At 38.7% G+C, this 165,025-nt stretch carries 119 protein-coding genes, 3 tRNA genes, 1 pseudogene and 1 riboswitch (1 of these 124 only partly in view); of the genes and pseudogenes, 19 read left to right on the forward strand and 104 right to left on the reverse strand.

Translation table 11 applies throughout. The annotated features are described in order from the left end of the window. From SP4011_RS10790 to SP4011_RS10830, 9 genes are all read right to left on the reverse strand, one after another. A protein-coding gene (locus tag SP4011_RS10790; RefSeq protein WP_338619310.1) for a DUF1542 domain-containing protein crosses the window boundary here: on the reverse strand, window positions 1-4,880 show its 5' portion. The gene continues 1,375 nt to the left of window position 1, outside the view; only the first 4,880 of its 6,255 coding nucleotides appear in the window; it begins with the start codon at window positions 4,878-4,880; its stop codon lies off the left edge, out of view. Between the two features lie 595 nt (window positions 4,881-5,475). Beyond that, a complete protein-coding gene (locus SP4011_RS10795) occupies window positions 5,476-5,910 on the reverse strand; it encodes a protein-export chaperone SecB (RefSeq protein ID WP_023937337.1) in 435 nt (144 codons plus the stop codon). Beyond that, on the reverse strand, window positions 5,910-6,254 hold the full coding sequence (locus SP4011_RS10800) for a hypothetical protein (protein ID WP_050242788.1): 345 nt from the start codon (window positions 6,252-6,254) through the stop codon (window positions 5,910-5,912). The genes SP4011_RS10795 and SP4011_RS10800 overlap by 1 nt, the downstream gene beginning before the upstream one ends. 14 nt (window positions 6,255-6,268) lie before the next feature. Then, window positions 6,269-6,856: a hypothetical protein gene (locus SP4011_RS10805; protein ID WP_138704746.1), complete on the reverse strand. Its 588-nt coding sequence runs from the start codon at window positions 6,854-6,856 to the stop codon at window positions 6,269-6,271. A 341-nt stretch (window positions 6,857-7,197) separates the two neighbouring features. Beyond that, the gene (locus SP4011_RS10810) at window positions 7,198-7,713 is read right to left on the reverse strand and encodes a hypothetical protein (RefSeq protein ID WP_050242789.1); all 516 of its coding nucleotides are present in this window, start codon (window positions 7,711-7,713) and stop codon (window positions 7,198-7,200) included. 784 nt (window positions 7,714-8,497) lie between these two features. Continuing rightward, a complete protein-coding gene (locus SP4011_RS10815) occupies window positions 8,498-10,378 on the reverse strand; it encodes a beta-N-acetylhexosaminidase (RefSeq protein WP_338619312.1) in 1,881 nt (626 codons plus the stop codon). Then, the gene (locus SP4011_RS10820; protein ID WP_338620430.1) at window positions 10,372-11,241 is read right to left on the reverse strand and encodes an ROK family protein; all 870 of its coding nucleotides are present in this window, start codon (window positions 11,239-11,241) and stop codon (window positions 10,372-10,374) included. The genes SP4011_RS10815 and SP4011_RS10820 overlap by 7 nt, the downstream gene beginning before the upstream one ends. A gap of 83 nt (window positions 11,242-11,324) precedes the next feature. Next, on the reverse strand, window positions 11,325-13,970 hold the full coding sequence (locus SP4011_RS10825; protein WP_338619314.1) for an alpha-mannosidase: 2,646 nt from the start codon (window positions 13,968-13,970) through the stop codon (window positions 11,325-11,327). 91 nt (window positions 13,971-14,061) lie between these two features. Beyond that, complete coding sequence (locus SP4011_RS10830) at window positions 14,062-15,342, reverse strand: glycoside hydrolase family 125 protein (protein ID WP_138703613.1); 1,281 nt, start codon at window positions 15,340-15,342, stop codon at window positions 14,062-14,064. Between the two features lie 170 nt (window positions 15,343-15,512). Here SP4011_RS10830 and SP4011_RS10835 point away from each other — a divergent pair, with 170 nt between their 5' ends. From SP4011_RS10835 to SP4011_RS10855, 5 genes and pseudogenes are all read left to right on the forward strand, one after another. Further along, window positions 15,513-17,609 carry a GH92 family glycosyl hydrolase gene (locus tag SP4011_RS10835; RefSeq protein WP_338619317.1) on the forward strand — a complete coding sequence of 699 codons (2,097 nt, stop codon included), beginning with the start codon at window positions 15,513-15,515 and terminating at the stop codon, window positions 17,607-17,609. Between the two features lie 95 nt (window positions 17,610-17,704). After that, the gene (locus tag SP4011_RS10840; RefSeq protein WP_119943631.1) at window positions 17,705-17,890 is read left to right on the forward strand and encodes a hypothetical protein; all 186 of its coding nucleotides are present in this window, start codon (window positions 17,705-17,707) and stop codon (window positions 17,888-17,890) included. Then, the gene (tnpB, locus tag SP4011_RS10845; protein ID WP_023941878.1) at window positions 17,871-18,221 is read left to right on the forward strand and encodes an IS66 family insertion sequence element accessory protein TnpB; all 351 of its coding nucleotides are present in this window, start codon (window positions 17,871-17,873) and stop codon (window positions 18,219-18,221) included. Before SP4011_RS10840 ends, tnpB begins: the two co-directional genes overlap by 20 nt. Before the next feature lie 53 nt (window positions 18,222-18,274). Then, the gene (locus SP4011_RS10850) at window positions 18,275-18,481 is read left to right on the forward strand and encodes a transposase (protein WP_050167145.1); all 207 of its coding nucleotides are present in this window, start codon (window positions 18,275-18,277) and stop codon (window positions 18,479-18,481) included. Further along, window positions 18,456-19,880: pseudogene (locus SP4011_RS10855) on the forward strand (IS66 family transposase); the annotation flags it as partial. The gene SP4011_RS10850 and the pseudogene SP4011_RS10855, both read left to right, overlap by 26 nt. Before the next feature lie 254 nt (window positions 19,881-20,134). Here the strand turns inward: SP4011_RS10855 and SP4011_RS10860 are convergent. The 18 genes from SP4011_RS10860 to SP4011_RS10940 all read right to left on the reverse strand — a co-directional run bounded on the left by SP4011_RS10860 (window position 20,135) and on the right by SP4011_RS10940 (window position 69,741). Then, window positions 20,135-41,848 (reverse strand): YSIRK-type signal peptide-containing protein, encoded by a 21,714-nt coding sequence (locus SP4011_RS10860; RefSeq protein ID WP_338619318.1) that lies wholly within the window; start codon window positions 41,846-41,848, stop codon window positions 20,135-20,137. Window positions 41,849-42,103: 255 nt separating this feature from the next. Further along, window positions 42,104-42,547, reverse strand: a complete 444-nt coding sequence (locus tag SP4011_RS11470; RefSeq protein WP_119942462.1) for a transposase — start codon at window positions 42,545-42,547, stop codon at window positions 42,104-42,106. Further along, window positions 42,510-43,271, reverse strand: coding sequence for an IS110 family transposase (locus SP4011_RS10865; RefSeq protein ID WP_173218789.1), 762 nt, complete (start codon window positions 43,269-43,271; stop codon window positions 42,510-42,512). The genes SP4011_RS11470 and SP4011_RS10865 overlap by 38 nt, the downstream gene beginning before the upstream one ends. Before the next feature lie 236 nt (window positions 43,272-43,507). Beyond that, window positions 43,508-44,398: an Rpn family recombination-promoting nuclease/putative transposase gene (locus tag SP4011_RS10870; RefSeq protein ID WP_138703865.1), complete on the reverse strand. Its 891-nt coding sequence runs from the start codon at window positions 44,396-44,398 to the stop codon at window positions 43,508-43,510. Window positions 44,399-44,498: 100 nt separating this feature from the next. Further along, entirely contained in the window at window positions 44,499-46,187 is a 1,689-nt protein-coding gene (locus SP4011_RS10875; protein WP_338619319.1) for an alpha-L-fucosidase, read from the reverse strand. Window position 46,188: 1 nt separating this feature from the next. Next, window positions 46,189-49,977, reverse strand: coding sequence for a sugar-binding domain-containing protein (locus tag SP4011_RS10880; protein ID WP_338619321.1), 3,789 nt, complete (start codon window positions 49,975-49,977; stop codon window positions 46,189-46,191). 225 nt (window positions 49,978-50,202) lie between these two features. Further along, entirely contained in the window at window positions 50,203-55,143 is a 4,941-nt protein-coding gene (locus SP4011_RS10885) for a ZmpA/ZmpB/ZmpC family metallo-endopeptidase (protein ID WP_338619323.1), read from the reverse strand. 202 nt (window positions 55,144-55,345) lie between these two features. Next, on the reverse strand, window positions 55,346-56,230 hold the full coding sequence (locus tag SP4011_RS10890) for an SPFH domain-containing protein (RefSeq protein WP_004237018.1): 885 nt from the start codon (window positions 56,228-56,230) through the stop codon (window positions 55,346-55,348). 1,417 nt (window positions 56,231-57,647) lie between these two features. Beyond that, on the reverse strand, window positions 57,648-58,970 hold the full coding sequence (locus tag SP4011_RS10895; RefSeq protein WP_338618852.1) for an ISLre2 family transposase: 1,323 nt from the start codon (window positions 58,968-58,970) through the stop codon (window positions 57,648-57,650). 395 nt (window positions 58,971-59,365) lie between these two features. Next, the gene (locus tag SP4011_RS10900; RefSeq protein WP_338618853.1) at window positions 59,366-60,142 is read right to left on the reverse strand and encodes a Fic family protein; all 777 of its coding nucleotides are present in this window, start codon (window positions 60,140-60,142) and stop codon (window positions 59,366-59,368) included. A gap of 64 nt (window positions 60,143-60,206) precedes the next feature. Then, the gene (locus SP4011_RS10905) at window positions 60,207-60,428 is read right to left on the reverse strand and encodes a hypothetical protein (protein WP_338618856.1); all 222 of its coding nucleotides are present in this window, start codon (window positions 60,426-60,428) and stop codon (window positions 60,207-60,209) included. 52 nt (window positions 60,429-60,480) lie between these two features. After that, window positions 60,481-61,287, reverse strand: a complete 807-nt coding sequence (locus SP4011_RS10910; RefSeq protein ID WP_338618858.1) for a ParA family protein — start codon at window positions 61,285-61,287, stop codon at window positions 60,481-60,483. Between the two features lie 89 nt (window positions 61,288-61,376). Further along, window positions 61,377-63,053, reverse strand: coding sequence for a helical hairpin domain-containing protein (locus SP4011_RS10915; protein ID WP_338618860.1), 1,677 nt, complete (start codon window positions 63,051-63,053; stop codon window positions 61,377-61,379). Continuing rightward, entirely contained in the window at window positions 63,044-63,385 is a 342-nt protein-coding gene (locus SP4011_RS10920) for a plasmid mobilization protein (protein ID WP_419965944.1), read from the reverse strand. The genes SP4011_RS10915 and SP4011_RS10920 overlap by 10 nt, the downstream gene beginning before the upstream one ends. 247 nt (window positions 63,386-63,632) lie before the next feature. Beyond that, window positions 63,633-63,941, reverse strand: a complete 309-nt coding sequence (locus tag SP4011_RS10925) for a hypothetical protein (protein ID WP_338618863.1) — start codon at window positions 63,939-63,941, stop codon at window positions 63,633-63,635. Between the two features lie 48 nt (window positions 63,942-63,989). Further along, complete coding sequence (locus tag SP4011_RS10930; RefSeq protein ID WP_338618865.1) at window positions 63,990-68,156, reverse strand: PBECR4 domain-containing protein; 4,167 nt, start codon at window positions 68,154-68,156, stop codon at window positions 63,990-63,992. 11 nt (window positions 68,157-68,167) lie between these two features. Next, window positions 68,168-69,517 carry a hypothetical protein gene (locus SP4011_RS10935; protein WP_338618867.1) on the reverse strand — a complete coding sequence of 450 codons (1,350 nt, stop codon included), beginning with the start codon at window positions 69,515-69,517 and terminating at the stop codon, window positions 68,168-68,170. Then, window positions 69,514-69,741 (reverse strand): hypothetical protein, encoded by a 228-nt coding sequence (locus tag SP4011_RS10940; protein WP_101785761.1) that lies wholly within the window; start codon window positions 69,739-69,741, stop codon window positions 69,514-69,516. The genes SP4011_RS10935 and SP4011_RS10940 overlap by 4 nt, the downstream gene beginning before the upstream one ends. A 298-nt stretch (window positions 69,742-70,039) precedes the next feature. On the opposite strand from SP4011_RS10940, the gene SP4011_RS10945 reads away from it, so the two are divergent. After that, window positions 70,040-70,999, forward strand: a complete 960-nt coding sequence (locus tag SP4011_RS10945; RefSeq protein ID WP_338618868.1) for a hypothetical protein — start codon at window positions 70,040-70,042, stop codon at window positions 70,997-70,999. Here SP4011_RS10945 and SP4011_RS10950 read toward each other — a convergent pair. The 23 genes from SP4011_RS10950 to SP4011_RS11065 all read right to left on the reverse strand — a co-directional run bounded on the left by SP4011_RS10950 (window position 70,985) and on the right by SP4011_RS11065 (window position 94,610). Further along, window positions 70,985-71,236, reverse strand: a complete 252-nt coding sequence (locus SP4011_RS10950; protein ID WP_338618870.1) for a hypothetical protein — start codon at window positions 71,234-71,236, stop codon at window positions 70,985-70,987. The genes SP4011_RS10945 and SP4011_RS10950 overlap by 15 nt on opposite strands. 60 nt (window positions 71,237-71,296) lie before the next feature. Beyond that, window positions 71,297-71,521, reverse strand: a complete 225-nt coding sequence (locus SP4011_RS10955) for a multidrug transporter MATE (RefSeq protein ID WP_338618873.1) — start codon at window positions 71,519-71,521, stop codon at window positions 71,297-71,299. Window positions 71,522-71,588: 67 nt separating this feature from the next. Beyond that, window positions 71,589-71,963 (reverse strand): hypothetical protein, encoded by a 375-nt coding sequence (locus tag SP4011_RS10960; protein WP_338618875.1) that lies wholly within the window; start codon window positions 71,961-71,963, stop codon window positions 71,589-71,591. Continuing rightward, on the reverse strand, window positions 71,963-73,816 hold the full coding sequence (locus SP4011_RS10965; RefSeq protein WP_338618877.1) for a VirD4-like conjugal transfer protein, CD1115 family: 1,854 nt from the start codon (window positions 73,814-73,816) through the stop codon (window positions 71,963-71,965). The genes SP4011_RS10960 and SP4011_RS10965 overlap by 1 nt, the downstream gene beginning before the upstream one ends. Beyond that, window positions 73,813-74,361, reverse strand: coding sequence for a DUF3801 domain-containing protein (locus SP4011_RS10970; RefSeq protein ID WP_338618878.1), 549 nt, complete (start codon window positions 74,359-74,361; stop codon window positions 73,813-73,815). Before SP4011_RS10970 ends, SP4011_RS10965 begins: the two co-directional genes overlap by 4 nt. Window position 74,362: 1 nt before the next feature. After that, on the reverse strand, window positions 74,363-75,247 hold the full coding sequence (locus SP4011_RS10975; protein WP_338618880.1) for a hypothetical protein: 885 nt from the start codon (window positions 75,245-75,247) through the stop codon (window positions 74,363-74,365). Then, complete coding sequence (locus tag SP4011_RS10980; RefSeq protein ID WP_338618881.1) at window positions 75,240-75,479, reverse strand: hypothetical protein; 240 nt, start codon at window positions 75,477-75,479, stop codon at window positions 75,240-75,242. Before SP4011_RS10980 ends, SP4011_RS10975 begins: the two co-directional genes overlap by 8 nt. A 10-nt stretch (window positions 75,480-75,489) precedes the next feature. Further along, window positions 75,490-76,170, reverse strand: coding sequence for a hypothetical protein (locus tag SP4011_RS10985; RefSeq protein ID WP_338618883.1), 681 nt, complete (start codon window positions 76,168-76,170; stop codon window positions 75,490-75,492). 12 nt (window positions 76,171-76,182) lie between these two features. Further along, window positions 76,183-78,909 (reverse strand): phage tail tip lysozyme, encoded by a 2,727-nt coding sequence (locus SP4011_RS10990; RefSeq protein ID WP_338618885.1) that lies wholly within the window; start codon window positions 78,907-78,909, stop codon window positions 76,183-76,185. A gap of 10 nt (window positions 78,910-78,919) precedes the next feature. Further along, window positions 78,920-81,283 (reverse strand): VirB4-like conjugal transfer ATPase, CD1110 family, encoded by a 2,364-nt coding sequence (locus tag SP4011_RS10995; protein ID WP_338618886.1) that lies wholly within the window; start codon window positions 81,281-81,283, stop codon window positions 78,920-78,922. Beyond that, the gene (locus tag SP4011_RS11000) at window positions 81,225-81,599 is read right to left on the reverse strand and encodes a hypothetical protein (RefSeq protein WP_338618887.1); all 375 of its coding nucleotides are present in this window, start codon (window positions 81,597-81,599) and stop codon (window positions 81,225-81,227) included. The genes SP4011_RS10995 and SP4011_RS11000 overlap by 59 nt, the downstream gene beginning before the upstream one ends. A 56-nt stretch (window positions 81,600-81,655) precedes the next feature. Next, complete coding sequence (locus SP4011_RS11005) at window positions 81,656-82,405, reverse strand: conjugal transfer protein TrbL (RefSeq protein WP_261085392.1); 750 nt, start codon at window positions 82,403-82,405, stop codon at window positions 81,656-81,658. 9 nt (window positions 82,406-82,414) lie between these two features. Further along, the gene (locus SP4011_RS11010) at window positions 82,415-82,642 is read right to left on the reverse strand and encodes a hypothetical protein (protein WP_000402890.1); all 228 of its coding nucleotides are present in this window, start codon (window positions 82,640-82,642) and stop codon (window positions 82,415-82,417) included. Window positions 82,643-82,723: 81 nt separating this feature from the next. Further along, on the reverse strand, window positions 82,724-83,146 hold the full coding sequence (locus SP4011_RS11015; RefSeq protein ID WP_338618889.1) for a hypothetical protein: 423 nt from the start codon (window positions 83,144-83,146) through the stop codon (window positions 82,724-82,726). Between the two features lie 87 nt (window positions 83,147-83,233). After that, complete coding sequence (locus SP4011_RS11020) at window positions 83,234-85,507, reverse strand: G5 domain-containing protein (protein WP_338618890.1); 2,274 nt, start codon at window positions 85,505-85,507, stop codon at window positions 83,234-83,236. Between the two features lie 11 nt (window positions 85,508-85,518). After that, the gene (locus SP4011_RS11025) at window positions 85,519-89,451 is read right to left on the reverse strand and encodes an SspB-related isopeptide-forming adhesin (protein ID WP_338618891.1); all 3,933 of its coding nucleotides are present in this window, start codon (window positions 89,449-89,451) and stop codon (window positions 85,519-85,521) included. A gap of 147 nt (window positions 89,452-89,598) precedes the next feature. Beyond that, the gene (locus tag SP4011_RS11475) at window positions 89,599-91,263 is read right to left on the reverse strand and encodes an SEC10/PgrA surface exclusion domain-containing protein (protein ID WP_419992022.1); all 1,665 of its coding nucleotides are present in this window, start codon (window positions 91,261-91,263) and stop codon (window positions 89,599-89,601) included. Window positions 91,264-91,453: 190 nt separating this feature from the next. Further along, the gene (locus SP4011_RS11040; RefSeq protein WP_050254393.1) at window positions 91,454-91,768 is read right to left on the reverse strand and encodes a hypothetical protein; all 315 of its coding nucleotides are present in this window, start codon (window positions 91,766-91,768) and stop codon (window positions 91,454-91,456) included. A 378-nt stretch (window positions 91,769-92,146) separates the two neighbouring features. Next, complete coding sequence (locus SP4011_RS11045) at window positions 92,147-92,383, reverse strand: hypothetical protein (RefSeq protein ID WP_338618892.1); 237 nt, start codon at window positions 92,381-92,383, stop codon at window positions 92,147-92,149. A 4-nt stretch (window positions 92,384-92,387) separates the two neighbouring features. Next, a complete protein-coding gene (locus tag SP4011_RS11050) occupies window positions 92,388-93,509 on the reverse strand; it encodes a replication initiator protein A (protein ID WP_338618893.1) in 1,122 nt (373 codons plus the stop codon). Between the two features lie 4 nt (window positions 93,510-93,513). Then, window positions 93,514-93,678 carry a hypothetical protein gene (locus SP4011_RS11055; RefSeq protein WP_338618895.1) on the reverse strand — a complete coding sequence of 55 codons (165 nt, stop codon included), beginning with the start codon at window positions 93,676-93,678 and terminating at the stop codon, window positions 93,514-93,516. Continuing rightward, entirely contained in the window at window positions 93,675-93,953 is a 279-nt protein-coding gene (locus SP4011_RS11060; RefSeq protein ID WP_338618897.1) for a hypothetical protein, read from the reverse strand. The genes SP4011_RS11055 and SP4011_RS11060 overlap by 4 nt, the downstream gene beginning before the upstream one ends. A 3-nt stretch (window positions 93,954-93,956) precedes the next feature. Further along, on the reverse strand, window positions 93,957-94,610 hold the full coding sequence (locus SP4011_RS11065) for a helix-turn-helix transcriptional regulator (protein WP_338618898.1): 654 nt from the start codon (window positions 94,608-94,610) through the stop codon (window positions 93,957-93,959). A 59-nt stretch (window positions 94,611-94,669) separates the two neighbouring features. On the opposite strand from SP4011_RS11065, the gene SP4011_RS11070 reads away from it, so the two are divergent. Continuing rightward, window positions 94,670-95,326, forward strand: coding sequence for a hypothetical protein (locus SP4011_RS11070; protein WP_338618900.1), 657 nt, complete (start codon window positions 94,670-94,672; stop codon window positions 95,324-95,326). A 234-nt stretch (window positions 95,327-95,560) separates the two neighbouring features. Here the strand turns inward: SP4011_RS11070 and SP4011_RS11075 are convergent, their stop codons facing one another. Continuing rightward, the gene (locus SP4011_RS11075; RefSeq protein ID WP_338618901.1) at window positions 95,561-95,929 is read right to left on the reverse strand and encodes a hypothetical protein; all 369 of its coding nucleotides are present in this window, start codon (window positions 95,927-95,929) and stop codon (window positions 95,561-95,563) included. A 392-nt stretch (window positions 95,930-96,321) separates the two neighbouring features. Between SP4011_RS11075 and SP4011_RS11080 the strand changes: the two genes are divergently transcribed. Beyond that, the gene (locus SP4011_RS11080; RefSeq protein ID WP_173217988.1) at window positions 96,322-97,578 is read left to right on the forward strand and encodes an ISL3 family transposase; all 1,257 of its coding nucleotides are present in this window, start codon (window positions 96,322-96,324) and stop codon (window positions 97,576-97,578) included. Window positions 97,579-97,996: 418 nt separating this feature from the next. On the opposite strand, the gene adcA is transcribed toward SP4011_RS11080, so the two are convergent. The 13 genes from adcA to SP4011_RS11145 form a co-directional block, all read right to left on the reverse strand. Then, a complete protein-coding gene (adcA, locus tag SP4011_RS11085) occupies window positions 97,997-99,502 on the reverse strand; it encodes a zinc ABC transporter substrate-binding lipoprotein AdcA (RefSeq protein ID WP_338619324.1) in 1,506 nt (501 codons plus the stop codon). Between the two features lie 9 nt (window positions 99,503-99,511). Continuing rightward, window positions 99,512-100,318, reverse strand: a complete 807-nt coding sequence (locus SP4011_RS11090) for a metal ABC transporter permease (protein WP_000950038.1) — start codon at window positions 100,316-100,318, stop codon at window positions 99,512-99,514. Then, on the reverse strand, window positions 100,311-101,015 hold the full coding sequence (locus SP4011_RS11095; RefSeq protein WP_049546880.1) for a metal ABC transporter ATP-binding protein: 705 nt from the start codon (window positions 101,013-101,015) through the stop codon (window positions 100,311-100,313). Before SP4011_RS11095 ends, SP4011_RS11090 begins: the two co-directional genes overlap by 8 nt. Next, window positions 101,015-101,455, reverse strand: a complete 441-nt coding sequence (gene adcR, locus SP4011_RS11100; RefSeq protein WP_001249308.1) for a zinc-dependent transcriptional regulator AdcR — start codon at window positions 101,453-101,455, stop codon at window positions 101,015-101,017. The genes SP4011_RS11095 and adcR overlap by 1 nt, the downstream gene beginning before the upstream one ends. Before the next feature lie 149 nt (window positions 101,456-101,604). Next, complete coding sequence (dltD, locus tag SP4011_RS11105; protein WP_338619327.1) at window positions 101,605-102,873, reverse strand: D-alanyl-lipoteichoic acid biosynthesis protein DltD; 1,269 nt, start codon at window positions 102,871-102,873, stop codon at window positions 101,605-101,607. After that, the gene (dltC, locus tag SP4011_RS11110; RefSeq protein ID WP_173253001.1) at window positions 102,866-103,105 is read right to left on the reverse strand and encodes a D-alanine--poly(phosphoribitol) ligase subunit DltC; all 240 of its coding nucleotides are present in this window, start codon (window positions 103,103-103,105) and stop codon (window positions 102,866-102,868) included. The genes dltD and dltC overlap by 8 nt, the downstream gene beginning before the upstream one ends. Window positions 103,106-103,117: 12 nt before the next feature. Next, a complete protein-coding gene (gene dltB, locus SP4011_RS11115; RefSeq protein WP_173253002.1) occupies window positions 103,118-104,362 on the reverse strand; it encodes a D-alanyl-lipoteichoic acid biosynthesis protein DltB in 1,245 nt (414 codons plus the stop codon). Then, entirely contained in the window at window positions 104,359-105,909 is a 1,551-nt protein-coding gene (gene dltA / locus SP4011_RS11120) for a D-alanine--poly(phosphoribitol) ligase subunit DltA (protein ID WP_338619330.1), read from the reverse strand. The genes dltB and dltA overlap by 4 nt, the downstream gene beginning before the upstream one ends. 20 nt (window positions 105,910-105,929) lie before the next feature. Further along, on the reverse strand, window positions 105,930-106,061 hold the full coding sequence (locus SP4011_RS11125; RefSeq protein WP_000813667.1) for a teichoic acid D-Ala incorporation-associated protein DltX: 132 nt from the start codon (window positions 106,059-106,061) through the stop codon (window positions 105,930-105,932). Window positions 106,062-106,396: 335 nt separating this feature from the next. Next, the gene (locus SP4011_RS11130; protein WP_338619332.1) at window positions 106,397-107,101 is read right to left on the reverse strand and encodes an MIP/aquaporin family protein; all 705 of its coding nucleotides are present in this window, start codon (window positions 107,099-107,101) and stop codon (window positions 106,397-106,399) included. 70 nt (window positions 107,102-107,171) lie between these two features. After that, window positions 107,172-108,998, reverse strand: coding sequence for a type 1 glycerol-3-phosphate oxidase (glpO, locus tag SP4011_RS11135; protein ID WP_338619334.1), 1,827 nt, complete (start codon window positions 108,996-108,998; stop codon window positions 107,172-107,174). Between the two features lie 41 nt (window positions 108,999-109,039). Next, on the reverse strand, window positions 109,040-110,548 hold the full coding sequence (gene glpK, locus SP4011_RS11140; protein ID WP_049511829.1) for a glycerol kinase GlpK: 1,509 nt from the start codon (window positions 110,546-110,548) through the stop codon (window positions 109,040-109,042). Window positions 110,549-110,707: 159 nt separating this feature from the next. After that, the gene (locus tag SP4011_RS11145) at window positions 110,708-112,135 is read right to left on the reverse strand and encodes a helix-turn-helix domain-containing protein (protein WP_338619335.1); all 1,428 of its coding nucleotides are present in this window, start codon (window positions 112,133-112,135) and stop codon (window positions 110,708-110,710) included. Window positions 112,136-112,299: 164 nt separating this feature from the next. Here SP4011_RS11145 and hslO point away from each other — a divergent pair, with 164 nt between their 5' ends. Further along, on the forward strand, window positions 112,300-113,172 hold the full coding sequence (gene hslO, locus SP4011_RS11150; RefSeq protein ID WP_338619337.1) for an Hsp33 family molecular chaperone HslO: 873 nt from the start codon (window positions 112,300-112,302) through the stop codon (window positions 113,170-113,172). After that, window positions 113,159-114,139, forward strand: a complete 981-nt coding sequence (gene dusB, locus SP4011_RS11155) for a tRNA dihydrouridine synthase DusB (RefSeq protein ID WP_000183308.1) — start codon at window positions 113,159-113,161, stop codon at window positions 114,137-114,139. The genes hslO and dusB overlap by 14 nt, the downstream gene beginning before the upstream one ends. Before the next feature lie 76 nt (window positions 114,140-114,215). Here the strand turns inward: dusB and SP4011_RS11160 are convergent, their stop codons facing one another. The 18 genes from SP4011_RS11160 to SP4011_RS11245 form a co-directional block, all read right to left on the reverse strand. Further along, the gene (locus SP4011_RS11160) at window positions 114,216-116,636 is read right to left on the reverse strand and encodes an RICH domain-containing protein (RefSeq protein ID WP_338619339.1); all 2,421 of its coding nucleotides are present in this window, start codon (window positions 116,634-116,636) and stop codon (window positions 114,216-114,218) included. 76 nt (window positions 116,637-116,712) lie between these two features. Beyond that, complete coding sequence (locus tag SP4011_RS11165) at window positions 116,713-117,240, reverse strand: isoprenylcysteine carboxyl methyltransferase family protein (protein WP_338619340.1); 528 nt, start codon at window positions 117,238-117,240, stop codon at window positions 116,713-116,715. A 167-nt stretch (window positions 117,241-117,407) separates the two neighbouring features. Continuing rightward, window positions 117,408-118,751 carry a HAMP domain-containing sensor histidine kinase gene (locus SP4011_RS11170; RefSeq protein ID WP_338619342.1) on the reverse strand — a complete coding sequence of 448 codons (1,344 nt, stop codon included), beginning with the start codon at window positions 118,749-118,751 and terminating at the stop codon, window positions 117,408-117,410. Beyond that, entirely contained in the window at window positions 118,748-119,401 is a 654-nt protein-coding gene (gene rr06 / locus SP4011_RS11175; RefSeq protein ID WP_338619344.1) for a two-component system response regulator RR06, read from the reverse strand. Before rr06 ends, SP4011_RS11170 begins: the two co-directional genes overlap by 4 nt. 528 nt (window positions 119,402-119,929) lie before the next feature. Continuing rightward, on the reverse strand, window positions 119,930-122,362 hold the full coding sequence (locus SP4011_RS11180) for an ATP-dependent Clp protease ATP-binding subunit (protein ID WP_338619345.1): 2,433 nt from the start codon (window positions 122,360-122,362) through the stop codon (window positions 119,930-119,932). 1 nt (window position 122,363) lies between these two features. Then, window positions 122,364-122,822 (reverse strand): CtsR family transcriptional regulator, encoded by a 459-nt coding sequence (locus SP4011_RS11185; RefSeq protein WP_338619347.1) that lies wholly within the window; start codon window positions 122,820-122,822, stop codon window positions 122,364-122,366. Between the two features lie 118 nt (window positions 122,823-122,940). Then, window positions 122,941-123,669: an ABC transporter ATP-binding protein gene (locus tag SP4011_RS11190; protein WP_338619348.1), complete on the reverse strand. Its 729-nt coding sequence runs from the start codon at window positions 123,667-123,669 to the stop codon at window positions 122,941-122,943. After that, window positions 123,669-124,676 (reverse strand): ABC transporter substrate-binding protein, encoded by a 1,008-nt coding sequence (locus SP4011_RS11195; protein ID WP_061864811.1) that lies wholly within the window; start codon window positions 124,674-124,676, stop codon window positions 123,669-123,671. The genes SP4011_RS11190 and SP4011_RS11195 overlap by 1 nt, the downstream gene beginning before the upstream one ends. A 37-nt stretch (window positions 124,677-124,713) precedes the next feature. Next, window positions 124,714-125,472 (reverse strand): ABC transporter permease, encoded by a 759-nt coding sequence (locus SP4011_RS11200; protein ID WP_338619350.1) that lies wholly within the window; start codon window positions 125,470-125,472, stop codon window positions 124,714-124,716. Beyond that, window positions 125,435-125,725, reverse strand: coding sequence for a thiamine-binding protein (locus SP4011_RS11205; RefSeq protein WP_000647659.1), 291 nt, complete (start codon window positions 125,723-125,725; stop codon window positions 125,435-125,437). Before SP4011_RS11205 ends, SP4011_RS11200 begins: the two co-directional genes overlap by 38 nt. Window positions 125,726-125,793: 68 nt before the next feature. Next, window positions 125,794-125,896, reverse strand: a riboswitch (TPP riboswitch). Between the two features lie 82 nt (window positions 125,897-125,978). Continuing rightward, window positions 125,979-127,097: a choline binding-anchored murein hydrolase CbpD gene (gene cbpD / locus SP4011_RS11210; RefSeq protein WP_338619353.1), complete on the reverse strand. Its 1,119-nt coding sequence runs from the start codon at window positions 127,095-127,097 to the stop codon at window positions 125,979-125,981. 193 nt (window positions 127,098-127,290) lie between these two features. Then, window positions 127,291-127,557: a Veg family protein gene (locus SP4011_RS11215; RefSeq protein ID WP_000128619.1), complete on the reverse strand. Its 267-nt coding sequence runs from the start codon at window positions 127,555-127,557 to the stop codon at window positions 127,291-127,293. Between the two features lies 1 nt (window position 127,558). Then, the gene (dnaB, locus tag SP4011_RS11220; protein ID WP_050142692.1) at window positions 127,559-128,911 is read right to left on the reverse strand and encodes a replicative DNA helicase; all 1,353 of its coding nucleotides are present in this window, start codon (window positions 128,909-128,911) and stop codon (window positions 127,559-127,561) included. Between the two features lie 43 nt (window positions 128,912-128,954). Beyond that, window positions 128,955-129,407 (reverse strand): 50S ribosomal protein L9, encoded by a 453-nt coding sequence (rplI, locus tag SP4011_RS11225; RefSeq protein ID WP_000864214.1) that lies wholly within the window; start codon window positions 129,405-129,407, stop codon window positions 128,955-128,957. Continuing rightward, a complete protein-coding gene (locus SP4011_RS11230; RefSeq protein ID WP_338619354.1) occupies window positions 129,404-131,377 on the reverse strand; it encodes a DHH family phosphoesterase in 1,974 nt (657 codons plus the stop codon). Before SP4011_RS11230 ends, rplI begins: the two co-directional genes overlap by 4 nt. A gap of 135 nt (window positions 131,378-131,512) precedes the next feature. Beyond that, window positions 131,513-132,061, reverse strand: a complete 549-nt coding sequence (gene hpf / locus SP4011_RS11235; RefSeq protein WP_050142688.1) for a ribosome hibernation-promoting factor, HPF/YfiA family — start codon at window positions 132,059-132,061, stop codon at window positions 131,513-131,515. A gap of 79 nt (window positions 132,062-132,140) precedes the next feature. Further along, on the reverse strand, window positions 132,141-132,803 hold the full coding sequence (locus SP4011_RS11240) for a ComF family protein (protein ID WP_262081990.1): 663 nt from the start codon (window positions 132,801-132,803) through the stop codon (window positions 132,141-132,143). Next, window positions 132,800-134,098, reverse strand: a complete 1,299-nt coding sequence (locus tag SP4011_RS11245; RefSeq protein WP_338619355.1) for a DEAD/DEAH box helicase — start codon at window positions 134,096-134,098, stop codon at window positions 132,800-132,802. The genes SP4011_RS11240 and SP4011_RS11245 overlap by 4 nt, the downstream gene beginning before the upstream one ends. Before the next feature lie 56 nt (window positions 134,099-134,154). On the opposite strand from SP4011_RS11245, the gene SP4011_RS11250 reads away from it, so the two are divergent. Beyond that, entirely contained in the window at window positions 134,155-134,790 is a 636-nt protein-coding gene (locus SP4011_RS11250) for a YigZ family protein (protein WP_338619356.1), read from the forward strand. Between the two features lie 284 nt (window positions 134,791-135,074). Beyond that, window positions 135,075-136,001: a cysteine synthase A gene (gene cysK / locus SP4011_RS11255; protein WP_338619357.1), complete on the forward strand. Its 927-nt coding sequence runs from the start codon at window positions 135,075-135,077 to the stop codon at window positions 135,999-136,001. Between the two features lie 121 nt (window positions 136,002-136,122). Here the strand turns inward: cysK and tsf are convergent, their stop codons facing one another. The 12 genes from tsf to yfmF all read right to left on the reverse strand — a co-directional run bounded on the left by tsf (window position 136,123) and on the right by yfmF (window position 147,297). Then, window positions 136,123-137,163: a translation elongation factor Ts gene (gene tsf, locus SP4011_RS11260; protein WP_173234333.1), complete on the reverse strand. Its 1,041-nt coding sequence runs from the start codon at window positions 137,161-137,163 to the stop codon at window positions 136,123-136,125. 79 nt (window positions 137,164-137,242) lie between these two features. Beyond that, window positions 137,243-138,022, reverse strand: a complete 780-nt coding sequence (rpsB, locus tag SP4011_RS11265; protein ID WP_000268466.1) for a 30S ribosomal protein S2 — start codon at window positions 138,020-138,022, stop codon at window positions 137,243-137,245. A 226-nt stretch (window positions 138,023-138,248) separates the two neighbouring features. Continuing rightward, a complete protein-coding gene (gene pcsB, locus SP4011_RS11270; protein WP_112445445.1) occupies window positions 138,249-139,427 on the reverse strand; it encodes a peptidoglycan hydrolase PcsB in 1,179 nt (392 codons plus the stop codon). A 93-nt stretch (window positions 139,428-139,520) separates the two neighbouring features. Next, the gene (gene mreD / locus SP4011_RS11275; RefSeq protein WP_173283105.1) at window positions 139,521-140,015 is read right to left on the reverse strand and encodes a rod shape-determining protein MreD; all 495 of its coding nucleotides are present in this window, start codon (window positions 140,013-140,015) and stop codon (window positions 139,521-139,523) included. Further along, on the reverse strand, window positions 140,015-140,833 hold the full coding sequence (gene mreC / locus SP4011_RS11280) for a rod shape-determining protein MreC (RefSeq protein ID WP_173283106.1): 819 nt from the start codon (window positions 140,831-140,833) through the stop codon (window positions 140,015-140,017). The genes mreD and mreC overlap by 1 nt, the downstream gene beginning before the upstream one ends. 58 nt (window positions 140,834-140,891) lie before the next feature. Then, window positions 140,892-141,686 carry an energy-coupling factor transporter transmembrane component T family protein gene (locus tag SP4011_RS11285; RefSeq protein ID WP_020902295.1) on the reverse strand — a complete coding sequence of 265 codons (795 nt, stop codon included), beginning with the start codon at window positions 141,684-141,686 and terminating at the stop codon, window positions 140,892-140,894. Beyond that, window positions 141,679-142,518: an energy-coupling factor transporter ATPase gene (locus tag SP4011_RS11290; protein WP_338619362.1), complete on the reverse strand. Its 840-nt coding sequence runs from the start codon at window positions 142,516-142,518 to the stop codon at window positions 141,679-141,681. The genes SP4011_RS11285 and SP4011_RS11290 overlap by 8 nt, the downstream gene beginning before the upstream one ends. Beyond that, window positions 142,503-143,330 (reverse strand): energy-coupling factor ABC transporter ATP-binding protein, encoded by an 828-nt coding sequence (locus SP4011_RS11295; protein ID WP_338619364.1) that lies wholly within the window; start codon window positions 143,328-143,330, stop codon window positions 142,503-142,505. Before SP4011_RS11295 ends, SP4011_RS11290 begins: the two co-directional genes overlap by 16 nt. Continuing rightward, a complete protein-coding gene (pgsA, locus tag SP4011_RS11300) occupies window positions 143,327-143,872 on the reverse strand; it encodes a CDP-diacylglycerol--glycerol-3-phosphate 3-phosphatidyltransferase (RefSeq protein WP_338619365.1) in 546 nt (181 codons plus the stop codon). The genes SP4011_RS11295 and pgsA overlap by 4 nt, the downstream gene beginning before the upstream one ends. A gap of 10 nt (window positions 143,873-143,882) precedes the next feature. After that, complete coding sequence (rodZ, locus tag SP4011_RS11305) at window positions 143,883-144,725, reverse strand: cytoskeleton protein RodZ (protein ID WP_338619366.1); 843 nt, start codon at window positions 144,723-144,725, stop codon at window positions 143,883-143,885. Window positions 144,726-144,766: 41 nt separating this feature from the next. Further along, entirely contained in the window at window positions 144,767-146,050 is a 1,284-nt protein-coding gene (gene yfmH, locus SP4011_RS11310; protein WP_338619367.1) for an EF-P 5-aminopentanol modification-associated protein YfmH, read from the reverse strand. Next, window positions 146,047-147,297, reverse strand: coding sequence for an EF-P 5-aminopentanol modification-associated protein YfmF (gene yfmF / locus SP4011_RS11315; RefSeq protein WP_338619369.1), 1,251 nt, complete (start codon window positions 147,295-147,297; stop codon window positions 146,047-146,049). The genes yfmH and yfmF overlap by 4 nt, the downstream gene beginning before the upstream one ends. A 158-nt stretch (window positions 147,298-147,455) precedes the next feature. Between yfmF and yaaA the strand changes: the two genes are divergently transcribed. Together yaaA and recF are read left to right on the forward strand one after the other, a co-directional pair. Beyond that, window positions 147,456-147,824, forward strand: a complete 369-nt coding sequence (gene yaaA / locus SP4011_RS11320; RefSeq protein ID WP_033689596.1) for a S4 domain-containing protein YaaA — start codon at window positions 147,456-147,458, stop codon at window positions 147,822-147,824. 2 nt (window positions 147,825-147,826) lie between these two features. Continuing rightward, on the forward strand, window positions 147,827-148,924 hold the full coding sequence (gene recF / locus SP4011_RS11325) for a DNA replication/repair protein RecF (protein ID WP_261064196.1): 1,098 nt from the start codon (window positions 147,827-147,829) through the stop codon (window positions 148,922-148,924). Window positions 148,925-148,973: 49 nt separating this feature from the next. Here recF and guaB read toward each other — a convergent pair whose 3' ends face one another. After that, a complete protein-coding gene (gene guaB, locus SP4011_RS11330; RefSeq protein WP_000073418.1) occupies window positions 148,974-150,452 on the reverse strand; it encodes an IMP dehydrogenase in 1,479 nt (492 codons plus the stop codon). Window positions 150,453-150,603: 151 nt separating this feature from the next. Further along, window positions 150,604-151,629 (reverse strand): tryptophan--tRNA ligase, encoded by a 1,026-nt coding sequence (trpS, locus tag SP4011_RS11335; RefSeq protein WP_338619370.1) that lies wholly within the window; start codon window positions 151,627-151,629, stop codon window positions 150,604-150,606. Window positions 151,630-151,834: 205 nt separating this feature from the next. Between trpS and SP4011_RS11340 the strand changes: the two genes are divergently transcribed. Beyond that, complete coding sequence (locus SP4011_RS11340) at window positions 151,835-153,457, forward strand: ATP-binding cassette domain-containing protein (protein ID WP_000958774.1); 1,623 nt, start codon at window positions 151,835-151,837, stop codon at window positions 153,455-153,457. A gap of 61 nt (window positions 153,458-153,518) precedes the next feature. Next, entirely contained in the window at window positions 153,519-156,062 is a 2,544-nt protein-coding gene (locus SP4011_RS11345; RefSeq protein ID WP_338619371.1) for a YfhO family protein, read from the forward strand. Between the two features lie 132 nt (window positions 156,063-156,194). On the opposite strand, the gene SP4011_RS11350 is transcribed toward SP4011_RS11345, so the two are convergent. Then, window positions 156,195-158,837 carry a YhgE/Pip domain-containing protein gene (locus tag SP4011_RS11350; RefSeq protein WP_338619372.1) on the reverse strand — a complete coding sequence of 881 codons (2,643 nt, stop codon included), beginning with the start codon at window positions 158,835-158,837 and terminating at the stop codon, window positions 156,195-156,197. Between the two features lie 127 nt (window positions 158,838-158,964). Here SP4011_RS11350 and SP4011_RS11355 point away from each other — a divergent pair, with 127 nt between their 5' ends. Beyond that, window positions 158,965-159,507 carry a TetR/AcrR family transcriptional regulator gene (locus tag SP4011_RS11355; protein WP_338619373.1) on the forward strand — a complete coding sequence of 181 codons (543 nt, stop codon included), beginning with the start codon at window positions 158,965-158,967 and terminating at the stop codon, window positions 159,505-159,507. Window positions 159,508-159,547: 40 nt separating this feature from the next. Here the strand turns inward: SP4011_RS11355 and SP4011_RS11360 are convergent. The 7 genes from SP4011_RS11360 to rlmH form a co-directional block, all read right to left on the reverse strand. Then, window positions 159,548-159,621 (reverse strand) — tRNA-Asn (locus SP4011_RS11360). 5 nt (window positions 159,622-159,626) lie between these two features. Further along, window positions 159,627-159,698: transfer RNA gene (locus SP4011_RS11365), tRNA-Glu, on the reverse strand. Window positions 159,699-159,749: 51 nt separating this feature from the next. Next, window positions 159,750-160,502, reverse strand: a complete 753-nt coding sequence (gene comE / locus SP4011_RS11370; protein ID WP_000866065.1) for a competence system response regulator transcription factor ComE — start codon at window positions 160,500-160,502, stop codon at window positions 159,750-159,752. Beyond that, on the reverse strand, window positions 160,499-161,824 hold the full coding sequence (gene comD / locus SP4011_RS11375; RefSeq protein ID WP_218757900.1) for a GHKL domain-containing protein: 1,326 nt from the start codon (window positions 161,822-161,824) through the stop codon (window positions 160,499-160,501). Before comD ends, comE begins: the two co-directional genes overlap by 4 nt. A 20-nt stretch (window positions 161,825-161,844) precedes the next feature. Continuing rightward, complete coding sequence (gene comC / locus SP4011_RS11380; RefSeq protein WP_218757899.1) at window positions 161,845-161,970, reverse strand: competence-stimulating peptide ComC; 126 nt, start codon at window positions 161,968-161,970, stop codon at window positions 161,845-161,847. Between the two features lie 165 nt (window positions 161,971-162,135). Further along, window positions 162,136-162,209: transfer RNA gene (locus SP4011_RS11385), tRNA-Arg, on the reverse strand. 43 nt (window positions 162,210-162,252) lie between these two features. After that, complete coding sequence (rlmH, locus tag SP4011_RS11390; RefSeq protein ID WP_084367488.1) at window positions 162,253-162,732, reverse strand: 23S rRNA (pseudouridine(1915)-N(3))-methyltransferase RlmH; 480 nt, start codon at window positions 162,730-162,732, stop codon at window positions 162,253-162,255. 183 nt (window positions 162,733-162,915) lie between these two features. Between rlmH and SP4011_RS11395 the strand changes: the two genes are divergently transcribed. Further along, window positions 162,916-164,097: a S1C family serine protease gene (locus SP4011_RS11395; RefSeq protein WP_338619378.1), complete on the forward strand. Its 1,182-nt coding sequence runs from the start codon at window positions 162,916-162,918 to the stop codon at window positions 164,095-164,097. A 57-nt stretch (window positions 164,098-164,154) separates the two neighbouring features. Then, a complete protein-coding gene (locus SP4011_RS11400) occupies window positions 164,155-164,913 on the forward strand; it encodes a ParB/RepB/Spo0J family partition protein (RefSeq protein ID WP_338619379.1) in 759 nt (252 codons plus the stop codon). Window positions 164,914-165,025 lie beyond the last annotated feature (112 nt).

Raw genomic sequence — 165,025 nt, forward strand, 5'->3', positions numbered from 1 at the left:
TTTTCTGCGTCTGAAAGTTTAGCGTTGCTGTCAATTGCAGTTTCCTTAGCAGATAGGGCTGAGTCTACTGCTGCCTTAGCCTTGTCTTTTCCAACTTCTGCAACTGATGAGATAGCTTGGCTTCCTTCCGTCACTTTGGCATCTACTTCTGCTTGTGTTGTAGCTGATTCAATAGCTTTCTTAACATCTTCTGCCGCTTTCTTAGCTGCTGCTTTGGCTGCTGATTTTTCTGCGTCTGAAAGTTTATCGTTGGCGTCGATTGCAGTTTCCTTAGCAGATAGGGCTGAGTCTATTGCTGCCTTAGCCTGATCTTTTCCAACTTCCGCAACTGATGAGATAGCCTTAGTACCTTCCGTCACTTTGGTATCTACTGTTGCTTGATCTGTTGCTTCATTGATAGCTTCCACTACAGCAATGGCAGCTTTTGCAACTTCTGCTTTCGCTTTGATTTTTTCTTTTTCTGATAATTTCTCGTTCTTATCAATTGCTTCTAACTTAGCTTCTGTTACTTTTTGGATTTCATCTAATGCTTTTTCTTTTCCTACTGGATTTAGTGCATCTATAGCCTCTTTACCAGTTGTTTTTGCATTATCTACCGCTACTTGCTCTGTTGCAGCATCTATAGCTTTCTTAGCTTCATCTACAATATTCTGAACTTGTTCTTTAACGGCTTGTTTTTCGTCATCAGAAAGTTTCTCGTTACCAGCAATCGCTTTTTCTTTAATCGCTTGAGCTGCTTCTAGTTCTGCTTTGGCTGCTTCCTTAGCAATTGCTAATTTACCTGCATTTTTAGCTGCTGTAACATCATCTTCCGTTGTTGCATCATCAATTGCAGCAATTGCTTTATTTACTTCTTCCGCTACTTTTGCTTTCGCTGCTTCTTTTTGTTCAGCTGTCAAATCTACATTCGCTTCAATAGCATCCGTTGCATTCTTAGCAGCTTCTTCAACTTCTTTCTTAACAGCTGATTTATCAATATCTTTTAGAAGTTTTGCTGCTGTTGCTAGTTTAGATTTCAACTTGCTAATCTTAGCTTGAAGTCTGTAAGCTTCTAATTCACCAGCATTATCTCCTTTAGCTAATAAATCTTTAGCTGCTTGCTTCGCTGCTTCTAATTCTGCACTTAGTTTGCCAACTTCATCATTATAAGCTTTGATACTATCATTCGTTTTACCAGTCTTATCTGCTAATTTAAGATCCTCATCAGCATTCGCTAACTCATCTTTTTGGTCTTGAGTTATTTTATCTACTAACGCTTCTTTGACTTTTTCTAACGCTGCTTTCTTAGTGTTAACATTCGCTAGGGCTGTTGCTACTTGTTCTGGTGTCGCATTTGGATCTGCAATTAGTGTTTCTGCATCTTTAACCGCTTGATCTGCCTCCACTTTTGCTGCATCATATTTGTCTGCTGTTTCTTTTGTTTTTCCTGCTGTGACATTTTCTGTTGCGGCTAATGCTTTTAGTGCTTCTTTTGCGTTTGTTAACTCTGTTGTATTTGCTTTGTCTTTTAGTAAGCCTTTTGCTTCTGCTAGTTTTGCTTTTAGCTCTTCTACTTTGGCTAATGCTACTGTTGCGTCTGCTTTTGTCGCATTATTATCTTTAGCTTTTTCTACTAGTTCTGCTGCTTTCGCTTTGGCTTGCGTTAAGTCTGCTTGGATTGCTGCTACAGCTTGATTATATGCTTCGATACTATTTGGTGTTTTAACTCCAGTTAGTGTATTTTCTGCAATTGGTGTTAAGGCTGCGTCTGCTCCTTCTAAGGCTGTTTTTTGCTCGTCTGTTGCTTTTTCTACTAACGCTTCTTTGGCTGTTTCTAGTTTTTCTAGCACTGTATTGACTGCTTCTTGTGCTTCAAGTGCAGCTAATTTAGTTGCATTCACTCCATCTGTTTTGATTTTATCTGCCGCAGCTTTGGCTTGATTTAGTTCTTCTGTTAGTTCTCGTATTCTTTCGTTATACGTATTAATACTGTCTTGAGTTTTTCCTTCCGTACTTGCTTCTACTAGTTTTGCTACAGTTTTTTCTAATTTTGCTTTTTGAGCTTCTGTCGCTGCGGGGACTAAATTCTTTTTAGCTACTTCTAACGCTGCTCTTTTAACTTTAATATCAGCTAATGCATTTGCTACATCTTCAACTGTTGAATTTTCACTAGCAATTACAGCTTGTGCATCAGTTACCGCTTTATCTGCGGCAGCTTTTGCAGTAGTATAAGCATCTTGACTATCTTTTGTTTGACCTTCTGTCACCCTTGCTGTTGTTTGCTGGTTTATGAAATCATTTAAATCATTTTTAGCCTGTTCTAATTCAGTTGTGTTTCCTTTATCTTTCAATAGGGTAGCTGCTTTATCTAATTCAGCTTTGATTTTATCAACTTCAATTTGAGCATACGCTGCTTCTACTTCACCTGCGTTTACTGTTTTATCTAGTACTGTTTTTGCTTTTTCTTTTGCGGCAGTTAATGCAGCTTCTAATGTTTTATATTTATCCTCATATTCTTTTATACTCTTCGGCGTTTTACCTGTCTTATCTGCTTCTTTCAACGCCTCCGAGTCATTTTGTAATTTAGTCTTTTGGTCATCAGACGCTGCAACTACTAAAAGTGCTCTAGCTGCTGTTAATTCTGCTCTTTTGGCCGTTACATTAGCCACAGCTTGGGCTACTTCATCAACAGTTGCTGTATCACTGTCTATAACTGCTTTTGCCTTTTCAGCTTCTTGTTCTGCGGCAGTTTTAGCTTGGTTATAAGCGGCAACGGTTTCTGGAGTCTTACCTGGAGTTGGATCGTCATTTACTAAATCATCTAAAGAAGCTTTTGAACTTGTTAAGGTTGATTTGTCAACTTTCAACTCTGCTTGTTTTTGCAACGTAACATTTAAGATTTTCTTATATTCTGCTGTTGATTTTAATTCTCCAGCTAATAATTGATTAATAGCATCTAATTGATTCTGATAAGCTTGTTGTGTTTCAGGGGTTTTTCCTCTTTTATCTGAATCACGAGTTTCAAGCAGTTTATCATAAACCTTTTGTAAAAGATTTTTAGCAACATTATTTGTGTCTTGATCAATTGAAAAGTCTAACGATGAAATTGGTAATGCATATTTTAAATCCCAAGCTTGATAACTCATCCCTACTCTATTGTTATCCGCTGAACTAATTCTAACTTTGTACGAATCGACACCTTTTTCTAATTCAATATCTCTACTTGTAAAAGTACCTTCTGTACCATTAGGTAAATTAGCAGGGTTTGCTAAACGTTTTTCTACCTCATCTCTCCCTATATAATTTCTTCGTGTATCACTGGGCTTTGTAGCATCACTTCCTGTACTTGACACTCTAGTTAATACGGCATTTGTTCCGTCTTTTGCTGCTATCACCGTTTTATCTGCATCTTTAACAGATTTATCTGGATAAAACTCAGTGGAATATATTTTCTTCTCCACCCCTTCTTTTATACTAAATACCTCTACTTTATATTTAGCTTTTTTACCATCAATATCTCCTGTATATCCAGGTTTAAAGCTTACCTTTACCCTCGAACCATCTTCAGATGAGTAAGCTTTAAAAGTCTTCTCAATCCCATCAAAACCTTTAACTGCTTTAGCAATTTCAAGTCCTTCATCTTTGTACTTATATGCACTTCCATCAAAAGCTTCTTCATTTGAGTTTGCTCTTGTTCTAGCCTTTGTTAAGAAAAGCATATAGTCTTGCGTCTTATCAAAAGACTGTTCTCTAAGATAGATAGTATCATTCAATAATGAATTAATAGTTTCTATAGGAAATGTTCCATACTTAGTTTTTCTACCAATCGCAAATTTCCCATCTCCGACTGCTTTCCAGCCGCCAAAATCATTAATTTCTTTTACATGACCTACTTCAACATTTTTTTCAGCTCCTAATTTATTAATCGCACCATCTTTTATACTATCATTATTTTGAATTCTTTCCGGTAAATTTAATAATTTTTCTGTTAATTCATCTAATCCTGCTTTTACTCTTGGTGCTGTGTAAGTCTGGTTTGCTGATGGATCAGTATCAGTCGTTGTCTCACCTGTTCGGAATGGATTATTTCTATCTAGGGCTTGTCTATTACGTGGATCATGTTGTCCTGAGTTTGCAATAGAGTTGGTTCCTGTAGCTTTCTCAGTATTGCTTGCTTTCTTACCGACAGTCGCTTTTCCTTCTGTGGTATCTAGTTTAGGACTTTCCACTTGGGCTTTAGGCTTACTACGTAAACCGCTGCTCGCTGTCATAAAGAGTCTTCTATAAGCTTTTGTCAACTCGTCTTGACTTGTGGCTGTTGTTAGGGCAAGTTTTGCTAATTCTAAATGTTCTTTAAGGGTTGCGACACTTTCATCTGTCTTAGTCGCATAGCTACCTGAGGCTAATTTAGCATCAATTTCTGCTACGTAATCTTCCAGCTGTTTTTTATCCAAGTCAGATGTAGCTTTTTCTTCTGCTTTTTCTGTTGCTGAAGCAGTAGATGATACTACTGGCGCTGGAGTGGCAGTAGTAGATGTTTCTTCTTTCTCTTTTGAAACAGTAGGTGATTCGACTGATGATGCGCTTGCATCAGTAGATGTTGGAGTAGTTGTTTCTTCTTGATCTTTCGGAGCAGTAGTCTCACTGCTACCAGAATTTCCATCCAACTGACTGACTACTGGAGTCGCCCCGTAGGTTCCATTCTGGACATCTGGATCTTTCAGTGGCGAGCCTTGTCTTCCCTCATTAGTTGGGGTTACACCTTGCTCTGTGGCAGACACTGTCCCATTTCCTGGAAACATGAACAAGGCTGCTACTGCAACACTAGCAGCACCAAAACTAACCTTACGAATCGAAAACCGCAAGCGCTTTTCTCTATCTTCATTACCTTTATAAAACATATATTATTTTGCTCCTTTTCCGATAATTATCGGTTAATATATAATGGAAGGACAAATAAAAAGCCCCCCCTAAAATATTTATGCATATTTTAGACTGGCATAATTTATTATACTCTTTTTTGTTTTATAAATCAAATGTTATGAACTAAGCTTGATATGATGTATCTTATCCAATTCTTCTGTTTCACGCGAAACACCCTGCGCCAGGCAAGGTGTTCTTGTTTTTATACTCAATGAAAATCAAAGAGCAAACTAAGAAGCTAGCCGCAGGTTACTCAAAACACTGTTTTGAGGTTGCAGATGGAAGCTGACGTGGTTTGAAGAGATTTTCGAAGAATATTAAACCCCAAATTATTCATATCTCACACTAACCAAACAATTCAAAAACCACCAGAAGAGCCGTTAAAATACTGCCCTTCTGGTGATTTTCATTGATAGCTGAGTCTCGAAGAAGGTAGAGTTTAAATTGAAACTACTATCATACAAAACTCTTTGATCCTATTTATTTTTATCACAATTTTGATTTATAGTTCTCCGAATACCTTTTAAATGTGAAAGCATTTCATTGGAGCTTTGAAAAATACATACACTGTTTTTATTCGTATGTTAACTTGATAGAATCTTTGTCTTCAAGCATTTTTTTAATGTTAACGACAGGCAATATGAAGTTGGGGAACTCATTACCCCGAGTAATCATATCAGATACGATAGGCCGAATATAGGACCAAAGAATTGCTAAGCCATTCTCTTTAAGAAAAGTTTCAAAATCAATATCAAATTCTGTCTCGTCATATATAAATGAAAATTCTCCAACAATATCTACAATAAGCTCAAAAGCAGAATCATCTGAATCTATATTTCCTTGCTTTGTTATCAAGTTAACATAAGCAAGGTTTTCAGATTTTCTTATTAAAATCTGTGCAGACAATTCAGGATGTAAATTAATAGTACTATTTGTTTGGTCAAAACTAGGATTTCTTCGGTATGATACTTCATTTAAAAAATAATCTTTAAATTGTAAAGAGGACATTAAGCTGCCACCTCACTATTTTCTTTTGTTGTAATTAAGTTTTCAGAATCTATTGGTAAATATGAAAAACATGACTTCTTGTTTTTTATATTATATTCAGGCATTGCATTTACTTTAGTTACAGAATTCAAATCATCAAACTCTTTTTGATTATTTAATTGAGGAGTAAAATGGATTTCATCTTTATATTTTTTAAGACTTCCTGATATATTCAAATCATAAGCAAATTCATTGTTTACTGAATAAATTTTGTTGGCCTTAATATTTTCAACTAATTCTTGGAACATTGGAGAATCCATCAAAGAAAATTCTTCAGTTCCTAAAAAGTTTGACAATAAACTCATAAAAGCCTCCTTATTTATAAAATGTTTGTAATACAATTTAAATCACGGATACAGATTTCTTCTCCATTCTTTCCGTCAATTACTGGTAAAGATGGAATAGCAGTATATGTTTTGGACTGCACTGCTTCATAATTCTTCCCATGCTGAGACGCTAAATCAAGCAACAGTTCAATAATTAATCCTTGATTTTGGTTAAGAAGAGTAGCTCTATTTTTGGCTCCGCTACCTGAAATACCTGCAATCTCACGTTCAATTTGAATAGATGCCGCTTGTCGATATTCCTCTAATAACCTTTGGTTTTTTGGGTTATCTAAAATAAAAATCTTATCTATAGATTTTAGGGTGATTTTAGCATGAATTAACTCAGGCCTAACCCCAGGTTTGCTTAGTTCAAATGACTTATACTTTGCGACATAAGCAGAAGCAATCGTTTTACCAGTATCTTTGTTAAAAGGTAGAAAAAAGTAAATACCATTACCCAAATCGTTCGGATGTCTCTGTTTATGAATACCAGGTTTATATTTCTCATAAGAAAACCCAGCAGATAGAATCTTTTCTTTCCTTTTATTGGTGGTGCCGTGCCACCCACTATATTGTAGCATAGAACCTCCTGATGAAGCTACTAGCTTAATTATACTGTTAAAGCTTAGATAATTCAACTATTACGGGCTTTTTTGAAAAAATTCTAGCGATTTCCAGAACGTAACTGAGCATTAAGACAATAACTACCTCACCTTATCATGCCGAAATTATCGGATTTTATCAGAATTAAAACCCCATAAAATCGGGCTTTTTTGAAGAATAGAGTGGATTGGAACTAGAACAGTACACTACGACTACTAAAACATTTCTAGAAATTAATTTGACTTTCCTAATCAATTTGTTCAAATCTTATTTCAATCTACTATAAAAAAACACAAGCCTAAGCCTGCGGAAACATTATCTATTCTAAATAGTCTTTTTCTGTTATGACTCTTAATCTAGTAGAATAATTCTGGAATGTTGAGAATTTAAAGCGTTTAGGATCTTCAAGTTTGTTTCTATCGTTCATTTCTAAAGCACGGTTATAGTCTATAATAGCTTTCACTAACTTATTGATTATAGCTTTATCATTATCCATTACTTTATAATAATCTTCGACTTTCCGAAGGCGAAAAGTGGTATTTAGTAAATAACTTTTATCTTCTAAAATCAATGTTTTACCAATATCTAATCCTTCAACATATCCTTCTTTTGCTGAATTTCTAAGCTTATACTTCAATTGATACTTTTTAGGAATGTAACTTCTAAATGGAATCAAGAAAGTTAGCCCCTGTATTTTGACAACAGTTACCGCAAATCCCCTTCCTTTATTCATTACTTCCTTCGTCTTAAAGTCATAGTCCATCGCTTGAATAAGGTCGTAATCCTTGCACATTTTTAAATCAATTTGACCTAATTTTAATTTTTTGCTTTTCATTTCTATTCCCTAGATAAAAAGCTCACTAAAAAGTGAGCAACATTTCCAATGAGATACTTCTGTTGACGAGCGCGTCTCTCCGCCCCCTCATTGCCTCACGAAAAGGCTAGACGAATCGAAAGGAGGTGAGTTTTCCTGTTTTCAATTCTACTTATTCTTACACATTTTTTTAATTTTGTCAAACAAAAAAACGCAAGCCTAAGCCTGCGGTGAGTGTAATCTATTTTGAAATTTTTAAATAAAAAAGGAGCATTTAAGCCCCTCCTTTGAAATAACGGACCCTTTGGCTGGTCGGTGTACCCAGAATCTCAGATACCCTTTTGCAAGGTGTGACAGGAATCTTTCTGCCCTCAAATGTCTTTCGTTAATGTTATTCTAGCACTATCTAATTTTTTGTCAAGTTTTCTCAATCTACCAGACTTGATACGTATTAGCTACACGCTCAACAAATTTATACTCTTCGAAAATCTCTTCAAACCTCCTCAGCTTCCATCTGAAACCTCAAAACAGTGTTTTGAGCAACCTACAGCTAGCTTCCTAGTTTGCTCTTTGATTTTCATTGAGTATTAAAAAACTCTCTTATCTGAAACCATCACAAAAAAAACACTTGTTTTACTAATTTTAAGTGTACCACAATACCTCCAATTGCTAATCGATAGAATTGCTCTTAGGAAACATTCCCTTTCTGCTATTTTATCATAAGTTTGTCTAACTGTGGCATTTGAAACTAGATAATTCTTCTGTTTCACGCGAAACACCCTGCGCCAAGCAAGGTGTTCTTGTTTTAGGTCGTGTAAATCGTTGAAGCTGTCGCAATGGTATGCCATTGGTTGGCTGTTGTGGCTGCGAAGCCCTTGTCTGCGTAGAAGTCGTTAAATGGCAGGATTTCCACTTCTAGTTCGTCGATGCGGTCAAGCTGACCAGCCAGATAAGCCTCGATACGGCTTTCTGCTCGCTTGATGCGTTGCAAGAGTCCGCCCATACGGATGTCAACTGTATCCAAACCAAAGACCTTGTTTTCCTTCAGCCATTGATGGCTAAAGAGGGCATGGAAGTCTTCAATTTGGCTTCTGAGTTCTGGTAATTCTTGTCTTGCGATTTCTTGCAGACTTTCTTTATCATCTGCTTGATAGGCTTGACGAATGTGTCGTCCCACATCGACTTTGCTACTTAAAATAGCATTCAACTGGGCCTGAGTTTCAAAGAGGTAGGCATAGTTGCCAGCTTTTTCTTTAATATCAGCAAGCATCTCAGCAGCCTGAGCAAAGTGTGGTTTGTCCTGTTCAGGTGTCATGTGCCGGTCAAGGATCGGACAGAGAACATCCTGATAAAAGACATAGCGGTTGGGATTGATGCCACTGAGATTTTCTGGTAGATCTGGCAAGAGGTTGGCAAGGTCAAGCTGCATAAAATCTTCAACCGATAGACCTGTATTGGTCTGAAAGTGAGCAGACAAACGGTCTAGGTCATTGCGGTAGCTGAGTTCTGCCCAGATTTGCAGACTTGGTAGGATAGAAAACTGGGCTGTTTCACCACCATTGTCCCCCCAACCCGTTACAATGACTTCTTTGATGTCATTGGCACGGCAGGCTTTATTGGCCTCGATAGCCACTAGACGGCTGAAATGGTTGTGAGGTGTAAAGCCAATCCACTTCCAAGCTCCCCCTGCAAATGCAAGGTCATGGCTAATCCTGTGGTGGTTGCGGAAGTTGCGATTGTATTTTTCCTCGCTATCCTGGTAATAATCCCAGTAAACCAAGGTCACACGGTCTTTGAGACGGTCTAGGTAGACACGAGTTTCTTCTGGAATTTCCACGTCGCGGTCGTACTGACCATCTGCTGACATAAGTTTAAAGAACATATCGCTCCACATCTGGCAGTGGAAACCATATTTATCAGCAATATCCAGCACGCGCTCCAAGTGTTGGCACATAAGGAGACTACGGTCCACAACACCGTTCAATATCAAGTAACGTCCCAAGCCAACCAAGTGGGCTTCGTCCATCCCGATATTGACCTTGCGAGTCCTCAGTTTAGATAGAGTAGCAAACATGCCGTCAATCAGGTCATAAACCTTTTCTTCGCCAATGAGGAGAATGTCCTCTACATCACGGAGTTCTTGCACTTCCTTGACACCCCATTTGACGAAGGCCGACAAGTGGGCCAAGGTCTGAATGCAAGGCACAAAGGTCATGTCAAACTGTTGGGCATAGGCTTCGATTTCCTGCAACTCCTCAGCTGAGTAGGCTCCACGGAAATAGCCAAAGTAAGGCTGTCCTTCAATCTGGTAGGTGTCTTCCATGTAAAGCTCAAAGATTGAGTAGCCCATGAGAGCCAAGACCTCAATCATCTGCTTGGCAGAAGTCACATTTAGCACCGCATTTCGAGAACAGTCTGCCATATAGGCTAAATCTTCATAAGCTGCTTGTTCCTCAATCTCTACCTTGTCACCTTCTGCTAGAGCTGTTACCAACAAGGACAAGGCACGATAAAGTTGGTGGGGTTTGCGGTAGGTCAATTGATAGTGACCACCCTCACCCTTGATAGAGATAGAGGCTTGATCAGATTGGGCGACAGCTACTTCTACATCTGGTAGAGAAATGTGCTTTTGAAGCAACTCTATAGCTTGATGTTGTTTACTGCTAATTCCTGTAAAAATTACCATTGATTTTCCTCCTGTAGCCAGTTGACAAGGGCACCGTAGAGATTGGCATCTGCATGATAGGTGCAGGCTTGGATGACAGGTGCGACCGTATATTCTTCGTAAGTATCGACAAAGTCATCTACAGCCTTCTTGACACCTTGAATAAAATCTGGATTTTGACTGATAGAGCCTCCCAGGCTAATGACATCTGGATCGATGAGATACTGGATATTGAGCAAGCCTTGAGCCAGATTACGGTTCATGCGCTCAATGGCTTCTTGGCAAAGGTCATTTCCTGCTTCGGCCTCTTGGTAAATTTTGCGACCGTCCCAATCAGTCTGACCAGATTTTTCAATCACGTAGCGTACCATATTCCCAGTTGATGCTAGTTGCGACCAGTTATTGAGTTTTTCAGCAGGGGCAAGGGTTGTCATGTAGCCAAATTCTCCACCCAGACCGTGGCGACCTCGGTGCAGTCTGCCATTGATAATCATAGCTCCGCCAATCCCTGTCCCAATCACGACACAGGCTGCATTTTCAAGTTCTGGATGAGCCAGTAATTCACTGAGTCCAACGCAGTTGGCATCATTTTCCAGATGGACAGGAATCTGATAAGAGCTAAGCGCCTCATACCACGAAAAGCCATGGATGTAGGGCACCGCACTGAAGCCATCAATCACACCTGTCTCTTGATTGACCGCGCCTGGAACGCTCATAGCAATCCCGCTGTAATCCTGCTCTGGCAAGCGCTGGTCTAACCAAGCTAGTAAATCCTCCAAACTTTCAGGCGTTGGAATGCTTGTCTTATTCAGTATTTTCCCATCAGGAGTCAGACTGGCAAACTTAATCCCAGTCCCTCCGATATCAATCGTTGCAATGGTCATTGTTTTTACCATAAAAAGGGGCAAATCAGCAGTTAGTTCTTACCTTTTCGCCCCTCCTTTCTTTTGATGTTTACTTTTTGAAATTAAATTTCTTCTTTTTTGATGAATTCTGTACGAATCTCTTGTGGAGCCAATAGTCCTGAATGAACTGGGTATGGTCGTTCAAGTAGGTCAAGGAAGAGATGTTGACTTTCCGGTATACATACATTTTCACTACACATATTGTAGTAACGAAGAACATAGCCTTCTTCATTTTCAGCTACCTTAAAGGCTGTTGGACAGATTTGCGGTATGTTGAGAACAGAATGGCTCAAGAGGCTACCAGTCGTAGCCACGCTTCCTTCTTGTTTAGCAAGCTGAAGGCTGGTAAATGGTGTCTGCAAGGCTTTAGCACGACGATAGGCTGAGAAGCGTTCTTGGGCTTGGTGGCATTCAAGTGCAAACTCGACTTCAAACTCACGCAAGCATTGTGCTTCTGGTGTTGGGAAGTAACCCCAGTCACCTAGCTCACCTGACGCACGCAGAATAGTCACTGCAATGGTGTCGTCTCCAAGGATTTCGTATTCATTCAATCCCTTGTTGGATACAGTCACACCTTTTTCATCATCATACAGACTAACAAAGGCTTGTTGGTGTTGAGGATTTTCAGGATTTTCCCATGAAGCAGCTGGTTTGTTTGGTCGTGTCACCACCTCATAGATGCTTTCAGAATCATTGCTTGGACGCGTGTTATGAGTCTTGACCAAGAGACGGATACGGTGGTCTTTGGCAGTGTTGGTAAAGCGAGTCTTGCAACGAATTTGTGGATTGTCAACGAAGACAGTCAACTCAGTTTCCAGAGGAATGCTTGTCAATTCTTCTGACCGTCCAGCTTCACGCTTCATAAACTCGATGATGCCTTTTTGCTCTTCTTCTAGCTTTTCATCGGCACTGACAGGCACAGTCAATTCATGTTTGAGCAAAATCTTAGCGTAGCGAGCTGTGTTTTCCAAGACCTCGTAGCTCTTAAGCTCTGCATAGATTGGCTCTGTTCCTTTTGGTTGGAAATAGATATACTCGTTTCCGATGTCACCACGGTCTTCGAAGCGGATAAAATCTTCGTAGGCTTCGTGAGTTGTCTTGTCATAAACTGTGATAGTGTCATCCACACTCACCGTTACGAATGGTGTATCAATCACTCCGTTTTGGTAAATACCCTCACGGTGTTCTTGCTCTCCTTCCAGCAATTGGAAAGTTGTCCAAGAAAGCGGCGCTAGGTGAACTGGAATGGTCACGCGCACTTGTCGAGCGATACGAGCTTGGCGAAACTTGTCTTTTGGTAAATCGTACTCAAAATTAGCCCCAAGATCCTCGATTTTAGCCTCTACAGGACGCCCATCTAAGTCCTCCACACGGTAACTTGGCAAGGTAAGAGCAGCCATCTTCTTGTAACCTTCTGTTGGGTGCAATTCCTTGAAATCACAAGTCGCCACATCAATCACTGTGCTGACAGTATCGACCTTATCATGCAAGCCTGTGTTAATGACAGTAAAGAGATAATCACTTTGAGCCTTAGCTGTAGCGATTTTACCCTTCCATTCGTTAAGAAGATTGCTCTTAACAAAGTTTCCTACTTGGTTGACCTTGGCAAAACGAGTTTCCATCTCTCGGTGAACTTCGTCCACGCTACAGCCACAGATGCTATCATGCGGCGCATTCTGCAAAAGAGTTTTCCAAGCATAGGTCAACTGGTCCTTGTGGTTATGACCCCCAGTGATAATTGTCAAGGGTTCTACAACTTGCTCTAGGAGGTTGCTATTTTCTTGGAAGGATTGTTTGAGATAAATACGAGATGAAGAAGTGTTGGCAAGTGTGTACCAGCCGTCTGTTTCCTGACTGGTCAACTCACCTGTAACCGTTGATAATTGCTCCGGTAGGGCACTTTCCACGGCTTGGACATATTCATCAAAGGAACTGTGAACAAAGGTCACATCTGGGAAGAGTTCATTTGCCACACGAATGGCTTCGCTCAGATTTTTCTGTACAGGCTGGTGGTCACATCCGTTCATCATCAACCATTGGTTAGTCGAAGCGTAGGCACGCACATCTGCCAGTTTTTGTTTCCAGAAGGTCAAGGCCTCGTCTTTATCAACTGGAATTTCATTCCCATTGCTATACCAGTTGGCAAAGAGGATACCAAGCACTCGACTACCATCTGCACCTTGCCAGTACATTTCTGAAAACTGGGAAGTAAACTGCTCATCTTCGAGGACTTGGTTATCAAATCCAATCGGTTTCACACCACGACCAAAGGCTGCCACGTGAATGCCTGATTTTTGAAGGATTTGAGGCGCTTGCCCCATATTTCCAAAGGTATCTGGGAAGTAACCAATTTGAGTAGATTTACCCCATTTGGCAGCTTCTTGCTGACCAATAAGAGTATTGCGAACATTGGCTTCACTTGAAATCAAATAGTCATCCTGCAAAATGTAAAAGGGACCAATTTTCAATTTTCCTTCGTCAATGTAGCGTTGAACTTTGTCACGATTTTCAGGGCGAATTTGCAAGTAGTCGTCGAGGACAATAGTTTGTCCATCCAAGTGGAAACTCTTGAACTCAGGGTCATTTTCAAAGAGATCAAAAAGATTGTCAAACAATTCCACCAACTGCATACGGTGGCTTTCAAAAGGCAAGTACCACTCACGGTCCCAGTGACTATGTGAGATAATATGTACAACAACATTTTCCATGAAGTAAAACCTCATTCTAAATTTAAATTTTAACGTTTTAAATGTGAATTTGTGATTCTTTCCAAGAATCAGTTGCGCTAAAGCGCGCTCCTTAGCGGATATCCAAGTAATCCAAGACCAACTCACAGAACATCATGTTGGCCCAAGAGAACCATTCACGAGAATAAAGAGTTGGGTCATCCACGTGGAAGCTTTCGTGCATAACACCTGTACCACCATCGCAAGCAACTAGCTGATCCAGCAAGAATTTCTTCTCTGCCTTATCTCTTGTTGTCAGGCCTTGGATAGACAGAGCTATTGGCCAGATATAGCGATAGAAGGTATGAGAACTTCCGAGACCGCTAGCATATTCTCCTCGGTAGAAGTAGGGATTTTCAGGGCTCAGAATGGTACGACGAGTTGCTTGATAAACCTCATCGTTAACATCGCAGTAGCCCAGATAAGGCGCAGCCAACAAACTTGGTACGTTTGGATCATCCATGATGCTAGCATTTCCTAGACCATCCACTTCAAAGGCATAAATCTTTTCGCCCTTGCTATTGCTTGTGTAGGCGTAATTTTCAATTCCTTCTTGGATTTCAGCCTGAAGACGCTTAGCGTCTGTGATAACACTCTGGCTATCAGCTAGGTTTAATTCTGCAAAGATCTCTTGCACATAACCCAAGACTACTACAGCAAACATATTTGACGGAATCAAGTAACTATACTGACAACAGTCATCACTCGGACGAAAGGCTGACCAAGTCATGCCTGTCACTGCAAAATCAGGTCCAAAGCCATCATTTACCAAGGTGTCTTCCTTACGATCGGTATCACGAACAAAACGATAAGGAGAGTTCTTGTGGTCTTGTTCTACCGTCCAAAGATGGAGAATTTCCTTAGTCGCTGCGACAAAAGTCTCATCAAACTGACTAGTCTCGCCAGTCTCTTTCCAGAGGAGATAAGCCAACTGCAAAGGATAGCAAAGCGAGTCCACCTCATACTTGCGTTCCCAAATCCAGCCATTAAGGTCTGTGTGGTCGGTCTCGTGGTGCCCCTTCCAGTTTTCCTCAATGTTAAAGGAATTGGCATAAGGATCCTTGAGTACCAAGGTCATCTGACGTTTTACCAAACCTGCAATGGTCTGACGCAGGAGGGGATCTCTTTTAGCCACATGCAGGTAGGGTCTGAGTTGGGCTGTCGAATCCCGAAGCCACATAGCAGGAATATCCCCAGTCAAGACAAAGGTTGAACCATCTTCTAGGATTTCAACCGTATTGTCCAAGGTGTCGGTGTAGCAACGCTCGAAAACATCCACCCACTCTGGATGGTCCTTAGCCCGCTCTGCCACTTCATCTAGCCATTCTCTAACAATTTCTTTCGAATAAATCATCGTGCAGTATCCTCTTTCAAACAAGTTTCATTTTCAGTATATAGCTTTTGAGACAGAAAATACATACACAAATGATAGTCATTTTTCTACAAAATAGTTATCTTTGAAGCTCCTTTTCTAAAGGCTATCTTTTTCTGATATAATGTAGAAAAACAGCTAAAGGAAAGACTATGAAACCACTACTTGAAACCATCGATACCCGCTTTGGAACTGCCAGCAAGCATGCCTTTTCTCGGGGAAATACCCTGCCATACACAGGCCTTCCTTTTGGGATGAATTACTTTGTACCCCAGACCAGTGATCAGGAGGGAGCTTGGTTTTTCGATCCGCATCTGCCCATCTTTCAGGGAATTCGATTGACCCACCAGCCCAGTCCTTGGATTGGGGACTATTCTTGGCTCCTTCTGACACCTGTCACAGGCCAACTAGGTGGAGACAGTCTCTTTCACCGCCAGTCTTCTTATGATATGGATAAGGCCTCTTTCCAACCTCATTATCTGAAAATTTTCTCCCTGCGCTATCAGATTGAAAGCCAGCTTACACCGACTTGCTACGGTGCTTCTATTCGTTTGGAGCAAAAACAAGGCAAAGCCCTCTCCCTCTATCTTCACGCAGCAGATGAACTGACAGTAGAGCAAGTAGATAAGCGAACTCTTGCCCTACGACAAGAAGGAAAAACTGAGACCAACAAAAATCCACTAACGATGTTCACAGCCCTGCAAATGAACACGGATATTCTTGCTGTCAGCCAAGAAGGTGAAGACTGGAGAATTGACTTAGCAAGTAGTCAAACCGAGATTCAGCTAGCGACTTCTTTCATCTCTCCTTCTCAAGCACTGCTTAATCTACCTCAAGAAGATTTTGATAACTGTAAATCAAGTGCCCAAGCGGATTGGGAAAATCTCCTCCATCGTTTTGACATTATAGAGACAGGAGAGGCTGATAGAACCTTCTTTGACCACTGCCTCTACAGACTCTTCCTATTTCCTCAAACTTTTTATGAGATTGATGAATCAGGGCAAGCCATCCACATGGATCTGGCCACTGGCACTGTCAAGCCCGGTGTCCTCTTTAGCAACAATGGCTTCTGGGATACCTTCCGCACCACCTTCCCCCTCTTTGCCCTTGTCATACCAGAGCATTATCGTCTCTTTTTAGAAGGCTTTCTCAATAACTACCGCGACACTGGATTCCTTCCAAAATGGCTAGCTCCAGATGAACGGGGTATGATGCCAGGTACCCTGTTAGATGGCATTATCGCAGATAGCGCCTGCAAGGACATGGCTCCCGACTTGGAAGAAGAACTCCTCCAAGCCATGCTTGAAACAGCCAGCAAGGCCGACCCTCTCGGCATCAATGGTCGTCACGGACTAGCCCAATACCAAGAACTAGGCTACCTCTCTACCGACCACCACGAAAGCGTCAGCCATACCCTAGACTATGCCTATAGCGACTTTTGTATCGCCAGCTGTGCTGAGAAACTAGGAAAAACAAACATCTCAGAAACTTATAAAACCGCTTCACAAAATTACCGCCATCTATTTGATGCTGAGACAGGTTACATGCGAGCGCGAGACAATCGAGGCAACTTCCGTCCTGACTTCTCTCCTTATAGTTGGGGACGCGACTATGCCGAATGTTCAGCCATCCAAGCAACTTTAGGCGTTCTCCACGACATCCCAGATTTAATCCAACTTATGGGTGGAAAAGAAGCCTTCAGCAACTATCTTTTGAAAATCTGTCAAGATGCTCCCCTCTTTGAGACAACAGGCTATGGTTACGAAATTCACGAAATGAGCGAAATGGCTACTGCTCCTTTTGGACAAATAGCCATTTCCAACCAGCCTAGCTTCCACATTCCTTATCTCTTCCGTTACAGTAACTACCCTGACTACACTGCCCTTCTTATCAAGACCTTACGTCAAAAAGCCTTTCACCCAAGCTGGCAAGCCTATCCTGGCGATGAAGACAATGGTAGTCTCTCGGCCTGGTACATCTGGTCAGCTCTCGGATTTTATCCGACCTGTCCAGGCAAACCAAACTATGATCTCGGAATCCCTCTCTTTAATCACCTCCGTATTTACCTAGCTAAAGAAAATAAATGGCTAGATATTCATACTGAGCAAAACCACAGCCATTTTAACTTTGTCGAAGAATGTCTACTAGATAAGACCTCTATAACTAGCCTTCAACACCAAGACCTCTTAAAAGCTGAACAACTAACTTTCACCCTCAGCTGGTTACCAAGTCAGCCGTCCACTTCCTGAAATACAAAAGTAAGCGCGTCATAACAAGGTATCTATCCTTCATGGAAGACCTCCTGTATACTATTAGTAAAGTAAAACTATTGGAGGATATTTTAATGCCACAACCTATTGTTCCTGTAGAGATTCCACAATCTCGTCGTTTTGATTCTAAAAAGAGAAATGATATTCTACTTAAAATTCGTATTTGCAAGCTTGAAGTAAGTTTTTTTCAATCTCTCAATCTCGAAATGATAGAAGAGCTTTTGGATAAGGTGTTGCTCTATGACAATTCATCTATCTAGCCTAGGGCAGGTCTATCTCGTATGTGGGAAAACGGATATGAGGCAGGGAATTGATTCACTGGCTTATCTCATTAAAACCCACTTTGAATTGGATCCTTTCTCAGGTCAAGTCTTTCTCTTTTGTGGTGGACGTAAAGACCGCTTTAAAGCTCTTTACTGGGATGGTCAAGGATTTTGGCTACTATATAAACGCTTTGAGAACGGTAAGTTGACTTGGCCAAGTACAGAAAAGGATGTCAAAGCTCTCACACCTGAACAAGTAGACTGGCTGATGAAGGGCTTTTCTATCACTCCAAAAATAAATTCATCAGAAAGTCGTGATTTCTATTGAAATGAGGATTTTCTTTTTAGTATAATAAAGTTAGAAAACAGAGAGGGAAGATGATGAAAGACTTATTAAAAATCATTCAACAACAGAGTGCTACAATTGATAGTCTCACCAATGAACTTGCCCTTCTGCGTGAACAAGTGGCTTATCTAACGCAAAAGCTCTATGGAAAATCCTCTGAGAAAAGTGTTTGTCCATCTGGACAAGTCAGCCTTTTTGAGGAGGAAGTTTCATCTGATGAAGATGGAGATGTTCCCAGTTGAAAGAGAAGAAATCACCTATAAACGTAAGAAAGCTAAAGGGAAACGTCAAGCTCTTCTTGCCCAATTCGATTCAGAAGAAGTTCATCATCGCTTAGAGGATTGCATTTGCCCTGACTGTCAGGGAGAGCTAAAAGAGATTGGAGCGAGTCTTCAAGGCCAAGAATTAGTCTTTATTCCTGCGCAATTAAAACGCATAGATCATATCCAACACTCTTACAAATGCCAAGCATGCAGTGAGAAAAATCCGAGTGATAAAATTGTGAAAGCTCCTATTCCTAAAGCCCCTTTGGCGCATAGCCTTGGCTCAGCTTCTATTATCGCTCACACCATCCATCAGAAGTTTAATCTGAAGGTCCCCAATTATCGCCAAGAAGAAGATTGGGCTAGGATGGGTTTACCAATCACACGTAAGGAAATCTCTAATTGGCATATCAAGGCGAGTCAATACTATTTGGAGCCCCTCTATAACCTCTTGCGAGAGAGACTATTGACTCAGCCCTTACTTCATGCGGATGAAACTTCTTATAGGGTGCTAGAGAGTGATAGCCATCTGACCTACTATTGGACTTTTTTGTCTGGGAAAGCTGAGAAGCAAGGAATCACGCTGTACCACCATGATCAGCGTCGAAGTGGTTCAGTAGTACAAGAATTCCTAGGAGATTATTCTGGATATGTGCATTGTGACATGTTGCGGCAGTAACTTAGGACTTTAGTCCTCTAGTTCTGCCTATGCGATAGCAGTCCAAGGTTTAGGAGCAAGGCGACGCCAAGCTTGGTAAACTGCGAACCGCTAGAAGCTTATCGTCAACTGGAAGAAGCTGAACTTGTTGGATGTTGGGCGCATGTGAGAAGGAAGTTTTTTGAATCCACCCCCAAGCAAGCAGATAACTCATCCTTAGGAGCTAAAGGTTTAGCTTATTGTGACCAGTTATTTGCCTTGGAAAGAGACTGGGAAGTTTTGCCAGCTGATGAACGACTACAGAAACGTCAAGAAGAGCTCCAACCCCTAATGGAAGACTTCTTTGCTTGGTGTCGGCGTCAGTCAGTTTTACCTGGTTCAAAACTAGGAAGGGCAATTGAATACAGTCTCAAGTATGAAGAAACCTTTAAGGCCATTTTGAAAGACGGGCATCTGGTCCTTTCCAATAATCTAGCTGAACGCGCCATTAAATCATTGGTTATGGGACGTAAAAATTGGTTGTTTTCTCAAAGTTTTGAAGGAGCTAAAGCAAGAGCTATTATTATGAGTTTGTTGGAAACAGCTAAACGTCATCAACTAAATAGTGAAAAATATCTATCCTATCTTCTAGAATGTCTTCCAAACGAGGAAACTCTCGTAAACAAAGAGGTTTTAGAGGTTTATTTACCATGGAATAAAGTTGTACAAGAAAAGTGCAAATAAGAAATCTCCAGATTAGGAACTATCCGTGAGTTCCCTAGTCTGGAGATTTTTCAATAGACTTCGTTATTGGACGGTTACGTTACGGAAGAAAAAGTTTCAAAATGATAAAAACGCATAATACCTTGCCTTAAAAAGCTTGATATTATGCGTTTTATCAGAGAAAGATTTTCTGAATGTTCACCTCAAATTGAGTTTTTCCAACATTCTTTCAATCACTATTCTAGCTAGTTTACGACTCGTCTAAACTTTGCTTATCTTAGCTGAGCAAGAATAGCTTTGAGTTTCTCAATCAACTCATCTTCTGTGTGGTCAGACTCTTTCTCATTGGCTAGGAAGGCAACTGCTTGAGCGAGTGCTTCTCGTGCTTGGTCGAGAACTTTCGCATCTACACTTGTAGAATCCAATTCTGCTTCAAGCTTGCTTAGTTCCTTGACTAATTTCTTGAGTTCTGACTCTTTCTTACGACGAGCGATGAGGAAGAGAAGGAGACCAAGGAGGGCAATTAGACTGCCAAGCATTACTACATATGAAAATTCAGTAGTTGTCTGACTATCGTATTTCATCTGATCTTTTTCTTGATTTTGCTGGTCTCCTTTCACACCTTTCAAGGAGTCTATTACCTCTCTCATTCTTCTAACAATATCACGCAAATCGAACCCTGTCAAACTTTCGTCATTAAGAGCTTGTTTAATCTCTGTAAGAAGAGCTTTAGCTGACTCAAGCGTTGTACTATCTATACCATCCAAGTCTTTCAAACGAGTTTCCAGTTCTTCAACCAATCGAGCAAGCTCAGACTTGTCAACAGGACGAGTCTCACTAGGAGTCACTGTATTACCTGTATTGCCTGAATTGTTTGGAGTCAAAGTAGAAACTGGAGTTTCTTGAGCTGGAGTGCTTGCTTGAGCCTGTCCAACAGTAGATGATGGAGTAGCAGGGGTGGTGTTGCTACTATCGTCTGTCGTCACACCAGGGACTGGAGTGTTACCACTATTATCTGGTGTCATACTGTCGCTATTATTAGGAGCAGGGTTGGTAGTACCGCCGTTGTTAGTGTTAGCACTGTCGTCGGTATTAGTACCGCTGTTGGTGTTAGCACTATTGTTAGTGTTACCATCATTACTTGGTACAGGAGTTGGTTCATTCTTAACTAAGTCTTTAGCTGGAATTGTCGCTGTGTTTGCTGGTTTGCCACCTGTTGCTGGAGTTGTTACTGTAGCGTTTCCGTTTTCGTCTACTACTACTGTTGAACCTGGGTTAACTTCTTTAACGTTTTCTTCGATTGCTTTCTTAGTAGCTTCATCTATTCCTTTAGCTGGGTCTACTAATACTTTATCTGCTGGTTTGTTTACGTTGTTTCCTGCTCCTGCTTGGCTTGCATCTGCTTCATTCTTAACTAAGTCTTTAGCTGGAATTGTCGCTGTATTTCCTGGTTTGTCTCCTGTTGCTGGAGTTGTTACTGTAGCGTTTCCGTTTTCGTCTACTACTACTGTTGAACCTGGGTTAACTTCTTTAACGTTTTCTTCGATTGCTTTCTTAGTAGCTTCATCTATTCCTTTAGCTGGGTCTACTAATACTTTATCTGCTGGTTTGTTTACGTTGTTTCCTGCTCCTGCTTGGCTTGCATCTGCTTCATTCTTAACTAAGTCTTTAGCTGGAATTGTCGCTGTGTTTGCTGGTTTGCCACCTGTTGCTGGAGTTGTTACTGTAGCGTTTCCGTTTTCGTCTACTACTACTGTTGAACCTGGGTTAACTTCTTTAACGTTTTCTTCGATTGCTTTCTTAGTAGCTTCATCTATTCCTTTAGCTGGGTCTACTAATACTTTATCTGCTGGTTTGTTTACGTTGTTTCCTGCTCCTGCTTGGCTTGCATCTGCTTCATTCTTAACTAAGTCTTTAGCTGGAATTGTCGCTGTGTTTGCTGGTTTGCCACCTGTTGCTGGAGTTGTTACTGTAGCGTTTCCGTTTTCGTCTACTACTACTGTTGAACCTGGGTTAACTTCTTTAACGTTTTCTTCGATTGCTTTCTTAGTAGCTTCATCTATTCCTTTAGCTGGGTCTACTAATACTTTATCTGCTGGTTTGTTTACGTTGTTTCCTGCTCCTGCTTGGCTTGCATCTGCTTCATTCTTAACTAAGTCTTTAGCTGGAATTGTCGCTGTATTTCCTGGTTTGTCTCCTGTTGCTGGAGTTGTTACTGTAGCGTTTCCGTTTTCGTCTACTACTACTGTTGAACCTGGGTTAACTTCTTTAACGTTTTCTTCGATTGCTTTCTTAGTAGCTTCATCTATTCCTTTAGCTGGGTCTACTAATACTTTATCTGCTGGTTTGTTTACGTTGTTTCCTGCTCCTGCTTGGCTTGCATCTGCTTCATTCTTAACTAAGTCTTTAGCTGGAATTGTCGCTGTATTTCCTGGTTTGTCTCCTGTTGCTGGAGTTGTTACTGTAGCGTTTCCGTTTTCGTCTACTACTACTGTTGAACCTGGGTTAACTTCTTTAACGTTTTCTTCGATTGCTTTCTTAGTAGCTTCATCTATTCCTTTAGCTGGGTCTACTAATACTTTATCTGCTGGTTTGTTTACGTTGTTTCCTGCTCCTGCTTGGCTTGCGTTATTAACTAACTCAGCTTTCGCTTCGTCTAACTTGCGTTGTGCTTCTGTAACCTTCGCTTGTGCATCTGATACTTCTGTTGCTGTTGCATCATCACCTTTATTTGCTACTGCTTGCGCTGCTGCTTGCGCTTGTGTTATATCATTTTGCGCTTCAGCTACTTTATTATTGTACGCTTTAACACTGTCTGGTGTTTTGTTTGTTGTATCTGCTCTATTGCTTAATGCACCTGCTTCTCTTGATAATTTCTCCTTAGCTGGCGTTGTTGCTGCATTGTTCAATGCTGTTGTTGCTTCTTCTAATTTAGTTTTAGCTTCGCCTACTTTTCTTAGTGCTTCTCTTACTTGATCCGCTGTCGCATTGTCGTTTCCGATTACTGTTTCCGCATTTTGCTTAGCTGTCTCTGCTTCTTGCTTAGCTGCTTCGTATGCTTCTACTTTGCTTTGTGGTTTATTCGCTGTGTCTGCATTTGCTGCTATCGCTTCTGCTAATTCATCTTTTGCTGTTGTTAAGCCTGATTTGTCTTCTTTTGCTACTAACAGATTCTTAGCTGCTTCTAATTTCGCTTGTGCTGCTTCTACTTTCGCTTTCGCATCTGCTACTTCTGCTTCTGTCGCGTTCTCACCTTTGTTTAATGCATTTTGCGCTGCTTCCTTAGCTTCAGTTACTGCTTGTTGAGCTTCTGCTTTTGCTGCATTGTATTTTTCTACACTTGCTGGTGTCATTCCGTCTGTTGATACTGGCGCGTCCAATCCTTCTTTTGCAGTTGTTAACTCTTGTTTTGCTTGCGCTGTTGCTGCTGTTGTTAATCCTGCTTCTGCTTCTGCTAACTTCTCTTTCGCTTTATTTACTTTCGTAATTTCTGCTTGGATGTCTTGTGCTGTTGCATTTTGATTGTCTAACACTGTTTGCGCTGCTTCTGATGCTTCTTTTGCTTTTTGTTTTGCATCATTGTACGCTGATACTGACTCTGGTGTCTTACCTGTTGTATCTACAGCCTTATTACGCTCTGTATCTAATCCATTCTTAGCTTCTCTTAATCCTGAATTATCTGACTTCGCTTCTAACAGATTCTTAGCTGCTTCTAATTTCGCTTGTGCTGCTTCTACTTTCGCTTTCGCATCTGCTACTTCTGCTTCTGTCGCGTTCTCACCTTTGTTTAATGCATTTTGCGCTGCTTCCTTAGCTTCAGTTACTGCTTGTTGAGCTTCTGCTTTTGCTGCATTGTATTTTTCTACACTTGCTGGTGTCATTCCGTCTGTTGATACTGGCGCGTCCAATCCTTCTTTTGCAGTTGTTAACTCTTGTTTTGCTTGCGCTGTTGCTGCTGTTGTTAATCCTGCTTCTGCTTCTGCTAACTTCTCTTTCGCTTTATTTACTTTCGTAATTTCTGCTTGGATGTCTTGTGCTGTTGCATTTTGATTGTCTAACACTGTTTGCGCTGCTTCTGATGCTTCTTTTGCTTTTTGTTTTGCATCATTGTACGCTGATACTGACTCTGGTGTCTTACCTGTTGTATCTACAGCCTTATTACGCTCTGTATCTAATCCATTCTTAGCTTCTCTTAATCCTGAATTATCTGACTTCGCTTCTAACAGATTCTTAGCTGCTTCTAATTTCGCTTGTGCTGCTTCTACTTTCGCTTTCGCATCTGCTACTTCTGCTTCTGTCGCGTTCTCACCTTTGTTTAATGCATTTTGCGCTGCTTCCTTAGCTTCAGTTACTGCTTGTTGAGCTTCTGCTTTTGCTGCATTGTATTTTTCTACACTTGCTGGTGTCATTCCGTCTGTTGATACTGGCGCGTCCAATCCTTCTTTTGCAGTTGTTAACTCTTGTTTTGCTTGCGCTGTTGCTGCTGTTGTTAATCCTGCTTCTGCTTCTGCTAACTTCTCTTTCGCTTTATTTACTTTCGTAATTTCTGCTTGGATGTCTTGTGCTGTTGCATTTTGATTGTCTAACACTGTTTGCGCTGCTTCTGATGCTTCTTTTGCTTTTTGTTTTGCATCATTGTACGCTGATACTGACTCTGGTGTCTTACCTGTTGTATCTACAGCCTTATTACGCTCTGTATCTAATCCATTCTTAGCTTCTCTTAATCCTGAATTATCTGACTTCGCTTCTAACAGATTCTTAGCTGCTTCTAATTTCGCTTGTGCTGCTTCTACTTTCGCTTTCGCATCTGCTACTTCTGCTTCTGTCGCGTTCTCACCTTTGTTTAATGCATTTTGCGCTGCTTCCTTAGCTTCAGTTACTGCTTGTTGAGCTTCTGCTTTTGCTGCATTGTATTTTTCTACACTTGCTGGTGTCATTCCGTCTGTTGATACTGGCGCGTCCAATCCTTCTTTTGCAGTTGTTAACTCTTGTTTTGCTTGCGCTGTTGCTGCTGTTGTTAATCCTGCTTCTGCTTCTGCTAACTTCTCTTTCGCTTTATTTACTTTCGTAATTTCTGCTTGGATGTCTTGTGCTGTTGCATTTTGATTGTCTAACACTGTTTGCGCTGCTTCTGATGCTTCTTTTGCTTTTTGTTTTGCATCATTGTACGCTGATACTGACTCTGGTGTCTTACCTGTTGTATCTACAGCCTTATTACGCTCTGTATCTAATCCATTCTTAGCTTCTCTTAATCCTGAATTATCTGACTTCGCTTCTAACAGATTCTTAGCTGCTTCTAATTTCGCTTGTGCTGCTTCTACTTTCGCTTTCGCATCTGCTACTTCTGCTTCTGTCGCGTTCTCACCTTTGTTTAATGCATTTTGCGCTGCTTCCTTAGCTTCAGTTACTGCTTGTTGAGCTTCTGCTTTTGCTGCATTGTATTTTTCTACACTTGCTGGTGTCATTCCGTCTGTTGATACTGGCGCGTCCAATCCTTCTTTTGCAGTTGTTAACTCTTGTTTTGCTTGCGCTGTTGCTGCTGTTGTTAATCCTGCTTCTGCTTCTGCTAACTTCTCTTTCGCTTTATTTACTTTCGTAATTTCTGCTTGGATGTCTTGTGCTGTTGCATTTTGATTGTCTAACACTGTTTGCGCTGCTTCTGATGCTTCTTTTGCTTTTTGTTTTGCATCATTGTACGCTGATACTGACTCTGGTGTCTTACCTGTTGTATCTACAGCCTTATTACGCTCTGTATCTAATCCATTCTTAGCTTCTCTTAATCCTGAATTATCTGACTTCGCTTCTAACAGATTCTTAGCTGCTTCTAATTTCGCTTGTGCTGCTTCTACTTTCGCTTTCGCATCTGCTACTTCTGCTTCTGTCGCGTTCTCACCTTTGTTTAATGCATTTTGCGCTGCTTCCTTAGCTTCAGTTACTGCTTGTTGAGCTTCTGCTTTTGCTGCATTGTATTTTTCTACACTTGCTGGTGTCATTCCGTCTGTTGATACTGGCGCGTCCAATCCTTCTTTTGCAGTTGTTAACTCTTGTTTTGCTTGCGCTGTTGCTGCTGTTGTTAATCCTGCTTCTGCTTCTGCTAACTTCTCTTTCGCTTTATTTACTTTCGTAATTTCTGCTTGGATGTCTTGTGCTGTTGCATTTTGATTGTCTAACACTGTTTGCGCTGCTTCTGATGCTTCTTTTGCTTTTTGTTTTGCATCATTGTACGCTGATACTGACTCTGGTGTCTTACCTGTTGTATCTACAGCCTTATTACGCTCTGTATCTAATCCATTCTTAGCTTCTCTTAATCCTGAATTATCTGACTTCGCTTCTAACAGATTCTTAGCTGCTTCTAATTTCGCTTGTGCTGCTTCTACTTTCGCTTTCGCATCTGCTACTTCTGCTTCTGTCGCGTTCTCACCTTTGTTTAATGCATTTTGCGCTGCTTCCTTAGCTTCAGTTACTGCTTGTTGAGCTTCTGCTTTTGCTGCATTGTATTTTTCTACACTTGCTGGTGTCATTCCGTCTGTTGATACTGGCGCGTCCAATCCTTCTTTTGCAGTTGTTAACTCTTGTTTTGCTTGCGCTGTTGCTGCTGTTGTTAATCCTGCTTCTGCTTCTGCTAACTTCTCTTTCGCTTTATTTACTTTCGTAATTTCTGCTTGGATGTCTTGTGCTGTTGCATTTTGATTGTCTAACACTGTTTGCGCTGCTTCTGATGCTTCTTTTGCTTTTTGTTTTGCATCATTGTACGCTGATACTGACTCTGGTGTCTTACCTGTTGTATCTACAGCCTTATTACGCTCTGTATCTAATCCATTCTTAGCTTCTCTTAATCCTGAATTATCTGACTTCGCTTCTAACAGATTCTTAGCTGCTTCTAATTTCGCTTGTGCTGCTTCTACTTTCGCTTTCGCATCTGCTACTTCTGCTTCTGTCGCGTTCTCACCTTTGTTTAATGCATTTTGCGCTGCTTCCTTAGCTTCAGTTACTGCTTGTTGAGCTTCTGCTTTTGCTGCATTGTATTTTTCTACACTTGCTGGTGTCATTCCGTCTGTTGATACTGGCGCGTCCAATCCTTCTTTTGCAGTTGTTAACTCTTGTTTTGCTTGCGCTGTTGCTGCTGTTGTTAATCCTGCTTCTGCTTCTGCTAACTTCTCTTTCGCTTTATTTACTTTCGTAATTTCTGCTTGGATGTCTTGTGCTGTTGCATTTTGATTGTCTAACACTGTTTGCGCTGCTTCTGATGCTTCTTTTGCTTTTTGTTTTGCATCATTGTACGCTGATACTGACTCTGGTGTCTTACCTGTTGTATCTACAGCCTTATTACGCTCTGTATCTAATCCATTCTTAGCTTCTCTTAATCCTGAATTATCTGACTTCGCTTCTAACAGATTCTTAGCTGCTTCTAATTTCGCTTGTGCTGCTTCTACTTTCGCTTTCGCATCTGCTACTTCTGCTTCTGTCGCGTTCTCACCTTTGTTTAATGCATTTTGCGCTGCTTCCTTAGCTTCAGTTACTGCTTGTTGAGCTTCTGCTTTTGCTGCATTGTATTTTTCTACACTTGCTGGTGTCATTCCGTCTGTTGATACTGGCGCGTCCAATCCTTCTTTTGCAGTTGTTAACTCTTGTTTTGCTTGCGCTGTTGCTGCTGTTGTTAATCCTGCTTCTGCTTCTGCTAACTTCTCTTTCGCTTTATTTACTTTCGTAATTTCTGCTTGGATGTCTTGTGCTGTTGCATTTTGATTGTCTAACACTGTTTGCGCTGCTTCTGATGCTTCTTTTGCTTTTTGTTTTGCATCATTGTACGCTGATACTGACTCTGGTGTCTTACCTGTTGTATCTACAGCCTTATTACGCTCTGTATCTAATCCATTCTTAGCTTCTCTTAATCCTGAATTATCTGACTTCGCTTCTAACAGATTCTTAGCTGCTTCTAATTTCGCTTGTGCTGCTTCTACTTTCGCTTTCGCATCTGCTACTTCTGCTTCTGTCGCGTTCTCACCTTTGTTTAATGCATTTTGCGCTGCTTCCTTAGCTTCAGTTACTGCTTGTTGAGCTTCTGCTTTTGCTGCATTGTATTTTTCTACACTTGCTGGTGTCATTCCGTCTGTTGATACTGGCGCGTCCAATCCTTCTTTTGCAGTTGTTAACTCTTGTTTTGCTTGCGCTGTTGCTGCTGTTGTTAATCCTGCTTCTGCTTCTGCTAACTTCTCTTTCGCTTTATTTACTTTCGTAATTTCTGCTTGGATGTCTTGTGCTGTTGCATTTTGATTGTCTAACACTGTTTGCGCTGCTTCTGATGCTTCTTTTGCTTTTTGTTTTGCATCATTGTACGCTGATACTGACTCTGGTGTCTTACCTGTTGTATCTACAGCCTTATTACGCTCTGTATCTAATCCATTCTTAGCTTCTCTTAATCCTGAATTATCTGACTTCGCTTCTAACAGATTCTTAGCTGCTTCTAATTTCGCTTGTGCTGCTTCTACTTTCGCTTTCGCATCTGCTACTTCTGCTTCTGTCGCGTTCTCACCTTTGTTTAATGCATTTTGCGCTGCTTCCTTAGCTTCAGTTACTGCTTGTTGAGCTTCTGCTTTTGCTGCATTGTATTTTTCTACACTTGCTGGTGTCATTCCGTCTGTTGATACTGGCGCGTCCAATCCTTCTTTTGCAGTTGTTAACTCTTGTTTTGCTTGCGCTGTTGCTGCTGTTGTTAATCCTGCTTCTGCTTCTGCTAACTTCTCTTTCGCTTTATTTACTTTCGTAATTTCTGCTTGGATGTCTTGTGCTGTTGCATTTTGATTGTCTAACACTGTTTGCGCTGCTTCTGATGCTTCTTTTGCTTTTTGTTTTGCATCATTGTACGCTGATACTGACTCTGGTGTCTTACCTGTTGTATCTACAGCCTTATTACGCTCTGTATCTAATCCATTCTTAGCTTCTCTTAATCCTGAATTATCTGACTTCGCTTCTAACAGATTCTTAGCTGCTTCTAATTTCGCTTGTGCTGCTTCTACTTTCGCTTTCGCATCTGCTACTTCTGCTTCTGTCGCGTTCTCACCTTTGTTTAATGCATTTTGCGCTGCTTCCTTAGCTTCAGTTACTGCTTGTTGAGCTTCTGCTTTTGCTGCATTGTATTTTTCTACACTTGCTGGTGTCATTCCGTCTGTTGATACTGGCGCGTCCAATCCTTCTTTTGCAGTTGTTAACTCTTGTTTTGCTTGCGCTGTTGCTGCTGTTGTTAATCCTGCTTCTGCTTCTGCTAACTTCTCTTTCGCTTTATTTACTTTCGTAATTTCTGCTTGGATGTCTTGTGCTGTTGCATTTTGATTGTCTAACACTGTTTGCGCTGCTTCTGATGCTTCTTTTGCTTTTTGTTTTGCATCATTGTACGCTGATACTGACTCTGGTGTCTTACCTGTTGTATCTACAGCCTTATTACGCTCTGTATCTAATCCATTCTTAGCTTCTCTTAATCCTGAATTATCTGACTTCGCTTCTAACAGATTCTTAGCTGCTTCTAATTTCGCTTGTGCTGCTTCTACTTTCGCTTTCGCATCTGCTACTTCTGCTTCTGTCGCGTTCTCACCTTTGTTTAATGCATTTTGCGCTGCTTCCTTAGCTTCAGTTACTGCTTGTTGAGCTTCTGCTTTTGCTGCATTGTATTTTTCTACACTTGCTGGTGTCATTCCGTCTGTTGATACTGGCGCGTCCAATCCTTCTTTTGCAGTTGTTAACTCTTGTTTTGCTTGCGCTGTTGCTGCTGTTGTTAATCCTGCTTCTGCTTCTGCTAACTTCTCTTTCGCTTTATTTACTTTCGTAATTTCTGCTTGGATGTCTTGTGCTGTTGCATTTTGATTGTCTAACACTGTTTGCGCTGCTTCTGATGCTTCTTTTGCTTTTTGTTTTGCATCATTGTACGCTGATACTGACTCTGGTGTCTTACCTGTTGTATCTACAGCCTTATTACGCTCTGTATCTAATCCATTCTTAGCTTCTCTTAATCCTGAATTATCTGACTTCGCTTCTAACAGATTCTTAGCTGCTTCTAATTTCGCTTGTGCTGCTTCTACTTTCGCTTTCGCATCTGCTACTTCTGCTTCTGTCGCGTTCTCACCTTTGTTTAATGCATTTTGCGCTGCTTCCTTAGCTTCAGTTACTGCTTGTTGAGCTTCTGCTTTTGCTGCATTGTATTTTTCTACACTTGCTGGTGTCATTCCGTCTGTTGATACTGGCGCGTCCAATCCTTCTTTTGCAGTTGTTAACTCTTGTTTTGCTTGCGCTGTTGCTGCTGTTGTTAATCCTGCTTCTGCTTCTGCTAACTTCTCTTTCGCTTTATTTACTTTCGTAATTTCTGCTTGGATGTCTTGTGCTGTTGCATTTTGATTGTCTAACACTGTTTGCGCTGCTTCTGATGCTTCTTTTGCTTTTTGTTTTGCATCATTGTACGCTGATACTGACTCTGGTGTCTTACCTGTTGTATCTACAGCCTTATTACGCTCTGTATCTAATCCATTCTTAGCTTCTCTTAATCCTGAATTATCTGACTTCGCTTCTAACAGATTCTTAGCTGCTTCTAATTTCGCTTGTGCTGCTTCTACTTTCGCTTTCGCATCTGCTACTTCTGCTTCTGTCGCGTTCTCACCTTTGTTTAATGCATTTTGCGCTGCTTCCTTAGCTTCAGTTACTGCTTGTTGAGCTTCTGCTTTTGCTGCATTGTATTTTTCTACACTTGCTGGTGTCATTCCGTCTGTTGATACTGGCGCGTCCAATCCTTCTTTTGCAGTTGTTAACTCTTGTTTTGCTTGCGCTGTTGCTGCTGTTGTTAATCCTGCTTCTGCTTCTGCTAACTTCTCTTTCGCTTTATTTACTTTCGTAATTTCTGCTTGGATGTCTTGTGCTGTTGCATTTTGATTGTCTAACACTGTTTGCGCTGCTTCTGATGCTTCTTTTGCTTTTTGTTTTGCATCATTGTACGCTGATACTGACTCTGGTGTCTTACCTGTTGTATCTACAGCCTTATTACGCTCTGTATCTAATCCATTCTTAGCTTCTCTTAATCCTGAATTATCTGACTTCGCTTCTAACAGATTCTTAGCTGCTTCTAATTTCGCTTGTGCTGCTTCTACTTTCGCTTTCGCATCTGCTACTTCTGCTTCTGTCGCGTTCTCACCTTTGTTTAATGCATTTTGCGCTGCTTCCTTAGCTTCAGTTACTGCTTGTTGAGCTTCTGCTTTTGCTGCATTGTATTTTTCTACACTTGCTGGTGTCATTCCGTCTGTTGATACTGGCGCGTCCAATCCTTCTTTTGCAGTTGTTAACTCTTGTTTTGCTTGCGCTGTTGCTGCTGTTGTTAATCCTGCTTCTGCTTCTGCTAACTTCTCTTTCGCTTTATTTACTTTCGTAATTTCTGCTTGGATGTCTTGTGCTGTTGCATTTTGATTGTCTAACACTGTTTGCGCTGCTTCTGATGCTTCTTTTGCTTTTTGTTTTGCATCATTGTACGCTGATACTGACTCTGGTGTCTTACCTGTTGTATCTACAGCCTTATTACGCTCTGTATCTAATCCATTCTTAGCTTCTCTTAATCCTGAATTATCTGACTTCGCTTCTAACAGATTCTTAGCTGCTTCTAATTTCGCTTGTGCTGCTTCTACTTTCGCTTTCGCATCTGCTACTTCTGCTTCTGTCGCGTTCTCACCTTTGTTTAATGCATTTTGCGCTGCTTCCTTAGCTTCAGTTACTGCTTGTTGAGCTTCTGCTTTTGCTGCATTGTATTTTTCTACACTTGCTGGTGTCATTCCGTCTGTTGATACTGGCGCGTCCAATCCTTCTTTTGCAGTTGTTAACTCTTGTTTTGCTTGCGCTGTTGCTGCTGTTGTTAATCCTGCTTCTGCTTCTGCTAACTTCTCTTTCGCTTTATTTACTTTCGTAATTTCTGCTTGGATGTCTTGTGCTGTTGCATTTTGATTGTCTAACACTGTTTGCGCTGCTTCTGATGCTTCTTTTGCTTTTTGTTTTGCATCATTGTACGCTGATACTGACTCTGGTGTCTTACCTGTTGTATCTACAGCCTTATTACGCTCTGTATCTAATCCATTCTTAGCTTCTCTTAATCCTGAATTATCTGACTTCGCTTCTAACAGATTCTTAGCTGCTTCTAATTTCGCTTGTGCTGCTTCTACTTTCGCTTTCGCATCTGCTACTTCTGCTTCTGTCGCGTTCTCACCTTTGTTTAATGCATTTTGCGCTGCTTCCTTAGCTTCAGTTACTGCTTGTTGAGCTTCTGCTTTTGCTGCATTGTATTTTTCTACACTTGCTGGTGTCATTCCGTCTGTTGATACTGGCGCGTCCAATCCTTCTTTTGCAGTTGTTAACTCTTGTTTTGCTTGCGCTGTTGCTGCTGTTGTTAATCCTGCTTCTGCTTCTGCTAACTTCTCTTTCGCTTTATTTACTTTCGTAATTTCTGCTTGGATGTCTTGTGCTGTTGCATTTTGATTGTCTAACACTGTTTGCGCTGCTTCTGATGCTTCTTTTGCTTTTTGTTTTGCATCATTGTACGCTGATACTGACTCTGGTGTCTTACCTGTTGTATCTACAGCCTTATTACGCTCTGTATCTAATCCATTCTTAGCTTCTCTTAATCCTGAATTATCTGACTTCGCTTCTAACAGATTCTTAGCTGCTTCTAATTTCGCTTGTGCTGCTTCTACTTTCGCTTTCGCATCTGCTACTTCTGCTTCTGTCGCGTTCTCACCTTTGTTTAATGCATTTTGCGCTGCTTCCTTAGCTTCAGTTACTGCTTGTTGAGCTTCTGCTTTTGCTGCATTGTATTTTTCTACACTTGCTGGTGTCATTCCGTCTGTTGATACTGGCGCGTCCAATCCTTCTTTTGCAGTTGTTAACTCTTGTTTTGCTTGCGCTGTTGCTGCTGTTGTTAATCCTGCTTCTGCTTCTGCTAACTTCTCTTTCGCTTTATTTACTTTCGTAATTTCTGCTTGGATGTCTTGTGCTGTTGCATTTTGATTGTCTAACACTGTTTGCGCTGCTTCTGATGCTTCTTTTGCTTTTTGTTTTGCATCATTGTACGCTGATACTGACTCTGGTGTCTTACCTGTTGTATCTACAGCCTTATTACGCTCTGTATCTAATCCATTCTTAGCTGTTGTTAATCCTGAATTGTCAACTGCCGTTACTTCATAAGGTACTCTAATTATCTCAGTACTTCTATCTGTATAGGTTACCACAACTTCAAGATTATAATTTCCTACAGTTGTTGGATATTTTGTTCCTTCTTTTAGTGCAGCTGATTGTTTATTAACTACATCTACCGCTGCAAGTAATTCTTCGTCTGTCGTTGATTCTCCAGGTTTTTTCGTGATTTTCGTCACTTCAAAGTCATGTGTAGGAATTGAGATAGACGTTGGTGTCTCTTGACTCTTAAGTTCTCCTTCTCCTTTAGTAGCTATTGCTGTTACTTGACGACTTCCGTCAACAGAGTTAGAGTTTAGGACTAAGTAATCTCCTTCTCTTGTTATTCCAGAGTTAGATGGTAGCGCCCAATTATTTTCTGAAGTAAGAGTATATTCTTCAATTCTATTTCCTTTTGGAATTGTTAACCTTACTTTATCCGCATCTGTCGGTAACTTAATGCGAGTTGTTCCGTTGTCCTTATTCTCATAAGTTAACTCTACAGGTTTTGGATTTGTTACTATAATTGTTACATTATACTCACCAGGTCTACTTGTATCCAATTGTTCTTTTTCTGTTACTTGAACTTTGTATATCTTTTTACCTACTGTATCGATATCCGGAGTTCGTTCCCATGTTGCCTTAAAATCACTTGGGAATTCTTTTTCTATATTTTTCTCAGTGTACTTAATACCTTTTTTGGCATCTTGTTTTAAAGCTTTTAATTCTGCACTTCCTTTTGGTTGCGTGATTGTTCTACCTTCGAAGTTTCTATGTTTTGCTACATAGATATTTTCTTTATCACTAACAGCATCAAAGACTGTCTGTGTTACTGATAATGGAACTGATGATGATCCTATAACTGATGTGTCATCAGTCTGGCGAAGATAACGATTTGCCGGTAAGTTATAGCTCCATTTTCCATTAATTGGTGTCACATCTTGACTTCCTCTTTCACCACGACCATCTTGGAAATGAATAGTTACCTTCGTTGCACTTAGAAGCGCTGTTCCACTAATTACACGATCCGTATCACTTAATTTGGCATCTGCTCCTTGTCCTTCAGTTGAATTAAATGTAGGCTTTGTTGGTTTCGCCACTAATGAATGAGAAATATCAATAGTAGAACCATCCGGGAAGTTAGCGACAACTGTTCTATCTTTATCGTTGTCTCTTCCTGCTGTGTAAGTCACATTTGCAGGAAGTTTATCATTTCCTTGGTTTGCTTCTCGAACTTTATCTGCAAAACGTGTTTTTGCTTCTTGTTTGAAATTATTACCTTCAAGATCATCATTACCAAAAGTCGCTTTTTCTGTTTCTGTTGGATATTTTAGCGAATCTCTGTAGAAGTCTGCCATAGTTTTAACAACAATGTTCTTCTCAATAACATTAGACTCTTCACCTGCAGCATCAATTGTAGATAATACAAGTGTATAATTTCCAGCTGGTATTCTGTTGTTCACAGCAGATACTGATGTACCTGGTCTATTAACAGACATATCTCTATCTCTAAATACACGAACTCGTAATTTTCCTACGTTTGAAGCAGCATAACCTACTGTTAAACCATTATCATCCTCAACGTCGCTTCCCTCAAAATATCCTTTAAGTTCATCAACAGTTGGTGCGGCAAATACATGATTATCCTTAAGTTTAGGTGTATCCGTTCCAACTTCTTTAGTTAGTTTGACTGTCGGTCTTGTATTTGTAGGAGTTTCTGAAAGAATCCAATTTAATTCAGCCTGACGATTGACATCAATTGGTTGATTAATCGCTCCTCCATTATATAAGTGTGCTCTGAATTTTACAGCCCCTCGCTCTGAACCGATTGTAAACGGTGAATTATATACACTATTATCTCTAACTTTTAGTGTAACTTTAGTCATAGCTTGATTATCTGGCTCTACTTCTGCTGTTAATTCAAGTTTATTAGTCGTAGCTGTGTCTGTTGCTAAAGTCCAATTATCTCCCACTTTCTTCAAGCCGATGTCTACTCCACCATTGTTTACTGAACCACCTATACGGATATATCCACCAGTTGTATCATGTGGTATGTGTACAGTTATAGTTCGACCAGCTTGAAGTGGGGTATCTACAGTAGCTCTACCCATTAGAACACCAACTCTAATTGGTTCTGAATCTACACCATTTTTAACTTGTACAACACTAATTTGTCTATCACTGTATTTCGCATTAAATCTAGAGGCTGTTTGTGTAAGCAATTCAGTTGGTGTTAATGTGTAATTCCAGCTACCATCTCTAGAAACATTAATTTCTTTCTCGTTACCATCTTGTAAAGTTAATTTTACTTTTTCGGCTCCTGCCATAGCTTGACCTGAAATAGTACGAGCAGTTGATAGAAGTCCAGAAACTGAAGAACGAGTTTCTAAATTATCAACACTCGGAGCTAGTGGTCGTGAAATTACCGTTACATCAACTTCTTCTGTTGAATTGTCTTGATAAGTTAATGTAGTTTTAACCACCTTTTTAGTTCCAGCCGCAACAGCGGTTTGTTGTTCCTTAGCAACAACTGTTCGTTTATTATTAGCTTCTACACCTTCAAATAATTGTTCATTAGTTGGTGTTCCGTTAGCTGAAATAACAACATTCGTCGTTCTCGGAGCTACATGCTCTGGTATAGGGAATGTAGCCGTTCTCGCTTGTGACTTCACCTCTCCTGTTCCTCTAGTAGCAGATGTTGTAATAGGAGTGTCTCTATTCACTTTTCTGTAATCAAACGTAAGCTTACCATCCCTAAAACTTACTCCATCCGGTAAGTCTCTTGTTGTCCAAGTATTACCTTGTTGTTTAGATACCGTTACTGTAGACATTACATTATTGTTATTTTTATAGTTTAATGTAACTTCTTCTGCGTCTGTCGGTAATGTAACTTCTACATCTCCGCTTTGACGTGTAGTACTAGTTGTTGCACTAGGTTGTTCAAACTTCGCTTTACTTTTTTCAGTAGTAGTTATTTTATTATCGTTTGATGCAATAACCGAAACTGGAGTACCATCCTCTACAGCACCTTTTGGAATGGATATTCTATGCTGATCAGAATAAGTATTTATTCCATTATGAGATGTCCATGTTCTACCGTTTTTCGTGTATTCTAATGTTGTTGACGTAGTACGCCCTGTAGGTGTATAAGTTAAACTCATACGCGTAGCATCTTCGGGAACACGGATTTCCACAGAACCATCAGCTTGAGCTGTATTTGTTAACCCTGTTAATCTTCCTAAAGCTTTAGTAGTAGCTGGAGTACTAAATTCTGATGTATCTGTTTTTTGTTTAACAGTTACTTCAGAACCTGCTTGTGCTGTATCTTGTTGAAGTTGAATTTCACCTAGACCATCAGTCTCATTTGTAATTGATACTGTAGCATCAGCATTCGCATTATCTTTATCCCAGTTTCCATTGTTTTTCGTAAATCCTACTGTTTTAGTAACTCCATTTGCATTAACATAAGTAAGTGTCACTTTTGTAGCCCCGCCTTGACCTACTTTCGCTTTCACTACTAAATCTTCTGAATTTTGAGAAATTTCCGGTGTTTGTGGAGCTTCTGTTGTACTTTGTACACTAGCGCTAAAATCAGATTCTACTTTTTGATTTGCATCGTTTGGCATATAAATCGTTTTTGCACGAATATTTCCAGAAAGTGGTAATGTGCCGTTTACTGTTACCGTAACATTATTTTTAACAGCTGTATAAGACTCGTTATCATCTTTCGCTACATTTACTGAACCAATCTCAGCATCACCATTGTATAATTTAACTGTTGTTCCTGGCGTAACATTATTAACTGTCACTGTTTGATTTCTCTTATTCGCTTTTCCAGCTAGAGATGCAACATCAACAGATGGTACTTTAGGTTTAGACACAAACGTAATTACATGGTCTTCTGAACGTTTATCTTGATAATCCTGGGCATCTTGAGAATTTGGATAGAAAACTCGAATTGTATCCTGACGTTTCCCTAGATAATTTGCTGTTTGATTACGTGTATCTCCTCCATATCCGGCAGTATATCCATTTTCTGTATTCGATTTCCAATAATATTTAACATTAGTGTTAAAGTTAGATCTTAAATATCCCCCAGTTGCACTGGTAGAAGCTGAGAAGTTGGTACCTACTGTTGTTTCATAAATACCATTCCCGTTCACAGTTGCGTGATAGACCGGTGTACTGATTGTTACATTTTTAACTTCATCTTTGGCTGCTCCGTTTCCATCTGTTACATGGTAGGTAACTTTCACTACTCCTGTTTTATCAAGACCTTCAGTTGCTGTATTTGGTTGGCTTTCCCAAGTTACATCTGCTGCTGATGGTTTCGTAACATTTTGATTATTATTTTTAAATTGAATATAAGTTTCTGGATTTCCTCCATCTTGTAATGTTTTACCTTTAACTTGAGGAAACTTAGTTTGCTTAGCTTCTACTTTTGGAAGAACTTCATAACGCAAGTAGTAAGTAGCTGTATTATTTGATGCATCTTTTACGGTAATTTGAGCTGTATGTTGTCCTACCTCTTGCGTATCTGCAACATTCCCACTAAATGTCGAACCACTATATTTACTATTTTCTTTGGCATTTGTTTGACTTTGGAACTGATCTCCAAAATTCTGTTTAGTAATTCCAGCAGGGATATCTGTTATATCCAACTCCTTGACACCACCTATATTATCCCAAACCTTCAGTTTCGGTGCAAATGCACTTCCTTGTACAACCTTGTATATCGGAGTTGTAGCATCATTTGCAGTAGTTGGAAGAACAGTGTCACCTAAACTCACCTTCGGTGCTGTTTTATCTCCTTTTACTATTACGTTAGTATTTGTTGAGTCTAAACTTTGTCCTTCTTCACGTTGACTAACTCCAACTGGATAGCCCTCTCTACTCGTCCCGTATGGAATATGGATTGTCCCTGTTCCATCTGAGTTAGTCGAAATAGTTATATTGTTATTGTTTTGTGAAGCTTTGACCCATGAATTTCCTACTTTAGTGAATGTTTCCTGAGCACCAAAGACATTCGGAGGGAAATAAGTAACTATCGCCCTATTAGCCGTACCTTGTCCAACTTTGGCAGTAACCTCTAAAGTATCTGGATCTTGACTTACTTCCGCTTTTATTGGGTATTGTGTTATTGGATTAGTTGCGTGTATTTCATCAGTACTCAAAGTAGAAACTAGGTTTTCATCTATTCTTCCTGTTGTTTTATCTACCAACGCAACAATAGCTCTAATTGGTTGAGTTCCTAATTTATCCACCTTATCCTTATAGGTAGTAGGATCGAATATAGCTTTATGATCCCCATCTCTCGGTATTGTTTCTGCTATAATTTCATAACCTTCTGCTTTAGGAACAACAGCATTCTCATTATTACGTCCACCTCTAACTAAAAAGACTCTCCATTGTTTGCCCTGCTGCACTTTACCATTACTAACACCCACATCTTTTACTGTTATAATAATAGGCGGTTTGACTGTTTTTAGATTCTCTTGAGCTTTTCTTTCCAAGTCTTGTGAGGTTGTTTCAAAAGATGGGGCCGCTGGCGGATAATTAATACGCGTGGTAAATGTTTTCTCTACTCCACTATTAGATACTGCTTTAAATACAAGTCTATAAGAACCTTGAAGATTTGCCGCCGGCACATCTACATTTATCCCTTTTCTTGTGCTACTAGACGCGCTAGGCGGTTGGCTTGTCCTGAATCCAGGTAAGTTGTCTGGATTGTCCACTGTTACAGTTCTAATTCCATCTGGAGACTCAGCTATAAATGCGTGTTTTAAAACGTCGGTTCTTGGATTGTCTTTTTCTGAAAATTCAGTTATTGGTTTTCTATCGATTCTATCAGAAGTAGTGATATAGCCAGTAGTTCCCACTCTTAGTCCATCTACTTTTTTATCAGAAGAAGGATCAGAATAAACTCCTTCAACATTTCTATTTGAACGGTCTAACCAGCTTCCTGCCACTTTTTGTTTCACATAATAAGTCCCGGCTTGAAGCTTAACGTTTGTAAACGTAACTTCATTTCCTTGACTACCAGCTGTAACTCTAGATACAAGTGAATCAGCTTGATTATTTATTCCTTTTTTATATAATTCTACCTCGCTATTTGGTTCGATATTTCTCGCTGTAACATTAAGTGTTTGTCCTAGTTTTGATTCTATGTCTGTTGTTATTTCAGGTTTTTTAGGTTTTGTTACAAAATGGATTTCTCCTTCATTAGAAGAATTATCATTATACGAAACTTTATACTTATAAGTATGAACCCCTGCTGTAGATATAGCATCTAAAGTTACTTCTTCTCTAGTAAGTTCACTATCCCCTTTGTACCATCTAATGCTTTGTCCATTTTGCTGTGCTTCCTGTTTAGTTGTTTCTTTATCTAACTTCTGATCCCCTTCGTTATAATAGTCCCCATAAGATTGACCATCTATATCGAAAGCATGGTCAGAACCATTGATGCCCCCTTCCGTCAAAACTCCTTTAACATTTGGATTTAACGGATCATCTTGATATTTTTCATAAGCATAAGCAGTGCTGCCATTTTTCTCATTAACTTTTCTTCCTTCTACAGGGAATCTAGACGTATAATATGCCGTATTTCGTTCAACTTGATAGTACCCATTACCTTGAAGACGATAGATATTTTTATCAGCGAATCCTTTTTCACTATCAACTCTAGCATGCACTATACTTCCGAAATAAGTTTTTTCTGCATTTTTAATACCTTTTAGCACAGATAAATAATCTAATTTATTTAAATCGTTATTACCTGTCGTTTCGAAGTTGATTCTATAACTCGTATTCCCTGCTATTCTACCGTAATAAGTTACTCCATTAGAATCTTTAATTTTCTTTAGTTTCTGATCTCCTAACTCTCTTTCTACTCTTGATTGCAAGTCTGAGTTAGCTGGTACAGTTTCGCTATCCCCTCTACTGTGGAATGCATCTGGTTGTGCATTTCGGATTGCTAATCCGCTTCTATAAAAGTCATCTACATTTCCTACTAAATAATAATTAGGACTTCCTGGAGTTCCTACTCTACTAGCATTCGTATTTCCTGGAGTTCCCTTCACTACATCTTTAGCTCCAGCAGCACTTAATGATCCAGTAATCATATCTTGATTATTTCCTCTACCCTGGGTTGAATTCGAAGTTGTTCCAGCATTATCGGTTTTAGTTACTGTTACTGTATCTTGTTTAATGTTTTGACCATTAGGTACCGTAAACATGAAACTAACCCCATCTAAATCATTTCTTCCAGGGTTAATCTCAATATTCCATCTAAACCCATTGTTTGTTGCGGTTACCGTTTCTTTCAAATACCCTTGTAGTCTATTAATTTTATCTGGATTTCCACCACCTCTGATAGCGCGTTCATTAAAGAATGCATAAGTGTATCGGCTATATGGGCTTGCAGGGTCTTGCCCTCTATCAAAGTAGTACCTAAATTTATTATTATATATTCCAACACTATCTACCGAGCGAGCTGTCCTGTTCGAACGTGGTTGGATGGTTGTTGGTTCTGTATCTGAAGATTGCTCATGTTCGATGTCATCTTCATCATCATCAAGTGAATAACCAGACTCATTCCTCTTAGAAACCCGTGGTTCAAGGGGATTTGAAACAACCGCTCCATTAGCCTCTTTTTCAGCAAGAACTCCTTCGATAAGTTCACGTGATTTTTTCAGATCTGCTAAGGCCGCATCAAAATCTGATTGACTGATAGTGTCTCCTTTAGAGAAGGCTTCATTGAACTTATCAACGGCTGCCTTGGCTGCTTGGATTTTATCTTCCGACGCATTGTTAGCTCGGAGTTGATTAGTGATAAACTCTAACTCTTTTTTTAGGTCATAAACACCATTTTTACCTTCTGTGTTGGTGTAGGTTGGGAGTGCCTGTGGAGTAGCTTGAGAGCTAGAGCTAGCTCCAGGAGTAGTTGCGTTCCCTCCAGCAGATGAAGCGTCTTGGGTTGCAGCTGGTGCTGTCGCGCTCAAGCCTCCTCCTCTACGACGCTTCCCTCCGGTTGGTTGCTCGGTCACAGCTCCGTCTGGAGTAGCGAGTCCGGTAGAAGTTATACCTGTAGATGTGAGGTCTGTAGATGCTAGACCTGCTTTTTCCAAGATTGTTGGATTTTCTAGGGCAGGCGTCAAGGCTTGGTTGACACGGCTGATTAGGGCTTCCATAGCCCTTGTTTGCTCGTCAACTTGCGCTTGTGTCGCTTTAGGGTCGCTCAAAACTGCATTAGCTGCTGCTAGACCCGCTTCCACTTCATCGTGGAGAGCCTTCATAGAGTCTAGGGTTAGGTTTGCCAACAAAGCTTGCAGATTCCCTTGAGTCGATTTGGCTGCCTCTGTATTAGCAACAGCAGCTGGCTGTTCTTGCTCTTTTTCTCCCTCTGCTTGAGGCTTCTCTTGAGCAGACTCTGGCTGGCTAGAGTTAGAGTCTACCTCAGCAGGCTTAGACACAGCTTTCCCTTGTTCAGCTTCTTCAGCCGGCGCCTCTTGTGCTTTTAGCTCATCAGCTGGTTTAAGTTCAGCTGGCTGGTCAGTCAGAGCTTGCTTGGAGTCTTCCTCATCCGAGGTTCCTGGAACCCCATCTGCATTGCCATCAGAACCTGCCGTAACGACATCACTTGCCGTAACTGGAGTAATTGTCTCACTCGCTGCCACAGCTCCGTTGGCAAAAAACATCAGAGCCGCTACCGCAACACTGGCAGCACCAAAGTGGTACTTACGAATGGAATAACGGAAGACCTTTTCCCCGTTATCATCACGATATGATTTTTTCATGATTGAATTACCTCTCGTTTTTTCCTTTCTGGAGGTACTAAAAAATACCCCCCCCTTAAATATTTTAGTATTTAAGGAAAGGATATGTTTTTTTCTTTTTGTTCCCAGGCTTGTCAAAAGACAAGTTTTGAGACAGTATTATTATATACTATTTTCGCAAATTTGAACAGCAAAATGCTAAATTTTTATTTGAAAAAAGACAGTAAAAAATCACTTCCTGTGCTATACTGTAATTGAATTTTTTTAGTTTTAGCGTTAGAACTGTTTCCTCAGTCCTATCGCCTTTTCTTTTTGATAAGTCTGTTTGGTGGAGAGTAGTTTGTAAATGATTCTGAGAATCTTATGAGCACAAGCAATAATCGCCTTCATCTTGCTTCCTCTTTGGGAAATTCGATTGTAAAAAGAAGAAAAAGCTGGATCCTTAGAATGTGCTACAATTAATCCCGACATGGTCAGAGCCTGTTTGATATATCGATTTCCTTGCGTAATGTGTGAGGATTTTTTAATGCCAGCACTCTCATAAGATCCTGGGCATAGTCCAGCCCAGGATGCTAAGTGTGCATCGGATGGAAAGGCTGTAACAGTTAGTCCAATCTCAGCTAGAATAGTGGCAGCACAGTTTTCATTCACACCAGGAATGGTTTGAAGTATCCTATTTTCCTCAGGGAAACTCCTTTTCGATGTAGTGTTGAATCTCATCGGTCAATTTTTCAATGAGTTCCTGATACATCTGATATTCCTCTAAGCTCTGGTCTAAGAGGAAGCGATCTTCTAGTGACAACTTTCCTTCCATCGCTTCAACAAGTTCTTCTGGACTTGCTTTCACTCGCTTTTGGATACAAGGGATAACAGATTCTACAGTAATGCTTTCTCCGTTAATAAATAATTTTAAAAGTGATCGCCCTGTCTTAGAAAAAATATCAGAAAGATAACTTGTTAGCTTGATATTAGCCCGTTGTAAGAGATTGTGAATTTCATTTTTGACTTGAGTTTGACGCTGCTTGTAAGAACGCATGCGACGTGTCAGTAAACGAAGCTGTACTACTTCAGGAGCAGGGATATAGGAAGGTTCAATTAGTCCGCAACGGCCGAGTTGAGCAATCCATTCGGCATCTTTCATGTCTGTTTTTCGACCAGGCACATTCTTGATATGTTGAGGATTAGCAAGTACCAAGACGAGATTAGAATCTGAAAAGATATTAAAGAGAGGGAGCCAATATTGCCCAGTACTTTCAAAAAAGACATGTGTGACATGGTTTTCCACCAACCAATCTAAGGCATTGTGAAGAGCTACAGTAGTTGTCCCAAATTTCTTCTGAATTTTCTTTGGCTTATTAGTATCTAGTGGATCATCTAGAATACAACAAACAATAGATTTTTGGTGGACATCAATACCACAACACGTTTCAATCATGACTTCCATTATAAAAACCTCCTGTTAACTATTTGAACAATAGAACAAGAGGCTACTAGTAAGATATTTTTATGCTCAAGGCATATTCGAGTTATCTCATGACTCTTGTTCATCCAGTTTTTTTAACAGGCTAGGAAAAGCCCTATTAGACACCACGGATTTGTATTGTTCATCTTCATTATAAGCTAAACTTCTTTTTCTGTCATGAGTTAGCAGGCTCTGCCTGCTTAGAGTTTTTTTAGTCCTTATTTGTGATGGTCTTTCAATAGCGCCTCAAACTCAGCCACAGTCATACCCAACTGCTGACTGGCAACCTCAGATAGCAGCAGACCTTGGCGAACGAGATTTACTAGACCTACTTTTAATCCCTCTTCAATGCCTTCCGCTCTAGCTGTTTCCAAGGCATAGTCCTGCGCTAACAAGGCCTGTTCTTCTCGCATACGTAGTTGGCTAAACATCTTCCTGTCCTCCTCGGACCAGCTCTTGTAGTCTAGCAGTTGGTCTGCTTGGCTGATGGCTCGCTCGGGTTGCTGGGTAAAGGGCTTATTCCCGAAAAACTCCAACCATGGTTTACGAACCTTGTCTTTGCTGGTTTCTCTGTATTTTTTTAGTTCCAAGAATGCCATCTTGACTAGATGGTTTTCTTGTCCATTGTTTGTGATGGTTAAGACCTCACCTGTCGTGTCCTCTCGCATGCTGAAACTGTGGAAGGCCAAATCATCTGAAAAGTAATTGCTGTCCACGATTGCGATAGCGTATACTGGTGCGATATGCTTGTAACTCTGGTGTGTATCATCTTCTCGTTGGCGAATTTTTTCTAGGTTTTGATTAACCTGACTACATAGGTAAGCCCATAGGCGATTGATGAAAAAATTCTGATGATGAACCTGAATCTCAATAATAACTTGCGTACCATTATCCAACTCCGCCAAGACATCTATGCTAGTGTAGAAATCTTGGGCTGAATAAGGCAGGGAAGGTAGTACATGAATATTGCTCCCCTCCAAAATGGTTACATTTTTGGCAGGCAAGTCCAACATATCGCGGATAAACTGACAAGTGATTTCTGGGTTGCTAAAGATTTTCTTAGCAACCAAATCATTGGTCGGGCTAATGCCCGGATGTCTTAAAGTCATCCATTTCCTCCTTCTATTATACCATATTTTTAAATCTAATTTTGCTAGATTCGATGGTTCTATCTATTTATTCGAAAAGGAAATGAATTGTGAAGATATTTTATCTCGTTTCAACTAAAATATGAGCTTGATCAATCAGTTGTCCATCAACAGTCAGATTTAGATAGAAATCTAAAGTCCTATCGGCAGCAAAATACAGGGTTGGTAGGCACAAATCTTTTTTTCTTTCCCCTGCTTGGAATTGAAGGACTTGAATCTCATCCTGATAGGCGACACCATGCACACCTGTCCCCGGTTGAATCGAAATCTTAGCCTCTAAAGAGGAGCCACTTTCGCTACGTTCAATCCTAAAATGAAGAGCCTCTCCCTTTGTCACAGTTAAACTTTTTTCTGCAAATGCTAGTTCCTGAACAACTTCTTTTTTTGATAATCCAGGAGTTTTATAGAGGGAAATCTTAGTCAATACAGGTAAATCCTGTGACTCTGTAATCATCACGCGCACCTTCTGTGCCTCTACTAGTGGACCTCGCAAGAGGCGCTTATGACCAACTGTGAAGCCCCTGGCAAACTCTTGCCAGACGCCGTCCACCTCTACTTGCACATGAAAAGCAGCGATTCGTTGCCCTAACTTCAAATCTTCTCTTAACTCAATTACATCAAAAGTTTGAGGTGACCCTAACTCAAGTTCTAACTGGATTGGCAAGCCTACGTCGCTTGCCCAAGAGCTGGTCCTAAGGCCATCTGTCAAATGGTGACAGGCAAAGTCTGTGGAAAGAGCTGGACCAGATACCTCAGATCCCAGAGCCAAATCTTCTTTATAGAGCTCATTGCGATAGGCCGCAAATTCATAGAGACGTTCAATATCCTTTGCATCAAAGAGCCCATCTTGATTCGGCGGAATATTAAGCAAGAGTGGAGTTCCCCGACCCACCGAGTGAAAGTAGATTTCGACCAACTCCTCAAGTGACTTAGGATCCTGCTCTTCATGGTAAAACCAGCCCGGTCGAATGGAAACATCTGCCTCACCAATTGAAAAAATCGTGCCCGAGGGATCTCCGTGCTGAAGATAGTCCAGCTCTGCTTCTGTTCCTAGTTTATTAGGATTCACCTTTTGCCACAGGGGATCACCTGCATACCCTCGTTCATTGCCAATCCAGCGTATACTGGTATCTTCTGTTGAAAAAATTAAGCAATCTCCCTGCAGTTCACGAATGGTTTCAAACCATTTTTCAAATTCATAATTGACCTTTTGAGCGCCCTCTCCTCTAGCTCCATCCATCCAGACCTCAGCAAATTTTCCTGCATTACCATAAGCAGGATTAGATAAGATTTCCTGCAGCTGAGCCAGATAATAGGCATTATAGTCTGCTTCTCGGTCCACATGATAGAGGGGACTATGAGCATCCCACGGCGATAGGTAGACCCCCATATCCATATCAAACTCTGTGGCAGCTTGGGATACTTCAAGGAGCAAGTCCCCCTCTCCATTCCTCCAAGGGCTGGCCTTGACCGAATAATCTGTGTGAGCTGTCGGATAAAGGACAAAGCCATCATGGTGCTTGACCACCAAAATCAACTTTTTGAAGCCCGTTTCCTTGAGCACGCGAACCCACTCACGTGCGTCTAACCTTGTCGGGTTAAAGCGTGCAGGATTCTCCTGACCTGTCCCCCATTCCTGGTCATAAAAGGTATTGGGGCCAAAATGGATAAAGGCTGCTAGTTCATCCTCTAAATAAGCTAGCTGGGTCGAACTAGGCAAGGGCCCATGCGGTTTTATTTCTCTTACCATACTACTTCCTATCTACATTTTTCTTTACTTTTTTGGCATGTACTTGCAATTCTGTTAACGCTAGGGGACTGGTCAAGCCTTCAAATCGAAGACGAAGGGCATAAGTCTCTACCTTGTCAAATTCAAAACGAAGCTCCTCATCCTTGTCGCTTGACACTTTTCGGATAGCTGATACAGGGCGCCAATTCTCCTCTTGCTTGAGCAGGGAATCCTTATCCAAATGGTTGGGAGTCCGAGGCAAGCTAGGTTCATTCCCCACATAATAATCAATAAAGGCCGGCTCAACAGCCACATATTCTTGATTCTCAACATAATACAAGGTCAGGTTATCCACAAATCGTGGTTTTAAAATCCCTGCATCTCCAAAAAGAATGCCGACACTAGCTTGCTCTGACTTGGCAATCCAAGTATTGGCTGTCGATTTCTTCCGAGTAATAACCTTGTCATTGAGATATGAGGCTGGGTGATTCGGCTCTGAATGGGAAGCAAAGACCAGAGGCAGGTTAGACCCTGTCCATTGATTGGAAATAACTTCCCCATCTACACTGGCACCTGTCACATGAATGGTGACTGTTGCTGGCAACTCACAGCCCGCTACCTGTCCTGTGAGAACGCATTCTCCTACCTGAGCATAGACTTGAGAATCAAGCTCATCCCAAGTCACCTTGGCCGTATCTCGTCTACCATCTGATAAGACTAGCTTGACTCGGTCTGGTAAGTGTGGAGCTTCCTTGACAAGCGTCCAGACCCTTTCAGGCTCAATAGCGTAAATCCCTTGAACACAAACCTGAGCCGAAGCCTTTAAATCCAGACCTTCTAGCTGGCCAGATACCGTAAATTCATGAAAGCTTTCCAAAGCTTCTTTAGGAATTTTCTCCCAGACAACCTTGACTCGTTTTACACCGCCTGACTCATAGTCCACCAAGACCGAGGACGGAAGCTGTGGATAAGTCCCCTTAGCTGTATACAAGCGAAGTGGTCGTACAGACACTGCCTGCCCTAGCGAGGTATTTTCTGCTACCTGCAAATGCAGTTGATAGGTTTTCCCTTGATACATGGCTCGGATAACCAAGTCCCCTGCAGACAAGCAATGAAGCACTCCCTGCTTGATAATGGCGTGGGCACTGCCACTCATCTCCCAAATCACTTCACTATTCCCCACCTTGTTCACAGGGTTATCCACAGTTTGTGGATAAAGTCCAATGGCTGGGGAATCCCCTTCTTGTAATTCTGCCTGCTTGTTCACTCGAATCTCAAACAAGCGCTTATTTTTCACTGGTTGGGTAGCCAAAGCCTCTCCCACTAAGAGATCAAAACTTGCTGGCTCTAGCCCTCTGGCACTGGCCTTTACTCTGACTAGACCTGCCTGCTCCAAGCTCTGAACTAAGAGGACACCTCTGCCATGAAAGGCTTTCCGCTTAAACCGACCATTTTTCTGAGCCTTGTAACGTTCATGACTGGCCTGCCTTCCATTATCCACACCCACAATACGAGCAGGGCCTTCAATTTTAAAATGAAGCTGATTGGAAGCAGTCGGAACCCAATTTCCATTCTTGTCCAATACATCAAAATAGAGATAGAGGAGGTCTTGCCCATCTGGCTCCAGTTGTGATTTCTCGGCATGTAACCCAATCTTAGCAGGCTTACCTGCAGTCACCACCCTATCTTCTGCCACAAGCTGACCTTGACGGTCATAAGCTACAGCACGCAATTCTCCCGGTTGATAAGCCAAACGCCATTCAAGATAGAGTTGGCCAGAACCTTCTCCCTCTTGGTATTTTCTACCGCCTGAAGTCCATTTTTCCTGAAAAGTCTTTCTGCCTTGGGATTTCCCATTGAGAAATAGCTCTACTGAACCAGCATTTGAATAGACTCGAACAGGGATATCCCCATACTTATCCACAACTTGTTGATAACTCTTGTGGATTTCCCAATTCCAGTGAGGTAAGATATGAACCATAGGCTGCTGATCTAGGTCCACCCACTGACTTTGGTAAAGATAATAGTCATTTTTAGGAATCCCTGCCGTATCCACGATCCCAAAATAGGAACTCTTTACAGGCGTGTCATTTTGATTGTGCCAAGGAGTCGGCTCACCTATATAGTCCACTCCTGTCCAGATAAACTGACCCGCATAGTCTAGCCGATTTCTATCTGCTATCCAAGAAGCCGTCGCCGTCTTCCCCCAAGGAACCCGATCATTGCCATAGTCTGACTGTTCAAAATTCCGCACGTGGCGATTATCCCCAACCCATTCCTTAGCTGGGCGAAAATAGCTATCACGCGTTCGGGTAGCCGATGAGGTTTCAGACCCGTAAAGTCGCCACTTGGGATGTCTTTTACGAATCCTATCAATATTATCTTCCGAGTAATTCAAGCCTACCACATCCAGCAAATCAGCAATCTTTTCATGACCTCCAGAACCATCTCCAAAGCGGAACTGGTCCATTCCCATGGTCACAAAACGGCTATCATCAATCTCATTGACCCTTTCCAGCAAGCGTTTAATAGTTTTCAATGAATGGGCATCGCCATTTGCTTCGCTGACTTCATTTCCCAAGGACCACATAAAAATCGCTGGATTGTTCTTGCCACGCTCAATCATAGTGCGCAAGTCGTAATCTGACCAGAAATCGCCTGCTTTCGCTTCTGGATGAGTCGCTTCTTCCTCAAAAAAGCGACCATAGTCATATTCTTTCTTGCCTCCATACCAGGTATCAAATGCTTCTTCTTGAATAAGTAGCCCCATTTTAGCAGCCACATCTAGCAAGATACTACTAGCTGGATTATGGGTGATTCGAATCGCATTGACGCCCATTTCCTTCATCTGGCGCAATCGTCTCTCGGCAGCTGACCTGTTTTCCACAGCTCCCAGAGATCCATAGTCATGGTGCAGACAAACTCCATGAATCTTCAACCAGCGACCATTTAGAAAGAAGCCCTTATCCGCTTGCCAATCTATATAGCGGTAACCAAAGCTCTCCTCTTCTTCATCAACCAAAATGCCATTTTTATAAAGGCGAGTCTTCAACTGATAGAGATGAGGATGGTCAATATCCCAAAGCAAAGGTTGGAAAATTGATATGGCTTGTTGGAAAGAATATTTGTCCCCAGACTCAATCACTAGAGAGTCTGTCGCCTGCCAGTCTGACAGCTGTTGTCCATCATACCAGATACTCTGTTCTAAATATACCGACACAGACTGAGGCCCATCATTTGAAACTTTACTTTCAAGCTGAGTTTCCACCCATCCATCTCTTTGCTCCTTGAGCTTGGGACTTTCTATCTTAATCCCATATAAATCCAGATGCACCAAATCTCTAATCAATAATTTTACTTCTCGGTAAACACCACTGCCCGAATACCAACGACTGCTAGGTTGCTTATTTTCCACAAAAACCGCAAGCTGGTTGGCTGTCCCATCGTTTCTTAGATAAGAGGTGATATCATAAGAAAAGGGTGTATAGCCATTGGGATAATAGCCCAGCACTTGCCCGTTAATATAGACTTGGGCATTCATGTAAACCCCGTCAAACAACAAACGCACCGATACAAGACTGGCATCTTCTTCCAAGTAAAACTGCGTCCGGTACCAAGCCTGACCCCCATTTAACTGACCACCCTCATTTTGCGCTGGCGAATAATGGTCAAAATCATTGTAAATACTCCAGTCATGTGGCACTTGAATGGCCTGCCAATTTCCCCTCTGAAAATCCGGTGCCAAGGCCTCTTCCTTCCCCATCTCTTGGCTAAAAAACCAGTGATTTCGTAAAACTTCTTCTCTTCTCATACAAGCATTCCTCTTTAAACGACTCGATTTACTTGACTATAGCACAAAACAAAAGCGCTTTCAAGACTTCCTCTATCACTCCCTAAATACTCAGAAAAGATTCTATAATTTGTGGAAAAGTCTGAAAATCACTCCATATTCAAGCAAACTAATAAAGTCAAACCTTACAAGAGCGCAAAAAAACACCTCTCTGAATGTTCATTCCAGAGAGATGTCCCTTTTGTCTTAACTATTGTAAATCGATTGTCTAAAGTCATCTGAATCTTTGAGATAAGCTTTATAAATCGCTTTTTTCAGTTTTTGAACGGGTGTTTCGATAAATTTAAACTTTTTAGCCGTTGTGTTTCCTGCTTTTATCTGGGCTAGTTCAGCTAAAACAGCTTTATTCATAAGCTCTTGTAATTTTTCTTTACTATCAATCACTTCTTCTTTTCCGTTGTAATTTATAGTAATTGGTTTTAACTTACCTAATTTCTCAACACGCTCAGTTATTTGCTCTTTTTTGAAAGCTGCGTAAGATTTTCCTAAAATGTTATCGAAAATATATTTATCAGATAGCGGTTTGCCTTCTTCTTCAGCTTGGTTTTTGTATTGATTTGACACATAAGGAACAAATCCTTCATAATAGCCCAAAGCTCCCATAAGTTCAAAAGCTTGTTTTCTAAAGGTGATATCCCCACTCATACCAGAGTCATTTTGACTAACACCATAAATGGTATCAAACATATCCACTAAATAATACCCATTAGCTTTTACATCACCTGTTGCATAAAATCCATTTATGATATAACGATTAACTAAAATATTATTGTCAATCAGACTATTGATATCCGATAGATCTCTCGCTTCATCTAGTGTAATTTCTGAGATTTTTTCACTGTTATGCGTAGCTTTAACCGCTGGATTTTTATATGTTACTGTCGCTCTAGTTCCTGTCGACGCAATTGGTGTTATTTTTTTGAAATATTTAGTTTTATCTTCTGCTGTAAGTTGTTTTGTTGCTTCCGCTTCTAAATAATCTAAACTATATAACACATCAAAACTTCCATGCATATAAGATTTCAAATCTGCAGCTGTTTTGAATCTATCTGGTGTTTTGTTGTAAAAGCCATTTTTCTTACTTTCATCGTAAACGAAGTTTAAGTTGAAATATGTATCTGTCTCTGGTGTGTATGAATTCTCGAAGATTCCTCTAGCATAAAACTCCGCAGCTGTACCATCTCGACGACCATGATTATTAAACAAGACCGTTCTATCTAGTAAGTGCGTCATTTCATGAGAATAAGTCGCTGAACCCCTATCATCCAGAACTCTATCTATAAAGTAACGGACACCCACTCCATTGGCTTCTGCACCTACATTTTGCGATGGTGAATATAGTCCTAGAGGTGTCATAAAGTCTTTAACCCCTTTATCTGCTGTTGATCCTGATTCTTTAGACCATGTTGTCGCTATTCCAGCAGACGTATCCGTCGTATATTTTTTCATCGTATCTACAATTACTCTATTTGTAATTAGTTTCGGACGATTTTCTTCTTTTGTTATTCTGTATAAAGTGTCAACATAATTAGCCTGTCTTGTCGCAGTTAATTCTATCAATGCTTTAACTTTTTCTAATTCTTCTTTATACTTAACTGGATTCGTTTTCTCTAAAGAAGTATCCATATACGTTCCGATGTTTCCGTAGGTTACCGTCGCTATGTTAGTTATAGCATACACGCTTGGTTCTTTAATATTTACCAAACCTAATAATGTAGCTACATTTTGTTGTCTTCTACTTTCAATTTGAAGATTTTCAGCTCCATATTTCTCAGGAGGAGTAGTTAATTTTGTATATAAGTCTACTTTTTCATCAGTTTTTTCTTTCGAAGCTTTTTCAACTACGATAGCTTTAGTCGCCTTCTTCAACCACGTATCCCCATCCATATTAGTGAATGTAGTTCTGTTGTAATCTAGGAACTCTAATAATGTTGGTTTATCTGTAATTTTTCTAAAGTATTTCTCAAATGTTTTTGGACTATTGGTTAATCTTAATTCATCATAACTCATAGACCCAAGGTGTGTTAACCAATCTAAAGAAGTAAGGTCTTTTTTACCGAACGAGCTTGGATTATAAGCTAGAATATCACGGATATTGGTATCTCCAAAATCAATATTGTAAAAACGATTGATATAGGATAACCCTAGTAATATTTTCTCTTTATTAGCTTCAATGTCACCTTTTACTTTTTCTCTATTTTGTTGATTGTCACCTAAAATACTCAAGGTGTGCGCCGCAACTTTTTTCAAACTAGCTTCTAAATCGGTTTTAGTCGCATCGAGTGTTTCTTTAATCGATAATTTTTCAAGATATTCTTTTCGTAGAATTTCTCTTACTTCATCATCCTTTATCTGCGGCTGCGTTTTTTTCAACTCACTGCGTTTTTTATAAAAATCACGCTCTATTTCTAAAGCAGGCGGAGTTAGTTGTGCTTTAAAGTTTTCATCTGTTAAGAAGTCTACAGACTTCATTTCTCTACTAGCTTCCGTCACATCCACTGCATTTTCTAACTCGCTATTTTCTGGCAACAGATGTGGTTTGTCTTCTTTAGTACCAACCAAGATTACTTTTTGGCGCATAGCTTTAGTTGTCTCAGTCTTCTCTACTGGATTTGATAACTCTCCTGTCTCCGGATTAACTTCATAAGTTTTAGTGACGGTTGTTTCCCCTTGCTCTCCTGCATATTCAACTACTTCTTTTCCTTTTGGAAGTTCAAGGTTATCTTTTCTCAACTCAGTGATTTCTATAGGTGACACTATCTTTTCTACATTTCCAACTTTTACTATTTTGTCTTTAGCTGGAGTGTTTTCTGTTGTAGTTGCTTCTGAGATAGCTCCTGTTTCTTGATTTAATGTGTATTTTGTAGTTGTTACTGTACGACCGTTTTCCCCTGATGTTTCTTCTATTTTCTGATTGTAATCTAACGCTGGATTTGCTTCATAAACTGTCTTAAAAGGAATTTCTTGTGATTGAACTGTTGGTTTTGTTCCTACTGCCGTTATTTTCGCTTGCATTGGCTTAGCGACTTTTGTCGTTACATCTGGCTCAGTCAAGTCTCCTGTTTGTTCATTTACTTTGTAAACTTTTATTGTTGTCGTTTCTTCATCTTGACCTTGTTCTCTAACTACTTTAACCCCTTTATCAAGTGACTCATCCGCGACAAACTGTTCACCTCTTTTGACTGTTGATCTTGTTTCTTCTACATTCCCAATCTTAACAATTCTATCCACCGGTTGTTTCTCTATTTTTGTTGAAGTGTTTTCTACTATTTTCCCAGTACTTCCATCAAAACTGTAAGAAGTAGTTGTCACTTCCTTACCATTTTCACCTGCTACTTCTACTTGTTGCTCTTTGTAATTTAAAGCTGGTGAAGCTTTATATGTTGTTTTATACTCTAATACTGTTTCTTTCGTTACTGGACTTGGGACAGTTGGTTGCTCTTGGGGAGCTAAGGGTTCAGGCTGAACAGCTGGTTCTGGTTCGTTTACTGGACTTGGGTTGACCTCTGGAGATGGAGCCGTTTGTTCTGGTTGTTTTTGGGTTTCTTGTGGGGCAGACTCACCAACATCTTTGACCCCCTCAACTGGATTCTCCAGCTGGTTCTCCTCACCCTTTTGTTCCGCAGGAGATTGATCTTCTTCGCGTCCTGATTCCACAGCTGGGGTTGCTGGTTCAGAATCTTTGGTCTCAGCAGTTTCTTTAGATGGTGGCTGGGACTCAGTACCTTGTTGGGCAAGAGTTTGATTCTCCTCGCCCCCTGATTCCATGGCTGAGATTGCTGGATCTGGTTGCTTCGGCTCGGCTTCGGGTTTGTCAGGTGTTTGTTTCTCGCCTGGTGTTGCTTCTGTACCCGGCGTTTCTTCTGCTCCTGGTCTTGGTTGTCCTATTCCATCAGCTGGTTTTTTCTTTGTTTCATTCTCTACTATTGGTTTTTTCTCAATTTTTTCAGGTTGAACTGGTTTAACTTCCTCTGGCTCTGGAGTTACAGGTTGTGTTGGTTTTGGTGCAACTTCTTCCTTAGTCCCAACTGCAATCACCTTGTCCACCGGCTCTTTTGTAATTATATTTTCTATAACTTTACTAGATTTTTCCCCATTAACGATAGTGACTTCCGTATAGATGGTGCGTTCACCAACAACACCTTCTTGAACAACTTTAGTTTGCCCTTTAGCTAAGGTTGCATCTTCTTGTTCTATCGTTTGGAAAGCAACCTCCTCTGTAGTGACTAGCAATTCTGGTTTCTCTACTGTGGCATTTAACACACCTTCCTCAGGACTTGTTTTATAATCACTATTATTTTCTGCTTTTGGTTGTTCTACTTGGGGATTTCCTGCAACTTCTTCCTTAGTCCCTATGGGCAAAATTTCATCAGGAGCTTGTTTGCTTACAGGAGCTTCAACAATTTTCTCAACTGCGTAGGATGGTTGAGGAGATTGCACAAGGTCTTCAATCGAGCTAAAATGAGATGCAGTCTGTGGTACAATCTTCTTAGATTGAGTTTCTGAACTGTCCTCCTTTTGAGATAATGCTGGCGACTCTACCTTATCAACAGAAAGTTCCTTGCTAGCACTATCTCTTACCAAATAATATCCCGTAAATTCATATCCTTGAACTCTTTCAGGACTTGGTAGAAACTGACCTTCTACTCTCTTAACAAGGGCTGGTTGCAATTCTACCAGATTTTCAATAGCAGAGATGGATACTCCCCATCCACCAACAGCAAAGACGGTCACAAGGAAGTAAGACGCTCCCTTTTTTCTCTTGATTAAAGTGAAGGAAAGCAATAATAATCCTGCCCCCAAGATAAACATCCCATCATTAGAAAACAGACCTGTTTCTGGTAATCTTGTAGCCAATTTTCGATAGACAAAATAGTATTCTTTTCCCTCTTTTACCTCAATCTTATTTTCTTCAAACCATTGCAACTCAGATTTCAGCTTTTCAGATAAATCCTTCTCATCCAAATAATGACTTGAAATTAGTGCTGAACTCGTTTCTGTAGCCTGTACGGGTTGAGCCCCCATACCAGCAAAAAATAAACTCGTTCCTAGCAAGACTGAACAAGCTCCTATTGCATATTTCCTCAAAGAAAAACGCTGCTTTCTCTCAAATTGAAATTCTTTCATCTCATCTCCCATCATTCATTATTACTGTATATTTAGTATATCAGAAATAGTCTGTATTCACAAATCTTTCTAGTTATTCTCTTATCATTCCTAATTAAAGTAGACAATATACAATAATTTTTAGTTAAATGTATATCAATGTTCTTTGTTTTTCTTAACAAGCGCAATGCAAAAAGAGCCTGTTGCCAAGCTCTTTAGTCTATTATTTCTTCTCAGCACGAAGGGCTGACAAGATTTGTGTGCGGATATCATCTACACCATTTGGCGTATTTGGTAAAAAGATAGTTTGATTTCCTTTAGAGGCAAAGGTGTTCAAGGTATCCAAATACTGGTTGGTCAAGAGGATTGACATGATTTGTTCTTCTGTCATGCCAACATTGGCTTCCTTGAGTTCTGTGATAGACTCTGCCAATCCATCCACAATGGCCTTACGTTGTTGGGCAATCCCCACACCATGAAGGCGATCCTTTTCTGCTTCGGCTTCAGCTGCAGTGACAATTTTAATCTTATCGGCTTCTGCCAATTCTTGCGCTGCGACCCGTTTGCGTTGCGCCGCATTGATTTCATTCATGGATTGCTTAACTTCTGCATCAGGTTCGACCTTGGTAATCAAGGTTTTCACAATAATGTAGCCGTAAGTAGTCATTTCTTCTGCTACTTGGTGTTGAACCTCAAGGGCAATCTCATCTTTTTTCTCAAATAATTCATCCAAGGTTAATTTTGGAACAGAAGAGCGAAGAGCGTCTTCGATATAAGATTTAATCTGAGATTCTGGACGCATAAGTTTATAGTAGGCATCTGTCACGCTCTGCTCGTTGACACGGTACTGGGTCGCTACATTCATCATAACGAACACATTGTCCTTGGTCTTAGTCTCAACCACAATATCACTTTGCAACAAGCGCAACTGAATCCGAGCTGCAATCGAGTCAATCCCAAAAGGCAAGCGAATATGAATACCGCTATTGGCAACCTTTTGGTATTTCCCAAAGCGTTCAATAATTGCCACAGACTGCTGACGAACCACATAAACTGTACTCAGTGTGACTATCAGCAATAGGAGCACACAAACCACCACAAAAATCATCAAAAATGTTGTTATCATCGCGACGACCTCCATCATTATTTTTTTCTGTATTATAGCACATTTAAAGAAGGCTGTGCAGTTTTTACTGCGATTTTTCCTGAAATGTCAATAATTAGAGGTGAATTGTCACATTATCGTCTAATCTCTTGCTAAAATAACTGGTAAGAAATTAGGTGCACCATGCCAGTTCTTTCTAGACCACCCTTATTTCGACTTTAAACAAATAAGAGTCAAACTGGAAACAGACAGATATTGAGCTAATGTAAATCTGTTTGTGACAAATGTTTTTAATATAATGTTTTACCCCTCAAGTTAATGAAGGGAGTTGTTATATATAGCAATTTTACTCACAATGTAAGTTAGTTTTAATATACAAGCTGCCATACTTCAAGAATTAAGCAATCTTGATGATCTAAATTTATTGTGGTATACTGTTTTTGTCATCGGTTACCGATTACGTTCCTATGGGTTCGTGAGAGGAGGTGAAACTAATGAGCCTTATCATAGAGCTCGCTCTTACTATTATAGCGGATGTTATAGCTGGAATTATCTTGTATTTCGTCTGCAGATGGCTAGATAGTAAGGAGTAGACCGAGTGACTAGCCTATCAACACCCGTTAAATCACTAAGATACGTCAAAAAAGCCCTTAACTACGGCAATAGTTAAGGGCTTTGGTGTTCTAATGAACCTTATCAATTAACTATATTCTAGCATATAAGTCCTAATATTTCAAGCATTAAGTAAGGTTGATGGTCTAAATTTATTGTGGTATACTATTTTGGTCATCGGTTACCGATTACGTTCCTATGGGTTCGTGAGAGGAGGTGAAACTAATGAGCCTTATACCTGAGCTTGCTCTTACTATTATAGCGGACGTCATCACAGGAATTATCTTGTATTTCGTTTGCAAATGGCTAGATGGTAAGAAGTAGACCGACTGACTAGCCTATCAACACCCGTTAAATCGCTAAGATACGTCAAAAAAGCCCTTAACTACTGCAATAGTTAGGGGCTTTGGTGTTCTAATGAACCTTATACACTAACAACATTCTAGCATATAAGCCCAGATATTTCAAGCATTAAGTGAGGTTGAGTATGTGTCGTAATTTTTGAGAAATCCTAAATTTCCATATAAATATATGCAGATACACGAAAGGGCTAAACATTTTTGTATGCTCAGCCCTTGACAATGATTTTTTCTTATGCTATCATTTTAGTTGACTGAGTAATACAAGTTGGGTTTGTGTTACTCTGCGGAGTTGGAGGCTCATTTCCAACTCCTTTTTTCGTTGTTTTTATATCTCTATTATACCAAAATCAGGATAAATGTCAATTATTCCACGCCAAAAAAGCCCAAATCTCACTAGAAATTTTTGCTTATTTATATTTGTGTTTTCGTTAAAATTAGCACTTAAATTATTTCATCTTAAATATCTTTTCTATATTTTTATGTAAACGGGGAAGTTTGTAGTCTTTAGAGTCATTTTTAGGTCGAACACTATCCGCACTGATATGATCCAATGACGTATACTTATCATAGTCCTCCTTCCATTCTCCAAAAAATAAATCTCTTAATTTTCCTTCACGCTCTAACAATATCATATTCGCTACGGCTATCCCACCTTCACTTGTCCAATACATTCCTCTATGCTTCATCCTATAAGTTATTTTTCGATGCTGGCTCTCCATAATCCCAATACCTGACTTTGGAAGTCCTCTCATCTCCGCTGGTTTCGTATACTGAAAATTTCTAATTAATCTACTCGAATAATATTCAAATTTTTCTTGTCCTTCTTCACTACTAACCAAAGATTCTATAGTATCTAGTGAACGCCTTAATAATTTCTTATTATGCTCTCTAATAGCTTGAAATAAGTCTTCTCTCAACTCTCTCGGATAAGACTTTGTAAATTCTTTGATTTCTTTATTCAAGTGATATTCGTCCCAAAAATGCTCATGCCTCTTAACATTAAATGATTTAGCAATTTCAGTAAATACATGTGGAGTATAGCCCTTGCCACAGTCAGAATTAGTAACTAGTACAGTCTCATTTGTAATTTCATATTCATTTTCCAATAAATCTAACAATTCTCTACGAGCTGAGCGATTATCCAATCGGATAAGCTCTTTTTTATTTTCTAGCTCAAAACGATTTGGGCCAATCTGTTTTGAGCCTGTATGAACTACAAAATGTGATAAATCCATATTCTTTTTTTCAGAACCATCTTCAGATGTTTTCACATATACACCATCTCCCTCTATGTAGATGATATCTGCTTTAATTTTTTCAATCTTCTTCTCTTCTTTAAAAAATCGATAATCATCCTTTTCTTCTAGTAATTGATTGGCTAATTTGACGACCTTATTGACGGTATCTTTAGTGACAGTTACATTATAAACCATCTCAATTGTCTCTCCTACCTGACGATAGGGTAGTTTTGTAGCTAGAACCGCAGCTTGATACAATAGTTCCTGTGAATGACGTACATTTTTTTCTAAGCCTAACATTTCATCAACTGGTACTCTACATTCACCATTCTTATACCAACGTTTTCTAGAAAAGGTCACTTCTCCAAATGTAAAAGCTACGGTACGTTCAGCTTGATTTTTACAACGATATCCTTTTGATCTCATACTGGAGCTTATCGACTCATCATACTGTGCAATATGCTGTAAAAAATTTTGTTTTGTCTTTTCTTGTTCCTGACTACTAAATCTCAATTCATCAAATTGTTTCATACAATTTTTCATTTCCCTTTCAATTCTTATGAAAATTGTATGATTTTTAAAACAAGTCATCAAATTTATTTTTGTTCCAAGAATAAAATAGGCTGTTTCTTTAAATTAAAATCAACGCCCTATTTATTATTGAAAAATACTAAAGTGATTTAGTTGAGTATCAGAAGTTCAACTGTTTCTATTTCAAGGTAAAATAAAAGCCTGATATAAGAACCAGGCTCAGGACAGTTGTCAGAATCATCATCTCACAACTAATAGAAGTATTTTACAACAAAAAATAACAGACTTTATAATTATATTTATAGTTGCAATTATGTTTATGTTTGTAAATATAATTATAATTACTTTTTTAAGGGATGACTTTCTTCTCTTAGCTTAAACTGTTGCACCTTTTCTTAGAATTTATCTGACTTTTTTATGAAGTCCCCCTCTTTCTCATCATTGATAGCTCCTTCAAATCCTTTATTTTTAAGATAATTCGTATAAAAAAGTTGCTCCGATTGGAAATAATCAAATAATAGCTGTCTGTTATCATGAACCTGAAAGGCTTCAAGTGCTGAATAATAAGTTGCCTTATTCGTATCGTCCACAATAAAGGGGGTAAGCCCTTCTTTTAAGCATTGTTTATACAAGAGCAATCGACCTATTCGACCATTGCCATCTGCAAAAGGATGAATCCTTTCAAATTGTGCATGAAAGCTTGTTAAGTAATTCAAATCTTTTTGTTTTTTCAAATCATAGCCAATCAGTAAAGAAAGCATCTCATCTTCAGTCTGTTCAACAGAAGCTGTCGCAATTTTTCCTACCTCATTTTGCAATACTTTATAACGACCAACTGGAGCTATCGGGTTATGCTCAGAACTTGTTCCACTTTTTAGAATACGATGCAGTGTTTTAATATAGTCCTCTGTCAGTGGCTCGTTAACGGTATCTAAGATATAATCAAAACATTTAAAATGATTATTCATTTCCACCAAATCATCAATTTTGATTCCTTTTGCATCAATATTTGCGATTGTCTTTGTCTCATAAATTAAGCTAGTCTGCTCTTCTGTCAGACGACTTCCTTCAATTCGGTTAGAGTTATAAGCAAAGCGTTTCTGTGTGATATCATAAATACCACCGTGTACTTTCCCTTCTCTCTCTGCTAAGAGCCTTGTAATTAAATCCATTATTTCTCCTTGTAGTAAGCAGTTGTAGTTATAGATATATTTATAGTTATAAATATATCTATAACTATAGTTTCTCGATTAATTTATCAAGATAATCTGATGCAGACTTTGCACCAGCTGCTTTTGCAACTTGATCTAACTTTTTCCGATTACTTGGCTTCAATGTAAACTGGAATTGCTTTTTGCGTTCAAAACTTTCAAAATTGGCTACCTCTGAAATCTGCTCAGGTTGATGGGTTGCTTCAATAATCTGCGAAATCTCTTTTTCTCTTGGTGTGAATGCCATAACAATCTCCTTCTAATTATATTTATAATTGTATTTGTATTTATAAACATAATTATATTGTATCATAAATTTTTGAAAAAGTCTGTTCCAGCTCAGTGAAAAACTTTTTGTGTTTTTGATAAAGCTCTGGATTTTCCTCCATATCTGCAATAGAGATTTTATCAATCGTGGAATGATTGAACAACTCTTTTGCTGGTACAATCCCTAGAAGGTTATCTGTTCCCTTTTCTTTTGCTTCAAGTCCCAATGCTTCCAGTAATTCTCTTGATGATCCATAGTTTGGTCGGATCATATTTGCTAAGAAATATAATTCAGCAGTAATGTATGATTCTCTGGTACGATAGTCGATCACATCCTTTCTGAATGCTTCTAACCGAGTTGATAAATTGAATTTAGCATTATAACCAAACTCCGAAGGAGTCAAGGGACTAATAATAGCGTGACTGACCGCTACAGCATTTTTTGTAGCTGTCGCAAAGTCTGGTCTACAATCAATCAAGATACAGTCAAACTGACCCAACTTCTTCTTTTCGTAGTTATCCTCTAGCCAAAGATAAAGTAACATATTTTTCTTATCGCTATTCTCCAGATCTCGTTCCACCGAGTCCAGCTGAACTGAACCTGGAATTAGACTGATATTTTCCTTGACTTGCTTAATATCCACGTCGCCTCCTTTGAAAGCATTCGCAATCGTATTCTGACTTTCGTAAATATTGTAGCACTGAGTCAAATTACACTGATGGTCTAAATCTATAAAGAGAACCTTATGACCTTTGCGAGCCAACCATTCTCCATAATTAAATGTCAAAGTTGTTTTTCCAACACCGCCTTTGATAGCGGCAAATGTGATAATCTTCATTCTATTTCTCCATCCTTTTTCTATATTTCTATTATACCATTATAATTATATTTGTCAACATGTTTATAAATATAATTATAATTATTTTTTTACAATGAAGTTTCTATTTCCTTTCGCTGTTCCACATTTTTCTCAATATCTTGATGTAACTTATAATCTTTTGTAATTGCTTCTACTCTCTGATACAAAGCCTGACGCTCAAAGGTCGCTTCTTTAATAAGTTTATCAATCTCAGTTTTTCGAGTACTAGGATCTACTCTCAAATCTTTCAAAATGGAAATAGCTAGTTTCACTTCTTGAGGATTATTGGATTCCAGTGCAAGAAATGCAGACTGAATTTTATTAAGATCACCCAAGCGTTGATCTAATTTATCAAGCAAGTTATCTACTTCTTCTAGTTCCTCTTCAAAACGATTTAACAATTCATCAAATTGCTGTCCTTCTGTCACTCCATGAGCGGATAGATAGTTATATTCACGAACAAGCTGATCCATAGTTGAGATTTTAGGATTTTTTCGGATAATCATTTCTCCATTATCATACGACAACTGGGAAGCGACTGTTTCTCCCTTCATATAACGATTCTTATCAGCGTGTTCAGGATTAACAAAATAATAGAAATCGTTTTTCCTAATAAAAATTTCATAAGAGCCACCTTCTGCTTTTTCAATCTGATGAGCAGGAATCAGAATAGTTCCCTTATTTCTAATCCCAAATTCCATTTCAAGATAGATTCCATTTTTTGTTTCTTCCATCACCTGCCATTCTTCAACTGTGATTCTCATTTCAAAATCATCTTCTCGTTCTGCTACCATTTTTTCATATTCGGATTTTATTTCATCAACAGATAAGGTTACCTCGTTAGCAACCACTCTCTCAGAAATTTTCTCTAAAGAATAATTTCCTTTTTTTGATAAAGTGCGATCCCTAACATTTCTGGTTTGATCTTGGTCAGTCAGACGATACTTTATTTCCTTTCCTGAAGTATCAACTATCAGATTTAAAGCTCGTGCCTTAGACTTGAAATCTTCTAAGGAGCTTGAATGTTTTAAAAGGAAATCTAAACGAGATTTAATCTCATAACGAAATGAATTTTTCTTTCGGTAAGCATGATACGTTTTTCGATTAGTCCATAATCTCTCTTTGAGAATTTTAGCTCCAGCTAGGTCAGCGTACTTATTGGAAATATTAAATAGACTTCTAGCAGTATTTTTCTGCCAACGAAATTTGTTTAAGGTAACAGAGTTAGTTGAATTGAAAATAATGTGATTATGAATGTGTCCCTTATCCATGTGAGTCGCTATGACAAATTCATGTTGCCCACCAGTTAATTCTAAAATCGTTTTTCGACCAATCTCATGAATTTCTTGTGGAGTCAAATCATCTTCAGGAGAAAATGATTGAATGATGTGATGAGCCAAAACCCGATTCGGATTTTGAATATCAGATAGTTCTTTTGTCCCTGCTCGTTGAGCCGCATTCTTTTTGGTCAAAAGAAATTCTTCTGTCGCTGTGCTAGCGTCTGTAATTCCATAAGTAGATACCAGTTGCTTGACTACTCGGCCATCTTTAACCACTGCTGGAAATTCAAACTGTTCATCTTGTTCTAAAAAACTCGTTTTAGATGGATTCTCAATATAGCGTAAAGCATTATTTAAACTTTTTGTATCAGTCAGCTCGACCGTCTTTGCTTCATCCTCAATATATTTTGTAGACCGTCCTAAAGAAGCTACACCCTTAATCTGAAGAACCTTTGTTACAACCATCGCTCTTGATCCTTTGTTTGATTTTCCTGTTTTTGGATAAATTGGCTGACTGTATCTTTCAAATGTTTCTGCAATTCAAGAATCTGACTCAATTCATTTAGACTAGCCTGCTCATCTTCGTTTACCTTTTTTGCGACCTGATTTATATTGACCCCTATCCGATTTATTTCCTTACGTAGTTCTCTCAATTCTTCAAAATTTAAGATTTTGACCTCACCCATAATCAACATAATTCGGGCAAAGGCATTAAAATTTGTCATTCCAGATTCTGCAATCTTTGTTGAAATGAACCGTGCCTCTTCTTCCGTTAAACGAATTTTTTTCTGAATCATTCGTTTTCGCTTTTCTCTATTTTTCAAAAAATCTTCACCTCTATTCTGGCAATTTTGCTTAAGGGGCTTAGAGCCCTTTTCTTCTGGCAAGATTAGCACTTGGGTACCCAAATGCTGTTTTTAAAAAGGTCAAAGATGGTCAGCGTGTGCACCTGACCATTCTTGACTTTTTAAATCTTTGGGGAAATCCCCAATCCCCTAATCCCTGCAAGCAGGAATCTTGTTCTATCACGAGGGAAAAGTTTGACTAAACTTTTAAGTCTTCCTGTAGAAGTTCCATTGTATCAACCATCTCCGTTTTAAGGATTTCGTCTTTTAGTTGCTCAAATCGTTCATCACTCATTCCCTCAATTTCTTTAAGTGCAACGGGATACATTTCTACTTCTTCTAACTCATAGTTTGTTTTTACTCGCATATCTCTACGAAGAATATAGAGGCATTCTTTACGTGAAATGTGCTGGTTGACTTCATTCACTTTTGGCGAATCTGTAGTTTCATCTATAAAAAATATCTCCATTAAAAGATTAAAAGTTTCTTGTTTTAGATGTTCAATCATCTTCTGTTTCTCCTTTTTTGTTTTTCTTCCTACGAACTAATGCTTCCATTATTGAGGGCTGCTCAGGGACTTTTTTTCTTCCACCTGCTTTACAGCCTCCGCCTTTTGATTCCCCAACTGCTCAGATTTTTCTTTTGCCTGTTTGAGTTTATCAGCAAACTTATCTTTCGTCACAGTTTTATTTTTCACTAATTCTAACTTAGCATCCATCCGATCAATCAAACTTTTTGCTTCCCTCTGAACAACCTGCAGTTGTTCTACCATATCTTCAAAACCATTTTTATCTTTTGCCCAAATAGCCAAATATCCAAAACTGTAGCTACTCGTATCAAAACCAAAATGATTAGCCACGACATAGGCGACACTTTCAGCTTGTAATTCTTGCTTACGATATCGGTCGTCCCCATATTGGGCATTGCTTTCTCTATGTAAATCTGCATGAGCCATTTCATGAAAAATGGTTTTTAAAATCTGTTCTTGACCCTTTAATCCTTTTGAAATAACAATTCGATTTTCATCTGGAGAGTAATAACCATTTGTGCTCTCTCTTTTAATTTCTTCAAAACTGATAGGAACCTGATTATCCATTGAAACAGCTTTGGCTGCTCGGTACAAATCTTCATAATCTTTAACATCTCCAGTCAATTCATTAATTGCTTTTGGCAATTCTTTTCCTTCTGTTTGAGATACATCAAAGACATTCCCTAACTTGAATCGAGTAACAGTGACTTCCTTCTCTCCCATTTCATTTTCAGCTGGAGTAAAATCTAACTCCTTTTGATGAACAGGAATACTGGTTTTCACTTGATACGGAACCCAAATCTTCAGAGCTTTTGAACCCTTTTTAACTGTTCTGTCAAAATCTGTTTTCCATTTATTGAAACTAGCAACTTGGGAAACATTAGGATTTTGCATCTTCAGCAAATGAATATTGTTGAGTGAGTAGTTGTGAAACTTACTCATCGTATCCAAGAACGATTTAAACTGTTCTGAATCCAAATAGTTCTTCATTCCTTCTTTCAAATGTTCAGCTAAAGCTTTTGTATCTTTATTTGCGACTAACTGGGAAATGGTTTGTTCTGAACTTTTAGCAGCAATTGCTTCGGTTATAACAGCTCCTGCAGCCACCTCAGCATCTGTCCTTCTTTCTCTATCTTCCTGCCTTTTATGAAGGTTAGAAGCACTGTTGTATGGATCTGTTCCTTGCAACATCTCATCGGAGTTGGAAATACCATCACCATCCAAATCACGATCCCTCTCATCTTTTTGGTTATACTGATAAATTTTTTCGTATGGATTATCTGGTGTATTTTGTAAATTTTTGACTTGCGATTTCTCAAATTCTTCTCGAACTGTGGCGATCGTTTGTTCAACTTTTTCTGATAAACTTTTGATTTCTTTTTGCCATTTTTCTACAAGAGCTACTTGTTCCAACGGAGAATCCTTGACTCCTAACTTCTCAAACCAAGCAGATAAATTTTCGACCTCAACACTATCCATTCCATCAAAAGAGATAAATCCAAGACGAGCATCATGACTACTATCTGTAAATCCAATTGGACTATTTTCCAAATCTCCAAATGGGAGTTGGGATAGCAGTTGATCTGCATACGGAATATCTTCTAAAGCGTAGCTGAACTGAGAAATATCTAGTTCACTCGCCAATCTCTCCAGATGATACTGAGTGAATATCGCCCCATCTATCTTCATCAACTCTGAATGCTCTCGCATTTCTCGTGTACCAAGTCTTTCTTTGTTAGCGATTGGGTTAATCTCATCCCCAATATCGTAACGAATGCCATCCTGAATCAGTTCACCATCAGGGCTGTACAAGGCAAATTGAACCTTTGTAAAAGGGATATAGGAAGCACCTTCTACCTGGTTCATTCGATCACTTACACTCGCATGATATTTGTCGTAATAGATATTATTCTGCTTATATAGTTCTTTTGCAAAAGACTGATAATCCACCAACTCTGTTTCGCTAAAAGGTAAAATTGGCCCACCATCATGCTTTTCTGCCCATTGAAGGCGGACATTGTAGTTGTTTTTGTCAATCTCATTTGGTTGAATTGCCTCAAACAAGCCATTTGCCATAATCGATTGCAATTCTTTGCCCCCATCCTTAATATAATCCTCGTTAATCGATAACTGTTCAATATGGCCATCACGTTCACGGAAAACACCAAGAATAACTTTTTCCTTAGTTTTCTCTACATCAACTCTTAGATCTCTCTTAATTTTCATGAGAGATGCAGGGACACGTTCATCTCCTATATCTTTGAAAAGAAGTAAGAAATCCTCGTCTTTACTCTTAATAGCTTCTGAAAAGTTAAGTCGTTGTGCAATTCTTACTTCATCTAAATTATCCAAAACAAACGATTTAGGATCAAGAATATCCTCTAACATAGGAATAACTTGTAATTTTTCTTTTAGACTATTACTAACCAGTATTTGATTATAGTCTCCCCTTCCCTCAGCAAAATCGACTACAAAATCTCCAGCATTTCTACCTGGAACAACTGGCCTGATTCCTGTTAAGTGTAAAAAGTTTTCTTGTTTAAAACTAACATCTAACAAATTTACTTCTCCATTATTTGAGTAGAAATAATAGACTTTACTATTTGCCAACTCTTCTAAATACCATTGAGAAGACCTCTGAATAGAGCCTGCATACTGATTCATTTTTTTTAAATCAGCTTGTGTAATTGGATGATATTTTGAATATCTTCGTTGCACTTCTTCAAAATTTGTGCTAAACTGTAAGTAACGATAGGGTGATGTCGGGTGACTGGTAACAGTTTGCTCAAAGGTTGCTGATGATTCAGCTTCAGGTTCGGCACTGCCCACAGCATCAGGCTGTGAATAGCCCTCTCCACCACTGGCCCTATCATTCATTTGCTCCTGAGTACTCTCAGGAGTTTTTTCTGTGCTCTGAATTTGTTCCTGCGCTTCATACTTAGTTCCATTCTCGTACGATTCCGACATACTATTTTTTCTCCCTCTTTCTTGATTAATGATTGTTTGATATTTTTGACGGACTTCTTCCCTTGTCAATTGTCTATCTGACACAAAGACTTTTACATCATCTGCAGTTAGCTCTTGCGCTTTTGCAAGAGCTAGTTCCTTCTCAAAAAAGCCCTGGTAATGCCAGGACTTTTCATCTACTGTATAAACATGTGCTAACTCTTTAGGAGTGTTATTCCCTCCCTTCAGAAAGTCATTCCAATCTTCCTTCTCCTGGTCTCTATGAAGGATAGGTGGTATCTCAATTTGTACTGGAATTCCCTTTTCCTGCAGACTAGTTATAAATTTATGGCCAGCCATATCATTATCTACAGCCAAGGTAATCATATCCTGATGCTGACCGTCTTTAAAATAGTTTGTTGTTCTGGCTACTAATTCTAGAGCTTTCCCAGTATTCTGATTGATTTGATAGGATTTATCATTTATCTCTGCGTACAATTCCATAAACCGTCTACTAATGATTCCTTCTTTTACTCCATCCATAGCTACTAAGCGAACATCCTGAAGCCTATCCTTATGAAGCTCATAGTAGCTCATTAAATCGATTGGAGCTTCCGCAAAGACCAAACGTTTTGGTGTTCCGATATCAATTGAAAAGCCTAGTTGTCCGTCTGAATTTCTCATAATTTGTTTTAGGCGTCCACGTTCAGGATAGTGCTCCCGATTCTCTACTATTCCCTGAAGACTCGCTCCAGCTAAAAAGCCTGTGTTGTCCTTATACTTAAAGACAATCACAGGCTCAAAATAGTCTCCTTTTTTTCGGATTGCTTCCGCTATACTCCCTTGGCTAATAAAGAAGTTAATCGTATCATCTGAAAGGCCTCTCTGTGCCTTCAAATAGCTTCTAGAAGCGCTGAAATCCTGACGCTCATATCTTTCCAAGTAATAGCTAAAAGGCTCTTTTGAAGCTGTCTGAGCTTCTACATCGACTTCCTTAAATTCTCCAGTTTCTAAAAAATGCATCGCCTCCTTGTAAGAAACACCTCGTATGGTTTGAACTAACTGAATAACATCTCCAAATTCAGTTCTTGAATTCCAGTGAAATTCATTTTTCCTTGTATCGATTACAAATGAATCGTGCTCTGTCCAGGTATAACTATAGCTACCCGTACGCTTTAACTCCATACCTAGCTGCTCTGCAACAGAAATAATAGATAATCTTTTGGCTTCCTCTTTGCTTAATGTCATCTGTTACCTCCCTACAATGAAAATTCTGGCTCTTCTTTTTCTGCTACTATATCTTGTGTCTGTTCTCTCTCAAGTTCTTCTGCTTCTACAAAACGTTTTAAATCAGGAATATGAAGTTGGACTTGTTTCAGCTTATCCTGAACTAACAAGTTCTCATCGATATGATAGACCGCTTCCTGATGGCCATTAAATCCTTTCTCTAGATCAATATCCTCAAAGCGGATAATAGCCAACTCTGTTAAACTTCCCTTATACCAAGCTCCAATCTCACTTTCAAGATAGAAGCGAACAGATTCTCTATCTTCCGTCTTTGTATCCCGTAAATAAGCTAGTTCCCAGCTTTCACCTTGAGAATAACCAACGACCTCTTGAACGATTAACTCCTGATTGTTCGTACTTAAAATCTGATTAATATCACCTAAACGTGGTACTAGAATTTCCTGTGCTAGTGAGATGGCTTCTGTACGATAGTTGAAAAACTCATATTGTTCTCTATCTTCTACATAGTTCCTAACGAAATCTGAATAATGAGGGAAACGCTCCTGAAAACTAGCTGAAATCATTCCATAGATATAGGCTTGTTTTACTGTTTCAAACTGGGCTATTTGATAATATGAGGGGTCAAGCTTGCCCTCTTGATTCAATAGTTCCTTGATATTTTCTGGAAGTTGAATCGGTTCTGAATCTGGCCAAGTTTTCTTAGAATAGTTGATTACTTCTTCGTAAAGAATCGTATCGATCTCTGGATTCTCCATTTCAAGCAAAGTATCTACAATTTGAGCATATTCTGAAAGATTGGAACGATAATCAGTAATCAAGCCATCTTTACGAACCTCCCACTCCTCAACCTGAGCATTTTCTGGAGTTCGTAGTAACAATACCTCCTCAGCTTCCGGATCAACTCCAATGACCTGATCGCCATTGGGTAGCTGATCCATCTCCAATTCCCGAATCCTAGCATCTAATTGATGATTGACCTGAAGCAAGTCTTGCTTCAAGTGAAATAATTCTTCTGCATTGGCTTGTAATTCTTCAAAATACTCTCTGGAGATTTTCACTGGTTGAACCAATAAATCTTTCTCTCGTTGCTCTCGAGGGTAAGAAAACAAGTAGGGAGCAACTTCTTTGAAGTCCTGGTAATTCATCCATTTTATAGATTCTGTAACAATCATATTCTGGACATCAATGACATCTGTATGAGGAGTGATCCAGCCAGATAAAGCCAACTCTTTTACTGCTTCAGACAGGGGGTAAGAAGGGATATGTTCTAAAATCCCCTCAAAATAACCAATCCCTCGAGCAGTTTCTTCCTCAACTTCACGCTTCATTCGTTTAAAGTGTTTTTGTGGTAGTGTATTCATTCTATTTCATTTCCTTTCTTTCCATTATCTGGTCCGTAAAAGGTATCTACGATACCTGCAGAACGTAAAGCAGATTCCAATGCCGATCTCGCTAGCTCAGAAGCTGCAATACCTCTTACCTTCAATTCCCATAACTCTTCCTCTTTTTCCTTAATTAAATTATCCATCCAAGCATTGTCTTGCACAAGCTCATCTCGCCGTTGCTTGAGTTCTTCTAAATTCATACTTTATCCTTTCCATCAAAAAAACAGCTCTGTTTTTAGAACTGTTTCATTACCTGCTATTTTTATTTATTGAAAAGTCTTTGCCAGATCAAAAATAACATTGAGAAAATGACCAGTTTTCTCTTAATAATATTCTCTTGAAACCAAACTTTAGTCTTAATAAATGGCTTCAGAATTGGGCTAGATTTTATCTTTTCAATCCAGCGCTTGATTGCATCTATCATGATAGATTTATCCTTTCTATTCTATGTGAAATAATGATAAAATAAAATAAAAATTATTAGTGAGGTAATTATTTATGTCTTTTCAATCTGCTTATAGTTTAGAATTAAAACAACACGTAACCCCAAAAGAAGCCTTTGATTTTTCCTGTTCTCTAATCGGAACTCCTAATCATTTAACTGATGCCAAAAAATTTCAATGTGGAGAAAAATGCTCCTTCAAATTAACCTTAGCTAACTTCAACAATCCGGGCTTTAATAAAACTCCTTATTTTACTCCTGGAGCAAGAAATCAAAAACATGACCCTAATAATTGTCAACGTATGATTGAACATTATCAACAAAGGGAACAAGAAGTAACGTCTGAAAATCATATCTCTTTTTACCGTGAGAAAAATAAACTGATTGTTGACTTAGACCTTGTTAAAGGGATATTGGCTACTGTAACTAATCCTAGACAGAAAGACGAATCCAATTTTTCTTCTGAGTCAAATAAAGATGAAATGCATCGTCAGAGCTCTCATTCCTCTTGTACTGATGAGGACAAGAGGACTTTCCGTAGCCATGTGAAACAACTCAGAGACTTAGTCAATTATTTTTTAGAATACCAGTCTGGAGAGAAGTATACATTCTATGATAAATATAAAAGAGAAATCCAACTCGAAAGATACTTTGTCAATCTAAAAGAAGCAAACCAAAGAGGAATAAACCTGGAAGATGTTCATATCTATTATGATACTGCAACAGTAAAGTCTATTGATAACAAAGAGAACCCTGAAAAAAGTTATTTTTTAGTTAGATTCCATAGTTTATGCACAATTGATCAAGACTCTAATTATCCAACTATAACGATTAACAAAAGTCTCGCTAGCCATCATGGAGTTAAAGGAAAGCTTAAAATATTAGAAAAAGCATCAAAAGATGAACAACCTCTTAAACTATTTTACTTTGGAAAGTTTGTTAAGCATAGTTCTAAGAAATACATTAATCCCGACGTAAGCTATGAAGATATTTTGGACTATTTAGTCATCAGTTAATATTTCAAAATCTAACAATTCTTGATAAGTGAACTCTATAATTTTGTATGAACCAATAAATCTAAAATTCTCTAGAAAATGATTTTCAACAGCTTCCCTAGCTTCCTCATAACTATTAAAAACCCTTGTCCCACTAATTTCATCTGACCAAGCTAGTTTCCCACTTTTTTGTGGGACTAACCAGACACTTTTCCCAATATTTATTTGCATAAGGACAGCGTAATATTTTTGTTCCATATTCTTATTTTCACCTTTCTAATTATTCATAGTACCTACTTATATTTTTATACCAATGGCTTATCTCTGATCCTCATGCTTCTTATATCCTTTCCAAATAAATGAAACCTTACTTTTCGGCCAAACACTTTTTAGTAACATTAAGAAGGCTAATGGTAGCCTTTTCGTTTTGATTTCATTTCCAAAGTTATCACATATAGTTATCTTGAAGAGCGGTACAAACCAGATTGCAATCAAGATAGTTCCAACCACGCCATGCACAATAGAATTTAAAAATTGATGCATACTACCTCCTTAAACATATTTCAATCTTTGAAAAGCTGTCTCGGCCCACTTACTTAGCCTTACCCTTTTAGTCATTTATGGCCTCCTGGATACCTTTCTCATCTGCTACAATCTTTTCCTCTGAATCCCTCGAAGCATATAGATATTTCTTTATTTTTCCCTTACGAATCTTGATGATAGTTGCAGCTTTTTCAATCTGGTTCCTAGTTTCTATATAGCCAAGTTCATCTGTAGAAAAACCAACAATCTTATAGAAACCTATGGCTCCAAAAGTTTCTAATAAATGAGTTTCCGCTACCCTTTTAGCTGTATTAAAATCACGGAAAAAACCTGCATGAGCAAAATTTTCATGCCAGGTTATTTTTTCGCCTTCCTGATGTAGCCACACATACTGATCCCAATTTATAGCAATTAAAACGCAATAAGAGTCATAAAATTCCATTAGATTTCCTTTCTTTTCTCACTCACTTTGAGAGGAACTTCCTCAACTTCCTTAATCCCAATATGAATAACATTTTCTTCCCCAACCTGGGCTTTCCACTCATCAATATCGCTCAAATAGCGCTTGTATCGATACCAGTTGTCATCATTCGGGCCATTACTTAAGAGGTAAGCTCTCGGATGCGTGTCCAGGTTAAATTTTTGATCTCGAAAGACATTTTGTTTGGATAGAAAGAGTAAGGCTTCTGTTGTTCCAATCGTGGCAACCTCATGCGGTGTCAACAATTCCCGACCAATTTTAGAGTTCTGCTTAGAACTACTGGCATTTCTTCCTCTGCTCTCACTATAATTCTGATCATTCAAAGTTTGCTTCCCTGATCGCTCAGATAGGTACTTAAGCGTGTCCAAGTCATTGGAACCTAAATAAAGAATAGCACCACAGTTATTGATAATCGTCTTCGTATTTTCTTTACCATATAACACTTCAATCTGACTTTGAGATTGTACCATCATCTTGATAGAAATCTCTCGAGAACGAATAACAGAGATAATTGGCGGTAAATTAGGAATCTTCCCAATCTGACCAAACTCATCTGCCCACACCTGTAGATGTAATAGGTCTTCCTTAGTCTTTGTTGGATACTCACCTAATATAACTGCATCTGCAGTCTTTATCAAAACATCAAAAATGGTACTAAAAAGAAGGGCAGATAAGAACTGATAAGCTGGATCCACTTCTGGAATATGAATAAAAACTGCTGTTTTCTCAATATTCCATTTTTCAATCTCCAGTGTATCCTTTTCAATAATCTTTCTTAGTTGCTCATGGTCAAACACTGAGAAGGTAGTCGCAAAGATAGCATAAACAGAAGCCCGTGTTTGGCCATCAAAGTTTTTATTGAATAGATCCCACTGCCTACTAGCATAATTCCCTGGGCTCCTTCTTTCCAGATCTTCAAACATCAATTCAACAGGACTCTCCGCTTCTGGATGATTCCGTCTCAGTTCTCGAATCATATCTGTAACCTGCCCTAAATTAGGCAGATAGTGATCGAGCTTACCATCAAAATAAAGATAGCCAATTAGAGAACGCATCAGGAGTTTATTGGCTGCTGGCCAAAAAGGATCTCCCTCATGACCATTTCTGTTGAGAGACTCTGTAATAGCCTCTGCCACTCGGTCTATATCCATTTCATTATGAATATATCTAAAAACATTGAAGCCATCTGAATTCAGGAAAGTAATCAAATCAAAAATCTTCATCTTATAACCCTTTTCTACAAGTGATTTCCCTGTTTCATGAATCAAAATCCCTTTGGTATCTGTAGTTACAAAACTAGAGTTAGCTTGTAATATATTCGGTTTTACAGCACTACGTGTCTTTGAATCCCCTGTACCTCCATACACCAGAATATTTTTATTAATCTGATTTTCAAAGCTCAAGCGGTTATTAAATAGTCCCATCTGACTGTTCTGGGTAAAAATCATATTCTTTTCAGGTTCTTCGTCTCGGAATCTCATCAACTCTTCTCTTGTCGCAAAACGAGCTGATCCATGTTCTTCTCCATAGCGGTAAGTCCCCGTATCAGATACTCTCAAATACAGTAGAAAAGCAATCAAAAATCCGCCCAGACCAATTAATAAAGAAGCTGGAGTAAATTGAAAATCAAACCAAGATTTATCGTTTAGATGGTCATTCATCCAGTTAAGCTTTCCAAATCCAAATACATCCGTTACTGAATCAGTATCTGGTGCTAACAGCCATAGTTTAAAGAACCAATGAAAGAGGTAGAATAGACCAATTCCTAACAACAAATACGGTCTAAGTCTCCGTTTCTTCTTTTCTGTAATCACTTCATTTTTCCTCCAATCTGTGGTTCGATATTTTCTGGAAGAACAAACTCCTTCGTATGAATGTTTACCTGGAGGGAAGAAATTTTCTCTTGTTCAACTGCTTTGAAATGTTGCAATTTCTCCGCAAAAGAAGTTGTTTTCCTATTTTTAAGGTTCCGCTCATTGAATCCTCTCGGATCTCTTGTGATTCCTTCTAAGACATCCTTAAAGGCTTGTTCGACAACTCCTTTATCTTTTGCATTGAAAGCAAGAGTTGTCTTACCGTCAGGATGTGTATAAAAAGAAAAGCCAATCCCGTATTGACCAAGTTCTTTTCGAACTGCCTCGAGATTGACTTCATTGTGTAGTAATTGCTGGACTTCTTTCGTATCTGCCGTTGCCATGAATTTATTCCAGTCTGTCTCACCAGTAAAGAGGACATTGTCCCCTCTGGCTTGATACATTTCAACCGCCTTAGAGCTAGCCAGGAAGAGTCCTTTTAAGATGATTTCTCCTGTCACAAGAGTTGCCCGTCCTAATTGAGCTACCACTTGTTCTTGTTCCATTTTAGCTCACCTCTTCAATTTTGAAATAAAGATCCTTCAATTGAGTAGCTTGAGAGTCTTTCACAAGAATCTGTTGTTTCAACTCATCGATCCTATTTTGGCACTGAGCAATTTCCTCATTTGCTTCCTTGATAAAATCTTCGTTAGATTTGATTTTATTTTTAATAGATTGCTTATAAGTAACCGTCTGAGCCTCAAAGCTATCAATAACCTCTGAAGGTAACTCTACTGTCGTCGCATGAGAAAGAGAGAAGGAAGGCTCAACGTTCCCCTTATCTTCTTGTTTAACAGGAAGAGATTGATTCTCTTCCTGAATTGATTTTTCAACAATAGAAACTACTTCTTGTGTAGGCATAGCTTTTGCAGGTTTTCCTCGTTCTACCTCTTTTGCATCCAATCTACTGAAATGATCTGTAGTCCATTCACTAGAAGAATAGGTAATTTTATCTTCCAAAGGCACTTCCTCTCCAATATCATTCTGAGGCTTTTTAGCCACCAGCTCCGCAATCCTTTGTCGATTCCTATCTGCTTCTTTCTTTAACGTTAGGTCTTCTCGTTCAGGCTCTGGTTGAGATTGGAATTCTCGTTCGACTGGTAAGGAAGTCTTTTCTTTATGTTTTTCTAAAAAATGAAGCAAACCTTTCTTTTTCTTTCCAGCACTCATACCAAAATTTTCCAACAACTGATCAATGATGCCAACAAAAGGTATTTCAAGACTTTCTTCTTGTAGGATTTCACCTTCAGAATTGAGAGAATAAAGTCGATAGATTCCGTTTATTTTATTACTCTTCATTCGCTCATTGATGATTTCTAGCCTTGATAACAAGTCATCTCGGTGCTCAAATATTTCCTCTTGATTAGTCAGTTGATTGATAATTTTATACATGGTTCACTCCTTGGTTACTTGATTGTGATGGAAGAATGAGTTCCTTCATTTCCTGATAGGATAAGCCACTTTCTTCTGATAGAGCAACAAAAAGCTGTGCTTCCAAATCTTTTTCTTGATTTATGTAATTCTTGATTTTTTTATCTGCTTCTTCTTTTTGTCGTTGCACTTTTTCCTTATCTTTCCTCACTTTCTCAAGTTTACCTTCAAGTTGTTCTATTTTTTTATTCATTCAATTCTCCTTATTGGTTACTACTAGTTGCGGTTGTTGGTTCAGAAGATGTCGGTGTTGCCGTTGATGTAGAGGAAACTGTAGTCGAGCTTGAACTGCTAGTATCTGAATAGGTTCCTATACTTTGCCCCTTTGCCTCAGTCAAGACAATAGGTTCAATTTTATTGACCAATAGTTTCCCTGCTTTTTCTACATAGGTCAACCGAATTGTAGTCTTAGTGCTACCAGTAAGCCCCTTAGAAGCCCTATTATCTTTCTCTGTTAGGGTGGTACTAGTATATTGAACCTGAGCTAAAGCAATTTTATGTTGTTTATCAATGTATATAGATCCCGATTCAAAAGCTTGGTCAACCACATACCCCTTATAGGTCTGATTAACTGGTTTCTGTTCTTCTTGAATAGTTTCCTGATACATGGAATCCGTCATAAAAGGCTTATAGCGTGGTCGATTCTCTTCTAAATCCTTTTTGGTATAGTAAGCAATTAGGAAGTCCTCGACCTGCTGTTCAGTAAGAGAAAGTTGTTCCTGCTGTTTCTCTTCTTTATCTTGCTTCACCTCTTCCTGTCTTTGACTAGTCTGTCTCAAATTCTGTTGTACTTGAGAAATAGAATAACCCAATACAATACATAAAACGGCAATGAATCCCATAAAGAGTCCCTTTACCATTTTGATTAACTTTTGATTATACATTCTTTTCCTTTCTTATTTAGGGGTAACAAAATAGATACCTGATTGTGGTTTCAAGGTACGCCAACTTGATACATATAAACCACCAAAATTCATTTCTGACATTAAGAAGCTACCATCGCTATTAACGTACTCACAAAAAGCAACATGACCATAGATTGGCGATGCCCCAGCTACACCATTCATGAATACAGCTGCAGAACCTGGTTTAGGAGTCGTTGAAATGTCATATCCTTGCGCTTGGCCACTATCAACCCACTGATTGGCATTTCCTAGATAGGGATGAATGCCAACTCCAATTTGAGCAAAGCGATTATAGACATACCAAGTACAATTCCCTAGTTCATAAGCGTTACCTGAATATCCTTGTCCTTCTAAAAGTGCTTGATCGGTAGGTAGTCCATAAGGTAGCTTATCTTTATATTCTGCTGGAACTTGCTTGCTAGAAACACCTGTCGAACCTCCTCCTTTATTTTTTAAGAAATTCAACCATTGACGAGCTGCATTTTGTCGTTCTAAGAGCTTATTACCTGGTACTCCCAACCAAGCGTTCAAGAAGTCCTCCGTAAGAGCTTCTACGGATCCAGTAGATGTTACAATTCTTCTGAATGCTGCACGTCTAGTTGGATCATCTTCCTCCAGAAGAAATTTTGTTTGGACTTCTGCAGACCAAATATCTCCATTCACAGCTTTTGCAAAATTCCACAATGCAAGAGCACGAGGACCAGTAAATTGGCCAATCCCAATCCCTATATAGTGTAAACCGTTGACTAGATAACCTCTTTCATTTAGAGGCAAGGTAGGGTACATAGCTTGAAAGGCTCCCCAGTTGCCAACTAGATTTTCTGCAGTTGGCTCTTTAGCAACTTTATCAAACTGATTATTGGTTAGAAAGTCTGTTTCATAGCGTTTAAAGGTGATGGAACTCTCAATATCAAATCCTCCCAAAACGGCTGCGATTCCTTCATCTGTTGCTTCTGGTATATTTTTTTTGATTGCATCCGCAAAAGCTCTTGCACGTCTTCCTTTATCTCCAGATGTTTCAATATTACTGACAACAGACGTTGCTTGGGTATATTCTACACGCTGGAAGTAAAAACCGACATTAACATAAGTCCAGCTCTTCTTGATGTTCCCATCTTTATCTTTCTTATTTGATCGATCAGGTTCTAGCTTTTGATAATAAACGGTTTGATTTCCTTCAGGTGCTACCTTTCCAATAATATCTCCAGCTTTGACGTGATCGCCTGTTTTATAGCGAATCGTATCTACGTTCTTATACAGAAACTTAGAATCCTGATCACTAATTTCTATGTCACTCCCCTTAACTTCAACTTTCCCATCTAAAACAGCTAACAGAGACTGACCTCCTGAGGCCTGCAAAACAGAGCCATTAAAAACTTCCGTTTTCGTTTTATATCCAAAACGTTCAATAATCTGAAGGGGAGCTTCTGATTCAGGCTGATCTTCTGTATAAAATGGATTATCTAGTTCTTGAAGCAACATATATTTTCCGCTATCTCTAGCAATTTCTAAGAGTTCTTTATACTCCTCTAACTCGTCCTTATCAAGCTTATAGAGATTATTTTTAGTATAAAGCTCTTCCATCGTTTTAAGATTGTCTTTATCCCCATTCAAATTCTTCCATAAGGTATCTAAGTAAAGTTTTCCACGATTCTGTTGTGAAAAATATTTATTCCCGTCTATACGAAGCTTATCTGAAATATCATCATACTTATAATTCAAGTACAGAAGTGGATCGTCAATATTTGTCCAATAATCTACCTTGTCATCCGATTTTTCACGATCCAATTTTGAAAGATACAACCAAGTATCATTCAAATCAAATTCATCTTGACGGGTAATTCCTGAACTACCAATACCAAGTATAGCTAGAAACAAAAGCAGACCAAAAGCAATCAGATAAGCCTTTAAGCTAAATGGATTTTTGATAATAGCTTGAAGCGGTTTAGAACCTACACGATAGAACTTCCTCGCTTTCTTAGCCACTTTCCCTGTTTTAGAAGCAGCCAAGCGTTTCTTATAATCCTGAATACGACGAGAGAGTTTTCCTTCCCAAGAAAATTCTCTTGGAGTTCGAGTGAAACCTCTTCCTTTAGCCTTATTGTAGGCTCTATTTCCAAGGCTATAGCTCGATTTAACCATTCCTTGGCCAATTTTACCGCTATACTTCCCAATCGTTTTGATCCGTTTCCCTTGAATCTGAATATCCTGATACCGATATTTAGTTCGTGCTATATCTGACAGTGTATCATCCTGATGCGCTGCAGAACTAGCTTGTTGACTCGCAGAACGTTCTAAAGCCTGTTTAGTAGCACGATAAAACTTCTTCTTACGTGAATCACCGTTAGCCTCTTGAGCAACTTTAAAAGTTCTTTTAGAAGTTTTTTTCTCCAGTTTCGCCTTATCTAATTCCTTCTTAAGGAAGGCCTGCTTTTTAATTTCCTCTGGACGAAGTGCCTTTCCTTCTTTTTCAAGGTTTTTTCCTTGTTTCTGGATATTCTTGTACTCTTTTTGTATCTTCTTGACCTTGTTCTTAGAAGCTCGAAATTGGCTCCGACTCTTCTTTACCAACTGACGTTTAGAGTGAGTCTGAGATTGTAGCTTCGTAAGTTGTTTTGCGCTATCTTGTTGAACCGTTCGGTAATTCTTACGAACCGTCTCCAGTTTTTGATCTAACTTATGACCGATTGTTTTTGGTCTGCCTTTCTCCTGATCCATAGTGAGACTCCTAAGCGTCTGTTGCGACTAAGTTATACAACTTAGTATTCTTTGGTATTGGATTTTCAAATGGCACCACAACTGGCCCAGCTACGATTAAGCCAGTACCTTTAGCTTTTGGTTTGGCTAAGTAGCGAATCTGTTTATCGGTCAGATTGACAATCTCTTTTAGGATAGCCAAATCTTGGGGTTTTTGTTTGAGTAAAATCATAAACTCACTATTTGAGAGCAACTTCCGACCTTCTTCAACAGCAGCTAGTGTTTCTACGTTCTGTGTAATTCCTGTTGGAATCGCACCGTATTTCCGAATCCGTGAATACAGGGTAGTAAAGAAATCAGCTTGTGCCTTATTTTTAAATAAAATCTGCATCTCATCAAAGTAAACCCATGTAGTACATTTCCCTTGATTCTCTACAATTTGATTCCAGATATAATCCTGAATCACCATCAAAGCGAACGGCTTCAATTTGTGCGACAACTTCTTCAGATTAAAGATAACAAAGCGATGATTGAGATCCACGTTGGTATTGTGAGCAAAAATGTCCTGAGAACCAGTTGTATAGGTCTCTACTGCTAAAGCTAAGTCTTGTGCTTCGGGTTCGGGTTGTTCTTTCAAGACCTGGTGCCACTCTTTTAATGTTGGGGTAAAATTCTCCGTCAAATAGCGTTCATAAGTCATACCTGTCACTCGGTCAATAATTCCAATCTGTGCATCTGTCACCTCTGACAGAATCGATTCAAACAATCCCATCAACAAGTTTGCCTTATCTCCAATCGGATCGTCATCCTCATCGTCCAAACGATCCAGATCTGGTAGATCCAAAAGATTGATATGTGTTTTAGAACCGATTGAAATATCCACCATCTGAGCACCGAAAGCACGGCCAATATCAGAATATTCATCTTCGGGATCCACGATGATAACTCGGTCTTCTGGGTATTTCAGCAAAGTCGGAATAACCTCTCCACCCTTGATCGTAGTAGACTTACCAGATCCAGAGGAACCCAGCACAACACCTGAACCAGTATTCAAATCACGTTTTCGATCTAGTGTAATAATATTGTTTGATAATTGATTCTGACCATAATAGCGAGCAAGCGAGCTGTCAGACTTCAAGTCCACGTTGGTAAAAGGGACTTGCGTAGCAATATTAGCTGTCGTCATCTTTCTCATAAAATTCTTCTTCACATTCAAGAAGCACTCACCGATAGGTAAAATCGTATTCAAAGCCTCTTCTTGATAATAATAAAGATCCTCAAACTCTACCCCTAATTTACGGCCAGCACGCTTAATCTTCTGTTTGTTACGTTGTAGTTCTTCTTGGCTCTCTGCCTTAAAATACACTGCAATCAAACCAGAAAAGATTTTCTGATCATACTCAGTAATCTCGTCTCGCCACTTCTTAGTAGCCTCTGAAATTTCTTGGTCACGACCAGCCACAACCGCATCATCAAAAATACCAGATTTAGCGGCCTTACGTTTAGAACGAAGTTTCCCAATTTCAGCATCTGTTTCAGCATCGTCAATTTTCTCTAAGATTTCAACATTCTCATAAGGTTCTGCATGGATAGTAATAGCTAGTTCAAATCCTAGTGTTGTTAAATCCCGAATAAGTCGATCAGACATCCAGTTTGGATAGCGGTGCGCATAAAGTACCTTGACCCAACTATCATCTATAATCATGCGTTTTTCTTGAAATTCAATCCTGTTTGGCGCAATAAATGATTTAGTAGATAAACCTGTCAAAGCAATTTCTTTGTAATCGAAATTGACATACGGGTTACCTCGTAGTAACTCAGAAAAGACTTTTAGACGATCCAAACCATTCATATCCCTGAAAATAATATCAGATTCCTGAAATTGAGTTCCTAGGGAAACTCCAATATCTTGTAGGATCAACTGAGCCTGTTTTCGGTCATCCGCTTTGGTTGAAATGGTCACATACTTATGTACCTCGAAGTTGTTAGCGTGTGTCGTAAATCGCTCCTTGATCATCTTATTTAGCTCTTCACGATAGTCGTCAAAACCATCATTTGTTTCTTCAAACAAGATATTCTGCAAGGAGTTATCCGATACTCGACGGTTAATCACTAAGAGTTGATAGTTACTACCCTCATCCAGTGAATTAAGAGCATCCATCGTTGTATCGATGATACTCTCTTTTTCATCTTGTTGAGCTGTCGAGTAAGAAGCATCTCCCAACATAAAGCTACGAGAATATTTCTCACGTGCAACGTGCATCAATCCATCTTCATGTAGAAGTGTGTAATTGATCGTATTTTGCGTCGTAGGTTTCATCTGACGACGCAAGCGCTCAATTCTTTTCTTTTCTGCGTTTTCTAGTTTTTCTCTTTTGCTTTTGAATAAACTCATCTTTCGTATACATTCCTACCTTTCCAAATTCTGTCTCATAGGTTCTTTGTTGGATTCGGAAAAAGAAATTGATTTTTTCTTTAATCCGCATTCTTTTTGTCATGCCTGTACCGTACATTGCACCAGGAACGACAAATAGAGCATCCCACAGATAAATGTACCAATCAGGCAAACCAAAGAAGTATATAGCAATTGTCCCTGAGACAGCTATTATCAAACACACGTATAGAACAATCATTCTACCTGTTAATCCAAATAGAATGGGCTTGTCCTCATTTTCAAATTCTCTTAAAAATTCTGATCCAATTTTTTTCAATTAGTTTCCTCTCATACAAACTCACATCGATTAATTCTAATTTTTCTACACATGGATTACACTCCTAAAAGTTGCTTAGCTTTTCGACTAGTTCCAACAAGTGTAAAGATGTATATAACACCTTTAGCGATTGAAGCAAATGCTGTTCCCCAACTTCCACTAGATCCTGCCGCAACTTTTAACATATCTGTAGTGACTAAACCACTATATACAACAGATACCACAATTAGAATAACTCCTATAAAGGCTGACGCTGCAAAATATTTCAGGAAGTTAATCGTAACAGATCGTAAAGAATCCATCATAAAGAACGCCACCAATAATGGAGCTAAAGCCTTAAGCATATACAAGTCTAAATACCTTAGAAATATGATGATTCCAAGTATTATATTAGCTATGAATTCAGTTAGTCCACCGACGAGACCAAAAATCATTTTTTCAAACCAACCTTTGACAGCACCTTGCGCATATTGATATTTATCAAGTTGTGAAGGTACTACATGAGCAATTACCTTTACAATAATATTAAGTAATTCCAGAATGGCATCGCAAATTTGAGATGAGGCAGAAATCATGATGAAAGCAAATAAATACTTCATCAAGGCCTCTAACCATATCTTTTGGGTTAGCGAACCTCCTCTGGACTTGACCATTTGTGACCATGATGCCATCTCAAACCAGAAAAAAAGACCTAAAAGGATATACCCAATAGGTCTGACTGCATCAGCCATTATGTTTACAGCTTGGTTTGTCGCAGAGCTGTAACTAGAAAGAGAGCTTGTCAGCTCTCTAATATCTAAATTCATAGGCTACTCCTAAAATTTTAGCTGAGACAGTGATGCAACGACTGCAGCCGCAATCCCAGCAGAAGCAACAGCTAAAAATGCACCATTAATCATAGAATCAGACCCATCATCTTGTCTTTGCTTATCTTTATTCTTTCTTCCTTGAATATAATCAACAGCACCATTCCAGATCCAGATAAGACCTGTGATTGTTCCAACTACACCTAGACCAGTAATAATTTTTGTAATAATTTCCATTTTGTTTTACCTCTTTTAATTTCATTTTTTATAACAAAAGGCACTGCAGAGATTTCTACAGTGCCAAACACAATATTATTTTTATAATTCATCAAATTCTTCACGATAAATCGTCCGAACAGTAGCTAATAGAAGAGTAAGTACTATCATAATCGGAATCTCAATATGTGGATAGGGGAGGAAATTAGTTCCACCTGCAGGTATTGGAAATTCATGAACTGCGCCATCAATCCAAGCACGTTGAACAAAACCCATAACATGAATTCCGTACCATCGGAAAAAAGCATCTCCTACCGAAGGAGTAATCCAGTGTAAGATATCAATCAAAAGCCAAAAAGGCAAAAACAGAACTAATCCAACACAACATTTAGATACAATCCAAAGTATGACAACTCCAAACGCTGATTTCACAACATTAATACACCAAAGAACGATATAAAAGGGAGCTGTAAAAATCCTAATGATAGCTACCCATAACCAGGAAAAATCACTCCCTAATTTCATAACTCTACTCCTCCACGATTTACCGTTATTATAGCATAAATCGACAACCTTAACAATATTTTTATATTGTTTTTACATTATATTTTACTACTTTTTATTTAATTTCCTATAGATTATTACAGAGATTCCTAATGCTATTCCAATGATTCCTGTCAAAGTCAAGAAATTGGATAAACTAGTTCCCGTATTAGGTAATACTTTTTCAGCTTGGGTGCCTACTTCGATAATTTCATTTACAGGATCTACTTTTTCAAGACTCGGTTTGTTTTCTTTTACCTCTCCTGTATCTGGGTCAAGATAATAAGTTGTCGTAATTGTTTCTCTACCTTTAACACCAGCTTGAATAATTTTTTCTTCACCTTTCTTTAAATCTTTATTTTCTCGTTTTTCAGTTTTAAATTCTGTTTCCCTAATTTCAACTTTGGGCTTAGTCCCTACTGAAATCACTTCGTCTACAGATTCAGTTTTTTCAACCTTTGGTTCATTTGCGGTTACTTCTCCTGTTTCAGAATTAAAACTATAGGTAATCGTGGTTGTTTCATGACCTTTGCTACCTTTTGTAACAACTGTCTTTTTACCTGCTTCTGACTCTTTGTCTTCAACATATTTTGTTTTATAATCTAGTTCCTTAGTCGCAACAGCTGATTTGCTGCCTCTAGCTACTACTTTATCAACAGCTTCTTTGAGGACTTCCTCTTTTATAGATGGTTCATCTTTCGTTCGAACTCCTTTTTGAGTTACATAGGTTTTAGTAGTTCTTTTAACCCCTACAACACCTTCAGTTACAATTTTTTCCTGTCCAAACTCTAACTCAGGATCCTCTGTATAAACAGTCTTAAAAGCTATATCAGACTCTGCAACATCTACATCTTGCCCCTTTGTACCTTTTGCAATTACTTTATCAACGGCTTTTTTAAGGATTTTCTCTGTGACAGCTGGATCCCCTACACGTTTGCCTGATTGAGTAACATAAGTCTTTGTTATTTCTTTTTGACCTACAGCACCTTCAGTTACAACTTTGGTCTGTCCAATTTCTAACTCAGGATCCTCTGTATAAGTTGTGTTAAAAGAGATGTCTTCTGTTTTCACCTCAACGTCTGATCCTTTAGTTCCTCTAAGAACAATGCGATCAACTTTAGGTTTTGTAATAGTAGTTGAAATAACTTTACCACCTTTTAAAGAAACCAATTGTGAACCTTCACTACCAGCTTGCTTTTCTTTCTCTTGACCAGCAGCCAGCGATGGATCCTCTTCATATTTGGTTTCAAAAGCAATTTTTTCAGGTCTGAGAATATTGATTTTTTCATCTACTTTTTTACCATCTACTGTTACAGAACTGCGAATACTACGTTCTACAGACGGTGTACCAGTAAAGGTATAATTAACAGTATAAGAACCATTATCTAAATCACCTGACCAAGAAACGGTATTATTGGTGATAGTTAGAGGAGTTTTTTGACCATTAGGAGAAACTAATTCTGCTGATGTTAATGTCAAGTCTGCTTCAGGACTAATAGAGACTGTTCCTTTTTGTTTCACAGAAACTTTCTCTTCTTTGATTTCCTCAACAGCTGTTTTAGCAAACTGAGCATTAATTGCTTTTTGTCTTTCTGATTCATTCGTAGAGTCATTAGATATAAAAATATTATTATGACCTGCCGCCTTCATAACTTCAACAGAGTGGCTACCCTCATTTGCATCATAGGTAACTGTATAAAATGTTTTAGCATGATTTTTTGCCCATGTCGCATAATGAATATCTATTGTTTCTGTACTCATCCAGTCATCAGTAAACTGAATTGTTGAAACATAAGAATTCTTTTTTCCGCTATAATTATCATATATTTCTGAAAAATCTTTCCCGATACTATCTTCTGATATATTCCAGCCTTCTTTTCTGAATAAATCTATAAAATCATACCTTTTGATTTGCTTATTTTCTAATAATTTAATAAGATTTTTCTTATTCATCGGCTTTCCAGATGCAATTCCAGTATCTTGAGCTTTATAAGAATCTGAATAGTTTCCACCATAACTAAACAACCAAATTTGATCTTCGTCAGACATTGTTGAAATCAATGACTTCAAATCTGAAAGCATTTTAGTAAAATTATATTCATTCGAAGGTGAAAAATCTAACAAAACCAATAAATCCATCGGCTTTATCTTCTTCTCTGTAGTTCGATTGATTTCTTCTCTAGACTTAGCCGTAAAAGTTAGAGTATTACCATTTACGTTACTATTCTCTTGTGCATAAACCTTTGTGGTCTCTACAAACGGTGTAACAACTTCAACTAAATTCGCAAATCCTAGAACTGTTAGTCCTAGGATTACACTACAACGCTGTTTCCATTTTCTCATAATTTTTTAACCTATTCTTCCTTCTTTTTTCGCATAGATAAAGCTAAAGCGATTGTTCCCATAGTCATTCCAAGAAGAGCTAAATTGTTAGAACGACTCATACCAGTATTAGGCAATTCCACTTTTGAAACTTCTTCTTTTGGTTTCTCGTGTTTCGGTTCTTCTTTCTTTGGTTGTTCTGGTTTGACTTCTTCTGGAGTATGAGTCACAACCATGTTAGATACAACTTCCACACCATTAACCGTATGACGATATGTATTTTCTACTGTTCCTGACTGAATACGTGTCATTTGTAGGTATACTTCTGCTTGAAATACTGAAGTTTCTAAAATTGACTTCAAGAAAGTATTATCAAAGCTAATATCTACTTTACCTTTATCCTTGTCTACTACCTGACTAGTATATTTAGTTAATTCATCACCAGCTTTAAATTTTTGGCCATCACTTGTTTCAAAATCTACAGTCGCAAACACTTGATAAATACCTTGATACTCATCATGTGTTTCATCATAATCATCGCTAAACTTATACTCAAACAACTGCTCCGAACGATCCTTTGGTATCAGGGAACCAACTAATTTATAATTAAATGTTTGATTCATCTTGACCTCTTTTCCATCTAAACTTTCTTTACTTAGATGGTCAATCACCACATCTTTCTTTGGTTCAATCTTCGGAACATTATTGACTACAGTTTCAGTAACATAAGCCATACCAAAATCAATTTGATAGGCTGTATTCTCATACTTACCACCTGTTTGACCCAATTCCTTCTTAACAGTCATTGGATTGGTAATAGTCAGAACTTCTCCAGCTTGCACATAAGTCTTGTAGAACTCCTCTGGATTCTCTGCCTCAAACACTTGGATAGCTCCTTTTGGTTTGAAGTTGCTTGATTTAAGAGCTTCTTGAACTCCAGCAGGTGCTTGATCTAAACTGTCATATTGACTTACTCTCAAACCTTTAACAAGCTGACCTTTAGAATCAGTCACTTGAACACCGTCTTGATTGATGGTAACAGCTTCTTCTGGGTAATCATCAACGATATAGAACCCTTTGCCAATACGATCTTTATCCGCTTCAATTCCCTTGTATTGACTATAATCTGCCGTTACCTTATAGTAGTTGACAGAACCTGCCAAGACCTGTTTCCCATCGATGTTCACACCTGCCTTATTCAAATTCTTCTTGGTTGGTTTCACAGTAGGAACATTATTTACAACTGTATCAGTTTGATAACCGTTACCAAAATCAACTTGATAAGCTGTATTTTCAAATGATTTCCCTGTATTTCGCAGTTCTTCCTTAGTTACCATTGGATTAATAATTGTAACCGATTTCCCTGATTTAATATACTGGTTAAAATAGGATTCTGGATCATCCACTAAAAATACTTGGAAAGCACCTTTGGGCTTAATTTCAGAACTAGCAAGAAAAGCTTTAACCTTATCATTATCAACGGCATCTATAGAATCATACTGATACACCGAGATACCAGAAACTTCTTTTCCTTCATTATCAATATAACGAATATCCGATTGATTAATCGTAACAGCCTCTTCTGGGTAATCATCAATTGCTCCAAATCCTTTTAGAATAGCGGATGGATCTGCCTTTATTCCCTTATACTGATCATAATCCAAGGTAATATGGTAATAATTTGTCGAACCTGCTAGAACTGGTTTACCATCAATGACAACTTTATCCTTATTGTAATTATGTTTAAGAGGTTGAATTAAGTTATTATTCGGATTGTCAGGATCATTCGGTTTACCAGGTGTTGAAACCTGAACAATATTTGAATAGCTTTCGTACTTATTATTAATTTTTAATTGGAAGTTATTCTTATAGGTCGCACCATCATTTATAACTTTTCCTACTAAAATTGGAGCTGGAACCAGCACTTCTTTACTCAAATCCTGATTTAGTTTAGATTTCAAGTTTTCTAAACCTTTAATTCGAACAACATGGCTCGATTCGTCATAAGTTAATTCAAAATCTGAGCTAGCCTTCTTTGAAGCTTCTACATCTAGTACAAAACCTGAAGGCAAGGCATCCACAATCTCAAAGTCTGTAGTAGCTTCACGATTAGCTGGAAGAGGCTTAGTTGTTAATTCCCACTGTACCGTTGAAAGCTTAGGCACATAGCTTTTATCAATAGATTCACCAGAAGGATTTTTTACAAACTTTTCTAGGCCAGGTATTGTCTGTAAGCGTGCATATCTGACCCTTACTGTTGGAGGAGACACTAAAGAGGGGAGTTCTTTTTCCTTTGGCTCCTCAGGTTTAGGTGGGAGTACCTCTTCAGTTTTTCCAGTTGGAGAACTTGGTGGAGTAGTTTCCTTCTCATAGATTGGTTCAGTGATACGCTTGATAGGTGTAATACTTTTCAACTCTGTCCCCTCCCCAAGAATTGTAAAAACAACGTTTTGAGCATTTCCACTCGCATTCTCTGCATCCCATTCAGCAGGAGTTCTTCCCTCTGTCGAAGCAGGAGATGATGTGTGGAGATACGTTAAACTAGAACCATACCCTACTGAAGCAAAGGAACCCTTAGGAATATCTGAGGTATCATTAACACCATTTTCTACTCCCTTCATAACGCGACCATCAAAATCCAAACCTGAACCACTTGGATTAAGAACCATTCCACGACCAGACGAGCCATAACTCAAATTTGAACCTTGACCCCAATCTACATCGGTAATAACTGTTCCAATTAAGAGGGAAACAGGAGTTGTCGTACCTTCAATATAAAAATCAAAAATCAACTCTAAACGTGTATGATTATTATAAACAAAATAAAGACTACCACCATCTCCACTCTTGAGGTAGATATCTGAATCTGTCACAGGAACACCATTTCGAACTTCTCCCTGATAGTCTCCTAAATCCGAAACCATGACTTTTGCCATGATCTTTCTACCATCTGTCAACGTTCCAATGTTATGAATATAAAATGTATCTCCAAATGTTGGAGATTTAATTACATCGTAAGTTCCCGTACTATCCTTACTAACTCGAGTTCCTGTGCCTCCTGTTACATAGGTATCTGCATGATAACCTAAAAAACCACTCAAACTCTCTACTGGTAGATTATCATCTGGTACTATTGTAAAATCATTATAATAGTCTAAGCTCCCGCGACCAGCTGAATTATAACCTCCATAAACTTTGAAACCTGTTTCAGATCCAAATAAAGGCTTACTTGTTTGAATTGCCTCTCGTTCAGCTTTAATAGTTGCTAGCTTCTTTGTATAGTCTGTCAAAGAGCTCTCATAAGCTACTCTCTTGGCTTCATTTCGTTTTCGGATTTCTGCATTTTCTTGATTGATACGATCAATTTCTGCCTGATTAGCCTTCTGATTTTTCCCATTCTCTTCACGGATTTTTGAATTTTCCTGATTGATACGCTCAACTTCAGCTTGATAAAAAACTAAATCCTTTTGATATTGTTCCTTCTTCGCAGCATTTTCATCTTGGATTTTCTTTCGTTCCGCTTGATTCTGTTTCTTATCTTCTATATATTTTTCAGTAGCTTTCTCAATACTATCTGCTTGTGTGCGATAATCGCTTTCGACTTCCTTTTGCTTTTTGTCCAACTCAGAGGCTGTACTTGCGGTTCCTTTATCTACTACAGAATCAAATTCCACCTTCAATCCAGCTTCTTGTGCCTTTTTAACAGTTTCAGCTAAACTGGAATGAGAAAAAGAAATTTCTATCCTTCCTATTTTTTCTTCACTCTTTCCTTGATTTTCAGTAGAAACACTGCTTGGACTCGTCTGGGCATAAGGCGCATTTGTAGCTGGATTTTCAGTTCGTTCATCTGCCATAACTGGGCTTATCATACTTAAAGCTGCTAAACCTAGTATCACTCCACAAGTTCCATAAATTTTTGATTTCCGAATAGATCCATATGTTTTTGTTTCTCTTACTTTGTGCATTCTATCTCCTTATCTAAAATATCTAGCAATATAAAACCTCAAATGTTGGCGCCCGAGGTCTCTTATAATATAAAATCATCTCTTTCCTTTCCAAAAGAAAAAAGCCAGCTTTCACTGACTTTTCTATACAATATTGTAATGAATTTTTTAAGAAATCCACTTACCAGAATAATCTAAACGATAACCACCAATCGTCTCATTTTGTGCCATCTTACCATCTGCTTTCAAATAATACCAAGCACTTCCGTCCTTGAACCATTGATCTCTCAGATAACTTCCATCTGATTTGAGATAGTACCAAGCTTTATAACTGGAATCATATAGCCACTCACTTTGTGCCATTTTTCCATCTGACTTAAGGTAGTAACTTCCTTGCCAGCTATTTTGTGCATAGCTTCCATCTGACTTGAGATAGTACCAAGCTTTATAGCTGGAATCGTATTGCCACTCACTTTGTGCCATTTTTCCATCTGACTTAAGGTAGTAGCTTCCTTGCCAGCTATTTAGTGCATAACTCCCATCTGACTTGAGATAATACCAAGCTTTATAGTTTGTATCATAAATCCATTCATTACGTGCCATCACACCATTTGATTTGAGATAATAGTTTCCCTTCCAACCACTGACAAGAGCTTTCCCTGCATGATCAAAATAATACCAGTAACTTCCATCTTGTTTCCATTGGTCACGCCAATCAGATGTGTTTTCAATCGGTTTAATAGGTTCTGCTTTCTTAGAATTATTTTCTTCTACAGTACTTTTACCTGTCTGGTTCTCCAGCTTACTTTTTAAATCTTGATAAATTTTCTCTTTATTTTTGTAATCAATTTCTAATTTTTTTACAGCCTGATAACGATTTGAAGATCTTGGATCCGTTACTGAAGCTGTACTGAAATTAGATTTCGTTGCTCGATTAATATTTTCCTGAGAAATAGTGATGAAATGAGCAGAGCTTACTGAGGAAAGACTAGAAAATGATAATCCAAAATAATCTTTACTTGATGGATTCCCCCAGTTCAATCCTGCAATTGCTTGAGCATGTGCCCATTCTGTCCCACCGACCATAAATTCAACCATACCATCATAAATAGCCTCTTTCAATTGAGACTTAGTAGCTGTTTTAAAACCAGGTAGACGAGAAGCTAAATTTTCATAATTTTGCCCACCTTTTAGCTCTGATTCTGCATTAGATGTAGGTAATCCATACTCTCTCGCCACACGATTGATTCCAGTTGCATCATGTCCTGAACTTCCTGAGATATTCATTTTATCCCATCCCCAGTTATCTTGAACATATGCTTTCGCCACCTTATCCGCAAAATCAATCGCCGAGCTAGAAACACTGACACTAGGAGTCCCAACCTGAGAACGAACTTGGTTAATTAAATCTTGGGCAAAAAATGACAACTCCTGACGAACAACTAGCGGTAGAGTGTTGACATCAAAATACTCACCTTGATCAACTGAATCTTTTTGGAACTTGTGCTGATTTTTCAATTGAGCACTCTCTGACTCAAGAATATACTGTGCCTTATCACGTTCAGTCTGGCTAATATTAAAATCAGAAAAAGCCGTCTTCAAAGCCTTTATATACTTATCGCTCAGTGTAATCGTATTGCTAGGTGCAGATGATAAAGCATTGTCATAGATACTTTTGGCTTGTTCATATTCTCTCTTAGCTTTAATCAATTCACTTTTTAAATTCTCTACCTGACTACTCGTTGTACTATTCGCATACACAGGTTGACTATTTCCTAACCCAAGCAAAGTTACGCTGGCAGTTGTTGCCAAGATAGTTGTTCTCAATTTCATAATCTTATCTCCTTTTTGTTTAAAAACGTTCTTAAAACATTCATTTTATACTTTTATTTTACCATTTTTAGAGGGTTTTCTCAATTTTTTCTTGATTTTCATTCATCTATCCGCTTAATCAAAGATAGGACATTTAGAACAGTTCAGATTTCCTCTCCTTGATGAAACAGATAGATGAGGCTCTATCTGTTTAATGCTTGGTTGGACGATGATATCCTTTACCAGTCAGCAGTAAACGATTGGTATTTCCTTGTTTAATGCGTCTAGCCACTAGAACATCACCACGTTTGATGGTGCGAATCTCTTTGTAAATTTTTGAATATTCTACAATCATCCAGACCGTTTCTAGTTTACCTGCTAGATATCCGTTTTTAGATACCAAACCATATCTGCTGGTTAATTTGATTTCATCGCCATTATCAAGTCTTGCGGTTGCATTTCCTTGATTTCCTAAGCGTCTAAGGTCAGCTAAAGTGACCTCTGTAACTAATTTTGATTGATTCATCTTGTCTCCTCCTTACTGAATCAAGGCTGATTTACAGCCATGCCGAGGTATAACGTACATACCTGCTGTATTTTTTACACACGGTTTTAAGTCTAGAAACCGCAAACTCCTTCAGCTTAGGCTTTGCCTGCTTTTACGTGGTGGAACAGCACTAGATATCCTTTTCTAGCCTACACACCGCCCTTGTTCTTCTTTTTATGCTTAGTTCCGCTAATCAGGACAGTGGGGGTATTCAGTTGTCAATGTACATCAGCAGTTTACCGACTTGCTGAGGTCAAGGGATTAGCTATAAGACGATTTTTTATAAATCGTCACATTGCTGAGAGGAATGACATAAATGTCCCCATTTTCAAAAGTCTCCTCCGTGTTTTTCTTTGTCTAGCTATTAGTCACCTCTACTGGATGATAAAACTCAACCCATTCTTTCACTGTTTCACGAGAGATACCTTCATCATCAGACACATCTAAAACAGCCTGAATCAAACACTCCAACATTTCTTCCGTCCAATTTCCTCTTGAACAAGCATGCTCACCAAGCCCATTTGGCAACATTCTAAATGTGAAATCAAATCCGCTGAACTCATCCCACAAAGAGTCTCCTCCTTCTTTCTGCATACTTTCACCCCCCATACTGCTCCTGCGCCCTCTTATGAGCATTCAACTTGACTTCTAACTTTCTCTCAGCCATCAAATTCTCAATGGACGTAACCAGATAAGCATACGGACTCTGACAATCTTGAGGAATCCGTTCAATACAATGTAAGACTTCTGAACTAGTTACCCAGCCAGTCTCCAAAAAGCTACCAATTTTCATTTTCTGACGATGGGTCAGATGGTAAGCATTATCCCACGGTAAATGATCAAAGTAGCTATCCGCAATTTCCTGCAAGAGAGAATAGACTTGAGGTTGGATAAATTTCTTCCCACTTGTTTTTTGAGAAGGAGTGTCACAAGTTCTAGCAGTCTGATCCAATTCGTTAGAATTGGAAGCAGGCTTTCTAGAACTATGTCTAGTACTATTATTCTCAGTATGACTCTTCTCAGTCTTAATAGGGTTAAATTTTTTTACTTCCGGAGGTAAAAAAATTTGACTTCCAGAATTCCTTGATTTAACAACCTTTTTTGGAGGTAAAGATTTTTGACTTCCAGAATTGGTTGATTTGACAGGCTTTTCTAAAACAGATTCTTCTTCACTATTTGGACGTTCAATTTCAAACAAGACACAACCTTTGTAATCTAAAGTTTTTACATGATGGTAGATTACAGTTCCTTTGTCACGTCCTTTTTCTACGACTTCAGCATCATAGTGTTCATATTCTTGTAATTCAGCATTCACATTTTGAAGATACAAACGATTCGGACGATTCTTTCCTTGTTTCACTTCACGAAGCAAGCCAAGCTCTTTCAATTCTTTCTTGATTTTCAATACAGTTGGCTTACTGCGATCTAAAATTTCCATTAAGTCCTCAACCGTATAGACAAGAAATACTGAACCATTCTCATCAACATAAGTCAGTTCACCGTTTCTGTAAGAATGAATACTTAACATACATCGATCATAGAGTACTCCATAAGCAATCTTGCCATCATTTGATAATTTCTTGGCATAGACACTCGTCATCTTGATTTTCCCAGTAGGTTTCCCTTCAGCAGAAAACTTTTTCTTAACATTTACCATGAAAATTTGTGGGATTTGATAGAATGTCTGTGTCGCCACTTGATTTACTGTAATATCAGCCATGTTATCACACCCCCATCATCACAGTACCATTTCCCACATAGAACAGAACTCCTTCTCTCTCTAATTCTTCAATCGCCTTAACAGCACGTTTTTTACTCATTCCTGTCTTTTTCATCACTTCGTTAACAGCTGCTTTTTTTGAAAATTGCACAAACATTTCTTTAGTCATTCTACTATCTCCTTTTTCTGTTTCACTAATTTAAGTTCCTTTGAAAAGCAACTTGGACATTCAGATAGACCAAGCTGAAAATCCAAATGGTCAAATAAAAAGTTACATCGCTCACACTCCACTGTGCTTCTAAGTATTGTTTCACCTAACCATTCTCTTTCTACAACATCTAATACATCTCCACATTCAGGACAATGAATAGGTTTGAAAATATCATCTTCTTCCCATTTTTCCTCATAATCACAATCAAAACAAACGATTGTTTCCAACCACATGGATTAACTCCCTTCCAATGTTCCTTCTAATTCGCCAAGTTTTAACTTAAATTCCTTGATTTTCTTTCTCACAAGATCACATTCTGCACTCATCAGTTGTACCTCACTTATCTGTTTGATAATCTCTCTTTCCTTTTTATCAAGTTCTATGTATTCCTGTAGGAGTTTTGACTTTTTTTCACTGATAAAAGAAAGTTTTTTAACAAACTCTGTCAATATTGTTGCGTTTGGTTTATCGACCGTAGAGTTCTCTTCATAACCGAGTAGATATGGGATAGATACTCCTAAATATTCTGATAGTAATTGCGCATTTTTAGCATTCGGACTTCTACTTCCTTGGTTGTAATTTCCAAGTGTAGAGTATCCTATACCAGTTGCCTCACTTATCTCCTTCAGGGATATCTCTTTATCTCTAACCAGTGACTGAAATGGGGTCATCTTTTTGCTTCTATCAATACAAGAATCATCATCAAGTCCTAGTAAATATGAAAGTGTTACACCAAAATATTCTGATAAAATCTGAGCATTTTCTAGACTAAGATTTGTTTTTCCATTTTCGTATTTTCCGTATTGAGACTGGTTAGTATTCAAAACTTTTGCTAAGTCAGCTTGAGTTAGCAATTTTTCTTTTCTTAGATTTTTAAGCCTATTAGACATAACTACTCCTCATATATATTGTGTTATAATAATTTTCGGTAGGTGGTCATGGAGGTGACATGCTAAACAAAAATAATAACCAAACTCATTACGGACATGGAAATCAATACATCGATCAAAGTGTTACAACAAATATATTTTTAACATACGGTGATCCTCAACCTAGTAGCTCATCAGATAATTCAGGTATGTGGATTATCATTTTTCTAGTAATTGCACTATCTCTAGGAAACTTACTTCTAGGTTTTATTCAAGAACATAAACAAGTAATTACTATGACTCAAATCATTCTACTTATCGTTGTCAATTGCTATGTTTATTTCAAATCAAAAGACATGAAACTACTAATCACTGAAATGGTTCCTTCTGTCCTAAGTACTCTAACGACAATATTCTCAGTTAGTAATCAAATCCCAGCTAATTTTCAATCAATATTGGATAAGATGAGTACAAATCCCGATTTATCCTCTTGGAAAACTGCTGTAAATAGTTTTTTCAGTAGCTTAATACCAAAAGCTTTCGAACTTTTATCGGATTATCCTAGCTATAATATAGTTCTTACCGCTTTCTATATCATTTTAGTCCTATCAACCATTCTTAGCCCTTTGTTGATTGGATTTAATGCATTCTTTAGGAAATCTATTAAGAACTCTCTCACTTATGTATTCACTATCGCCTATTGGATTTTTTTCTTTGTTTTAAAAATGATTCAATAACCGTACAGCAATAAATTAAGGCGGTTACAGTTAAACTAATTAGTATTAAGGACAATAAAGTTTGACCTCCACCTACCAACCTAATCATAAATAAAGCGTAACCTAAAAAAGTATACATGGTCACTTTAGTAAATATTTTTACTAATGGTTTCATTTGTTTCCTCCTTAACCTGGTTAGATGCCAGGTTTTTTGATATTAACAAAGTGTAGAATTAAGATATATCATTTATTTTCCTACACATACCCCATCAATTCTGGATTAAACTCTAGAGTCAACCACAGGGATTCATCATAAGTCAGTTGGCTAGTTTGTCCCCATGTTCCATCTCTCGCTCTCCTGGAGTACGGATAAGTGCCAAACTTAATTCTAGGCTTTAGTTCATGAATAACATCATCTTTAATAACTTCCCAAAGTAGACTAGAGGGCTTATAATAATACCCTTTCACAAGCCAAACTCTATTGAGGTCATCGTATGAAGATACCTTTTCTTCAGAATTTCCTTCAGAGACAAGATCAACTATATTTTCATTCTCATTAAGATCTATTACATCGAAAATTTCTAACGAATCAATATCCATAATAATTTCAATATTATCTGACATTTTTCCCCTTTATTTAATTTTGACAACGAAAAAAGAGAACGGATTTTCTCGTTCTCTACATTTATTTATATGCTATCTACATTTCTCAAAACTCTAGACACTTACGTGAGGTTGATGATCTAAATTTATTGTGGTATACTATTTTTGTCATCGGTTACCGATTACGTTCCTTACAGTTCGTGAAAGGAGGTGAAACTAATGAGCCTTATCCCAGAGCTCATTCTTACTATTATGGCAGACGTTATAGCAGGAATTATCCTATATTTCGTGGCTCTATAATATTTGTAGTGGGTAAATCCCCTATAGATATTATGGAGCCTATTTTGTTGTAGAAAAAAAGTTCCATAAGATCTATAATGAAAAGCGACAAAACCATCATTAGAAAGAATCATATGGAACAATTACATTTTATCACAAAATTACTAGACATTAAAGACCCTAATATCCAAATTATGGATGTTGTTAATATGGATACCCACAAAGAAATCATTGCTAAACTAGATTGTGAGGCCCCATCTTGCCCTGAGTGCGGAAGTCAAATGAAGAAATATGATTTTCAAAAACCTTCTAAAATTCCTTATCTTGAAACGACTGGTATGCCTACTAGAATTCTCCTTAGAAAGCGTCGATTCAAGTGCTATCACTGTTCAAAAATGATGGTCGCCGAAACCTCTCTCGTCAAGAAAAATCACCAAATCCCTCGTATTATCAACCAAAAAATTGCGCAAAAATTGATTGAAAAGTCTTCTATGACCGATATTGCTCATCAGCTGGCTATTTCAACTTCAACTGTCATTCGTAAGCTCAATGATTTCCGTTTTAAGTCTGATTTTTCTTACCTCCCTGAGATTATGTCCTGGGACGAGTACGCCTTTACAAAGGGAAAGATGAGCTTTATTGCGCAAGATTTTGACAAGCTCAATATCATCACTGTTCTTGAGGGTAGAACACAAGCTATCATCCGAAATCACTTTCTGCGCTACGATAGAGCCGTTCGTTGTCAGGTGAAAATCATTACTATGGATATGTTTAACCCCTACTATGACTTGGCTAAACAGCTTTTTCCAAACGCTAAAATCGTGTTGGATCGTTTCCATATTGTCCAACACATGAGCCGTGCTATGAGTCGTATGCGTGTCCAAATCATGAATCAGTTTCATCGAAAATCCCATGAATACAAGGCTATCAAACGCTACTGGAAACTCATCCAACAAGATAGTCGGAAACTCAGCTATAAACGTTTTTATCGCCCTACTTTTCGCATGCACTTGACGAATAAAGAAATTCTAGACAAGCTTTTGAGCTATTCAGAAGACTTGAAACATCACTACCATCTCTATCAACTCTTGCTTTTTCACTTTCAGAATAAGGAACCGGATAAATTTTTCGGGCTCATTGAGGACAATCTAAAGCAGGTTCATCCTCTTTTTCAGACTGTCTTTAAAACCTTCCTCAAGGATAAAGAGAAAATTGCCAACGCCCTTCAACTACCCTATTCCAACGCCAAACTGGAAGCCACCAATAATCTCATCAAACTTATCAAGCGCAATGCCTTTGGATTTCGGAACTTTGAAAACTTCAAAAAACGGATTTTTATCGCTCTGAATATCAAAAAAGAAAGGACGAAATTTGTCCTTTCTCGAGCTTAGCTTTTCTTCAACCCACTACAGTTGACAAAGAGCCTATTTCGTTTGCAAATGGCTAGATGGTAAGAAGTAGACCGAGTGACTAGCCTATCAACACCCGTTAAATCGCTAAGATACGTCAAAAAAGCCCTTAACTATGGCAGTAGTTAGGGGCTTTGGTGTTCTAATGAACCTTATCCATTAACTATATTCTAGCATATAAGCCCAGATATTTCAAGAGTTTTATTTATTTTTTAAAGTTCTATAGTAGATTGAATCTGGAATAATACGTCACGACTTCTAAAATATTGCTAAAAATTGATTTGACTTTCCTAATAGATTTATTCAAATCTTATTTCATTTCTCTATAAAAAGTCTATAATGAAGTTAGCCATCTAATATCTAAAAACCGACTAGCTCTTATGAACTAGTCGATTTCTCATCAATGCGCCAACATTTCTTGGGCGATTTCTTGTCCAGATAGGTTATCTGGGTAGTAGGTTGGCCAGTTATCCATTTCTTCAAAGAGGGCTTCTTGGCTTGTTCCTCCAAAGAAAATATGGAAATGTTCTGCCTTAACTGGGGCGATATTGTGGTCACTAAACTGAACATACTTGAACTGTCCAGCGTCCGCATCTGTCGCTTCAAAAAGGAAGCGCACGCCACGATTGCCTTTCTTGTAAGTTAAGATTTTCTTACCAACATACTTGTAAGTATATTTCTTACTTTGTCCACCTTGAACAAATTCCATAGTATTATCAGTAATGTTGATCTTAGTGACATCTGTCTGATAGCCTTTTGTATAGTAGGCCTTGTACTCAGCCTGAGTCATCTTACCAGTCAACTTAGCCTTGTAGTCAAAGACTTGATCAAACGTGCCATCTTCAAGGAAAGGATAAACTGATTGCCAGTTACCTGCATAGTCACTCAAGGTGCGGTCCTTGACGTCTGCATCCTCAAAGTAACCATTTTGGACTGTCTTCGTATCTTCTTCCTTTTCAGGCTCAATTGCTGGGCCTTCTTGGTCTGTTGTTTGTTTCAAAGCTTTGAGGTTTTTCTCCATGATAGAGATATAATTTTCTCCCGCCTTGGTGTCCTCTTCTGTCAGACTTTCTAAAGGATTAAGGACATCAGTTTTGACACCTGCTTCTTTTGAAAGTGTATTAGCAAGAGCTTGTGAGGCATTTTCTTCAAAGTAGATATAGGCGATTTTATTTTTCTTGACGTACTCTGTCAATTCTGCCAAACGTGCAGCTGATGGTTCTGCATCTGGAGAGAGACCTGAGATTGCGACTTGTTTGAGTCCATAGTCCAAGGCCAGATAGTTAAAGGCTGCGTGTTGCGTTACAAAGCTCTTTTGTTTGGCTTGAGACAAACCTTCTGCATAAGCCTTATCCAAGGCTTGCAATTTTTCGATATAGGCAGATGCGTTCTTTTCAAAGGTCTCTTTTTTATCAGGATAATCTGCTGATAAACTGTCGCGGATGTGCTCTACAAGTTTAATGGCACGAACTGGTGATAACCAAACATGGGGGTCAAACTCATGGTGATGACCTTCTTCTCCATGGTCATGGTCTCCCTCTTCTTCCTCACCACCTGGCAAGAGCAACATATCGCCTGTCGCCTTGATGGTTTTCACCTTTTTCTTATCCAAGGTATCTAGCAATTTAGGGACCCACGTTTCCATGTTTTCATTTTCATAAACGAAGGTGTCTGCGTCTTGGATTTTAGCAACCGCCTTGGCAGACGGTTCATATTCATGGGGTTCTGTCCCAGCACCGATGAGGAGTTCTACATTAGCAGTATCTCCTGCGACTTGCTTGGTAAATTCATAGACAGGATAAAAGGTTGTCACGATATTGAGTTTGCCATCTGCCTGTTTTTGATGGGAACAAGCCACTAAAAACAAGGCACATAGACTGGCTAGTAATAAGCTAATTTTTTTCATCTTAGTCTCCTATTTGATAAAACGTCTTACTAAACTAATTAGCAAGAAAACAGTTACAAAAATAATAGTAATACTTGCACTTGCAGGTGTTTCTGCATAGTAGGAAATGTAAAGTCCTGCTACCATTCCCAAAAATCCAATAGCACTGGCAAGCAACATAACCGATTTAAAGTTTTTCCCCAGACGCAGGGCAATACTCGCTGGCAAGACCATAATGGTCGATACCAGAAGAGCTCCCGCAGCAGGAATCATAAGGGCAATGGCCACCCCCGTCACCATGTTAAAAAGAATAGACATGGTACGAACGGGCAAGCCATCCACAAAGGCCGTATCCTCATCAAAGGTCAAGATATACATAGGACGAAGGAAGAGGAAGGTCAAAATCAAAACAACTGCCGCAATGACAAAGAGGGAAATAACCTGCTCTTCGCTGATAGTCACAATTGAACCAAAAAGATACTGGTCCAAACTCATAGAACTTGAGCTTTTACCCTTGCTCATGACAATCAGAGAAACAGCCAGACCCGTTGACATGAGGATTGCTGTCCCGATTTCCATAAAGCTCTTATAAACCGTACGGAGATACTCCAGAAAGACAGCCGCAATCAAGACAATAGCAATCGTAGAAACAGTCGGAGAAATCCCCAGAACCAGACCAAAGGCTACACCTGAAAGCGAGACGTGGCTGAGGGTATCACTCATCAAACTCTGACGACGCAAGATAAGGAAGGTTCCAAGAACTGGCGAGAAAAGACTCATAGCAATAACCGCCAGAAAGGCGCGTTGCATAAAGTCATAAGATAATAAACTAAGCATGGCCCACCTCCTGGTCATTCTCATGAACGTTGAAACAACGCCATGGCGAGTCTTGGTTACGGACTAGATGAATATTGCGGTCCGCATAATCCTTAACTTCTTCAGGATCATGGGTAATCATCAAAACAGCCTTGCCATGATGATGGGCGCTGTGGTGCATGAGTTCGTAAAATTCATTTTTACTTCCTGCATCCATCCCCGTTGTCGGCTCATCTAGGATAAACACATCAGGGTCAGAAGCAAACATACGCGCAATCACCGCTCTCTGTTTTTGCCCCCCAGAGAGAGACCCCAAGCGTTTGTCTCGGTGTTCCCACATGCCAACTGAATCCAGACTGGCCTTGATATGCTCCTCATCATGAGCATTCAAGCGACGGAACCAACCCTTTCGCGGATAGCGACCCGACTTGACAAATTCATAAACCGTACTTGGAAAACCCGCATTAAAACTAGCAATCTGTTGAGGAAGGTAAGCTATTCTCAATTTCTTACCCTGGGCATTTGTCTTTGAAATGGTCACCTTACCAATGCGTGGTTGGAGGATTCCAAGACTGGCCTTGATCAGTGTCGTCTTAGCAGCCCCATTTTCCCCTGTCAAGGTAACAAATTCCCCACTATCAACACTATAATTGATATGTTCAAGAACGGGCTCCTTATCATAATAGAAGGATAAATCCTCTACCGTAATGTATCTCATTATTTGATTTCTCCTACTAAAGCAGTCAAAAACCGCTGGATCACTTTTTGTTCATTTGGAGTAAACTGAGTCGCCACTTGTTCATAGGTTAAAAGTGTGTGCTCATGGTGATGGTGGTGCTCCTCAGCAATTGGACGAGCCAAATCAGTCAACTGATAAAAAATCACACGCGCATCCTTAGGATCTTTAGATGTTTCCAACATCCCTTCCTTGACCAAAGACTTAATGGCCTTGGTAACTGCCGCCTGACTGACATTGAGGCGACGCGCCAATTCTGAATTTGTTAAAGATTCCTCCGACAAGAGCATAAGAATGTGCTCCTGGGTATTAGTCAGGGCCACCTCGCTAGTGCAATGACCTATTAGGATTTCATGTTGGTTTTCCGCCTGCAAAATTACCTCATTCAAAAAGGCATCAATATCCTTCGCTAGCTGTCTCATATCTGACTCCTTTCCTTCTGGACTTTTCTTTTTTAAGACAAAAATACTATTCTGTAGAATTTTATTTACCAGTTAATTATATCACAAGCAAAAAAAGAGTCAAGAAAAAACGTAAAAATCGGCTTTATTCTTGAACTCTTCTATATTATCTATTGAAATTCTTTGACATCTCCATCATAAGTCGCCCAATCTTTGCTGAAAAAGCGCTCATTCAGATGGTAAGTCGGAGCTGGTGTGGGATTGGATAGGAAAGGATCAACTGCCTTGTCAAAAGCCAACCAACCCAACCAACCAAGGTGAATGGTGTCCTTCATAAAGAAAGGCTCCCCGCCGTCCTTAGAAAAATCTGCTATATTGGTAAACCCTTGACTTTCTAACTGGTAGCGAATCTTCTGCACCGTTTGTTGGTACATTTCCTCTCGTAGACCAGCATAGTCCATCCATTTTTTATTAACAGGTGGAATGATAAAAATCGGGTTTACCTTGGATTTAGAAAACTGTGTTAAAACCAACTGCAAGTCATTATACTCTGGCGACTTGAGATAGGTAAAGCTTTTCTGAGAATCCTTTAATTTCTTCAAATCCTTCTTGATCTGCTTATTATAGAAATCATTCTCCATTCCCAGATCATTATTGGAAGTATTTTTTTCAGCATCTGCTTTGACAACATCTTCTATTGCTTGATAAGAAAACTGGTCTGGCAAGGTATTTAAATACTTAGCTACATGCTTCTCGTAGTTGATATAGCCTCTAACCGAAAACTGACCAAAAAAGGAAGCTTGGCGCTCATTAAAACGAGCCAATAATTCAATCATTTCATTGTCTGCCGTCGATAATTCTTCTTTGCTTGCCAACTTCTGAACCAGATCCTTCATAGCTACGTTTGGAAACTGCTGCAGCAAGCGAGTCGCTGCATATTGACTAGCCTGATCTCCAGATTGATGTTCCAGAAAACTGGTCAACTGGTCTCCATTAAAATACTGCTGAAAGGCTGCTGGCTCATAGCCATTTTTACTGAACCACTGGGGTGAGATAACATACACAACTTGTTTATTCTCTAGCTGTGGCAACATCTGTTGCATTCCAAAATACTGGTTAAGCGATGCAGCTCCCCTCTGTCCTAAAAGATACGGACGGTAGGAGCGATTATACTTCTCAGCCAAGACTGCAGGATGAGCACCGTCAAAACGAAGCCATTCACTAGAGCCAAAGAAGGGAACAAAACGTATGTTCGGATCAGATAGTGCTCTGACCTTTTGACTTCGCTCCTTAAAACTATCGATAGTAGTAGCCACTGCTGAACGCTTTTCAGCTCCTAGATTATGACGCATCTCAGTAGGATAAAAGAAAATGAGCAGAAAAACCAACAAACTAGCTATCAAGACCGGTCCGAAGATCATCCATAAGCGTTTAAGCATTTTGTAGCTCCACAATACCAGCTATGATTTTATTAGCTGTATTCCAGTCGTCGCGACCAAACTCTGTTACAGGGACACGAATGTCAAAACGGTTTTCAATCTCCACAATCAACTCAACCGTTCCCATACTATCCAAGACACCTGCGTCAAAAAGATCTTCATCCATCATGTCAGAAACATCTTCCATAAACAACTCATCAATAATTTTGATAACTTCTGATTTGATATCCATATTTTATTTCCTTTATTTTTTAAACCATAGATCATTCAAAAATCCAGAAAAGATTAAGAATGACAGCATGACGACATGGAAGGTGACAACCATGCCAAGCAACTGAATCCAGCGATTCTCAGGCAGAGCAGCTTTCCCTGCTTTTTTCCGCTCCTTATTGAGCGTTTTTTTCTTGCGAACCCAAGCGTCATTGATGACCAAGCCTAATCCATGAAAGAGTCCATAGGCGATATAGTACCAGGTCACTCCATGCCAAAATCCCATAATCAGCATATTTACAATGTAGGCCACACTTGAGGTTACATTGCGATTTTTAAAGACCTTCTTTCTGGTCAACACCATGACCATTCGCATAAAGACAAAGTCACGGAACCAGAAAGAAAGGCTCATGTGCCAGCGATTCCAAAACTCCTTCAAATCCCTTGATAAAAAGGGCTTGTTAAAGTTGATAGGGCTACGGATTCCCATCAAATTTGAAATGGCTAAGGCAAACATAGAATAACCTGCAAAGTCAAAGAAAAGTTCCAGACCAAAGGTATACATGACTGCCAAGGCATAGGGGTTAAAGAAGCCACCTGACTGCAAGGCTAAATTCTTCAAAGGAGGGAGTAAGGTCTCTCCTAAAACATGAGCTAGGATAAACTTGTACAAAAAGCCCCACATGATATAGCGAACAGATTCATCCAGCATATCCATCAACTCATCTCGCTCAGGAATGGTCTGATAATTTTCATTAAATCGCTTAAAGCGATCGATTGGACCACTTGAAAAGGTCGGCATGAAGAGAAGGAAACGAAGGAATTCCCAGAGGGTAAAATCCTTAATCACTCCATCTCTCAGCTCGATGATAATCCCAACCGAACGAAATGTCAGGTAAGAAATTCCCAAAAATCCAAGCAAAGACTGCGTTCCATTGATAGCTGGCTGCACCTTGACAAAGATAATCGGAAGGAGGGACAGAAAACTAACTAAGTAGAAGACCCACTTGCCATCCTTGCTTTTTCGATAATGCTTGTAGAAAAGCAGGAGCAATATTTCCCAGCAAAGGTAAATACCCAAGGCAGCCAACTGATTGGTCTTCCCACCTACCAACATGGTGACAATAAAGAAGAGACTTACCAGCACTTCGTACCAGGCAAAGCGTTTCTTGAAAAAGAGACCGATAAAGATGGGCAAGGTTGCAGCAATCACATAGACAAAATACTGAGGATTGCCGTATGGCTCTAAATGAGGAAGCTGTTGAAAGAACTCCATCATCTCTTATTCACCTCGTTAATCAATCCTTTAATGTCAATCTTTCCATTTGGAGTCAGTGGCAAACTGTCTTGATAAAGGAATTTAGACGGCATCATGTAGGACATCATGATGTCTGTCAAATCTTCCTTAATGGCCTTGGTAATATCGATATCACGCTCAAACTGCTCACGCACACCATCTTTTAAAATGACATAGGCCAATAGATTTTGCACCTTGTGGTCTTTATTATAACGTGGGACAGCGACAGCAGAATCGATAAAGCGAGACTTGTTGAGGTTTTGAGAGACATCTTCTAACTCAATGCGGTAACCGTTGAACTTAATTTGGAAGTCCATGCGTCCGCCGTAGAGAAGTAAGCCTTCATCTGTCATAGTTCCCACATCTCCTGTATGGTAGGCTGGTAGACCTTCAAATTCAAAGAAGGCTTCCGCTGTTTTTTCAGGATTGTTCATATAGCCTTTTGAAACGGCTGGTCCAGAAACAATGATTTCTCCCTGTTCGCCATTTGGCAATTTATTGCCTTCCTCGTCAATGATAAAGGTTGGAGAATCAGCCTTGGTATAGCCGATTGGTAGGCGTTTGAGAGTCGCCAACATCTCGTCTGTCACAGCAACAGCTGACAGAGCCACTGTCGCTTCTGTTGGACCATAGGCATTGATAATACGGGCATTTGGGAAACGCTCGCGTAGTTTTTGAGCCGTTTTAACCGTCAATTCTTCGCCATCAAAGTAAAAATGAGTGATACCAGGCATTTTCTCACTGTTGAAGTCTTCAGACAACATGGCCATATCCGCAAAAGAAGGGGTTGATGTCCAGATAGCAATCGGCAATGAAAAGATGGTCGCAAAGAGTTGCTTAAAGTCCTGAGTAATGGCAGATGGAAGAGCAAAAAGCGTACCACCAAGTGCCAAGGTCGGTGCCCAGTACATGACAGACAGGTCAAAAGAATAAGGTGGCTGAGCCAGCATTTGCGGACGACTTGGCGTCGCAAATTCCTTGTCCGTAATCATCCAATTGGTAAAGCTGAGGAGGTTATCATGGGAAATCTGCACTCCCTTTGGCTTACCAGTCGTACCAGAAGTAAAGATGATATAGTAATTATCATCGCCCTTGACTGGATGCGTGATTTCATAGTTATTCCCTTGAGCAAAGGCTTCTTGAACCTGAGCTAGATTCATCATCGGTGTAGAAACCTGCTCCACTGGAAAGTCTGAAATGGCAATAATCAAACTTGGCTCCGCTACTTCTAAAATAGCCGAAACTCGCTCCAAGGCCGAATGACTGTCAATGGGAATGTAGGCATGTCCTGACTTAGTCAAGGCTACAAAAGTTGCCAACATTTCATATTCTTGGCCACCAAAAACGACCACAGGAGACTTCTCAGGCAAGCCTAGTTGGTCAATGGCTGCAGCTAAACTATCCGAATCAGCCTTCAAATCGCCATAAGTGTGTTCCTGCCCCAAAACATTATAAACAGGATAGCTAGGCTGTGTCTGAGCAAAATGCTCAATGGTTTCAATCATATCTGCTATTGGTTTATTTGACACAATAGGGATTCTCCTTCAAGTTAAAATTCATTATAGATAAAGCTTCCTTGACCCTGACCAAGATAGCTAAAGAAGTAAAGCAGCCCTAGAAAGATAAGAAAATACAAGGCTGTCCGACCAAGAAAGAGGTACAATTCTTTTCTCTGTTTCATAAAGAAAAACCATTCATTTCTGTAATTTTTCGCTAAAATAAGAGTGATTCTTACTAGCTTATTTTTCTACCATTGTACCACTTTATATAGTATTTTTTCAATTGTTTACCGTATGTTTTCACTAGATTTCAGCTTATTTTAAGGATTATGCGGTTTTTCTATGTCTATTTCAAAAGAAAAAAGCCTGAGATTTCCATCTCAAGCTCTATCATCATAATTGTTTTCTAATACTCAATGAAAATCAAAGAGCAAACTAGGAAGCTAGCCGCAAGCTGTACTTGAGTACGGTAAGGCGACGCTGACGTGGTTTGAATTTGATTTTCGAAGAGTATAAACTAGAAAAGTGAGAATACAAGCACTGCCAAGGCTGCACCGATAACAGGTCCCACAACAGGAATCCAAGCATAAGACCAGTCTCCGTCTCCCTTGTTTGAAATTGGAAGGATACTGTGCATGATACGAGGTCCAAGGTCACGAGCTGGGTTCAAGGCATAACCTGTTGTCCCACCTAGTGATAGACCGATACCGACAATCAAAGTTCCCACTGCAAAGGTTCCGATACCTGCCTGAAAATCGTAAAGACCCAAAGCAAAAATTGTCAAGACCAATACAAAAGTTCCAAGGATTTCGCTGATCAAGTTAGAAACTGTATCCTTGATGGCTGGCCCGGTACTGAAGGTGGCTAGGATATTGCCTGCATTTTCTTCTACCTCATAATGCGGTTTGAATTGCAACCAAACCAAAATCTGACCGAGCATGGCCCCTGCGAACTGAGCTAGGATATAAGGGAAAACGGAAGCCCAAGGCAAACCACCTTTTAAGGCTACACCAATGGTCACAGCTGGGTTTAAATGAGCCGGACTGAGTTTTCCAGATACAAATACTGCAACCGCAACTGCAATCCCCCAACCCATGGTAATCACAATCCAACCTGCATTGTTGCTCTTGGTTTTAGGAAGAACCACACCTGCAACAACACCATTTCCTAGAAGAATCAGGATTAAAGTCCCCAAAAATTCTCCAAATAATTCATTCATCATCTTTCTGTCTCCATTAAAAAGAAGGAGAGGGTAGACTAGGAGTCCTGCCCTCCACCTCTTTTATTTTTTCTTAATTTTTTAATTCTGCTAAATCGTTGTTAGCGAGGGCTGCTTCGACATCCGCACGGTAAGTTGCTTTCTCATCTTCTGTCCAATCATAGAATTGTCCCATTTCATCCAAAACTGGCTCAACGATGCTATCCAAACTATCACGCATAAAGAGCATGTGGTTGGTACGACGAAGAAGGAAGTCAACTGGGCTAAGTGCCAACTCATTGCGCATTGCATAATGAAGAGACAAGGTGTCCGCCAAGCTGAGTCCTGGCGCTTGTTCCAAGCTGTGAGCAAGGGCAAAGACTTTCGGTGCATTTGAACCGTAAAGATTTGCTAGGTAATGAGCTTCCTTGCTATCCAAACCACGTGACACTCCAAGTTGAGCAAAGGCTTCGATTTCTGAGTCCACATTTGCTGGGTTCAATTCCCCACCTGAAACAGGGTAAGTCTTAGAATTGATGAGTTTAAAGCTACGGTCAAATTCTGCTTTGAGGATGTCAACCACGCGCTCCATAGCTCCTTCAGCCATCTTACGGTAATCTGTGATTTTACCACCAGCAAGAGTCAAAAGACCATTATCATCACGGTCCAAGCTAGAACCACGAGAAACTGCAGATGGGTCCAAATGTTTCTCAGATGTGCTGCTTTCAAGCTTGCTAACAGCAGACTCAACATCTTCACGTGTTTTTTCTTTAGAGAGATAAGATTCAACAGTCGCAATCAAGTTGTTAAAGCTTTCATCACTGATTGTACCGTTATTTCCTCCATTGTAGTCAGAAGCGCTATTGCCTGCAATCAATGGACGAAGACCTGCCCAGCTGCTTTCGATATCATCAATGGTGATGTTGGCTTCTGGGAAGCGGTTGTTGACAATGCCAAGTAGGTAATCTACATCTTCTTGAGTTACTTTTGGATGTTCTAAATCCCCTGTGTAGTCTGTATCCGTTGTACCAAAGTAAGTCTTGTTTTCACGTGGGAGAACAAAGACCATACGACCGTCACCCAAACCTGTGTCAAAGTAAACTGGCTGTGAAACCTTGATCTTGCTTGAATCCACGACTAGGTGAACTCCCTTAGTTGGACGCATTTGTGAGAATTGGGTTCCCTTATTAGACAAATTACGCACCTTGTCACTCCAAGGACCTGTTGTGTTAATCACCAGACGGGCCTTGATTTCAAAGACTTGGTCTGTCAACAAATCACGAGCTACAACACCTGTAATCTTGCCACTTTCGTCAAAGAGGAAGCCTTCTGCCTTCACGTGGTTGGCAATGAGGGCACCGTCTTGGTTGGCACGTTTGATGTTTTCAATCACGAGACGCGCATCGTTGTTACGGAAGTCAAGATAAACTCCACCTCCTACCAAGCCTTCTTTCTTCAAGTTTGGCTGGCGTTCCAAGACTTGATCCTTGCTCAAAACCTTGTTTGCAGCTGGCGTGTTGTTAACTCCTGCCAAGAGGTCGTACAAGTCCATGGCTACTTTAAGACGGAAGAGGCTGAAGGTTGCTCCATCTTCATCGTAAACTGGTAAGAGCATTGGGTCCGGTTTTGGAATGTGTGGGGCAATTTGTTGAACCACTGCACGTTCAGAAACTGTATCTGAGACCACTTCTACGTCAAATTGCTTAAGGTAACGAAGTCCTCCGTGAACCAATTTAGTTGAACGGCTAGATGTCCCTTCTGCGAAGTCCTGCATTTCAATCAAACCAGTCTCAAGACCACTGGCTGCCGCCTGCAAGGCTACACCAGCCCCTGTGATTCCTCCCCCAATAATCAAGAGGTCCAGGGTGCGTTCCTGCATTTTTTTAATTGATAATTCACGTGTTTTCTTTGAAAATTCCATATTTACACACTTTCTAACTGAGTCGCTTTATTCTGCCAGTATTAGTCGTCTACTTCCGCAAAGACTTGCGTTGCTTTCACAGCCTTCTTCCAGCCCTTGTAGAGTTGTTCCTTGCGCGATTCGTTCATCGATGGCTCAAAAAGTTCTCCTGTCTCGTTCAAGAGTTTCAACTCATCCAAGTCTTTCCAGTAACCTACTGACAAACCTGCTAGGAAGGCCGCACCTAGAGCTGTTGTTTCCAAGTTTTTGGCACGTGCGATATCGATTCCCAAAATGTCAGCTTGGAACTGCATGAGGAAGTTGTTCATAGCTGCACCACCATCCACCTTCAAGACTTGGATAGCTGTCTGAGCATCCACTTGCATGGTGTCGATGATGTCACGCACTTGATAAGCGATAGATTGAAGAGTTGCCTTGATAAAGTCTTCCTTACTTGTTCCACGAGTCAAACCAAAGACAGAGCCGCGAGCATTTTGGTTCCAGTATGGTGCTCCTAGTCCTGTAAAGGCTGGAACTACATAAACTTCATCATCATTGTGAGAATCACGAGCGTATTTTTCAGATTCTGGTGAATTTTCAACCATGCGAAGTCCATCACGAAGCCATTGAATGGCACTTCCTGCGATGAAGATAGAACCTTCCAAGGCATAGTAAACCTTGCCGTTGATTCCGTAACCAATGGTTGTCAAAAGATTGTTCTCAGACAACTGCATCTCTTCCCCAGTATTCATGATGATGAAAGAACCTGTTCCATAAGTATTTTTAACCATACCAGGTTCAAAGGCCAACTGTCCAAAGAGGGCTGCTTGTTGGTCCCCAGCCATACCTGAGATTGGCACTTCTCCACCGTAGAAATGAAATGGCGCTGTCTTACCGTAGATTTCAGAGTTAGAACGAACTTCCGGAAGCATAGCCTTAGGAATGTTGAGAATTTCCAAAATCTCATCATCCCATTTGAGTTCTTTAATGTTATAAAGCATGGTACGGGCTGCATTTGAGTAGTCGGTCACGTGAGCCGCACCGTCAGTCAATTTCCAAACCAACCAAGTATCAATGGTACCAAAGAGCAATTCCCCTTTTTCTGCTCGCTCTTGAGCTCCTTCTACATGGTCTAAAATCCAACGAACCTTGGTAGCAGAGAAGTAAGCATCGATGATCAAACCAGTCTTTTCATGGAATTTTTCCACATAACCTTGACTTTTTAGTTGTTCAGCCAAAGGAGCTGTCTGGCGTGACTGCCAAACGATAGCATTGTAGATAGGAAGTCCTGTTTTCTTATCCCAGACGACAGTTGTTTCACGCTGGTTGGTAATCCCGATTGCTTCGATTTGATTTGGCTTGACACCACTTTCGATGAAAGCACCCGCAATAACAGACTGGACGGAATTCCAAATTTCATTGGCATTGTGCTCTACCCAACCTGCCTGAGGGAAAATCTGAGTAAACTCTTTTTGGCTAGAGCTGACCTTTTCTCCTTTTTTATTAAAAATGATGGCACGAGAACTTGTAGTTCCCTGGTCAATGGCCATAATGTATTTTTCTTGTGACATGTTCTGTCCTCCTGATAATGATCTTGAGGATGTCTCCTCTTTACACTAACTAGTATACAAAATAAAGCGCTTTCTTGTTTATCAACTTTTTTTAATTTTTAAAAAAATGTGAGGAGATTGTGTAAATTTCACAAAAAAGACCTGGAACAACCAAGCCTTTTAAGTGAATAATATCTGACGAATCCCTGCCAAATCTTCCATATCCAAGTCGTTTTTTAAATAATAGACTGGTGTCTGTTCCTTCTTATGAATCGGGTTATTGGTAACCAGCAAATCATAATGCCGAGTTCGGTCATAGGCTTCAATGGTAATAAAACGATTGTATTCCAAATACCGTTTCAAAATGGCTGCCATCCTTGAAAAGACAAGAAAACCTGATGTCAAATCCAGACCAATCCGCATATGCTGGCCACCATTTTCAGCCATATATTCGATCAACTGCAGCCATTCCCAGAGAATCTTCTTATCCAAATCCGTACCTTGCTGAAAGGCCGGTAGAGCATGAAAAATCTCCTCTGCCGTTCCCCTAAAATCATGTTCCATCAGCAAATAAGGATGACGATTCTCTAACTGATACTTGTAGCGGTCCTGTAAAATATAGCCCTTATAGAGATAGACTTGAGCACAAAGCTGACTGAGTTCATAGGTGACATGGTCCTCTGTATAATCCCCCAGCAACTCCTCTTTCTTCATTTCTTGAATCAATTGCGTCAGCAAATCTACCAACTGCCCTCCAAAACCAAGTATGTACTCCATAGTATGAAGAGGAAGAATCCGATGGGATAGGAGGAAAGAGAAGAAAATCATCATCTCCCCATCTTCAGTCCCTAGAGGAAGGTGTTGCCCAGCAAAAAAGGACGGAGCCTTTCTCAGCAAACGAAGGTAGAAAATATTGTCAAAATACCCTCGCATTTTCTCTTCTATGACTTGAAACTGACAGGCATTGACCCGAAGACGTTGCTGACTGATATGAGCCCAGAGAACCAAGTCCAATTTCTGCCCCGAAGACAAACTTGCACCGCAGATTTCTTCTAAACTGGCAATTTCCTGCTTTCTCTCTGGTTTCTGCATGTGACCTTCCCACTCCTGACTCGACCAGACCTTGCGGAAAAGACAGAAATAGAAATAGCGAATCTGATGCTCTGGGCCTCGCCACCGTCCATTTTGGATGTATAAATCAAATTCTGACAAAATCTGATTTAAGCTAGCTAAGTGACGGCCAAGCGTCGCCCCACTAATCATCAATTCTTGAGCCAGCTGATGGGCTAAAAACTGTTGGTGGTAGAGAAGATAAACAAGAATCTGGTATTTAACAGCATTCTCCAAAAACAAGCTCCGAATATCTCTCCCCTTGGTAGCTGGACCGATAGACAGACGCAGATTTTCATCTTCTAAGTGAATAGTCAGCTCTAAGCCACTATCCAAAGCCTTATCATTGAGCAGGGTGACATATTTGGTTAGGGTTGCTTTTGAAAATCCTGTTTCCTCCATTACAGCCTTGACGGTCGTCTGAGACTCTTGTAATAGAAAGGAAAGAATTGAAAATTGGCCAGATTCAGCCTTTTCCATCAAGTCTCCTAAATACATTTGTTACCCCTTTCATTTTCTACCTTAAGCATAGCATAAATCTTACAAATGCTGAAATAATCTGTTTCTCTTTTTATTTTCCTGCTGATTTCATGGTCCATTATCCTGAAAATCAGCAAACACACGGCTCCCTCTTTGGGCATTTTTATGCTAAAATAGTAGCTATGGATAAAATTATTAAAACTATATCAGAAAGTGGCGCCTTTCGTGCTTTTGTCCTTGATAGCACTGAAACCGTCCGCACTGCTCAAGAAAAACACCAAACCCAAGCTAGCTCAACTGTAGCGCTTGGTCGAACTCTTATAGCTAGCCAGATTCTCGCAGCCAATGAAAAAGGAAATACTAAACTAACAGTGAAGGTACTGGGATCTAGCTCTCTAGGTGCCATTATCACGGTCGCTGATACCAAGGGGAACGTCAAAGGCTATGTTCAAAATCCTGGTGTTGACATCAAAAAGACTGCAACTGGTGAAGTTCTAGTCGGACCTTTTGTTGGAAATGGTCAATTTCTCGTTATCACAGACTACGGTACGGGAAATCCTTACAACTCTATGACTCCCCTCATTTCTGGGGAAATCGGTGAAGACCTTGCCTTTTACCTGACTGAAAGCCAACAAACGCCTTCAGCAATCGGCCTCAATGTCCTTTTAGACGAAGAAGACAAGGTCAAGGTTGCTGGTGGTTTCCTAGTTCAAGTCTTGCCGGGAGCCAAGGAAGAAGAGATTGCTCGCTTTGAAAAACGCATCCAAGCAATGCCAGCTATCTCAACGCTTCTCGAAAGTGAAGACCATATCGAAGCCCTTCTCAAGGCTATCTACGGGGACGAGACCTACAAGCGTCTTTCTGAAGAAGAAATCCGTTTCCAATGTGACTGTAGCCATGAGCGCTTTATGAACGCTCTTGCTAGCCTTCCAAGCTCAGACTTACAGGAAATGAAAGAGGAAGACCACGGGGCAGAAATCACTTGTCAATTCTGCCAAACTACTTACAACCTTGATGAAAACGACCTGGAGGAACTCATTCGTGACAAATCTTAATACACCTTTTATGATTGGCAATGTTGAGATTCCCAATCGTACCGTTCTAGCGCCTATGGCTGGCGTGACCAACTCAGCCTTTCGTACCATCGCAAAAGAGCTCGGAGCGGGACTCGTTGTCATGGAAATGGTCTCTGACAAGGGAATCCAATACAACAACGAAAAAACCCTGCACATGCTTCATATCGATGAGGGCGAAAACCCTGTCTCTATCCAACTTTTTGGTAGTGATGAAGACAGCCTAGCACGCGCAGCAGAATTCATCCAAGAAAACACCAAAACCGATATCGTGGATATCAACATGGGCTGCCCAGTTAATAAAATCGTGAAGAACGAAGCTGGTGCTATGTGGCTCAAGGATCCAGACAAGATTTACTCTATCATCAACAAGGTCCAGTCTGTCCTTGATATCCCCCTTACTGTCAAAATGCGTACCGGATGGGCTGATCCATCTCTTGCAGTAGAAAATGCCCTGGCTGCTGAAGCTGCAGGTGTTTCTGCCCTCGCCATGCATGGTCGTACCCGTGAACAAATGTACACAGGCCACGCAGACCTTGAGACCCTTCATAAGGTTGCCCAGGCCCTCACCAAGATTCCATTTATCGCCAACGGTGATATCCGTACTGTCCAAGAAGCCAAACAACGCATCGAAGAAGTTGGTGCTGACGCAGTCATGATTGGCCGCGCTGCCATGGGAAATCCCTACCTCTTCAACCAAATCAACCATTACTTTGAAACAGGAGAAATCCTACCTGATTTGACCTTTGAAGATAAGATGAAAATCGCCTATGAACACTTGAAACGTTTGATTAACCTCAAAGGGGAAAACGTCGCAGTTCGTGAATTCCGTGGCCTCGCTCCTCACTACCTCCGTGGAACATCTGGCGCTGCCAAACTCCGTGGAGCTATTTCACAAGCTAGCACCCTAGCAGAGATTGAAGCACTCTTGCAGTTGGATAAGGCTTAATAGACCAAAACCCGTAACTCTCTTAAAGGTTACGGGTTTTCTTTGATTTATACAGGCAAGCAATATCTATATGAAATTAGTCATTCTCCGTCTTTTTTCCTTTTAATAGATAAACACCTACTAAAGATATAAGACCTAAGAATTCCATAAACAACGTTGACATTGTTCCAGTTGATGGGAGCGCTTGCTTATCTTTTTTATCTGAATTTGAATGATTTTCACTCATTTGATTTGCTTTATCAGCAAGAAGAACCATTTCCTTATCATCAGATTGAGTTTTTCCTTCCCTATTTGCCTCTGGCTCGGTAGCCATTTGTTTTTTAGGAAGTGTTTTGATCGCAAATAAGCTGAAATGACTCGTTTTGAAAACGACTTGCCCATTTTCAACTGTTGATGGGAGCAACTCCAACTCTCCATTTTCTTTCACATGGTAAACTTGAATCTCAGAATCAATATTACCAATTGCAAGACGAACTACTCTCTCTCCCTTCACATGGGTTTCTTTTCCATCTTTTGAAAGGGAAATATCAAATATGCGCACTGTTCCTTGCCCTGTTTGACGGGTAACATTATCAATCATTTCTTTTGTTGTTACCTCTTTAAGATTGACAGAGTCTGCTTCTGTAGCAGTTTCAAACATAACAGTAATCTTGGCATTTCCATTTTGAGTTGTAAATACCTTTTGAACAGTAGATGTCGGTTGAGATGAGAGAGTAGGAGAAAGACTGTTAGATCTGGTAGGAGATGAAGAATTTGTCTCGTTTCCTGATGGTTTACTTGGGGTAGATGGTTCTACTTCTTGCTCTTTTTCTGGAGATTTTGGTTTAGTGGAAGCACTTGAACTTCCTGAAGAGCTAGTGGAACCGGAGTGTCTTCCTGTGGCTGAACCTGATGGGGTCTGCTCTTTTTCAGCAGGTTTGCTTGGAGCAGGTCGCTCTGGTTTTTCTGGAGATTTTGGTTTAGTGGAAGCACTTGAACTTCCTGAAGAGCTGGTAGAACCGGAGTGTCTTCCTGTGGTTGAATCTGATGGATTCTGCTCCTTTTCCGCAGGTTTGCTTGGAGCAGGTTCTTCTGATTTTTCTGGAGTTTCTGGTTTAGTGGAAGCACTAGAACTTCCTGAAGAGCTGGTGGAACCGGAGTGTCTTCCTGCAGTGCTTCCTGATGGGGTCTGCTCTTTTTCAGCAGGTTTGCTTGGAGCAGGTTCTTCTGATTTTTCTGGAGTTTCTGGTTTAGTGGAGGATCCTGAATTTGACGAAGAAGATAAGCCTTTTTTAAAGTTAGACAAAGCTTCATCTAGTTTTGATTGACTCTCTGCCACCAGTTTCTTTAGTTGGGCTTTTTGGGTTGATTCATCTAATTTATGCAAATACGTTTTTTCAATATCTTTTAGATTTTTAATTAGCTCTACAGTATTGATATGATGATCTTTTTCTAAATTTTTCTTGATGTCATCCAATAAGCCTGTTAGATGTTTAGTAACTGCAGCCTTTGCCTTATCTCGCTCTAAGCTGATTTCTCGTCCCTTATGTTTAACAACTAGAGCTTCTATCTCCTGTTCAGCTTCTTTCACTAGGTTTTCCACTTTTTCTTTACTCGAAGCCTCATCAAACATCCTTTTATACTTCTCTACAGATTCTTTGGATTCTCTTAAAAGATCTGTAAACCAAAAAACTCCTCCATTTTCCTGTTTTAAACGAGTAAGCATATAATTATCCAAAGTTGTTTTAGCTGTTTCTTTAGCTTCTTTAAGATTTGTCTCCGTAGTTTTTTCAGTAGAAACTATATTTCCTCCTTGATTTTCTACTTTTGGTGGAGTTGGATTATTATGTTCTTTTCCAGAAGGTGAATCAGAATCTAATCCTTGATTCGCAGGCTTAGTCGTATCACCTCTACCATTAGAAGAATTAGAATTTCCTGATGGTTTACTTTGTTGATTTGATAAACTATTCTTAAAGTCCTCTACCAACTTATCTAGCTTCGTTTGCCCCTCTTGTTGCAGTTGCTCTATTTCTTTTCTATTGTGATCTTCACCAAATTTACGTTGATACTCTTTTACAATTTCCATAGCTTGCTTGAGAACCCCTTCAAATCCAGAAGCAGAACTATCTAATTCATTTAGAAGGTTAGTCATATACATAGACAAACTAGTGCTAGCTTGGTCAACAGCTTGATCATGATCTATCCGACTTTCATTATGAAAATTATTCTCTATTTCCTCCAACTTTTGAGGATTTGTCTCTGTTTCAATTTGTTTTCTATAGTCAGCTTTTCTATCACTAGATAGATCCGTATCTTCCAATTCTTTTATCAACTGCTGTCTATATTCCTTCAACCTATCTTGCCCACTAGATGTAACCATAGGGTTATTCCCACCTCCAACCCCTTCTGCATGGACTACTCCTCCTAAGAACAAGCTAGCAACTACTACACTAGCTACTCCAATACTAAATTTACGAATTGAATAACGTACTTTTCTCTCACTTTTTGATGCAAACATAATTATTTCCTCCAATATTTTTCTTAACACTACTATATCATTTCAATATGAACTGTATATGAATCGAATCTTGTATTTATCTCTTTATGCTTCCATTTGGAATTATAACTTCATGTAATAACTTTTCCTCTTCAGCTATTCGTCGATACAAAATAACTGCATAAACTGGAAAAACTAAAACAAAAGTCATATAGGCATGACTCAGCAAGGTCAAGCCAATCAACTCAGGAAGGATATTTAAAAAGTAATTGGGATGTTTTACTGTCCTAAATAAGACATGATCCACAAACTTATGATTCGGTGCTAACATCAACTTGACTGTCCAAATATCCCCAAGCAGATGAATAACAAGTAGTAACATCAACATAGAAAATATCAGGAGCACCAAACCCACAACACTCATCATATTGAAAGACGGTCGATAGACTAGGGCTTCCATAAAACAAGCCAGATAAAAAACAATATGAACCAAGGTAAGACGTTTGGTATTTTTAATGCCAAATTCTCGCCCACCATCCCTACGAAGCCGTTCTTCATTTGCAATTGATTTCTTTAGGAACAACAAGCGAATTAAAAATACACAGATAATGATTATTGCTATCATCACAATCCCCTTTCTTTACCACTACTGTAACATCTCTATGTTAACCCAATATGAATTGAAAAAGAAAAAGAACGAAAACTGATTCCGTTCTTTGATTTACTCTATCACTACCATTCAAACTATACTTCTTCAAATCATCCTCAAGTAAGAAAAGAGTATTACTAAAGCTAACTATCTGGTAACAAGCAGATTTTAAATTCCATCCCTTGTTCATAAGGCAAGAAACTATAGGACATACGATGACTTTCTAAGATATTCTTAACAATATAAAGACCCAATCCTGATCCTGTTTCTCTGTCTGTTACAATTTGTGAATGGTAAAAAATATCAAATAAATGTTCTAACTCTTCCTGATTCAAAGGAGCACATGTATTCCTAATAGAAAGATAACCATCTTGCTCAGAAATAGTCACAATGCCAGATTGATCTGAGTACTTAATAGCATTACTGATAAGATTTGTCAAGACTTTATCCAAAGCCTTCAAGCTCATCCTTACTTTTGTATCAGTAGTCAACTGATTATCAATCACAAGATTTTTAGAAAATGCCAATTCCTGGTATCGAGACAAAACATCTGTCAAAACGGTATTTACCATTAAAATCTCACTGCACTCTGTCCATTCTTGAAATTTAGAAGATTCCAACACTTCCTCTAGCAAGAAACTCATCTGATCGATTTTATCAATACTCTTTTCAAGATACTTAGGATGATCTTTATAATCTCCCACATTATATTGCATATTTTCTAAGATAATCCTGAGAGTAGCTAGAGGTGTCTTTAATTCATGTGATGCTCCACGGACAAAGGAAACCTTTTGATTTTGCAATTTTACAATTTGCTCATTGCGATTTTCCAACTCATGAATAACCTTCAACAAGTGCTCATACACACCATTAATCTGTTTTCCAACTTCACCAACTTCATCTTTTCTGCTTTCATCAAAACAAATATTGTCATCCAAATCTTGCATCTTACTAGTCACTTCTGAAATGTAAAAAAGAGGATTGAGCAAGCGTTTCGTATAAAAATAAGAAAAAACAAAGGAAAAAGCAATTGTAACCAAAAATGTATATGGGAGATACAAAAGCAAAATATTCTTTGCTTCTTTGTAGATATCCACTCCCTGCACAAACTGCACCGTTACCTGTTTACCATCTGCTGTACTAACAGGCATATCTAACATCACGATATAATTTGATAGCTCTCCATCTTTAATATCCAAGTCATGCACAAGAGGGAGCCGCTTATCTAAGATATCTCTTTTAAGGTGAGCAGATATAGTCAAGGACTTTGAATAAGACTGGAGTAAGCTTGGAATTTCATCAGCTGTCTTAGTCTTTAAATACTCCGTAAACACTCTTGCGCTCTCATTAAACTTTTCCCCCTCCAATTGAATATAATAAAAAGGAAAGGTCAAATAAATAGCTATATGAATAACTAGACCAACACCACCTAGAATTGCAAAACTTCTTAAAAAAGACTTGGTTAATAATTTAGGATTTTTTATCATAAGCTAATCTTATACCCAACATTTTTCACAGTCACAATGCAATCTAAAGCCAATTTTTTGCGAAGAGTACGAATATAGACGTCAACGACCCTATCATAAGGTAAATCAGCTACATCTTTTGAAATTTCTTCCAATATCTGCTCTCTACTTAAAACTTGATTTTTATGCTGAATCAAACACTTTAGTACCAATAATTCCTTTGGTTTGAGATCGATTTCTTCATTTTTATAATGTGCTTTGTAAGAGGTAAAATCCACTGTTACATCCTGATATTGCCAAAGATCCTCTATGACGTAGTAACGTCTGATAAGCGCTTTAATACGCTTGGCAAGCAGTACCAAAGAAAAAGGCTTTGTCACATGATCATCAGCATAGAGATCAAATACCTGTGACTGAGTAGTTTCATCTCCCAGAGCACTCAAGACGATGACAGGAATATCGTGCTCTTGATTGATTTCTTTTAACACTTCAAAACCACTCTTCCTAGGCATCATTAAATCCAGTACCATGAGATGGATAGGGAAATCTTGAAATTTTTCCAAGGCCTCTTGTCCATCCTTAGCCATAATGACATGATAACCCTCTTCTGTCAGAAATGCTGCAATTCCTTCTCTAATCATTTCCTCGTCATCTGCAACTAAAATGTTCATCTTTCTCCCTTTCTACTACCGGAACTTCACACATCTATTTCCTGTATGTTATTTGAAAATTTCCTACCAGCCTATCATCTATGATAATGGAATGGATTTCATTTATCCGCTACTTTTTTGTCAACAACAACGTAAATACAAGAAAATCATTCATCTTGCAGCTTAGTTTGATTTTTCAAATACAAGCTAGAACGGGGTTGACAGGCAAAAAAGAAACAGGTCTCTTTTGAAAGGATAAAAATTTCAGATAAGACTGCTCTTTCTCTACTACACACGCTCTAAGACAAATACGATGGAGGGTAATAAACATATGAATTTTGGGTTGAATAGTGAAAACCACAGACCGTTTAGAAGCTATAGGCTTTAGTTTCATACTCTTCGAAAATCTCTTCAAACCACGTCAGCTCTATCTGCAACCTCAAAACAGTGTTTCGAGCAACCTGCGGCTAGCTTCCTAGTTTGCTCTTTGATTTTCATTGAGTATCACTCCACTGTGACTTATGGTCAGATGCTGATACTTTTATTCTTTTATGCAATATCAAATTTTAACTGGCCTGCTTTAACACCAATCTTAAGTGTGCTGCCTGCCTCTAATTCTCCCTTGAGAAGAAGCTCTGCCAACTTGTCCTCCACTTCTGTTTGTAGGGTTCTGCGAAGTGGACGAGCTCCCATCTCTGGGTCATATCCTTGATTTGCCAACAATTTCAGTGCGGAAGTTTGTAATTTCAAGTCAATACCTTTTTCAGCCAAACTTGCCACTAAAGGTTTGACCATAATTTTCACTACTTCCTGCATATGGTCGCTAGAAAGGCTATGGAAGACCACCTTTTCATCAATACGGTTGATAAACTCAGGTCTATAAGCTTTTTTCAGCTCTTCAAACATGCGTTTTTCCATATTTTCCTGGTCAAAACGAATGTCCTTAGCCCCAAATCCGACAGTCTTGTCATCCCGAAGAGCTGTCGCACCAAGATTTGACGTCATGATGATAATGGTATTTGAAAAGTCAACCTTGCGGCCCTTGCTATCGGTCAAGACACCATCATCCAAAACCTGCAAGAGAACATTAAAGATGTCTGGATGGGCCTTCTCTACCTCGTCAAAGAGGAGAACGGAATAGGGTTTGTTGCGAACTTTCTCTGTCAACTCCCCACCTTCTTCGTAACCCACATAGCCTGGAGGAGCTCCGTTGAGACGGCTGGCTGCAAATTTCTCCATATACTCACTCATATCAAAGCGGATAAGGGCTGATTCGTCGTCAAAAAGAACTTCTGCCAGAGCCTTGGCTAATTCAGTTTTTCCGACACCCGTAGGCCCTAGGAACATAAAGGAGCCAATCGGACGCTTGTGACTGCGAATCCCTGACTGATTGCGGCGAATGGCACGGCTAATGCTTGAAACTGCTTGATCTTGACCGATAACACGTTTGTGCAATTCAGCTTCCAAATTCAAGTATTTCTTGGCATCAGTTTGAGTCAGTTTTTGGACTGGAATACCTGACAAGCGACTCAAGGTGGTCAAAATATCAGACTCTGTCACCAAGTCTTTATAGACAGGCACTTCCTCTTCTTTTGCGATTAGCTGAGCTGCCTGTTTCCACTTGCCATCCATCAAGGCCTTGTCAGCTGGACTCAAGTCAGAATCGTCTGCTTTTACATGCTTTGATTTATTTTGCACTGTTGCCGCTGCTTCATCCAAAAGATCGATAGCAGAGTCTGGCAAGTGACGGCTAGTCAAGTAACGATGAGCCATCTTGACGGCTGTTTCAACCGCCTCATCTGTGATTTGCACACGGTGATGTTTCTCATAAGTCGCCTTCAAGCCTTGCAAAATGGTCATGCTGTCTGCCACACTTGGCTCTTCAATCGTCACTTTGGCGAAACGACGAGAAAGGGCTGCATCTTTTTCGATATGTTTTTGGTATTCTTCCTGAGTGGTGGCACCAACCGTTCTCAAAGTTCCACGCGCCAAGGCTGGCTTCAAGATATTGGCCGCATCCAGAGTTGAGTCAATTCCACTCCCAGAACCCATGATAGTGTGAAGTTCATCGATAAAGAGGATGACTTGGCCATCTTCTTCAATATCCTTAATGATATTGTTCATGCGTTCTTCAAAGTCACCACGGAAGCGTGTCCCTGCAACAACGTTCATCAAATCAAGCTCTAACACGCGCATCTTAGCCATTTCCGCAGGTACATCACCACTAGCAATACGCTGGGCAAGACCAAGCGCCAGAGCTGTTTTCCCGACACCAGCATCCCCAACCAAGACAGGATTGTTCTTGGTCTTACGGCTCAAGATTTGAATCATACGTGAGATTTCCTTATCTCGACCTATGACTGGCTCCAACTTGCCAGAACGCGCTTGCTCTGTCAAATCATGCGTATAGTCCTCAAGACCACCGCTCGGAGTCTGCGGCATGCCCATCATATTGGCCATAGAATTTTGCTTGTCAGCTACTGTACGATGGCGTTGGCGTAGAGCCTTGAGGTCTTCACGAGTCCAGCCTGCCCGTTCTTCTAAATTTCGACGAAGAGCAGCAATCTTGACCTGATCTTTCTTGTCTTCATAAGAAAAACCAGCCCTCTCCAAGATACGGGTCGCCAAGGCATTGCCATCATGCAAAATCGCATAGAGGACATGCTCTGTCCCTAGCACCTTAGCATGGACCACTGACGCCACATACTCTGCTTCGTCAAAAAGGACCTGCAAACGATGAGAAAACGGCAATTCCGTAAAGGTTTCATCCTGGCTATAGTCCGTTTCAGTCAGTTCCAAAGCCACCTCTTCTAAACGGTCCATCTCATATGGATAATCATTTAAAGTTGCCCCTGCCACACTATAACTGTGATTGGACATGGCAATCAACAAGTGCCAAGACTCTAGATAACCAGCTCCAAAATGGCCAGCAACCATGTAGGCACTTTCGATACATTCATTCAATGCTTTTGAATAGTTCATCTTACTTCCCTTTTCTATCTACCTCTTGTATGACCTGTCGTAGCATATTAGCTCGAAGGACTGGAGCTTCTTCTCCTAGAACGCGATTCAAAGCTACTGATACTAGCAAATTCATCTCCTGCTTGGTCATCAATTCCTGCTCAACCAAAAGCTGCAGAATATCTTCATAAATTTCTTGACTGACCCGCTCACCAATCGAGTAAAGCAGCTCCCTGAGCATTTCATGATGACTAGAAAACTCAATCCGTCCTATACGAATATAGCCTCCGCCACCACGCTTACTTTCAACCAAGTAGCCTCTACTTTCAGTAAATCGTGTCTTGATCACATAGTTAATCTGACTAGGGACAACCTGAAAGGTATCTGCCAATTGACTACGTTGCAACTCCACGATACCAGATTGATCTAAAATCGCCTTGATGTAGGCCTCAATATGATCCGATGTATTTTTAAATCTCATTACAAACCCACCTCTCTCTTTAAACCTTGACTATCTTTGACTATTATACCGAAATTTTCTCATTTTTAAAAGAAAAAGGGCGCTGGTAAAGGATAATCTTCACCAACTCCCACTTTTTCTACTTATCTAAGCCTAATTCTGTCAAGATTTGACGTTTGTAGGCAATCTTTTGGACTTCCTTGTCCTCATCTTCAGACCAATCTAGATCAATTTCTGAAACAATCTGACCAGGGCGATTTTTCAAGATATAGATGCGGTCGCTGAGATTGAGGGCCTCCTCGATACTATGCGTGATAATCAAGGTTGTCAGGTGCAACTGCTTGTGAATCTCAAGGTACCAAGCGTGGAGTTCCATCTTGGTCATCTCATCCAAGGCACTAAAGGCTTCATCTAAGAGAAAGAGCTTGTGCCCGAAAAGGTAAGTTCGAAGCAAGGCTACACGCTGACGCATCCCACCGCTGAGTTCATGGGGATACTTGTCCCGTACCGCTGTCAACTGGAAGGTCGCAAGAATGTCATCCGCGCGAGCAATAGCTTCCGCCTTATCCACTTTTTGAATCAAGAGGGGCAGGATGATATTTCCAAGCACCGTCTTGTGTTCCAAGAGCAAATCCTTTTGCAACATATAACTCACGCGTCCCTTAGGATTTTCCTCGCCATCAAGAACAATTCTCCCTGACTGAACTTCTAAAATCCCAGCGATTAGATTAAAGAGGGTGGTCTTTCCAACACCACTTGGGCCTAGGATGGAAACCACTTCACCTGAAGTGACTTTCAGATTGATGTCCTCTAAAATCCTCTCCTGACCATAGGCATAACTGACGTGTTCTAGTCTTATTTCTGTCATTATTTCACAAATTCGTTGGTAAAGCCTTTGTCTGTCAAGTCTTCTTTAAGGATACCATTTTCTTTATCCCATTTGTAGAAGGCGTTCCAGCGAGCTGCATCAAATTGACCCCATTTTTCCTTGTCGCTTGCGTATTCTTTTGACAAGTATTTTTGAGATTCGATGACAAAGTCACGTTTTTCCTTGAGTTCAGGTGCATTCTTGATGAGAATATCAGCTGCTTCTTCCGGATGCTCCATAGCATATTGGTAGCCTTTTTTGATAGCTTGGATGACTTTACGAGCTTCTTCTTTGTTATCTTTCAAATAGTCGTTGTTTGCGATGATGACTGGTGAGTAGTAGTCAAATTCTTTAACGTAGTCTTTCAAATACATGAAGTTAGCCTCTACACCTTGAGATTTAGCAAGAATTCCATCCCAACCGTAGTAGATCCAAGCAGTATCAAAAACGCCATTGGCAATCGGTGTGATTGAGTTTGAGTCGTTGTTTGGTACTTTTTCAACTTTTTCAAAGTCTCCACCTTGAGATTCTACTAAGGTTTTCAACATAGCAAGTTCAGTTGGGTCATTCCAAGTTCCGTATTTCTTACCAACCAAGTCCTTTGGACTAGCTACATTGTCAGATTTACGAGAAATGATTCCTGATGTATTGTGTTCTACGATAGCTGCAACAGCAGTAATTCCTGCCCCTTTTTCCAATTTTTTAGCCATGTAGTCTTGGAAATACACTGCAAATGGTGCCTTACCATTGATAACCAAGTCAGAAGAACTTTCTTCTGGTGGCAATTTCAAATCAACATCCACTCCAGCTTCTTTGAAATAGCCTTTTTCCTTGGCAACATAAAGCCCTGTGTGGTTGGTATTTGGTGTCCAGTCTAGGATAAAGTCAATTTTCTTGAGTTCTGCCTCTTTGTTATCCTTAGAAGCAGTTCCTTGGCCACAAGCTACAAGCACAACAGCTACAAGAGCTGTCACAAGCGTTAAAAACACTTTCCATGTTTTCTTCATTTTGATTTCCTCTTTTCTTTTTTGAAACATTCTAATTCTACGAACGTTTCCATTTAATCACATATTTCTCGCTGATATCGACCAACTTCATACCAAGAAGACTGATAATCGATACCAGAATAATAATAGCAAACATGGTATCATACTGAAACAGTTTCTTGGACTGAATCATGTAGACACCTAGTCCTTCAAAGCCTCCCAACCACTCAGATACCACTGTTGTGATAAAGGCGTAGGAGACACTGACCCTCAGACCTGCATAAAAGTAAGGCAGGCTGACTGGAATTTTAAAATGCCACAGGATTTGCCAAGGCTTGGCCCGCATCAGACTAAACAAGGTCAGAATATCCTTGTCGCAATGCCTAAAACCGTCCAAAATGCTGACGATGATAGGGAAGGTTGTCGTCAAGATAATCAGGACAATCTTAGGCAAAATGCCATAACCTAGCCACAAGACCAAGATAGGAGCTATGGCAATGGTCGGGATAGTCTGAACAACCACCATCATAGGGTAAATCAGGTCATTGAGCCAAGTTAAACTATCCATAAGTACAGCCATGAGACAGGCAATCAAGACTCCCAAAATCAGTCCCAATAAAGCCACTCTCAAGGTCGCCCAGCTATGGTGCCAGAGAAATTCTCTGTCACGAACAAAGGACTGGAGAATTTCAAGAGGTGTCGGCAGGATAAACTTGGGGAGAAGTTTAAGAAAACCTGCTAACTGCCAGATTGACAAGACTCCCAGAAAGCCCAATAGACTAATGTGTCGTCTCAGTATACTTTTCAAGTTTCTCATCAATACTTAAAATCTCTCCTACATTTATTTTGACATTGGCAAAGACATTATCTGCCTCCTGCCCTGCCACTTCCAGCGCTTCTTTGAGAATACGCATGAGCTCATCAAACTCCCCTTCCAAGACCGTTTCAAATGGTGTCACCACCATGGTCACTTCTTGAGCTTGCAGGTAAGCAATGACCTGATCGATAACAGCTATCCGATCAATCCCCTGCGCTAGGGGTAAAACTTGCAAGGCAATGCTTGCTTTCATAAAAACCTCCTCTTCTCGTTTTCCTTTGACAAAAAGAAAAACCTTTGCCATATATGGAAAAGGTCAAGAATAGACTAAGTATCGTTCCCTACGCTGGCATTACCCAGATCAGGTGCGGTCGAAGTTTAACACTTCCTCTCAGACTGTACACAGACTCCCATATATTATATAGATATATGATAGCGCAAAATAAGAAAAATGTCAAGGAAACTGCTTACAGAAAAGAGCAGGAAAAATTTCCTACTCCAATTTTCTATACTCGTTCTCCATCACTGTTTACTCTGTAGCCATCCACCGTCGTATTAACAGCTAAGGCACCTGAAGAGTAAGAATAATACCACTTACCAGAAACTTGATACCAGCCTGTTTTCATTGCCCCTGAACTATCCAGGTAATACCACGAGCCATTCTCCTTTAACCATCCTGTCTGCATTTCACCAGATGATTTCAAATAATACCAGCTAGAACCATCTTTCAACCATCCCGTTGATTTATACCCATTTGATTTGAAATGATACCAACTACCATTTATTTTCTTCCAACCGACAGTTGAACTGTTATTGGATCCATAGTTAGAGCTATTTCCTGATTGGTTCTGATAATTTTGTGAAGAAGTCACTCCCTCTAGCTGGATATAACGACGACTTCCGTTATAAGCCGTATAGCTCATCCACTTGTATCCATCTTTTTCGAGAATTTGATCATAATGAACATTCTCCCCAGGATAATAGTAATCAATTGCAGTTGCGCTAGCTAGTGGCTGATTTTTGATAGCAGACTTGCTCTTAAAATAATGTGTTCCTCCTATTGAAACTGAGGTTTGACTATTCCCCACACTACCACCAGCCAAATCTTTAAAATGAATAAAACCAGTCATGGTATTTGCTTTTATACTTCGTTTATTATAGGCTTCTGTATAACCATAGTTATATTCCTCGATCTCAATCTGATCTCCCATTACATTTGACACCCAGGCAACATGCCCATAAGTTCCTGCAGTAGACCAAGCAATGGAGCCAATCGTCGGTGTATTATCTACACGATAGCCTTCACGACGAGCACGATGCCCCCATTCATTCGCATTTCCATAAGCCCTTGGAATCTCAAAACCATTGACATTACTCAAACGAAAGGCTGCAAAAGAAGTACACTGACGAGAATACATGCGCCACTGATCAATCTCCTGGCTCCCATTTTTATAATAAACAGGATAATCATCCCCTCGCGCAATCGATCCATTTCCTCCAGAATAGGCATAGACACTATCACTCGCTGCTAACATCAATCCTACTACTAAAAAAGGAACAAGCTTTTTAACTGACATCTTCAAGTAATAACTTGTCCCTCTTACTATAAACGGTAAAATTTTCATTCTTCCTCCTTGAAAATAATATAGTACTCAATGAAAATCAAAGAGCAAACTAGGAAGCTAGGCGCAGGCTGTACTTGAGTACGGCAAGGCGAAGCTGACGTGGTTTGAATTTGATTTTCGAAGAGTATAAATCGAAGATTGCCTTCACTTAAACTATTCGGAGAAAAAAGAAAAAGTGAGAAAATTTCTCACTTTAGTCCAGATAATGAATCAAATTCTTTTCAGTAAGGATATCTGAGTAAGTAAAGGACTCAACATAAACATTAGCTTGTTTATCTCCTTCAACATTCCCAAATTCAACAATAAAGAGGGATGGATAAACTTCAATTAACTTACCCAATCTATTTTTTTGGCGCTTACGTCCATTTTCCAAGGTCATTTCAATTACATGACCCTCATGCGCCTTGATTTCCTCTTTAATTTTTTTCATCTTAGCTACATCTGTAAATGCATCTGTCATTTTATGCCTCCCTTTTTGAGATACTTGAAAATTTATTGTATTCTTTTTGGAAAATCAATTCCACTGTTCCACGAGCTCCACTACGGTTTTTCTCGATAATAACTTCCACCTTATTATTTGGGATACCGTCCTCTTCTTCACCACCACGCTCATAGTAGTCGTCGCGATAAAGAAAGGCTACGATATCAGCATCCTGCTCGATAGACCCAGATTCACGAATATCAGACAAGACCGGTCTCTTATCCTGACGTTGTTCTACCCCACGAGAAAGCTGACTAAGAGCGATTACTGGTACCTTCAGTTCTTTTGCTAGGATTTTCAACTGACGTGAAATTTCTGAAACCTCTTGTTGACGATTTTCCCGACCAGTTCCCGTGATAAGCTGCAAATAGTCTATCAAAATCAAACCAAGATTTCCAGTTTCTTGAGCTAATTTACGTGAACGAGAACGAATCTCTGTAATCCGAATCCCTGGCGTATCATCGATATAGATACTTGCGTTTGCTAGGTTCCCTTGAGCAATGGTATATTTTTGCCACTCCTCATCGGTCAATTGACCTGTACGGATAGAATGCGACTCAACCAACCCTTCTGCCGCTAACATACGATCGACTAGACTTTCCGCACCCATTTCGAGTGAAAAAATAGCAACTGTTTTGTCCAACTTAGTCCCAATATTCTGAGCAATATTCAAGGCAAAAGCTGTCTTACCAACCGCCGGACGAGCTGCTAGAATAATCAACTCCTCCTCGTGTAGACCAGTCGTCATATGATCCAAATCACGATAACCTGTCGCAATACCTGTAATATCGGTCGTTTGTTGCGAGCGAGCTTCCAGATTTCCAAAGTTGACATTCAACACATCTCGAATGTTCTTAAACCCGCTTCGATTAGCATTTTCGCTGACATCAATCAGGCCTTTTTCTGCCTGAGCAATGATTTCATCAGCTGGTTGCGACGCTTCGTAAGCTTGGTTGACAGACTCTGTCAACTTAGCGATTAATCGCCGTAACATAGCCTTTTCTGCAACGATTTTAGCATAGTACTCCGCATTAGCAGAAGTTGGCACAGAATTGACAATCTCAACCAAGTAAGACAAGCCACCAATATTCTGTAAATCCCCTTGATTATCAAGAATGGTGCGAACAGTTGTTGCATCTATGGCATCACCACGATCGGATAAATCGACCATAGCTTGGAAAATCAAACGATGGGCATACTTAAAAAAGTCCCGAGACTCAATGTATTCTCGCACAAAAACAAGTTTACTCTCATCAATAAAGATAGCACCCAAAACAGATTGCTCAGCTAAGATATCTTGAGGTTGTACTCGTAACTCTTCTACTTCTGCCATCAGACTTCCCTTCCTTTTACAATCTTGTCAAGAAGGTGTAAACTTATCCTTCTTTCACACGAAGATTGATTACACTTGTGATATCTTGATAGATTTTCACTGGCACATCAATCAAACCAACCGCTCGAATCGGAGCTTGTACTTGAATATGACGTTTATCAATCTTAATTCCAAATTGCTTTTGCAATTCTTCTGCAATCTTCTTATTGGTAATAGAACCAAAGGTACGACCATCTGGACCAACTTTTTCAACAAATTCTACAACCGTTTCTTCTGCTTCAAGTTGGGCTTTAATTGCTTTTGCTTCTGCAATCATCTCAGCGTGAGCTTTCTCTTCGGATTTTTGTTTACCACGAAGTTCACCTACAGCTTGAGCAGTCGCTTCTTTGGCTAGATTCTTTTTGATAAGAAAGTTTTGTGCATATCCTGTTGGTACTTCCTTAATTTCGCCTTTTTTACCTTTTCCTTTAACATCTGCTAAAAAGATTACTTTCATTCTTCTTTCTCCTTTTCCTTTATTTCATTTAATACAATTTCTGTTAGTTTTTCACCTGCTTCTGACAAGGTTAAATCTTTAATTTGAGCTGCTGCCAAATTAAAGTGACCTCCACCTCCCAGTTCTTCCATAATCCGTTGTACATTCAGCTTACTACGACTCCGAGCTGAGATAGATATAAAGCCTTGTGTATTTTTCGCAAGAACAAAACTCGCTTCAATACCTGACATAGCTAACATGGCATCTGCTGCCTTACTAATAACAACTGTATCATAGCATTTCGAGTCCGTAGCCTCCGCTATCAATACATCTGAACCTAATTTACGCCCCTGTAAAATCAGTTCATTGACCTCACGATATTCTTCAAAATCTGTCGCAGCGATTTCTTGGATAGCAATACTATCACTTCCGCGCGTTCTGAGATAGCTAGCAACATCAAATGTCCGACTAGTCACTCGTGAGGTGAAATTTTTAGTATCCAGCATCATACCAGCCATCAAGACGCTTGCTTGCATACGACTCAAACGATTTTTCTTAGAATTCTGGAACTGAATCAATTCCGTTACCAACTCACTGGCACTACTTGCACCACTTTCGATATAAGTAATGACCGCATTATCTGGAAAATCCTGATCCCTTCTATGGTGGTCAATAACGATGGTCTGTGTAAACAAATCATAAAATTCTTTTGATAATGTTAAGGCTGTCTTTGAATGGTCTACAAGAATTAACAAAGAACGATTGGTCACCATCCCCATTGCATCCTTAACAGACAATAACTTCGTAACTCCTTCTTTTTCTAAGAATGAAACCGCACGTTCAATATCCGGAGACATCTGATTTTCATCATAAAGAGCATAGCTATTTTCAATCACATTGCTGGCGAACAACTGCATACCTACAGCAGAGCCCAAGGCATCCATATCTAAATTTCTATGTCCAACTACAAACACTTGATCCACACTACGAATCTTATCAGATATGGCTGTCATCATTGATCGAGTACGGGTACGAGTGCGCTTGATGGACGCAGCCGACCCACCGCCAAAGTAGACTGGATTTTTCGTTTCATCATTCTCCTTGACAACCACCTGGTCGCCACCACGTACTTCAGCCAAGTTCAAGTTGAGCAAAGCAACTTTCCCTATTTCATCATGATTTCCATCGCCATAAGAAAATCCCATACTTAAGGTCAAGGGCAACTGTCTCTGTTTCGACTCTTCTCTGAAAGCATCAATAACAGAAAATTTATCATTCATCAAGCCCTCAAGCACCGTATAGTCAGTAAATAGATAAAATCGATCCATACTTACCCGACGAGAAAACATCATGTATTTTTCTGAAAACTCTGATATAAAATTAGCTACAAAACTATTGATTTGACTAATATCTGACTCAGAAGTTGCATCCTCCAAATCATCATAATTATCCACAGATACAATTCCAATCACTGGTCGACTCGTTACCAATTCATCTGTTATGGCTTGTTCCCTGGATACATCTACAAAATACAAAACACCGGAAGAAGCATCCATATGAACAGCATAACGCTTCTCACCCAGCTTAGCATAAGTAGACGGATTTCCTACTGAAGCCTTGATAATCGTTTGAACAGCTTCCAAATCAAAATCACCATCTTCCTTGGTCAAAATCAATTCAGCATAGGGATTAAACCACTCAACCTCTCCAGAAGATAAATTCAATTTCATAACACCTACAGGCATCTGTTCCAATAGAGATGTCAAACTTTCTTCCGCTTGGTGGTTTACATACTGTATCTGTTCTACATCACTCCTTGTATAATGCACTCTCAGTTTCTTAAATAAAAAAACATAGCCTCCTACAAAAAGAAACAAAATGAAAACCGTCAACAGATTATTATTAACAAAAATAATGAAAGTGGATAAGACTCCAAACGCAATCAATCCTACTAGAATAGGAAAGAATGGACTTACATAAAATTTTTTCATTCCAAACCTCTTGGCACCCATTATACCATAATACCCCTCAAAAAGCGACTTTTTAAAAGTGTAATCAGTAATTCTATCAATTATAAGAAAAAGGAGGTTTACAATTCAGTAAACCTACCTTTACACCTATTCTAATTAAGATTCTTTAACTTCTAACAAACCAATTTCGCCATCCTCACGACGATAAATCACATTGGTTGTTTGATCTTCAACATCCACATAGATAAAGAAATCATGCCCCAATAAATCCATTTGTAGAATAGCTTCTTCCAAATCCATTGGTTTTAAATCAATTTGTTTTGAACGAACAACTTTAGACTGGACAACATTTGAATCTTCCACTAGAGCATCTGTAAATAATTGACTAGTTGCTACCTTATTTTTATTTTTACGCTCTATTTTTGTTTTGTTTTTACGAATCTGACGTTCAATTTTATCAGTTACAAGATCAATTGAACCATACATATCTTGAGACACATCTTCTGCACGAAGAGTAATAGAGCCAAGCGGAATCGTTACTTCCACTTTAGCAGTTTTTTCACGATACACCTTCAAGTTAACTCGAGCATCCAACTCTTGTTCAGCTTGAAAATACTTTTCGATCTTTTCGAGTTTAGAAACTACATAATCACGAATTGCTTCTGTTACTTCTAGGTTTTCACCACGGATACTATATTTAATCATATGAGTACCTTCTTTCTAAACATTTTTGTTTTTATGATTTTATTATAACGCTTTCATTCTATTTTTGCAAATTTTTTCCTCATCTTACAAGGGAAAATGTTTTTACATCCTCAGCACCAGCTTCTTCCAGCAGTTTCTTCACACGATTTATAGTTGTTCCTGTAGTATAAATATCATCTATAAGTAGGATTTTCTTAGGAATAGTGACTCCACTTTTAATAAAGAAAGGAAGTTCTGTCGCCAAGCGCTCTGAACGATTTTTAGAAGAACTGGCTCTCTCTTCTCTTTTTCCTAGTAAATCCAGATACTCAAAGCCTGCTGCCTCTACCAAGCCCTCAACCTGATTAAATCCTCTGTTAGCATATCTATCAGGACTTAGGGGAATGACTACAAATTGATACTCTTTGTACTTTTTTAACTCCGCACTTAAAAATGAAGCGAAAATTTTTCTTAAAAGGAAATCTCCATCAAACTTATACCGACTGAAAAAATCCTTCATAGCTTGATTATAAGTAAAAATCGCTCTATGACTGACTTCAACTCCTTCTTTACACCAAAGTTGACAATCTTGACACTTTGTTGACAAACCTGTTTTCATACAATTTGGACAGTTCTCTTCCCCAATTCTTTCAAAAGTAAAATCACAGTCTGAACAAAGACAGGAGTCATCATTCCTCAGAAGCAAGAGACTACTAAAAGTTAAAACAGTCTTCATAGTCTGCCCACATAACAAGCACTTCATAGACCAGCCTCCTTATTCATCATCTGAATTTCCTTAATCGTCTTCTTGATTGAATCATTTAACCCATCATGGAAGAAAAGTAAATCTCCTGTCGGTCTATCCATGCTTCGTCCAACTCGTCCACCAATTTGAATCAAACTAGACTTGGTAAACAAATGATGATTGGCCTCTACTACGAAAACGTCCACACAAGGGAATGTAACTCCACGCTCCAAGATTGTCGTACTGATAAGTATTGTCAGCTCCCCATCTCGAAATGCTTGTACCTGCTCTAATCTATCCTCTGTTACAGAAGATACAAAACCAATTTTCTCATTTGGAAATTGCTCCTGTAAGATTTCTTTTAACTGCTCCCCTTGTTTAATTTCTGATGCAAAAATGAGTAACGGATAAGCTGTCTTTCGCTGTTTCTCAATATAGGACTTTAACTTTGGTGACAAACGACTTTTCTCTAAACAGTGATTAAAATCGGATAACCAAACTGGTTTAGGAATAATCAACGGATTTCCATGGAATCGTCTAGGTAAGCTCAACCTTTTTAGTTCTCCTAAACGGACTTTCCTATCTAACTCATCTGTCGAAGTCGCTGTTAAAAAGATTCTCAACCCATTCTCCTTTACACTATTCTTGACAGCATGGTAAAGCGTGGGATTGTCAACATAAGGAAAAGCATCTACTTCATCCACTATCAGCAAATCAAAAGCTTGATAAAATTTCAATAACTGATGGGTCGTCGCAACAACTAGTGGTGTTCGAAAATACGGCTTTGATTCTCCATGTAGGAGGGCTATCTCGCAAGCAAAATCATCTTGCAGGCGTTTGTATAGCTCCAAACAAACATCTATGCGAGGACTGGCCAAACACACTGCACCACCCGCATTGATTACTTTAGCCACAACTTGATAAATCATTTCTGTCTTTCCAGCTCCTGTTACTGCATGAACTAAGGTTGGCTCCTGCTTGTCTACTGCTTGAATCAGTCCCTCTGACACCTTCTCTTGAAAAGGAGTTAATTGACCACGCCATTTAAGAACATCTTGCTTCGGAAAATCCTCCTGTGGAAAATAGTATAAAGCTTGATCACTCCTGACTCGCTTCATCAGTAAACACTCCCTACAATAGTAAGCACCGATGGGCAAATACCATTCATCTAAAATAGCACTATTACAACGTTGACAGAAAAGTTTCCCTTTCTCCTTTCTCATTGCTGGAAGTTTCTCCGCCAACTGACGTTCTTCTTCTGTTAATTCATTCTCCGTAAACAAACGACCGAGATAATTTGGATTTACTTTCATACTTCTTTATTCGTAAAAACCTAGCGCTTTAGATGATTTTTTAGTACAATTAAATCATGGAATTTAGAACAATTAAAGAGGACGGTCAAGTCCAAGAAGAAATCAAAAAATCCCGTTTTATCTGTCATGCCAAGCGTGTTTATAGCGAAGAAGAGGCTCGTGACTTCATTACCACCATCAAAAAAGAACACTACAAAGCTACGCATAACTGCTCTGCATTTATTATTGGGGAACGTAGTGAAATCAAACGGACAAGTGATGATGGTGAGCCTAGTGGCACTGCTGGTGTTCCCATGCTTGGGGTACTAGAAAATCACAATCTCACCAATGTCTGTGTGGTCGTGACACGCTACTTTGGTGGTATTAAACTAGGCGCTGGAGGACTCATTCGTGCTTACGCCGGCAGTGTTGCCTTAGCTGTCAAAGAAATTGGTATTATTGAAATAAAAGAACAGGCTGGCATTGCTATTCAAATGTCTTATGCTCAGTACCAAGAGTACAGTAACTTTCTTAAAGAACATAATCTCATGGAGCTGGATACAAACTTTACAGATCAAGTCGATACGATGATTTATGTTGATAAAGAAGAAAAAGAAACTATTAAATCTGCACTTGTGGAGTTTTTTAATGGAAAAGTCACTTTAACTGATCAAGGTTTACGAGAAGTTGAAGTTCCTGTAAATTTAGTGTAAACAATGGATAATACAGTGTTTCACTGATATTTCCACCGCTACTTTAATTAGCAAAATAAAAAGATGCGTACCAAAATATACTAGAAAATGAAGCAATTCAAAAAGAAAATGGATAGCGTTCTCCTTTACACCTATTTACTAGAATTAGCCTAACACAATCTCTTAAAATTAATGGCTTAGACCTGTGATATAAAAAAATCCTATCGCTCCGATAGGATTTCTATATTTTACAAATGGTATAGTTAGCGTTATACTAGAAATATCTTATACAAAGAGGTATTCATATGTCTATTTATAACAACATTACTGAACTAATCGGTCAAACTCCGATTGTTAAACTCAACAATATTGTGCCAGAAGGGGCTGCAGATGTCTATGTAAAACTTGAAGCATTTAACCCTGGTTCTTCTGTAAAAGACCGTATTGCTCTTAGCATGATTGAAAAAGCTGAACAAGACGGTATTCTGAAACCTGGTTCTACTATTGTTGAAGCAACAAGTGGAAACACTGGTATTGGACTTTCATGGGTAGGGGCTGCTAAAGGGTATAAAGTTGTTATCGTTATGCCTGAAACTATGAGTGTGGAACGACGTAAGATTATCCAAGCCTATGGTGCTGAACTCGTCCTTACTCCTGGTAGCGAAGGAATGAAAGGTGCTATTGCTAAGGCTCAAGAAATCGCTGCTGAACGTGATGGTTTCCTTCCTCTTCAATTTGACAACCCAGCAAATCCAGAAGTACACGAAAGAACAACAGGAGCTGAAATACTAGCTGCTTTCGGTAAAGATGGACTAAATGCCTTTGTTGCTGGAGTGGGTACCGGCGGAACGATTTCTGGTGTTTCTCATGCACTCAAATCAGCAAATCCAAACATTCAAGTTTATGCAGTGGAAGCTGATGAATCTGCTATTCTATCTGGTGAAAAACCTGGTCCTCACAAAATTCAAGGTATATCAGCTGGATTTATTCCTGATACACTTGATACTAAAGCCTATGATGGTATCGTTCGTGTAACATCAGATGATGCTCTTGCACTCGGACGTGAAATTGGTGGAAAAGATGGCTTCCTTGTAGGGATTTCTTCAGCTGCAGCTATCTACGGAGCCATCGAGATTGCCAAAAAATTAGGTACAGGTAAAAAAGTCCTTGCTCTAGCACCAGATAACGGTGAACGTTATCTCTCTACAGCACTCTATGAATTTGAAGTTTAGTCTCCTAAATGCACTTAGCCCTTATTATAGGGCTTTTTATTTTTACCTTGAAAATAGGAAGCTCTCCCTATAGGGATCGACTGCATAGAAAAAAGGAAGCAAATTTACTTCCTTTCTATAATTAGTTATTCAAGGCTGCTGCCATTGTAGCTGCAACTTCAGCTTCAAAGTCGTTTGCAGCTTTCTCAATACCTTCACCAACTTCAAAGCGAGCGAACTCAACTACTGAAGCGTTAACTGATTCAAGATATGCTTCAACTGTCTTGCTGTCATCCATGATGTAAACTTGTGCAAGAAGTGTGTAAGCTTGGTCAACTTTAGTATTGTCAAGCATGAAGCGATCCATTTTACCTGGGATGATTTTGTCCCAGATTTTTTCTGGTTTGCCTTCTGCAGCCAATTCAGCTTTGATGTCAGCTTCAGCTTGAGCAATAACATCATCAGTCAATTGTGCTTTTGATCCATATTTCAAGTGTGGAAGAGCTGGTTTGTTAACCATTGCACGGCTTTCGTTATCTTGGTCGATAACGTGGTTCAATTGTGCCAACTCATCTTTAACGAATTGTTCATCTAATTCTTTGTAAGAAAGAACTGTTGGTTTCATCGCTGCGATGTGCATTGACAATTGTTTAGCAAGTGCTTCGTCTCCACCTTCGATTACAGAGATAACACCGATACGTCCACCGTTGTGTTGGTATGCTCCGAAGTGTTGTGCATCTGTTTTTTCAATCAAAGCAAAGCGACGGAATGAGATTTTTTCTCCGATAGTCGCTGTTGCAGATACGTATGCAGCTTCAAGAGTTTCACCTGAAGGCATAGTCAAAGCAAGTGCTTCCTCATTATTAGCTGGTTTTCCTTCAACGATTGCTTTAGCTGTTGCGTTTACCAACTCAACAAATTGAGCGTTTTTCGCAACGAAGTCAGTTTCAGCATTTACTTCAACAACTGCTGCAATGTTACCGTCAACATAAACACCAGTCAAACCTTCTGCAGCAACACGGTCAGCTTTCTTAGCTGCTTTTGCCATACCTTTTTCGCGAAGCAATTCAATCGCTTTTTCAATATCGCCTTCCACTTCAACCAATGCTTTTTTAGCGTCCATAACACCAGCACCAGATTTTTCACGCAACTCTTTAACAAGTTTAGCTGTAATTTCTGCCATTTTGATTCTCCTATATTTTTTAAAAATAGGAGAGCCGGGCTAAGCCCCGCCCTCCTAGGTAATTACTATTTATTATGAATTAAGCGTTGTCGCCTTCTACAACTTCAACGATTTCTTCAATTGAATCTGCTTGAGTTTCTGAAGCTGCAAATTCTGCTTCAACTGCTACTGCATCCTCACCTTGACGTCCTTCGATGATAGCATCAGCCAATTTAGCTGTAATCAATTTAACAGCGCGGATAGCGTCATCGTTAGCTGGGATGATTACATCGATATCATCTGGATCAGTATTTGTGTCGACCATCGCTACAACTGGAATTCCCAATTTTTTAGCTTCTTTAACAGCGATTTGCTCTTTATGTGGGTCAACTACGTACATCACATCTGGAATACGAGGCATATCTTCGATACCACCTAAGAATTTTTCAAGACGCGCACGTTGTTTGTTAAGAAGTGCAACTTCTTTCTTAGGAAGAACTTCGAAAGTTCCATCTTCTTCCATACGTTTGATTTCTTTCAAACGAGCGATACGTTTTTGGATTGTTCCCCAGTTTGTAAGAGTTCCACCCAACCAACGGTGGTTGATGAAGTATTGACCTGAACGTACGGCTTCTTCAGCAACTGCATCAGCTGCTTGTTTCTTAGTACCAACGAACAATACAACTGCATCGTTAGCTGCTGCATCACGCATGAAGTCGTATGCTTGGTCAGCGTATTTTACAGTTTGTTGCAAGTCGATAACGTGGATTCCATTACGCTCTGTAAAGATGTATTTAGCCATCTTAGGGTTCCAGCGACGAGTTTGGTGACCAAAGTGTACACCAGCCTCAAGAAGTTGTTTCATTGAAATTACTGCCATGAGTATTTCTCCTTTTTGTTTTTTTCCTCTTCTTGACTTCAACTCGCAAAACGACCCAAGGGCAACTGCTTCACAATTCATCAAGAATGAGTATTATCGTTCACACGACAATTTTTATTCTACCATACTTTTTCGATATTTTCAAGCTATTTTGATGGGATTTTTAATCGTTATTGTCTCTGGTAAAACCTAAAAAAGAGGGCTCTATTCGAGTCCCTCTCTCTAATTAGTCTGCATAAATATATGTCACAAAACCTTCAGAAGTCGTTGTTGGATTAAACCATCCACGGTGGTTTCCAAGTGTGCGATTACCTGCATAGTTTGATTCTGATACTTGGATACGTGTTGTTGATTCAACAGCTGTAACAACCGCTACGTGTCCATATCCACCATCGTTCCAACATGCAATTGCTCCAACTTGAGGTGTCGATCCTGTACGGAATCCTGCTGCAGCTGCACTTGTAGCCCACTGTGCTCCATTACCCCAGTAGTCTCCAGCCCAAGGTGCCAATGTTTTTACTCCCCAGGTACATTCACCAATTGGATAAGTTGAGGCATCTGTATTATATGTTGGACGTACTTTAGCCTGAACAGGTGCTACTGCAGATTCAGATACTGCTTGTACCTGTGCTGTTAGGTTTGTATTACCTGAAGCAAGTACTGATTGTTGTTGGCTAGCTTGTTTTTCTTTATAAGCTGCTTCTGCTGCCGCAGCTGCACGAGCCTCTGCCTCAGCTGCTGCTTTTTGTTCTAATAGACTTGCCTTTTCCCCTTCAGCTGTCGCTTTCTCAGCAGCAAGACTCAATTCAGCAGCTTTTAGTTCTGCCTGTTTCGTAGTCAATGCTTGAGCATCATCAGCTAATTTTTGTTGATTAGCAATTACAGTATTGATAGCATCATTATTTGCTACTTGTTTTTCAGAAATAGCTTTTTTATCTGCCTTTTGTTGTTCTAACATTTTGTTATTCGCAGATACGATTTCACTCATTGCAGCAACACGTGAAATAGCTTCTGTAATTGATTTTGAGTTTACGATTGTATTGATGTAGCTAGTTGCGGCTCCATTTGTTTGAGCACTACGAGCTTGTTTTTCCAAAGATTGGTTACGAGAAACAATGTTTTTAGAAAGTTCTGTAATCTCACCCTCGAGTTTCTTAGATTCTGCTTGTAATCTATCATTTTCAGATTGCAAGTTAGATTGCTCTGCTTGAATAGCAGATACTTGCTCCTGAATTTGATCAACTTGTTTTTGTGCTTCTTCTTGTTGTGCTGTTAAGTTACTAATTTTATTATCTTGAGCAGCAATTTTGTCATCAGTCGTTTCTGCATGGGCAGTCGTCAATACTGCTGCCTGGGAAACCATTACTGTACTTAATAAAAGCGAGGCTAAGATTTTTTTCTTCATGGTTAATAAATACTCCTTCTGTTTAAGACAATACTAGTATACCAAAAAAAACTCCAATAAATATTACGCCTTTGTTACATTTATATGTCGTTCTTATAGATAATATTTTTCAAAAATAAATTGAAAAACAGTAATCCATAAAAAATTTAAAATCATCGTCGGTACCAAGCTATAGACTATAAAAATCGACATGTTATCCACTGTCAGCCCTACCATAAAAGCCAAAAGATAACTACCCATTTCAAACAGGAATGTCAGGACAATCATGGCTAGCATTCGTGTCCAACGATTCAACAAAATAACACTATTCAATTTATGAAGAAAGGCTCCCAATAAGATAAATAAGAGAGTTGCAATCCCTATTAGATGGAAAAAGTAAACATCGTAAACCAAGCCTATCACAAAACAATAGACTAGGTAGAGATACTCTGATACTTCTATCGTCTCAAATAAGAGAAATAGAAAAAGAAAATGACTAGCCAAATGTACATGGGGGAAAAATGAGCCCAGAAGCTGGCTAATATGAGCGTCAATTAGAACCAAGAAAGGTAGCAATAAAAACACTCCTACCCGCTTTAACTGTCTCATTATGAATTCCCCACTAATTCTATCACATCCACATTATGAGTATCTGCACTCAACTTAACAGTTACTTCTCGTGTCAAATAGTCCGTACTATGCGTTGTGGCAACCACTTCACCAACAGGAATATCCGCAACGTTAAAGTTTCCTAATCCACCCGTTGTCACTTTATCGCCTGTACTAATATCGCTATTGCTATTTAATTGGCTAATTTTAAGAACTTCATTTTCCTTGTCGTAGCCAACAATAATTCCATAAATTGTGGTAGTGCCGTGTTGAATTTTAACAGAAATCTTATCAGCATTTTCCGTATTTGTCAGAAGGTTAACCATAGTAGAGTTCTCCTCTACTTTTGAAACGCTCCCAATCAAACCACCATTTGCAATGGCTAACATGTTCTCAGAAGCTCCTTTTGATTTGCCTACATCTAAGGTCAACTCCTGCTTCCAAGATACCGGAGAACGCATAATAACATCTGCTGCTAAAGTCTTTGTGGCTTGCAATTTAGACTTCATATCAAGCAATTGACGCAGTTGTTCATTTTCCGTCTTTAAACTTTCCGCCTCATTTGATTTGACTTCTAACTGGTAAATCTGTTTCTTCAAACTTTCATTTTCATTATATGTTCGTGTCAAATGAGCCAAATCTGATTTGACAGAATCAAACCACCGAAAAGGTTTTTGTACAACCCTATCAACCAATGAGATCCCATCTCCTAATTTTGTCACAATTGTACTTGAATAAGTCGTCGCTAAGAGAGCTGAGACAAGCAGAACAGTGACAAAAACAATAATGACATATTTTGATTTTTTAAAACGGTTCATATCCCTACCTTTATATCAAAAACTGTTACAGTAACTTTTTATCAATTCCTAAAAGCTACTAAGATTTTAAGAAAAATAAGCAACAACCAAGTACGATAATAACAAGAATAGTCAGCGTATCCTTTCGAGTCCATTTCAGTTGTCGGTATTGACTTCTACCTTTTCCACCCTGATAACCACGCGCTTCCATGGCGATAGCCAAGGAATCCGCACGTTTTAAACTTGTCGCAAAAAGAGGAATCAAAATGGGAATCATCGCCTTTACTTTTTGAACAATGCTTCCTTCACCAAAATCCACTCCACGCGCTTTCTGTGCATTCATAATCCGCGTCGTATCATCCATTAAGGTCGGAACAAAACGTAGACTCATGGACAGCATCAAACCAATTTCATGAACTGGAACTTTCACACGCTTTAAAGGTGCTAATAAAGCTTCGACAGCTGATGCCAAACTTAAGGGCATGGTCGTTAAGGTTAACAAAGTTGAAAAGAAAATAATCAATACAAAACGACAAAAAATAATCCCAGCTTGTTGCAAAGCATAATCTGTGATTCTCACAAACGAAAACTCAAATAACACATTCCCATTAGAAATGAAAAATAGTTGAAAAATAGTTGTGAAGGCAATCAAGAAAAACATAGACTTCAAGCCCTGAATAAAAAATGAAAGAGATACTCCTGACAAGGCAATAAATATCCCTGTCGCTATAAAAAGAATTAGATTCGTCAAGGGATTATTAGCCCAAAAAACGATCAAAATTAGTAACATCATAGCAAGCAATTTGCTACGTGGATCCAATCGGTGAACAATCGAATCCCCTGGGATATAACGCCCCAAAATCATACTATCCATTTAGCGACTCCTTGAACTCCTCTATCTTAATCGGTAATCGTTTAAATGACACGCCTCTATCAGCCAATCGTTTACAGAAAGCCGTAATCTTAGGTACTCCCAACTGCACTTCTTCCATAAAGACAACATCTTGAAAGACATCACTTGGTTTACCACCCTTAACTAAACGTCCCTTTTCCATCACATAGACTTGATTTGCATATTCAGCAACATCATCCATCAAATGCGTTACCAAGACAATGGTCATCCCTGACTGGTGGAGTTTTTTGAACAAATTCATCAGCTCTTTTCTTCCCAGGGGATCTAGGCCTGCTGTGGGCTCATCTAAGACTAATATGGCTGGTTCCATGGCAAGTATACCTGCAATGGCGACACGTCTCATTTGTCCACCTGACAGCTCAAACGGGCTACGATTTAAAAGTGATTCATCAATTCCAACCAGAGCCAGTTTCTCACGCGCAATCTTCTCCGCATCTTCTTCAGAAACTCCAAAATTTTGCGGTCCAAAAGCAACGTCTTTCAAAACCGTTTCTTCAAAAATCTGATTTTCAGCAAACTGAAATACCAAGCCAACCTGTTTTCTAATTTGACGAATATCTTTATTTTTAGAAGTCGAGGTGATTAAGGTATCAAAAACCCTCACACTCCCTTGACTTGGCACCAATAAACCATTTAAAAGTTGTAAAATAGTTGATTTACCGCTACCTGTGTGCCCAATTAAAGCCGTATAAGAACCATCTTCAATCGTCAAAGAAACATCCGACAAAGCTGCTGAAGCTAAGGGAGTCCCTTCTTGATATATAAAATTCACATTTTCTAGAGCAATTCCCATAGCTTATCCTCTAGCTCACTTTCTGTCAAATAATTTTCAGGTAAATCATAGCCATTCTGGCTCAAAGAATTTTTTAATTGATTGGCAAAAGGATCGTCTAATCCAATTTGATCTAAATCATTTCGAGAGAAAAGATCTCTTGGACTACTAGTTGATTCAATTGATCCTTTTTTCATGACCAACACGCGATCGCTCATGGCAACTTCTTCCAAATCATGTGTAATGGAAATGACCGTCATATCATAGTCTTTTCGAATTCCTTTTACTGTCTCAATCAGTTCTCTACGTCCCTCAGGGTCCAACATACTCGTTGCTTCATCTAGGATTAAAATAGCTGGTCTTAGGGCTACAACACCTGCAATGGCCACACGTTGCTTTTGGCCACCTGATAGACGCGCCGGCTCTCTCTTTTTAAAGTCCAACATGCCAACTAAAGCCAGAGCTTCTTCCACTCTCTTTTTCATTTCTTGACGAGAAAGGCCCTGATTTTCCAAACCAAAGGCAACATCATCTTCAACAGTCGCTCCAACAAATTGATTGTCTGGATTTTGAAAAACCATACCGATTTGACGACGTATACTCCAAACATTCTCCTCAGTCAGCCGTTGGCCATCAATTACAATCTCTCCAGATTCTGCTTCCAGTAAACCATCAATTAATCGAACCGTCGTTGATTTACCACTACCATTGTGTCCTACAATCGAAAGCCATTCTCCACGTTTCACGTGAAACGTAATATCCCTCACATCATAGTATTCCTGATTTTCTTTATAGCGAAAAGAAAGATTTTTTACATCAATTATTGATTTCATTTCGAACCAAATGTCCCTTTAAATACATAGGCACTACCCTTGAAATAATCATAACCAGAGTAGATAGTGAAAAACAAGGCCACATAAAGTAGAACTTGACCAATCAAAGTCCAATGTAATAGCAAGAAAATAATCGCAAACATCTGACTGAAAGTTTTAATTTTCCCAGGCATTGCTGCCGCTAAAACTCTTCCACCAGTTTCAACCAGTAAAAGCCTTAAACCTGTCACAGCCAACTCACGACAGATAATCACTGCAACAATCCAAGCCGGAGCCATCCCTAACTCAATCAACATAATAAAAGCCGACATAACTAGTAACTTATCCGCCATAGGATCTGCAAATTTACCAAAATTACTGACCACATTCCATTTACGAGCTAAATATCCATCTAGGTAGTCTGTGATACTGGCAATAGCAAAGATAATAGCTGCTACCATATGACTTTCTATCGAATTTCCTATCGTTAAAATAAAGATAAAAATAGGTATAAAGAGAATTCGACCTATTGTTAAGAGATTTGGAATTTGTTCTTTTTTCATTTGTTTTTCCTTAATTTTTAGTAAAGGTTACAGTGATTTGTCCAGTCTGAGCTGTTAATTTCGATAAATCAACAGTCTGATTATCTACTGTCAAAGTAACACCTTTTACAACACCTAAGGTAATGGTTACAGGACTTTTAGTTGCAACTGTTGTTTCCGTACTTTTCTTCTCTGGCGATAAGGTTACACCGCCATCAAGTTCGCTTTCTGAAACGCTGACCCAACTTGTAACATCTGAAACTGCCAATTGCAATTTAACTGTTTCTTTACTTGTCTTATAAGCGATTTCTACATGATTTCCTTCACCTGATACACTTATAGCTGATTCTACACTAGAAGAACTGCTAGATGAACTACTACTTGAGGAGTGGGGAACAGAGCTAGTTGAACTTATTGAATTTGTTGATTGAACTACACTGTAATTAGAAATAGAAGGCCCCTCTGGTTGAGTTTGAATATAATTCCAAACATAATAGGTCACAAAAATTAGAATCGATAAGGCAAAAAGGATAAAATAAAATAAAGGTAAAAAGGATGTTTTTTTCTTCTTTTTCTTACTTGAACGTCTGCGCCCTGTCAACTCGTCTTCATCAACATCTACTTCCTCATAAGTAATCATACTCCCAGAATCATAAGCATCCAAAACAATTTGGTCATCTAACTCAACAGCCCATGCATATTTTCTCAAGAAAGAGCGTGTGTAAAAAGGACTTGGAAGTTGATCGAAATCGTCTGCTTCCATTGCTTCCAACATATCTAACTGGATGTCTGTCTTTTTCTGCAATTCATCTAAACTCAATCCCTGATTGATTCTAGCTAATCGTAAAACCTCACCAATTGTTTTTTTCCTCATACTTGTCATCCCTTCTTTCTAGTGTCTATTATGATAGGTTACTACGATGGGAATATTGTAAAATCAACTATATCCCCTTCATCTATTAAGTGATGTCCTGCTTCAAGGACATCCTCTAAAGTAATTTCCTGTAAAATCTTTGGTAAATCAAAAATTGTCTCACCATGTTCAAAAGCATCATATTGCGTTGCAATAAATTCAAGAGAGTTCATGCTACTGAAAAATTCCCCAAACATCTCTCTTTTGATAATATCTAAATGATCCTCTGTAATATCCAAATCCTTTGTGAAATTACGAACGGCCTTCCTAAACTGATGAGATAAAGCAACTGGCTCTTTCGTATCCATTGTCAACATAACGAAATGAAAACGACTTGTTACTTCAATTTCAAAAGATAAGGAAGCATCTATTTTACCTGATTCATATAACTTTTGAAAACGATCCGAAGTCCAACCAAACATCATTGCAAATAATAATTTCAATAAAATATGATGTCGATAGCAATCCGCCTCAGCAACTTCTTGATTACCTCTAATCCCAATCGCTAGCTTGGGAGAAGATACTTCCATTCTCATACTGTCTGTTGGCTTTACATCTTGTAAAAGCAACTTTTCTCTTGATACTTCCTGAACATTTAGATCTTCCAGTTCCTTTCTTTCAAAATAGTCCTGTACTTGCTCCACATCAAAATTACCAACTAAAAACAGAGACATATTTACAGGTTTGTAAAACCTTGTAAAATTTTCTTGCAAATTAGTTAGATTGATTTGGGAAATGGACTCCTCACTTCCAACTATATCCGTTGCTAAAGGTGTGCCAGGATATAAATTCGCTAAAGTTGAAAAGAATAAACACGAATCGGGATCATCTTGGTACATTTCTCGTTCTTGCTGGATAATATCCTGCTCTCTCAAAATGGAAGCTTCAGTAAAGTGTGCTGATGTTACCAATTCATCAAGTAAATCTAAATTCTCTAAGAGATAATCCGTCGATGAAAAAAGATAGTTTGTTTTTGTAAAGCTTGTAAAGGCATTGCTATCTGCACCTAGACTCGTAAAAGCTGACATCAAATCGCTAGAATCTTCTCTCTCAAATAATTTATGTTCAAGAAAATGAGCAATTCCCGCAGGATATTGTTTTACATCTCCGTCAACTTCTGTGACAAGCGTATCTACCGAACCAAACTGGACAGTTACACTCCCGTAAACCTCTTTAAATTCCTTTTTAGGCAAAAGAGCAACTGTCAATCCATTTGACAAACGAGTTCGATAAACCATTTCTTTTACAGCTGGATAGTATTTTTCTTCAAAAACAACCTTTGTCATTCTATTCCTTCCATAAAGTAAATCGCCTGTAGTTTCACATTATTAGCTGCTCTACAAATAGCATCTTTGTCAACTTGCTCGAGTTTTGCAATCCAACTTTTAAAGTCTGCTGAAGATTTTCCAAGTAAGGCATTTTGATAAGCACGTTCAATCAATGAACCTTGATTATCTTGAGAAAGCAACAAAGACCGACGAATCATTTCCTTTGTTTGCTCTAACTCAAGCTCTGTAAAATATCCTTTTTTTAAATCAATCAGTTGATTATTCATCATTTTACGAGCCTGGTTACGATTTTCTCGATCGATACCAGCATACATCCTCAAGTATCCACTAAACAAATCAAGCTGACTTGAAATAGTGTAAGCCAATCCAGCATTTTCACGGATGTTTGTAAAGAGCTTAGAGTGAGCAAATCCACCAAGTAAACCATTCATTACAATCATGGGTAAATGTTGCTCATCGCCATATTCAGAAGGGCAATGATAGCCTAATTCCAAAATGGATTGTCCCAAATTTTTCCGAACCATACCTTCCTGAAGGATATTGGAATAAGGTTGACAATACTGAACCATCACATCTCCTTTTCGACCTTTAAAGTCAAATGATTCTAATACATTTTGAATTTCAACCTCATTAAAATCACCTAGGAAAAAGAAATCTATTCGATCATTGGCCAAAAATTCTTGGAAACAAGAATAAGAACTTTGTGGAGTTTCAGCTAAAATACGATTTCGTAAATCACTATATTCCAATCTGAGACGTTCATCATGAAAAAATAATTTATCCAATTCTTTATGTGCAAAATAAAAAGAATCATCCATATCAGCTGCTAAACTTGCTAGCAATTGTTTTTTCTCAATTTCAAATAAGGCCGAATCAAACCCATTATCAACTACTACGGGGGAAAAAAGAGTTTCTTTTACTAGTTCCAAAACCTGAGAAGTTAGCACATTTTTCCTACTTAAAAACTCATCACGAACATAGGTGAATGTCAATTCTACAATATGACTTTGCCCTCTTCTGAAACAATTGGTTGACATATCTGTACCGTATAGACTGGCTAAATGTCTTCTCAAATCTTGAGAAGTGGGATACATCTGATTAGCAGTCTCTAGCATACTCGCACTCAACATGCGACCTGAAATCGTATCGAGGGATAATGGAGCGGTAAAACGCACGGCGATTTTGTTCGTTTTAAACTTTTTTGATTGGATAAAATGTGTTGAAATTCCATGCACTAACTCCATGATTTACCTCCTTATATACAGACTTCTATTATATCACGAAAACCTGAAATTTTCTTGTTCTCTGTAACACTTTTGAAATAAAAATCGCTTACATTACTCCTTGTTTCTCTCACTATTTTTAGGAAAATATGGTATAATACCAAAGATTGAGGTGAATTATGGAATACAAATTATTTGAAGAATTTATTACCCTCCAAGCACTACTCAAAGAACTTGGAATTACACATAGCGGAGGAGCTATTAAATCATTTCTCTCTGAACATTCTGTTTACTTTAATGGGGAATTAGAAAATCGTCGTGGTAAAAAACTTCGTATTGGTGATAAAGTTGACATCCCTGACATGAATATTGACATCTTGTTGACACAACCTACTTCTGAGGAGCAAGAGGAATACCAAGCTGATAAAGTTGAAAAAGAACGAATTGCTAAACTTGTTAAGGAGATGAATAAAGGTGTAAAAAAAGATAAATCAAAACCTACTTCATCACCCAAAAGCAAACAAGCTCCGCGATTCCCTGGTAGATAATCATGTGGCTACAACACCTATCTCTCAAGACTTTTCGTAACTATAAAGAGACGAAAATAGACTTTAATCCTAAATTAAATGTCTTTTTAGGACGCAATGCACAAGGTAAAACAAATATGTTAGAGGCTATCTATTTTTTAGCCTTAACACGCAGTCATCGAACTCGAACAGATAAAAATCTCATTCATTTTGATGAGGAACAGCTTCATCTTTCAGGTCTTGTTCAGAAAAAAACTGGATCTATTCCTCTCGAAATCGAACTAACACAAAAAGGGCGTGTGACAAAAGTTAATCATTTAAAACAGGCACGCCTTTCAGATTATGTAGGACACATGAATGTTGTCTTATTTGCTCCTGAAGATTTACAACTAATTAAAGGAGCACCTTCAGTTCGACGAAAATTTATTGATATGGAGCTTGGGCAAATTAAGCCAATCTATTTATCAGATTTAACCAATTATAACCATATTCTTAAGCAAAGAAATACCTATTTAAAATCAGCTCAAAAAATAGATGAAACCTTCCTTTCAGTACTAGATGATCAGCTAGTCGATTATGGATGTCGTGTAATGAATCACCGCTTAGATTTTATAAAAAAACTAGAGCATTTTGGCCGTAAGAAACATTTTGAACTTTCTAATCAGATTGAAGAGTTGTCAATATCCTATCAATCTTCTGTAAAGTCAACTGAAAAAGAAGACTTATCAGAATCTTTCAAAATTGCTTTAGAAAAAAGTAGGTCCAGAGATTTATTTAAAAAGAATACTGGTGTTGGGCCTCATCGAGATGACATTTCTTTTTATATAAATGGGATGGATGCTAGTTTCGGAAGTCAAGGCCAACATCGTAGTCTCGTCCTCTCGATAAAATTAGCAGAAATCGAATTAATGGAAAGTATTACTACAGAATCTCCGATATTATTACTTGACGATGTCATGAGTGAACTTGACAACACTAGACAGTTAAAATTATTAGAAACGATTTCTCAGTCAATCCAAACCTTTATAACAACAACAAGCTTGGATCATCTTCAAAATTTGCCAGAAAATCTAAGTATCTTCACTATTCAGGATGGTAAAGTTGCTGTAAATGAAAATTGACAACATTGTAAAAGAACTCCTGTTTTTACTGGAGTTCTTTTCATTTCTTTTACATAGAATAATTTGGCGCCTCATTCGTAATTTGTACATCATGAGGGTGACTTTCTTTCAAACCAGCACCAGACATTTCAATAAATTGAGCATTATCGTGTAGTTCTTTAAGGTTAGCTGCACCACAGTAACCCATACCAGAGCGAATACCACCAATCATTTGAAAGACAATATCAGCTGCCGCTCCTTTATAAGCAACACGACCTTCAATTCCTTCTGGAACAAGTTTGTTTGCTTCATTGACAGAACCTTGGAAGTAACGATCACTTGAACCTTTTTTCATAGCAGCGATTGATCCCATACCACGGTACGTCTTGAACTTACGTCCTTGGAAGATTTCAGTTTCACCTGGAGCTTCATCAGTTCCAGCAAACATTGATCCAAGCATAACTGCATTTCCACCTGCAGCAAGGGCTTTTACAATATCTCCAGAATACTTGATTCCACCGTCGGCAATGATCGTTTTACCATATTCACGCGCAACAGCTGCAGCATCGTAGATAGCTGTTACTTGCGGAACACCAACACCAGCAATCACACGAGTAGTACAGATAGAACCTGGTCCAATCCCAACCTTGACAACGTCTACACCTGCTTCATAAAGGGCACGTGCACCCTCAGCTGTTGCAATATTTCCAGCAATCAAAGTACGATCTGGGAAGTGAGCACGAATCTCAGCAATTTTACGCAAGACACCTGCAGAATGACCATGTGCAGTATCAATAACAATCGCATCCGCTCCTGCCTCAAAAAGAGCCTCTGCACGTTCAAATGTATCTGAAGTAACACCTACTGCACCTGCAACTAGTAGACGACCAAACTCATCTTTAGCAGCATTTGGAAACTCAATAACTTTTTCAATATCTTTGATAGTAATCAAACCAGAAAGACGGCCTTCTTCATCTACCAACGGAAGTTTTTCAATACGGTGCTCTTGAAGAATGCTTTCAGCCGTTGCAAGATCTGTACCCACAGGAGCAGTCACAAGATTTTCACTAGTCATATGGTTTGAAATTGGTTGATTATAATCTGAAATAAAACGAAGATCTCGGTTTGTCAAAATACCAACCAATTTACGATTTTCAAGTGTTTCAACAACTGGAACACCACTGATGCGGTAACGACCCATAAGCTCATCTGCTTCAGCAATTGTATGTTCAGGCGTCAAGAAGAACGGATCAATAATAACCCCATTTTCAGAACGTTTTACCTTACGAACCTCGTCTGCTTGTTGAGCAATTGACATGTTTTTATGGATAACTCCGAGACCACCTGCACGAGCAATAGCAATGGCCATTTGACTCTCTGTAACTGTGTCCATGGCAGCGGTAATAATTGGGATATTTAAAGTCAGATTATCTGCCAATTTAGTTGTTAAATCTGCATCGTTAGGCAACACATGACTTTCAGCTGGAATAAGCAATACATCATCAAAGGTAAAACCTTTTTTCAAAAATTTAGTGTCCCAATTAGACATTCGAAGTTTCCTCTTTTCTTTCTTTTTGAGCTTGACTCTTTTTATATTGTATCTATCATACCATTCTATAAAAATTTGTCAAATATTACAGGGGTAAATAAAAAACTATCTTTTCTTTGAGATAGAAATGATAGTTTCTTGTAAAATAAACTTAGTTAAAGTAATTGAGTCCCATTGCACCTTTAACCTCAGATAGGGTTTGACCTGCAACTTCACGCGCTCTTTCACTACCTTTTTGAAGCATATTATAAACTTCTCCCATATCCTTAGCAAATTCGATACGGCGCTCACGAATAGGACCAAGTTCACGTTCTAATATTTCAAGTAGATAACGCTTGGTCTTCACATCACCAAGACCACCTCGTTGATAATGTTCTTTCATGTCAGCAATTTCTTGAGCATCTTCTAGACGACCAAAAACATCTAGATAATGGAAAACCATATTTCCTTCAATTTTACCTGGATCCTCAACGCGGATATGATTTGGATCTGTATACATACTCATTACTTTTTTACGCAAAGTATCCGCATCATCAGCTAAATAAATACCATTATTGAGTGATTTAGACATTTTAGCATTCCCATCTAAACCAGGCAAACGCCCTGCTCTCTCATTTTCTGGATAAATACCTTCCGGTTCTACCAAGACATCACAGTTATATGCATTGTTAAAAGAACGAACAATTTCACGAGTCTGCTCAATCATTGGCTTCTGATCTGTCCCAACAGGAACATAATCAGCTTTGAAAGCTGTGATGTCAGCTGCTTGAGCTATTGGATAGACCAAGAATCCTGTCGGAATGCTTTCTCCAAATCCTTTCTGAGCAATTTCTGTCTTGACAGTTGGATTACGCTCCAGACGTGCTAATGAAACCAGATTCATATAATACATAGACAACTCAGCCAACTCTGGAATCTGGCTTTGAATAAAAATAGTTGACTTACTTGGATCCAATCCAACTGCAAGGTAATCCAAAGCCACATTTCCGATAGACTCTACAATGGTTTGAGGATCTTTGGCATGATCTGTCAAGGCTTGTTGGTCAGCCAAGAACACAAACATATCATACTTATCCTCTTCCTGTAATAATACTCGATTTTTGAGACTTCCAACATAATGTCCAATATGCAATTTTCCTGTTGGACGGTCTCCTGTTAAAATAATGGGTTTAGTCATTTTGTTCTCCTTCGATATAGTCCCTTCAATTATAGCATTTTTTTAATGAAATAACCGCAATTTATCAAAATAAATCAACCTTACTATTCACGGATTTGTGTAAAGTATAATGTAAATATAATTTACACAAAATTGACAGATAAAAATTTGAATATTTCCGTATTTTCTAGTAGAATAAATATATTACACATATAGGAGAAAAACATTGCTTACAGTATCTGATGTTTCACTACGTTTTAGTGATCGCAAACTTTTTGATGATGTCAATATCAAATTTACAGAAGGAAATACTTATGGATTAATCGGTGCTAATGGTGCCGGAAAATCAACCTTTTTAAAAATTTTAGCTGGAGATATCGAACCTACTACTGGTCACATCTCTCTTGGTCCAGATGAGCGTCTCTCTGTTCTCCGTCAAAATCACTTTGACTATGAAGATGAACGTGCCATTGATGTCGTTATCATGGGAAATGAAAAACTTTATAGCATCATGAAAGAGAAAGATGCTATCTACATGAAGGAAGATTTCTCAGACGAGGACGGGGTTCGTGCTGCCGAACTCGAAGGAGAGTTTGCTGAGCTTGGAGGCTGGGAAGCAGAAAGCGAAGCCTCTCAACTCCTTCAAAACCTAAACATTCCAGAAGAATTACACTACCAAAACATGAGCGAATTGGCCAACGGTGAGAAAGTAAAGGTTCTCCTTGCCAAAGCACTTTTTGGTAAACCAGATGTTCTTCTCTTGGACGAGCCTACCAACGGTTTAGACATCCAATCAATTACATGGTTAGAAGACTTCTTGATTGACTTTGATAACACAGTTATCGTAGTATCCCACGACCGTCACTTCTTAAACAAAGTATGTACTCACATGGCCGACCTTGACTTTGGAAAAATCAAACTCTATGTCGGAAACTACGACTTCTGGAAGGAATCTTCTGAACTCGCTGCTAAATTGCTAGCAGACCGTAATGCTAAAGCAGAAGAAAAAATTAAACAATTGCAAGAATTCGTTGCTCGTTTCTCTGCTAATGCTTCTAAATCAAGACAAGCAACATCACGTAAGAAAATGCTTGATAAGATTGAACTAGAAGAGATTGTACCATCTAGTCGTAAATATCCATTTATTAACTTTAAAGCGGAGCGTGAAATAGGTAATGATCTCCTGACAGTAGAAAATCTAACTGTAAAGATTGATGGTGAGACTATTTTAGATAATATCAGTTTTATCTTGCGTCCAGGTGATAAGACAGCGCTTATTGGTCAAAATGACATCCAAACGACTGCATTAATTCGTGCAATCATGGGGGACATTGACTATGAAGGAACTGTCAAGTGGGGAGTAACTACTAGCCGTTCTTACTTGCCAAAAGATAACTCGGCAGATTTTGCAGGAGGAGAGTCAATCCTTGACTGGTTGCGTCAATTCGCAAGTAAAGAAGAAGATGACAATACTTTCCTACGTGGCTTCCTCGGTCGTATGCTCTTCTCTGGAGATGAGGTTAACAAACCTGTAAATGTCTTGTCAGGGGGAGAAAAAGTTCGTGTCATGCTTTCAAAACTCATGCTTTTAAAATCAAATGTCCTTGTACTTGATGATCCAACAAATCACTTGGACTTGGAATCTATCTCAAGCTTGAATGATGGATTGAAAAACTTTAAAGAATCAATCATCTTTGCCAGTCATGACCACGAGTTTATTCAAACTTTGGCTAACCATATCATTGTCTTGTCTAAAAATGGTGTCATTGACCGTATCGATGAAACCTATGATGAATTCCTAGAAAATGCAGAAGTACAAGCAAAAGTTAAAGAACTTTGGAAAGACTAAATAAAACTTCAAAACTCAGTTGGGTTAACCAGCTGAGTTTTCTAACATTTTATGAGGTAACATGAAATTATTTTTTAAAACATATTGGATCTATTTTGTTTCTTTCATCATTCCCGTAATCATTATGATAGGAGTATATCTATCTCAAGGTATCTACTGGAATAGCGATACATCTCCACTATTAGGAGATGGGTTTCATCAATACGTTATTTTTGATGTAGCTTTACGAAATATCCTACATGGAAATGATAGTCTGTTTTATACCTTTACAAGTGGCCTCGGATTAAATTTTTATGCCCTATCTAGTTATTACTTGGGAAGTTTCCTTTCACCTCTAGTTTACTTTTTTGATCTAACGAATATGCCAGATGCTGTCTATCTGACAACTCTCTTAAAATTTGGATTGATTGGACTGTCAACTTACTTTAGTTTAAATAATTTATTTCAATTGATTCCTAAGCCTTTAAAACTAGCTTTATCTACTTCATATGCTCTGATGAGTTTCTCTGTCAGTCAATTAGAGATAAAAACCTGGCTGGATGTTTTTATCTTGATTCCTTTAATTATAACTGGTCTACACCTACTTATAACTGAAAAGAAATTCCTATTATACTTTACAAGTCTGTCAATCTTATTTATTCAAAATTATTATTTTGGATATATGACAGCATTGTTTCTTATTTTCTGGTATCTCTGTCAAATTTCTTGGGACTTTAAAACTCGAAAATCATCTGTTCTTGATTTTGTTGTGACCTCCTTTTTAGCTGGTATGGCTAGTTTGATTCTGACTCTTCCTACTCTGTTTGATTTACAGACACATGGGGAAAAATTGACTGAAGTTACAAAGTTTCAAACTGAAAGTAGCTGGTATCTTGATCTCTTTGCTAAGCAATTCATCGGTTCCTTTGATACAACCAAGTATGGGGCTATTCCAATGATTTTTGTTGGACTACTTCCCTTTATTTTGACTATTTTATTTTTTACGCTGAAATCCATTAAGTTTCACGTGAAACTTATCTATGCAATCTTCTTTGCATGTCTAATTGCAAGCTTTTATATTGAATCTCTTGATTTATTTTGGCAAGGCATGCATACTCCAAACATGTTTTTACATCGCTATGCTTGGATTTTCTCTACCTTGTTAATTTACACAGCAGCGGAAGTCTTAAATCGTCTGAAAGAAATTAAAATCTGGAATTTTTTAGTTTCGCTTTTTCTTATAGTAACAGGATTTTTAGCTACCATCTATCTAAAATCACATTATTCTTTTTTAACAGATTTGAATATTCTACTGACTCTTGAATTTTTGGTTGTCTATTCTCTTTTACTCCTTGCAGTTATCAAAAAGTTTATCTCTGTAAATCTATTTGCCATTCTAATCTCTTTATTTATAATGGTTGAAATAAGTTTAAATGCTTCATCTCAAATAGACGGAATTGCTAAGGAATGGGGATTTGCTTCTCGAAGTGCATATAGTAGAGATATCCCAGCTATGGAATCTTTCTCAACATATATTGGGAATCAATTTACCCGTACTGAGAAACTAGAGACTCAGACAGGAAATGACAGTATGAAATTCAACTACAATGGAATCTCTCAATTTTCATCTGTTCGAAATCGTTCAGCAAGCTCTACTTTGGATAAAGTTGGATTTAAATCCTCTGGAACCAATCTCAATCTCCGTTATGCCAATAATAGTATTTTGGCTGATAGTTTATTTGGCATCCAGTACAATATCTCAGACAGTCCTATTGATAAGTATGGTTTTAAAGATATCTATCAAAAAGATAATCTTACCCTATATGAAAATCAATTCTCTCTTCCGATTGCATTTGCTAGTCAATCTGTTTACAATGATGTCAAGTTCAATGAACACACTTTGGATAGTCAAGCCTCGTTTTTAAATCAACTTGCTAACGTCGATTTTGATTATTTTTCTCCAATCCCCTATGAAAAAACAGAGAATACTGATGATTTGATTAGTGTTACAAGCTCTTCAAATGAGGATGCATCAATCCAGTATCAAATTGAAGTGCCAGAAAACAGCCAAGTTTATCTTTCTTTCACAAACCTTCACTTTTCTAATGACAAACAAAAGAAGGTTGACATCCTTGTAAATAGAGAAAAGAAAACTTTTACAACTGATAATGTCTTCTCCTTCTTTAATCTAGGTTATACAAAAGAGACAAAAACTTTCAATATTCATGTTAGTTTCCCTGGAAATTCACAAGTATCATTTGAATCTCCTACCTTCTATCGTTTAGATACCCAAACTTTCACCAAGGCAATTCAAAAAATTAAAGAACAACCTGTCACAGTATCAACTTCTAAAAACAAGGTCTTTGCTACATATGATGTTAAACAAGATACGTCCATTTTTTTCACCATTCCTTATGACAAAGGTTGGTCTGCCTACCAAGATGGTAAGAAAATAGAAATGAAACAAGCTCAAACTGGATTTATGAAAGTTGACATTCCAAAGGGAAAAGGAACTATTACACTTTCCTTCATTCCCAATGGTTTTATTACTGGAGCAATCTGTTCCTTTACTTCTCTTTTACTATTTGGAATCTATAATCACAAACGAAAGTCTTCTAAGACATAAAAGAGGCTAGGCAAAAACTCAATTTCAGGAAAATGAAGTAAATCTTCCCACAATAAAACGCATAGTATCAAGGTTTTCAACACCTGATATTATGCGTTTTTATGATTTTAAAGACTTTTTGCCCAGCCTCTTTTAATCTTCCTCCATTTTCTTAGGTTGATAGGCTAGCATACCTAAACCAATAAATAGAGCTAGTATCACGGCAAGGAAAACGACTTGATGATAAATATTTCCTGTCATAGAAATTGTTTGTCGTAATCCAGAAACCGAATAACTCATTGGTAACCAAGGATTAATGGCTCTAAAGAAATCATTTGTCAAGGCAATTGGATAAGTACCGGCACTTGATGCTAGCTGTAATAAAAGCAAAATAAGAGAGAAGAAAGCTCCTATACGGCTATTCCATGTTGTTAAAGCAGTCACCATGGACATGAATACTAAACTTGTTAGGATAATGAGAATAAATGTTCTCATTTCATGATTAGCAGTTAAACCAATAATATGAACTCCTCCATATACCAAAATTCCTGCTAAAACAGCTATAATACCATTTATTTCAGCTCGAGATTTCAACCAAGCCCAACGGCTCTCTGGATGACGTCCTGAAGGCAACTTCGCAAAGATCATATTCGTTGATATTGCTGCAACAAAAAGAGCAACTGATATCATATAAGGAGCCATTGCAATTCCATTTACAGGAACTTGATCATTGTCTGTTTTTGAAAGATTGAGTGGATTTGACAAAATCTCTGCATTTTTAGATTCCGTTGATGCTGACTTGAGTTGATCACTAGCATTACCTAATCCTTGTCCCAAAGAAGCAACTCCTGTCTGTAAACCTTCCAATCCAGAAGTTAACTTTGTTCCACCTTCTGCTAGTTTCCCAGCTCCAGCTGCCAATTTATTAGCTCCACTTTCTAATTGAGAAGCACCTGAAATTAACTGACTGGATTTGTCAGCTAGTTGGCTAGATCCTGACTGCAATTTATCAACTCCTGCTATCAATTCTTGACTCTTTTGATTCAATTGATTAGAGCCAGTTGATAATTTTTCAATACCAGATACTAATTCTGGAGTTTTTTCAACTAATTGACCAACTCCTGCTGTCAAGTTAGAAGATTTTTGTGTCAAGGTAGTTGAGCCTGAAACTAATTGGTCCAAACTACCTGTCAAGGTGGAATTCTTTTCACTTAGTTGACTTGCGCCTTGAGAAACTTTATCAACACCTGCAGTATATGCATTTACCCCCGATGTAATCGACTGACTAGCAGGAACTAATTTGCTAGTAACAGCTCCTTGTATCTCTGTTAATCCACTTGACAATCCTGTCAAAGAAGTAGAAGTAATAGGTAATACTTGATTAGCTTGATTTTTTAATGTCGAAAGATTTGAAGATTGATTTTGTAAGTTTTCTAAACTTCTCTGTAAACCTTGTACTAAAGCTACAATTGACTGAGCCGATTGAATACTATCAGTTGAATTTTGAGATACAGAAGCACTTATCTCAGCTTGTTGCTCACTTGTCAAAGATTGATAAGCTGCTGTCGATTGAATATTGGCTAATGTAGTTGCTTTTTCAGACTGATCACTTGCTAACATTTGATTAGAAAGAGATGCTATACTTGATAAAACAGAATCTAATTGTTTTATATCTCCAACATCAATATTTTGAATAACTTGATTTAACTGATTCAAACCAGAAGATAATTGAGCAATTTGATCTTTTTTCCCAGACGAAGCATCTAACTTGCTAGAAAGTTGTTGAATCCCTTCACTTAATTGCTCCACCCCCATTCGAAGTGTAGCTGATTGATTGGATAACTGATTAGCACCTGTTGCAAGATTTCCCACTCCATTGGTGTAGGTACTAACACCAGATGAAAATTGATTAAGACCAGCATTAAGCTGAGAAACACCGCCAGTATAGGATTCTACACCAGTATATAACTGATTGATTCCTCTTACTAATTCAGGACTTTTAGAAGATAATTGACCTAATCCGCTATCTAATTGACTCACTGCACCAGTATATGTAACTAAACCACTATTAAAATTCCCTAAGCCAAGATGAAGTTGTTCGACACCAGAAACATAAGCAGATAATCCTTTAGTAAACTGCTCCGTTCCATTTGAAAATGTTAAACTTGAAGCTGCTAAAGAGTGTAGGTTGGTAGTTAATGTTTGACTTCCTGCCACTAACTGATTCGCTCCATCAGTTAATTTTTCACTACCAGAAGCTGCTTGACTCATACCATCCTTTAAATCAATCATTTTGTTAAATAAGGCTTTAGTATAGGTCTCGGTTACATTGGTAGAAACACTCTGCTTTAATTGTGTCATAGCAGAATCACTCATCTTGCTGGCAATAAAGCTATGACCACTTGAAGTCTGATAATCGATCTGCATTTGCTCTGGATGATCCGTTAAAATAGAAGCTGCTTTTTCAGATAAATCACTGGGTAAAGTCACTACCATATAGTAATCGCCATCTTCCAATCCATTCTTTCCTTCCTCTTCATCTACAAAATGAGAATCCAAGGTTTTATTTTCTTTTAAATTGGACACAATGTCTTTTCCTATTGCCATAGTATTACCATTATAGGAAGCCTCTTTATCATTATTGACAACTGCCACAGGTAAGTCAGACAATTGCCCATATGGATCCCACATTGAGGATAAAAATATGATATTGTACAGAGCTGGAATAAGAGAAATCCCTATCATGACAATAATAAAGGTTGGTTTTTTAAAAATTGCTTTCCATTCTTTAAACATAGTTTCTCCTTTTTTAAACATATTGTCTAAAATTTTGATATAATAGATTATACATTAAAAAATCTAAATTACAAGATAAAAAATCTATTTTTAGACATATAGTCTAATTTGTTTACAAGGAGGAAATATGCAAGAAAGTAACAACCGCTTAAAAACAAAGCGAACTATTGAAAATGCTATGGTACAATTACTGATGGAACAGCCATTTGATCAAATTTCTACTGTCAAATTAGCAGAAAAAGCCGGAATTAGTCGTTCCAGCTTCTATACTCACTATAAGGATAAGTATGATATGATTGAGCATTATCAAAGCAAGCTATTTCATACATTTGAATATATTTTTCAAAAACATGCTCATCACAAAAGAGACGCTATTCTAGAAGTCTTTGAATATCTAGAATCAGAACCACTTCTGGCTGCCCTTCTTTCTGAAAATGGGACTAAAGAAATCCAAAATTTCTTACGAAATAAACTTCATATCATGCTCAGTACAGATTTACAAAAGCGATTTATGCAACTGAATCTCAATACCACTGAATTAGAATATAGTAGCATCTATCTAACTCATGCACTTTTTGGTGTCTGTCAAACTTGGATTGCACATGGAAAAAAAGAAAGTCCTCAAGAAATAACAGACTTTCTTATGAAGATGCTTGGTGATACAAATTGATACAAAAAGAGGAACACAGCTGTGTTCCCTTTTATCTATACTCCGCCAGTAGGACTCGAACCTACGACATCATGATTAACAGTCATGCGCTACTACCAACTGAGCTATGGCGGATAAAATAGTCCGTACGGGATTCGAACCCGTGTTACCGCCGTGAAAAGGCGGTGTCTTAACCCCTTGACCAACGGACCTTCTATCTGTAGCAGATATAACCATTATATCAATTTCTTGCTAATTGTCAATCACTTTTGAGATTTTTTCTCTAAAATATCTTTCAATTTTCTAATTTTTAACCTTGAAATAGGACAACGATGGTCTTCATAGAAAACAATTTCTAAGTTTTTTCGATCAATTTCTCTGATATTGCCTATATTTACCAAAAATGACTTATGAGGAGAATAAAATCGCTGAGTATGTTTGTCCTTTTCCTGAATATCTGTCATTGTTCCATAGAACTCTTTTGCAAAATTCTTACCAATAATGCGCAATTTATGAGAGACCCCTGTCGTTTCAATATACAGAATGTCATGATAAGGAATTTTTAAATCATTTCCCTTGTAATTATAGTCGAAATAATCTACAACATCTTCATTTTCAAGTAACATACTTTTAGTGTAGAAGATATTTTGCTCAATTCTCTTCTTAAACATCTCATCATTGATATCCTTATCAACAAAATCTAAGGCTGATACCTGGTATTTATAGGTTAGAGTCGCAAACTCTGATCGACTGGTGATAAAGACGATAATAGCGTAAGGATTGTAATGACGAATGAGCTGAGCCACTTCAAATCCCTTTTTCTCAATCCCATGAATATCGATATCTAGGAAATAAAGCTGGTTTACTTCATCGTTTTCAATATATTCTTCAAATTCACGGACTTTTCCCGTTGTCTTGTATGATATTGGAATATTCGACTCTTTCGAAATTTCATCCAATATTCTCTCTAGTCTCACTTGATGTTCAATAACATCTTCTAAAATTAAAACTTTCATTCAAATTCCCTCTTAAATCTAATAATTTGTCTAAATGTACTGCCTTCCATCTCTGTTTCTAAAATAATATTGTTGTACTTATTTAGTAGTTCTTTTACATTATTTAATCCGACTCCGCGATTTCTTCCCTTAGTAGAGAATCCTAAGGCAAATAGATCTCCTGAAGGAGTCATCGTCATTTTACATGAATTCTGAATCACAATAACTGTTTCAGTTTCCATCTTAATAACTGCTACTTCCATCTGCTTTTTATAGCTATCAGCTGAACCTTCAACAGCATTGTTCAATAAAACACTCATGATACGAACCAAATCCAATAGTTCGATTGGGAGCTTGGTAATCGTATCTTTTACTTCCAGTGTAAACTCTACACCATTATTTCGAGCATAGACAATGGACTGAGCAACCAAACTTCGTAAAGCTGAATCTTCTATGTTGTTCAAATCAAAGTAAGTGTACTTATCTGAACGCAGTTTATGATTGGCTTTGACCAAAACTTCATTGTAAACTCTGTCAATTTCCTGTAAATCACCACTGTCAATTGCCATCTGCATACTGACAAGCATTCCAGCATAGTCATGTCGAAAACCACGGATTTCATTATACAGTCCGACAATTTCGTCTGTATAGTTTTGTAAATGTTTCTGTTCAAATTTCTTCTGCTTCAAAGCAATCTCTTTCTCCATTTGTTCTTTATGCGAATTCATTGCAAAGAAGGTCAAAAGGAGAGAAATAAAGACAATAGATGACAAAATACTTCCAAAACTATTCAAATGTTTAACCGTACTTACCATATCTGAAACGAAAGATGCAGTATGGAGCAGTAGTAAAGCAAACAATACTTTTTTCAAGAAAGGATAAAGGTAGTCCTTATCAAAATAGGCTAGTTCTAGATGGAAATAATGAATGATTTTTAAGATAACAACATAAGTCAATACCGTTACAACGAAAAAGAATGGGTCATGATATTGTAAAACAAAATTATCTCCTGTTATAGAAGAGAAAGTTACGGACAGAAAGTTATGAGTGCTCTCATATAAAAGTGCTAGTAGTAAACTTAGGAATAATCCTCTATCCCTCTCATACTGTTTAATCCATCGAAAATAGGAATATAAGCCCAAAGGAAATAAAAATGTTGCAATCCCTAACCCATCTAAATTTAGAAGATATAAGGGAAAATCAAGTGCTATTGCTGTTAGTAATGTATAAGCACCAAAAACGTATAGTTCTCTTCTATTTACTTGACCTTTACAAATTAAATGGTAACTGTAACTAATAATTAAAAAATAAACAATAACTGTCCCAAATCCAAGCAAATTCATTACTCTTTCTCCTTATTTCATTACTGTTTTATTTGGAAAATAAAATCACGGAGTAATCTTGACAGTCTACTTTCCCCACCTTTAATCTTTTGCAAGTCTTTTTCCTTCAAGGCTACAAACTGTTCCAATTTAACTGTGTTTTTCATAATAAAATCTCCTAAAATGTTTTTTTCTTGTAAGCTAACTTACAAAAACCATTATACAAAATGAAATTTCATTTTAGATAAAATTCTCTCAACTGTCATTTTTTTCTCCCCAAGTGTACTTTTTTAAGAAAAAAGCCGGGAAAATTCCCAGCTTTGCTACTATATTGATCCCAGCAGGATTCGAACCTGCGACCGTTCGCTTAGAAGGCGAATGCTCTATCCAGCTGAGCTATGAGACCTAACACATCTATTCTACCAAAAATTCAATTAAAAGTCAATTTTCTATTTATGATAGGGTGATCCCTGCTGAATCGTAAAAGCGCGATAGATTTGTTCAACAAGAACTAGTCTCATTAACTGATGTGGTAAAGTTAGACGGCCAAAACTAACAGAAAGATTGGCTCTCTTTTTTACATCCTGTGCTAACCCCAGACTCCCTCCAATAATAAAGGTAAGAGTAGAAAATCCTTTTATAGAAGCTTCTTCTAACTGCTTACTAAATTCTTCTGAGGAGAAAGTTTTCCCTTCAATAGCTAACGCAATAACAAAATCACGGTCGCCAACTTTTGATAAAATTCTTTGACCTTCTATTTCTAAAATCTTTTGATTTTCTGATTCACTGGCCTTATCTGGTGTTTTTTCATCTGCTAGCTCAATCATTTCAAGCTTAGCAAATCTAGAAATTCGTTTTAAATACTCTGCAATACCATCTTTTAAATACTTTTCTTTCAGTTTCCCAACTGTTACAACTTTAATTTTCATGACTCTATTCTAACATATTCTCTATTTTTTCACATCTTATTCACAAAATAAAAAAATAGATTTCAATTGAGAAAATCACAGTTTTAAAAGAGTTATCCACAGTTTGTGTAAAACTTTTGTGTTTAAGTTATAATTAAGCTAGTCAGTTTATACTTTCAGTAATTCAAAAATATGGAGGCAAATATGAAACATTTAAAAACATTTTACAAAAAAGGGTTTCAATTATTAGTCGTTATCGTCATTAGCTTTTTTAGTGGAGCCTTGGGTAGTTTTTCAATAGCTCAACTAACTCAAAAAAGTAGTGTAAGCAACTCTAACAACAATAGCACTATTACACAGACTGCCTATAAAAACGAAAATTCAACCACTCAGGCTGTTAATAAAGTAAAAGATGCTGTTGTATCCGTTATTACTTATTCAGCAAATAGACAAAATAGCGTATTTGGCAATGATGAGACTGATACAGATTCTCAGCAAATCTCTAGTGAAGGATCTGGAGTTATTTATAAAAAGAATGACAAAGAGGCTTACATTGTCACCAATAATCACGTTATAAATGGTGCCAGTAAAGTAGATATTCGCTTATCAGATGGAACTAAAGTACCCGGAGAAATTGTCGGAGCGGACACTTTCTCTGATATTGCTGTCGTCAAAATCTCTTCAGAAAAAGTGACAACAGTAGCTGAATTTGGTGATTCTAGTAAGTTAACCGTAGGAGAAACTGCTATTGCTATTGGTAGCCCGCTCGGTTCTGAATATGCTAATACTGTCACTCAAGGTATCGTATCTAGTCTCAATCGAAATGTATCTTTAAAATCTGAAGATGGACAAGCCATTTCTACAAAAGCCATCCAAACTGATACTGCTATTAACCCAGGTAACTCTGGCGGTCCACTGATCAATATTCAAGGACAGGTTATCGGAATTACCTCAAGTAAAATTGCCACAAATGGAGGCACATCTGTAGAAGGGCTTGGTTTCGCAATCCCTGCAAATGATGCTATCAATATTATTGAACAGTTAGAAAAGAACGGAAAAGTGACACGCCCAGCTTTGGGAATCCAGATGGTTAATTTATCTAATATAAGTACAAGCGACATCAGAAGACTCAATATTCCAAGCAGTGTAACATCTGGCGTAGTTGTTCGTTCGGTACAAAGTAATATGCCTGCCAATGGTCACCTTGAAAAATACGATGTCATTACAAAAGTAGACGACAAAGAGATTGCTTCATCAACAGACTTACAAAGTGCTCTTTACAATCATTCTATCGGAGACACTATTAAGATAACTTACTATCGTAACGGTAAAGAAGAAACTACATCTATCAAACTTGACAAGAGTTCAGGTGATTTAGAATCTTAATTGACATCTATGTAAAGAAAGCTTTACATAAGAGAAAAGATGTGTTAGTGTAGAATCATGGAAAAATTTGAAATGATTTCTATCACGGATATACAAAAAAATCCCTATCAACCTCGAAAAGAATTTGATAGAGAAAAACTAGATGAACTAGCACAGTCTATCAAAGAAAATGGGGTCATTCAACCGATTATTGTTCGTCAATCTCCTATTATTGGTTATGAAATCCTTGCAGGAGAGAGACGCTATCGGGCTTCACTTTTAGCTGGTCTAATGTCTATCCCAGCTGTTGTTAAACAGCTTTCAGATCAAGAGATGATGGTCCAGTCCATTATTGAAAATTTGCAGAGAGAAAATTTAAACCCAATAGAAGAAGCACGCGCCTATGAATCTCTCGTAGAGAAAGGATTTACCCATGCTGAAATTGCAGATAAAATGGGCAAGTCTCGTCCATATATCAGCAACTCCATTCGTTTGCTTTCCTTACCAGATGCTATCCTCTCAGAAGTAGAAAATGGCAAACTATCACAAGCACATGCTCGTTCGCTAGTTGGATTGAATAAGGAACAACAAGACTATTTCTTTCAACGGGTTATAGAAGAAGATATTTCTGTAAGGAAATTAGAAGCTCTTCTGACAGAGAAAAAACAAAAGAAACAGCAAAAAAATGATCATTTCATACAAAATGAAGAAGAACAGTTAAAAAAACTACTCGGATTAGATGTAGAAATTAAACTATCTAAAAAAGATAGTGGAAAAATCATTATTTCTTTTTCAAATCAAGAAGAATATAGTAGAATTATCAACAGCCTGAAATAAGGCTGTTCTTTTATTTTTTTATCTCACAAGGTTATCCACTATTTTTTTCGATAAAAAGCTTAATAAATCAATAGTTTCTGACTTTATCCCCAACCTGTGGATAAAACTTGAT

This window comes from Streptococcus parapneumoniae, assembly GCF_037076355.1.
In the GTDB taxonomy this organism is placed as follows: domain Bacteria; phylum Bacillota; class Bacilli; order Lactobacillales; family Streptococcaceae; genus Streptococcus; species Streptococcus parapneumoniae.

Bases quoted from the DNA above. Each gene is read 5' to 3' on its own strand.
- pgsA (WP_338619365.1), bottom strand. From the start codon at position 143,872: ATGAAAAAAGAACAAATTCCAAATCTCTTAACAATAGGTCGAATTCTC.
- yaaA (WP_033689596.1), top strand. From the start codon at position 147,456: ATGGAATACAAATTATTTGAAGAATTTATTACCCTCCAAGCACTACTC.
- comC (WP_218757899.1), bottom strand. From the start codon at position 161,970: ATGAAAAACACAGTTAAATTGGAACAGTTTGTAGCCTTGAAGGAAAAA.
- rplI (WP_000864214.1), bottom strand. From the start codon at position 129,407: ATGAAAGTAATCTTTTTAGCAGATGTTAAAGGAAAAGGTAAAAAAGGC.
- SP4011_RS10945 (WP_338618868.1), top strand. From the start codon at position 70,040: ATGTCTTTTCAATCTGCTTATAGTTTAGAATTAAAACAACACGTAACC.
- SP4011_RS10940 (WP_101785761.1), bottom strand. From the start codon at position 69,741: ATGAATTTAGAAGAACTCAAGCAACGGCGAGATGAGCTTGTGCAAGAC.
- SP4011_RS10925 (WP_338618863.1), bottom strand. From the start codon at position 63,941: ATGATTGAACATCTAAAACAAGAAACTTTTAATCTTTTAATGGAGATA.
- SP4011_RS11145 (WP_338619335.1), bottom strand. From the start codon at position 112,135: ATGTATTTAGGAGACTTGATGGAAAAGGCTGAATCTGGCCAATTTTCA.
- SP4011_RS10975 (WP_338618880.1), bottom strand. From the start codon at position 75,247: ATGTATAAAATTATCAATCAACTGACTAATCAAGAGGAAATATTTGAG.
- SP4011_RS10815 (WP_338619312.1), bottom strand. From the start codon at position 10,378: ATGGTAATTTTTACAGGAATTAGCAGTAAACAACATCAAGCTATAGAG.
- SP4011_RS11400 (WP_338619379.1), top strand. From the start codon at position 164,155: ATGGAAAAATTTGAAATGATTTCTATCACGGATATACAAAAAAATCCC.
- SP4011_RS11230 (WP_338619354.1), bottom strand. From the start codon at position 131,377: ATGAAAAAATTTTATGTAAGTCCATTCTTTCCTATTCTAGTAGGATTG.
- SP4011_RS10860 (WP_338619318.1), bottom strand. From the start codon at position 41,848: ATGAAAAAATCATATCGTGATGATAACGGGGAAAAGGTCTTCCGTTAT.
- SP4011_RS11345 (WP_338619371.1), top strand. From the start codon at position 153,519: ATGAAATTATTTTTTAAAACATATTGGATCTATTTTGTTTCTTTCATC.
- adcR (WP_001249308.1), bottom strand. From the start codon at position 101,455: ATGAGACAGCTAGCGAAGGATATTGATGCCTTTTTGAATGAGGTAATT.
- yfmF (WP_338619369.1), bottom strand. From the start codon at position 147,297: ATGGAGTTAGTGCATGGAATTTCAACACATTTTATCCAATCAAAAAAG.
- hslO (WP_338619337.1), top strand. From the start codon at position 112,300: ATGGATAAAATTATTAAAACTATATCAGAAAGTGGCGCCTTTCGTGCT.
- SP4011_RS10875 (WP_338619319.1), bottom strand. From the start codon at position 46,187: ATGGTAAGAGAAATAAAACCGCATGGGCCCTTGCCTAGTTCGACCCAG.
- SP4011_RS11065 (WP_338618898.1), bottom strand. From the start codon at position 94,610: ATGTCTAATAGGCTTAAAAATCTAAGAAAAGAAAAATTGCTAACTCAA.
- cbpD (WP_338619353.1), bottom strand. From the start codon at position 127,097: ATGAAAATTTTACCGTTTATAGTAAGAGGGACAAGTTATTACTTGAAG.
- SP4011_RS10880 (WP_338619321.1), bottom strand. From the start codon at position 49,977: ATGAGAAGAGAAGAAGTTTTACGAAATCACTGGTTTTTTAGCCAAGAG.
- SP4011_RS11470 (WP_119942462.1), bottom strand. From the start codon at position 42,547: ATGAGATTCAACACTACATCGAAAAGGAGTTTCCCTGAGGAAAATAGG.
- rodZ (WP_338619366.1), bottom strand. From the start codon at position 144,725: ATGAGGAAAAAAACAATTGGTGAGGTTTTACGATTAGCTAGAATCAAT.
- rr06 (WP_338619344.1), bottom strand. From the start codon at position 119,401: ATGAACATTTTAGTTGCAGATGACGAGGAAATGATTAGAGAAGGAATT.
- SP4011_RS10835 (WP_338619317.1), top strand. From the start codon at position 15,513: ATGAAACCACTACTTGAAACCATCGATACCCGCTTTGGAACTGCCAGC.
- SP4011_RS11040 (WP_050254393.1), bottom strand. From the start codon at position 91,768: ATGAATCAATCAAAATTAGTTACAGAGGTCACTTTAGCTGACCTTAGA.
- SP4011_RS10905 (WP_338618856.1), bottom strand. From the start codon at position 60,428: ATGGCATTCACACCAAGAGAAAAAGAGATTTCGCAGATTATTGAAGCA.
- SP4011_RS11285 (WP_020902295.1), bottom strand. From the start codon at position 141,686: ATGGATAGTATGATTTTGGGGCGTTATATCCCAGGGGATTCGATTGTT.
- SP4011_RS11165 (WP_338619340.1), bottom strand. From the start codon at position 117,240: ATGATAGCAATAATCATTATCTGTGTATTTTTAATTCGCTTGTTGTTC.
- SP4011_RS10865 (WP_173218789.1), bottom strand. From the start codon at position 43,271: ATGGAAGTCATGATTGAAACGTGTTGTGGTATTGATGTCCACCAAAAA.
- SP4011_RS10795 (WP_023937337.1), bottom strand. From the start codon at position 5,910: ATGTCCTCTTTACAATTTAAAGATTATTTTTTAAATGAAGTATCATAC.
- SP4011_RS11015 (WP_338618889.1), bottom strand. From the start codon at position 83,146: ATGAAATTAGGGAGTGATTTTTCCTGGTTATGGGTAGCTATCATTAGG.
- SP4011_RS11055 (WP_338618895.1), bottom strand. From the start codon at position 93,678: ATGACTAAAGAAATGTTTGTGCAATTTTCAAAAAAAGCAGCTGTTAAC.
- SP4011_RS11195 (WP_061864811.1), bottom strand. From the start codon at position 124,676: ATGAAGAAAACATGGAAAGTGTTTTTAACGCTTGTGACAGCTCTTGTA.
- SP4011_RS10910 (WP_338618858.1), bottom strand. From the start codon at position 61,287: ATGAAGATTATCACATTTGCCGCTATCAAAGGCGGTGTTGGAAAAACA.
- rlmH (WP_084367488.1), bottom strand. From the start codon at position 162,732: ATGAAAATTAAAGTTGTAACAGTTGGGAAACTGAAAGAAAAGTATTTA.
- SP4011_RS11090 (WP_000950038.1), bottom strand. From the start codon at position 100,318: ATGCTTAGTTTATTATCTTATGACTTTATGCAACGCGCCTTTCTGGCG.
- guaB (WP_000073418.1), bottom strand. From the start codon at position 150,452: ATGTCTAATTGGGACACTAAATTTTTGAAAAAAGGTTTTACCTTTGAT.
- SP4011_RS10895 (WP_338618852.1), bottom strand. From the start codon at position 58,970: ATGAAACAATTTGATGAATTGAGATTTAGTAGTCAGGAACAAGAAAAG.
- SP4011_RS11355 (WP_338619373.1), top strand. From the start codon at position 158,965: ATGCAAGAAAGTAACAACCGCTTAAAAACAAAGCGAACTATTGAAAAT.
- dnaB (WP_050142692.1), bottom strand. From the start codon at position 128,911: ATGGCAGAAGTAGAAGAGTTACGAGTACAACCTCAAGATATCTTAGCT.
- SP4011_RS10915 (WP_338618860.1), bottom strand. From the start codon at position 63,053: ATGGTTGTAACAAAGGTTCTTCAGATTAAGGGTGTAGCTTCTTTAGGA.
- rpsB (WP_000268466.1), bottom strand. From the start codon at position 138,022: ATGGCAGTAATTTCAATGAAACAACTTCTTGAGGCTGGTGTACACTTT.
- SP4011_RS10995 (WP_338618886.1), bottom strand. From the start codon at position 81,283: ATGAGTTTATTCAAAAGCAAAAGAGAAAAACTAGAAAACGCAGAAAAG.
- SP4011_RS11130 (WP_338619332.1), bottom strand. From the start codon at position 107,101: ATGATGAATGAATTATTTGGAGAATTTTTGGGGACTTTAATCCTGATT.
- SP4011_RS11095 (WP_049546880.1), bottom strand. From the start codon at position 101,015: ATGAGATACATTACGGTAGAGGATTTATCCTTCTATTATGATAAGGAG.
- SP4011_RS11205 (WP_000647659.1), bottom strand. From the start codon at position 125,725: ATGAAAGCAAGCATTGCCTTGCAAGTTTTACCCCTAGCGCAGGGGATT.
- SP4011_RS10850 (WP_050167145.1), top strand. From the start codon at position 18,275: ATGAAAGACTTATTAAAAATCATTCAACAACAGAGTGCTACAATTGAT.
- adcA (WP_338619324.1), bottom strand. From the start codon at position 99,502: ATGAAAAAAATTAGCTTATTACTAGCCAGTCTATGTGCCTTGTTTTTA.
- yfmH (WP_338619367.1), bottom strand. From the start codon at position 146,050: ATGACAAAGGTTGTTTTTGAAGAAAAATACTATCCAGCTGTAAAAGAA.
- comD (WP_218757900.1), bottom strand. From the start codon at position 161,824: ATGAATTTGCTTGGATTTGGGACAGTTATTGTTTATTTTTTAATTATT.
- comE (WP_000866065.1), bottom strand. From the start codon at position 160,502: ATGAAAGTTTTAATTTTAGAAGATGTTATTGAACATCAAGTGAGACTA.
- SP4011_RS10930 (WP_338618865.1), bottom strand. From the start codon at position 68,156: ATGACATTAAGCAAAGAGGAAGCCAAAAGATTATCTATTATTTCTGTT.
- recF (WP_261064196.1), top strand. From the start codon at position 147,827: ATGTGGCTACAACACCTATCTCTCAAGACTTTTCGTAACTATAAAGAG.
- SP4011_RS11350 (WP_338619372.1), bottom strand. From the start codon at position 158,837: ATGTTTAAAGAATGGAAAGCAATTTTTAAAAAACCAACCTTTATTATT.
- mreD (WP_173283105.1), bottom strand. From the start codon at position 140,015: ATGAGACAGTTAAAGCGGGTAGGAGTGTTTTTATTGCTACCTTTCTTG.
- SP4011_RS11240 (WP_262081990.1), bottom strand. From the start codon at position 132,803: ATGAAGTGCTTGTTATGTGGGCAGACTATGAAGACTGTTTTAACTTTT.
- SP4011_RS10810 (WP_050242789.1), bottom strand. From the start codon at position 7,713: ATGAAAAGCAAAAAATTAAAATTAGGTCAAATTGATTTAAAAATGTGC.
- SP4011_RS10800 (WP_050242788.1), bottom strand. From the start codon at position 6,254: ATGAGTTTATTGTCAAACTTTTTAGGAACTGAAGAATTTTCTTTGATG.
- SP4011_RS11010 (WP_000402890.1), bottom strand. From the start codon at position 82,642: ATGGAAATTATTACAAAAATTATTACTGGTCTAGGTGTAGTTGGAACA.
- dltC (WP_173253001.1), bottom strand. From the start codon at position 103,105: ATGGATATCAAATCAGAAGTTATCAAAATTATTGATGAGTTGTTTATG.
- SP4011_RS11185 (WP_338619347.1), bottom strand. From the start codon at position 122,822: ATGAGATTTAAAAATACATCGGATCATATTGAGGCCTACATCAAGGCG.
- SP4011_RS11125 (WP_000813667.1), bottom strand. From the start codon at position 106,061: ATGAAACAGAGAAAAGAATTGTACCTCTTTCTTGGTCGGACAGCCTTG.
- SP4011_RS11245 (WP_338619355.1), bottom strand. From the start codon at position 134,098: ATGAAAGTAAATCCAAATTATCTCGGTCGTTTGTTTACGGAGAATGAA.
- SP4011_RS11025 (WP_338618891.1), bottom strand. From the start codon at position 89,451: ATGCACAAAGTAAGAGAAACAAAAACATATGGATCTATTCGGAAATCA.
- SP4011_RS11180 (WP_338619345.1), bottom strand. From the start codon at position 122,362: ATGAACTATTCAAAAGCATTGAATGAATGTATCGAAAGTGCCTACATG.
- SP4011_RS10820 (WP_338620430.1), bottom strand. From the start codon at position 11,241: ATGACCATTGCAACGATTGATATCGGAGGGACTGGGATTAAGTTTGCC.
- SP4011_RS10980 (WP_338618881.1), bottom strand. From the start codon at position 75,479: ATGAATAAAAAAATAGAACAACTTGAAGGTAAACTTGAGAAAGTGAGG.
- SP4011_RS10970 (WP_338618878.1), bottom strand. From the start codon at position 74,361: ATGGAACAAGAACAAGTGGTAGCTCAATTAGGACGGGCAACTCTTGTG.
- SP4011_RS10955 (WP_338618873.1), bottom strand. From the start codon at position 71,521: ATGCATCAATTTTTAAATTCTATTGTGCATGGCGTGGTTGGAACTATC.
- SP4011_RS10830 (WP_138703613.1), bottom strand. From the start codon at position 15,342: ATGATTTATTCGAAAGAAATTGTTAGAGAATGGCTAGATGAAGTGGCA.
- SP4011_RS11395 (WP_338619378.1), top strand. From the start codon at position 162,916: ATGAAACATTTAAAAACATTTTACAAAAAAGGGTTTCAATTATTAGTC.
- SP4011_RS11250 (WP_338619356.1), top strand. From the start codon at position 134,155: ATGGAATTTAGAACAATTAAAGAGGACGGTCAAGTCCAAGAAGAAATC.
- glpK (WP_049511829.1), bottom strand. From the start codon at position 110,548: ATGTCACAAGAAAAATACATTATGGCCATTGACCAGGGAACTACAAGT.
- SP4011_RS11475 (WP_419992022.1), bottom strand. From the start codon at position 91,263: ATGAAATTGAGAACAACTATCTTGGCAACAACTGCCAGCGTAACTTTG.
- SP4011_RS10900 (WP_338618853.1), bottom strand. From the start codon at position 60,142: ATGGATTTAATTACAAGGCTCTTAGCAGAGAGAGAAGGGAAAGTACAC.
- cysK (WP_338619357.1), top strand. From the start codon at position 135,075: ATGTCTATTTATAACAACATTACTGAACTAATCGGTCAAACTCCGATT.
- glpO (WP_338619334.1), bottom strand. From the start codon at position 108,998: ATGGAATTTTCAAAGAAAACACGTGAATTATCAATTAAAAAAATGCAG.
- SP4011_RS11080 (WP_173217988.1), top strand. From the start codon at position 96,322: ATGGAACAATTACATTTTATCACAAAATTACTAGACATTAAAGACCCT.
- SP4011_RS10985 (WP_338618883.1), bottom strand. From the start codon at position 76,170: ATGTATAATCAAAAGTTAATCAAAATGGTAAAGGGACTCTTTATGGGA.
- SP4011_RS11060 (WP_338618897.1), bottom strand. From the start codon at position 93,953: ATGTGGTTGGAAACAATCGTTTGTTTTGATTGTGATTATGAGGAAAAA.
- SP4011_RS11215 (WP_000128619.1), bottom strand. From the start codon at position 127,557: ATGACAGATGCATTTACAGATGTAGCTAAGATGAAAAAAATTAAAGAG.
- SP4011_RS10920 (WP_419965944.1), bottom strand. From the start codon at position 63,385: ATGATTCAGAAAAAAATTCGTTTAACGGAAGAAGAGGCACGGTTCATT.
- SP4011_RS10950 (WP_338618870.1), bottom strand. From the start codon at position 71,236: ATGGAACAAAAATATTACGCTGTCCTTATGCAAATAAATATTGGGAAA.
- SP4011_RS11005 (WP_261085392.1), bottom strand. From the start codon at position 82,405: ATGAATTTAGATATTAGAGAGCTGACAAGCTCTCTTTCTAGTTACAGC.
- SP4011_RS11200 (WP_338619350.1), bottom strand. From the start codon at position 125,472: ATGAGAAACTTGAAAAGTATACTGAGACGACACATTAGTCTATTGGGC.
- SP4011_RS11070 (WP_338618900.1), top strand. From the start codon at position 94,670: ATGCTAAACAAAAATAATAACCAAACTCATTACGGACATGGAAATCAA.
- SP4011_RS10990 (WP_338618885.1), bottom strand. From the start codon at position 78,909: ATGGATCAGGAGAAAGGCAGACCAAAAACAATCGGTCATAAGTTAGAT.
- dltB (WP_173253002.1), bottom strand. From the start codon at position 104,362: ATGATGGAGTTCTTTCAACAGCTTCCTCATTTAGAGCCATACGGCAAT.
- mreC (WP_173283106.1), bottom strand. From the start codon at position 140,833: ATGAACCGTTTTAAAAAATCAAAATATGTCATTATTGTTTTTGTCACT.
- SP4011_RS10935 (WP_338618867.1), bottom strand. From the start codon at position 69,517: ATGAATACACTACCACAAAAACACTTTAAACGAATGAAGCGTGAAGTT.
- SP4011_RS11190 (WP_338619348.1), bottom strand. From the start codon at position 123,669: ATGACAGAAATAAGACTAGAACACGTCAGTTATGCCTATGGTCAGGAG.
- pcsB (WP_112445445.1), bottom strand. From the start codon at position 139,427: ATGAAGAAAAAAATCTTAGCCTCGCTTTTATTAAGTACAGTAATGGTT.
- SP4011_RS10870 (WP_138703865.1), bottom strand. From the start codon at position 44,398: ATGACTTTAAGACATCCGGGCATTAGCCCGACCAATGATTTGGTTGCT.
- SP4011_RS11075 (WP_338618901.1), bottom strand. From the start codon at position 95,929: ATGTCAGATAATATTGAAATTATTATGGATATTGATTCGTTAGAAATT.
- SP4011_RS10840 (WP_119943631.1), top strand. From the start codon at position 17,705: ATGCCACAACCTATTGTTCCTGTAGAGATTCCACAATCTCGTCGTTTT.
- SP4011_RS11020 (WP_338618890.1), bottom strand. From the start codon at position 85,507: ATGAGAAAATGGAAACAGCGTTGTAGTGTAATCCTAGGACTAACAGTT.
- tnpB (WP_023941878.1), top strand. From the start codon at position 17,871: ATGACAATTCATCTATCTAGCCTAGGGCAGGTCTATCTCGTATGTGGG.
- SP4011_RS10885 (WP_338619323.1), bottom strand. From the start codon at position 55,143: ATGAAAGAATTTCAATTTGAGAGAAAGCAGCGTTTTTCTTTGAGGAAA.
- SP4011_RS11045 (WP_338618892.1), bottom strand. From the start codon at position 92,383: ATGCAGAAAGAAGGAGGAGACTCTTTGTGGGATGAGTTCAGCGGATTT.
- tsf (WP_173234333.1), bottom strand. From the start codon at position 137,163: ATGGCAGAAATTACAGCTAAACTTGTTAAAGAGTTGCGTGAAAAATCT.
- trpS (WP_338619370.1), bottom strand. From the start codon at position 151,629: ATGACTAAACCCATTATTTTAACAGGAGACCGTCCAACAGGAAAATTG.
- SP4011_RS10805 (WP_138704746.1), bottom strand. From the start codon at position 6,856: ATGCTACAATATAGTGGGTGGCACGGCACCACCAATAAAAGGAAAGAA.
- SP4011_RS11050 (WP_338618893.1), bottom strand. From the start codon at position 93,509: ATGGCTGATATTACAGTAAATCAAGTGGCGACACAGACATTCTATCAA.
- SP4011_RS10890 (WP_004237018.1), bottom strand. From the start codon at position 56,230: ATGATTTTTGTGGTGGTTTGTGTGCTCCTATTGCTGATAGTCACACTG.
- dltD (WP_338619327.1), bottom strand. From the start codon at position 102,873: ATGCTTAAACGCTTATGGATGATCTTCGGACCGGTCTTGATAGCTAGT.
- hpf (WP_050142688.1), bottom strand. From the start codon at position 132,061: ATGATTAAATATAGTATCCGTGGTGAAAACCTAGAAGTAACAGAAGCA.
- SP4011_RS11295 (WP_338619364.1), bottom strand. From the start codon at position 143,330: ATGAAATCAATAATTGATGTAAAAAATCTTTCTTTTCGCTATAAAGAA.
- SP4011_RS11170 (WP_338619342.1), bottom strand. From the start codon at position 118,751: ATGATAAAAAATCCTAAATTATTAACCAAGTCTTTTTTAAGAAGTTTT.
- SP4011_RS10825 (WP_338619314.1), bottom strand. From the start codon at position 13,970: ATGGAAAATGTTGTTGTACATATTATCTCACATAGTCACTGGGACCGT.
- SP4011_RS11290 (WP_338619362.1), bottom strand. From the start codon at position 142,518: ATGGGAATTGCTCTAGAAAATGTGAATTTTATATATCAAGAAGGGACT.
- SP4011_RS11160 (WP_338619339.1), bottom strand. From the start codon at position 116,636: ATGTTTGCATCAAAAAGTGAGAGAAAAGTACGTTATTCAATTCGTAAA.
- SP4011_RS10960 (WP_338618875.1), bottom strand. From the start codon at position 71,963: ATGGAATTTTATGACTCTTATTGCGTTTTAATTGCTATAAATTGGGAT.